The 176,795-nt window shown below is 43.6% G+C and carries 154 protein-coding genes and 2 tRNA genes; 93 read left to right on the forward strand and 63 right to left on the reverse strand.

The features are described 5' to 3' along the window. The first annotated feature begins 9 nt into the window (after positions 1-9). The 6 genes from F0228_RS08835 (at position 10) to cobA (ending at position 5,975) form a co-directional block, all read left to right on the forward strand. Positions 10-96, forward strand: a tRNA-Leu gene (locus tag F0228_RS08835). Positions 97-160: 64 nt separating this feature from the next. Next, positions 161-234 (forward strand) — tRNA-Cys (locus tag F0228_RS08840). Positions 235-908: 674 nt separating this feature from the next. Further along, on the forward strand, positions 909-3,467 hold the full coding sequence (gene nirB / locus F0228_RS08845; protein ID WP_171731494.1) for a nitrite reductase large subunit NirB: 2,559 nt from the start codon (positions 909-911) through the stop codon (positions 3,465-3,467). Between the two features lie 15 nt (positions 3,468-3,482). Then, positions 3,483-3,806 carry a nitrite reductase small subunit NirD gene (gene nirD / locus F0228_RS08850; protein ID WP_048662836.1) on the forward strand — a complete coding sequence of 108 codons (324 nt, stop codon included), beginning with the start codon at positions 3,483-3,485 and terminating at the stop codon, positions 3,804-3,806. Positions 3,807-3,929: 123 nt separating this feature from the next. Next, positions 3,930-4,745: a formate/nitrite transporter family protein gene (locus tag F0228_RS08855; RefSeq protein ID WP_017062558.1), complete on the forward strand. Its 816-nt coding sequence runs from the start codon at positions 3,930-3,932 to the stop codon at positions 4,743-4,745. Between the two features lie 459 nt (positions 4,746-5,204). Further along, positions 5,205-5,975, forward strand: a complete 771-nt coding sequence (gene cobA / locus F0228_RS08860) for a uroporphyrinogen-III C-methyltransferase (protein WP_171731493.1) — start codon at positions 5,205-5,207, stop codon at positions 5,973-5,975. Positions 5,976-6,005: 30 nt separating this feature from the next. Here the strand turns inward: cobA and F0228_RS08865 are convergent, their stop codons facing one another. Beyond that, positions 6,006-6,545 carry a DUF4174 domain-containing protein gene (locus tag F0228_RS08865; RefSeq protein WP_171731492.1) on the reverse strand — a complete coding sequence of 180 codons (540 nt, stop codon included), beginning with the start codon at positions 6,543-6,545 and terminating at the stop codon, positions 6,006-6,008. A 249-nt stretch (positions 6,546-6,794) separates the two neighbouring features. Between F0228_RS08865 and F0228_RS08870 the strand changes: the two genes are divergently transcribed. The 3 genes from F0228_RS08870 (at position 6,795) to F0228_RS08880 (ending at position 9,405) form a co-directional block, all read left to right on the forward strand. Next, positions 6,795-7,268 (forward strand): NYN domain-containing protein, encoded by a 474-nt coding sequence (locus tag F0228_RS08870; protein WP_171731491.1) that lies wholly within the window; start codon positions 6,795-6,797, stop codon positions 7,266-7,268. An 80-nt stretch (positions 7,269-7,348) separates the two neighbouring features. Next, positions 7,349-8,014 (forward strand): response regulator transcription factor, encoded by a 666-nt coding sequence (locus tag F0228_RS08875; protein WP_032498470.1) that lies wholly within the window; start codon positions 7,349-7,351, stop codon positions 8,012-8,014. Next, entirely contained in the window at positions 8,011-9,405 is a 1,395-nt protein-coding gene (locus F0228_RS08880; protein WP_061030886.1) for a sensor histidine kinase, read from the forward strand. Before F0228_RS08875 ends, F0228_RS08880 begins: the two co-directional genes overlap by 4 nt. A gap of 130 nt (positions 9,406-9,535) precedes the next feature. On the opposite strand, the gene F0228_RS08885 is transcribed toward F0228_RS08880, so the two are convergent. Continuing rightward, complete coding sequence (locus F0228_RS08885) at positions 9,536-10,840, reverse strand: dicarboxylate/amino acid:cation symporter (RefSeq protein WP_008219735.1); 1,305 nt, start codon at positions 10,838-10,840, stop codon at positions 9,536-9,538. Between the two features lie 560 nt (positions 10,841-11,400). Between F0228_RS08885 and F0228_RS08890 the strand changes: the two genes are divergently transcribed. From F0228_RS08890 to F0228_RS08920, 7 genes are all read left to right on the forward strand, one after another. Continuing rightward, positions 11,401-13,518, forward strand: coding sequence for a TonB-dependent siderophore receptor (locus tag F0228_RS08890; protein ID WP_061030887.1), 2,118 nt, complete (start codon positions 11,401-11,403; stop codon positions 13,516-13,518). Between the two features lie 178 nt (positions 13,519-13,696). After that, complete coding sequence (locus F0228_RS08895) at positions 13,697-14,464, forward strand: DUF3450 domain-containing protein (RefSeq protein WP_019822790.1); 768 nt, start codon at positions 13,697-13,699, stop codon at positions 14,462-14,464. Beyond that, positions 14,464-15,840 (forward strand): MotA/TolQ/ExbB proton channel family protein, encoded by a 1,377-nt coding sequence (locus F0228_RS08900; RefSeq protein ID WP_171762111.1) that lies wholly within the window; start codon positions 14,464-14,466, stop codon positions 15,838-15,840. Before F0228_RS08895 ends, F0228_RS08900 begins: the two co-directional genes overlap by 1 nt. After that, a complete protein-coding gene (locus F0228_RS08905; RefSeq protein ID WP_019822786.1) occupies positions 15,840-16,400 on the forward strand; it encodes a MotA/TolQ/ExbB proton channel family protein in 561 nt (186 codons plus the stop codon). The genes F0228_RS08900 and F0228_RS08905 overlap by 1 nt, the downstream gene beginning before the upstream one ends. Then, positions 16,397-16,801 (forward strand): biopolymer transporter ExbD, encoded by a 405-nt coding sequence (locus tag F0228_RS08910; RefSeq protein ID WP_171762112.1) that lies wholly within the window; start codon positions 16,397-16,399, stop codon positions 16,799-16,801. Before F0228_RS08905 ends, F0228_RS08910 begins: the two co-directional genes overlap by 4 nt. 19 nt (positions 16,802-16,820) lie before the next feature. After that, positions 16,821-17,441 carry an energy transducer TonB gene (locus F0228_RS08915; protein ID WP_061030890.1) on the forward strand — a complete coding sequence of 207 codons (621 nt, stop codon included), beginning with the start codon at positions 16,821-16,823 and terminating at the stop codon, positions 17,439-17,441. Beyond that, the gene (locus F0228_RS08920) at positions 17,438-18,616 is read left to right on the forward strand and encodes a hypothetical protein (protein ID WP_171762113.1); all 1,179 of its coding nucleotides are present in this window, start codon (positions 17,438-17,440) and stop codon (positions 18,614-18,616) included. The genes F0228_RS08915 and F0228_RS08920 overlap by 4 nt, the downstream gene beginning before the upstream one ends. A 131-nt stretch (positions 18,617-18,747) precedes the next feature. Here the strand turns inward: F0228_RS08920 and F0228_RS08925 are convergent, their stop codons facing one another. Continuing rightward, positions 18,748-19,068 carry a hypothetical protein gene (locus F0228_RS08925; protein WP_171762114.1) on the reverse strand — a complete coding sequence of 107 codons (321 nt, stop codon included), beginning with the start codon at positions 19,066-19,068 and terminating at the stop codon, positions 18,748-18,750. A gap of 342 nt (positions 19,069-19,410) precedes the next feature. Between F0228_RS08925 and F0228_RS08930 the strand changes: the two genes are divergently transcribed. From F0228_RS08930 to F0228_RS08970, 9 genes are all read left to right on the forward strand, one after another. Beyond that, positions 19,411-20,040 (forward strand): PepSY-associated TM helix domain-containing protein, encoded by a 630-nt coding sequence (locus tag F0228_RS08930; protein ID WP_017062546.1) that lies wholly within the window; start codon positions 19,411-19,413, stop codon positions 20,038-20,040. A gap of 71 nt (positions 20,041-20,111) precedes the next feature. Next, positions 20,112-20,630: a DUF2271 domain-containing protein gene (locus F0228_RS08935; protein WP_171762115.1), complete on the forward strand. Its 519-nt coding sequence runs from the start codon at positions 20,112-20,114 to the stop codon at positions 20,628-20,630. A gap of 118 nt (positions 20,631-20,748) precedes the next feature. Next, positions 20,749-21,585, forward strand: coding sequence for a DUF4198 domain-containing protein (locus tag F0228_RS08940; protein ID WP_019822774.1), 837 nt, complete (start codon positions 20,749-20,751; stop codon positions 21,583-21,585). A gap of 115 nt (positions 21,586-21,700) precedes the next feature. Further along, positions 21,701-22,036 (forward strand): hypothetical protein, encoded by a 336-nt coding sequence (locus F0228_RS08945; RefSeq protein WP_171762116.1) that lies wholly within the window; start codon positions 21,701-21,703, stop codon positions 22,034-22,036. After that, positions 22,033-22,626, forward strand: a complete 594-nt coding sequence (locus F0228_RS08950; protein WP_171762117.1) for a hypothetical protein — start codon at positions 22,033-22,035, stop codon at positions 22,624-22,626. Before F0228_RS08945 ends, F0228_RS08950 begins: the two co-directional genes overlap by 4 nt. Positions 22,627-22,671: 45 nt before the next feature. Continuing rightward, complete coding sequence (locus F0228_RS08955) at positions 22,672-23,607, forward strand: zinc ABC transporter substrate-binding protein (RefSeq protein ID WP_171762118.1); 936 nt, start codon at positions 22,672-22,674, stop codon at positions 23,605-23,607. Continuing rightward, the gene (locus tag F0228_RS08960; protein WP_171762119.1) at positions 23,607-24,341 is read left to right on the forward strand and encodes a metal ABC transporter ATP-binding protein; all 735 of its coding nucleotides are present in this window, start codon (positions 23,607-23,609) and stop codon (positions 24,339-24,341) included. The genes F0228_RS08955 and F0228_RS08960 overlap by 1 nt, the downstream gene beginning before the upstream one ends. Further along, positions 24,341-25,216, forward strand: coding sequence for a metal ABC transporter permease (locus F0228_RS08965; RefSeq protein ID WP_004739197.1), 876 nt, complete (start codon positions 24,341-24,343; stop codon positions 25,214-25,216). The genes F0228_RS08960 and F0228_RS08965 overlap by 1 nt, the downstream gene beginning before the upstream one ends. 2 nt (positions 25,217-25,218) lie before the next feature. After that, a complete protein-coding gene (locus tag F0228_RS08970; RefSeq protein ID WP_171762120.1) occupies positions 25,219-26,142 on the forward strand; it encodes an ABC transporter substrate-binding protein in 924 nt (307 codons plus the stop codon). A 116-nt stretch (positions 26,143-26,258) separates the two neighbouring features. On the opposite strand, the gene F0228_RS08975 is transcribed toward F0228_RS08970, so the two are convergent. After that, positions 26,259-26,462, reverse strand: a complete 204-nt coding sequence (locus tag F0228_RS08975) for a DUF2986 domain-containing protein (RefSeq protein WP_105023523.1) — start codon at positions 26,460-26,462, stop codon at positions 26,259-26,261. A 97-nt stretch (positions 26,463-26,559) separates the two neighbouring features. Here F0228_RS08975 and F0228_RS08980 point away from each other — a divergent pair, with 97 nt between their 5' ends. Together F0228_RS08980 and F0228_RS08985 are read left to right on the forward strand one after the other, a co-directional pair. After that, a complete protein-coding gene (locus tag F0228_RS08980; RefSeq protein WP_116871502.1) occupies positions 26,560-27,075 on the forward strand; it encodes a GNAT family N-acetyltransferase in 516 nt (171 codons plus the stop codon). Between the two features lie 3 nt (positions 27,076-27,078). After that, positions 27,079-27,474, forward strand: a complete 396-nt coding sequence (locus tag F0228_RS08985; RefSeq protein WP_171762121.1) for a nitrous oxide-stimulated promoter family protein — start codon at positions 27,079-27,081, stop codon at positions 27,472-27,474. Positions 27,475-27,579: 105 nt separating this feature from the next. Here the strand turns inward: F0228_RS08985 and F0228_RS08990 are convergent, their stop codons facing one another. Beyond that, positions 27,580-28,977: an MATE family efflux transporter gene (locus F0228_RS08990; RefSeq protein WP_171762122.1), complete on the reverse strand. Its 1,398-nt coding sequence runs from the start codon at positions 28,975-28,977 to the stop codon at positions 27,580-27,582. 50 nt (positions 28,978-29,027) lie between these two features. On the opposite strand from F0228_RS08990, the gene F0228_RS08995 reads away from it, so the two are divergent. From F0228_RS08995 to F0228_RS09005, 3 genes are all read left to right on the forward strand, one after another. Then, positions 29,028-29,921, forward strand: a complete 894-nt coding sequence (locus tag F0228_RS08995; protein ID WP_061030903.1) for an AraC family transcriptional regulator — start codon at positions 29,028-29,030, stop codon at positions 29,919-29,921. Between the two features lie 169 nt (positions 29,922-30,090). Continuing rightward, positions 30,091-30,414 carry a winged helix-turn-helix domain-containing protein gene (locus F0228_RS09000; protein WP_239930743.1) on the forward strand — a complete coding sequence of 108 codons (324 nt, stop codon included), beginning with the start codon at positions 30,091-30,093 and terminating at the stop codon, positions 30,412-30,414. Positions 30,415-30,568: 154 nt separating this feature from the next. Further along, positions 30,569-30,910: a helix-turn-helix domain-containing protein gene (locus tag F0228_RS09005; protein ID WP_061030905.1), complete on the forward strand. Its 342-nt coding sequence runs from the start codon at positions 30,569-30,571 to the stop codon at positions 30,908-30,910. A 102-nt stretch (positions 30,911-31,012) separates the two neighbouring features. Here the strand turns inward: F0228_RS09005 and F0228_RS09010 are convergent, their stop codons facing one another. After that, on the reverse strand, positions 31,013-32,164 hold the full coding sequence (locus F0228_RS09010) for an MFS transporter (protein ID WP_086714056.1): 1,152 nt from the start codon (positions 32,162-32,164) through the stop codon (positions 31,013-31,015). 262 nt (positions 32,165-32,426) lie between these two features. After that, on the reverse strand, positions 32,427-33,458 hold the full coding sequence (locus F0228_RS09015; RefSeq protein WP_105058222.1) for an AraC family transcriptional regulator: 1,032 nt from the start codon (positions 33,456-33,458) through the stop codon (positions 32,427-32,429). Positions 33,459-33,827: 369 nt separating this feature from the next. On the opposite strand from F0228_RS09015, the gene F0228_RS09020 reads away from it, so the two are divergent. Together F0228_RS09020 and F0228_RS09025 are read left to right on the forward strand one after the other, a co-directional pair. After that, the gene (locus F0228_RS09020; RefSeq protein ID WP_105058221.1) at positions 33,828-35,432 is read left to right on the forward strand and encodes a long-chain fatty acid--CoA ligase; all 1,605 of its coding nucleotides are present in this window, start codon (positions 33,828-33,830) and stop codon (positions 35,430-35,432) included. Then, entirely contained in the window at positions 35,425-37,092 is a 1,668-nt protein-coding gene (locus F0228_RS09025) for a GMC family oxidoreductase N-terminal domain-containing protein (protein ID WP_171762123.1), read from the forward strand. The genes F0228_RS09020 and F0228_RS09025 overlap by 8 nt, the downstream gene beginning before the upstream one ends. A gap of 108 nt (positions 37,093-37,200) precedes the next feature. Here F0228_RS09025 and trxC read toward each other — a convergent pair whose 3' ends face one another. Then, positions 37,201-37,635: a thioredoxin TrxC gene (gene trxC, locus F0228_RS09030; RefSeq protein ID WP_171762124.1), complete on the reverse strand. Its 435-nt coding sequence runs from the start codon at positions 37,633-37,635 to the stop codon at positions 37,201-37,203. Positions 37,636-37,758: 123 nt separating this feature from the next. Here trxC and F0228_RS09035 point away from each other — a divergent pair, with 123 nt between their 5' ends. The 5 genes from F0228_RS09035 to F0228_RS09055 all read left to right on the forward strand — a co-directional run bounded on the left by F0228_RS09035 (position 37,759) and on the right by F0228_RS09055 (position 41,794). Beyond that, on the forward strand, positions 37,759-38,856 hold the full coding sequence (locus tag F0228_RS09035) for a ketoacyl-ACP synthase III (RefSeq protein WP_171762157.1): 1,098 nt from the start codon (positions 37,759-37,761) through the stop codon (positions 38,854-38,856). Between the two features lie 22 nt (positions 38,857-38,878). Further along, complete coding sequence (locus F0228_RS09040) at positions 38,879-39,343, forward strand: GNAT family N-acetyltransferase (RefSeq protein WP_171762158.1); 465 nt, start codon at positions 38,879-38,881, stop codon at positions 39,341-39,343. A gap of 97 nt (positions 39,344-39,440) precedes the next feature. Continuing rightward, complete coding sequence (locus tag F0228_RS09045; RefSeq protein WP_171762125.1) at positions 39,441-40,673, forward strand: glycosyltransferase; 1,233 nt, start codon at positions 39,441-39,443, stop codon at positions 40,671-40,673. A 213-nt stretch (positions 40,674-40,886) separates the two neighbouring features. Further along, complete coding sequence (locus F0228_RS09050; protein ID WP_171731496.1) at positions 40,887-41,363, forward strand: YeeE/YedE family protein; 477 nt, start codon at positions 40,887-40,889, stop codon at positions 41,361-41,363. Continuing rightward, a complete protein-coding gene (locus F0228_RS09055; protein ID WP_171762126.1) occupies positions 41,363-41,794 on the forward strand; it encodes a YeeE/YedE family protein in 432 nt (143 codons plus the stop codon). The genes F0228_RS09050 and F0228_RS09055 overlap by 1 nt, the downstream gene beginning before the upstream one ends. A gap of 96 nt (positions 41,795-41,890) precedes the next feature. On the opposite strand, the gene F0228_RS09060 is transcribed toward F0228_RS09055, so the two are convergent. Continuing rightward, positions 41,891-42,769 (reverse strand): endonuclease/exonuclease/phosphatase family protein, encoded by an 879-nt coding sequence (locus F0228_RS09060; protein ID WP_171762127.1) that lies wholly within the window; start codon positions 42,767-42,769, stop codon positions 41,891-41,893. Positions 42,770-43,072: 303 nt separating this feature from the next. Between F0228_RS09060 and nrdD the strand changes: the two genes are divergently transcribed. Next, positions 43,073-45,193 carry an anaerobic ribonucleoside-triphosphate reductase gene (gene nrdD / locus F0228_RS09065; protein ID WP_061030915.1) on the forward strand — a complete coding sequence of 707 codons (2,121 nt, stop codon included), beginning with the start codon at positions 43,073-43,075 and terminating at the stop codon, positions 45,191-45,193. 156 nt (positions 45,194-45,349) lie between these two features. Then, positions 45,350-45,820, forward strand: a complete 471-nt coding sequence (gene nrdG / locus F0228_RS09070) for an anaerobic ribonucleoside-triphosphate reductase-activating protein (protein WP_171731473.1) — start codon at positions 45,350-45,352, stop codon at positions 45,818-45,820. Positions 45,821-45,937: 117 nt separating this feature from the next. On the opposite strand, the gene F0228_RS09075 is transcribed toward nrdG, so the two are convergent. Then, positions 45,938-47,365, reverse strand: a complete 1,428-nt coding sequence (locus tag F0228_RS09075; protein ID WP_171762128.1) for an MATE family efflux transporter — start codon at positions 47,363-47,365, stop codon at positions 45,938-45,940. Between the two features lie 90 nt (positions 47,366-47,455). On the opposite strand from F0228_RS09075, the gene F0228_RS09080 reads away from it, so the two are divergent. The 4 genes from F0228_RS09080 (at position 47,456) to F0228_RS09095 (ending at position 52,284) form a co-directional block, all read left to right on the forward strand. After that, positions 47,456-48,292: an AraC family transcriptional regulator gene (locus tag F0228_RS09080; RefSeq protein ID WP_061030918.1), complete on the forward strand. Its 837-nt coding sequence runs from the start codon at positions 47,456-47,458 to the stop codon at positions 48,290-48,292. A gap of 211 nt (positions 48,293-48,503) precedes the next feature. Then, complete coding sequence (locus F0228_RS09085; RefSeq protein ID WP_061030919.1) at positions 48,504-49,688, forward strand: amino acid aminotransferase; 1,185 nt, start codon at positions 48,504-48,506, stop codon at positions 49,686-49,688. 11 nt (positions 49,689-49,699) lie between these two features. After that, positions 49,700-50,386 carry a RimK/LysX family protein gene (locus F0228_RS09090; protein WP_061030920.1) on the forward strand — a complete coding sequence of 229 codons (687 nt, stop codon included), beginning with the start codon at positions 49,700-49,702 and terminating at the stop codon, positions 50,384-50,386. Between the two features lie 290 nt (positions 50,387-50,676). Beyond that, positions 50,677-52,284 (forward strand): ABC-F family ATPase, encoded by a 1,608-nt coding sequence (locus F0228_RS09095; RefSeq protein WP_081090279.1) that lies wholly within the window; start codon positions 50,677-50,679, stop codon positions 52,282-52,284. Positions 52,285-52,410: 126 nt separating this feature from the next. Here F0228_RS09095 and F0228_RS09100 read toward each other — a convergent pair whose 3' ends face one another. From F0228_RS09100 to F0228_RS09110, 3 genes are all read right to left on the reverse strand, one after another. Then, positions 52,411-54,297, reverse strand: a complete 1,887-nt coding sequence (locus tag F0228_RS09100) for a methyl-accepting chemotaxis protein (protein ID WP_061030922.1) — start codon at positions 54,295-54,297, stop codon at positions 52,411-52,413. Positions 54,298-54,601: 304 nt separating this feature from the next. After that, a complete protein-coding gene (locus F0228_RS09105; RefSeq protein WP_061030923.1) occupies positions 54,602-55,126 on the reverse strand; it encodes a hypothetical protein in 525 nt (174 codons plus the stop codon). Between the two features lie 98 nt (positions 55,127-55,224). After that, a complete protein-coding gene (locus F0228_RS09110) occupies positions 55,225-55,602 on the reverse strand; it encodes a NirD/YgiW/YdeI family stress tolerance protein (protein ID WP_061030924.1) in 378 nt (125 codons plus the stop codon). A 196-nt stretch (positions 55,603-55,798) separates the two neighbouring features. Here F0228_RS09110 and F0228_RS09115 point away from each other — a divergent pair, with 196 nt between their 5' ends. Genes F0228_RS09115 through modC form a run of 4 tightly spaced genes read left to right on the forward strand, consistent with a single transcriptional unit; the run spans position 55,799 to position 59,864 of the window. Further along, positions 55,799-57,298: a cobyric acid synthase gene (locus F0228_RS09115; protein WP_171762129.1), complete on the forward strand. Its 1,500-nt coding sequence runs from the start codon at positions 55,799-55,801 to the stop codon at positions 57,296-57,298. 5 nt (positions 57,299-57,303) lie between these two features. Continuing rightward, the gene (modA, locus tag F0228_RS09120; RefSeq protein WP_061030926.1) at positions 57,304-58,062 is read left to right on the forward strand and encodes a molybdate ABC transporter substrate-binding protein; all 759 of its coding nucleotides are present in this window, start codon (positions 57,304-57,306) and stop codon (positions 58,060-58,062) included. Further along, positions 58,063-58,761, forward strand: a complete 699-nt coding sequence (modB, locus tag F0228_RS09125; protein WP_061030927.1) for a molybdate ABC transporter permease subunit — start codon at positions 58,063-58,065, stop codon at positions 58,759-58,761. It begins immediately after the preceding gene. Continuing rightward, the gene (gene modC / locus F0228_RS09130; protein WP_061030928.1) at positions 58,758-59,864 is read left to right on the forward strand and encodes a molybdenum ABC transporter ATP-binding protein ModC; all 1,107 of its coding nucleotides are present in this window, start codon (positions 58,758-58,760) and stop codon (positions 59,862-59,864) included. The genes modB and modC overlap by 4 nt, the downstream gene beginning before the upstream one ends. Before the next feature lie 319 nt (positions 59,865-60,183). Here modC and F0228_RS09135 read toward each other — a convergent pair whose 3' ends face one another. Then, positions 60,184-60,621 (reverse strand): DUF3069 domain-containing protein, encoded by a 438-nt coding sequence (locus F0228_RS09135; protein WP_008224132.1) that lies wholly within the window; start codon positions 60,619-60,621, stop codon positions 60,184-60,186. 131 nt (positions 60,622-60,752) lie between these two features. Between F0228_RS09135 and F0228_RS09140 the strand changes: the two genes are divergently transcribed. After that, complete coding sequence (locus F0228_RS09140; RefSeq protein ID WP_171731495.1) at positions 60,753-61,721, forward strand: diguanylate cyclase; 969 nt, start codon at positions 60,753-60,755, stop codon at positions 61,719-61,721. Positions 61,722-61,802: 81 nt separating this feature from the next. Continuing rightward, positions 61,803-62,813 carry a Solitary outer membrane autotransporter beta-barrel domain gene (locus tag F0228_RS09145; RefSeq protein WP_008224135.1) on the forward strand — a complete coding sequence of 337 codons (1,011 nt, stop codon included), beginning with the start codon at positions 61,803-61,805 and terminating at the stop codon, positions 62,811-62,813. A 95-nt stretch (positions 62,814-62,908) separates the two neighbouring features. On the opposite strand, the gene F0228_RS09150 is transcribed toward F0228_RS09145, so the two are convergent. Further along, a complete protein-coding gene (locus F0228_RS09150; RefSeq protein ID WP_171731469.1) occupies positions 62,909-64,150 on the reverse strand; it encodes a GGDEF domain-containing protein in 1,242 nt (413 codons plus the stop codon). A 395-nt stretch (positions 64,151-64,545) separates the two neighbouring features. On the opposite strand from F0228_RS09150, the gene F0228_RS09155 reads away from it, so the two are divergent. The 9 genes from F0228_RS09155 (at position 64,546) to F0228_RS09195 (ending at position 73,245) form a co-directional block, all read left to right on the forward strand. Next, positions 64,546-64,914: a late competence development ComFB family protein gene (locus F0228_RS09155; RefSeq protein WP_008224142.1), complete on the forward strand. Its 369-nt coding sequence runs from the start codon at positions 64,546-64,548 to the stop codon at positions 64,912-64,914. A gap of 39 nt (positions 64,915-64,953) precedes the next feature. Further along, entirely contained in the window at positions 64,954-65,235 is a 282-nt protein-coding gene (locus F0228_RS09160) for an HlyU family transcriptional regulator (protein ID WP_008224143.1), read from the forward strand. Positions 65,236-65,626: 391 nt separating this feature from the next. Beyond that, complete coding sequence (pntA, locus tag F0228_RS09165) at positions 65,627-67,174, forward strand: Re/Si-specific NAD(P)(+) transhydrogenase subunit alpha (RefSeq protein WP_061030931.1); 1,548 nt, start codon at positions 65,627-65,629, stop codon at positions 67,172-67,174. Between the two features lie 10 nt (positions 67,175-67,184). Further along, positions 67,185-68,582 carry a Re/Si-specific NAD(P)(+) transhydrogenase subunit beta gene (gene pntB, locus F0228_RS09170; protein ID WP_171762130.1) on the forward strand — a complete coding sequence of 466 codons (1,398 nt, stop codon included), beginning with the start codon at positions 67,185-67,187 and terminating at the stop codon, positions 68,580-68,582. A gap of 276 nt (positions 68,583-68,858) precedes the next feature. Then, complete coding sequence (vxrA, locus tag F0228_RS09175; RefSeq protein WP_061031335.1) at positions 68,859-70,331, forward strand: sensor histidine kinase VxrA; 1,473 nt, start codon at positions 68,859-68,861, stop codon at positions 70,329-70,331. Further along, on the forward strand, positions 70,306-70,965 hold the full coding sequence (gene vxrB / locus F0228_RS09180) for a response regulator transcription factor VxrB (protein WP_061030933.1): 660 nt from the start codon (positions 70,306-70,308) through the stop codon (positions 70,963-70,965). The genes vxrA and vxrB overlap by 26 nt, the downstream gene beginning before the upstream one ends. Continuing rightward, a complete protein-coding gene (locus F0228_RS09185) occupies positions 70,965-71,852 on the forward strand; it encodes a DUF2861 family protein (RefSeq protein ID WP_171762131.1) in 888 nt (295 codons plus the stop codon). The genes vxrB and F0228_RS09185 overlap by 1 nt, the downstream gene beginning before the upstream one ends. Before the next feature lie 50 nt (positions 71,853-71,902). Continuing rightward, a complete protein-coding gene (locus F0228_RS09190) occupies positions 71,903-73,051 on the forward strand; it encodes a conjugal transfer protein TraF (RefSeq protein ID WP_171762132.1) in 1,149 nt (382 codons plus the stop codon). Positions 73,052-73,092: 41 nt separating this feature from the next. After that, on the forward strand, positions 73,093-73,245 hold the full coding sequence (locus F0228_RS09195) for a YoaH family protein (RefSeq protein WP_008224757.1): 153 nt from the start codon (positions 73,093-73,095) through the stop codon (positions 73,243-73,245). Positions 73,246-73,945: 700 nt separating this feature from the next. On the opposite strand, the gene F0228_RS09200 is transcribed toward F0228_RS09195, so the two are convergent. The 3 genes from F0228_RS09200 to F0228_RS09210 form a co-directional block, all read right to left on the reverse strand. Further along, entirely contained in the window at positions 73,946-75,211 is a 1,266-nt protein-coding gene (locus tag F0228_RS09200) for a GGDEF domain-containing protein (RefSeq protein WP_171762133.1), read from the reverse strand. Between the two features lie 1,345 nt (positions 75,212-76,556). Continuing rightward, on the reverse strand, positions 76,557-76,868 hold the full coding sequence (gene yciH, locus F0228_RS09205) for a stress response translation initiation inhibitor YciH (protein WP_008221404.1): 312 nt from the start codon (positions 76,866-76,868) through the stop codon (positions 76,557-76,559). Positions 76,869-76,871: 3 nt separating this feature from the next. Then, entirely contained in the window at positions 76,872-77,240 is a 369-nt protein-coding gene (locus F0228_RS09210) for a DUF3319 domain-containing protein (RefSeq protein WP_008221406.1), read from the reverse strand. A gap of 100 nt (positions 77,241-77,340) precedes the next feature. Here F0228_RS09210 and F0228_RS09215 point away from each other — a divergent pair, with 100 nt between their 5' ends. Continuing rightward, entirely contained in the window at positions 77,341-78,309 is a 969-nt protein-coding gene (locus F0228_RS09215) for a tyrosine-type recombinase/integrase (RefSeq protein WP_171762134.1), read from the forward strand. A gap of 111 nt (positions 78,310-78,420) precedes the next feature. Here F0228_RS09215 and F0228_RS09220 read toward each other — a convergent pair whose 3' ends face one another. Both F0228_RS09220 and F0228_RS09225 read right to left on the reverse strand, forming a co-directional pair. Continuing rightward, positions 78,421-79,416 (reverse strand): D-alanine--D-alanine ligase, encoded by a 996-nt coding sequence (locus tag F0228_RS09220; RefSeq protein WP_171762135.1) that lies wholly within the window; start codon positions 79,414-79,416, stop codon positions 78,421-78,423. A gap of 179 nt (positions 79,417-79,595) precedes the next feature. After that, positions 79,596-80,159: an SPOR domain-containing protein gene (locus F0228_RS09225; protein ID WP_008221412.1), complete on the reverse strand. Its 564-nt coding sequence runs from the start codon at positions 80,157-80,159 to the stop codon at positions 79,596-79,598. Between the two features lie 216 nt (positions 80,160-80,375). Between F0228_RS09225 and F0228_RS09230 the strand changes: the two genes are divergently transcribed. Further along, positions 80,376-83,060, forward strand: coding sequence for a bifunctional acetate--CoA ligase family protein/GNAT family N-acetyltransferase (locus tag F0228_RS09230; protein WP_171762136.1), 2,685 nt, complete (start codon positions 80,376-80,378; stop codon positions 83,058-83,060). Here the strand turns inward: F0228_RS09230 and F0228_RS09235 are convergent. After that, a complete protein-coding gene (locus F0228_RS09235) occupies positions 83,049-83,936 on the reverse strand; it encodes a LysR family transcriptional regulator (RefSeq protein ID WP_116870651.1) in 888 nt (295 codons plus the stop codon). The genes F0228_RS09230 and F0228_RS09235 overlap by 12 nt on opposite strands. Before the next feature lie 226 nt (positions 83,937-84,162). Here F0228_RS09235 and F0228_RS09240 point away from each other — a divergent pair, with 226 nt between their 5' ends. Next, positions 84,163-86,310, forward strand: coding sequence for a TonB-dependent hemoglobin/transferrin/lactoferrin family receptor (locus tag F0228_RS09240; RefSeq protein ID WP_171762137.1), 2,148 nt, complete (start codon positions 84,163-84,165; stop codon positions 86,308-86,310). 339 nt (positions 86,311-86,649) lie between these two features. On the opposite strand, the gene galE is transcribed toward F0228_RS09240, so the two are convergent. From galE to F0228_RS09260, 4 genes are all read right to left on the reverse strand, one after another. Beyond that, a complete protein-coding gene (gene galE, locus F0228_RS09245; protein WP_061030942.1) occupies positions 86,650-87,663 on the reverse strand; it encodes a UDP-glucose 4-epimerase GalE in 1,014 nt (337 codons plus the stop codon). 81 nt (positions 87,664-87,744) lie between these two features. Further along, positions 87,745-89,718: a diguanylate cyclase gene (locus F0228_RS09250; protein ID WP_171762138.1), complete on the reverse strand. Its 1,974-nt coding sequence runs from the start codon at positions 89,716-89,718 to the stop codon at positions 87,745-87,747. Further along, positions 89,718-90,236: a YfiR family protein gene (locus tag F0228_RS09255; protein WP_171762139.1), complete on the reverse strand. Its 519-nt coding sequence runs from the start codon at positions 90,234-90,236 to the stop codon at positions 89,718-89,720. The genes F0228_RS09250 and F0228_RS09255 overlap by 1 nt, the downstream gene beginning before the upstream one ends. Then, positions 90,226-92,289 carry a TonB-dependent receptor gene (locus F0228_RS09260; RefSeq protein WP_061030945.1) on the reverse strand — a complete coding sequence of 688 codons (2,064 nt, stop codon included), beginning with the start codon at positions 92,287-92,289 and terminating at the stop codon, positions 90,226-90,228. Before F0228_RS09260 ends, F0228_RS09255 begins: the two co-directional genes overlap by 11 nt. A 171-nt stretch (positions 92,290-92,460) precedes the next feature. Between F0228_RS09260 and F0228_RS09265 the strand changes: the two genes are divergently transcribed. From F0228_RS09265 to F0228_RS09275, 3 genes are all read left to right on the forward strand, one after another. Beyond that, positions 92,461-93,204: a 5-oxoprolinase subunit PxpA gene (locus tag F0228_RS09265; RefSeq protein ID WP_171762140.1), complete on the forward strand. Its 744-nt coding sequence runs from the start codon at positions 92,461-92,463 to the stop codon at positions 93,202-93,204. Between the two features lie 98 nt (positions 93,205-93,302). Beyond that, positions 93,303-94,049: an allophanate hydrolase subunit 1 gene (locus F0228_RS09270; protein ID WP_171762159.1), complete on the forward strand. Its 747-nt coding sequence runs from the start codon at positions 93,303-93,305 to the stop codon at positions 94,047-94,049. Beyond that, entirely contained in the window at positions 94,042-94,992 is a 951-nt protein-coding gene (locus F0228_RS09275) for a biotin-dependent carboxyltransferase family protein (RefSeq protein WP_171762141.1), read from the forward strand. Before F0228_RS09270 ends, F0228_RS09275 begins: the two co-directional genes overlap by 8 nt. 82 nt (positions 94,993-95,074) lie before the next feature. Here the strand turns inward: F0228_RS09275 and F0228_RS09280 are convergent, their stop codons facing one another. The 3 genes from F0228_RS09280 to F0228_RS09290 all read right to left on the reverse strand — a co-directional run bounded on the left by F0228_RS09280 (position 95,075) and on the right by F0228_RS09290 (position 100,196). Beyond that, positions 95,075-96,529, reverse strand: coding sequence for an FAD-dependent oxidoreductase (locus F0228_RS09280; protein ID WP_171762160.1), 1,455 nt, complete (start codon positions 96,527-96,529; stop codon positions 95,075-95,077). 552 nt (positions 96,530-97,081) lie between these two features. After that, positions 97,082-99,520, reverse strand: a complete 2,439-nt coding sequence (locus F0228_RS09285; protein ID WP_061030950.1) for an ABC transporter permease — start codon at positions 99,518-99,520, stop codon at positions 97,082-97,084. A gap of 1 nt (position 99,521) precedes the next feature. After that, the gene (locus F0228_RS09290; RefSeq protein WP_171762142.1) at positions 99,522-100,196 is read right to left on the reverse strand and encodes an ABC transporter ATP-binding protein; all 675 of its coding nucleotides are present in this window, start codon (positions 100,194-100,196) and stop codon (positions 99,522-99,524) included. Between F0228_RS09290 and F0228_RS09295 the strand changes: the two genes are divergently transcribed. From F0228_RS09295 to mrdA, 5 genes are all read left to right on the forward strand, one after another. Continuing rightward, positions 100,195-100,818: an arylesterase gene (locus F0228_RS09295; protein WP_116870660.1), complete on the forward strand. Its 624-nt coding sequence runs from the start codon at positions 100,195-100,197 to the stop codon at positions 100,816-100,818. The two genes, F0228_RS09290 and F0228_RS09295, sit on opposite strands and share 2 nt — an antisense overlap. A gap of 81 nt (positions 100,819-100,899) precedes the next feature. Then, the gene (gene fabV, locus F0228_RS09300; protein WP_171731607.1) at positions 100,900-102,099 is read left to right on the forward strand and encodes an enoyl-ACP reductase FabV; all 1,200 of its coding nucleotides are present in this window, start codon (positions 100,900-100,902) and stop codon (positions 102,097-102,099) included. A 178-nt stretch (positions 102,100-102,277) separates the two neighbouring features. After that, positions 102,278-104,185, forward strand: a complete 1,908-nt coding sequence (locus F0228_RS09305) for a GGDEF and EAL domain-containing protein (protein ID WP_105058192.1) — start codon at positions 102,278-102,280, stop codon at positions 104,183-104,185. 120 nt (positions 104,186-104,305) lie between these two features. Then, positions 104,306-105,961, forward strand: a complete 1,656-nt coding sequence (locus F0228_RS09310) for an ABC-ATPase domain-containing protein (RefSeq protein ID WP_116870662.1) — start codon at positions 104,306-104,308, stop codon at positions 105,959-105,961. A gap of 270 nt (positions 105,962-106,231) precedes the next feature. After that, positions 106,232-108,130, forward strand: a complete 1,899-nt coding sequence (mrdA, locus tag F0228_RS09315) for a penicillin-binding protein 2 (protein WP_008221450.1) — start codon at positions 106,232-106,234, stop codon at positions 108,128-108,130. Positions 108,131-108,210: 80 nt separating this feature from the next. Here mrdA and F0228_RS09320 read toward each other — a convergent pair whose 3' ends face one another. Both F0228_RS09320 and F0228_RS09325 read right to left on the reverse strand, forming a co-directional pair. Next, positions 108,211-108,846, reverse strand: coding sequence for a DNA-J related domain-containing protein (locus F0228_RS09320; RefSeq protein WP_061030956.1), 636 nt, complete (start codon positions 108,844-108,846; stop codon positions 108,211-108,213). 164 nt (positions 108,847-109,010) lie between these two features. After that, entirely contained in the window at positions 109,011-109,850 is an 840-nt protein-coding gene (locus F0228_RS09325) for a 2OG-Fe(II) oxygenase family protein (RefSeq protein WP_008221453.1), read from the reverse strand. 199 nt (positions 109,851-110,049) lie between these two features. Between F0228_RS09325 and F0228_RS09330 the strand changes: the two genes are divergently transcribed. Then, entirely contained in the window at positions 110,050-110,655 is a 606-nt protein-coding gene (locus tag F0228_RS09330) for a DUF2238 domain-containing protein (RefSeq protein WP_171731616.1), read from the forward strand. Positions 110,656-110,748: 93 nt separating this feature from the next. On the opposite strand, the gene F0228_RS09335 is transcribed toward F0228_RS09330, so the two are convergent. From F0228_RS09335 to F0228_RS09355, 5 genes are all read right to left on the reverse strand, one after another. Continuing rightward, complete coding sequence (locus tag F0228_RS09335) at positions 110,749-111,000, reverse strand: hypothetical protein (protein ID WP_004738029.1); 252 nt, start codon at positions 110,998-111,000, stop codon at positions 110,749-110,751. A gap of 19 nt (positions 111,001-111,019) precedes the next feature. Further along, positions 111,020-111,925, reverse strand: coding sequence for a DMT family transporter (locus F0228_RS09340; protein WP_061030958.1), 906 nt, complete (start codon positions 111,923-111,925; stop codon positions 111,020-111,022). A 36-nt stretch (positions 111,926-111,961) separates the two neighbouring features. Further along, a complete protein-coding gene (locus tag F0228_RS09345) occupies positions 111,962-113,653 on the reverse strand; it encodes an SgrR family transcriptional regulator (RefSeq protein ID WP_061030959.1) in 1,692 nt (563 codons plus the stop codon). Between the two features lie 162 nt (positions 113,654-113,815). Then, complete coding sequence (locus F0228_RS09350; RefSeq protein WP_008221462.1) at positions 113,816-114,049, reverse strand: DUF3389 domain-containing protein; 234 nt, start codon at positions 114,047-114,049, stop codon at positions 113,816-113,818. Positions 114,050-114,129: 80 nt separating this feature from the next. After that, entirely contained in the window at positions 114,130-114,555 is a 426-nt protein-coding gene (locus tag F0228_RS09355; RefSeq protein WP_061030960.1) for a hotdog fold thioesterase, read from the reverse strand. A 149-nt stretch (positions 114,556-114,704) separates the two neighbouring features. On the opposite strand from F0228_RS09355, the gene F0228_RS09360 reads away from it, so the two are divergent. After that, complete coding sequence (locus F0228_RS09360; protein WP_061030961.1) at positions 114,705-115,493, forward strand: M48 family metallopeptidase; 789 nt, start codon at positions 114,705-114,707, stop codon at positions 115,491-115,493. A 128-nt stretch (positions 115,494-115,621) separates the two neighbouring features. Here F0228_RS09360 and F0228_RS09365 read toward each other — a convergent pair whose 3' ends face one another. Next, positions 115,622-116,704 carry a site-2 protease family protein gene (locus F0228_RS09365; RefSeq protein ID WP_171731608.1) on the reverse strand — a complete coding sequence of 361 codons (1,083 nt, stop codon included), beginning with the start codon at positions 116,702-116,704 and terminating at the stop codon, positions 115,622-115,624. A 358-nt stretch (positions 116,705-117,062) separates the two neighbouring features. On the opposite strand from F0228_RS09365, the gene F0228_RS09370 reads away from it, so the two are divergent. The 3 genes from F0228_RS09370 to F0228_RS09380 all read left to right on the forward strand — a co-directional run bounded on the left by F0228_RS09370 (position 117,063) and on the right by F0228_RS09380 (position 121,540). Continuing rightward, entirely contained in the window at positions 117,063-118,322 is a 1,260-nt protein-coding gene (locus F0228_RS09370) for an outer membrane protein transport protein (RefSeq protein WP_061030963.1), read from the forward strand. Positions 118,323-118,337: 15 nt separating this feature from the next. Continuing rightward, entirely contained in the window at positions 118,338-120,761 is a 2,424-nt protein-coding gene (locus tag F0228_RS09375; protein ID WP_105058185.1) for a VolA/Pla-1 family phospholipase, read from the forward strand. A 221-nt stretch (positions 120,762-120,982) separates the two neighbouring features. After that, positions 120,983-121,540, forward strand: a complete 558-nt coding sequence (locus F0228_RS09380; RefSeq protein WP_008221474.1) for a PhnA domain-containing protein — start codon at positions 120,983-120,985, stop codon at positions 121,538-121,540. A gap of 60 nt (positions 121,541-121,600) precedes the next feature. Here F0228_RS09380 and F0228_RS09385 read toward each other — a convergent pair whose 3' ends face one another. Continuing rightward, positions 121,601-122,515, reverse strand: a complete 915-nt coding sequence (locus F0228_RS09385) for a LysR family transcriptional regulator (protein WP_171762143.1) — start codon at positions 122,513-122,515, stop codon at positions 121,601-121,603. 196 nt (positions 122,516-122,711) lie between these two features. On the opposite strand from F0228_RS09385, the gene F0228_RS09390 reads away from it, so the two are divergent. Genes F0228_RS09390 through F0228_RS09400 form a run of 3 tightly spaced genes read left to right on the forward strand, consistent with a single transcriptional unit; the run spans position 122,712 to position 125,164 of the window. Next, on the forward strand, positions 122,712-122,924 hold the full coding sequence (locus F0228_RS09390; RefSeq protein ID WP_008221478.1) for a DUF1656 domain-containing protein: 213 nt from the start codon (positions 122,712-122,714) through the stop codon (positions 122,922-122,924). 10 nt (positions 122,925-122,934) lie between these two features. Continuing rightward, positions 122,935-123,795, forward strand: a complete 861-nt coding sequence (locus F0228_RS09395) for an HlyD family secretion protein (protein ID WP_171731610.1) — start codon at positions 122,935-122,937, stop codon at positions 123,793-123,795. 13 nt (positions 123,796-123,808) lie between these two features. Next, positions 123,809-125,164, forward strand: a complete 1,356-nt coding sequence (locus tag F0228_RS09400; RefSeq protein WP_171731611.1) for an FUSC family protein — start codon at positions 123,809-123,811, stop codon at positions 125,162-125,164. A 134-nt stretch (positions 125,165-125,298) separates the two neighbouring features. Here F0228_RS09400 and F0228_RS09405 read toward each other — a convergent pair whose 3' ends face one another. The 5 genes from F0228_RS09405 to F0228_RS09425 form a co-directional block, all read right to left on the reverse strand. Further along, on the reverse strand, positions 125,299-126,588 hold the full coding sequence (locus tag F0228_RS09405) for a DEAD/DEAH box helicase (RefSeq protein ID WP_061030968.1): 1,290 nt from the start codon (positions 126,586-126,588) through the stop codon (positions 125,299-125,301). A gap of 203 nt (positions 126,589-126,791) precedes the next feature. Continuing rightward, positions 126,792-127,532 (reverse strand): DUF1223 domain-containing protein, encoded by a 741-nt coding sequence (locus F0228_RS09410; protein ID WP_171762144.1) that lies wholly within the window; start codon positions 127,530-127,532, stop codon positions 126,792-126,794. A 167-nt stretch (positions 127,533-127,699) separates the two neighbouring features. Beyond that, the gene (locus tag F0228_RS09415) at positions 127,700-127,888 is read right to left on the reverse strand and encodes a hypothetical protein (protein ID WP_017059812.1); all 189 of its coding nucleotides are present in this window, start codon (positions 127,886-127,888) and stop codon (positions 127,700-127,702) included. A gap of 312 nt (positions 127,889-128,200) precedes the next feature. Continuing rightward, positions 128,201-129,202: a TerC/Alx family metal homeostasis membrane protein gene (locus F0228_RS09420; RefSeq protein ID WP_061030970.1), complete on the reverse strand. Its 1,002-nt coding sequence runs from the start codon at positions 129,200-129,202 to the stop codon at positions 128,201-128,203. 592 nt (positions 129,203-129,794) lie between these two features. Further along, positions 129,795-131,534 (reverse strand): bifunctional UDP-sugar hydrolase/5'-nucleotidase, encoded by a 1,740-nt coding sequence (locus F0228_RS09425; protein WP_105058180.1) that lies wholly within the window; start codon positions 131,532-131,534, stop codon positions 129,795-129,797. A gap of 238 nt (positions 131,535-131,772) precedes the next feature. On the opposite strand from F0228_RS09425, the gene F0228_RS09430 reads away from it, so the two are divergent. After that, on the forward strand, positions 131,773-133,482 hold the full coding sequence (locus F0228_RS09430; RefSeq protein WP_171762145.1) for an ATP-dependent endonuclease: 1,710 nt from the start codon (positions 131,773-131,775) through the stop codon (positions 133,480-133,482). 189 nt (positions 133,483-133,671) lie between these two features. Here F0228_RS09430 and F0228_RS09435 read toward each other — a convergent pair whose 3' ends face one another. Both F0228_RS09435 and F0228_RS09440 read right to left on the reverse strand, forming a co-directional pair. Beyond that, positions 133,672-134,166: a DUF1097 domain-containing protein gene (locus F0228_RS09435; RefSeq protein WP_004738068.1), complete on the reverse strand. Its 495-nt coding sequence runs from the start codon at positions 134,164-134,166 to the stop codon at positions 133,672-133,674. A gap of 205 nt (positions 134,167-134,371) precedes the next feature. After that, positions 134,372-135,277, reverse strand: coding sequence for a LysR substrate-binding domain-containing protein (locus F0228_RS09440; RefSeq protein ID WP_017631156.1), 906 nt, complete (start codon positions 135,275-135,277; stop codon positions 134,372-134,374). 259 nt (positions 135,278-135,536) lie between these two features. Between F0228_RS09440 and focA the strand changes: the two genes are divergently transcribed. After that, positions 135,537-136,988 carry a formate transporter FocA gene (gene focA / locus F0228_RS09445; protein ID WP_105058179.1) on the forward strand — a complete coding sequence of 484 codons (1,452 nt, stop codon included), beginning with the start codon at positions 135,537-135,539 and terminating at the stop codon, positions 136,986-136,988. A gap of 349 nt (positions 136,989-137,337) precedes the next feature. Here the strand turns inward: focA and F0228_RS09450 are convergent, their stop codons facing one another. From F0228_RS09450 to F0228_RS09460, 3 genes are all read right to left on the reverse strand, one after another. Continuing rightward, on the reverse strand, positions 137,338-137,907 hold the full coding sequence (locus tag F0228_RS09450) for a YceI family protein (protein ID WP_105058178.1): 570 nt from the start codon (positions 137,905-137,907) through the stop codon (positions 137,338-137,340). Then, entirely contained in the window at positions 137,904-138,443 is a 540-nt protein-coding gene (locus F0228_RS09455) for a cytochrome b (RefSeq protein WP_171731615.1), read from the reverse strand. The genes F0228_RS09450 and F0228_RS09455 overlap by 4 nt, the downstream gene beginning before the upstream one ends. A gap of 153 nt (positions 138,444-138,596) precedes the next feature. Beyond that, entirely contained in the window at positions 138,597-138,842 is a 246-nt protein-coding gene (locus F0228_RS09460; RefSeq protein WP_105058176.1) for a DUF2164 domain-containing protein, read from the reverse strand. A 285-nt stretch (positions 138,843-139,127) separates the two neighbouring features. Between F0228_RS09460 and F0228_RS09465 the strand changes: the two genes are divergently transcribed. Together F0228_RS09465 and F0228_RS09470 are read left to right on the forward strand one after the other, a co-directional pair. Next, on the forward strand, positions 139,128-139,763 hold the full coding sequence (locus F0228_RS09465; protein WP_171762146.1) for a hypothetical protein: 636 nt from the start codon (positions 139,128-139,130) through the stop codon (positions 139,761-139,763). Positions 139,764-140,336: 573 nt separating this feature from the next. After that, a complete protein-coding gene (locus F0228_RS09470; RefSeq protein ID WP_116870679.1) occupies positions 140,337-141,074 on the forward strand; it encodes an EAL domain-containing protein in 738 nt (245 codons plus the stop codon). 175 nt (positions 141,075-141,249) lie between these two features. Here F0228_RS09470 and F0228_RS09475 read toward each other — a convergent pair whose 3' ends face one another. Genes F0228_RS09475 through F0228_RS09485 form a run of 3 tightly spaced genes read right to left on the reverse strand, consistent with a single transcriptional unit; the run spans position 141,250 to position 146,449 of the window. Next, positions 141,250-144,309, reverse strand: coding sequence for an efflux RND transporter permease subunit (locus tag F0228_RS09475; protein WP_171762147.1), 3,060 nt, complete (start codon positions 144,307-144,309; stop codon positions 141,250-141,252). Beyond that, positions 144,306-145,361 (reverse strand): efflux RND transporter periplasmic adaptor subunit, encoded by a 1,056-nt coding sequence (locus F0228_RS09480; RefSeq protein WP_171731869.1) that lies wholly within the window; start codon positions 145,359-145,361, stop codon positions 144,306-144,308. Before F0228_RS09480 ends, F0228_RS09475 begins: the two co-directional genes overlap by 4 nt. Continuing rightward, entirely contained in the window at positions 145,361-146,449 is a 1,089-nt protein-coding gene (locus tag F0228_RS09485; RefSeq protein WP_171762148.1) for an efflux RND transporter periplasmic adaptor subunit, read from the reverse strand. Before F0228_RS09485 ends, F0228_RS09480 begins: the two co-directional genes overlap by 1 nt. Positions 146,450-146,599: 150 nt before the next feature. Here F0228_RS09485 and F0228_RS09490 point away from each other — a divergent pair, with 150 nt between their 5' ends. Beyond that, positions 146,600-147,346, forward strand: coding sequence for a TetR/AcrR family transcriptional regulator (locus tag F0228_RS09490; protein ID WP_061030981.1), 747 nt, complete (start codon positions 146,600-146,602; stop codon positions 147,344-147,346). 99 nt (positions 147,347-147,445) lie between these two features. On the opposite strand, the gene F0228_RS09495 is transcribed toward F0228_RS09490, so the two are convergent. The 3 genes from F0228_RS09495 to F0228_RS25950 form a co-directional block, all read right to left on the reverse strand. Then, a complete protein-coding gene (locus tag F0228_RS09495; protein WP_171762149.1) occupies positions 147,446-148,717 on the reverse strand; it encodes a DEAD/DEAH box helicase in 1,272 nt (423 codons plus the stop codon). 57 nt (positions 148,718-148,774) lie between these two features. Beyond that, positions 148,775-149,386 carry an ACP phosphodiesterase gene (locus tag F0228_RS09500; protein WP_171762150.1) on the reverse strand — a complete coding sequence of 204 codons (612 nt, stop codon included), beginning with the start codon at positions 149,384-149,386 and terminating at the stop codon, positions 148,775-148,777. A 137-nt stretch (positions 149,387-149,523) separates the two neighbouring features. Beyond that, positions 149,524-149,652 carry a hypothetical protein gene (locus F0228_RS25950; protein WP_008216938.1) on the reverse strand — a complete coding sequence of 43 codons (129 nt, stop codon included), beginning with the start codon at positions 149,650-149,652 and terminating at the stop codon, positions 149,524-149,526. Positions 149,653-150,099: 447 nt separating this feature from the next. On the opposite strand from F0228_RS25950, the gene F0228_RS09505 reads away from it, so the two are divergent. Both F0228_RS09505 and F0228_RS09510 read left to right on the forward strand, forming a co-directional pair. Continuing rightward, positions 150,100-151,323, forward strand: coding sequence for an aromatic amino acid transport family protein (locus tag F0228_RS09505; RefSeq protein WP_061030984.1), 1,224 nt, complete (start codon positions 150,100-150,102; stop codon positions 151,321-151,323). 148 nt (positions 151,324-151,471) lie between these two features. Beyond that, on the forward strand, positions 151,472-152,896 hold the full coding sequence (locus tag F0228_RS09510) for a methyl-accepting chemotaxis protein (RefSeq protein ID WP_061030985.1): 1,425 nt from the start codon (positions 151,472-151,474) through the stop codon (positions 152,894-152,896). Between the two features lie 442 nt (positions 152,897-153,338). On the opposite strand, the gene F0228_RS09515 is transcribed toward F0228_RS09510, so the two are convergent. The 3 genes from F0228_RS09515 to F0228_RS09525 form a co-directional block, all read right to left on the reverse strand. Beyond that, positions 153,339-154,067 (reverse strand): HAD-IA family hydrolase, encoded by a 729-nt coding sequence (locus F0228_RS09515; RefSeq protein ID WP_061030986.1) that lies wholly within the window; start codon positions 154,065-154,067, stop codon positions 153,339-153,341. A gap of 261 nt (positions 154,068-154,328) precedes the next feature. Further along, the gene (locus F0228_RS09520) at positions 154,329-156,053 is read right to left on the reverse strand and encodes an HD domain-containing phosphohydrolase (RefSeq protein WP_171762151.1); all 1,725 of its coding nucleotides are present in this window, start codon (positions 156,051-156,053) and stop codon (positions 154,329-154,331) included. Positions 156,054-156,113: 60 nt separating this feature from the next. After that, complete coding sequence (locus F0228_RS09525; protein WP_116870684.1) at positions 156,114-156,608, reverse strand: hypothetical protein; 495 nt, start codon at positions 156,606-156,608, stop codon at positions 156,114-156,116. Between the two features lie 249 nt (positions 156,609-156,857). On the opposite strand from F0228_RS09525, the gene F0228_RS09530 reads away from it, so the two are divergent. From F0228_RS09530 to F0228_RS09545, 4 genes are all read left to right on the forward strand, one after another. Then, a complete protein-coding gene (locus tag F0228_RS09530) occupies positions 156,858-157,334 on the forward strand; it encodes a CreA family protein (RefSeq protein WP_171762152.1) in 477 nt (158 codons plus the stop codon). Between the two features lie 116 nt (positions 157,335-157,450). Continuing rightward, positions 157,451-158,755: an inosine/guanosine kinase gene (locus tag F0228_RS09535; protein WP_008216948.1), complete on the forward strand. Its 1,305-nt coding sequence runs from the start codon at positions 157,451-157,453 to the stop codon at positions 158,753-158,755. 271 nt (positions 158,756-159,026) lie between these two features. Then, entirely contained in the window at positions 159,027-160,775 is a 1,749-nt protein-coding gene (locus F0228_RS09540; protein WP_171762153.1) for a formate--tetrahydrofolate ligase, read from the forward strand. Between the two features lie 237 nt (positions 160,776-161,012). Next, positions 161,013-162,917: a diguanylate cyclase gene (locus F0228_RS09545; protein WP_171762154.1), complete on the forward strand. Its 1,905-nt coding sequence runs from the start codon at positions 161,013-161,015 to the stop codon at positions 162,915-162,917. A 42-nt stretch (positions 162,918-162,959) separates the two neighbouring features. On the opposite strand, the gene F0228_RS09550 is transcribed toward F0228_RS09545, so the two are convergent. After that, on the reverse strand, positions 162,960-163,565 hold the full coding sequence (locus F0228_RS09550; RefSeq protein ID WP_171762155.1) for a beta-phosphoglucomutase family hydrolase: 606 nt from the start codon (positions 163,563-163,565) through the stop codon (positions 162,960-162,962). A gap of 87 nt (positions 163,566-163,652) precedes the next feature. Between F0228_RS09550 and arfB the strand changes: the two genes are divergently transcribed. Then, positions 163,653-164,063, forward strand: a complete 411-nt coding sequence (gene arfB / locus F0228_RS09555; protein ID WP_061030993.1) for an alternative ribosome rescue aminoacyl-tRNA hydrolase ArfB — start codon at positions 163,653-163,655, stop codon at positions 164,061-164,063. A gap of 76 nt (positions 164,064-164,139) precedes the next feature. On the opposite strand, the gene F0228_RS09560 is transcribed toward arfB, so the two are convergent. Next, positions 164,140-164,457, reverse strand: coding sequence for a helix-turn-helix transcriptional regulator (locus tag F0228_RS09560; protein ID WP_008216956.1), 318 nt, complete (start codon positions 164,455-164,457; stop codon positions 164,140-164,142). 201 nt (positions 164,458-164,658) lie between these two features. On the opposite strand from F0228_RS09560, the gene F0228_RS09565 reads away from it, so the two are divergent. After that, complete coding sequence (locus F0228_RS09565; protein WP_061030994.1) at positions 164,659-164,982, forward strand: hypothetical protein; 324 nt, start codon at positions 164,659-164,661, stop codon at positions 164,980-164,982. A gap of 112 nt (positions 164,983-165,094) precedes the next feature. On the opposite strand, the gene F0228_RS09570 is transcribed toward F0228_RS09565, so the two are convergent. The 3 genes from F0228_RS09570 to F0228_RS09580 form a co-directional block, all read right to left on the reverse strand. Then, positions 165,095-166,156 (reverse strand): trypsin-like serine protease, encoded by a 1,062-nt coding sequence (locus F0228_RS09570; RefSeq protein WP_171762156.1) that lies wholly within the window; start codon positions 166,154-166,156, stop codon positions 165,095-165,097. 261 nt (positions 166,157-166,417) lie between these two features. After that, complete coding sequence (gene gcvT / locus F0228_RS09575; protein ID WP_061030996.1) at positions 166,418-167,551, reverse strand: glycine cleavage system aminomethyltransferase GcvT; 1,134 nt, start codon at positions 167,549-167,551, stop codon at positions 166,418-166,420. A 447-nt stretch (positions 167,552-167,998) separates the two neighbouring features. Next, positions 167,999-168,622, reverse strand: coding sequence for an XRE family transcriptional regulator (locus F0228_RS09580; protein ID WP_017059847.1), 624 nt, complete (start codon positions 168,620-168,622; stop codon positions 167,999-168,001). 439 nt (positions 168,623-169,061) lie between these two features. Between F0228_RS09580 and F0228_RS09585 the strand changes: the two genes are divergently transcribed. The 3 genes from F0228_RS09585 (at position 169,062) to gcvP (ending at position 173,756) form a co-directional block, all read left to right on the forward strand. Further along, positions 169,062-170,354, forward strand: coding sequence for a serine hydroxymethyltransferase (locus F0228_RS09585; protein WP_008216961.1), 1,293 nt, complete (start codon positions 169,062-169,064; stop codon positions 170,352-170,354). A 51-nt stretch (positions 170,355-170,405) separates the two neighbouring features. Next, on the forward strand, positions 170,406-170,786 hold the full coding sequence (gene gcvH, locus F0228_RS09590) for a glycine cleavage system protein GcvH (RefSeq protein WP_008216962.1): 381 nt from the start codon (positions 170,406-170,408) through the stop codon (positions 170,784-170,786). Between the two features lie 90 nt (positions 170,787-170,876). Then, positions 170,877-173,756 (forward strand): aminomethyl-transferring glycine dehydrogenase, encoded by a 2,880-nt coding sequence (gene gcvP / locus F0228_RS09595; protein ID WP_105058159.1) that lies wholly within the window; start codon positions 170,877-170,879, stop codon positions 173,754-173,756. Between the two features lie 334 nt (positions 173,757-174,090). On the opposite strand, the gene drt2 is transcribed toward gcvP, so the two are convergent. Continuing rightward, complete coding sequence (drt2, locus tag F0228_RS09600) at positions 174,091-175,374, reverse strand: antiviral reverse transcriptase Drt2 (protein WP_105058158.1); 1,284 nt, start codon at positions 175,372-175,374, stop codon at positions 174,091-174,093. Between the two features lie 460 nt (positions 175,375-175,834). After that, the gene (locus tag F0228_RS09605; RefSeq protein WP_105058157.1) at positions 175,835-176,548 is read right to left on the reverse strand and encodes a hypothetical protein; all 714 of its coding nucleotides are present in this window, start codon (positions 176,546-176,548) and stop codon (positions 175,835-175,837) included. Positions 176,549-176,795 lie beyond the last annotated feature (247 nt).

Genomic DNA, 176,795 nt, shown 5'->3' on the forward strand with positions numbered 1-176,795 from the left:
GAATTGCGTGCCCTGGTGGTGGAATTGGTAGACACAAGGGATTTAAAATCCCTCGACGTTCGCGTTGTGCCGGTTCAAGTCCGGCCCGGGGCACCATCTATTTGGTTGTTACTTCTCTAGGTAGCATTCAAAAGAGTTGTTCTCTCAAAACACTATTGAAGGCGCCTTGGCAGAGTGGCTATGCAGCGGATTGCAAATCCGTGGACCTCGGTTCGACTCCGGGAGGCGCCTCCACATTCAAAGTCGAAAGGCCAGCAGATATGCTGGAATTTTTGCTATCTGAAATTCCATTTCTTCACGCTTTCCTAATTTCTTACGCCGTCCATTCATTGAATTTCACTTCCGGCTAGATGACTCTATGCTGATCGCTCTGTTTTACGGATTTCTACGTTATCAAGGCACTTTATTACACAGGTTTAATAAGTTGAACCAAACGTATTTCTGAGAAAGTCGTATGAAGAAAACTGTTTTTAGCTAAGTAAGACAGCCCAAGTTAATCGAGTGTGCAATTTGTAAATGGAATCGATGGGTAGGGGGGCGGTTGTGTTTCTGTGCTCCAGTTCTTCACATTTATACACAGTTGCTCATGAACCTGTAACGCTTTCATGAGTTATTACACTTCTTATGACTACAAATGAAAATGATTGTCATTTACTTACGTTGTTGCTAGTCTATTGTGAAATATTACAACAAGCATGCTTGTGTGTGAAATTGCCTATAAAACGCCTCTAAACCTTATCAAATCTATGGTTATTCGTTTGCTATGGCTTAAAATTAGCCACTTCTACCTCTTTTGTTCTACCCCTTTTGGGTAGTTCGATTTCGTAATTGATTTACATCATATTTTCATTTTCTTTCATAATTCATTATTCGCTCAGTTAAGAAATATATAACCTTCAGGAATTCTTATGAGCAAGATGAAGCTAGTCGTAATCGGTAACGGGATGGTCGGTCATCGCTATATCGAAGATTTAGTCGAGAAGACAGATGTTGCTAACATGGACATTACGGTGTTCTGTGAAGAGCCTCGCGTAGCCTATGACCGTGTACACCTTTCTTCTTATTTTTCACACCATACTGCGGACGAACTTTCTTTAGTTAAAGAAGGCTTCTACGAGAAACACGGCATCAACATGCTAATCGGCGAACGTGCTATTAACGTTAACCGTGAAAAGAAAACAGTTTACTCAAGCACTGGTCGTGAAATTCAATACGACAAACTTATCCTTGCTACCGGTTCATTCCCATTCGTTCCACCAATCAAAGGTAACGAAGGTAAAGACTGCTTTGTTTACCGCACAATCGAAGATTTGAAAGCAATCGAAGCAACGGCTAAGAACTCAAAGTCTGGTGTGGTTGTTGGTGGCGGTCTGCTTGGTCTTGAAGCGGCAGGCGCACTAAAAGCACTTGGCGTAACCACGCACGTTGTTGAGTTTGCTCCAAAGCTAATGGCTGAGCAGCTTGATCAAGCGGGTGGTAACCAACTTCGTCAAAAAATCGAACGCATGGGCGTTAACGTACATACAAGTAAGAACACGCTTGAGATCGCTCCTGAAGGCACTGAAGCTCGTAACGTAATGCGCTTTGCAGACGGTACTGAGCTAGAAACTGATTTCATCGTATTCTCTGCCGGTATTCGCCCTCAAGACAAACTTGCTCGTCAAATGGGGCTGGGTATTGCGCCTCGTGGCGGTATTGAGATTAACGACCACTGTCAAACGACAGACAAAGACATCTACGCAATCGGTGAGTGTGCCTCTTGGAACCAAACGTTCTACGGCCTAGTGGCTCCTGGTTACAAAATGGCGACAGTCGCAGTTGACCACATTGCTGGCAACGAAAGCACATTTGAAGGTGCTGACATGTCTGCGAAGCTTAAGCTTCTAGGCGTGAAAGTAGGCTCTATCGGTGATGCGAACGGTCGTACTCCTGGCTGTAAGAGCTACGTTTACCAAAACGAAGAGCAAGAAGTTTACAAGCGTCTAATCGTTTCTGAAGACAACAAGAAGCTGCTTGGTGCAGTAATGGTTGGTGACACGTCTGATTACGGCGATCTTCTACAGCTTATGCTTAACGAAATCGATCTGCCAGAACACCCAGATGCGTTGATTCTTCCTGCACACGCTGGGGCTGAAAAGCCAACACTTGGCGCAGACTCTCTTCCTGAATCTGCAGTTATCTGTTCTTGTTTCGATGTAACGAAAGGCAAGATCGCTCAAGCGGTTGCTGAAGGTCATCACACCATCGGTGATATCAAAGCAGTAACGGGTGCTGGCACTGGTTGTGGTGGTTGTATTCCATTAGTTACTTCAGTACTTAATGCTGAACTTGCTAAAGCAGGGGTAGAAGTTAAGAACGATGTGTGTGAGCACTTTGCTTACTCTCGCCAAGAGCTTTTCCACCTAATTCGCATCGAAGAAATCAAAACGTTCGATGAGCTACTAGAGAAATACGGTAAAGGCTACGGCTGTGAAGTATGTAAGCCTCTAGCAGGTTCTATCCTTGCTTCTTGCTGGGGTGAACACATCCTTAAGCCTGAGCTAGTGAAGTTGCACGATACCAACGATAACTTCTTAGGTAACATGCAAAAAGACGGTACTTACTCTGTTATCCCTCGTATGGCGGGTGGTGAAGTAACGCCTCAAGCGCTAAGCGTTCTGGCTGATGTTGCGGCTGAATATAACCTTTACACTAAGATCACTGGTGCACAACGTATCGGCCTGTTCGGTGCTCAAAAGGATGACTTACCAGCAATCTGGAAAAAGTTAATCGCTGCAGGTTACGAAACGGGTCAAGCTTACGCAAAAGCACTTCGTATGGCTAAGACATGTGTTGGTTCTACTTGGTGTCGTTACGGCGTTCAAGATTCAGTTGGTCTTGGCGTGATGATCGAGAACCGTTACAAAGGCATCCGTACGCCTCATAAGATGAAGTTTGGTGTGTCTGGTTGTACTCGTGAGTGTGCTGAAGCTCAAGGTAAAGACTTAGGTATTATTGCGACTGATGCAGGTTGGAACATGTATGTTTGTGGTAATGGTGGTATGAAGCCTCGTCACGCAGACCTGCTAGCAAGCGACCTAGACCAAGAAACGCTGATCAAATACATCGACCGTTTCATGATGTTCTACATCCGCACGGCTGCTCCGCTACAACGTACTTCGGTATGGATGGATAACCTAGAAGGTGGTGTGGATTACCTACGTGATGTCATCATCGACAATAAGCTTGGTATTAACGACCAACTTGAAGCTGACATCGCTGGCCTTGTTGACAACTTTGCTTGTGAGTGGACAGACACTATCAACGATGAAGCTCAACTTAAGCGCTTCGCTCACTTCATCAACGCTGATGACCGTGATGAAAACGTTGTGTTTGTTGATGACGGCCGTGAACAACACCGTCCTGCGACATTCACAGAGAAACACCCTGAAGCGAAGGGCGATATCCTTCATGTTGAACTGGTTTAATTGGGAGACGACATCATGGCATTTACCAAAGTTTGTAAGATCGAAGACATTATCCCAGGTACAGGTGTTTGTGCATTGGTTGGTGGTGAGCAAGTGGCTGTCTTCCGCCCGACTAAGGCTGAAGAAGTATTCGCGATTAGTAATACAGACCCTTACTTTCAATCTAACGTGTTATCACGTGGCTTGATTGTTGAGCACAAAGAAGAGCTTTGGGTGGCAAGCCCACTTAAAAAGCAACGCTTTAACCTAGCAACAGGTGTGTGCATGGAAGACGAGAACTTCAACGTGAAAGCGTACAAAGCTCGTGTTACCAAAGGTGCTGTAGAAATCTCTGCTTAATCTTTGGATGAGTAAGATTTGATAGTTCAAGGGTTCTAGTTCTCGATATTGCCTTAACTCGGCAACTAGAGCCTTTTCCTATCCAATTTTAACTTTTAATTTTACTTTTTTAAGGACAACATTATGTCTCCTGATTACAAACCAGCTGAATTCGTTCAAACGATGATCGATGTGGGTGAAGCGAAAACTAAAACAAGTACTCGCGATCTTCTGATTCGAAGCACTATGGCTGGTATCATCCTTTCTTTAGCGGTTGTTGTTGCGATTACAGCAATGGTACAAACAGGCATTGGCCTTGTTGGCGCACTAGTGTTCCCGGTTGGTTTCGTAATTCTAAGTGTTATGGGTTACGACCTAGTAACTGGCGTTTTCGGCCTTGCTCCTTTAGCTAAATTCGACAACCGCCCAGGCATCACTTGGGGCCGTATCCTACGTTGTTGGGGTATTGTTGGTCTTGGTAACCTTATCGGTTCTTTGATTGTTGCTTTCCTAGTTGCCGTGTCATTAACAGGTAACTTCTCTCTAGAGCCAAACGCTGTTGCTCAAAAATTCATTGCTGTTTCTACAGGCCGTAGCTTAGGTTTTGAAAACATGGGCATGGACGGATGGATCACGTGTTTCGTACGCGGTATCTTCTGTAACCTAATGGTATGTCTAGGTGTGATTGGTAACATGACAGCGCGTACTGTGTCTGGCCGTGTAGCAATGATGTGGTTCCCAATCTTCATCTTCTTCGCACTAGTATTTGAGCACACAGTAGTAAACATGTTCCTATTCCCACTAGGTATGATTCTTGGCGCTGACTTCGGTATCGCAACATGGTTGAACTTCAACCTTATCCCAACAATCCTAGGTAACATCGTTGGTGGTCTACTAATGACATGTGTTCCTCTATACCTTACTCACGCTAAAACAGCTCCTTCTCTAGGCGCTAAGTAATTCTGAATACGGTGAAACGTAATTTAGTATGAGATTGAAAGCCCCAACGAAATGTTTGGGGCTTTTTTAGTTCAAATGCCTTAAGCATCACCAAGGTGTTGATTCTTATTGAGTAATACCAATCACAGCAAGTAGGTGATCAGAAATAGCGCAGGAAAAAGGCTTGAGAACGAGACAGAATTTTTCGATAAGTAGTTATCCTACAATCAAAAATTCTAACGAAGTTATCGAGCGTTTTAACCAGCTAGGATGAACAGTTATTTACTACGATTGGTATCTAATACCTGCAATAGATCGTTTTGTTATAATTACTTCTATCTTCGTTAGTATTTAAACTGAATATTTATATCAACACCTGATAGTCTAAGGGTTAAGGATTTGGATAAGTCATCATGAATACAGTGACTTATCACATAGATTGAAGCTTGAGATAAAACAAGCAAACCTTCGGAGCACAGCATGTCAGAAGTATCGTCATCGAATGTTAAAGAAGTAAACAAAGGATTTGTTTCATTGGTAGGTGCAGGTCCAGGCGACCCAGACTTACTTACGCTAAAAGCGGCACGAGTGATTCAACAAGCAGACGTCTTGGTATATGACCGCTTGGTATCAAAAGATATCTTGGCGATGGCTAACCCAGACGCAGAAATGCTGTATGTGGGTAAAAAGCTTGATCATCACTGTGTACCTCAAGATCAGATCAACCAATTATTGGTCACTAAAGCCCAAGAGAATAAGCATGTAGTACGCCTGAAAGGTGGTGACTCGTTTATCTTTGGACGTGGCGGGGAAGAGTGTGAAACTCTGGCCGAGAATGATGTGAAATTTGAAGTCATTCCGGGTATCACTGCAGCGGCTGGTGCTACGGCTTATGCGGGTATCCCGTTGACTCACCGTGACCACGCGCAGAGCGTCCAGTTTATTACCGGCCACTTAAAGAAAGATGGCGAAGATATCGACTGGCAATCTCTTGCTCAACATAATCACACGATCGTGTTCTACATGGGTTTAAAAGAGAGTCCGAATATTCAGAAAAACTTGCTTGATAATGGTATGCGAGCAGACATGCCTGTAGCGATTATCGAAAACGGTACGCGCCAAGAACAGAAGGTGTATCGTGGTGGATTGAGTGACTTAGCTAACCTTGCGGCTGTCGCTAAAAGTCCGGCTTTGATCGTTGTTGGCAGCGTGGCTCAGCTTCATGAAAAACTCGATTGGTTTAACAAGTAACTAGGTCACGCTTTATCGATTTGTATAGAGTTAAATACTGCAGCGGCTACTTTGTCGCTGCATTTCTTGTTGGCGCATTGGCATTTCATCGATGATGTTGGTGATTTTCTGCCAGTCCGTCTTACCATTCCATCTGTGCTTTTCTTTTCCGTCTTTACCAATTAATACCGCGGTGTGTGACCCTTTAGGGATCTCATAAACGCTGGTTACTGCCTCCAAGTTAAACTCTTCTTCTAACCAAGCGGGTACGGTGTAGCCACTCTCTGCTATCACCATAATAACCACATCACGTTCATCCAATTGGCAGTTGTTTATCAAGACTTCGTTGAGAAACTCTTTGACGACAGTATCTTCTTCAGGCGCAAAATAAATGACGCTGCGATGTGGTAGTGGCTTTGAGTGAGAATACGCAGGATAGGCAAGGACCGAATGAATGGTGAGGCTAAAAATCAATACAGTACTAACAGTCACTAGCTTGAGCATAGTTAACAAACTACTTGAGGGGTTGAGAGCGACTTTTGCTATGTTGCCGATGCTTCCGTGCGATTTATGTTGTTGTCGTTGTAGCATAGCCAACCTCCCTTCAGTAGCTTGTTAGCTTTACTTGTATCTCTAATTGCTAGCCCTTGTGAGATGGTCATCAAGGACAAAGACGAGCGTCCAATCTGGTAGACACCTATTAAGCATAGTTAGGATTACATTAAACATGCTTAGATTTACGTTAACTATAACCAACAGGTTCATTTTTATTGGATAAAGCGACTCGCATTTTAGGGTTGAATAGAATAGGGTATACCGAAAATCTAAAGGTATGAATTTATGGAAAACATAGCAATTCTGGTCGACGTTCAAAACGTTTACTACACGACGCGAGACAAATACCGTTCTAACTTTGACTATAACCAGTTTTGGTATGTTGCTACGGAAGGTCGTCATGTTGTTGCAGCTCATGCGTACGCCATTTCTAGTCAAGATCCCAAGCAGCGTCAGTTCCACCATATTCTTCGCGGTGTGGGTTTTGATGTGAAATTGAAGCCATTTATTCAGCGGCGTGATGGCAGTGCAAAAGGAGACTGGGATGTGGGTATTGCCCTAGATGCTATAGAACTGGCTGAAACGGTTGATACGATCGTTCTGGTATCTGGAGACGGTGATTTTGAAATCCTCGTAGAACGAATCAAGGAACGTTTTGGTAAGCCTGTCGAGGTGTACGGTGTTCCGGGATTAACTGCTCAAAACCTTATCGATTCTGCCTCAAAATTTGTACCGATTGAAAAAGATTTCCTTCTATAACGGGAAACGCGCACTTTATAATTGAAATCAATAATAACGATAATTAGAATGCAAACTATTATTGTTTATTGGTTTGTATGATGTCGCGCGTTTTAGTTGTTGATGATGATATTCAGTTGTGTGAATTATTGGGTGAAGTTTTAGAAAATGAGGGGTATCACGTTGATACCGTTCATTGTGGCGAGGCTGCGCTAGAGTTTATCCAATCCAACCCTGTTGATTTAGTGTTACTTGATGTGATGCTGCCAAACCTTAGCGGAATTCAAGTTGCAAGACGCATCTGCCAGCGTTTTGCTACACCTATCTTGATGTTAACGGCACTCAATGACGATGCATCGATGCTCGATGGTTATCAAGCGGGTGCCGATCAATACATCGCCAAACCTTTCAATGTTCCTGAGCTACTGACTCGTATTAAGGTTATCTTACGTCGAGTTGGATTTGAGCGTCAGAGGCAGTCTCTAGCTTCATCTAACCACGGTTTGTGTGAACAGATCTCCCGTTTACCCCTCACGGGCACAGAAAAAGATCTGCTTGATTATCTGATCAAGAACGACGGCATTGTTGTTTCCAAGTCAGATCTGCAAATACATGTGTTAAAGAAAGAGTTGTGTCCCTTTGATCGCAATCTAGATATGCACATCAGCAATATCCGCCGAAAATTGGTGCAGGCGGGTCTGTCGAAACAGCACATTAAAACCGTTCGTGGTAAAGGCTACAGTTACCTAGAGTCGGTTGGAGCATGAGTTCCACACTAATACGTTGCCCGGATTTCATCGCTAAGCGTAAAGACGGGTTAACCTTTCAGCTGTTCAGCTATCTGACAGTGATTCTTGTGAGTATTTTGATCTTGCAAGGTGTGGCGGAAAGAGCGTTAATGAAGGCGCTCCTTAAGGTGCCAGAATCCGTCAAAGAAGAGATGCTCGACCTTGCTTATCAAGCCAATGTGTTGATCGAGGAAGGTGACATGGATGAACTCGCTGATTGGGGGAACGCCCAACGGTATTATTTGTTCGTTATTGACGAGAATAACCGCCCAATTACACACCGACACATGCATCCACACTTCGAATTTAAATTGAAGTTTCTGCGTACCTTAGATCACCAACTGAGTGACCGTGTGAGTAAGCCTATTTTTGGTTTGCCATTGGATAACGGGAGTACGTTGGTTATTCAACTTCCTCACCAGTTTCACCCTGCAAAATCCTTTGCGCCGTATTCCTACATGTTGAAAGCCGTGATCGCTTTAGTCGTATTGTCGCTGTTCTCGATCATTATGGCTAAAAGTCTGCAACAACCCCTCGACCGTTTAAGAGAGGCCAGCAGAAGATTAGCAGAAGGCGACTTCACGGTGAGTGTTGTCTCTGAATTAGATTCAACGACACGTGAATTTAACGAACTTGCCCATGATTTTGATCACATGACATTTGAGATTAAATCTTTAGCCGAAAAGCAGCGCCGCTTGATACGAGATGTCTCTCACGAGCTCAGAACACCTTTAGCAAGGCAAAACCTCGCTCTGCATTTATTGCGTAACAAGGTAGATGACAAGAGTGCTGGGCTGCTCGATCGTATGGAAAGTGAAACCGAAGAGATGAATAAGCTAGTGGGCGAGATCCTCGAGTTTAGCCGCTTAGAAACCTCTCGTTACGATTCCAAGCTTAGCTTGATGCAGTTAGAACAATATTGCTCAATGCTTATTGCGCAAATGCAAAACGATTTGAAACCTAACCAAACCTTAGTTGGAGATTTAGAAACACCAACGTCTATGGTCAATATAGATGAACGGTTGCTTTTGAGAGTGATAGGGAATTTGGTTGGCAATGCAATTAAGTATGCAGGTGAGCATGCTCATATTTCGGTAACGACGTATGAAATGACTATTGATCAACGTTACAGTGTCATTTCTGTAGAAGATGATGGAGAAGGCATCCCTGATAACAAAATTGCAGGTATCTTTGACCCGTTTACTCGTATTGAATCAGCAAGAGACAAACGGTCTGGTGGTTACGGTCTGGGCCTTGCCATCGTGAAAGAGGCAATGGTTGTGATGAATGGTCATGTGACTGCGGAGAATAGAGAAAGTGGGGGACTCAGAGTGAATCTTATGTTCCCAATTAGTGAGTCCGCTAATTAATCTTACCGCTCTGGTTATGGTACTTCTTTAAATCCATAAAAAACGCCACAGCAAATGCTGTGGCGTTTTTTGTGTTTGTAGCTAAAGCGTAGCCATTAATTACGCTTTAGCTTGAAGCAAGGCTGTTAGATTACGCTTCTTGGCGTGATAGCTTAACTTCTTCTTCTTTCTCACCTGCTGCAGGGTCGTTGAAGCGAGACTCATCAAGAGCGCCTTCAGACTTAGCAACGATGATAGATACGGCACTATCACCTGTGATGTTTACAGCGGTACGGATCATGTCTAGAAGACGGTCAACACCCATGATTAGAGCGATACCTTCAAGCGGTAGACCGACTTGGTTCAATACCATCGCTAGCATCACTAGACCAACACCAGGAACACCTGCAGTACCTACAGACGCCAGCGTCGCTGTTAGGATAACCATCAGGTAATCACCCATAGTAAGGTCGATGTTGTAGGCTTGTGCGATAAACGCAGTCGCAACACCTTGCATGATTGCAGTACCGTCCATGTTCACTGTCGCACCTAGTGGTACAGTGAATGAAGCGACTTTGTTGTCTACACCCATACGGTTCTTCGCAGTTTCCATTGTTACAGGAATCGTTGCATTCGAAGATGCTGTTGAGAATGCAAACATAATTGCATCTTCCATCTTGCGTAGGAACGTAATAGGGCTAAGGCCAGTGAAGCCTTTAAGCATCGCGCTGTAAGTCACCAAACCGTGTAGTAGAAGAGTACCTGCAAGCACTAAGAAGTATTCTGCTAGGTTCCAAATTGCACCTAAGCCTAAGCCAGAGAACAGTTTCGCCATCAAGAAGAACACGCCGTAAGGAGCAAGGTTCATCAGCAAAGCAACAAGCTTCATGATAACTTCGTTTAGGTCTGCAAATACAGCGGCAATGCGCTCACCTGGTTTACCAGCAGCACTAATCGCGATACCGAATAACACAGCAAACACGATAACTTGTAGTGTTTTGCCCTCAGCCATCGCCTGAATAGGGTTGGTTGGGAACATGTCGATGATTACTTGGCCAAGAGAAGGGGCATCCGCTGATTTAAAAGAACTCGCAGCAGTCAGATCCGCACCAGCACCAGGTTGGAACAGGTTACCGATCGTCAATGCTAGAGTGATAGCAACGGCTGTAGTACCGATATAAAGTGCAAGCGTTTTGCCACCCATACGGCCAAGAGTTGATAAGTCTTTAAGGGAACTTGTACCACACACTAGCGAAACGAAGACTAGAGGGACAACAAGCATTTTTAAACTGGCGACAAAAATTTGTCCGCCTACTTCAAAGAGTCCGTTAACGATGTAGTTGTTAACAAATCCACTTTCTGCAAAAAGGGATTGAATGGCAAATCCCGTTAATATACCTACGACCATACCAAGAATTACACGGCCAGTCAGAGACATAGGTTTTTTGGTATTCATTTAGAACACTCCTTATTATTTATAACTTTGATACCTTTTCAAAGTGAGCAGGAGATTAGCAGTCGGTTGATCAAATCGAAAAACAAAAAATGAGTTTGGAATTATAGATGTGATCAAAATCACTGATAATTGTGTAAATTAAACAAATTCAAATAAAATAATTCACTGTTGGTTAACATTTATCGAGGGTTTTATACATAAAAATGCGGAATCAAAGCTAATAAATAAGAGAAGATAAATTTTTTATCGTTTTTGGCTTGTTAGATTGAGTGAGTAAATAACGCTGTTTCAAAATTTTTGATTGTCGAGATAAGGACAAGACAAGAATCACTTCTAAGTATCTGTATTAAAGCAGGTTCTGTTACATCGAATGAATAACGCTTACCAAGGCCTTTACAAAACTTTACGAATGCAAAGAATGTAAATTTAATGCAAATGGTAATAGTTATCACTTATATTCTCTCGCGAAAAGATTCAGTGGTACCGGCAACGGTTCAGCGAGCACATCAAATAATTAACCATAGTGCTCGTACAAAAAGAATAAAAGCGGAGTAAAGGACATGTTTTCAAAGAGCCCATTGGCTTTAGTGATCGGCGCAGTATTAGCTTCACCAGCAGTATTGGCAGAAACAGTAAAAACAGACGAGCACATGGTTGTTGAAGGTCGTGACTACGGTTACAAAGCCGACACGAACACAACAGCAATGCGCATGGAGGCGACTCAATTAGAGACTCCGGGACAAGTTTCAGTAATCGATGAGCAAATCATCGATGAACAGCGTGCTAGCACACTAGGTGAAGTTCTTAAGAACGACGCTTCTGTAGGTGCCGGTTCAAAATCAACGAACCGTGAGCGTTTCACTCTTCGTGGTTTTGATTTAGACAGTAGCTCTGGCTACTTACGTGACGGTGTTCAACATTGGTCACATTACCGTCAACCAGTTGAGCTATTAGAGCGTGTTGAAGTACTTAAAGGCCCTGCAGGTCTACTTTACGGTAAATCAGCGCCAGGTGGCCTTGTTAACATGGTTTCTAAGAAGCCTGCATACGAGACTCAAGTAAACGTAAGCCAAGATATCGGTTCTGATAGCTACACGCGTACTACCGCTGATGTAAGTGGTTCACTAAACGATGACCAAACCTTACGTGCTCGTCTTATTGTTTCGCAAGAAAACCAAGACTCTTACCGCACACGTTTTGATGGCACAGATGTAGAAACCGACCGTTTTGTTGGTGGTCTATTTGTTGATTACGATATTAACGAAGACATCATGTTGTCAGTTCATTACGACCGCACAATCGAAGAGGGCGATTTAGACAATGGTTCTAAAATCGACACTTCTACAGGCAAGGCTATCGACCCTAACACGGTTAATGATCAACGTTTCGCTCAAACAGATAACGACGTTGCTAACTACGGCGCTTCGATAACTGCTAATTTAAACGAAACTTGGTCTGTTAAAACAGGTATTAGCCGTCAGTTCTACGAGCGTCAGCGTACAGAATCGAACAATACTGTATACAGCGATAAAAACGGCGGTTACGGCTACAAAGTATCAGATCGTCACGACGAGTGGACGTTTGACACGGCTTACGTAGATTTTACTGGTGATTTCGATGCACTAGGTGTAAACCACCGACTACTTGTTGGTGTTAATGGCCTTCATTACGACTACGAACGTTTATACGACTCTGGTTACACTTGTGTTAATGCAACTGAAGCCGAAGCAGAAGCTGCATGTGGCAATGGTTTTGATATGCCTTCTAACGTTAGCTACAAGAACGACAATGAAGTATCTCACTCTGAAAGCCAACACTACGGTCTATATGTTCAAGACTTAGTAACACTTAACGACCAGTGGCAAGTTCTTGGTGGTGTTCGTTTCGCATACGACAAAACGACGAGCAGTTCTAATCAAGAAGAGAGCTACAACAACATTCTTCCAAAGTTTGGTGTAATTTACTCTCCGGCTTCAAATGGTTCAATTTACGCAGTTTACTCTGAAAGTTTCGAGCCTGTTGGTGAAATCACAGATCAAGATGACGTGAACTTTGGTCAGTCTCAAGATGCTAAGAAAGGCACACTTTACGAGCTAGGTTCTAAGTGGGAACTGTTTGATGAGCGTTTGTTTGTATCAGGAGCATTGTTCCAGATCACTCAATCGAACATGCAAGTGACAGAAGACCTAGACCCAGCAAGTAATAACGGCAAAGAAACACGTACAACTCAAGTTGGTGAACAAGTTCATACTGGTGTTGAATTGGCTGCAACTGGTTACGTGACGGAAGCATTCTCTGTAAGTGCATCTACAATGTTCCTAGATGCTGAGTACCAGAATGACCCTGCTCTAGAAGGCAAAACACCTGCTGATGTACCAGAATTTACTGCGAGCATTTGGTCTACTTACTCGTTCAATAACGGTACTGACGTAAACCTTGGTGTTTACCACGTAGGTGAGCGTTACACTGAAGATTCAAACACCTTCAAAAAAGACGCATACACTCGTGTAGATATGGGTATCGCACATACAATGAAGTATGACGAGAACCTAGATTTCGTCGCACGCTTCAATGTAGAGAACCTGTTTGATACTGACTACCTTGAAGGTGGCAGCACGAGCAACGTTGTTGTTGGCGAAGGCCGCAACTACATGGCGACTTTACAGGTAAAATACTAATTTGTTAGTAGGGTACTATTGGTAGCTTAAATGCTAAGGGGGAAGTTTCGGCTTTCCCCTTTCGTGATTCTACTATTTAGTAAAAATATCCCTAGTAATGCGAGTGACTTTTAATGATAATGAGACTGCTTATCAATAAAATTCATTTAAACTTCTTCTATAGTAAATGACTACAATTATGAATCTTTTAAAATCTAGCCTAGCGCTTGCCATCAGTTTGGTTGCAACGTCTTCTATGGCCAATAGCTTGGATCAAGCTCAATCAATTCAAAACAAGACCAATAACGCGTCGGCTTCGAGCCAAAAGGTTATTGATAAAAGCTCACAAGCGACTTTAATGCTGCAAGCTGAGATTGAGCGTCTGCAAGAAGAAGTTAAAAACCTAGAAATCTATCACGATCACCTTGCTGCATTAGTTGAGAGCCAAAACAAAGAAGCTCAAAGCATTGAAGAGCAGATCGAAGAAATCAAATACACACGCCAAGGTGTCGTGCCTTTGATGTATCAAATGATCGATGGCTTGCAACAGCTGGTAGAAAAAGATGTACCGATTAAGAAAGAGCAGCGTCTAGAGAGAGTTGAAAAGCTTCAATCAATGATGACTCGTGCAGACGTAAGTGATGCTGAGAAATACCGTCGTATCCTAGAGGCATACCAAATCGAGATGGACTACGGCATTAAGTTGGGTGTTTACCAAGGTCGTGTCGCATTGGCGAGTGATAAAACCATCGAGGCAGATGTTCTGCACCTAGGTCGTATCTCTTTGGTTGCTCGTAATCTAAATGGCAGCCAATACTGGGCTTGGAATCAAACAGAAGCTCAATGGCAAGAAGTTGATTCTTCGATGAAGTCTGAGCTCGATAAAGCTTACGATATTGCTAGCCAACAAGCTGCCCCAAGCTTGATTACTTTACCTGTTTCTTTAACTGTTGCGGAGGTTAAGTAATGAACTTAAAACCATTAGCAGCATTGCTTTGCATGACATCACTTTCATTTTCTGCATTTTCTGCTTCAGACTCGACGGCTCAGCTCGTTAACAAAGCAAAATCAGAGAACCGTACCCAAGCTTCTCACAACGTAGTTCGTGAAGCTGACTTCAAAAAGACTGAACAAGAGCTTAAAGCGATCAAAGCAGAGCTTGAAGCGAAACGTACATCAGTTCAAAACGCGACAGACGTTCTTACTAAAACTTTTAGCGATAATGAAAACAAGCTAGCCCGCTTAGAAGAAAAACTGCGCTTAGAAACAGGTAGCCTTGGTGAGCTGTTCGGTGTCGTTCGTCAAAACGCAAAAGAACTCGGCGCAGAGCTTAGCTCAACAGTAAACAGCGTTGATCGCGCTGATCATACAGCGACCGTTGAACAAATTATCGATGCGAAATCACTACCTTCAATGCCACAACTTTCTGGCTTGTGGATGAGTATGGTCGAGCAGATTCAAGCGAGCTCTGAGCTTAGCAAATCTCAAATTGCTTTCATTAATGGTGAAGGTAATACACAAAATGTTGATGCTTATCGCCTAGGCTCGATTGGCCTAGTGACAGATCAAGGTTACGTTAGCTGGAACACTCAGCGTGAAGACGCAATCGCATACCTTAAACAGCCAGAAAGTGGTCCAACGCTAACATCACTTTCTTCACTGGCAAATGGTGAAGTAGCAAATGTTGTTGTCGATCCTTCACGTGGATTCATGTTGGAGCAGTTGGCGCTAACACCTAGCCTATCTGATCGCCTTCAAGCGGGTGGTGTAGTTGGTAAAGTGATTCTTGGTCTACTGGCTATTGGCTTAATTATCGCCTTAGTGCGTGGCGTGTCTCTATCGATTGCTCGTCAGAAAATTCGTGCGCAGCTTAAGAACCCTGAACAAGCTGGCGATAATCCACTAGGCCGTGTTCTTGCCGTGTACAACAAAGAGCAAAACCAAACGGTTGAAGCGTTAGAGCTACGTCTATTAGAAGCGGTTGTTGATGAGCAAACTCACTTAGAGAAAGGCCTATCAATGCTTAAGCTATTGGCAGCGCTAGCACCAATGCTAGGTCTACTTGGTACAGTAACGGGTATGATTGAAACGTTCCAGGTGATCACACAGTTTGGTAACGGCGACCCGAAAGTAATGGCGGGCGGTATTTCGATGGCGCTTGTAACAACCGTACTTGGTCTTGTTGCTGCAATGCCTCTTCTACTGGCACACAACATTCTTAGCACTCAGGCTGAAAACATTCGCAATATTCTTGAGAAACAAGGTATTGGTCTTGTTGCGGAGCAGGCGGAAAAAACGGTTGAATCAAAAGCTGTGGTTTCACCAGTTGGGACTGCTGCGTAATGGATATTTTGTCGGGTTCTCTATTACCAGCGAGTTGGTTAACGAGTGACTGGCTGCTGTCTTTATCAAGCTTTATGGAGCAGGGCGGTTTCGTCTTGTGGTGGCTAGCGGCTGTTGTCCTAGTGTATTGGGTGCTTGTGGTAGAGCGCGTGTTATATCTCGCGTTCTACTTTCCAAAGCAGCGCCAAGCTTGGATTACTAAGTGGCATGAAAGAGAAGAACACTCTTCTTGGCATGCTAAAGCCATTCGTGAAGGTTGGTTAGGGCAAGCGAGTATCTTACTTAACCAGAACTTGAATTTTATTAAGCTGTTAGTCGCTATTTGTCCGATGTTGGGTTTGTTAGGTACCGTCACCGGTATGATCTCTGTTTTTGATGTGATGGCGACTCAAGGTAGCAGTGACCCTAAATTGATGGCTTCAGGTATATCGTTGGCAACACTGCCAACCATGGCGGGTATGGTTGCTGCATTAGCGGGCATGTTTGTTCATGCTCGTTTAGCGAAAGTGTGTAACCGCTTAGAATTGAAATTAGAAAAATCTTTAAGGAGTCAACGATGAGACTCGGTCGACGTCATTCTAAAAACGAAGAGGCTCAAATAGACCTTACTTCGATGCTTGATATTGTATTTATCATGCTTATTTTCTTTATTGTGACCAGTTCATTTGTTCGTGAATCAGGGGTGGAAGTTAATCGCCCACAAGCGTCTAACGTAGTCAGCCAAAAGGATGCGGGCATCTTTGTTGCGATTACTTCTGCTAACGACATCTTTATTGATAAACGTGTCGTTGATGCTGAACGCGTTCAAGCGACGTTAGAGCACTTATTGCTAGAACAACCTGATGCTTCTTTGGTTATTCAAGCTGACGAACACGCATACAACGGTACGGTTGTTAAAGTGATGGACGCCGCGAAAGGTGCGGGTGTTAAAAACATTGCGCTTGCTGCTGATAAGCGATGATCTTGGAGGATCTTCATAAATGATTCGCCTATTTCTTGCTTTACCGCTCGCGGGTGCGTTGGGCTTAGCGCTGTTTTCTTTTATGGCTTGGATGGTCGATAATGGCCACCAACGTTCACCAGACAACAGTGAGACGTTAAGTTTCAACATGGTAATGGTGGAACAAGAACAAGAAGTCCAAAGAAGACAACGTGCAGTCCCTGAAAAACCAGAAATGCCAGAGCCGCCACCGAAAGCGCAAACGTCTCAGTCACAAGCTGAAGTTACGCCTCTGAATTCGATGTCTTCTTTGCCTTCATTGGATTTGAACACATCGATTGACGGCCTAGCGATTAACGCACCGATATTCTCTGATTTTGGGTCAAACCAACAAGCAATGCCTCTGTACCGAGTAGAGCCTCGTTACCCAGCGAAAGCGCTTAAGCGTGGTGCTGAAGGCCATGTGATTATGTCTTTTACCATCGATGAAACGGGCCGTCCAATAGACATTCAAGTCACTGACGCAAACCCACGTCGTATGTTTGAACGTGAAGCGATGAGAGCACTTAAAAAATGGAAATATCAACCGAAAGTCGTCGATGGAAAAGCGATAGCTCAGGTTGGTCAAACCGTGAAACTAGAGTTTAAGTTGGCAAAATGATGAAACAGATATGGATATTAGTGGGCTTGTTGTTAATGCCCCTTACAACACAGGCACAAGAGCTAACCCAATATACTGCTATTCGTGTTCAAAAGGCGCATAAGCTTGCTCAAGATGAACAGGTTAAGCAGGCCATTGACGTACTTGCAGGCTTGGAGCTATCTAAAGGCTATGACAAAGCGTACGTAGCTCGTATGCTGGGTGTGTTTTACTGGCAAGATGGCAAAACCGATAAGGCAATTAAGCAGCTTACTTACGCCGTAGACACTAATTTGCTGGTCGATGAACAAGCTTGGGTTACGAAGCGTATGCTTGCTGATCTCTTATTAAACGATCAGCAGTTCAAAAACGCGCTTCCACATTACTATGAGTTAGTAAAAACAGCGTCAGAGGCAGAAAAGAAAGACGTGCTTTGGATGCGAATTGCACAAGCGGAATACCAAATCGAAAACTGGTCAAAAGTACTGGTTGCTATTGGTAATCGTGACAAGTTCAACGCAAAACCAGAACTGTCGCCTCTATCGCTAAAACTGGGTGCGCAACTACAGTTAAAGCAGTGGAAGCAATCTATTCCAACACTGGAAAGCCTAATTGAACTTCAACCAGAAAAAGACAACTGGTGGCGTCAGCTTGTGGGTATTCAGTTAAGACTAGAGCGCAACCGTGATGCATTGAACACGTTAGCGTTGGCAGATCTTCAAGGTGTGGAGCTGAAAAACTCAGACCGCAGACTACTGGCTCAGCTTTATGCTAAACGCGGTATTCCAGAGCGTGCAGCACAAGAGATCGCAAAGCTAGATGATGCCAACAGTGATGTTCAACTTCTGGCTGAGCAAGCAACTTACTGGCAGTTGGCGAAAGAGTGGGACAGTGCTATTGAAGTGTGGACGTTAGCGTCTAAAAAAGACACGCAATATCATTGGAACGTGGCTCAATTACTGGTGCAGCAAGGTTACTACGATCGTGCTCTGGTTGTTTTGGATAAAGTGAAAGACAAGAACAAGCAAGCCGATGTTGCTTTAGCGAAAGTACGCTCATGGTACAAGCTCAAGAATTTTGATAATGCTCTTGCTCAAGCGAAACGTGCGAACAACATTGAGCCATCTTCTGAAGCAAAAGGTTGGATTAAATATCTGACTCAGCTAAGAACAGTCAGTGATAACGGCAACGTTTAACTACTAGTAGCACAACAGAAGACAAGATAAAATAATCAAGAGAAAAGGGTGTCATTTGATGGTTCAAATGACACCCTTTTTTAATGTTTGACGGTTAAGTTTTTTTGATCTTTATCGTTACAGTGCGTCAATTAAGGCTCGCACATCGTGCCTGTAGACGTTGCACTTTGGATTACGCCACTGGTATCAGCGACCCAATTAATGGTGCAGTCACGATAAGGGTTTTTGAACGCGTGTACTGTATAACCATTGTCTAACGGCTTCTTGGTTTCAATCCAAGCATAGTTTCGAGACGCCCAAAAACTGATAGGACGTGAACGTTCGGTGAGATAACGTTCTTGTACATCGGTTATGTCTGAACCGATGTATTGTTGAATATGTTCTTCCGTGCTGGTTATTTGGCTGGTACACGCCGTTGCTAGCGCAGCAAAAGCCAAAACAATAATACGCATTTCAAATCCTTTTAAGCTTCATTAGCTATCATCAAACCAGTGAGCAAATAGTCCCAACTTTCAATCCTTAAAGCCACAACTGTTACCTTAAACCCATCTCAATCAAGCATGTTGAGATTGAGGTTTTTTTAGCTTTGACCTGTTATCGATAAGCTCTGATAGAACGAATCAAATCTCTTTAGTACACGTTAGCAAGAATATGCATACAGTTCGATGACTTCCCATGTAATGTTATGTAAATTTCCTTACGCCGCTCAGCAAACGTAAACAATGTAAATTGAATGCCAATACGAATGATTATCAACTAAATTGTCGCCATAAAATTTATAGGTATTGGTTTGTATGTCGTTAAAAAGTAGGGCGGTTCAGTCATGGGCTCGTCGACTTCATGTTTATATTTCTATGGCGCTTCTGTTCGTGGTTCTTTTTTTCTCAGTCACAGGTATCACCCTGAACCGACCTGAGTTATTTGAATCAAGCCAACCCAATATCCAACGCTCTACGCTAACACTTCCTACAAGTTTATTTACGGTCCAAGACGGACGTTTAAAAGCTGACGAGACAGCCTTTGAAACGTTTCTGTTTGAAGAAGCCAATCTGTCTGGTGTTCCTTCAGGCTTGGACATCTACGCAGAGATTGAAGACGGTGAGTTGCTCATCGGTGAAGTGTCTATGGACTTCAAAGGACCAGGCTACAACGCTTCCGTGTTTGTTGACGTTACGTCTGAATTTGTAGAAGTCGAAACTACGAATTACGGCGTTATCGCATTGTTGAACGATCTACATAAAGGTCGTAACAGCGGTGAAGTATGGAAATGGTTTATCGATATCACTGCGCTACTGATGATCTTCTTTGTGCTTACCGGCGTGTGCTTACTGTTACCTAAGAAAAAGACGCTTAATACCTCCATCAAATGGACGGTGTTTGGGTCTGCAATCTCACTTGTTATCTATTTTGTCGCCGTGCCTTAACGCTTGATTCGATTGATGAATCGGATTGAAGAACGAACTTAAGGTTAAACGGATTTAAAAGGTTGTTAAACATGAAAAAAATGAACTGGAGCAAGGCGCTTCTTGCTTTATCTCTTTTGTCAAGCCTAGGTATGGCACAAGCGATTCCTGATACGGCAAAACTTGATGTCAGCTTTGAGCTTCCAAAGATTGATACGTCTATGTATGCACGTCCTTATGTGGCGGTGTGGGTAGAGAACAGCGAACGAAAGTCAGTGAAAACCATCGAGCTTTGGGTCGGTAAAGATGAATGGCTTAAAGATCTGCGTAGCTGGTGGAGAAAGGTTGGCCGTTACGATCGTGAACTGGTTGATGCTGTAACGTCTGCAACGCGTCCTGCTGGACAGTACCGTTTCGTTTGGGATGGCAAGAGCGACAGCGGTGAAACGTTAGAACAAGGTGAGTACACGGTTCATATCGAAGTGATTCGCGAACACGGTGGCCGTAACTACCTTCGTCAAAAAGTATCACTCACAGATTCAAACGCATCTTACGAATTAAAAGCAACGGAAGAGACGGGTGAAATCACCCTGAACTACATCGCTAAATAGTAACTGCGAACAGTAACTAGTAAGTACGAACTAAAACCAAGCTGAACAGAATAGACAGTGGTTATCGTAGGCTCAGATAGAGCGACACGGCTAACAATTATAAATAATGGAATTGAACATGATGAAACAAACAAAAATTAAAGCACTTGCTCTAGCAGGTGTGATGGCATTCGGCCTAGCAGCAACGACAACAGCACAAGCTCACCCACGTTGGATTCTGCCATCTCACTTCACTGTATCTAAAGAAGGTGGTGATTGGCTAACGTTCGACGTTACTGCGTCTCACGGTACGTTTGTTTTTGATAAGCCTGCAGGCAGCGAAAATGCTCATGTCATCATGCCTGATGGCCGCAGCGAGCGTCCTAACTTTGTGATTCGTGGCAAGCGTCGTTCAATCTTCGACTTCTATTTTGAAGAAGAAGGTACACACAAAGTGGCGATCAACAACTATCCGTCTTACTACACACAGTATAAAGCGGGCCGTCGCGACACCGTGAAGTGGATTAAAGCAAACAAAGCAGAGCGTGATTCAGTACTACCAGAAAAAGCACGTGACGTGGTAACACAAATCAGCTTCACTCGTGCAGAAAGCTACATCACGGTAGGTAAGCCAACGGATTCAGTGTTCAAAATTGAAGGCAAGCTACTTGAGATGAAGCCAGTGACTCACCCTTCAGACATCGTTGAAGGAGAACCAGTAACATTCCAATTCTTCTACAACGGTGAAATCCAGAAAGATGTGAAAGCGGAGATTACTCGTGAAGGTACGCTTTACCGCAACCACCAAGAGCAGATTGATGTGGTGAGTGATGAGAACGGTGAAATCACGTTTACTCCAGACGTAGCGGGTCGTTACGTAATGAAAGCGAACTACAAAGGTGAGTTGATTGACAACCCACTGGCAGACAAAGCAAGCGCGAACGTTCACCTAACGTTCGAAGCACTGCTTCAATAGTCTGTGATATCGGGGCTTAATCCCTGATTAAGAACCAAAAAACTTAAGGGCTCATTTGAGCCCTTTATCGCTCAGTTTATTTCTGAGTATTTGCACTGTGGCTAGGGTACGAACCATGACAATAAAAACAAAACTTAACGCTTTAATGACTCCTTGCTTAGCACTGGGACTTGGTTTCGCTGCATTACCTGCGCAAGCACACTTTCCACTGATGAGCTGCTGGTTTGAAGGTAAGACCGTTGCTTGTGAAGCGGGTTATTCGGATGGCAGCAAAGCGATTGATTACGCGGTTGAGATGTACGATTACGAAGACAACTTGATTGCAAAAGAGATGACAGATAAACGTTCTATCGTTGAATTCCCACACCCTGAAACTGAGTTCTACCTTGTGTTCGATTCAGGCCACGAGTTTCCCGTTGAAGTTGATGTTGTTGAGATCAGCGAAAAATGATGATTCAAAGCGTACGTGCTGATACGGGCGGCAGAGAGGGCAAATGGGTAGGGCTGATCATTGTGTTCATCCTTTGCTTTGCAACCGTTGCTATCCCATTTCATCAAGCAGAATCCCACGTTAAAGCAGTGCTTGATCATCAAATTCTTGTGACTGATGTTGAACAAGAAAACTTGGCGATGCTATCAGAGCTGCGTTTGGCTCATGAAGAAATTCGTGATCTACGCATGGACTCAGATGGTGAATGGCCGAGTGTCGCATCACTTAAAGATGAATGGGTTGCTCCGTTTGTAGAAGATCAGAGTTGGAAGCGCAAAGGCTCTCATGCTTGGGTACTGGACGAGCGTGGTTATTACTTTTCTACGCCAAGCGAATATGCGACATCAAGTGAACAAGCGACGCCAACCGATCATGACTTCGCTGATTCCTTTATTTTGAACGCGAACAGTGTCTCTCCTGAAATCTGGATTTTTTTTGGTGGCGTAGCAAGTCAACCGACTAATTTTGATGAGAACACACTTGAATCTGCTGGCTGGAAAATGGTCGTGAATGAATCAGAAGTTGAGCAGCATGATGCATCTTCTCATTAAACAATCCGGCTTATAAAAATGCTCACTAATAATAAGAGAATTACTATGCGAATTATGACTCTGTTCATGTCGTTATTTGCGGTGTTCATGACACCCAATGCATTGGCAAAAGAATATAATATCGACAGCGATAAGCTGACGATTGGTATCACGCTTCAACCTTACTACAGCTACGTAAAAGCAGTAGTAGGTGACAAAGTGAACATTCTTCCTTTGGTTGACGCAGGTTTCAACCCACATAACTACTTGCCACAACCCAATGATTTAAAGCGATTGAGCCAAATGGATGCAATCGTAGTAAACGGTATTGGTCACGATGACTTCGCGCTTAAAGTGATTTCAGCCGCGCAACGTGATGACTTAATCGTGATCGAAGCCAACAAAGAAGTGCCTCTACTTCCTGCACTTGGTCAGTCTGTTGGTCAAGGCGCCGTAAACCCACATACCTTTGTTGGGCTTTCGACAACGATTCAAAAGGTTTACACCATCGCCAGTGAAGTCTCTAAGCTCGACCCAGACAACGCTGCGTTTTATCGCAAGAACGCACGCAAGTACGCTAAGCAATTCCGCTTTATGAAGCGTGATGCGATGCTGTCACTGGGTGAACTCGATACATCAGGTATGAAGGTCGCGACGACGCATAATGCTTATGGTTACATTCTTCAAGAGTTTGGCGTGGATGTAGCAGCAGTAATCGAGCCTGCACACGGTGTTGAGCCAAATGCTAGCCAACTGCAAGAGACGATTGAGAAGATCCGCGCATCAGGTATTGATGTTCTGTTCTACGAGTTAAACATGCCAAACCGTTTTGTTGACACGATTGAAGCGGAAACAGGCGTTCAGCTTTACCGTTTTTCTCACATGACGCATGGTGAATATGAGGACGATAAAGTAGAAGTTGAGATGAAGAAGAACCTAGAAACGTTAATCGAAGCAATGAAATTTGCAGCGGCGAACCAAGCTAAAAGCGGGAACGCATAATGCTAGGTCCATCAATCTCAATCAATAAACTGGGTCTACAGTACGATAATAATGTGATTCTTGATGATATCTCGCTAGAATTTAAAGTGGGTGAATGTCATGTGATCATGGGACCAAACGGTGGCGGCAAAACTTCTTTGCTGAGATCTGTACTTGGACTGACGCCTTTCTCTGGAACAATCAACATTCATTGGCCAGAAAAGCCAAGTATTGGTTACGTGCCTCAAAAAGCGACATTCGAGTCGAGCTTACCTTTGACGGTCATGGACTTTGTTCTGCTTAATCAAACGCGAATCCCTCTGTTTTGGCGTCGTAAATCAAAGCAGTTAGATCTTGCTCTCGCGCAGTTAGATCGCGTTGGTATGGCGACTCGTAGCGACCGCCGTATGGGGCAGTTGTCCGGTGGTGAGCAGCAACGTGTTTTGTTTGCTCAAGCGTTATTGGATAACCCGAGCTTACTGGTATTAGATGAACCTACGACGGGCATGGACGAGCAGGGCGTTCGCTATTTGGAATCGCTGATTCGTGAATGTGTTGATGAAGGCCGAACGATTCTAGCTGTTCACCACGATGTTACTGCGGTACGTCGCCTTGAAGCGAACGTACATGTTGTTAATCGATTCTTAGTGGATAGTGGCCCGCACGAGCAAGTACTGCATCCAACGAAGATCGAAAGCCTATTCCAGCACTATAGTAGCGGCTCAGTAATGACTGAATCGAAGGAGGTTGCGTAATGGATTGGTTACGACAACTTGCCATTAGTGGTGTGGAAGCGGGTTTGTTATCTGAAAGCTTCATGTATGCCTTCATGGTAAATGCTTTGGTTGCAGCCTTATTGCTTGGCCCTCTTTTAGGTGGCCTTGGTACTTTGGTGATTGCAAAGCGTCTGGCTTTCTTTTCTGAAGCTGTTGGACACGCGGCGTTAACCGGCATCGCAATCGGTGTTCTTCTTGGCGAGCCGCCAGAAAATCCGATTATTGGGCTGTTTAGCTTCTGTATGATTTTCGCGTTGCTTCTGCACTTTGTAAGAAACCGAACCAACGTGCCATACGATACCTTGGTTGGTGTGTTCCTTGCGCTGGCATTGGCAGTGGGTGCAGCGTTACTTATGTACGTCGCTCGTAAGATCAATATTCACATGCTTGAGAACGTATTGTTTGGTTCGATCCTTACGGTAACGGATCAAGACTTAGCGATTCTTGCAGGCAGTTGCGCGATCATCATTTTGCTTTTGATACCGACATTCAACCGTATCCTGCTTACCTGTATCAGCCCTGATATTGCGAAGGTTCGCGGTTACAACACCAGTTTCTACGACTACCTGTTTGTCATGATGATCACGTTAGTCACGATTGCTGCCGTGAAGATCGTAGGTGCAGTTCTAGTGGGTGCGTTATTGCTGATTCCAGGTGCGACAGCTCGACTACTAACTAAACGCATGGGTAGCTTTGTGTTGTTATCAGCTCTGCTTGCGACCATTGCTTGTCTGGTTGGTACGGTGTTACCAATGGAACTTAAGTTGCCAGTTCCGTCAGGTGCTTCAATCATCATTGTTTCTGCAACGTTTTTCCTAGCAGCAACGCTATACCGAATTGTAAGAAAGGCGTAATCATGACTTGTTTAATGAATCGTATGGCAAGCTCAGTAAAAGCAACGGCTCAAGTGAGTGTACTTGGTAGTGTATTAATGGCTGGTTCTGTGATGTCACTGAACGTGAATGCTGAAGACATTCTAACCAGTACACCAGTGACTTATGCATTAGCGACAGAGCTAACCAAAGGCACGGACATTATGACCGAATATCTGCCACCGAAGCGCTATGGTATTGACCGTCTGCCGAATTGGTTTGGTACCAAGGGGGCTAGTAAAGTGCTTCAATCGGGCGAAATGGCAACCGTTGCGGTAACACTGTCATCCATCTGGCAAGCTGACCCTACGTTTGTATACGCAAGACAAGGCAATATCCGTTTGGTTGAGGTTGATGCCGCTCAAGCAATTACACCGCGAGCGCAAGGTGTTGCAGCGCTTACATTGTCGAATGGTGATGTGTCTAAATACGCATGGCTAAATCCAACCAACTTAACGCGTATGGCGGCGATCGTGGCTGATGACTTCAAGTTATTGTGGCCTGAACAGGCTGAGGCAATTGATAGTAATCTGCAGCGTGTGATGTTGGATGTTCGTGAGCTGATTAACAAGCAGCAAGAAGTATTGTTGGATAATGAGGTGGACTCAGTATTGCTACTTTCCGAAAGCTTGGAAGATTTTGCTTCAGGTACTCAACTGTTTGTTGAAGAGCGCATGTTCAAAGCTGAACTTGAATGGACAGAACAAGACAAAGCGAAACTCAAAGCGATGTTTTCAGAAGACGATGCACTATGGTTAGTTACAGCGAAAAAGCCAACTAACTTAATTAAGTCTCTAGTGCCTAATGAGCGTATTTTAGTGGTTGATTCCGTTGACCGTTGGGGACGAGCGGGGATTAATCCAAAAGCACCGTTTGTACGCTGGGAAGTACAGCCTTTTAAAGGCTAATCAGCGCGATTAAAAATGGTAGGATCAAAAAAGCAGCCCAATTAGAGGCTGCTTTTTTTGTTCTTGTCTGTTGGCTCTTGGAAGAGTGTTAGACAAGAGAGCTGCGAGTTTACAACTTACTCTGCAGCTTTAGTTTCTTCAGCTTCAACAGTTGCTTCGACAGCACCTTCCGTTTGCGCTGCTTGAGCCTGTTCTTCTGCTTCCATTTTTGCGCGTTCAGCTTTAGAAATGTAGCGAGGCTTATTACTTGTATGCAGTTTCGAATTCGCTTTTTTCTGCTTCTTTTTTAGAATTTGATTGATTTTTTTCTTACGGTTCATTGCTGCATAGCCTTGTATTTAGTTTAGGCGGTGGAGGATAATCATTTTAGCTCTAGAACTCAATATTTACATGGTATTCAGCAAGGAAAATATCACTATGCAGGCAGTCGAGACCGAACGTTTAAGATTAAGAATGATCACTCCTCAAGATGCGGTGTTTATTCAGCGATTATATAGCTCAGAAGATTTCCTGCGTTACATTGGTGATAAGGAAATCAACGACTCTGAAAAGGCTGTGGAGTACATTGAAAACAATATTCTAAAGATGCATAAAGAGAAAGGTGTCTGCTTGTTGATGGTTGAAATCAAGGATTCTTCAACACCAATTGGTATTTGCGGACTAATAAAAAGAGACACCTTACAGTCGCATGATATTGGCTACGGGTTTGTTCCTGAGTTTTATGGTCAAGGCTTTGCCCAAGAAGCCGCGGAGGCGATAATTGAACAAGCTAAGCAGAATGCTGATATCGATCATTTAGTTGCCATCACAACCTCTGATAACATTCGAAGTATCGCACTACTGACTAAGTTAGGCTTTGTGTTCGAGCGCGTTGAAGATGTGATAAGCGAAAGCGTTAATCTCAACTTGTACGGTTTCTCATTAGGTGATTAAAACATGTTCCAACATAACAATATTCTAGAAGGCGAGCTCGCAACGGAGTACAAAACCGTTATTGCGATGGTGCACATCTATTGCAAAGATCACCACGGTGAAGTTCGTCAGAATAACGCGTTATGTGAGCAGTGTGAGCAACTGTTGCGTTATGCCGAAACACGACTGGATAGATGTCCTTATGGCGAAGCAAAACCGACCTGTAATAAGTGTCCGATTCATTGTTATAAACCTGACCCGAAAGAGCAGATGCGTTTGGTGATGCGCTATGCAGGGCCACGAATGTTGCTCAAGCATCCTATTTTAGCAATTCGACACTTGATTCATGAGAAACGGAAAGTGCCAGAAAAGCCGCTACCGAACGTATCGAATCGTCATATCCGAATTAATAAGAAGTAGCGGGTACGCTAAAGGCAATTCTTCCAGAAACAAAAAAGGTCTGATTTCTCAGACCTTTTTTGTTTTGAGCGTCACCTTGTTCAAATAGTTGATTACTTGAAAAGCTTAAGCTGCTTGTGGTTCTTCATAAGTAACCGTCAGGTTGTTGATCCAACGGCGACTCAAATAACGGTGTGAACAAATAGCCAGCTTCACGACTTCTTCAACTAACATCAGGCCATAGATGTACTTGAAGTCCCATCCCGCGACAAATGCGCCGTAAACACAAACTGGAATGCCCACCATCCACATCGCGATGAAGTCCATACGCAGGCAAAATGCATTATCACCACCAGCACGAATGATACCGTTAATGATCACCATGTTGAGCATACGAATCACAACCGCAAAACACATGATCATCATTGCTGGTGAAGCGAGCGGGTATAAAGCGTCTGTGGTCAGGTTTAGCCATGATAGAACATGCTCTTTACCCATAAACAATAGCAAGCCTACAACTGCACCGAAACCAACCACGGCTTTAATAAACGTCAGACCCATACTCATCGCATCATCGAATTCATCACGACCGAGTGAGTGACCAAGCAACACTGAACACGCAACCGAGATACCAAAGAAAATCGAATAACACAGCGACTCAAACGGAGCGAGCATTGAGAAGACTGCGAGCTCCGTTGTGCCCATATGACCAAAGATCATTTGGTATGCCATGGTACCCATTGCCCATAAAACGGCATTCATGGTCAGTGGCAGAGCAATACGACGGTAAGACAACCACAATGATGGACGGTGTGGTGAGCTAGGCGTGGTTAACAACCAATGTTTACGCATGCGCATGTAGCCGTACATCAAGCCAACTTGAATTGCGCGAGCGAGTGTTGTCGCCAGTGCTGCACCGGCGACGCCCATAGCGGGAATACCAAAGGCACCTTTGATTAGAACGAAGTTAAGCGCAATGTTGAGTGCAATGGTCACCGCGCCCAAAATTAGTGGGGTTACGGTGTCACCTGAAGAGCGCATGCTTGCTTCTACCACAACGACAATGTGAGTCAGCAGTAGAACAGGGAAGCCATACCATAGGTAAGTCGCGCCAAGTTCAATTACGGTTTGATCGCTGGTCTGCAACATCATTAAAAACTGAGAACCAAGAGTGATGATTGCAGTCACTGGCAGCAGAACTTTTAAGCCAAATACCATCGCGATAGATGACACTGTGCGCGCGCTTTTACGGTCGTTCTTTCCCCAATATTGAGCGACTAATGTTCCGTTTGCTGAGGCCAACCCTGCCATAATCATAATAGCAACGAAGTGCCATTTTGATGCAATTCCCACAGCCGCAGCTGCTTCCATACCATAATCACTGACCATTAATACGTCAGCAAGGGCAAGAATAGCGACAAGCGCACTTTGCAAAGCAACAGGCAAACCAAGTTTAACGATACGAGGTAAGATGCTCTCTGGCTTGTTATTCATAGATGAGTTAGGGTTGATGTTAGTTGTCATAAGCTCTCCGATTTATGGCAGAACTATAGTGATTTGAGCGAAGTAACAACATGTTTAAAAAACAACAAAACCTGTGCGAATCCGTCATTGATGCAATGAGACCAAAATCAACTTGGCATGATGATGTTTTTCTCGCGGAACAGTGCAAAGAACGTTTTTTGACCGTTGAAGATATTCCAGAGATGAAAAGCTTTGGTGTCTATATGGGCGGCATGGCGAAGCTATATGATGGTTATTGGGTTGAGCGCGAATCTGTGAATGTTCATACGTTGATTTTTACACAAGAAGGGGGCGGAATCCTAACCACTGAAACTTCGGTTCAAGCGATTACGCCATACACGCTGGTGGTTCTTCCTGCTGGAACCCCATTTCGCTTTGAACTTGACCCTCAATACAACTATTGGAAAATGGCATGGATGCTGACGCCAGATACCCCGCAGTGGCAACATATCGCGAGCTTGGGTCAGAGCATTGTCCCTTTCGGCGAGTGCGAACAAATCTGGTCACTAATGAACTTGGTTTACTTTGAGATAGGCGGGAGAGCCAGTTACCGGAAGTTACTCTTGAGCGAAATTATCCGAACATTAACAGGGTTTGAGCCTAAGTCGACCAGCACCACAGCACGTGTTCAAGCGCTCTATAACGAAATTGAAAGTAGTCTGCATCAGCCATGGACAGTGGCAGGGATGGCTGAAAGAGTGTTCATCAGTGAAGAACAACTCAATCGAGTAACCAAGACGTTATTCAACCTCTCACCACGCAGTAAATTGATTCAATTACGCATGGATAAAGCCACCAGCTTGCTGAAGTATCAAGATTGGTCAGTCTCTATGATTGCTAATCGCTTGGGCTACAAAGATCCTTATAACTTTTCACATCGTTTCAAAAAGCATTTTGGTTTGTCACCCAGTCAATATCGAAAGAGCCATCGACTTCCTGGTTAGCCTTGCATGTTTCCTCGATCCATTACGCAAGATCAAGCTTTGCAGTAATATTACTGTATTGAGCTATCTATCAATTTAGTATTTTTACTCTATTCGGTACTATTAGAAATATCTAAAAGCATGAATGCATATGCAATGTGAGGAATAAATGCAAAAAGCTATCGATAAGATGAATGATTTTACTCTTCCATCAAAGCTCACTTTAAATAATAAAGAGTTTCAATCCGGCACGAAAATTGTTCGAAAACAGGGCTGTGGTTCAATAATAGGAACGCTTTCTGAGCCTCATCGTAAGGTACTTTTTTATCTTTATCAGAACAAAGGCGTAGTTGTTAGCAAGAATATTCTTAAGCGTGTTGGGTGGCCTGGGAAATCGGTAACATCCGCGTCAGTTCTGGTTGCAATCTATGAAATTCGCCGAATGATAGACTGTAAATGCCTATACACTATACCAAATGAAGGCTATTTGTTAGAGCCTAGACCCTGCTGTTGATATTCTGTTCATATTCTTATAATAAAATTTTAATCTCTTTACCGTATACGCTCCTTTCATTATCTTCGAATTCAAGCGTCCATTTATAAGTGACGTTATTAAACACATCTCTTAATAAAGTTGTGTCGTTGGTTGCTCTGTTAGGGAATATTATATGAATACGGACTCTTCCCCTGTCATTGAGGGTATACGTGAAGAACAAAACGAGGTCTTGGAAGTAAACGGTAAGGTTATTGAGCTAAATACCAAGCTCATACGCAATTTGGAAAATGGTTATATCGTAGGAACGATGCCATTGGCTTATAGAAAGATGATTCTTGCTATGAATCGTCATCGTGGACAACTATTCAGTGTGCCGCAGCTAAAAAAAATCGGTTGGGAAGGTGAGAAGGTCACTAACTCTTCAGTGATTGTCGCTATTTCAGAGATACGTTCTATTCTTGGTGATGGCTTGATCCTAACGATCACTGGCGAAGGCTATGTGTTCCAACCCTAGTGTAACCCTCTAAATATCGTGTACAAAAAAGGGCGCTTCATTTGGACGTATTGTCTTTAGTGAAGAGCCCCTAAGTGTATCGCTCAAAAGTAAGATAACGACTTATTCGCCCGCAATTTGTAGATGAGAGCGCTTAAGGCTCGCAATCAACATGTAAATCGTCGTCGCTAGTAACGATGCGAACAGGTAAGTGAATAACCCTGCTTGAGAATCCATGAAACTGTCTGCCACAATTGGACCCGCAACTGAACCTATGCTGTAGCAAAGTAGCATGATTTGAGTCACTGACACCAAGTAGCTTGGGTCAAGGTTTCGGCAACCCAAGTTAATTGCGATTGGGTATAGCGCAAATGTCGCCATGCCTAATACGAACAAGCTCATGCCTAGTACGTAGAAATCGTGATTGATAGTCAACACACCAATGCTTGCAACGCCTAGCAGGCAGAACAGAGCCATCAATAACACTTGACCTACATGGTGAGATAACCAAGTCACCATTGGTTGTACAGCCATACCACCCATAATAACTAACGCCATCAAACCGCCAATGTCTTCGTGCGCAATGTTACGTTGAGCAAGCTCGACAGGCATTAAACCGTAAATCGCACCTAGCGTTAATCCAGACACAATGCAGCCAATTAACGCACTGTGGCTCAATTTGCTGATCTGTTTTAGAGACAAAGACTGAGCATCATGTATCTGTGGTGGTGTCGCTTGTCCGTACATCAATACAATGATCGCGCCGAATAGCAAAGTGAACATCGCGATAAAAGGTACACCGCCAGTAATACCTAGGTAACCAATACCTAACTGACCAACTGCAGAACCGCCGTATAGTGAACACATGTAAATCGCTAAGCGTTTTGCACGTTGTGATTCGTCACCGCTCATTAGCCATGATTCAACAATGACGAAAATACCCGCAACCGACACACCCGCAACAAAGCGCGCAATTAGCCACACAGCTTGGTGTGGGATTAATGGCAACACAAGGATCGTTGCGATAAACACGCTCAGTGCCATTACAAACGCGTCTTTGTGGCCGATACGTGCAATCGCACGCTCAATCAATAACGTACCCGCTAAAAGGCCTGCATAAAAGGCACTCGCCAACCAACTCGATAGGTTACTGTCTAGGCCGTATTCAGATAGCATTAATGGCAATGAGCTCATTAGGTAGCCTGAAGCGATCGCGTAGAAAGACAGTGCAATAACTGGAACGGTTATGCGAGTTGTTGGTTGGATGTTGTCCAATGCAGGAGCCTCCGAAAGTGTGAGAAACGATGAATTTTCCGCGACTATGGGGGAGAAACTGAATTGGGTAAAACGAATAAAAATGGTCGTTAAGATAAAAGAAATTTGTCGACCAGCGAAACTAAAATACCGTTGTAATATTTGGTGATTTCATGAGATTTTATGTGGTCAAAAAGCCGTTAAGCCCTTGTTCATTGGCTATTTAATTGAGAGGGTGAAAACGAATCTATTTGTAGTGTTGAAATTAGATTTGAAGTGCAGTTTACGATAAGAGCGCTTCTTTTCGGTATTGACGTGGTGAGCTTCCACTCCATTTACGAAATGCGTGACGAAAGTTGGCGCTGTCGGAAAAGCCAACACGCTCAGAAATCTCTTCAATGCTCATTTTTGTCGACGAAAGATAGTGTCGAGATAGATGAAAGCGAACGTGGTCGAGTATCTTCTGGTAGCTGGTATCGGCTGCTTTAAGATGACGGCGCAGTGTGCGGGAAGACATCCCCAGTTCTGACGAGATTGATTCTATCGATGGGTAACTTCCTGGTCTCTCAAGCAACATTTGCGAGACCTTTTCTTTAAGGCTGGTGGACGCACTAACTTTTGCCAACATGTCATCACATGATTTAAGACACATCTGCAGCGTAATGGTATTGGCCGTAGGGAGAGGCGAGTACAAGCTGGTTGCATCAAACTGCCATTCAAGGCGGTCACTGTTAAATTCAACAGGGCAACGGAATACCTTTGTATAAAGGTCACCGTACTCTGGCTTCGGGTAAGGGAAGCGGATCACTTGTGATGGAAAGGGCTGTTGCAGCACTTCTTCACACAGGCTTTGGATCGCCGCAAACCAATATTCGCAACAAAATGGCAGTAGAGAGTCCAAGTCGATCAGCTGTTCCGCTCTAAAGTACCCAACGTTATCCTCTACCGACATGGTTTTTCTGAGTACTGGACCAGCAAGTTGCAGATATTTAAATCCAATTAGCAAAGCATCTAATAGAGTTTCGCTACTGAATACTGCATAACCTAGAACACCGAAGTCACTAAACCGAGCTTGTTGGCCAACTCTTAACCCTAAACCGCCTTCATCAGTATTTGCCAGTGCATTGCTAAACACCGCCAACTTTTGCGCCAACGTAATGTGCGTGTCTGGCGTGTTTAGCTGAAGATCATCAATGTTACTGCCTTCCAACAACGCTTCAATATTAAGCGCGGGTGACATATAGCGATGCAGTAGTTGAAGATCAAGAATACCGAATGCTTGCATATCGGGTTCGTAGACTGCGGTGTATTCCATAGGATGCCTCTTGTTGAATATCGTCATATTAACCGAACTTTTAACATTTACGCCTATTGCTTGTTCTCACTTTCCTAAGCTTGTTCAAACTTTTGCCTTATGTGTGCAAGGTTTTACAAGGTCTTATTGAACTGTGTCCGAATATCACCGGTTTTTGTCTTTTTGAAACCTGTTCGATATGTTATCAAAATGTTGTAATTTAATGGGTTGCACATCGGGGCGTCTCAAACATTTTGCTCAATAAATACTTTTACCTACATGACACGCCAATGTGCAGGCTCGTGATGACAAGAAAGACACTTATTACAACGATTAGAACGTCTACGGTGACCGTCACAAACAGGTCTTAGCCGCATAAGGAGATCATTGATGCACAATCTTGCTGTTAATTTGGAGCGTAGCGCTTCGCTTTTTCCAACTAAAGCCGCTCTGCGTATGGGATCGGATGAAATCAGCTTTTCTCAGTTAGAACAACTTTCTGGAAACGTGGCTGCTAACTTGAAAAGACTTGGGTTGCAGAAGGGAGATAAGGTCGCATTGTCATGCCCGAACGTGACTTACTTTCCGATAGCCTACTACGGGATTCTAAAAGCGGGCTGTGTAGTCGTGCCTTTGAACGTGCTATTTAAGGCCAGAGAGATCGCTTATCACCTTAATGACTCGGACGCGAAAGCCTATTTATGCTTTGAAGGCAGTGAAGAGCTTCCGATTGGACGCTATGGTTTACAAGGTTTTGAGCAGGTAAATCACTGTGAACATTTTATCAAGATGCCTATTCCAATAAGTGCAGGCATTAGTCCGGAAAGAAATGAGCAGTATGAGTCAATAGCCGATTGGTTAGAACAACCTTTGGATTCGTTTGAGTCTGTAGCGTGTCATGGCGATGATACCGCGGTAATTCTATATACGTCAGGTACCACAGGCCAGCCGAAGGGCGCTGAGCTTTCACACACCAACATGCAAACCAATGCGATGTCGTCACAGTATCTGATGCGATTGGAATACAGTGATACTACAATGGCCACACTTCCTCTGTTTCACAGTTTCGGTCAAACCGTCATGATGAACGCGAGCGTGTTGACGGGGTCTACCATGGTCTTAATTCCACGCTTCGAGCCATCACTAGTGATCGAGCAGATCATTAGCCATAAAGTCAGTGTCTTTGCTGGCGTTCCTACCATGTATATCGCACTGCTCAGAGCGGGAGAAGAATCTCCTGATGCTTCTGAAAAAACAAGCAAGCGTTCTGAGCAGGTCAAACACAGCTTAAGGCTTGGTGTGTCTGGTGGTGCTTCGATGCCACTTGAGGTCATTCGTCAGTTTGAATCTCGCTTTGAATTACCGGTACTTGAAGGATACGGGCTATCTGAAACGGCACCGGTCGCGACTTTCAATCACATTGATGGTGATCGTCTCTCGGGCAGTGTTGGTCAGCCGCTGTGTGGTCACCTTATCAAGATTACTGATGTGCAAGGCAACTCGGTGGCAATGGGACAGTTGGGTGAAGTCTGTATTAAGAGCCCAAGCGTTATGAAAGGCTACTATCAACGACCTGAAGCAACGGCAGAAGCGATCCGAGATGGTTGGTTTTTAACAGGCGATATCGGACGTGTCGATGAGCACGGGAACTTGTTCATTGTTGACCGTGTGAAAGACATGATCATCCGAGGCGGTTACAACGTTTATCCGAGAGAAATCGAAGAAGTATTGATGTGTCACCCTGATGTGGAAATGGTGGCAGTAGTGGGTGAGCATCATGAGCAGCTAGGTGAAGAGATCCACGCCCACGTGGTGCTGCACGAGCATACACAATGTGATAGCAAAGCCTTGATGGCTTGGTGTCGTGAGCAACTCGCGGATTACAAATATCCTCGTAAGGTGTTCATTCGTAGTGCGTTACCCATGACGGCAACTGGTAAAATCTTGAAGAGAGAGTTGCACCCTCTAGAGGTCGCGGAGGCAATCAATGGATAACTATGACTTTATTATCGTTGGCGGTGGCTCCGCTGGCTGTGTGATGGCTTCTCGATTGTCTGAAGATCCAAATACGACCGTTTGTTTGTTGGAGGCTGGTGGCAAAGATACGAGCCCATTTATCCATACTCCTGTGGGTGTTGTGGCAATGATGCCAACCAAACTCAATAACTGGGCCTTCGAGACCGTAGAACAACCTGGCTTAAATGGTCGTAAGGGCTATCAGCCGAGGGGGAAGACACTCGGTGGTTCTAGCTCTATTAATGCCATGATGTACGCCCGTGGTCATCGTTATGACTACGACACATGGGAAAGCTTGGGCAATGCTGGCTGGAACTATAAATCGTGTTTACCTTATTTTAAGAAAGCAGAGAATAACGAAGTCCACCAAGATGAGTATCACGGTCAAGGCGGTCCTCTGAATGTGGCGAACCTTAGGTCGCCAAGCCCAATGTTGGAGCGCTATTTAACTGCGTGTGAATCGATTGGTGTCCCTCGCAATGAAGATATAAACGGTGCCGCTCAGTTCGGTGCAATGCCGACTCAGGTTACTCAGTTGAATGGTGAACGATGTAGCGCGGCTAAGGCCTACTTGACACCAAATATGTCACGTCCCAATCTCACCGTGGTGACCAAAGCAACCACACATAAGGTCTTGTTTGAAGGTAAGAAAGCGGTTGGGGTTGAATACGGCTCGAATGGTAAGCGTTATCAGATCCGATGCAACAAGGAAGTTATTTTGTCGGCTGGGGCTTTTGGGTCTCCCCAGTTGCTGTTGCTATCGGGCGTCGGTTCTAAAGATGAGTTGGCGGTTCATGGCATCGAGCAAGTTCACGAGTTACCGGGAGTGGGTAAGAACCTGCAAGATCATATCGACTTGGTTCACTCATATAAATGCAGCGAAAAGCGCGAAACGTTCGGTATTTCACTGCAAATGGCATCTGAAATGACCAAAGCTTTGCCCTTATGGCACAAAGAGCGTCGCGGAAAAATGAGCAGCAACTTTGCTGAGGGCATTGGTTTTCTTTGTTCTGAAGATCATATCGCCGTGCCAGATTTAGAGTTTGTATTTGTGGTTGCAGTTGTCGATGACCATGCGAGGAAAATTCATACCAGTCATGGGTTTACCTCACATGTCACTTTACTTAGGCCAAAAAGCCATGGCACCGTAACACTGAATAGCACCAATCCTTACGATCCGCCTAAGATCGACCCTGCGTTTTTCAGTCACCCTGAAGACATGGAAATAATGATTAAAGGGTGGAAAAAGCAGTATCAAATGCTAGAGAGTGAAGCGTTTGATGATATCCGTGGTGATGCTTTTTATCCTGTCGATGCTAGTGATGACAAGGCGATTGAACAAGATATCCGTAATCGTTCAGATACTCAGTACCACCCTGTGGGAACCTGTAAAATGGGGCCTAGTAGTGATTCTTTAGCCGTGGTGGATAAAGATCTTAAAGTCCATGGTTTGAATAACTTAAGAGTCATTGATGCGTCGATTATGCCGACCTTAGTTGGGGCTAATACCAATGCGCCAACCATAATGATTGCTGAGAAAGTCGCTGATCAGATTAAAGATCAATATAGCTTGGTTAAGGAAGATGGTGTACACAAGCAAGGCGCGAATGAGAGCGCAAAACACGAGATGACTGGCTAGAAGAACATATTAGAGATAACAGGTGGATTACAATAGGTTAGGGAGCCTTATCCTTTAAGGTTCCTTAACCTATTTTGTTTGTTGATTACTGAAAGAATCGAAACAAACTTACTTAGCCAAAGCTTGATTAAGCCATTGATCAAATTGACCTTTCGGTAAAGCACCGTTGATCGTATCAACACGTTGACCGTTCTTGAATACCATCACCGTTGGGATGCTTCTGATTTGATATATAGCCGCCAGTTGCTGTTGAGCTTCGGTATCGATCTTAACAAATCGAACATCTCCAGCGCGCTCTTTAGCGACATCGCTAAATACAGGTGCGAAACCTACACATGGGTTGCACCATGTTGCCCAAAAATCGACAACGACAGGCTGTGAACTGTTTAAAATCGATTGGAAATTCAATGATGTACCTTCGATTGGGGCACCGTCTAGAAGTGCACTTTTGCACTTTCCACAAGTAGGGCTTTCTGAAATTCTTTCTGAAGGAACTCGGTTTACGCCACCGCAAGAAGGGCAACGAGTGTTGAATGTAGACATAACTTTCTCTTTTTTATTGCATCTCCGTGGCTAACGCGATTTACGAATCACGTACGGAACGCTTATACTGTTTAAAACATGAATACGATACTCAAATAAAAACAAACAATAAACAGGTAAATGATGACAAAATTTTACGCTGAAATTACGGGCTGGGGAAAGTGTCTGCCACCAGCCGTGCTGTCCAATGATGATTTAAGCACATTCATTGATACGTCTGACGAGTGGATTCGTACTCGAACTGGTATCGAAAACCGTCGTATCAGTCATGTAAATACCTCTGAGCTAGCGACCGTTGCTGCTCAACACGCAATGGCGTGTGCTGGCCTAACGGCTGAAGACATCGACCTAGTTATCGTTGCGACGTGCAGTCCAGACTCTCTTATTCCTAACACTGCATCGAAAGTTCAACAGAACTTAGGTATCAAGAGCGCAGCAGCTTTTGACCTCAATGCAGCTTGTACAGGCTTCATCTACGGTGTTGAAACTGCAACTCGATTGATTCAGGCGGGCAACTACCGCAATGCGATCGTTGTGGGCGCAGAGCGTCTATCATTCTTCATCGACTGGACCAAGCGTGATACAGCGGTTCTATTTGGTGATGGCGCTGGCGCTGTGGTTCTATCGCGTACTGAAGAGCAAGTTGGCCTACAAGAAGCGCAAATCGGTTGTGACGCCGAAGGTCGTGACATTCTAGCAGTACCAAAATTTGGTACTTCAATGGATCGTTTTGCGGCTGATAACGGCTACTGGGACTTTGATTTCGTAGGTAAAGAGATCTTTAAACGTGCGGTTAAAGGCATGGGCGCTGCAGCGCACACAGTATTGAGCCGTACTGGCATCTCAACGGACAACATCGATGTTGTGATTCCACACCAAGCAAACATCCGAATCATTCAAACTCTGTGTGACATGGCGGGTATTGAGCGCGATAAGGCGTTTGTGAACATTCAAAACTATGGCAACACATCGGCTGCGACTGTGCCAATTGCATTGTGTGAATCGTTAGAGCAAGGCTTTGTTAAACCGAACTCAAACATCCTTGTGGCGGCATTCGGTGCCGGTTTAACTTGGGGGGCAGGCCATATTAAGTGGGGTAGCCGTGTTGAGCCGTTAGGTCAATCGGACGCTGAGCTTCCAGAAGCAGATAGCTCGGCATTAGAACTTCTAGAGAGAGCCATTTTACACTGTAAAACGCGTCCTAATTCTGAGAATGAGTAGCAGCATGGCGCAAGTTCGTTTTATGACAGAAGCCGACCTCGATGGAGCGGCTTTAGTTCACCAAGCTACTTTTGTTCGACAGCAAAACTCAAAAAAATGGTTACAATGTAACTTAAGTGCTGCGCCACGCTTTCTTAACTTTGTTGCTGAAAGCGATGGCGAGATTGTCGGCTACATTATTTGGGTTCAAAAGAGTGGGTTTAGGCCTGAAGCTGTTTTGGAGCTAGAACAACTTGCTGTGTTACCGAGTGCTCAGGGGCAAGGATTGGGCAAAAAGCTGATTCTAGACTCTTTGCGTCAAGTGAAGCAGAAGCTATCAGAGCAGGGCTCGACACTAAAACATGTATTAGTGACCACCAGAGCAGATAACTTTGCACAAAAGCTTTATCAGTCGACATTGGGCGCAGAAGTCGAAACCACGATTTCAAACCTTTACTCAGCCGATGAAGTGCTTATGATAGCTCGCAATGTAGGTGAACGAATCTGATCGCTGAGTTCTTAGAACCATTATTATCAGCGGCATAACTCGATTAACGTTTTATTAGGGGCTTTCGTGGCCTCTTTGTTATTTCTTAGGAAGTGTTTTGAAGAAAGTTTTAGCAATTGGCTACGTTTGGCCAGAACCGAATTCATCGGCGGCTGGCAGCCATATGATGTCACTTTTACGACTGTTCAAGAGACAAGGTTGGTCCGTTGAGTTCGCAACGCCAGCTCAAGAAACCGAGCATATGATTGATCTTTCTGAAGAGGGCATTACAAGCCAATCTATTCAGCTAAATTGCGATAGCTTTGACCAGTACATCGAAGAGCTGCAACCTGATGTTGTCATGTTTGACCGCTTTATGATGGAAGAGCAATTCGGCTGGCGCGTCGAGAAGGTATGTCCGAATGCCTTTAAGCTACTGGATACTGAAGATTTACAATTCCTACGCAATGCTCGACATGAAGCTGTTAAGAAAGAGACAGAGTTAACGAAAGAGCACCTGTACAGTGACTTGGCGAAACGTGAAATCGCTGCAATCCTGCGCTGTGATCTTTCGTTGATCATCTCAAGTTACGAGATGGAATTGCTCCAAGCCGAGTTCAATATCGATCCCAAACTGCTTCATCACTTGCCGTTCATGGTTGATCTTAATACGTTGCCTGAAAGTACGAAAAGCTTTGAAGAACGTAAGCATTTCATGACGATAGGTAACTTTAGACACGCACCGAATTGGGATGCTGTGCTTCAGTTACAGAAGATTTGGCCGAAGATTCGCAAGCAGTTACCTGATAGTGAACTTCATATTTACGGATCTTATCCGCCGCCGAAAGCAACCGCTTTGCATAATCCAAAAACCGGTTTCCATATCAAAGGTTGGGCGAAAGATGCTCAAGAAGTAATGGAACAGGCGCGTGTTTGTGTTGCGCCATTACGTTTTGGCGCTGGCATTAAAGGCAAGCTGCTTGATGCGATGAAGCTGCAAACTCCAAACGTGACGAGCGAGATCGGCGGTGAAGGCATGTTACCGCAAGGCGAACTGCAATGGCCGGGTGCGGTTGCTGATGATATTGACGAGTTTGTTGAACAAGCTGTCGCACTCTATAAAGATGAAGAGAAGTGGCTTAAGGCTCAAAGTCAATGTCACTCAATTCTTGAAACACACTATGAACAGAATCAGCTGGGCGACAAATTAATCGAGCGATTGATTGCACTAGATTCTGAGCTTAAATCTCATCGACTGAATAACTTCTTCGGTTCAATGCTCAAGCACCACAGCATGGCAAGCACTAAGTACATGTCGCAGTGGATTGCTGAGAAGAACAAGATCAAATAGCTGTTCTTTACCAAAGACAGAATAAATCTTAAGCCCTTAGGTTAACGCCTAGGGGCTTTTTTCATGGGTGAAGCTTCTTGGCTTTAGACACTAGACTTGCAAAACCGAAACATAGTGCCATTACATTAGCATTGACTAATTTATATTTATTAGTAAACTCTAATTTAATTTGTGGTGAGTTAGATTAGAGTTTGTGGATAGGAGAGGTCAGTGATTAGTTTTATACCTTGGGATGCGTTTTTCGGCGGCATGCTGTTAGGCGCGTCGGCAATTATTCTGATGTTGGGCATCGGGCGAGTAGCAGGAATCAGCGGAATCGTTAGTCGTTTATTACCGTCTAGAAAGAATAAAAGCTTAGAATCAGGATCTGAATCCAGCTCGGACACGCGTATTGAGAAAACCGAGAAACATTGGCGACTTGCCTTTGTTGTCGGAATGGTTGTGAGCGGTTGGTTGTTGATTCCTACCGGTTATCAACTCCCTCAATTAGAGGAGATGAACCTGTTGGTAGTTGTTATTGCTGGTCTGTTAGTCGGCTTTGGTACTAAAACAGCGAATGGTTGTACTAGTGGACATGGCATTGTGGGCATGGCGCGTTTGTCTAAACGTTCGATTATCGCAACGTGTGTATTCATGAGTGTGGCAATAGCAACCATGCTTATCAAGAACCTGATAGGGCTGGGGGCATAATGAAAAACTCTTTATTTACTATCGTCGTTGGTTTGCTTGCCGGAATCTTGTTTGGCTCGGGTATGATCATTTCAGGCATGGTAGACCCTAACAAGGTACTTGGATTTTTAGATGTGACAGGCGATTGGGACATAAGCCTGGCATTCGTAATGGGCGGTGCACTGATGGTGTTTGCTCCGTTTTATCACCTAGTTATTAAAAAGCGCGCAAAAGCGATCAATGGCGAGCGATTAGATAGCCGAAACAATCCACTAATCGACAGAAAACTGATTGTGGGTTCTACAGCGTTTGGCTTAGGTTGGGGGCTTGCTGGCTTTTGTCCTGGTCCTGCGGTGACGAGTCTTAGTGGCGGTAACCCAACCGTATGGGTATTTATGGTCAGCATGCTGGTGGGAATGTGGCTTGCAGGTCGAACGACTAAAACCTGTTAGGGTAAACCTATCGTGTGTCTAATTGGCTTGATATAAGTATTTGAGAGGTCGACTCGCTTTTGAGTAAAAAGCCAGTCAGCCTCTTTTTAGATCTATCTATTGTTTGATGGTCGTTGATACTGGGCAATGGTCGCTGAGTTTGTAGTCCAGCACATCTTGCGTTTCAAATACCTGTTGTTTAGCAGGAGCTGCATTCAATGATTCACTCACCACAATATGATCAATAACAGAGCGGAACTGATGCGTGCGATGGTTGTTGCGGTTAGAGCGTACTTTGCAGTCTGCGCGTGTCTTTCGTGTCGCTAACTGCACATCAGTATATTGTGTTAACTCTTTCCACATCCAATCTCGTGAGTATGCGAGGTTATGGTTAAAGTCGCCAAGAATCGCGTAGTCCTCGTTATTGCGCTCTCTCTGCTTTATCCATTTATTCAATTGCTGAGCTTGCTCTTTTAAACGTGAGCAGTCGCGGTTGGACTTATAAGCACCACTGCATCCTGCCTTTAAATGAACAGAGAGCATATGAATGGGTTTAGTCTCTGTTTCTATAACGATATAGCTGGCAAACCTAAGCTTGCTGTTAGAACTCGATTCCAGAGGAAAATCAGCGTAGTCGGTGAGGCTTACTTCTTTACGAACCGCAAACCCAGTGTATTGGTTCACTTCTTTGAACTGGCGGTTGCTGTTCTTAGGTAGCGCCCGGTCAGACATCAATATCTTGTATTGATCACCAGCCACACGCTGAATGGCATTTATGTCATCGACTTCTTGAAACGCAACCACATCGGCGTTTAAGGATTGAAAGTATTCTTCAAGTTTGTCGAAATCAGCTTGATCACGTTTGTCAGAAAACTTATTCACAGCCTCGTTGGTTGATAACCATTCGATATTCCAACTGGATATGGTTAAAGGTTCAGCAATTGCTTGGTTACCGATTAGGCAGCCTAACATTAACCACTTTTGTAGTCGTTTCATCCCAAATATCCCTAAATTTGTCGACCAATATTGATGAGCCGTTATCCTACAACACTTACCAAAAATTCAACTCTTTTTAGCAGTTTTTTTATTGTTACATTGTTTCTTTTCGAGTTGAGAACTAGCGTAATAATATTGAATTGATCTTAGTCAGCGTTCTCTTTTTATTGATCCAAATCAATACTCAAGTTTGGTGGTTCTCGTTAAATACGCCACAATATCTAGTGTTAGTTTAACGGTAAATCGCTCTATATAGTGTGTTTGTGGATAAGTCTGTGAATACCTCAAGAGTAAGGAGAAGTGGTGAAATCAATCGTAATCAAGCGTGATGGCTCAAGAGCTCCATTCAGTAGAGATCGCATCCAGGCTGCAGTGGAAGCAGCATCAGACAAAACCGATAAGGAAATTGCTATTTATGCATTGAATGTGGCATTAGCAGTTGAGTTGAAGCTCGAAGACTACGATGAAGTTCATATCTCTGAAATTCAAACCATGGTCGAGAACGAGCTAATGCAGGGACCATATAAGTCTCTAGCACGTGCATACATCGAATATCGTCATGATCGCGATATTGCACGTGAGAAGCAAAGTGCGTTAACTCGTGAAATCGAAGGTTTGATCGAAGAAAGCAACGTTGATCTAATCAACGAAAACGCGAACAAAGATGGCAAAGTAATCCCAACTCAGCGTGACCTGCTGGCGGGTATCGTGGCTAAACACTATGCAAAAACTCACATTTTGCCACGTGACATCGTACATGCTCACGAGTGTGGTGACATTCACTACCACGATTTAGACTACGCACCGTTTTTCCCGATGTTTAACTGTATGCTTATCGACTTGAAAGGCATGTTAACGCATGGCTTCAAGATGGGTAATGCAGAAATCGATACGCCTAAGTCTATCTCTACCGCAACGGCAGTAACTGCGCAGATCATCGCACAAGTGGCGAGCCATATTTACGGCGGTACAACAATCAACCGTATCGACGAGGTTTTAGAACCTTACGTGATGGCAAGTTACGAGAAGCATTTATCGTTAGCGAAAGAGTGGGACATTCACAGCCCAGAAGCGTTTGCTATTTCTCGCACTGAGAAAGAGTGTTACGACGCATTCCAATCTCTTGAATACGAAGTAAATACACTGCACACCGCTAACGGTCAAACACCATTCGTGACGTTTGGTTTTGGTTTAGGTGAAAGCTGGGGCTCGAAACTGATTCAGCAATCAATCTTGAAAAACCGCATTGCAGGTTTGGGTAAGAACCGTAAAACAGCCGTGTTCCCTAAACTGGTATTTGCAATCAAAGATGGCTTGAACCACCAGCCACAAGATCCGAACTACGATATCAAGCAACTGGCACTTGAGTGTGCGTCTAAGCGCATGTACCCAGACATTCTTAACTACGACAAAGTAGTAGAAGTTACAGGGTCATTCAAAACACCTATGGGTTGCCGTAGCTTCTTGAATACATACGAAGAAAACGGCGAGCTTATCCATGAAGGCCGTAACAACTTAGGTGTTGTGAGCTTGAACTTGCCACGTATTGCGATCAACGCAAAACAAGATATGGCTAAGTTCTACGAGTTGCTTGATGAAAAACTGAAGCTTGCTCGTCGCGCATTGGAAACTCGTATCTCTCGTCTAGAAAACGTGAAAGCGCGTGTTGCTCCAATCCTATATATGGAAGGTGCATGTGGTGTTCGCTTGAAAGCAGACGACTCTATTGCTGATATCTTTAAGAACGGCCGTGCTTCTGTGTCCCTTGGTTACATTGGTATCCACGAAGCGATGACTGCGCTTTACGGTACTGACGTTCACCTGTACGACGATGGCGAAATGCGTGCTAAAGCGCTTGAGCTGGTGGAGTACATGAAGCGTGAAGTGGAATCTTGGACCAAAGAGACAGGTTACGCATTCAGCCTATACGGCACACCAAGTGAAAACCTATGTAGCCGCTTCTGCAGCATCGATACCAAAGAGTTTGGTGTGATTGATGGTGTAACAGACCGTGGTTACTACACAAACAGCTTCCACTTAGATGTGCAGAAGAAAGTGAACCCATACGACAAGATCGATTTCGAGATGCCTTATCCTGAAATTTCTAGTGGTGGTTTCATCTGTTACGGCGAATTCCCTAACATGCAGAAGAACATCGAAGCATTAGAAAACGTATGGGATTACAGCTACACACGTGTTCCTTACTACGGCACCAACACACCGATTGATGAGTGTTACGAGTGTGGTTACAACGGTGAGTTTGACTGTACAAGCAAGGGCTTTACGTGTCCTAAGTGTGGCAACCATGACTCAACCAAAGTATCGGTAACACGTCGTGTTTGTGGTTACCTTGGTAGTCCAGACGCTCGCCCATTTAACTTCGGTAAGCAAGAAGAAGTTAAACGCCGCGTGAAGCATCTTTAATAAGCCCTAAGATCAATAGCTAGCTTATTTAGAAGAGCTAAGTTTCTAAGAAATAAGATTGGTATCGGCGCTATGTCGATACCAATTCATTTGTTTCACTTCTCGCTATTTCTCGAGTTAAACCACTAAGCCATCACGAGTTATCAATACTGCCTTATGAATTATCATCAATATCACCCAATCGACGTTGTAAATGGCCCCGGAACACGCTGCACCTTGTTCGTATCGGGTTGTGTGCACCAGTGCCGTGGGTGTTATAACCAGTCGACGCAAAGGTTGGATTCTGGGCATTTGTTCACTCAAGAACTACAAGACCACATTATTGCCGATCTGAATGACCCGCGAATCAAACGTCGTGGCTTGTCGCTTTCTGGTGGTGATCCTCTGCATCCTGCGAATGTGTCTGAAGTGCTTAAGCTTGTTCAGCGTGTAAAAGCTGAATGCGAAGGCAAAGATATCTGGATGTGGACGGGCTACGAGCTAGACGAACTCGATGAAAAGCAGAAGCAAGTGCTGGAATATGTCGATACTTTGATTGATGGTCGCTTTGAGCAAGATAAAGCGGATCCGATGTTGGATTGGCGTGGTAGTTCAAACCAAATTATCCATCGATTCACTGATAACTAAGGCTGTCGTCACTTCGTATTGTTGTAAAACTAAAAAGGGCATCATGGTTAGCGCAATGCAATCAATCAGCCCTTGGGTGTGAGTTCTTTTCGTTTGTTCTAGTAGTTCAAATAAATATTAAGTGGTTAGTTGGTTAGGCTCTTCTATGAGGTTGTTTATCCATTTCTTAGAACGAATTCGCTGGCTAGTTAACGCGATCTTCGCCAGCTCCTCCAGTAACACAATCATCAACACCCATTCTAAAGACCAGCCAAGCACCAAAGCGGTGAAGTAGGCGAGGGGGATGCCAATCGCCCACTGGCCGAATATGTCGATAAAGATGCTGTAGTTGATGTCCCCACCACTCTTTAAAACACCTCCGATGCCAACCATGTTGAACACTCTCAATATCATCCCTGCCGCCATCACCAAGGCTACGTTGACCGCTGTATCTTTGAGTTCTAGGTGCGTTAAATCGATTAATTGAATAATGGCAGGCTTGGCGATAAAACACAGCAGTGCCAATAGTGTCGCAAGCGCACAGCTTACAAATACATAGCCCCAAGCGGTGTTTTCAACACGTTGATAGTTCTTAGCACCAATCTCATTACCAAGGATGATCGAAGCAGCGACGGCAAAACCTAAGAAGGCTGAAATTAAGATACTTTCCACTGGAGATAGCAGTGAGATGATCGCAAGTTCACCAACCCCGATCTGACCTACAATAACGTTGTAAATCAGTATTCCACCAGCCCATGCCGTGTCGTGAATCAGCATAGGAATCGCAATCTTGAAGTACTTCTTTCTGTGCTTAGGCAATATTGCATCACGCCAACTCTCAATCGTAGGGAATAGATGCGCGTAATGTTTTCTCGCCATAACAAGCAATGCAATCGTCTGAAAGAATCGAGAAGCTGTGGTGCCAATCGCTGCGCCAACCACGCCGAGTTCTGGAAAGCCAAATAGTCCGAAGATCAGCAGAGCATTGAGAATCGCATTGACGATGATTGCCCAAATACTGATCTTGGTGGGCAATTTGGCTTCACCAACCGATCGCAGTGCGCTTTCTAGCGGCACAACGATTGCCGTACCAATAAGGCTGGCTCCTGTTATCCAAAGGTAATCCGTTGCCAAGCGGATGTAATCAGGGTCTGAGGCCACCACAGACACGACTGATTCAGGAGCCAATGTGTAAATCAAAATAAAAGGGATGATGGCAAAGATAGACAAAGCCCAAGATTGCGACAAGACACGTCGAATCCCATTGAAATCGCCCGCACCAAAATATTGCGAAGCTAGCACACTGACTGCACCGCTGATTCCCGATACCATGATTAGGTTAAAGAAGAAGATACGGTTGCCAACACCAACTGCTGCGGTTGCCGCATCACCAAGCTGATTGACCATGAAAATATCGACTACGCCGAGCAATGAAAATAACATGGTTTGCAGAGACACAGGTAAACCGATGTGCAGTAACTTTTGCCAAAAATCTTTGTCTAAATGACGATATGTCGAGAGCATCGCATTTCCCCTGTCGTGAATATGCGAGAAGTGTATCGGCATTTGTTTTAGCTGTATTGTTCAGGTTAATCACAAACTTTTGCCAAACTATCTACTTTTATGGGTTGGCCAATTGAATGAGTTAACAGTGGTATGAGTGATAAACAAGAACGTTACGACATCTCTGAAAAAACGCATCAAGAGTTTGTCGATCAAAGCCATGTATTGGCATTTGAAGAGCTAGGTATCGTTCAATGTGGGACAGCATCGTGCCGCGATTTCTTTTCTGTTTATCGAAAGAACCAACAAAAACATATGCTGCTGTACACCGTAAGAGGCAAAGGGTGGCTCGAAAGTGAAGGGTGTCGATATATTCTAGAGCCGGGGTCGTGCATTACTGTGCCAGCAGGCGTTGAGAACGGTTTTGGTATTGAAGAAGAAACATGGCAGATAGCGTGGATCTTTTTATCGCCCGACAAGCAATGGGAGAATGTCGTCAATGATGAGGTGAGGTACACGTTATCTCCAGCTGCAGAAGTCGTCTCATCTTGCATACATACGTTGCTAAGAAGTATTGCTTTGCCAATTGATTTAGGTGGAGCGATTGCCAATCACAGTGTGGCTCAAATCGAGTTCATGATTAACGCGCCGGTTCCGCAGCAACAATCAAGAAATTTGATTCGTTTGAGACGAGTGTTCGACAGTGTTCAAAAGCAGCTTCACAAAGAGTGGAACGTGCATGAACTGGCAAGCCTGTTTCCGTGTTCAGAACCGCATTTTCATCGCTTATGCCAGCGTTACTATTCGCATGGTCCTATGACACACATCATGCGAATGAGGATGGAGTACGCGGCGCGTTTGTTGAAATCCAGCGATTGGTCCATTCAACACATCGGCGAGATTGTTGGGTATCCTAATGCGGCCAATTTCAGTACTCGGTTTAAAGCATGGTCGGGCGTGACACCAAGGCAATTCAAACAAGGCATTTAGCTGAGAATCAACAAGGTACTTCTTAAACAAGCCACTGATCTTTTGATAAAGCACTAAAAGTGTTCGAAATTTGCGCTGTTTTGTGACGTAAAATGACCAATCTCTGATTACTTATTCTAACTAAGCGCTTCTATTAAAAAATGTTTCTGATTTGTCTACGATAATGTTAACGTGAAGTACATTACTTGAATTTCAAAGGGTTGTGACTTTCATGTTTTCACATCTACCAAAACCAACTTTAGATCCAATTCTATCTCTTTCAGTTGCTTACCGCGGCGATACTCGTACTGATAAAGTCGACTTAGGTATTGGCGTTTACAAAAATGACCAAGGCGAAACACCGATCATGAAAGCCGTCTCTATGGCTCAGGATATCGTTGTTGAAACGCAGAAAACCAAAGCTTACGTTGGCCTAGCGGGCTGTGAAGAGTTCAACCAAAGCATGGTTGATCTGCTGCTTAAAGGGACTTCTGCAATGGATCGCGTTGCTGCGATTCAAACACCAGGTGCAAGTGGAGCACTTCGTATGTTGGGTGACTTAATGAAAGTTTCTCAACCAGACACCACGGTTTGGATTTCAAACCCAAGCTACGTTAACCACAAACCGGTGATGGAGGCGGCAGGCTTAAAAGTTCGATACTACAATTACTTCAGTCCTGAAACGAAGCAAGTTGATACCGCAAGAATGTTGGATGACCTTTCAAAAGCGGGTCCATCAGATGTGGTACTACTGCACGGTTGCTGTCATAACCCAACGGGTGCGGATATCGACTTTGAGGCGTGGCAGGAAATTACCAAACTATCGCAGAAAAATGGCTTCTTGCCGTTTGTTGATATTGCTTACCAAGGCTTTGGTGACGGCTTAGAAGAAGATGCGAAAGGTCTTCAGCATATGGCGAACAACGTGGAAGAGATGTTGATTACCACTTCTTGCTCAAAGAACTTCGGTTTGTACCGAGAAAGAACGGGCGCGGCGATTGTGATTGGTAAGAATAGCGAACACGTTGGCAACGCAAAAGGTAAGCTACTGACGCTTGCTCGCTCAACTTACACGATGCCGCCAGATCACGGTGCGGCTTTGGTGAAAACAATTCTTCAGAATCAAGAGCTAACATCGATTTGGAAGCAAGAGTTGAGTGAAATGCAGCAACGTTTGTTAAATCTGCGCCAAAGTTTATGTGATGAATTGCGAAATACTTATAACACGTCACAATTTGATTTCATTGAAAGCCATAAAGGTATGTTTACTGTACTAGGCTTTAAAGAAACTCAAATGAATCAATTACGTGAAGAATATGGCATCTACGGTGTTGGTGACGGACGCATCAATATTGCAGGCCTTTCTGAATCCCATATTCCTTACGTAGCAAAAGCGATAGCCAACGTATCAAAATAGAAGGTGACTGAATGTATAATTGGAAAGCGATTATAATCCTAATGTTAAGTGGCGGTCTGTTTGCTTGTTCAACTACGACTCAAGCGCCAGTTGAACCAGAGCAAAAGCCTCAGGTCGAACAACCAGTAGTTGATGACTCTTCTAAGCCTGACGCAACTGAAGGCGACAAAGTAACGGAACCTACTGAGAAGCCAGAAGAAGTAAAACCAGCTGAACCAGAAGCAAAGCCAAAACCTGAAGAAAAGCCAGTAGCGAAACCTACAAAAACCAGTGATGGTAAATTGATTCTTGGTGAAGAAGAGTGGGTATTTGTTCCAGGTTTGAAAGAAGCGTTTAAAGCACGTGTCGATACTGGTGCGACAACGTCTTCAATCAGTGCGGTTGATATCGTCGATTTTGAGCGTGACGGAAAAGACTGGGTTAAATTCAAGATTGAACATGATGGCATCACAACAGAAGAGATCAGCCTACCTGTAGAGCGTTGGGTGAAGATCAAACAATCTAGCGCTGAAGGCACACAACGTCGTGCCGTGGTTGTAGCTTCTATCCAAATTGGTGACCTAAAAGACAAAACTGAATTTACACTTGCAGATCGAACGCATCTTTCTTTCCCACTTCTTTTGGGAAGAAGCTTCTTTAGAGATGTTGCGGTTGTCGATGTAAGCCAGAAGTACGTTCAGAAGAAAGTGACTAAATAGACTTAGCTTCTGTTGATTCAGACTTGTTCTGAGACTTTCACTTTTGGAAAATTGAATCCCTGCTAATTGAATTAGCGGGGATTTTTTCGTTTTACGGTCTAAAATCTTAGTAAATATCGTTAATTCGGCTCTGTTCGTCATCAGGTTACTGTTTAGCCTCGACAACGTGATCCAGATCTCTATATAATCCGCGCTTCGTTTTTGTTTAATCCATACTTTCGTAGTCCTTATTTAGGTTTATTCAGTGACCTAATAACGATCTATCCAGTACACGCTTAGGAATTACTTCTTTGATATCTACCGCGAACATCACAATGCAATTTGGCGCAGAGCCTTTGTTTGAAAACATCTCCGCTAAATTTGGTAACGGCAATCGCTATGGTTTGATCGGCGCCAATGGTTGCGGCAAATCGACGTTCATGAAAATCCTAAGTGGCGCATTAACGCCAAGCTCGGGTAACGTTTCAATCACTCCAGGAGAAAAGCTGGGCGTATTGAGCCAAGATCAGTTTGCTTTTGAGCAGTACAGCGTAATCGACGTTGTGATCATGGGCGACAGAAAGTTATGGGAAGTAAAACAAGAGCGTGACCGTATTTACTCTTTGCCTGAAATGAGCGAAGAAGACGGTATGAAAGTGGCAGAGCTTGAAAGCGAGTTCGCTGAAATGGATGGCTATACAGCGGAAAGTCGTGCTGGAGATATTCTTATTCAAGCGGGTATTGAAGAAGAGCTTCATTTTGGCCTGATGCAGCAAGTGGCTCCAGGTTGGAAACTGCGTGTGCTTTTGGCACAAGCATTGTTTGCGAACCCAGACATTCTGTTACTTGATGAACCGACCAACAACTTGGACATTCACACCATCAACTGGCTTGCTGAAGAGCTAAACCAGCGTAAATGTACAATGATCATCATTTCGCACGATAGACACTTCCTGAACTCGGTATGTACGCACATGGCGGACATCGATTACGGTGAACTTCGCATCTACCCAGGTAACTACGAGTACTTCCTAGAAGCATCGGGTTTACGTCGTGAACAACTTCTGGCTTCCAATGCGAAGAAAACGGCAGAAATAAACGAACTGCAAGACTTCGTAAACCGTTTTGGTGCCAATGCATCAAAAGCGAAGCAAGCGAGTTCTCGTGCCAAGAAGATGGAAAAGATCACCCTTGATGAAGTGAAGTCTTCGAGCCGTATGAGCCCATCAATTAACTTCGGCGAAGGTAAAAAGCTGCATCGTCAAGCGCTTGAGCTTCAAGAGCTAGGCCACGGTTTCGAAGGCGAGACGCTATTTGCTGGTGGTAATTTGTTACTTGAGGCGGGTACGCGCCTTGCGGTTATCGGTGAGAACGGCGTAGGTAAAACCACTTTACTACGCTGTCTAGTTGGTGAATTGGAGCAAAACCAAGGTATCGTAAAATGGTCTGAAAACGCATCAGTCGGCTACTGCCCGCAAGATAGCAGCGCAGACTTTGACAACGATTTGAGCATATTCGATTGGATTTCACAGTGGCGTACAGCGAAGCACGATGACTTAATGGTGCGTGGCATTCTAGGTCGTCTGCTGTTTACTGCTGATGACGCAAACAAGAAAGCACGTAACTGTTCTGGTGGTGAGAAGAACCGTCTGCTATTTGGTAAGCTAATGATGCAAGACATCAATGTTCTTGTGATGGACGAACCAACGAACCACATGGATATGGAAGCGATCCAAGCGCTAAATGATGCGCTGAAGGTTTATCCAGGTACGCTTATTTTTGTGAGTCACGACCGTGAGTTTGTATCTTCACTGGCAACACACATCATTGATGTGAAAGACCAGCAATTAGTGAGTTTCCAAGGTACTTATGAAGAGTACCTAGATCATCAGAAAAAGATGCTGATGGTTAACCTGTAACAGTCACTATGCAAGACTGATTGAGGTAGGTGAACTGATACTATTGGTTCATCACCAGAAGAAAATAAAGCCCCCGAGCACCGTTGTGTTCGGGGGCTTTTTTGTTAGCTAGTACTAATGATCTTATTAGTACTTGAACAACTGAACTTGGGTATTCAACTGTTGGGCGATGCCACGTAATTCTTCTGAAAGGTGGCGCGAGTTATCGGCTTCCGTCGACATCTTGTCTGACACATCATTAACTAATTGGATGTTTTTGCTTACTTCGCCAGTCACGGTTCTTTGCTCAGATGCCGCATTCGAGATGTGTGACGCCATATCAGAGATCTGCTGGATCGATGTTGCGATCTCTTCAAGCGCTGTGGTGGCATTGTTCGCATCATCAACACTAGATTGAGCTAAGTCTTGGCTACGCTGCATTGATTCAACGGCACTAACACTGTTTTTCTGCAGAGTCTCAATCATTTCACGAATCTCATCAGTAGAGCTGTGAGTGCGTTGAGATAGCACGCGTACTTCATCTGCAACCACTGCGAAACCACGACCTTGTTCACCAGCACGTGCCGCTTCAATCGCTGCATTAAGTGCAAGTAGGTTAGTTTGCTCTGCGATGTCTGAAATTGTTGAAAGGATCGCGTTAATGTCTAGGGCATTCTTTTCAAGCTCTTGAATGATGCCCGATGCATTTTCTACCTGTTGTGCAAGGTTAGTGATTGAATCTTGATTACGAATAATCACACGCTTGCCTTGCTCACAGTTTTCAGTAGAGCTGATCGCTGAATCTGCTGTCATCTGTGCGTTGTTTGCCACTTCCTCAGCCGTTGCCGACATCTCGTGAACTGCGGTTGCGATTTGCGAGATCTCATGCAGTTGAACTGTTAGGCCATCGCTCGTTTGGCGAGCAACATTGGTACTGACTTCAGATTGCTCGTTCAATTGGCTAGAAGAGTCTGCGATATCACGGACAATTTCTTGTAGCTTAGCGATGAACGCATTCACGTGATGAGCCAGAGTGCCAATTTCGTCCTTGCTGTTGACGGTAATACGTTGGGTTAAATCACCATCGCCTTTAGATAGTGCTTCCATTGCTGAACTTAACGTTGTTAGGGGGGCGAGTGCTTTCTTAATGACAAACATTGCCACAAATGCAATAACGGCAAGCTGAATCAGGCCAAAGATGGCCGATTGGCGAAGCAACGAGCGGTAAGAAGCAAAAGATTGGGATTTATCGATAACGACAGTGAAGTACCAGTCGGTATGAGGAACTTTTTTCGCTGAAAGCAGAGACTCCGCGCCGTCGATGCTCATCTCCTCAAAACCCGGATCTTGAGATAGCGATTTGATCTTATTCGCTGAGAGGTTTTGTGAGACGTTAGCAACTGATTTAAGCGTAAGATCACGGTCTCTGTGGGCAACAATTTTACCATTTCCATCGACAAGGAATGCGTAAACGCCTGGCTGCTCAATGCTTACAACATCGTTAATCAACGTATTTAGGTTAAGATCTGCGCCAATAACACCTGAATACCCGTTGGTATTGAAAGGGCTGGCAATGGTCACGACAAGGTCATTGGTTGCCACATCGACGTAGGGTTCTGTCACTACTGTTTTGCCTGTAGACATTGGTACTTTGTACCAGTCGCGAGTGCGAGGGTCATAACCTTCGGGTACGGGCAAATCGACACCTTGTAGGAAACGGCCGTCAGAAAGTCCAGCATACGCAATTTGGAATCGACCTGCGTTAGTACTTTGGGTGAAATAGCTTTTTGGATCGTCCGTGTATTTGAACGCGTCTTTCGCTGCATTTACAACGTTAATACGACCTTCTATCCACTTTTCAATTCCAGAAACATTGGCCTCGGTAAGCGTGGTCGAATATTGTTGGATAGAACGGTAAGTTTCGTTCAACAGTTGCTTGCCAGTGATATAAGTTTGAATCATCGTCATGGCGAAGATAATGACAACAAACATCAACGTTAGTTTGTTCTTAATAGAAATGCTGCTTACACCCATTAAGGTACTCCATTTTCAGCAAAATTTTCGCAAAGAGTATCAGTACGCCATATTGCAGTAAAGCTGTTTTATCAATTGGCATTTATTAATAATTTAATTGTATAAAAGGTACTAGAGCGGTTGTGATTGGATGGCCCAAATCAAGAATAGAACGCAGCGTGTCGTGAAGCTGTTTGTATAAAACTGATGGTAAAAGATGAGAACGAAAAAAGGCTAACAGGTAAAGAACCCATTAGCCTTAAAATCATGCTGTAAATGAATAATCAATAAGAATTAGCCACTTACATTAGGGGGTATAGTGAGCTTAGAAGCCGAATCGAGCAGACATTAACAGCTGATGTCCGTATGTACCGTTATTGCGCATATCTAGACCAACAGACAGTTGTTCTGTTGAATGGAAACGGGCACCAATACCCACGATTGAGCGAGTATCATCATTGTCGATCAGCTGACCAAGGCGAGCGTTAACTTCAACGTTTGCCATTAACCACGCTCTTAAGCCTAGGTTAATTTCAGTCTTGATGTGGTTGTCGTCATTGCGCTCAATGTTGTGAAGTAGCATTTGGCCAGTCACATCAGCAAATTGACTAATTGGACCGTTAAAACCCATACCGACAGCAGCATCCCAATCACTTTCAAATTCTGAATCGATGCGAGCCACAAAGTGTGAGTTCTGAGTAAACATGGTTGTGACTTCACCACCGAAAGTACTAGGGCTGGTACCCATGCGCAGCTCGAATGTGTTGTAGTTAAAGTTGTTTGCAGACGCAGAGAATGAACACAGTGCAGCTAGTCCTAAAAGGACAGTCTTGTTAGTGCAACCTAGCATGGTGACTCCATATAAATGTATTTTGCGGCAGTATAATACAAAAAAGCCTGCAATATGCAGGCCAATTTATTTGAAGTCGTTAGTTTTATATTTGTCGGTTATAGAATTTGGATGTGGTCAACCTCGATTTCCGGTGTTTTGCCACCTTCGTATTCACCGAAGATACGTACTTTGGTATCTGCTGTTAACGGTTGTGCTAGACGGATATCGTCGTCCAGTTCAATTTGAATTTCGCTCTGGCCGTCAGAGAAGATAAATGTGTCGTTCTTAAGTTGACGAACAATCTTGCCGTCTACAATCGCGTCTTGCTCAGAAAACATGCTTGTGTCTGCAAGTAGGGTCGCTACAGAAACGGTTTCAATAGGTCCTGTGTAAGCAATCGGGCTCTCGTGCTTGTTACCTTTGTGGTCACCAGCCATTGCGAAAGTTGGAGCAAGAATAATAGTGGTTGCGATAGCTAATACAGTTTTTTTCATGGTGAATCCCTTAATGTTGTTTGTTAGTTGAAACGTTTTGTTTCGATGAGGCTATTAAACAACACTCGGTTTGAATCTAGAGTGAGTAACACATTCATTTTCCATTCATTTTATTGAGCATCGAGTCGCCAATGACGTTAAGATGGTTAAAGAGAAGTATTGCCTGCGGGCTGAGAAATTAAGGATTTAAGTACGAATGCGAGCACCATTGAACGCCCTTATGGTTCAGGGAACCACATCAGATGCCGGAAAAAGTGTATTGGTGGCAGGTTTATGCCGTGTTTTGGCTAGGAAAGGCATTAAAGTGGCACCTTTTAAGCCACAGAACATGGCTTTGAATAGTGCCGTGACCAAAGACGGCGGCGAAATTGGCCGCGCTCAAGCCGTTCAGGCACAAGCTTGTAATATTGAACCTTCAGTGCACATGAACCCTGTATTGCTTAAACCCAATTCTGATACTGGCGCTCAAGTGATTCTGCAAGGGCGCGCATTAAGTAACATGGAGGCTACGGGCTACCATGATTATAAGAAAGTCGCGATGAATACAGTAATCGATTCTTTTGATCGACTTTTGGATGAATACGAAAGCGTGATGATCGAAGGGGCGGGAAGTCCTGCAGAAATCAACCTTCGCGAGAATGATATCGCGAACATGGGATTCGCTGAAAAGGCAGATATCCCAGTGATTATTGTGGCTGATATTGACCGTGGTGGTGTATTTGCGCACCTGTATGGCACATTAGCTCTGTTATCTGAATCTGAACAAGCTCGTGTAAAAGGGTTTGTGATTAACCGTTTTAGAGGCGATATCGCGCTGCTTCAGTCGGGCCTTGATTGGCTAGAAGAGAAAACGGGCAAGCCTGTAATAGGTGTGTTGCCATATCTGCATGGCTTTAATTTGGAAGCTGAAGATGCCATTACCTCCGCTCAAGAATCCGATGGAGAGGCTAAGCTAAAAGTCGTGGTAACTGTTCTAACACGAATCAGCAACCATACGGACTTTGATGCGTTGAGACTTAATCCTTCAATTGATCTTCGTTACGTCGGTAAAGGTGAGCGTTTGAACAACGCTGATTTGATCATCTTACCGGGTACTAAGTCAGTAAGAGCCGATTTGGATTATTTGAAGCAGCAAGGTTGGGACAAAGACATTCAGCGTCACCTGCGTTTAGGTGGCAAAGTGATGGGCATATGTGGTGGTTATCAGATGCTCGGTAATCTTATCCACGATCCTGATGGCGTTGAAGGCGAGCCGGGAAGCAGTGAAGGGTTAGGGTACCTTGATGCTGAAACCACGTTAACGCAACAGAAAACGTTAACGAACGTGTTTGGGAATTTAAGCCTAAATGGAAAGTCAGCACCAGTAAAAGGGTATGAAATTCACGTAGGTAGGACTGATGTCAATGAAATAGCATTACCGGTTCAGTTAGAATCTGGCAACCTTGATGGCGCGATAAACTCAGACAACTCGATATTTGGTACCTACTTGCACGGTGTATTAGATAACAGCGATGCGTTATCCCTGATTTGTGAATGGGCAGGTGCTAATGAAGTAGCAGCGATTGACCACGAACAACTGAAAGAGTTGGGTATTAATCGAATCGCCGATGCCATCGAAGAGCACTTAAATCTTGACCTGCTTTGGCCTGAGCTGAAACAAACTGACCAAGAAATTAAAAGAACAACAGATAAGTGAGAGCAATGAAAAAACTAGTCACTCTTTTAGCGGTAGCGTTAACCACCTCATTGAGTCCTGCTCATGCTTTGGCTGCCGAGAAACTCCGTGTCTATGCGGCATCGTCTATGACTAATGCGGTGAATCTGTTAGTTGAAGAGTTTGAGAAAAACCATTCTGTTGACGTTATTCCTGTCTATGCCAGCACATCTTCATTGGTACGACAGATCGAAAGAGGTGCACCAGCAGACATCTTTATCTCGGCAAATGAAAAATGGATGACTCATCTTGTCGATCGAAACTATGTTTCTAGTGACAATGTCACAAATCTTTGTGAGAACGAGCTTGTGCTAATCTCTCCAAAGGAAGATCCAATTTCATTTGATATTTCAAAAGGTGAGCAGTGGTCTAAACTTCTTGATAATGAAAGGCTTGCGGTTGGCAACACCATGTCGGTTCCTGCTGGTATCTATGCGAAAGAAGCGCTAGAAAAACTGGCTGTTTGGGATGAGGTCAAGACACGATTAGCCCCGAGTAATAATGTTCGTATGGCATTGGCGTTGGTAGAGCGCAATGAAGCTAAGCTCGGTATTGTTTACAAAACGGATGCGCTATTATCTAAGGAAGTGAGTCTTGTATCGACGTTCCCGGCAGATTTGCATACACCAATACGTTACCCTGTAGCGAAACTGAGTGACCCAGCGGTTGCTCAGGAGTTCTATACTTTCCTTAGTAGCGAGCAAGCGAAGGACATTTTGAACAGTTTTGGTTTTGAAGTGCGTTAAATGATGTACCTATCGGAATACGAATACCAAGCTTTAATGCTTAGCTTGAAAGTGGCTGGATTTGCCATCCTATGGCTGATCCCAATCGGGATTGGCCTCGCGTGGCTGCTTGCTAAAAAGCAGTTTGTGGGAAAAAGCATTCTAGAGAGTATTGTTCACCTACCTTTGGTGTTGCCTCCAGTGGTGATTGGCTATTTGTTGCTGGTGATGATGGGTAGACAAGGCATTATCGGCTCTTGGCTGAATGAGGTGTTTGGTATCGTATTCAGCTTTAGTTGGAAAGGCGCGGCATTAGCCTGTGTCGTAGTAGCACTGCCATTAATGGTTCGTTCAATTCGTTTAAGCTTAGAAACGGTCGACAGTAAATTGGAAGAGGCGGCCGCCACATTAGGCGCTTCACCAGTCAGAGTATTCTTTACTATCACCTTGCCTTTAATGATCCCTGGGATCATTACGGGAACCATGCTTTCATTTGCGCGAAGCCTTGGTGAGTTTGGTGCTACGATCAGCTTTGTATCCAATATCCCGGGTGAAACTCAAACCATTCCACTGGCTATGTATACCTTTATTGAAACTCCAGGTGCTGAAATGGAAGCCGCACGCCTGTGTGCAATTTCTATTGTGATAGCGCTAGGTTCATTGATGTTGTCTGAATGGTTAAACAGAAAGTCGGCACAACGCTTGGGAGGTAATGCATGAGTGCTTTGATCCTCCAATACCAACAGCAGCTTGGTGAAACCTTCTTCGATATCGACTTAGAACTGCCAAGCCGTGGTATCACGGCGATCTTTGGTCGCTCTGGGGCGGGTAAAACCTCTTTAATCAATGCCATTAGTGGCCTTAAACAGCCAGATAAAGGTTTGATCAGTGTGTCGGGGACAACCTTGTTCGACAGTGTACAAGGGATTAACTTGCCAACGCATAAGCGCAATGTGGGCTATGTGTTTCAAGAGTCACGATTGTTCCCTCATATGAAGGTATCGGCGAATCTTAAATACGGTGTTAAAGGCACAGATAAAGCGCACTTTGATCAGATCGTGTCTCTGCTTTCATTAAACTCGTTGCTAGATCGTTATCCGGCTCGTTTATCTGGCGGAGAGAAGCAGCGTGTGGCAATTGGCCGAGCTCTGTTATCTAAGCCAAGCATTTTGTTGATGGATGAGCCATTGGCATCTCTTGATTTACCTAGAAAGCGTGAAGTGATGCCGTTTCTGGAGAACTTATCCGAGACCGTACAAATTCCGATTATTTACGTCACTCACAGCCTCAACGAAATCTTACGATTGGCGAATCACTTGGTCATCATTGACCAAGGTAAGGTAGTGTCGTCTGGTGTGACCGAACAGGTATGGGCGTCACGTGCGATGCAGCCTTGGCAGTCTTTCTCAGAGCAAAGCTCACTGTTTGAAGCGAAACTGGCAGAGCACAACGACGATTACGCTTTGTCTCGTTTAATGCTCGGAAAGTCTACGTCTTTGTGGGTTCAGAAAGTGTCGAGTGAGATTGGGGCTACCGTAAGGCTTCAGGTTAGGGCAAATGATGTCTCGATCACGCTAGAGGAGCCAAAAGGCACTTCAATCCGTAACATTCTTCCTGTGTCGATTAAAAGCGTAGAGACGCATCAACAAGGGAGCAATAAGCAGAGTGTGGCGGTTGAGTTGGAATTGGAGCCTGGCTGTTATCTATGGGCAACCATTACATCTTGGGCATTGGATGAGCTTGGCCTTAAAGTCGGCCAGCAAGTATTTGCCCAGATTAAGGGCGTGAGTGTAGCTCAAAGAGACATTGCCGTTACTCATTAAAAGTTAACGCGACTTGTCTGCTTTGGAGTTCTTGTTTAGAAGATATTGGCTTTAGATTAGGTAAAACTCGATCTTGATTCCATGAGTGGGAACATGCGTCATTTTTATACGGTATAAACTTCGGTTTTGAGCCACACTGTATGAGTGCAAAGTCATATTATTTGCACAGCACAAGAGCGGCGTGAAGTATTGATGAATCGCAGATAAGCGACCAATAGAAAAAGCAGTGGGTATAAAAAAGCCGCTTGTTTAAAGCAACAGGCGGCTTAGCATCAGTATCACTGTTTGCGTTCAACCTAATCTAAGGTTGAGCAATGGCTTATTTAGTGAAAACTTCTTTAAAATCACGCTTCAAGATAGCATCACGACGAGCTTTCTTGATTTGTTTAACCATGTCTTTTACACAGTTGTGTAGAACTTGGTCTAGTAGTTGAGCGCGGTACTCTTCTTTTTCTTCGTCAGTCATGCCTTCTGGAAGTTTAAGAGTAGGGAACTCTTCCATCACGTTAACACCAGCGAAAGCTTGGCTAACCGTGATTAGAGCGTGGAACTGTTCGAAGTTGTCCAAAACATTTTGTGCGCTTGCTGGCAGGCTGTCCCAAGCTTCGCGTACTGCTTCTTCAGACACTTCATGAATAGAAGTAACCATAAAGTGCATCTCTTTTGGCACTTCATCAAATTCGATAACTTGGCGAAGTTCAGGAGAGATTGTGGTTAAATCGATTTCTTGTTGCTCTGTGTTTGTAGCGTCTGACATAGTATTTCTCTTTAAAAAGAAACAATGCTAAAAAGATCTGTAAAAAAGTCAATATAATATAGAGATTAGGGCATGATTTAAGCCCAAAAATGAGCTACTTTGAATATTCAACACTCGATAAAGGTGATGCGATGATAGAAAAGGGATCTTCGATGCGCATATTGCTGGTTGACGATGTTCAGCTAGACAGAATGCAACTTGCTATTCGACTAAAACAATTAGGTCATATTGTTGAAGCGGTCGGCAGCGGTAAAGAAGCCCTGAACGTTTATTCTGGTTTTGATCCAGAGCTCGTCTTGCTTGATATTAGTATGCCTGAAATGGATGGCTTTGAAGTAGCGAACGAGATCCGTGAACGATTTCCTGAATGGGTACCTATTATCTTTCTGAGCGGTCACGAAGAGCCTGAGATGATAGCCAAGGCCATTGATGCGGGTGGTGACGACTATTTGATCAAGCCGGTAAATAAAGTCGTACTCAATTCTAAACTGATTGCCATGCAGCGCATCGCCTACATGAGGCGTGAGCTGAAGCAAAGTACCGCCAAGTTAGAAGAGCTCAACATCCTCCTGCAACAGCAAGCCAATGAAGATGGCCTCACCAAATTGTACAACCGTCGATATATGGATACTAAGCTTGAAGAGAGCATTGCGTGGCACGGAAGACGTAATATATCCATGACGGTGATTCTACTCGATGTAGACTTCTTTAAGCCTTACAACGATAATTACGGGCACATTCAAGGAGATAAGTGCTTACAAGGCCTTGCTAATACCCTAAAGGTACTGTTTGTGAGAGCTGGAGAGTTTGTCGGCCGTTATGGCGGTGAAGAGTTTGTGCTTATCTTGAGTGATACCGACAGTGATGCTGCAGAACAGCAGGCGATTCGTATCAAAGAAGCGCTTTATGATATGAACTACGCACATGAGTATTCTACGATTTCAGACAGAGTGACAGCGTCACAAGGGGTGTTGTCGTTTGTGCCTAATGGCGATGAGTCTTTAGCCTCCATCTATGAGAAGGTCGACCAAGCGCTGTATCAAGCAAAACAAAGCGGTAGAAACACCTATATCCAGCGCAACATTTTAGAGCATACATGATAGCTGTTGAGCTCTTTTAGTAATTTGAATTTATAATCCTAGTAGCGTTTGAACTAGGAAGTGTTTTAAGTGATAAACGACATGCCACAATCAAAGTCATTTTCTATGGCTAATTCGCGTTGGACACTGATTGTCCCTGCGCTTTGTTTGATTACCTCTCCTACGGTTTCAGCCAACGCTTTGTCAGATGCATTTCGCAAGGAGCTAGAGCAGCGTTTTGCCACCAGTGTATTACTCAACGATACCGATGTTTTTACTTTTGGTATTAATAACTTCGATCCAAATGAAGTTTTTAGTTTAGACAATGAAGATATTGGCTCGAATGATTCGGTAAGTCGCCGTCAAAACATCACATCTCTCAGTCTTCCTTACACCTTTGAGCTGCCCAACTACATTGAAGACAACCATCAAGAGATAACGTTGCGCTTATCAGCATTGCGTATCGAGAACGACGTTGAATATGCAGCGACGATAAAAAGCGATTATCAAAAAGAGTCTGTGGTTTCTGGTTACGTCGAGTTTGCTAATGTCTCTCAATTAAATGAGTACTGGAGCTTTCATTCAGGTATTGGTAATCATATCTCTTATTATCGCAACGACTTTGAATACCGCTCGTCACTACTTGAGCCTATTCAGGACCAATTGGATGGACTTTATTACAACACAGATGCGTGGGCATATATCATAGAGCCGAAAATTAAGCTGATTTTTGAAGATAAAAATCATTGGGGGAGATACAAACTGAGTACCAGTTGGCACTATTTTAATGGTGTTGGTTGGGGAGAAGCTAACAACGGTGATGTAGGGAACCCGGAAGGTTGGTATATCGCTAACGAAGCTAAGATCTTCTACGATCTCGTGCGTTGGGATAAAAACATTACATCGATGTATTCGAGCATTAGAAGAATTGATATCGGTGGGGACACCGTGGAGTCGATGGGGACGACCTCGTATTATGAGGGTAGTGTAGGTTGGTTGCTGAACCCCAACTTATTCAATGAATGGGTTGATAATGTAGGCATCGGTTTTACGATCAACTACGGGAGTAGCTTAAAAGGTGGTAGCCTCGTTCTGTTCTTCAACCAAGACTAGTTGCTTGCTGTTTAAAGCGAACTGCATTTAGCACCAAATATCTAATTAACCAAAGAATCATAGCCAAGCACGTATAGAGCTTGGCTTTTGTTTTTTTAGCTATGAATACAGAGTTTGTTTCGGCCCGTCTTTTTGGCTTTGTACAATGCTTGATCGGCAAGCTTCAATACTTCTTCAGGGTGCTTGGTGGTTGTACTGTCTGCCAATCCAATACTCACTGACACATTGACAATTTCAGATGCTTGACCATTTTTACCACGCTTTTTGATGCCTTCATCATGATCATCAGGTCGCTCTTTTGTGTTACGAATCGTCATATCGTAGTCGTGCACTTGTGAAACGAGCGATTGAAGGTGTTCTTTGACTTGCTCGGTATGTTTACCTTTGAAGATGATCGTGAATTCCTCTCCACCATAACGATAAGCTCGAGCGCCACCTGTCGTCTCTTTTAAGATGCTCGCCACTAATTTCAACACGTCATCGCCAATGTCGTGCCCGTACGTGTCATTGAACTTCTTAAAGTGGTCGATATCGACCATCGCCATTGAATACTTGCGCCCTAGATGCTTCATATCGACTTCTAAGGCGTGACGCCCTGGAATGTTTGTCAGTTGGTCATTAAATGCCATATCGTGGCTAGCAGACATCACATAAACAATGATTAAAGTGCCTGACAAAGAAAACATCGTGCTCGATATGTACTGAACATCGAAAAAGATAAAGGTACTCGACGCCAGCAGGATTGCACTATACACAACCACATCGATTGAACGGTTGTAGACCAGAACCAAAATCGCAGTTAACCCCAATAAACACAGACTATATAAGACTAAAACGAAAGGCAGTTTAGAAAAGTCTCTGACGGTGAAGAGGATACCTTCGCTCCATGATTCAAAACCTCCGGCATGAAAATGAGAAACGATAAGTTGCGCCCACACCACAAATAACACCAATACCAGAGCATACAAGAACATTGACTTAGAATTCACGCCTGTATCTGGGAAGGCGTACACAAGTAGGCAGGTGACAGGCACTAATGCCGCGAGTAGAGAGAGCTCTAATAGAGTCGTTCCGGTATTTAACGGGGTTTGCAAACGAACTTGGATTACAAGATAGGCGACAAGCATGGTCACTGACACCATGGCCATGCGCCCTTGCCTGAATGTATGGCATAGCAATACCGCAACGCTTAATAGAATATACGGAAGGTTGCTAGCAAACCCTAAGTTTGAATCCGTCACCAGAATGACGTTGTTCATACCTGCAAGTAAAATTGCTAGAAGGAGTAAAGGGAAGCAAAATCGAAACATGCTCGACGTTACAAAAGAAGATGCCATTTATGTGGTGAGCCTAACTATAATGATGATCTTATTAATTAATACTATACGTAGGATACGGTTAAACAAGCGATTGCCAAGCATTTTGCTTAAACGAGAGTGAAAACATAGTCATAGGTCGCTATTGGTGCAACCGCTTTTATATGTATTCAGGTTGCTATTGACCACAGTACGAACTACACAGTATATATGAGAAATTAATTAGTCGTTATAGATACTTAACAAAACCTATGTGGTTAATGCTTAAGGGGCATATTCGATTTTAAAACGGTTTAATATTTGTTTTAAAATTGACCGATATAATGCTCTAACAGCCAAAACCAACCAGGTTGGCATAACGTTTAAGACAAGGTTGAAGATTAGATCTTACATAGAGCTACAAACGGAGGTGTAGTATGCAAATTAGTGTGGATGTACATAACTATATGGAGACGCTGGTGGGCCATGTATTGTCTACCGAAGAATACGTGTCTAGTTATACAAACGAGCAGTTGGCTGATCTCGCATGTTTAGCATTGGGTCAGTTAAAACCTATCTATATTCGCTTTGATATCGATTTCCTTTCGGCCTTACCAGAAGATAAATTGGTTCTGTACAAAAGGAATAGTGAGATCGCGGTCAAAAATGCAGAAAGTATGATTATTGACGACAGACGACGCGATCGTAAGGACAATGTGCCCGTGATCTTCAGTCAACACAATTTTGATGATGACGTAGAATTGCAATGGTATGAAAAGCCATTGTTGAACCGTAAACAGTCATGATAGGTTAGTATCAGTAACGTCATTTAAGGAGTAAAAAACGTGGGATTCTTTTCTAGATTATTTGGTGGCAAAGAAAAAACCGAACAAAAAGTAGAGATTGAGCCAGTCGAATATAAAGGGTTCAATATCTATCAAGATGCCATTGCTGAATCTGGTCAATACCGTGTTGCCGGGCGTATCGAGAAAGAAATTGATGGTGAGATTAAAAGTCATCGTTTTATTCGTTCAGATGTTGTTTCAAACAAAGAAGACGCCAACGAATTGATGCTCAAGAAGTCGCAAATGTTCATCGACCAAATGGGCGATAGCATATTTAGCTAACCAATTAGGGTTAGATTTGATGCTAGTCATAATTTAGAGAGCTTTCAGTGTATATGCTGAAAGCTCTTTTTAGTTTTAGGGACAAAGAGCAGCTAGTCGGTTGTTATTAAAAGGATTATTGGCAAGTGGTTTGACCTCTTTATTCGAGAGGGGCATCATTTATCTAAATTAAGTGCTCAAATTCCATCCAAATCGTTATAAGTAATAACTTTTCCTGTTCTTTGAACAAAACGCTTGAAGTATTAGTTGTCGTTAGATACAAACGAATAAGTCATTGTACCAATTGTTAAAGTATCGCTATGCAAATTGGTGTAGCCAAGTGCGCTTACGATCTCTTTAATTTGCCTTTGGTAAGAATAATAATCACAAATTGATACACAAGGAGTCTAATTTGTTGATAGGTGTACCAAGAGAAACGCTCGCTGGTGAAACGCGAGTCGCTGCATCGCCGAAATCGGTCGAACAGCTTCTAAAGTTAGGATTTGAAGTTTGTGTTGAATCACAAGCAGGTGCGCTAGCAAGTTTTGAAGATTCAGCTTACGAACAAGCTGGTGCAAAAGTTGTAAGCGCAGATGAAGCTTGGAAATCCGATATTATCTTTAAAGTTAACGCTCCAATCGTTGATGATACTAAGAATGAAATCGACCTACTTAAAGATGGCGCAACATTGGTCAGCTTTATTTGGCCGGCTCAAAACCCGGAATTAATGGAGCAGCTGTCGAGCCGTAACATTAATGTGATGGCAATGGACTCTGTGCCTCGTATTTCAAGAGCTCAAGCGCTCGATGCACTAAGTTCTATGGCCAATATCGCGGGTTATCGTGCTGTTGTTGAAGCGGCGCATGAATTTGGTCGATTCTTCACGGGTCAAATTACAGCGGCAGGTAAAGTTCCACCAGCGAAAGTACTGGTTGCTGGTGCGGGTGTTGCTGGCTTGGCGGCAATTGGTGCAGCTGGTAGTTTAGGTGCCATTGTTCGTTCATTCGATGTTCGTCCTGAAGTTAAAGAGCAAGTGGAGTCGATGGGCGCTGAGTTCTTGGAAGTGGATTTTCAGGAAGATACAGGCGCTGGTGATGGCTACGCAAAAGAGATGTCTGACGCGTTCAACAAGAAAGCGGAAGAGCTTTACGCGGCTCAAGCAAAAGACGTTGATATCATTATTACTACAGCACTAATTCCGGGTCGTCCTGCGCCTAAACTTATCACCAAAGAGATGGTCGATAGCATGAGCCCAGGTAGCGTAATTGTGGACCTTGCGGCAGCAAATGGTGGTAACTGTGAATACACGGTTGCGGATCAAGTGATCACAACAGCGAATGGTGTGAAGGTTGTCGGTTACACCGATATGGTTGGTCGTCTACCTACTCAGTCTTCCCAACTGTACGCGACTAACCTAGTGAACTTACTGAAACTACTTTGCAAAGAGAAAGACGGTAACATCAATATCGACTTTGAAGATGTTGTACTTCGTGGTGTCACAGTCGTTAAAGAGGGCGAAGTCACTTGGCCAGCTCCACCAATTCAAGTTTCTGCTCAACCTCAACAGGCTAAGCCAAAAGCAACGAAACCTGAGCCAAAAGTTGAAGAGCCTACTTCTCCAGTTAAAAAAGCGGCAGGTATGGCAATCGCGGTTGGTGCATTCGCTTGGATAGCTTCGGTGGCTCCTGCTGCGTTCTTATCTCACTTTACCGTTTTTGTTCTCGCTTGTGTGGTGGGTTATTACGTAGTTTGGAATGTTAGCCATTCTCTTCATACGCCTTTGATGTCTGTAACGAACGCGATTTCAGGGATCATTGTGGTGGGTGCGCTATTACAGATTGGACAGGGAAGCGGCGTCGTGACTTTCCTATCGTTTATTGCCGTTTTAATTGCAAGTATCAATATCTTTGGTGGCTTTACCGTGACCAAACGTATGCTTGAAATGTTCCGTAAAGACTAAGGAGTAACAGATGTCTGAAGGATTAGTACAAGCAGCTTATATTGTTGCTGCTGTATTCTTTATTATGAGCTTGGCTGGATTATCGAAGCAGGAATCTGCACGTGCAGGTAACTATTACGGTATCACGGGTATGGCAATCGCGTTGATCGCGACGATCTTTGGCCCTCACTCTGCAGGTATTGTGTGGATCATCATTGCAATGGTGATCGGTGGTGGTATTGGTATCCACTACGCAAGAAAAGTAGAAATGACTGAAATGCCAGAGCTGGTGGCAATTCTGCACAGCTTCGTAGGTATGGCAGCGGTACTTGTGGGTTACAACAGCTACATCGATCCACCGACGGCTGTGTCACTTAACCCTGCTGATATTCATGCAGAGCACGTTATCCACCTAGTGGAAGTGTTCCTTGGCGTATTTATCGGTGCTGTGACGTTCACAGGTTCGATTGTTGCGTTTGGTAAGCTTCGCGGCGTTATCTCTTCGTCTGCACTGAACATTCCTCACAAGCACAAATGGAACCTAGCGGCTATCGTGGTTTCAACACTACTTATGATCATGTTCGTTAAAGCAGATGGCAGCATGTTCGCACTGATGGTGATGACACTTATCGCGTTCGCATTCGGTTACCACTTAGTGGCGTCGATCGGCGGTGCAGATATGCCAGTGGTTGTTTCTATGTTGAACTCGTACTCTGGTTGGGCTGCTGCGGCGGCAGGTTTCATGCTTGCAAACGACCTGCTTATCGTAACTGGTGCACTGGTTGGTTCGTCGGGTGCGATTCTGTCTTACATCATGTGTAAAGCAATGAACCGCTCGTTCATTAGTGTTATTGCTGGTGGTTTCGGTCAGGAAGTACAAGTGTCTGAAGGCGATGAAGATCAAGGTGAACACCGTGAAACTTCAGCGGAAGACGTGGCTGACATGCTTAAGAACTCTAAGTCAGTAATCATCACTCCTGGATACGGCATGGCAGTAGCTCAAGCTCAGTACCCAGTGCATGAAATTACTGAAAAGTTGCGTGCACAAGGCGTAAACGTTCGCTTTGGTATCCACCCAGTAGCCGGTAGGTTACCGGGTCACATGAATGTACTGCTTGCTGAAGCAAAAGTCCCTTACGATATCGTTCTTGAAATGGACGAGATCAATGATGACTTTGACGAGACAGATACTGTATTGGTTATTGGTGCGAATGACACCGTAAACCCAGCAGCTCTGGAAGATCCAAACAGCCCAATCGCTGGCATGCCAGTGCTTGAAGTTTGGAACGCTCAAAACGTTATCGTGTTCAAGCGTTCTATGAACACGGGTTACGCAGGCGTACAAAACCCATTGTTCTTTAAAGACAATACACAGATGCTGTTTGGCGATGCTAAACAAAGCTGTCTAGGTATTCTAGAGCACCTATAGAGGTCGGTTCTAGAAACAAAAGTAAGGAGCTCAATTGAGCTCCTTTTTTGTGCCCACAGAGTGGGGGAAATAGTGCGAATGCGAGAGAATATGAGCGCACTAATTGCTTCCCATAGCGACGATGAAATGGCTTAGCTCTAATGCGTTAGACTAGTACATCCGCTCGCTTTGAGCGCAATCAAGTCAATTTAATGACAGTTAGTCGTCATTCTTGCTGTTTTTCATGCGGTTAAAATTTATCTTTGAAAGCGAATGGTATATATTTGTTTGATCTATATGAATTTGCGCTGGTTTGTGATCATCAAAAGAACATTTACTCTTCTTATCGCTACGTTATCAGTATCAGTAAACGCGTTTGCTGATTCTTTGCCTGAGCGTATCGATAATTTCACCAAACTATTTGATCATGAAACGGCAATCGAATCTTATGATATTCGATTGCTTCAGGCTGATTATCCGACGCGTTTGATCACGCCTTCTTCAATGCTGCCGCAAACAGCAGAGTACCCATTAAAAGATATTCAACGCTTATACCAGTTATCAAAAACCTGTAGCGGTAAGTTGCCGTTAAGCCCATTAATAACGGAGCCTTTGGTGTTTACACGTGCGATGTGTAAAGGGACCAAGCTATCTGATCGTTGGTTTAGCCGTAGCGGTCTGATTCACCCAGGTGGTGGCTCTTATGCAGCACGTTACGTTGAGAAATACCCAGAAAAGTTCGATGCGCTAAAACGCTTTATGCACATCCAAGAGCGTCCAAATACTGAACACGATGAACTGCTATCTCGTTTGCAGCAGATGGACAATGAAGCCATTACCGCGCTTCTGGCTGGTGCAAGCATGTTTGTTGAACTTGATGAAATGTGGGTCAAACGGGGCGACAGATATTACCTATACAAAGAGTCTGACTGGCATGAAAACGCGACGTTAGCAGGGCTGTCGTTCAGCTTATCTTCAGAAGGTAAGAGCTGTTTCGTCCAACGTGGTAATGTGTGTTGGGAAATTGAAGATCACTCTGAACTGCTTCAGGTCGCAATGTTCATCTTGGTGATTGCCAACATCATGCTTGTGCTAGGTTGGGCGATATACCGTTGGAACAGTAAGAAACAGGAATTGAAGAGTCGTATGTTGGTTCTTCAGATCTTAACGCACGAACTGAGAACACCGATTGCGAGCTTATCATTGACCGTTGAAGGCTTCAGACGTGAGTTCGAACACTTACCTGAATCGGTATATGATGAGTTCCGTCGACTGTGTGAAGACACGCGTCGTTTAAGGCAGCTAGCAGAAGCAAGTAAAGACTACCTACAGTCGGACAACCAACCACTCGCGACTGAGTGGGTGCCAAGTGTCCAAGAGTGGTTAGAGTACAAAGTTGAAGAAGATTTTGCGCCGGGAATTGAACTGCGCATCAACCAAGATATCGCTGCAAAAGTGAACGTATATTGGTTAGGAACCTGTATCGATAACCTGATCAGGAACGCTGTTAAATACGGTGTCGCACCAGTGATACTAGAACTGAATACTTCTGACAAGAAGCTGACATTCAAAGTTATAGATAATGGAGACTTGTCCCGCAAAGACTGGGGGCAACTAAGAAAGCCATTCGTTAGTAAGAGTGGACTTGGTTTAGGTCTGACGATAGTAGAATCTATGGTCGGAAAAATGGGCGGTCACATGACGCTAATCGGCCCCCCGACAACATTTATTTTGGAGATACCTTGTGAAACAGACATTGCTTCTCGTTGAAGATGATAAAAATTTAGCTGATGGCCTATTAGTTAGCCTTGAGCAAGCTGGGTATGAATGTTTACATGCTGAACTGATCTCTGAAGTTGAAGGCTATTGGGAACAAGCGGACCTAGTCATTCTAGACCGTCAACTTCCTGATGGTGACTCAGTAGACTCACTTCCAAGCTGGAAGAAAAAGAAAGATATTCCTGTAATCTTGCTGACTGCACTGGTTACGGTAAAAGACAAAGTAGCGGGCTTAGATTCAGGCGCTAACGACTATCTAACGAAGCCATTCGCAGAAGCAGAGTTGTTTGCTCGTATCCGTGCTCAACTTCGCCTACCAGATGCTGAAGAGCAAGACGCGTCAAAAGTTATCGCTCAAAACCTTGTTATTGACAAGGCAACACGTGAAGTGTTTTTCAATGAGCAAGAAGTCACGTTAACACGTACTGAGTTTGATCTTCTGCTGTTCTTGGCAAGCAATCTTGGCCGCGTATTTACACGCGACGAACTGCTTGACCACGTTTGGGGTTACAACCACTTCCCAACAACACGTACAGTAGACACGCACGTTCTTCAGTTAAGACAGAAACTGCCAGGTCTAGAGATCGAAACGCTACGTGGCGTTGGCTACAAGATGAAAGCGTAATGAAAAAAGCCTTACTTCCACTATTAATACTGTCGAGCGTGGTTAACACCGCGTACGCCACAGATTGGTTTAAGAGCAGCGATGCTCTCACTCAAGTGCATAAACATTTGTTGGATAATGATCTACCGCAGATGTTTGATTCTCTAGTGGAAGTTTGGCAAATCAATGTTTCTCAATCTCGAGAAGAGCACCTCAATGAACTGTTCGACCAAGCGTTGAACAAAGATTGTGGTAAAACCCTCACTAAGAAAACGCTACCGGACTGGATTAGCTCGGTTGTTGTTAAGAGACATATCATCCAAAGCCCAGGTCGAGACACATTTCGGGTTTCAATTGATGTCGAATCTGAACAAGAAATCCAAAACATCACCTTTGAAAAGTGGGTAGATAAAGTCGTTTCTTCCGATAGCGAGTTTACGAAAGAAAGCGAAGTGGTTAACAACGCCTCGGTCAGTTTGTACCGCAAGCGCTATAACTTAGCGTCACAGCTCGATTCTGGCTTGTATCGCCTGAACGTGAAGGGCGAAGGGGGCAACTCTTGGAGCACATGGATCATTTTGGGTGAAGTTGCCATGCGTCAGCAAGTACGCTGGGCATCAAAAGATACGTGGCGAATAGATAAGAAAGACCTGCTTAACCCATACTGTCCGCTTCCTAAGCTAGAAATCGGTTTGTACGATTATGTCGACGAGCACTATGAACAAGTGTGGGGTAAGAGCTATGAATCGGATTACCCGATGAATCTGACAGGCGAAGATCTTCCCAATGACCGTTATGTTCTGGCGGTTTCTATGGTGCATTCGCGTTGGCAAGGTGACATAGCGATAGAACAAGCACAAACTATCAGTAAAACTTATGATATTTCTAGCGAAGAAGAGTTAAAGTAATTTAAAATTGTGCCGTTAACTATGTAAGGGATCTAACAAAGATAAACGGCATGAAAAAAACTACTAAACTACTCGCAGCGTCAATTGCATTCGCCAGTCTTCCTATTTCAGCAGCAAACTACGCCATTGAAGCGCGTGGTGATGCAATGGGTGGTGTTGGTGTTGTTTCTGCAAACTTCCTAACCGCTCCATTCTATAACCCAGCATTGGTTGCCATTTACCGTCGCAATGATGATATGGGTATGATTACGCCTAGCTTTGGTGGTAATTATAATGATCCTAACGATATGAAATCGAATATCGATAGTGTCATTGACGCTTCAAATACTGCAGACTTAGATGCCGCTCTTAACAAACTTGATGGTAACCAGGCGAACGTAGAGCTTGGTGGTGTTGTGGCGTTCGCGCTACCTAACCAATTTGTTGCTGCAAACCTATTTGCTAAAGCCTACACAGAATCTTTTGCGACACCTGATGTTTACACAACCGGTTCCGATACGGACAAAGTTGAGTTGTCTACCGTTGAAGCGGTTTCAATTGGTGTAGCTGAAGTTGGTCTTTCTCTTGCTAAATACCAAACCTTTATGGGCCAACACATCTCTTTTGGTATTACTCCTAAGATTCAACGCATCTACACATACAACTACATTGCATCGGTTAACGATTACGATCTCTCTGACGTAAGAGAAAACAGCAATGGTGAAACTGCATTTAACATGGATGCAGGTGCGCTTTGGTTCTTCGGACCGTTCCGAGTAGGTGTTGCTGCGACCAACTTGTTCTCAAGAGATATTGAGACGAAAGATACAACCCGAACGTTAACTAGCAGCACAAGTGGTGCCACTCACCAAGTTGGTGGTAAATACGCTTATCAGATTGAGCCAGTTTATACCGTTGGTGCTGGTATCGTGTCTGACTACTTCTCGTTAAGTGTCGATTACGATTTGAATGAAACTGAAAAGTTTACTTCGTTTGAAGACAATGAGCAGATGATTCGTGTCGGTACTGAAGTTGACCTATTGCGTCAAATGCAGCTAAGGGCAGGGTACTACAAGAACCTCGCTTACTCTGATTCAGAAGGGACCATCACAGCGGGTATCGGTTTGTCGCCTCTTAATTTGTTTCAGCTAGATCTAAGCGCTAACTACACAAACGAAAATGCAATGGGTGCATCTATCAATTTCCTTGCTAGTTACTAACAGTCCTTATATAGTTCTGCTCCTAAACAAAGGAGCAGAGCATGCTAAACGACTTACCAACCCTTTCTCACGAAGAGCAACAGAAAGCTGTTGAGCGAATTCAAGAAATGATGACCCAAGGTGTCAGCACAGCACAAGCTATCAAAATCGTTGCTGAGCAAATTCGTGAAGAAATGAGTAATAAAGAAGAGTAGGGCATTGGCCCTTCTTTTTTACCCATCTAATGCACTATAACTAAATATATTACCCTCTAGTATATTCTCTCGTTCATACCAACACTTTATTCATCCTCAGTTTTGACCTATCCAAAACGCTTAAGTTAAGTTTATTCAGTAAGTTACATCAGAGTAATCAACTTTAAGGGCTTTTTTGGTTCCTAACTGTAATTAAATTACAACAGGATCTGAAAGTTAAACAACTGGCACTTTTGGTGTCAGCATTTATGTCACTAGGCGTAAGTTGTTTAATATTTGAGCTTTTTCAACGATCGTGACGCTGTGACTTCAATTAGCGAATAGATTAGGGTAAGCCTAATGAGTAAGGTTTTGTAGTTTGAGTGTGGGAGTGTTCGTTACAAGCACCGATACTAAGATACCTAGCGACAGATCTGTCCATCTATCGCTGTTTAGGCTTAAATACGCATACTTCAAGTGCAGCAGAACGCATTAGCTGAGGGGGATTTAGTGCGGCAAATGCAAGGTTTTTGTTGAGGTGGATAGTGATTTATTTAAGTGTGTGGCTTGAACTTAAAACAAGTTGATTCACAGCCACTAGAGTGAGCAGGTAGATTCGAAGACTTGCCATGCAAAAGCGGCGAGCATTAAGGGACTTAGTTGGCTGGGCGCAATCTTACAGGTACTTAGAGACGCGCAGGTGAAAAACGAAGAGGTGGAATCAAAACGTCACGACTTGGTTTCGTCCGTTATTCTTTGCTTCATACAGCGCTTTGTCTGCACGTTTAATTGCAGAACGTATCGACTCATTCTGCTTAAGCTGTGTGATACCAGTAGAAGCTGTGACAGTCAGCGCGTTCGGCCATACCTTTGTGTCCATTGCAAGGTACAAGTTATCGATTGATTCGTGACACTGTAGCGTTGTTTGTTCTAGGCAAACGAGTAGAAATTCCTCACCACCCCAGCGATAAAGCAAATAATGCTCGCCAAGTGTTTCATTTGCGGTAGTAACAAATTGGATGAGAACCTTATCACCAACTTCATGACCATACTGGTCGTTAATCTGTTTGAAATGGTCTAAGTCAAACAACGCGACGTGAATCATTTTTCCTTGTTGTGCTAACCATTCGAAATCATAGAAGGTATCTAGCGCTTCGGTTCTGTTTCTGCAGCCAGTCAACGGATCTGTTGTGGCCTTTACCTTTAACTCTTCAATCTCTTGGGTTAGATGGCGTTGTTGCTGTGCTAAGCGCCTTTTGTTTCGTCGAGCGATATGTAGAGCACAACAGACATAGTAGACGGCATATATTACCCATAGCCCAACTAAGAGCTCACCGAGTAAAGCCTTGCTGATGATTTTACCGTGGAACACAATGCTCGAGATATTAAGTGTATGATGTCCAGCAAGCGTGCTAGCACCAAGCCCTAGTTCAACAGATACTGCGTTCGTGATGTCTACCGCGCTATCAGAGACAGGGCGGTTATAATGGTCAATCCACCAGAAAGGGACGTTGAAGTAGCCTAAGTCAATGTGGCTTGCGTCAGGTAGCGAGAAGTCTAAGCGATTGAACTTGTTAGACATGGCATCGCCTTTCACACTATAACCTTCGTCGTAGTTCCGAATGTAGAAGCGAAATCTTGGGTTTTCTTGTCCTTTGTAATCCATGTTAATGGTTACCGAGTCGTACGTAGAGAGATCTAACCCTTTTCCTTCTTTCGATATAACGAATTCAACCTCACAGAAAGGCTTGCTGTAGGTTCGCTTAAAGTCACACTGTAACTCAATTCCGTTATTTGATTGGTATAATGAGGCCGCCGTACCGCCATCATGATCTCTGTCTGTATTGGCGAGTGTAGGGTATTTGTCTGGACTAATGACGTAGCTCTTGTTCATTAGTTTATCAAAAGAGACTAGCGACAATAGGGTGATTGCCAAGCAAAAAATCGAGAGGAATATGTTGAGTTTGCGGAATGCTTTGTCGCTCATGATGTTAATCCGTACACGTGATTCGAACCTAATACGAAATGCCTTAGAGTGGCGTAATCGAAGATTAGAGTATTAGTATCGTTGGAATTGCTATGCCTAAAACTGTTCTAGAAGTGACGGTTATACAGCAAACTGCGCCATTAGACCAAGATGAAGTTTAAAAATTGAACGCAGAGCATTGATTTTGAATGTAATTTACTCAGTAAGTGCCGTTTTTATGGCTAGATAAATTTAACTGTATAAATACACAGTTAAATTTTAAGTGGATTTGTTCGTCGTGATTAGAGCGAATCTACGTCCTTTATGAGCTCGCCAAGTAGCGGACCATCAGCAAACTGTTCAATAGTTCTAATTCAACAATGTTGCACTGTCACTTTTAAGGTGTGTAACTTTAGTGAGTAAGTAGTAGAACGTATGAAGATAACCACTAAACAAACACTTGAATTGTTGGCGCTTATACACGATCGGAGCCCGATTTTTGTAGATTTGAGCGCTGGTCACGTTGAACATAGAGCTAATAGCGAGTGATAAACGAGATCTGGTAATGGATAGGTTAAAGATCTTAAGTCTCCGCATGTTCATAGGTACAGGTAGTACGAAGCGCAGTTTGCCAAAGAGTGTGTTCAAACCTGTAGACTCAAATGTGCTCGTAGATAGCTTTGGTATAGTAGGCGTCTCCGCTGTTAAAGCTTGAAACAACCAAGCGCAGGAAGCATTGCATCACAATGGATAAAATTAAGTACGTAGATTTTGTTATATAGTTGAAGCATTCGCGTATGTGAAATCTGAAAGCACAACAGCAGGATAACTTACAAAGTTTACACACAGGAATCTTTAGCCATTGTTGTAAGTTAGGAGGAATTGAACGTTTTTAAAATTCAGTGGTTAACATCAGATGAGAATTTCTGTTTCGTGAACAAAGTAATGCAATGGTTCTAACATTAGAAACTGTGTTAAAGGCGACTTGAACAGGTGCGCTGGGTTTAGAGCCTATAAGGTTGTTTTACTGGCGTAATGAAAATAGAGTGAATTATATGGAGCTAACGTGTATCCAAATCCAAAAGTGCTTAAACGAATGAAATTAAGCAGCGCGTATGTAAAATCTGCCAGGGATAAGGCTAATAAGTCTCCCAGATTTCAATGTCCATAACTGCGTATTATGTACGTTATGTTAAATTGAATTTATTGTTTATAAGGCAGAACTCTTTGTGTGATGCCCTGCCTTAGTATTGTGTCGATATTCTCTGAATTATACTGTGTATTTAACCATAATGGTTATTTACCATAAAATACCTAATATCCAGTGATAATAATCTTCGATTTTAACCCTGGTATTAGTTAGAGATTAACCGCCAGCAAATTTAACTTTGTAGCCTTTCTTTTCAAGGTGCGCTTTGATCTTGTCACGCGCGTCGCCTTGAATTTCGATGTTACCATCTTTTACTGAGCCACCACAGCCGCAAACTTTCTTAAGTTCAGCAGCCATTAGTTTTAATGGTGCGTCATCTAGATCTAAGCCAGTTACGACAGAAACGCCTTTGCCTTTACGGCCTTTGGTTTCTTTTTGGATTCGAACGATACCATCGCCTTTAGGACGTTGGACTTTCTCTTCTTCAGGTTTGATACGACCTGTTTCTGTTGAATATACTAGGCTCATAATTTATTTCTTTTGTTGCTCTGCTTTTTGTTTAGCGAGTAAGTAAGCTTCTATATGACGCTGTATTGCAATCTTTCCGCCTTTAATAAGGCGTCCGTTAAACATGCAGTACCACGCATTCGGCTCACCAGTGTCATTTTTGATTTGGTAACCATTGAAGTTTTCAGTTTGGCCACCGGTCCCTCTAGACTTACTTAACGCTGTGAACTCTTTTGGGTCAATAATAGATGCAGTATCAATCCACCAATCGATACTCTTTTTCACGGCAGCTAAGTTACCTTGAATAACGTGGTTTTTTAACTTGGTACGCCAAATTGTGTTCGTGGCATCCGTCGATTGGAGATGGATCCCTCGGTAAATTGAATTAGCCATATCTATTGATCATCTTTTTGTTTTCACTGCATTAATCATAAGTATACTAATAATGATAGCAAGCATAATATGGCAAAAACACCTGTCGAGGTACGGTAATTTGAGAAAAAAAGTCCCTATTTTAACCGACTCTGTGATAATTAATTCGTTTGTTGAAAAATTAAACAGCAACGTTACCGTTGAAATTATCGATGAGCTAACAGGTTTCCAGTATTCTCATAATTCACTGCTGGGTATCTACAGTGATTGGAATCGCTACCACACGTTTTGTACCAAACATCGAATCAATACACTCCCTGCTTCTATTACGGCTGTTCGTCGTTTTCTTGAGACGGAGTCTAGTGAACGAAAGTATGCATCGTTAAAACGTTACACTGCAACGCTTAGCTTGCTGCACACTGTACTCAACTTTGCCAACCCTATTAAGCATAGACAAGTTCGCTTTACCTTGTTCCATCTGCAAGCTCGAATGGCTGGTGATGCTAAGCAGACAAACGCGATGACTTCTTCACACCTTACTCAATTGAACTCGTTACTTTCACATGACAAAGCGACACTAAAAGAGATCCGCGACATAGCGATTTATAACGTAATGTTCGAATGTGCGTTGAAGCGCTCTGAACTCAAGTCTTTATCGGCGAGTGATGTGGAGAGTATTGATCATGACTATCAAATCACAATCAAGGACTTGATATACAAGCTTTCACCAGTTGCAAGTTCTGCGCTTGAGCGCTGGCTGAGCTTTACTGGTTTGGAAGAGGAATTACCTGTGTTCCGGGCGATTGATAAGCACGAAAACATCGGCCTACAACCATTAGATGATTCGTCGATCTATCGGATTTTAAGGCGTGCAAGTGACTTACTTGGTTTAGCCGACAATCACCATTTTTCAGGTAATTCGATTCGAGTTGGCGCGGCACAAGAGCTATCAAAACAAGGGCTTAACGTGAGAGAAATACAAGACTTCGGACGTTGGCTTAGCCCTGCGATGCCAGCCCAGTACGTTGGATATGCTGGTACGGCAGAGAGCGAGAAAATGAAGTTCAAAGCGTTAACACCGTGGCAATAAGCGACATTAGGTCGGCAGTAGACTGAAAACATCGCAAACAAAAAAGCGGCTTGGAGAAATCCGAGCCGCTTTTTATAGTTAATCTGTTATACAAAAATTTCGAAAATACCCTTAAGAAAGGCTGGTTCTTACGCAGTTTTCTAGGAACTGAGCGAACTTATGCCCGTCGTGTTCTACCATTTTTGGGAACATCGAGATTGGTGTCATACCTGGGAAGGTATTCACTTCGTTTAAGTAGATTTCGTTATCTTGTGTTAAGAAGAAGTCGATGCGAGACAAGTGGCGAAGCTTCATTTGTGTAAACACTTTGCGAGCGCTGTCCGCAATCAGTTGACGTTGTTCATCAGTAAGATTACTTGCTTCAACTTCTGTGATCGAGTGGCTATCTGCGCTGTATTTTTCTTCGTAAGAGTAGAATGCGCCATTCGGTGCAATCACCTCGCCTGGCTTGCTGATGTGCAGCTCTCCGTCGATTTCATAAGCCGCAACTTCCAGCTCTCTTGGCACCACTGACTTTTCAACAAGCACTTGATCTGAATAAGTAAATGCTTTGTTGATAGCTTCGCTCAAGTCTTCAATATGGTTGACTTGATAACAGCCAACAGAAGAGCCTTGGCGTGCCGCTTTCACGAATACTTTGCCCCACTTTTCAAAAGCTTGAGTTGCTTGTGAATGAGCTTCGTCTGTATTGTCAGATAGGAATAAATACGGCGTGTTTGGAATACCCAACGCGTCATACCAAAGCTTAGAGGTGATCTTGTTGAAGCTGTTATTGCTAGCTTCAGAACCACAGCCTAGGTACGGGATTTTTGCCATTTCAAACAGTGATTGGATATCACCGGTTTCGCCAGGGAAACCATGGATACAAGGTACGATGAAATCAACTTTTGATTCTAGATCATCACCACGTAGCGTTTGATTATTGATATCAAGATATACTAATTCGCCCGAATCTAGACACCAGCCTTCGCTCTTAATCTCAACTCTTACAACGTTAAAGTCTTCAACGCTCTTAAGTTGATCAAAAAGGTAATTGGCTGAAACTAAAGACACTTCGTGCTCTGAAGATCCACCGCCGCATAGAAGAAGAATGTTTGTGGTGTTCATGGGTAAATTCGGTCCTTGAAACTAGGAATACTGACTTCAATGATAAACAAAAGTCGAGATAGGTACAGTGTTTTGATTGTTAAAATTGCGTCCGAAAGATCGAGCGATTAACTATTAGACAAAACGGTTCGTCATAAAACAAAAGAAGGAGCATTTGCTCCTTCTTTATGATTCAAAACTTAGTTTAACTTGTTAAGCGTTGGGTATTCAGAGTTCTTGATATCATCAATACTCTTCACGAATGGCTTCAAGTTTTTAAGTGAACTAGGTAGTGTTGAGATCGCCTTTTTTGCTTCTAAACGTGTTGCGTAGTCACCGTAAAGTACTGTGAACCACTTAGTGCCGTTGACCATCTTGTAGTTTTCCCAAACTGGCTGAGAAGTCGTTGGTAGCATTTTCACGAAAGAGTCGACTTTACTTTGGCTGCCAACCGCAACAACTTGAACTGTGTAACCAAAACGCTGGTTCATGTCTTGTTGCTTCTTAGTTGGACCTTTCACTGCCGCAACTGGCTTAGCCTGAGTTGTTTGAGTGACTTTCTGCTCAACAGGTTCTGTTCTGATAACGTTAACAACATTCTCTTCAACAACGCCTGATTGCTGTGATTGAGACACAACTGGAGCTTCAACTTTGGCAGTTTTGTACTCTTCTTGATAACTATCTGAAGTCACATCCGTGATGTAGTTTTCAGATACACACGCAGCCAAGAGCAGTGGCAAAGTCGCAATTGCAATTTTTTTCATGGAAAGCTCTATATCCTTAATAATAATTACTATAAATCATGCCGATACGTCGGTTTAGAATCAAGTTAACTTTGAGATTATACACCATTAGTGGGTGACCTATTTCACAAACTTAATGCAGTGTTTGCTTATTCATCTTAATTCGGTGAATTTGCCATCAACCTGTTATCGAAAAGTAAGTTACGATGAACTTACGTGCATTGCTAGGATATGTCTATGAATCATCTTGATCCCCTACTGAAACCCCGTTCGATTACCGTTGTTGGCGCTTCTCAACGTGAAAACCGAGCGGGATACATTGTTATGAATAATCTGTTGCATGGGGATTTTAAGGGGGCGGTAATGCCAGTTACGCCCAAATATGATTCGGTGGCGGGTGTACTTTCCTACAAAAACATTTTGTCGCTCCCGATCGTCCCTGATCTTGCGATTCTTTGTACCAACGCGACACGCAATGTCGCCATTTTTGAAGAGTTGGCTGAGAAAGGGATTGCCTCTGTCATTGTGCTTTCTTCCGACATGCAGCAAGAAAGCGATAATGGTGAGACGTATGATGAACGATGCCTAGCGATTGCCAAAAAACACAGCATTCGCGTGTTGGGTTCTAATAGTTTGGGCGTAATTGTCCCTTGGTTAAATTTGAACGCCTCATTCTCTCCAGTGACAGCATTACCCGGTAAGATCGCTTTTGTTTCTCAGTCGGCAGCTGTGTGTACCACTATTCTCGATTGGGCTAATGACAAAGAGATCGGTTTCTCTGCGTTTATCTCTATAGGCAATGGCAGCGATATCGAATTCTCGGAGTTATTGGATTACCTCAGCACCGACTCTCACACCGAAGCGATATTGCTTTATGTAGACAGCATTACTGATGCGAGGCGCTTTATTTCTGCAGCGCGTGCGGCTTCGCGTAACCGCCGAATTTTGGTGTTGAAAGGTGGTCGAACGGCGAAAGGCAGAGCCGCAGCAATGGCTCACACTGGCGGTGTCGACACATTAGATATTATTTATGATTCCGCAATCCGACGCAGCGGCATGCTACGAGTTAAGAATTTGCATGAACTGTTTGCTGCGGTAGAAACACTGACTCATTCAGTCCCCTTGCGTGGCGAGCGTTTAGCTATTGTTACCAACGGGGGCGGCCCTGCGATTATGGCGGTGGACACCCTATTTGACCGCGGTGGTAAGCTCGCAGAGTTTTCAGAAGAGACACTTGATAAGCTGAACAAGGTGTTGCCTTCAAGTTGGTCACATAGCAATCCTATCGATATTGTGGGTGATGCAGGTGATCAGCGTTATATTGATACGATTAACACACTGCTCGATGGTGATGAGGCAGATGCTATTCTCATCATGCATAGCCCTTCTGCTATCGCACACTCTGCTCAAACTGCTGAGCGCATCATCGAAGCGATTAAAAAGCACCCTCGCCATAAGCGATTCAATATTCTTACCAATTGGTCTGGTGAGCTTACGGCAAGGCCTGCTAGAAAGCTGTTCACTGAAGCTGGTATTCCAACCTATCGAACACCAGAGAGCTCTGTGGTCGCATTCATGCACTTGGTCGAGTACCGACGCAACCAACGTCAGCTTATGGAGACGCCAACCACGGCTGAGAAAGTCCATATTGAAGATTTAGCCGATGCCAGAAATTGGATAGAACGCCAATTACTGGATAAAGATACAGTTAGCCTTGATACCCATCAAAACAGTCAGTTTTTCAAACACTTCAACCTAGATGTGCTGCCTACTTGGATCGCTTCAGATCCTAGTGAAGCGGTACATATTGCAGAAACGATTGGTTATCCTGTCGCAGTTAAACTCCGCTCTCCAGATATCGCGCATAAATCTGACGTTCAAGGCGTAATGCTTAATTTAAGAAACAGCAGTGAAGTCGCAAATGCGGCTCAAGCGATTCTTGATCGCTCTCAACTGTCGTTTCCTACAGCACATATCCATGGCTTGCTGGTACAAGGCATGGCGAAACTTGCTGGCGGACAAGAGCTTCGCGTGAAAGTCACAACCGATGAAACATTCGGTCCTATTATTCTACTCGGTCAAGGTGGTTCGGAATGGGATGAGTCGATTGATGCGGCTGCAGCGTTCCCACCACTGAATATGACACTGGCTCGCTATTTGATTATTCGAGCGATAAAGAGTGGCAAGATTCGTCTACAGAAGCTTCCTAACCCTATCGACATAGAAGGCTTGTCGGAGTTGCTGGTTCGTATCTCACAAATGGTGGTTGATTGCCCTGAAATACATGATCTGGATATACACCCAGTACTTGCGAATGGCGATAAGTTCACGATATTGGATGCAGATATTGTATTGAAAGCCTACGAAGGTGATCCGCAAGAAAGGCTGGCGATTCGCCCATACCCCGTGGAGCTTGAAGAACGTATCCAGTTAAAAGATGGTACAGAAGTGTTGCTACGCCCTATTCTTCCTGAAGATGAACCACTTCATGCCGACTTTATTAACCGAGTGTCTAAAGAGGATCTCTACAAACGCTTCTTTAGTGATGTGGGTGAATTCAATCATGAAGCGTTAGCTAATTTCACTCAGATTGACTTCGATAGAGAGATTGCTTTTGTTGTTGTGCGTGAAGAGCAAGGGGTTCCTGCCATTATCGGTGTGTCGCGCGCGCTGATTAACCCAGAGAATACGGATGCAGAATTCGCGATATTGATTCGCTCTGATTTAAAAGGCGTTGGTTTAGGTCGAATCCTTATGACTAAGGTTATTGATTACTGCCGTGCTAAGCAGACTAAACAGATGTCGGGAATGACAATGCCAACCAACAGAGGGATGCTGACACTAGCTCAAAAACTGGGTTTCAAGCTAGATATCTGTTTTGAAGACGGCACAGCAGATATGGTGCTTCCGTTACTTGAGTGACCATGTTTTTTTAAGGTGTTGAATACACCAAGATTTGGCGTCGCCCATTTTGTTGCGTCGCCAAGCCATCACAATGTCGATCGGTTGCGGCTCCGTCCCTGCAATCTGTTTTAAAACACCAGATTCGATCAAAGGTTTAGCAACGCTACACGGCAAGGTACCAATGCCGAGCCCACTAGTTAAAGCTTCTACTTTTGCTGGGAAGCTCGTCACCGTCAAGCGTGGTTGTTTCTCTAAAATATTGATGCTTAATGCTGGCTGATCGCGTGCAGTATCTGCAATTGCAATCACCCTGTAACTTTCTCTAGCCTTTTGATCGAAATCTCCAGAGCGCTTATGTACGTAGTGGTTGGATGCTGCTACCCAAACCATTTCCATTTTTCCTATTACGTCACTTTTCATGTCATTGGGAATGGTGTCTACCTTTGGGCAAACCAGTAAGTCAGCTCGACCATCTGACAGCGATTCCCAGCACCCCGCCAAAATTTCTTCTTGTAAACGTACCCGTGTTTTACTGATTTTCCCTAACTCATCAACCAGTGGGAAGAAGTTAGCGATTGGGATAATGCCATCAAAGGCAATGGTCAAATCCAATTCCCAACCATTGGCTAGAATGCTCGCCTCGTTTACCAGCCTCTCTGTGGCACCAAGAATTACTCTGCCTTGCTCAAGTATCAATTGCCCTGCTTCCGTGAAGTTTGCACGGTGACCTGAACGGTCAAAAATCATGATATCTAAGTCTTGTTCAAGCTTTTGAATTTGGTAGCTGAGTGACGAAGGCGCGCGGTCCATTTCATTGGCCGCAGCAGCAAAACTTCCACGTCTATCGATGGCGTCTAGGATGTGTAACGCTTCAAGTGTTATTGGGCTATGCATCAGTTCCCTACTTTATAAATGAGATTTTGATCACAAAAATGGAAGCATTCACCAGATAAATGGAACCATTAAAGGTCTTTTAATACAATGAGTTATACGGTTTAAGTGAGCTTTTAATGACAAAACTACAAATAAATTGAAATGCAAATAATAGTAATTATCATTTAGATCCAATATTATCTTTCGCGAAATCAAGATAATACTATGGAATTAAGGTAACTATCAGATGTATAAGCAATCCCTACTCTCTGCTTCAATCGTTTTAGCGCTTTCATCAACCTCAGCCTTAGCTGAAGATTATGCCCTATTTGACGAGGTTGTTGTATCTTCGACTCGTACGAATCAAACACTTATCAATACTGCAGCTTCAGTCACCGTAATCTCTGATAAGCAAATCGAAGAGAATATGGCAAAAGATGTCGACGAGATTTTCGAGTACACGCCTGGTGTAACGATGAACTCAAGTTCACGCCAAGGTGCACAAACTATTAATATCCGTGGCATGGAAGGAAAACGCGTTAAGATTCTAGTCGACGGTTCATCGCAACCTGGTTCATTTGACGGTGGTCCTTATGCATTTATCAATTCTAGTGGTATTTCTATCGACCCTGATATGTTGAAGAGTGTCGAAATCATCAAAGGTGCAGCTTCAAGTTTACACGGAAGTGACGCAATTGGCGGTGTTGTGGCGTTTGAAACTAAAGATCCCTCTGACTTCTTGAAAGATGGTGAAGACTTCGGTGGTCAAGCTAAACTGTCTTACTCTTCTGAAGATAACTCGTTCAGCGAACATGTTGCATTAGCTAATCGTTTTGGCGATTTAGAAACTCTGGTTGCTTACACTCGCCGTGATGGTGAAGAGCTTCAAAACTTCCGTAACTCGGGTGATTTAGAGAACTACGCAGTAGAAAATCAAGACACATCAGCAGATAATCTATTGGTTAAACTTCAATACCAATTGAATGAAAGCCATCGCATTGAGTTTCTAGCAGAGCTCATTAAAGATACCTCTGATTCAGACATCTACCACTCTAGTTATGATAGCTACACTGGTGAAGATGACACGAAACAAAACCGATTCGCAATCAAGCACATTTGGTTTGCAGACGGCGCGATTGCTGACACAGTGACGAGTAAAGTGTCGTACATTTCTAAAGAAGAGAACGGTGTTACGAAACGCTTTAAGCCTGCAGGCCCAGGTTTCCCTCCTTACGTTCCTGCTAATAACGACAACCTTCAAACCAAAGATTATGATTACACCGAAGATAAGCTTGAGATAGAGACGCAACTAGACAAAGAGATTAACAATCACTACCTAGTTTATGGTGCGACTTATACACATAGTGACATCAGCAACACCAATATGGAGTACAACTCAGATCCAGCGACTGACGATCAGCTTTACGTGTACACGCCTGATGCGAAAGAGCAGAAGTTTGGTTTGTTTGTTCAAGACGAAATCAGCCTAATGAACAATAAGCTGGTTGTGACTCCTGGTGTTCGCTTCGACTACTTCTCTACAGACCCTAGTAAAAACACTGGCGAATCTCTAACTGACTTCTCAGATTCTGCAGTAACAGGTCGTTTAGGTACAACGTACAAACTAACAGATACAGGTACTGTATTTGGTCAAATTAGCCAAGGCTTTAGAGCCCCGTCATTTGATGAACTCTACTACACATACGACAACCCTGGTCACGGCTACGTAAATGATCCGAATCCTGACCTTAAGTCAGAAACAAGTATCTCGTACGAGCTTGGTTACCGTCACAACACGCAAGCTTCATCGTCTGAGATTGCAGCTTACTACAGTGATTACGATGATTTCATTGAAACTGTAGTAACGAAAAAAACCGGCGGTACGACACACTACTCTAACGTTAACTTAGAGTCAGCGACAATCAAGGGTGTTGAGTTCTCGAACAGGTTACTTTGGGATGTGTTAGTGGGTGCGCCAGAGGGTATTTCTACTCATTTCGTGGCATCTTACACTGAGGGTGAAGATGGAAACGGTAATGCACTAAACAGTGTTAACCCATGGAACGCTGTGTTAGGTCTGAACTACGATGCACCGAACCAAAATTGGGGTACAAGCCTTAAGTTAAATTACACGGCTGATAAATCTGGCTCAGACATCAACTTTGATGACGAGAATGGCGGTAATGCTGGTCAAGCTGAACTTCCAAGTGCAACGGTTGTTGACTTAACTGCTTACTACAAACCAATGAAAGATTTGACTATTCGTGGTGGCGTGTTCAACTTAACTAACGAAGAGTACTACCGTTGGAATGATATTCGCGGCGATGATGAGCTTTACAAAGAGAACTCTCAAGCTGAAAGAAACTACGGTATTTCAGCTAAGTACGAATTCTAATTCGTTACAAACTTAAATTGCAGAAACTAAAAAGCCAGCTTTATGCTGGCTTTTATCTATTTCACTAAAAATTGTATCAAAAAGGAATAAGTGAAATTACTTCTCTGCCATTTCTTTCTTTACCATTACCGCAGCAGCAATGATGAAAGTGATGATTAGGCCTAGTTCCATGATTAACTCCAAAGAAAATTAACATTAAACATATAATTCGTGTGCATAGTAACACAATGAATACAGAATGATACTTTTTAACCACTAATTTACTTTTTATTCGATTTAGATCAAAAAAGATGCCCTAAAGCATCTTTTCATAAGTTAATTATTCATGAAACAACTAGATCAGCCGGGGAAACCATTAGGGTTTGTTGACTGCCAGCGCCATGTATCTTCGGTCATTTCAGTCAGTGTGCGGGTTGCGTTCCAACCAAGCTCTTTCTGAGCTTTCGCCGGATCTGCCCAACATTCTGCGATGTCACCAGCACGTCGCTCAACAAGTTTATATGGGATTTCTTTGCCGCTTGCTTGTTCAAACGCCTTAACCATGTCTAAAACACTAGAACCGTTGCCAGTACCCAGGTTGTAGATGTGCAGACCATCTTTGCGCCCTACTTTCTCAAGTGCTGCAATGTGGCCATCCGACAGGTCCATAACGTGAATGTAATCACGAACGCCCGTGCCATCTTTAGTTGGATAGTCACTACCAAATACAGATAAGAATTCGCGTCGGCCAACGGCAACTTGAGAAACAAACGGCATCAAGTTGTTTGGAATACCTTGTGGATCTTCACCTAGTTCGCCACTTGGGTGTGAACCTACTGGGTTAAAGTAACGAAGTAGCGTGATGCTCCAATCTGGATTCGCTTTTTGGAAATCGGCGAGACACTCTTCGACCATTAATTTACTGCGACCATAAGGGTTGGTTGCGCTAGTCGGGAAATCTTCAGTGATAGGCACACTTGCAGGGTCACCGTACACGGTTGCTGATGAGCTGAATACCAACGTTTTAACATTTGCTTCGCGCATTGCATCAACGAGAACCAAAGTGCCGTTTACATTGTTGTCATAGTATTCAAGAGGCTTCTCAACTGATTCACCCACAGCTTTTAAGCCAGCAAAGTGAATGACGGCTTCGATGTCGTGTTGCTTCAATGTTTCAGTTAACAGTGCCTTATTACGAATGTCACCTTCAACGAATATAGGACGAACGCCAGACACTTTTTCAATACGCTCTAGAACGCTTGGCTTACTGTTGTACAAGTTATCAAAAAGTACAGGTGTCATACCTGCGTTGATCATTTGGATACTTGTATGACTGCCGATATAGCCCATGCCACCGGTTACTAAAACATTCATGTTTAGACCTTTTAATTATGAATACTCAATCTATCGCTTATGATACAACAACTTAGTGCGAGGTCACACCCCACAGCGCAATCAAACATCACTTGAGAACACAAATTGCCCTTTCCCTTGGTGTTTCGCGTGATACATGGCTTCATCAGCCATTTGTAAGATTACGTCGATATTACTTTCAGAACCTTTGACTAAATGAATACCAATACTAGCGCCTACGTGCAGTTCGCGCTGTTTATAACTCACTTGCTGTTCAATAAGCCTCAACAAGCGCTCGGCCAATTTGCCAAGCAAGATCTTGTCGGTTTGTTTAATAATAAGAACAAATTCGTCACCCGACAAACGAGCAACAAGATCGCCGGCTCTTACTTGAGATAACAGCCTATTTGAGACTTCTTTAAGGATTTCGTCACCCGCGTCATGCCCATAGGTATCATTTACGTGTTTAAATCCATCTAAATCCAAATAAATGACCGCAAAATGCTTGTTTGAATACAGGTTCGATGAGACAGCATCATCAAGAAATTTATACAGTTGCGCTCTGTTCGCTAGGCCTGTCAATGCATCGTGATGAGCTAAATGCTCAAGCCTTTCCATCTCTTTGACATTGGATAAGTCAGATAGTGTTAACACCATATCGAACGCGCCTTTGTTGTTGCCTGACGTGACTCGGTTAACCTTTATGAACATCGGAACTATGGTGCCTGAAACGTTTTTCTCCGATACCTCTCCCTGCCATTGATCATAATTCTCTAGTGAGGTGCGAATAGTTGGCATCAACGACGAGAATTGTTGCCAAGAAAAAACTTCGAACGGAGTTTTACCCACCAGCAGATCCGCGTGATAACCAAGCATCTGAGTGACGGCGGGGTTAACCATGGTAATGACATTGGATGAATTAACTACGATGAGTCCATCTTTACTGTTTTCAAATACTCCGGCTGCGATACGTTGGCGACTCATCGCTGTTTCAATGTCGGTCACATCTTGGATCGCGAACAAGGTGTTGCCATTCTTTGATAAAGATCGGCTGCTGATCTGTAGCCATTGCTTATTATGAAATAGATCAGTTGCTTCAATTAATTCGTCATTCAGCTCAATATTGGAATCGATAACCCCTTTTAAGAACCCCTGTTGCTTGGTTTGAATAAGCTCTTGTATGGATAGGCTTTCGAGAAATGCTTCGCTGCACTTGAAGATATCGCGTGTTGCCATGTTGGCATGTACGATCGCCCCTTTGCTATCGACCACCAGCAAAGAGTGTTGCACCGTTTCGATCACTTCATTCGCAAATGCTTTCTCTTCTTGTAATTTATCAAGCGTAAAATGAACCTGGCTGTCGCGCTGCTTTAATCGTTGTAGCATGGTGTTAAATGCACGAACCAACTCACCTATTTCATCATTGTTCGAAGTAACCAATCTTGGCTTCTCAGCACGTCTTTCCACAAACGCTTGCATTGCTTCGTTGAGTTCAAACATTGGGTCGATGATAAAGCGTTGAATTAATTTAACGAGCACAGCGCCCAAAATAACCAGCAGTACGAAATAGATCCCAGCGACCTTAATAATATTGGTTAAGATCTTCTCAAATGTTTTCTTTGAAATGGTGACACGTAGATTTGCGATGATTTCGTTGTCGAGAACCACAGGAACCAATAAATAGATGTACTGCTTTGAAATCGCAAATTGTTGAGATGCGATATCTTCACGCTCTTCGCTGGTGGGCCTAGGAATATTCGAGCCCCCTATTTGATAACTGGCAAAGAGCTGTTCTTGAGTGTCGAATAGCTTTACTCGAACGATATCTTCGTCTGCGACAAATGCGGATAAGATTTCGTTAGCTGACGCTTTGTCTTCGAACAATATTGCAGCTTGCAGGTTATACGCAACCCCTTGAGCAAGCACTTTAACACGTTGTATCAGGTTCTGTTTCTCTCGCTCGAACGTGACAGTGTAATTTATTGATTGAATAGTAACAAAGGCAACCGATACAAACAGAATGATCGGTAAGATAAGCTTGTTTTTTATCGAGATATTATTGATGAAAGACAGCATTATTTACCCTCCACTACAGAGATACGAAGGAGGTTTGAGCCTATGATGTAATTACCTTTTTTAGCATTGGTGAGATTGATTTTAGGCTTGAGTTTGTTGTCAACGTGCATAAGCTCGATCACGCCGCCCATTTGGGTAAAATCGTCGTCATCGCTAATAGTGACCATATTCGGTGAGTAAATCTGTTCATTTAGCTGACCATTCACATCAGACAAATAAGTGATATTGCACTGTGGCGTTAGCGTTTGGTGGACTTGGATTGGCAGTGAACGGAGCGTCTTTTGGTTAGTAATGGAAACAAGCGCATCGTTTATTTTTTGGTTCCCAAGTACACAGAAGTGAACCTTATCCATCAAGTTTTCATCATTCCACTGAATAAAGTTGGCAATTCTGAAGAGGTAGACCGCTTTCACTTCATAAGGCTTGAAACCTGCAGCCTCGATATTGAGAGCAGTGAAGAAGGGAAATACAAGAGCGATACACGAAACGACTCGCTTGGCTGAGCGTCTAAAATTCATGAGAAACCCTTACATAAACAGACTCTTGATTAACACTCTTTGGTGAAGTGAGCTCAGCCTGGTAGCCACTGCCTTTTCCGATGTTTTCAATAACTACTTCAACCAATGGCGCGGCATGAGATTTTTTCCATGCTAGACGTGCATCAAAGACGAGTTCATGTGGGTAAGATTGCCATGAGTATTGAGTGCCATCTTCTGCAACCCAGTAATCTGGGTAGTTCACGTTGATGTATTGCCCAATAACATCAAATTGCCAGCTGTCGGTAATGTTCCACATGAGTTGTACTGTGGCTAAATGTTGATTGTCGATATCGTAATAGACACTGGTTTGAGCGCTTGAGTTCGGATCATCGCCTTTACGCTTACCTTCTAATGTCGAATGGGCATATCCGAAATAGCTGCTGAGGCCTGGTGTTAATTGATATGACGCACCGACCTCTAACCCATAAGTTGTCGCTTGGTAATCATCCGATAGCGTGCCGACATAAACATGATTAGCTGGAATGTCGCTCGGATCATAACTATGGAAACGAAGGTTATCGTGTTCACTCAAGTAAATGGTTGCATCGAGCTCAAAATCAGAGTTATTCGTATATCGATATCCCATTTCTATTGTGACAACATCTTCATTATTTAATTGGTTGTTTGGCTTAAACAAATCCAAATAGCTAACTCCGGTCTCTGGATAGTAGCTGTTAAAGTAATAGGCTGAATTGCTGTCCATATAAGATGGTGCGACTACCGCTTTACTTACCCCTGCCCAAAGTGAATGGCTAAGATTCAACTTGTATAACCCACGCACTTGAGGTGAAACCTCTGTTGAGTCATTTTGAGTGAAATGCTCTAACTTTGCACCAAGGGTAACGGACAGTGCTTCAGTCCATTGTACCTGTGATTGTATAAATGCATTGGCGATGTAATCGTTGGCGCTCTCTACGTCATAGGCACGCCCGTAGTAATCAGGATTGTACCAATCAACCTCGTTAACCTGACTCGACGAAAAATCTAGATACAGGTATCGCAACCCACCACCAACCGTGATTTGATGAGTCGTCGACAGTTGCTTGATAAGCGTCGAATCAAAATCGACCGTGGTATAACTCCCAGGTGCATCCGGTGCATTATCTTCATTGTATTCCCCCCACAACGAATATGAGAAGGTCGAGGTATCGCTTATGCTTCGTGAGTCGTTAAATTGCAGATAAAAAGAGTGGCTTTCATTATCAAAATCATTAGCTTGGTAATCAACGAGCGTACCAGAGCTATCGTATTGAACTGAATACAACTCTGATTCGGAAAAGCTCTTTTCACCGCCGATTCTTAGTGACCATTGTTGATCACTGTCGCTTGGTTGAAACACCATACCAGCGGACTGCGCTTTCCATTTCTCGGATTCATTAGAACGATACGTTGGCTCTTCTCGGTATTTATAGAAGGCTCTCGCATTGATACTAGCGTTAAAGCTAAGCCCTTGCCTAACACTGAACTCATAATTGTCAGTATTCGAGGCAAGACCTGAGATATAAGTACCTTGGGTTTCACTGGCTGATTTCGTAATAATGTTAACGACGCCATTAGCCGCATTACCACCCCAAATTGTTCCTCCTGGCCCTTTTAATACTTCAATTCGTTCAATGTCGGCAAGAACATAGTCAACGTCGCTCCAATACGTACCGCCATACACTGGGCTAAATAAACTTCGTCCATCCATCATTACTAGCATTTTGTTGTATAATCCATCATGAAAGCCACGAGCAGATACAAACCATGAAGTTTCGTTGAACTTAGTGACTTTAAGGCCCGGCACGAGCTTCAACGCTTCCGCAATGGTCTTAGCACCGCTACGTTGAATACGCTCATTCGAAAGCACATACACGGACGACGGAATGTCCGTGAGCTTTTGAGTCACTTTTGACGCCGTTTCCATCTCAACGTCTAACATCGACAATTCTTCAAGGCTCATCGACATGAGTTGATCTAAAGAGTTCTCCTGAGCCACCACACAGGCCGATGTGGTTAATGCTAGTCCTAAGCTAATTGGGCGGGAAATCATGCGTTCACCTAATATAAAGATAAAAATGGTTCTTCTTTGTTGATGGATGAACTATATATGAAATGGCGTACTAATAAATGTACAGTAGCAAAACTTTGAATCAGGTCACTGTTTCATTTCGTCATTTGTACGAGTGTCGTTAGATATCTATACCTAAAGGAATGACGGCAAGTGACAACGAAGATATTGCTTAATTGCGACATGGGAGAAAGTTTCGGCAATTGGAAGATGGGCGATGATGAATCGGTCATGGAATGGGTAGATATGGCCAACATTGCCTGTGGCTTTCATGCGTCCGATCCACACGTCATGTCGAAAACGATAAAGCTTGCTCAGCACTACCATATTCAAATTGGTGCTCATCCGGGCTATCAAGATCTTGTCGGATTCGGTCGTAGATCTATCCCACATACTATGGAGCAGATCAGTGAGCTCGTTTGTTATCAAGTCGGCGCATTACAAGCCCTGTGCCGTTATCACCATACTACCGTTGGTTACGTAAAGCCTCATGGTGCGCTTTATAACGATATGATGGCAAATACAGATGTATTTAATGCGGTCGCGCAAGCTGTGGCGGAATTTAATATCCCTCTTATGATCCTCTCTTCTTCTGACAACCAACAATATTTAGACATCGCTGATGATCACGACTTACCCCTTTTGTTCGAAGCATTCGCTGATCGAGCATATTTAAACAATGGTCACCTTGCGCCACGTTCGCAAAAAGGCTCGGTGTATGTGAACCAAGACGATATCTACAACCAAGTGATGCAGATCGTTAACTACGGTTCAGTTACGACCATTGAAGGTGAAAGGCTACCCATCGAGGCTGACACCATCTGTGTTCATGGTGACAATCCTCAATCCATCGCACTCATTAGAAAAATCCGACAAGATCTCAACGCGTTTAATTGATAGCAGCGCAATGAATGCCCTCTGTTCCCTGCACAAGAACAGAGGAAGCACTCATGACACATGAACATGGAAGTTGGAATAAAACGTATGGAAAGCAAATGACGAAAAACGAGATAAAATTTAATATCGAGCCTGTTGCTGAGTGCAGTGTGCTTGTTACGCTACAGCCACTAACTGCAGGTTCTAGTGGGAGCAATGCACAATATATGGCCCACTTTTCAGATGCTATTCGCCAGAGCTTAGCCACAGTATTGATGAATGTCACTCCAGCGTACAACACAATATTAGTTGACTATCTGCCTTACCGAATTTCTGAAGAGCACTTTATTTCTCAACTCAAGTCGATATTGATAGAAGCAATGGCGACATTTTCAAGTGAGAGTAACACTCGCAACATTATTGAATTACCAGCCTATTACTCAAACGAAACAGCCCTTGATTTAGATAGATATCAGGCCAAAGGTTTGTCGCTAGACGATATCATTCACTATCACACTTCTCAGATTTACAGTGTCAGCGCTATTGGCTTTATTCCTGGCTTCGCCTTTATGTCAGACGTGGTTGAACAGTTAGTTCTGCCTCGCCACTCTACTCCACGGCTCAGTGTCCCTGAGGGAAGTATCGCAATTGCTGGTTCAAAGACCGCGGTTTATCCGTCAGATTCTCCAGGAGGATGGAATATCATCGGTAATTGCCCTATTTCTCTGTTTGATGACGCTCAGTTGACTCAGGCTAACCAAATGCATGACAAGTTTTCTCTGCTAAATGTAGGTGACTCTGTGCGCTTCAAAGCAATATCAAAACAAGAGTTTGTCGAGCTTGGAGGAGAAGTACGTCATGATTAAATCAGTCAATAAAGCGAGCCTAACCATCGTGAAACCGGGGCCTTTAAGTTTAATTCAAGACTTTGGGCGCTTTGGCGTTTCTCATCTAGGTTTAACACAAGGTGGACCCGTAGATGATTATTCCTACAGTTGGGCTAATCATTTATTAGCAAATCCTGTTAATCGAGCAGCTTTAGAAATCACTCTTGGCCAATGCACGCTAAAGGTTAATGACGATTGCGAGATGGCGGTTTGCGGTGGTGATCTACAGGCGACTTTGGATGGAAAACCGCTGGCCAACTGGAGTACATTTCAAGCGTTTAAAGGACAAATGCTTTCGTTTGGCTTACCAAAAAATGGATTAAGAGCTTATCTCGCAATTAAAGGGGGCTTTGATGTTCCCGTCGTACTCAACAGTTGTGCAACGGTAACTCGTGAAAAAATAGGTGGATTAACTCGAGACGGTGAAGCGTGCCAATCTGGGTACCAATTAGGCTTCACTAAGCACCCTCTTGCAAAGCACTTTAGACCTCTCTGTGTAACTTTTCGATACACACCAGATTACAACCTACCGGTCAATTTGAGAGTGATTGAAGGCTATCAGAGCGAACAATTTTCTGAATTAGCTAAAGAGACACTGTATAGCTCTCTTTATACTGTGGACCAAAACTCGAATCGTATGGGTTATCGCCTTAGTGGTGAATCAGTTCACTCTCCAGATATCTCACTGTTATCCGAAGGCATTGCGCTGGGTGCGATTCAGGTACCACAAGATGGGCAACCTATTGTTCTGCTTAATGATAGGCAGACAATTGGCGGTTATCCAAAGATCGGGTGTGTTGCGAGAATAGACTTGCCACGTTTAGCGCAAGCAAAACCTGGGCATCAGATTTCATTTAGTAAGGGGGATCGCTTGGGGTTGCAAGATGTGTGGTGTCAGTGGGCGCGATTCTTCGGTTATTGATAATGAGCTTTCAGCCACCGTTCAGAGTGGTGATTGTCAAAGGATAAAAAATCGGCTTACCTAAGTAAGCCGATTTTTCGTTTTAGTGGTGGTCTTGGCCTGAAACTTTCGCCAGTGCATTTGGGTATCCACGCTCTTGGGTCAACCCTATCGCTTTATTTTCAATATCGTTTAACTTAAGTGACATTGTCACTGAGTGTGTATCTTCAATCGAGTCAGACTCGGGAATATCGAACCAGTGTTGAGCCACCTTTTGCGCTGCTTCTAATGTTGAAGACGCCTTTACTACCTCAAGCCTTGCATAACGCTCGCCGCAGAAAGAGACATCTGAAGCGCGTAGGCTTGGGTCGGTCCCCGGAATTTGCTGCGCTCCAAATAGAGGCTTACCACCAACTTGTGCAGAGCTAAAGCTTGGTATGAACTGAGACATGTGGGTAATCGCCGCACGTGTTCTTAGCTCTAGCTGTTCTTCACTCCAACCAGATACGATTTTCTTCAGTAGCTTTGAAGGTAGCTGAGGCTGTGAAGAGCCTGTAGAAGATGAAACCAAGCCGCCTTCAAACAGAGTGATCCCTTCCGTCATACCATGAAGCTGGAATACTCCATCGGCGTATGGTGTTAATTGAGCCATACCTTGTGGTGTGCCTCGTGGGCCATGAAAGATAACCTCAGGCCACTCTTCCTTACATGCTTGGGAATATGGCCACTCCGTCACATAAGCGGCTTTAAACTCAACAAGTCGTTGCTGTTTCGAACCTACAAAGTCATCCACGATGCCGGTTTCAAAGCCGCTGGCATTAATCAAATAATCGGTGGTTAGTGTGCGGCTTTTGTTATCGATGTCCGTGTAGGTTAATGACCAACCTTGTCCCGTAGATTGAACCGATTGTAAGCGGCTGTTGGTCAACACTGTACAATTTGGCTGTTGCTCCAACGATAGTTGAGCCGTCGCAGACAGTCGGAATACACTCCAACCATACTCTTGAACCATGGCAACGGGATATTTAAGCGTTTCTAAATCAGTATGTTTGGCGAAAGGAATACACCACTCATCAAGCGTTGTTGGCTTTAGTGGCTGCGTTAGTTTAGCTAGCGCCAATAACTCATCTTTGTCATAAAGCTTGTAGTACTCTTCAGGGGCCCCAAGTACTTGATTGTTTTTGTCTTGCTTAACGAGTTCGGCATAAGCGTCTTTTATTATCTCGAGACGAGGAAGCAAGTCCAATGGCTCCCCACCATCGCTGTGTGGAACGGCTATGACGGTTGGACGAATATTGATCGTGTGAGGGAACAAACGGACGGTGTCAATTGACTGTGTGAGCAATTGAAGACACTGCTCTACAGAAATATCTCGATACAAATTGCCGCCAGCATGTAGGTGGCAAATCGGTGGACCATTAACCAAACTTGGCCCTTTTTCCAATATAGTGACCTTAAAACCCAACTCACTGAAGTGAATAGCGCTTGTTGTTCCGGCTATACCACCGCCAACAATGGCAATAGAAGCTTGATTTGTATCCGTTTTGTTGTGGTTCATCGTGTTCTGTAGAATAAGATTAACTGCCACTATTCTACTTTTGTTCGACGATGAATTAAAACACATTTTTATCAAGGTCTTAGCTTGGTGGTTCGTTGAACTTATGTAAAAAACTTAAATAATCTCTTGACTCAATAACTTCCAATACTGTTTTCGAGGTTATTCTAACAGTCAAATTTGTCCTAAGTGACGCCACACAAAGGCTGCCTCAGTACTCTTAAAACAAAGATGTTAACTTATCCCTAAAGTTATCCACCGTTTTTGTGGATAACTGTTGATAACGTTCATGCTAAGTTGCGCAAACCCTTTGTTTACAGGGACTAACCGCTGTTCATTAAATCGACACAAATACACAATACGTTTCAAAAAATGCTAAAAAATGTCAATTTTAAAGTGCTAAATGCCTAAGTTGTGCTAGCCGTTGGTCAAATAAAAAACGGTCTAACCGTGAATTCTATAAATAGCTTTCGCCCTAGTATAAAAATTCACAATCAGACCGTTTCAATAAGCGAATAAAAGCTTACGGCTTTACATCATGAATACTCAAGAGAGTTAACCAAAATCCTTGTTTACAGGAGCCAATAGACGCTTAATTAAGCTGTTCACAACAGCGGCTAGTGTGATAAAGGTCAGCACAGGTAAAACAACCCACAACATCGGATGAAGCGAAGGCGCGAGTTCAAAGCCGAAACTCATCACACCTGCCACGCTCATTTCAGAACCCAGCGCAGCAATTGAGCCTGCTACCAGTGCCATTAGCCCATATTCACACCAGATAGTGTTAAGGATGCGTTTCTTGCTTGCCCCTAACGTACGATACAAACGTATCTCTTGTTGCCTTTGAGATAAGCTAAGACGTAAGAGCGTAAAAATAAGCAATAATCCTGCAACGACGCCAAGTGCTGCCAACACGGTAATCGACCAAACAATCTGTTTAAGCAGCTCTTGGATCTTGCTGCCCATTACACGGATATCCATTAAACTAACGGTTGGATGATTCCGTGAGAGTTCGTTGAGCATTTGGTTGTGCTGATCTTCGACTCTAAAGCTCACTAACCAAGTTGAAGGAATTGAGCTCAAGACGTCTGGAGTAAAGATGAAGTAGAAGTTTGGCTTCATTTCACGCCATTCTACTTTACGGATACTGTTAACCTTCGCTGATACCTTTTGACTATTGATGGTGAAAGCGAGCTCATCTCCAATTTCCAAACCTAGCTGTTCTGCTACATCAGATTCAACAGACACGCCCTGCTCTTTCGTCCAAGTGCCTTCAAGCACTTCATTGTACTCTGGTAATGAGTCGCCCCACGTGAAGTTGATTTCACGGCTTAGCGCGTCAGTTCGTTCAGATGTCTCGCTATATTCAGATGCTTCGACACCATTGATTGTTGTCAGTCGCCCACGAATGATCGGGAAAGCTTGAGTACGCTCGACTCCGTTAGCATCAATGGTTTCCAAATAGCTCTCTTTCTCATAACTGGCGATATTCAGTGCAAATGCATTGGGCGCATTCTCAGGCAGGGTTTGTTGCCAGTCTGACAACAGATCGCTTCTTACCAACCAGATAATCGATAGCAACATCAACGAAAGCGCTAACGAGCCAAATTGTATGCCCGTTGCAAGCGGCGTACGATTAATTCGACTTAAAGCTAAGCGCATTGATGTCGACGTCGGAAGCTTGCCAAAAAGGCGCAGTACAAACGTACTAACTAGGGCCAGGACCAAAAATAGGCACGCAATACCGGCTAGAACAATCCATACCAATAGATTGTCACCATACATCAACATCATTGGGATGATAGGCACCAACAGCAAAGCGAATTTCTTATAGCTATCGCGAGTCTTATGGCTTGATTGAATCACGCTAATCGCAGAGGTATTTACCAACCCAATCAACGGAATGCCAAGTGCAGGCACACCAATTAAAACACTGGATAAGATTGCAAGAATCGCAGGTTCGATACCGTAGCTTGGAAGCGGCGATGGCAGTAAATCACCAAGCGGAATACGTAAAAGAAACTCTAAACCGATACCAATCGCAATACCGAGTACGGTACCAATAACGACAAGTAATGATACTTGTACCGCTAGCCACTTAATGATCCACGGTTTGCTCGCCCCCAAGCTTTTTAGCATAGCAATGGTTTTTCTACGGCTCGCGACATAATGTTGGCACGTTAAGACCAAAGTGGTCGCCGCCATGATCACAACAATTGCAACAGTTAACGATAGGTATTGCGTGGTGCTTTCAAACATGTCGTTGGTACGGCTTGCTGAGTCTTGTGTACGCCAACGATCACTCGGGGTTAGTTCAATACTGTCTTGAGCGGTTTTGAGTTTTGCATCATCACCGTTTAAGAACAGTCTGAAACTTACACGACTTCCCGGTTGAATGGCACCTGTCGAATCAATGTCGTCATTGTGTATCAGTACCGCAGGCATTTGTTGGAATGGGTTGAAACTTAACCCTGGCTCTTGGGTGATTCGTCCTGTAATGGTTAAGTCGGCATCGCCGATAGTGACATTGTCACCTATCCCGACTTCCAACTGCGCGAAAATACGTTCGTCCAGCCACAACTCACCGGGCTCAACGTGATTACTCGATGCATTGTCTGCACCTTCTAGTAACATTTCACCACGCAATGGATAGTTACTCTCCACCGCTTTAACCGTTACTAACTGCATCGCGTTGTCGCTAAATGCCATGGTTGAGAAACGGGTTAACTGAGAGCTTTCTAGTTGCTCTACTTGAGCAATGTCTAGTAGCGGTTGTGGGATTGGGTTTGCTGAGATGAACACGCTGTCAGCAGTGAGTGCATCTTTCCCCTGTTTTACGATGACCTGTTCCATGCGCTCAGCCAATGCTGATAGTGCGAAAACACAGGCAATGATCAGTGTTAAAGCGATCGATACTGGCCATAGTTGACCATGTCGAATCTCTTCAATGCTCCATGAAAACAGGCGCTTGTTAAGTCCGTTTGATGAATTCAATTTAGACTTCCTCTATCTGTCCGACATGCATCTTAAGCGTTCGTTGACATCGTTGTGCTAGCTTAGGATCGTGTGTCACCAGCACTAGTGTGGTGCCGTGAGAAGAGTTCAGTACGAACAGTAGCTCGACGATTTTGGCCGCGGTTTGTTGGTCCAGGTTACCGGTTGGTTCGTCAGCAAATAGGATTTTGGGCTTGATCATGAACGCACGAGCTAAAGCAACACGCTGTTGTTCTCCACCTGATAACTGAGATGGTAGATGATCGAGCCTGTCTTTTAAGCCAACCGACTCAAGTAACGCAGTTGCGCGTTCAATGTCTTCATCTTCGCCTTTTAGTAAGCATGGTAGTGTCACGTTTTGCAGCGCTGATAAGCTAGGAATCAACAAAAAACTTTGAAAAACAAATCCTACCGATTCACTTCGGATTTTCGCTCTCGCTTCATCATCTAGCTGTGAAAGTGGTTGTCCCAATAAATGGATTTCGCCTTTGGTAGGGACATCAAGGCCAGCCAGCAGTGTCATCAAGGTCGATTTACCTGCCCCAGATGTACCGACAATCGCGACTGTTTCACCTTCACGAATATCAATATCGACGTGCTCTAGGATTGTTAAATGTTCTTGATTAGTAGACACTGTCTTGGAAACAGCTTCTGCTTTAATGATGGATGTATGCATGACTCGACTAATTTCCTTTTTATTATTTATATTCTTTTCTACCGCTTCTTTGGCTCAAGGCTCTGCGTCAGCTCAAGATTCAAAGTTACTGATACTTGGTGACAGCTTGAGTGCTGGTTACAACATGGATATCAAACAGAGTTGGCCAAGTTTGTTACCAGATGCGTTAGCGAAACATGATAAAGCGGTTACCGTGGTCAACGGCAGTATCTCTGGCGACACAACAGGTAACGGTTTAGCTCGTTTACCCCAGCTACTAGAAGAACACGCTCCAGACACCGTCCTTATTGAGCTTGGAGCCAATGATGGTCTTCGTGGCTTCCCACCTAAGCTGATGTCTTCAAACTTAGATCAAATCATCGAGCAGATAAAAGCGGCGGGTGCAAAACCAATTATGATGCAAATTAAAATCCCACCTAACTATGGCAAGCGTTACAACCAGCAGTTTGAATACGTATTTGCAGCGTTGGCTGATCAACAAAATGTACCCCTGCTTCCATTTTTCCTAGAGCACATCATCCTAAAACCGGAGTGGATGATGAACGATGGTTTGCATCCTAAACCAGAAGCTCAACCTTGGATTGCTGAATTTGTCGCCGAAGAATTATATCAGTATCTTTAGGTTTTAATGGTCTAGCTCAATAAATTTTACACAGCTTTACGTTAGCCTGAGTGCATATCACCGTTAACTGTAAGGTTATTTATGCTGATCGAACCTATTATCAAGGGTGTGGTAGCAAAAAGCGCTCACCCTCTTGGCTGTCAAGAAGCCGTAAAGCAACAAATTAGATTCGTTAAGAGTGCGCCGCAAATCAAAGATGGCCCTAAACGAGTATTGATCATCGGCGCTTCTTCAGGCTTTGGCCTTGCCGCTCGTATCGCCCTTACCTTTGGCGGTGCTCAAGCCGACACCATTGGCGTTTCATTCGAACGTGGCCCAAACGAAAAATCTCTTGGTAGTGCCGGCTGGTACAACAACATCTACTTCAAAAAAGAAGCGGAACGTGAGCAGCGCACCGCTATTAACATCGTAGGCGATGCCTTTTCCCAAGAAACCCGCGCACAAGTTGTTGAAGCCATCGAAACTTATTTCGAAGGTGAAGTCGATCTCGTGATTTACAGTCTGGCTGCGGGTGTACGTCCCAAGCCCGATTCTGATGAATTCTGGCGCTCTGCGATTAAACCTATTGGTGAAAGCGTAACTGGCGCAACCATTTCTCTTGAGCACGATAATTGGGTGACCAACACGCTTGAAGCTGCCACTGAAGAGGAAGCAGAAAGCACACTCAAAGTCATGGGGGGCGAAGACTGGGAAAGTTGGATCGACGAACTCATCAATGCCGAATCTATCGCTCCCGGCTGTAAGACTATCGCCTTCTCTTATGTTGGCCCTGAAGTCACACACCCTATCTATCTCGATGGTACACTTGGTCGTGCAAAAATCGATCTTCATCAAACCAGTCATGCGCTTAACCTAGAATTAGCAAACTTTGACGGCAACGCTTATGCGACAGTGTGTAAGGCGTTGGTTACCAAAGCAAGCGTATTCATCCCAGGCTTAAGCCCCTACTTGCTAGCGTTGTACAAAGTGATGAAAGAGAAGCAGACGCATGAAGGGTGTATCGAACAAATGCAGCGCCTATTTAGGACTAAGCTGTACGGTCAATCTAAAGTACCACTTGATGGCGAACGGTTGATACGAATGGACGACTGGGAACTAGACCCAGAGACACAAGCCCATGTGACAGAGTTGCTCAATAAGATGGATGAAAACAACTTCCAAACTCTGGGCGATTACCAAGGGTTTAAAGATGAATTCTTGCAACTAAACGGCTTTGCACAACCATCGGTAGACTACAGTAAGAAATTGAATAGCGAAGACTTTATAAAATTAAAGCCCTAGTCGAAATTTATCTCATTACTGAGACCCGTATTCACATTTGAAAACCTCTGCAAAATTGCCGAGGTTTTTTTGTGCAACATTTCTTATACTTAATTAACTTAAGATTCACAGTTTATTTGGTTCATCATAATTAACACAGGATGTGTTGATGCATTTAGCATAATTGACTCGGAGTCATATGAAGAAAATAAAAACTCTCGATTTAGATATTCCAGACGATATGGAGCACGGTTGGCAGAACATCGTTGATCTGTTGGCTCAAATAACGCAAGTGCCAGCAGCACTTATTATGCGTGTTCATTCCAATTACATCGAAGTCTTCTCCACCAGTCGTAGCGAGAACAACCCATACAATAAGGGCGATTCTGAAACACTAGGCAACGGGCTGTATTGTGAAACCGTTATGGAATCTCAGCGGCAACTTCTTGTCCCCAATGCTCTCGCAGACCCGGCATGGGAAAGTAACCCTGACATCAAGCTAGGGTTGATATCCTATTGTGGTATCCCTCTGCTTTGGCCGAATGGTGAGCTTTTCGGCACCATTTGTATCTTGGACTCTAAAGAAAATCACTACACGCCGACTTACATTAAACTCCTGGAAAGCTTTCGAACTTCAATTGAGTCCCAGCTTAAAACCCTCTTTCAGCACGCCAAACTGACTCAAATGAATCGTGACCTCAAAAACCGGGTGTATACACGAACCAAAGATCTCGCCAGTTTGAATTACTCCTTAAATCAAGAAATTGATAAGCGAAAAGCCGCTGAACAAAAAATCAATTTCCAAAAGAACCATGACCTAGGAACTGGCTTTTTAAATCGTAGTGCATTTGAGTCGCGTTTAAACCACAAACTCTCTTCTCAACGCAGGCTGACGGATTGCTCATTTGCTGTCATTCACATCGGTTTTACCAACGGCAGACGTATACAAGCTCGATACGGCTATACAGCACTGGACAAAGTATTAGTTGAATACCGAAAACGTATCGATAGCATTGCCGATATTGAGGTGTTAACCGCGCGCCCTACTTCTGTGGATCTGGTGTTAGCGTTCAGTGTTAAAGATTTGCATCATCGCCTCGAAGAGCTTTGCCAAACTCTAGTAAAAGTTGGTCATTCTGAATTTGCTATCGAAAATGATAAGGTTCACCTGCACGCATTTATCGGAATTGCTACTACTAATAACGAAGACGATGCAGAAAGTATTCTTCAGAAATCGTCAGAGGCTATGCTGGCCTGCAAGGATTCCGGGCAAAAGTTTGCTTATTACTCCCAATCTCACACTGAAGAGCAAAGTCATATCAATAAGATCGAAGGTTACTTGCTGCAAGCGGTACGTAACGATGACTTAATGCTCTACTTCCAACCCAAAGTATGCCCGCTAACCCATCGTTGGGTCGGTGCTGAAGCATTGCTCCGCTGGCGCCACCCCGTTTTGGGAGACATATCCAATGAAACCTTGATTCACATGGCCGAGCAAAACGGATTGATTTTCGAAGTGGGCAGCTTTGTCCTGCGCAACGCGATTGAGAAAGCCAAAGAATGGTCTGAATATGTTGAGGACTTCAAGATGGCGGTCAATGTGTCTGCGGTGCAACTCAAAAACGCGCATTTTGCAGAGCAAGTTGTTCATTTGCTAGAAACCTACCACCTTGAGCCTCATTTCTTGGAGCTTGAAGTGACAGAAAGCGGATTGATTGCAGATGAAGTGGTCGCAAAGAATACCTTAGAATCGCTACATGATATTGGCGTTACATTGTCACTGGATGACTTTGGAACCGGCTATGCCTCTTTCAGCTATCTCAAGAAATTTCCATTCGATGCAATCAAAATTGATAAGAGCTTCATAGACCAAATGCTCAACTCAAGTGAAGATTCAGAAATTGTTCGATCCATCGTTCAGATAGCGAAAAAGTTAGATCTAAAAGTGATGATCGAAGGCATTGAATCAGAAGTTCAGGAGAAATTTATCATTGATGAAGGTTGTGACGTAGGACAAGGTTATCTGTATGGTCGACCAATGCCGAGTCAAGAATTTGAGCATAGCTTAATCAATCAAAACTATTTAGGGACGACTCGTTACGCTTAAAGTGAAAAATAGCCGTTAGTTTTGGATTTAAACCTAGTTTCTCTTTACTCTATAGGTGGTGATTTTTATAATCGCCGCCTTTCTGTTTTTATCTTCCCCTTTATATAGGCATTCCTCGTTATGGATCAGTTGACTGCAAAGCTTAAAAAGCTCGAAAAACAAAACTACCGTGCATATCAACAAATTAAAGGTCAATACGACTTTGCTGATTTCGAATTACACATCGACCACATTCAAGGTGACCCGTACGCGTCAGCCTCTCGTTTTCGTGCAACACGCGCGTGGTCGCTGACTGGGTTAGATTGGCTGAAAGAAAAATCTTACGAATACCAAGTAGCAGCTCGTGATTTTATTGCTCGCAGCTTTGCTGAGTTCGCAAAACAAGAAGCGACCGTTTCTATCGCATTAACGGGTCAAACAGTACTCGACAACACTGCAGTCGTGTTTACTGAGCACGGTATCGAAATTCGTTTCCGTATTAACCTGCCTGCTGATGGTCGTAGCATTCTTGCGAAGAAAGCGAACAACATCATCACCTTCTACCTGCCGAAGTTTATCCGTCGCGCAACGCTTGAGCGTGAGCTAAACATAGACGCAATGATCAAGCACTGTGAAACAATCGAAGACCAAGAAGCGCTACGTACACAGCTAGATGAGCACAACCTATCGGCATTTGTGGCAAATGGCAGTGTATTACCACGTATCGCTGGTAACTGTGATCTTCCAATGAAAGATGCGGTTCCATTTACAGCACCAGAATCACTGAGCGTTACGTTAAACACGCCAAACCAAGGCGATGTAACAGGCTTGGGAATTCCTAAAGGGATTACATTGATCGTTGGTGGTGGTTTCCACGGTAAATCGACACTATTGAATGCGGTTGAACGCTCTATCTACAATCATATTCCTGGTGATGGCCGTGAAGGCATCGTGACTGCCATTGATACAATGAAGATTCGCGCTGAAGATGGCCGATGTGTGCACAGCTTAAATCTGTCAAACTACATCAATCATCTTCCAATGAAGAAAGATACCTCTGATTTCAGTACCCAAGATGCTTCGGGCTCTACTTCTCAAGCGGCTTGGTTACAAGAGTCGATTGAAGCCGGTGTTCAAACCCTATTGATTGATGAAGATACGTCAGCGACTAACTTCATGATCCGTGATGAGCGTATGCAGGCATTGGTTTCAAAAGGTGACGAGCCAATTACTCCGCTTGTTGACCGTATTGGCCAGCTACGTGATGAAATGGAAATCTCTACTATCGTCGTTATGGGTGGCTCGGGTGATTACCTAGATGTAGCAGACACCGTGATCCAAATGCACGATTACCAAGCGGTAGATGTGACAGAGAAAGCAAAAGATGTTATTGCTCAGCACCCTACCCAACGTACTAACGAGTGCGAAACACCGTTGGAGATGTTTGTTCCTCGCTCACTGAACCGTGCATCACTAATGAACATTCTTACTGATGGAAAGTTCCGCGTGAGTGCTAAAGGTAAGGAATCTCTGCGTTTTGGTAAAGAGTTTGCCGACCTGTCTGCTCTTGAGCAGCTAGAGTCAACTTCTGAAGTCAACGCGATTGGTTGGGCTTGGTTCCAGTTTGCACAAACGCCTGGTTGGTCAAGTAATCCAGCAAAAGAGTTTAACGCGATTCTAGGTAACGATTGGCACCAAAATATGCCTAACTACGGTGACCTAGCGAAACCAAGAACGTTGGATGTTATGGCAGCTCTTAACCGCATGCGTAAATCTCAGTTCAAGCCTTCGAACTAAGTTTTACTCAACCAAATACAACTTTTCGGCCCCACAAATGGGGCCGTTTTTATTTCTACTCGTCCTAGAAAGCGTTCTATCAAACCACAAATGTTAAGTAACGAACTTTGTGCACGATAAATAACCTGTTTATCGCCCTACACTTCCTTCCCCATAATTTATATAACTCTTGTTATCTTTGAGAAGCTCATAAAACATGACATTGTTTTTACGAAGCTATGGTAAAGTCCGCCTAAACAAGTGTAACTAAATGTAACAGGCTAAGATTTGATGTACCACAAACGCGTAAAAATGCGTGATCATAAAAGTGAAGTAAACCTGTTTAGAAACCGTGTTATTGTCGCATTCATAGGTATTCTGCTTTTCACTCTCGTCTTAGTCGGTAACCTATACCGACTCCAAGTTCAAAACTTTGATAGCTACCAAACCCGCGCCGACGGGAACCGAATTAAAGTGCTCCCGATCGCCCCTACGCGAGGGTTAATTTACGACAGAAATGGTGTGTTGCTGGCTGAAAACAAACTGGTCTTTTCTCTCACCATGATCCCAGAGCAAACAAAAGATGTGGATGAGATGCTCAGCAAACTCAACGAGTACATCCCGCTGAATAAAGAACAAATTACGCGTTTTAAAAAGCGTTACCGCAATACCCGCCGCTTTAAGTCCGTTACCCTGTTAGAGAACCTGACGGAAAAAGAGATCGCAAAATTCTCTGTTCACCAATACTTATTTCCCGGGTTATCTATCGATACCAGCTTAAAACGATTTTACCCTAATGGTGAGGTACTGACTCACGTACTAGGATACGTTGCTCATATCAATGATAACGATTTAAGAAAACTAGAAGAACAAGGTAAAGAAGCGAATTATCAAGCGACGACTATCATTGGTAAGCTCGGCGTTGAGCGATACTATGAAGACATACTTCATGGACAAAAAGGCTATCAAGAGGTTGAGGTAAATAGCCGAGGCCGCATCGTCAGAACGATAAAGTACGTTCCGCCTGTTGCTGGTAAAGACATCGTACTCAACATTGATCTTGAACTGCAAAAGTATGTGTTCGAACAACTTGATCATCGCACTGGCAGTGCTGTTGTCCTAGACCCGAAAGACAACAGTGTTTTAGCTATGGCATCAAGCCCGAGTTACGACCCTAACCTATTCGTTGATGGCATTTCTAGCAAGAATTACCAAACACTTCTCAATGACCCAGCTCATCCATTGGTAAACCGAGCGACGTTAGGTGTTTATCCACCCGCTTCTACTGTTAAGCCGTTTATGGCTGTTGCGGGCTTGGAAGAACATGTTATTTCTGAAAATACCATCCGTAATGACCACGGCGTATGGCGCATTCCTGGGTCTAAATCTAACTCTAAAGCCTGGCGCGACTGGAAGCGTTGGGGGCACGGTCCTGTTGATGTTACACAAGCGATTGAAGAGTCGGTCGATTCCTTTTTCTATCAAATGGCTTTCGACCTAGGCATCGACCGTATTAGCACGTGGATGAACCGTTTTGGTTTTGGTAAACCATCGGGCATCGACATCTACGAAGAGAGTAACGCCAACATGCCGACACGAGATTGGAAGATGATGCGCTACCGAACGCCTTGGTATCAAGGTGACACAGTACCGATCGGTATTGGACAAGGATACTGGACCTCGACTCCCTTACAACTTGCTAAAGCGACCTCTGTGTTAGTCAACCATGGCAAGGTGATGCCTCCGCATATCCTACGAGCAACACTCGATCACGGTGAAGACTTAGAGACTCAACAGCTAGTAGAACCTAAACAAATGACATCCATCGATGAAGTCCCAGACAAGATTTGGGATGTACCAATTAATGCGATGAGATTAGTGAACCACGGTAGTCGTGGTAGTGGTAGAAGAGCGTTTAAAGGAACAAAATACACGAGTGGTGGTAAGTCCGGTACCTCTCAAGTATTTGGTTTAGCAAAAGATCAGGTGTACAACTCGAAAGAGTTAGAAAGGCACTTACTTGACCACGCACTCTACACAGCCTTTGCTCCGTATGAACACCCGGATTACGTTGCAACTGTCGTTATTGAACATGGTAATGGTGGCTCTAAGGTCGGTGCTCCTTACATTCGCAAAGTGCTTGATTATGCATTCGAACATAAAAGCGGTGTGAGTAAAGGTAACTCATAACACACAAGAAGCACAAAGCCCCACGAGTCTTCAGTGGGGCTTTATATCGTTTATAAACAACATTGCATCTAGGTAAAAAACTAGCTTCGCAACACATGCCAAGCTTCACACAAGGTTTGAAATTGGGCGGTGTTACCCTCATCTCTATCTGGGTGCCAACGAAGCGCAAGCCTTCTCCACTGTTTACGTATTTCTTCCTGTGAAGCGTCTAGTGGTAACTCAAACAAGCTCAATGCTCGGTTTCGGTCCATGTCTGTTTCACTACCACCAACAAACTTCTTGTAGCGGGTCCAAAACTCATTCAATAGTCGCTTAACTTCACCCTCTTCGGCTTCATAGTTCAACCAATCAATGTAGTACTCACGCAACGGGTCTTGGTGGTCAATAGCGTGTGTACTTCCGTGATATCGACCACACATTAGTTCTATCTCCATCGCTTGAACTTGCAGCCAATTATCTGGGTATAGCGTCTCTTGCAGTTGGTAAAGCGCGTTCATGATTAAGAAGTTCTTCTTGAATAACTCCTTCTCTGGAACTGGGTCAAGGACAGGAATAAAGCCGAGCTCGTTGAGATGCGCAGCCAAGGTGTGCACTTTCCACCCCGTCGGCTTTTGTTTGAGCACTTCCATGATTGGCCAAAGCAACGGGTTTTCCATGTGTGCTTGAAACTGGCAACTAATATTTTGATGACTCGATGAGTCTAGATTGTCTGACATAATTAATTGAGCCCGCAGCCATATGCATGTGTGTATCTAATTAATTGATAAGCGATCTGTCGTGGTTTGTCGAGTTTCAAACTAAATAAATTTCAACCAGTTATGTATTTACAAAGCAAAAAGGCCAGCATTATGCTGACCTTTAGTATACGAAAACAGACGAATTAGATAACGCCAAGCTCTCTTAGGCGCTCCATTAGGTACTCGTTTGCTGTGTACTTTTCAGAAAGAACCACTTCTGGTTTCGGGTGCAAGAAAAGAGGCAAAGAGATGCGAGACTTTTCTTGGCGTGCGCCAGTTGGGTTGATAACACGGTGAGTCGTCGATGGGAAGTAACCGCCAGATGCTTCTTGCAGCATGTCACCGATGTTGATGATCATGTTGCCGAAGTCACACGGTACATCTAGCCACTCGTCATTTTGAGACTTAACTTGTAGTCCAGGCTCGTTTGCCGCAGGTAGAACAGTAAGAAGGTTAATGTCTTCGTGTGCTGCAGCGCGGATTGCTCCTGGTTCTTCATCACCTTGCATTGGTGGGTAGTGAAGTACGCGAAGCAGGGTTTGTTCGCTACCATTGATCATTTCTGATAGAGCGATAGAGAACTTCTCTTGCACTTCTTGAGGTGCGTGCGCTTCAACCCAACCTAACAGCTCTTGAGCAAAAGCATTAGCACGTTGGTAGTAATCTAGAATCTGTTCTTTAAGCTGCTCAGGAATTTGACCCCAAGGATATACATGGAAGTATTCTTTGATGTCTTTTACTGTGTGGCCCTTTGCAACTTCAGATACTGAAGGTGGAAAATAACCATCTTGTGTTTCAACATTGAAGTGGAAGTTTTCTTTCTCTTCAGAGATGAAGAATTGGTACCAGTTCTCGTAAATTGACTCAACAAGCTCTTTTGGGATTGGGTGATTTTTCAGTACGCCAAATCCAGTTTCACGTAAAGAGCGAACAAATTGTTCTGCTGCGTCGTCAGCAAGATAATCGACAGTTTCCAGTTTCATGACTTTCTTTCTTGTTATGTAGTGATACGGGGATTTTATGGTCCGCTTTGTTGTAAATCAAACTTTAGTGAAACTCTCGCAACCGTTTGTCTAGATACTGGGCGATAACGCTACTTTTCAACAAATTTGGTAATCAAAACCCAATTGAACAGTGTTCATTATTGTGTAACTATACATAAAACTTATATAGGATCTGATGATGACAATTACTCCACTTGCTCAAAATAGACCTCTACTTTCGCTCACTGTTTTGTATCTCGTTGTTTTTCTTTTCTCAGCGTTTGCTCCCTCTTCGAGAGCCGTATGGATTGCGGAAATCGTACCTGCATTAATGATTCTTATCGGTATTTGGTGGCTATCCACTAAATTAACATTTTCAAAAACCGCTTATGTTTTGATGTTCATTTGGATGGCACTGCACACGATTGGCGCTAAGTACACTTTTGCGGAGGTACCGTTCGATTGGTTTAATCAGTTAATTGGCTCTGAGCGCAACAATTTTGACAGAGTCGCGCACTTTTCTATCGGGCTTTATGCCTACCCACTCGCTGAATATCTTATTCGGAAGAAATTGGCTCAACCCGTGATTGCGTGCTTCTTTGCACTGTTTGCCATCATGAGTGTTGCGGCAGGCTATGAAATTATTGAGTGGTGGTATGCTGAAATCGCAGGTGGTGATGAAGGTATCGCTTTCCTTGGTTCACAAGGTGATATTTGGGATGCGCAAAAAGACATGTTATGTGATACGACCGGAGCTATCGTCTCACTGCTGCTTCTAAAGCTTCAAGGACGTATCAAAGTTTAGCCGAACACTTCGTTAACTCAGTTTATTCAAGACTCACTTTCAAATGCCACATGCCCTATACGCTGTGGCATTTTTTGTGTTTTAGCTTCAAGGCTATTTCATAGTGACCTTACCACCCACGAATTTAAATGCGGGTGTGCCTCGTACTAAGGTATCTCGAGCAAACTCAATTCCACATTCAGGGCAAATGCACGGCTCTGTAGTAAAGTCTTCGACAATCCTTTCCTTAAAACATTTTACAAGCGCACCCTTACCACCTTTTCGATATTTGAATAACTGTGTTTTGCATTTCGCGCAAAATATTTGAACGGTTTTCGTGGGTTGCTTCTTGTTTGGTTTCGCCATAAAGGTAACGTGCTGATTCTTATTGTTTAAGTTTAGGCGCTACAAGCACTAAGCTTATGCCGACTAATATGATGGTTGATGAAATAACAAATTGCATGGTGACAGGCTCTGAGAGCAACAGTACGCCGCCGAGCGTCGCAATAACCGGAACCGAAAGCTGTGCGATTGATGCCACGACAGTATTGAGCTTCTTCACCACGTAGTACCACAAACTGTAACCAACCCCTGAAGCTACAGAACCAGACAATACGGCATAAATGAACCCTTGTTCAGACATCGAAATATCAAGAGCTGAATTTGGTACTACGAGCCACGGTGATATAAACACCAAGACAATCAATGAACAGAACCCAAAGTTGGCCGTTGTTGACAGCAGAGCATTTGAAGATCGCTTTCCGGCCAAGGTATAAATACCCCACCCGATACCCGCGATTGACATTAGCGCAATTGAAACTAAATCAGGTGAACTGGTTGAACTGGTCGGCATTAGCAAATAAACAAGCCCTGAAACAGAGAGCAAACAACCCGCCCACTCAATCAAGGACATCTTATTACCTGAGATGAGATGAGCCGCAATCATGGTAAATTGTACCGCAACAAACAACACTAACGCGCCAAGCCCGGCTCCCAGTTCTAAATATGCAAACGAGAACCCGAACATATAAACGATCAATGACACAACTGAGACTAAACTGAATTGAGATTTGAGCTTAGAAAACAGCGATGTAGGGCTAAGTTTAGCTGTGTTATTGCTATTCTGGGACGCTATACTTAGCAAAATCAATAGAGTAAACGCGCCAGATAAAATACGTATGACGGAGAAACTCAAAGGATCGATGGTTTGATCCATCAATGCCCATCGGCAGAGCACTGAGTTGGCCGCAAAGGCCACCAGCGTAATTAATGTCACTAAGACGGTTTGCATTATTGTTCCCTTGCCCTTGCTGACGCTATCCGCGTATTAATCAACGTCAGGTTTAACCCAAACTTGGCTAAAGTCGAACCAACCAAGCGCATTACACTTCGCGTTTTGCAAGGTACCACATTGGTCTTTGTTTACACCTAGCCAACAATGGAACATGGGAATCAATTGATTGCTTTGTACCAGTTGCTTACCGAGCTGCCTTGCTGGGAACTGCTCAAATTCACCAGAGCGCCAACGATCGATCATATGGCACCACTGATCAAAATCTTCTGCTGGGCTCGACTCATCAAGGAAGCTGTAATCCATAAGCCAGCATGCCAACGCATCGTCTCTGTTGTTTGCAATTCCCATTGGGTTTATCCAAATATCTACATCGTCCGCATGCGGTGGATCGGTTTCGTAACCGAAAAGCTCAACATCAACGTTATATTGTTTGAGAACCGTCACTATGGCTTTCGCGAGCGTAGGAAACATCGGGTGTTGGCACTGATAGGCTAACTTTACTGCAGGCTTAGTATCGGCTGGTGGACACTGCGGAACTTTTAACTTGATATCGTACCAACCAGGCTTGATGCCATAAGCATGCAATACACCCAGATCAATGACGGTCTCTTTGGGAATGTGTACAAAAAGATCGGCAGCATTTAGCGCATTGGATAAAAACTCCGCCCATGCAGGGTCCTTCGCGATACCTTTCTTTCTGTTGAGCAATAGATACGTACATCCCGGATCGAGCTCTACTTCATCGCTATCTCCGCGATCAGCCATAACCGGCTTAGAAAGGCTTGGATAAACCATGGACGAATAGGCTTCATCCACGACCCACACCTCGACACGATCAATCAGCGGCCTAAAGCCAAAGTAGCCATTGAAAGCGGTTAATACGAGTTGTTTTTCGTCATTTTTTTCAATGCGATATGGACCAGTACCAATTGGACGAATATCGTAGTCCTCTCCACGTAAAATCATCGGCAACGTTACTTTTGCGACGGATTCTGTGAGCGCGAGTGGGAAGTATTTATCCGGGCGCGTTAGAAAGACATCAACGACGCAATTGGCCGGTGAGGATACGTCTTTAATATGAGAGAACATATTAAGTGGCTCGAGTGCTAGCAGTGTATCAACGACGTGATTTGTCATGAGTGGCTCACCATTATGGAAGCGTACACCGGGTCTCAAGAAAAACCGCCATTGATAGTCACTGATTTGCTGCCAAGAGTGGGCAAGATCAGGCTGGAGCTGATCGTTTTCATCCAAACGCGTCAAACCACTGAAGACTTGGCAGGCGATGTGTTGTTCTGAACGACGCATCGACTTTGTCGGATTAAGCATGGAAAGCGGGCGATAATAAGGCAAACGAATGACCTGTTCACCCTCTTGATATTGAACCCCAAGGTAGTTTTGGATAACTTGGGTTAGCTTTGCAGCATTTTGGTCAAGAACGGATAGCGCTTGTCCAATCTTACCTTCTTCTAAGTAGCGCCTTGCCAAGTTTTCACTGACGTCACAGCGGTTTTGCTTAAAAATCAGTTGAGATAACTTACCTCGACCAGCCGCAGGTAACCACTCTATCCAGCCCTCTTCTTCGAGTTTATTGAGTACCATTCTGGCGTTTCGACGTGTACAACAGAGTACATCTGTTATGTCATCAAGCTGAACATCAGCGTCTTTACCATCGAAGTATTCAAACAGGGTTTCAAATTGAACGCGAAGTCTTGGGCTACTCATAAAGAGGAAAACTTATTCAAGGGATAATGAATTAAGTTTCCTCATTTTATTAGTGAAAATCAATCTAACTGATAATGTTTTTACTCAGAAATATCGAATTTGAGTAGGTAAGTTTATTTTGACTAAGATAGCAAGCCAGCATAGCGCTTTGCAGACATAGGATTACATCACATCACAACCAATTTCATTGGCGATGTCGCGAAGCTGTTGTTCATCGTCTAACTTTATTGACCACTTACATTCAGAGCCATTGGCTGAGATGACATTTGCCCCTTTTCCGATCAGTTGAATCGCATCGACTTGAGCTTGAAGCGTGACTCTATGTTCACCATCTAAACGAACAACAAGCTCGTGCGCTGTTGCAATGACTTTTCCATTTTTAAAGGTTATGACCATGGATTTCTCAAACTAGAATTATGGTTAGTTAACGGGGTTCAAACTGGTGGTCACAATGGTGTCACCAATAATCGATCGTTTTATCGTTTGTGCTTTTTTACTGCAATGGTTAAACGGCTTGTACAGACCAAGCGTTGACGCTCGTCAGTAATATTTATCTGCCATACTTGTGTCGATACACCAAGGTGAATTGGCTCAGCGGTGCCGATAACATGCCCTGCACGCATTGATCTTACATGATTAGCGTTGATGTCGAGTCCAACACAGTAGTAGCCTTCTGGCACACAGAAATTTGCCGCTAACGAGCCCAACGTTTCTGCAAGCACGACGGAAGCACCACCATGAAGCATACCAAGTGGTTGGTGAGTAAAATGACAAACGGGCATAGTCGCCACTAATGAATTGTCGTTGACCTCGGTATAAACGATGTTGAGGTGCTCAATTAAGGTATTTTTTGAGGTCGCGTTGAAGGTATCTAGGTCAACAGGCTTTTTCCAAATGGTCATGCAGTTTCCTTAATTTTTGTTATCGCTTGAGCAGAGTTTGTTATTGGTGTCTGTTCTTGTCTTACATCTAATAAGTTATCTTATACCTATTAGCCATTACGCAAGTTGATGTTAACATGCATAAAAACCGAATACACAGAGGATATTGTATGACGTCATGGAAGAAGTTTGCCTCGCTTCTCACTCTCGCAGGCTTAACCGCATGTAGCGCTTCTCCAACAGGAAGAAATCAATTGCTGCTGTTTTCAGACAAAGATATGTCTCAACTTGGCGCGCAATCTTTCGAACAAATGAAGAAAGAGCAACCTATTAGTACAGATGCAAAAACAAACGCCTATGTACAGTGTGTAGCGAACAGTATTACTCAACACATTCCTAAGCAAGGTTTTAGTGAATGGGAAGTCGTTGTTTTTGATAGTGACCAAGTAAACGCGTTTGCCCTACCTGGTGGTAAAATTGGTGTTTATACGGGGTTACTTAAGGTTGCAGTGAACCAAGACCAATTGGCTACCGTCATCGGACACGAAGTCGCGCACGTTTTAGCTGATCACAGCAACGAACGTTTGTCCCAATCACAGATCGCCAATACAGGTTTATCGATTACGAGTGTTGCTTTGGGTTCATCTGAATACAAGCAATATCAAGGGATGACCATGGCCGCATTAGGCTTGGGGGTTCAATATGGTGTGATTCTGCCTTATGGTCGAACTCAAGAGTCTGAAGCCGATATTGTTGGCCTAGAATACATGGCGCAAGCTGGCTTTGACCCTAAACAGAGCGTCGATTTGTGGCAGAACATGGCGAAAGCGTCAGGTGGAAGCCAACCACCAGAGCTTCTTTCTACTCACCCTTCGCACAGTACTCGTATTAAAGACTTACAGTCAAAAATAACAACGCTACCTCAATCGAATGTAGCAAGACCAAACTGTAAGGCATAATGTAAGCTAGGATCGCTTTAGCAACACGACTCGGTGAGACTCCATAAAAAACGCCCTATCCAAAATGGTTAGGGCGTTTTTTTGTTTAGTGAGATTCTTGCTCTGACATTGACTCTATCGCAAGAGCATTAAGTACCAAGGATCTGTAACGGTAGGCTTAGTAGCTGGTCGCCTGTAGAAGCAAAATACCAAATAATGCCGATCAAACTAGAAACCAGGCCTACATACCAAAGGAAAGAAACTACTTGGCCATATCTATCTAGTGGTAATAAATGGCTATGGTGGCGCCCTCTCCATTCAAACAGAATTTCAACGCTACCCATAATCAATAAGAAGCCAAACAGCGTAAGATTCAACTGATAACTTAGAATAACGCCGCCTACAGCCGCTGCGACACATAGAACGATACCGAGCACACTGTTCATCGAAAAGCTGATACTTTTTAGAACATGACCACCATCAAGCGGCAAAATTGGCAATAGGTTGAATAGGTTAAGTAAGGCATTAAATACCGCAAGACCTGCAAAGAACATCTCACCTGTCACCCAATACAACACGGTGAACACAAGCGATAATATCAGTCCAAACAAAGGCCCCATGATTGAGATAACCACATCTTGCCATCGTGTATTAATCTTTTCGTCGGAGAGTGCTAAGCCACCAAGGAATGGGATTAGATAAATACCTTTCGTTTTCATACCGAAGTACTTCATGGCTCTGATATGTCCATATTCATGGAACATCAAGCAAGCGATCAAAGCGAGAGCGAACTGAATAGAAAACAGCCACGAATATGCCGCCAAACTTGCAGATGCGAGCACTACTTTAATCAACTTAGCGCTCTTAAGCGCTTTCATTCCAAGCGATACTAACCCAATCAGGCTAAAGCGCTTTTCAGGTTTAGGTGCGACAACCGGAGTTTGCTGCTCGATGTCTTTAGTATTACGACTTCCTTCGGTAACGACTTGTCCGTTAACCAGCGCCTTATAAACCATCTCAAAAGGTTGCCACTGAACCGTAGATTCCACGTGACACTGCAACGTTTCTTCGCCAGAACGAAGCATAAATGTATGTGTTCGCACATCACCATCTTCCGAAGTCGCATCTAATTGAGACACTAGTGTGTTGTCCCAAAATAGCTGCTGCCACCCTGCCATCGATCCTTCTAAACGAAGTGGTTTACCAAGAAACTCTATCGCGAGTAATTCCAAACTATAAATTCCAATTAAATGACCATCAAAATGAGCTGATATTATGCCGATTTAGGGAATGACGGTAAACAGAAACAAAATCGTTACATATCGAGCTATTGAACACTATTTATACCGTAACGGTGCATAAACACTCTGGTCACACCTCCAACCACAAATAAACCATTGATTGCATTTATAATATTGATGTTAAAGTGCCGCCCCTCAAAAATATAAGTTCACAAAATAACAACTCTTTCTTTGACTTTATATAAAACATGAATTTAACATGCTGTTTACATTGGAGCTTCAACACCAAAAATGCTCAGTGTGTTTTCAAACCATAATAACGAAATTCGATGCCCTAGGAGGGTCAAGGATGAAAACAATACAACGCTCTCTCGTTTCACTTTCGGTGCTATTTGCATGTAATTCACTTGCCGCTGGCTTCCAAGTTGCTGAGCATTCTGCCTCAGGCCTTGGTCGCTCGTTTTCAGGTGAAGGTGCAGTAGCTGACAACGCGAGTGTACTAGCGAGAAACCCCGCCGCAATGACCCTATTTGATACAGCCCAGTTTTCAGGCGCGGTTTCTATCGTTGATCCAGAAGTAGACATCACACAGAAGAATGTCCCAGGTTCTGGCGGTCAGAGTCAGAAGTCCAGTGATGTGGCGCCTCTGCAAGTTGTTCCAGCTGCTTACTACATTAGTCCAATCAATGATAAATGGGCTTGGGGTATCGGTATGTTCTCAAACTATGGTGTAGCGACTGACTACCCAGACGATATCTATGCTGGTGATCTCGCCGGTGATACTTCTCTGATCTCTGTTAACATCAATCCAAACGTAGCATATCGAATTAACCAACAATTCAGCGTTGGTGCTGGCGTGAACTTTGTTTACGCTGAGGCAGAACTGAACCGTCACCAAGGTTCAATTTCTAACATTACCGGTGATCCTGCTTCTACCAAGCTGATTAGCATGACGGGTGAAACTTTTGCATTCGGTTGGAACGTTGGTGCGCTATATGAGCTAAACGAAAACAATCGCTTCGCTATCGCCTATCGTTCTGAAGTTGACCTAGATTTTGATGATGGTGACTTTAACGATTACACCGGAAGCATCGTACAAGGCAGTGCTACATCTACAACAGGTCGTCTTAAGATCACGTTACCTTCGATTATAGAAATCTCCGCTTTTCACCAACTGACTGACCAGTGGGCAATTCACTACGGTTGGCAGCAAACGGGTTGGAGTAGCTTCAAAGAACTTAAAGCAACCAGTCCAGATTGTGTAAATGGTGAATGTTTCAAAAAGACTGAACACTACGACGATAACAACCGTTACTCATTAGGTGCGACTTATCAACTGAACCAAGCGTGGACTCTGCGAGCTGGTCTTGCATACGACGAACAAGCGGGTGAAGCGACATTAAGTATCCCCGATAGTGACCGTTTTTGGTACAGCGCCGGTTTAACTTTCCAGTACAGCCCTAACCTTTCGTTCGATGCTGGTTTTGCCCTTGTACAAAGTAAAGATGGTGACTTCAAAGAAACCAATGAACTAGGCCAAGAGCTTGAGTTCTCTGGCGATGCAGTTGCGTACCTATCTGCGATTCAAATGAACTACACCTTCAACTAAACGGAATTACAAAACATGAAAAAGTTATTTAATGTTTCGCTGCTTGCTTCTGCAATGTTTCTTGCTGGTTGTGGTGACGACTCATCAAGCTCTGGCGCATCAACCGCAATTCAATATGAGCAATATATTCAAGATTCACTTGCTCAAGCGACTAACATCAAGTTTCAGTTAACAGGTGCAGATGTCGCAGTTCCTCTTCCAAGCTTTGCATTGATGGATACGACAGACGGCACACTGGGTCTGCCGACTAGCGGTGATGACTCATTGACCAACCCTATCGCAGCAATGAACACTATGGACGGTTGGTCGACTTCTATGCCGATCATCATGGATTTTGAAGGTGCTGGATTAGCGGATGGTGCTGCGACTGGTGGCGTTTATCTTTTACAACTTAGTGGTTCACTTACATCTGAGACCACACCAAGTGTTACAAAGGTATTGACGCTAGGTATTGATTTTGAGGTCGAATCTAGTTCTGCAACTGACACGTTCACGATCAAATTTGATGATTCACTTGATGCCTCCAGTGAGTATGTGTTGGCTCTGTCAAACGAACTTACGGATGTGAATGGTGATCCTGTTGGTATGTCAGCAAGTTACGCTGCACTAAAATCGAGTGCAGTGATTTATACCGAAGGTAGCCTTGCTCAAGCTCAACAAGTCACTCAAGGGGTTGAGAAGATCTTCGCTGGCGCGACAGCAGCAGGTGCAATTAACCTTGATACAGAGAACATCATCTATTCAACTTGGTTTACTACTGAGTCTGTTGGAGACACGCTATTTGCTACTAAAGGCGCTACGGCAACAGGATTGGCAGCGACAAACCTAAATGGTGTCTGGAAAGGCAGCGCAAACCCTAACTCTGTCGATCTTACGGCAGCTTACACAATGCAATTCGGTTCTACAGAACTCTTCACTACAGCATTAGCAAACGATACAGACTTCGATAAATATGTTGCTGGCGGTGACGCGACAACTATCGCTACTCTAAAGGCTGCGATTAACGGACTATACGGTGGTACTGACAACGTTGATGTGACTCAGGGTTTCGTTCAGTTACCTTATTACCTAGAAACCAGTATTAGCGAATGGAATTCTCAGCCATTCGAATCAGGTATGCCTAGCTTAGCTAAAGTATCAAATGCTCTAAGTGATGCTAACGAGCAAGCTAACATGGCTGCTCAATTAGTTGCAGCAGGTATCGATACTAGTGTATTAGCGACTGACCAAACAGAACAGCTTAAACTAGTTGGCCTAAACCTGACTTTAGCAGATGGTTCACCACTTGATAGCGAAAGAGTTATTACGAAATACTCTCCAGTTCCTCAGGTAAAATCATTAGAGTCTGTAGAGTTTTTGTTATTTACACCTAATGGTGCAGATCCTACTGATGTGGTGATTTACCAACACGGTATAACCTCTGCTAAAGAAAATGCTTATGCGTTCGCTTACAATTTAGCGAGAGCTGGCGTTGCTGTTATCGCAATTGACTTACCAATACATGGTACGCGCAGTCTAGATGATACCCGTTCAGCAAACGCAGATGTGTTGGCTTACTTGAACCTTGCTAACCTACCTGTAGCTCGCGATAACGTACGCCAAAGTTCATTGGATGTAATGGGCTTAAGAGCCTCTTTAACTGCTTCTTTGCAAGCTGGTTTGCTTGCTAGTTCACCTTTGAAAGCATTTGCTGGCTCACAGGTTAAATTCTTAGGTCATTCATTGGGTGGTATTGTCGGAACAACTGCAGTTGCATCATCTAACCGAACGCTAGGTAGTGCGACTGCCGATGCTTTATATAGCTTCAGTGCTGCGGCTATTGAAAACTCTGGTGGACAGATATCTAACCTTTTGTTGGGTTCACCGTTCTTTGGACCGCAAGTTAAGCATAATGTAGCTTTGGGTGCTTCTAGTGATTACGCAAGTTTCGCTTCTGCAAGCTGCACAGGTTTAACAGATCAAGTTTGTTATAGCACGTTTGAAGATAATGCTACGCCGGAACAACTAGCTGCAATGACGGCCGCGTTCCAACAGTTCGCTTATGCGGCACAAACCGTGTTAGACACTATTGATCCATATAGTAATGTTGATTACTTGCTAGCAGCTTCTACTCAGATGCCTATTTATATGGGGCAAGCACAAGACGACCAAACAGTGCCAAATACTGTTGCGGATGCACCTTTTGCTGGTACAACACCGCTCGCTACGAAACTTGGCTTAACGGTGGTAGATGCAAGCAATACATCACCAAACGGCACTAAAGACTTTGTTAAGTTTAGTGATGTGGCATCGCATAGTACATTTGTTGCTCCGCAAGATACCACTACGCCTATGCCACTAGATTTAAACCATCACATTAGCATGCAGACCCAAGCTACAGACTTCTTGGTAAACAACGCTTTATCAGCAGGCTCAATTAATGGAGCGGTATTGGAATAATAACTCTCCCTCACTAAACCAAATGCCAGCCTAACCGCTGGCATTTTTGTATTCGCAACTTTTAACTAAGGTTAGTTAACCGTTTGCATAAAACTTTAAAACACAAATGGTTGATCTCGGCTAAAATTAATCAAGACAGAATACCGTACGACCTCTTTCTTTATTGTAAATAAAGTGGATAATAGCCCCGTAAATTAATACCTAATAAATGTGAGTCCATTATGTCTTCTGAAGCTACTATGCTAGAACGCTGCCAATCTAAATGTGAACTATGTGGTTCTGATTCTTCTCTTACTGCATACGCAGTACCGCCACACAGCCACGTAACAGTGGATCACGGCATCATGGTATGTGACAAATGTCTTGGTGAGATTGACGAGCCTAAAGATATTAATCACTGGCGCTGCCTAACTGACAGCATGTGGAGCCAGGAAGCCCCTGTTCAAGTAACAGCATGGCGCCAACTAACTCGTCTTAACTCAGAGAGCTGGGCTCAAGACGCGCTAGATATGATGTACATGGAAGAAGAAACATCAGTATGGGCACAAATCGGCATGTCTGCTGATGATAAGCCTCTTGATTGCAACGGCGTTGAACTTAAAAAAGGTGACGACGTAACAGTAATCAAAGATCTTCCTGTTAAAGGTACAAACCAAGTAATCAAGCAAGGTACTGTTATCCGCGGTATTAGCGTTGGTGACGATCCTAAGCTTGTTTCTGGTAAAACTAACGGTGGTCAATCAATGTACGTGATCGCTGAGTACTGCCGTAAGAAGTAATCGCTTCTATACAGAACGAAAAAAGGCGCTCGTTGAGCGCCTTTTTTATACCTGAGATTATCATCGCTTAATGCTACCAATAAGCTGATCTCGATACTCCTTTATCACCGAGACCAAAGAGCCTTTGATGGCACTGACTTGCTTAGAGTGTGGGCACCACAATGCGAAGCCAAATTTGAAGCCCTCTACCATTTGAGCGGAATGAATTGGCTCTATTAAATGCGTTGAAAACTCTGAGTCAGTGAAAAAAGCCTTGGGTAGCAATGCCCAACCTAACCCCTCTTCAAGCATTCTGATAATTAGTGACAGCTGGTCAATTTCTTCATAGTCAGAGCTAACAATAATCTTCTCTGCCATCCCTTCATCAACCAGCGATTTCAAAACAAACTGTTTCGAGTTTCTCAAAGCCACTAATACGTCGTCTTTGCCTATTTGAGACAGCTCGCCAGCTTTTTGTGCGAACGGATAAAACTCAAAATGCCCTAGAAACGTCGAATCAAAACTGTGCATTGCTCGGCTATGATGTGCATTTACAAGCCCAAAGTGCAATTCTCCACTTTGTAACCCTGCCTTAATTTCCTTTTTATTCCTGATGACAAAATTAACTCGCATCATTGGGAAATCTTGTTTAAGTCTTTTACGTATATCCACTAGCACACCTTGTGGAACCATACTGGAATACGCAATGGTGATGTTTTCTAACCCGCCATAAGAAAGGCTCGATGCAACCTTGTTGAAGGTGCGGGCCTGTTCGGTCATTTGCTTTGCGTAGTGATAAAGGAGGTGCCCATCCTCTGTGGGCTCAACAGAGCGACCTACTCTTTCAAACAGATTCACTGCAAGATGATCTTCCAAGTTACTAATTACCTGGCCCACGGTCGTTCTGTGCTTATTGAGTTTTACCGCAGCTTTGCTGAACGAAAGCTGTTCATAGACAGTCACAAACGCGAGAAGTTGTTCAATACTAAAGTTCATTTTGATGTGCTCGCTTCTTAATAATTCATTAAGTTCAAAGTGAGATAGAAAAATTATCGACCTCACCTTTACCGCTTTAAACTTCAGTATATACCTTAATTCATTTCATTTGATGGGTTTGATCCTCTATAAGCGAGTTTTAGTATTTCTTTCTTTCATTTATCGTTGTCTTCTTCAGACGTTAGAGAATTAAAACATGAATACCATGCCGCACGAGCTTGTTTGGGGTGAAGTCTATTTCCCCCCGTTTTTATTGGTTATCGCTTTAGCTTACGCATTAACAATGGTCACGGGGTCGCTCGCAACCAAGTTCGGGTTACATAAGTTTGTCGCTTTTCCTGCGATTGCGGAGATTTGCTTAGTCGTACTGTTTACAGGCGTGATCGGCCTATTCATTCCCATTTTATAAGGCACCTCACATGATTAAACGTTACTTAATTTCATTATTATTGCTCGCTGCTGCGGGAACAGTCGCGTATACCTACTATCAATCCTATACAAGTAACCCTTGGACAAGAGATGGTCAGGTCAGTGCTTACATTGTATCTATAACGCCTCGTGTTACCGGACAAGTTACTAAGGTCCATGTGGATGATAACTCGCACGTTTCTAAAGGTGACTTGCTCTTTGAAATTGACCCTAGTATTTACAAAGCGGCTTACCACAAGGCATTAGCAACGCAAAAACAAGCGCTTGCACTATTAGCGAAAGCAAAAAATGAAGAGCAACGTGCCGTTAACCTACAAAAGCGCACACCTGGCGCAGTGCCTATTCTAACGCTCAACAATTTGAGCAATGCGGTTGAAACTTCTGCTGCCAATGTAGATCTAGCAAAAGCAAATGTTGAAGAAGCACAATTGAACCTGAAGTTTACCAAGGTTTATGCGCCGACAAATGGCTACATTACTAACTTAAATCTACGTGCAGGTTCTCAGGTTGTAGCCAACACACCAGTAGTAGCCTTGATTGATGAAGACAGCTTCTGGATTGAAGGCTACTTCAAAGAAACCGACCTAGTGGGTGTTGAATCCAATAATAAAGCGTTGGTCACGCTCATGATGCATAACAATATCCTATTGGAAGGCCATATAAAAAGCATTGGGTTTGGTATTGCCAAACAAGATGGAAGCACTGGTAACGATCTTTTACCTAACGTTAATCCAAATTTTCAATGGATCCGTCTTGCTCAGCGTATCCCAATTAAAGTAGAGCTCGATAAGGTGCCTGAGGACTTACAACTTCGCGTAGGCATGACGGCTTCGATCAAAATAATTAAATAGAAGTGTGGGTTTTATGTTCAGTGCATCAACTAAAGAAGCAATTAAAGCTGCACTTTCTATTGTCATCGCGATCTGCCTTGCCCTGTGGTTTCAATGGGAGAAGCCATATTGGGCTGCGATAGCCGTTGCCGTAATGGCATTGAATGAAAGCTTTGCACACTCAATGAACAAAGGTCATAACCGGTTGATGGGAACTTTGTTGGGAACCGGTTATGCCTTTTTTCTGATCGCCATGTTTTCGCAAGACCGCTTATTGTTTTTGACGTTCTTTACCCTATTTCTTGGGGTATGTATTTTTATGTCAAGCGACGATAAATACGGCTATATATTTTCGATCGGCTTTGCTGTCTGCTCCATCATTTCTTGTATGGGTGGATTCGACAACCAAGCTACGTTCTATTTTGCTGTGTTACGTATACAAGAAACTCTTCTTGGCGTAATCACATTTTCAATAGTCTATCGTTTACTTTGGCCAGTGAACACAGAGCAACAATTTGTACAACGCTTTGAATCTAGCAAAGAAACTCTATTATCAGCAATGCGAAACCCAACACAACTCGATGTTGAAGCGTTAGAGGCTAATTCTACGAACATTGATAAGCTGTATCAGTTATTAAACTTACCACTATCGGGAAGCTACCATTTAAAACAGAATGTTAAAGCATGGCGTTTACGAATCAACGAAATGGCCCATATCCAAGGACGTCTGCTTGAACTTGCTTCTGACGAACATGATGACCCTATTCATTGGCCGATACTGGTTGAGAATATGGAGCAGTTAGATTTAATGATGCCTCACCACTCTCTGGTCGAGGGAGAACCTTTGGTCATGATGAGCAATACAAAGGTGTGCTGGCACCAAGAACATCGCACTTTTGTTCAGCACTTAAATCAAGATGGCAGAAAAGTTCTACAGGGTGTGTCCATGTTTGTAACGTCACTACTGGTTTGGATATACCTTCCTGTTCCGGGTGGTTTTATCTTTCCGATGATCGCAGGCATATTCTCTTCGATGCTACCAACCATGCCACCCAGTGTTATTAAAGATGCTTTTTTTGGTGTAATTGGAACGGGTACGGTTATCTTACTTCAATACATCTTCATCATGCCGATGATGACTGAATTGTGGCAACTGGCGCTATTCTATTTCATCAATAGCGTGGTTATCTGGAAGGTTTTTGCTACACCTAAACTGATGGTACATCGAGTCTTGGGTATCAACTTGTTAGTCGTACTTACCTCCGGAGCTTTGAACCTTACACCTGTATATCGGATTGAGACGCCACTGCTTATGTTGACCACTCTTCTGATTATTTTGATGATTGCCAAGCTGTTTACCGACCTGTTCAGAGTAAAAGCGGCGATTTGATTTGATGGGGGCTATCCGCTATCAGCATCATGCAGACAGTAGAAAATGGTGGAACAACCGACACAAAAAAGGCGCAATCAAGCGCCTTTTTCTGTATCGATAATTACTGACTCACCGATAGTCACCGATTCATATCAGTTGTTTTTCAGCCACACATCTTGGTTTTGTGCTGCTTTCTTCTTCTTTTTCTTCTTACCTGTGCCAGCAGGTGGCGCAACAGGCTTAAGCGCTGCGATCAGTTCAGCAACCGCTTCTGCGTCAACTTCAAAGCCTTCAATTTGCTCACGCTCAAGACGAATCTTGTTCTTCTTCTCGATGATTTTGAAGTGATGGTAGTCTTCATGGTCGATCAAAGATAGCGCTAAGCCAACCTCACCTGCACGACCACTTCGGCCAATACGGTGCATGTAGTCTGAAGGGCTACGCGGTAAATCGAAGTTGATAACAACAGGAAGCTTTTCGATATCCAGACCACGAGCTGCGATGTCAGTTGCGATAAGAACATCGATCTCGCCAGATTTAAAATCTTCAAGGATACGAGTACGAGAGCCCTGCCCTTTATCGCCGTGGAAGACTTCTGCAATGATGCCGCGTTTGTATAGTTTGTCTGCTAGGTGTTCACAACTGTTCTTTGCATTCACGAAGATCAGAGCTTGGCGCCATTCGTGTTGTTTGATTAAGTGAGCCAATAATGCAGTTTTTCGGCCTTTCTCTACTTCAAATACACGCTGAACCAGCGTACTCGCGTTCGCGCTTTGAAGTTGAACTTCTAGAGGGTCATTAAGTAGCTCTTCGGTTAGGGCTTGAACTTGTTCAGGGAATGTTGCAGAGAATAATAGAGTTTGCTTCTTACTTGGCAAAAGCTTCAAGATAGCGCCTAGTTCTTCTGTAAAGCCAAGGCTTAACATTCGATCCGCTTCATCAAGCACGAGCGTTTTGACTTTATCAAGCTTGATTGCGTTGCTTGAAATAAGGTCAAGCAGGCGACCTGGTGTTGCCACCAAGATGTCAGTGCCGCCTCGTAGTGCCTGCATCTGAGTGTTCACAGACACACCACCAAATACACAAACCGTTTTAATCGCACCGTTAAAATGCACTGCGTAAGATTTAACGCTATCAGCAACTTGTTTAGCCAGTTCGCGAGTCGGCACTAAGATAAGGCCAGAAACGAAGTTACCTTTGCCCGAACGACGATCTAAAGGTGCATCTTCATGGATCTGTTGTAACAGAGGAAGTGCAAATGCAGCGGTTTTACCCGAGCCCGTATTTGCGCCTGCAATTAAGTCGCGTCCTGCTAACACACTTGGAATCACTTGCGCTTGGATAGGCGTTGGCTGTTGATATTCAAGCTCGGTAAGACGAGCCATCAAAGGAGAAATTAAGCCAAGATCAGAGAAGTTGGTTGGTGCTGTGGTGTTAGTCATTAATTGCAGGAACTCAAAGCTAAAATAATAGCGCGCTATACTAACGTATTTCCGCTGTATTACGTAACTAAATCGCCCCTTTCCAGCCTGTAACTTCAATTTAGACCAACTAAAACGGGACGAAGGCGACACAGTACCGGTTTGGTGTCGCCCCAATTGCGAACTTGATAATTGAAGGACGGTTGGCGTTGAGCACCGTGAGTTTAATTCAACCACCCTGCTACCGTCTGTTCAGGTGCGTACGAATTAGGTGCGGTTAACCAGATAGCTACGGCATCGGGCGAAGCGACTAGCGGATCAAAGTCCACATTGAATTGCCACTCAGATTCACCACGTTGGTAGCCATCGTACACTACGACAAAATCATGCTCTAACTTCTTACCTCTGTTTTCACCAGCTTTGACACTTGTGACTTCGTTCATCGCCAATAGAGCGATATGTGCCACATAATCACCTTTACCTTCGTAACTCACGCTGAACGTGTCGCCTTTGTGATTTACCGTCAGCTTGGGGTTATGCTTTTGGGGGAGCGAAGGTAACGTTCTATCGAGCCAGTTGAAATAGCCGCGCCACTCTTTTCCATCAACAACAAAACCCGGTGTATAGACTCCGCTTGTCACCCCATAAGCGTTATACAAACGTTGCTTTTGACTAAAGGCCTTACTCGCGAACTTATCCCCCCAACCGAGGTAGTCCCAATAGTCGACGTGATAAGCGAGAGGAATGACTTGTGTCCACAGTTCTGGGTCATCTTCAAATGTACTTAGATACGCATCAGCGGGAGGACAACTAGAACAACCTTCTGACGTGAATAGTTCAATCACCTGTGCCGGCTGCCCTTCGTGACTCCAAGTTTGAGCATTCGACACTGAAGAATAGAAGCCGATCGGTAAGGCAAATAAGCAGAGTTTGATCAATGACGTGTTGTATTTGGCGTGTGACATACTGCGACCCTCATAGAAGCTACTTATCTAAAGACCGCGATACTAAACGTTTTCTTTCAAATACAACTTCTTTCAGATACAAACTGTTTCAAATACAAAAACGCCAGCTGAGGAGCTGGCGTTTTTTAAATTCTGTATTTCTTCTATTCTATGCGTTTACGCTGAGATTAACGGTTGATACCGATATCGCGTTGCATGTGACCAGATAGGTCGCTCGCGTAGTAACTACGTGGAGAGTTGTCTACGAAAAGAATATCAAAAATGTGTGCAATCAATCCTTTGAAGTTAACCGAGTAGGTCTTCTTATCCATAGAGTTAGGAACAGCGATAGTATTCATTTGTACTGCTTGAGCCATGATTGCCTCTCTATAAATTTGTTTGTGTGTTTCGTTCTGATGGCAAGAATAATAAGTGATCTTTTGCAGGTTAAAAAATGACTAAATTTAGACTTTGAGATTAGTTTTTCTAATAACACAAACCATTAACAATACGCCAAAATACATATGCATGAACAGTGATTTAAAATTCAATATGATGCTTAAATCATGCATTTAGTACAAATACCCCTCAAACAAAAGTGGTCGATGTCACAGAAATTTTACATAAATAAATTTTCCGCTTCACCGACCACATGTCTACTATCGAGTTTTCGATAAGTTATATTTACTCTAATTTACTTGCTCAATAGCAGGCTTCTTTGCATAAATAGACGCTATAACCGCTATTGTCATCGTAGAAACCAATACCGCCAATGACCAGTAAGTTGGGATAGCCCACTCGCTATCAACCAGAAGCATTTTCACACCAATGAACACCATGATGAACGAAAGCGCTGGTTTCAAATAGATGAACTTGTCCATCATACCTTGCAGTACAAAGTACAATGAGCGAAGACCAAGTAACGCAAACACGTTAGCCGCAAGTACCAAGAACGGTTCTTGTGTTACCGCGAAGATTGCAGGGATAGAGTCCAGTGCAAACATCACGTCCATGACTGCAATCGCACCAATCACCAACATCATTGGTGTTAGTACCCATTTGGTGCCCTGCTTAATCATTAGTGCTGGACCATGGAAATCTTCAGTTACCGGCATGATTTTACGAAGTAGCTTTTCAGGCAGTGTATTCACACTTTCCTCTTCGCCCTTGTCTAAAGCCAGTTTAATACCTGTACCAATCAAGAACGCAGCGAATACGTAGAGCACCCAGTGATATTCAGCAAGTAATTGAGCACCTAGTGCGATCATAATTGCACGAAGCACCAATGCACCAATTACGCCCCAAAGAAGCGCACGAGGTCTTAGATGTTCAGGAACCTGGTATTGAGCAAAGATCATCGCGAATACAAACAGGTTGTCTACGCTCAATGATTTCTCTAGCAAATAACCCGTGATGAATGACACTGTCGCCTTTTGCGCGGTGTAATCACTATTTGGTGCGTACACATCCCAAAACAGGTAGATAGAACCTGCAAACAAGAATGCTAGCAAAAACCAGAAAACACTCCAGATCGCCGCTTTTCTGATTGTGACGTTACCACCGCGAGTCTGATAGATATCAATAGAGACGAGAATAACCGTCAGCAGGAAAAATCCCGCATACGTCGTCATGATTGGCGATGAAAAAAAGGATTCACTATTGGTAGATAATAGAGATTGAGTTGAGTTCATTATTCCTCCGGGCGGAAGAACTGTTTAAAGACCTTCCGCAAACAAAACATATCAAGCTCCACGACGGATCTTGACTGTGATTGCGTTGGTCTCGTTGAAGTGAAATATGGGATTTCACCTTTACATACCGGATAGACACTTGGCCTAACGAGATGACGATATGTAAACTTGCGCTAACTACTCCCCAAACGCGTGGATAATATTCCCCTAACTTTGTTTCGTCTAGATAAATTTGCAGAAATAAATAAAAAAGGAGCAAAACGCTCCTTTTTTATTTGTGCCAGTCTGTCAATAAGACACTCGTATTGATTCCGACAATACTATTAGCCCTGTCCGTTAGCTTTAGAGCCAACAGACAACACATAAAATACCATTCGTTTTATCACTATATCTTACTGAAACATCCGTTCACGATGTGTTATATACCGGCTACAGGTACCAGATAAACCAGTGCCGACCAAATGGATACCCAACCGACAACAGCCGCTGCATCCAACCAATCTTTCCTATTCATGCTTTGCCTCCACAAGAATTACCCTAGATTCTAAGCATAAACAGTGCCAATTTTATAAATGACCTGTTTTAGACGTGATTACCTAAAACACTCCATGCAATTAAATGGTTCATTGTATTGAAGCGACTCAGGATTATCCTGCAAAAACGCAATAAAGCAGTCTGCCATTGAGTAGGTCGTAACTGTGCCATCTCCGATCATATCCAACACCGCGTGATAACCTTCTTTTCCTTTCATCGTGTAGGCTGATGATGTGCCGCGATAGACGCGATCACGCGAAACTGGCTGCCAACCAGACTCTTCTGAATGAATTTCTAAATGATGGATGCGATGCCCGAGTGGCGCTTCTTTGTGGTAACAAAACCTTAAGTTATGGGTGTAAGGAAAACTCCCCGATCCTGTGCCAACCACACCGTTATCCAGTGCGTTATTGATGGCACCTTCCAACATACCAGCTATCGTTTCACCTCTGACTTCATACACGCCAATAGGTACGGCAAACGGTAGTAGCTTTCCGGCAATATCGGCAACCGAAACATCACCGCTATTAAGGGAGTTCCTTACACCACCAGAGTTATGGATCGCAAAATCTACCTGATGTCCTTTTTGGTTCATTAAGTAGTGGAATGATTGAGCAACGAGCGGTGCAAGTTGGCTTGGCCCATTTTCATCAGGGATACGAACATGGCGTAACTTAGTGTCGGCATGCGCTACTACTTGCTGCTGAAGTTTACGGACTCTAGGCTGATACTTGTCTGTAAGGATGCTTTGCAGCTCAGGATCTTTCTTACACACTGCGATGTTTGGGTGATTGTTCAAAAAATCACACGCCATATCATGTGCATCGTCTTGCCCTACTTCACTCAATTTCGCATCGATAAAGAGGCGTCGACCTAATAACAGTTCATTCTTGCCATTAAAGTGCGTCACTTTACCTTGAGCGTCGAACTCGATTTCGCAGTGGCCTAGGCTCATTGCGTGGAAGCCCGCTTGTACGACATAGGTATCACCCACTTTCACGCCATAGTCATCGTCTTTTACCAAGCCAATATCTGAGAAATCACCTTGCAAGCGGTGGCTATGACCGCCAACGATCACTCCAATGCCAGAGACATTTGCCGCGAGCTCTAAATCGGCTTCGTAACCAAGGTGACTGAGCAATACAATTTTATTGATACCTGCTTTGTGAATTTGCTCTATGGTTGCTTTCGCTGTTTCAAGGGCATTTTCAAATGGAGTATCTAAATCTGGGTTGGCAATACTCGACATCTTATCGATGCTTAAGCCAAAAATAGCGACCTTCTGACCATCGAACTCTTTCGTTATATAAGAAGCACTTCGTGTTTCGGGTTGATAAGGCTTAACAATGTCGTTGTCTGCTAAGGTATGAGTTTTATTGATGTCTTCATTCGACAAGTTCCAGTTACCGGCCAATAGCGGAAATTGGATTTTCTTTGCGAACATAGCAACGGGTTCATTACCCATGTCTAGTTCGTGATTGCCGAGAGTCATAGCGTCAATATTCAGTGCATTCAGCAGATCGGCGTTGGCTTTCCCCTTGAACAGAGAAAAGTACAGGGTCCCTTGAAAGCAGTCCCCAGCATGCAGGAACAGGGTTCCGACCTTTTGTCGTTGGGCATCTTGTTCTATTTGTTTAAAGCGTGTTGCGATTCGAGCGAAACCACCAGCACTGACATAAGGTTCAATGATGTGGTTGTTCATTTTAAGTGATAGCTGTAATGACGTTGGTTCAAAGTATGAGTGGGTGTCGTTGATGTGTGCCAACACAATTTTTGTCGGCTTATTCTTTTTAGTCATATTGTCTTCTCTCTTTGTCCCTTCATACTAGGTCGGGAATCATGACAGAATCGTGAATTTTATGAAACTGCACTGCAAAAAAATACTCGAGATAGATCAAAAATCTCATTTTACGGCGTATAAACAAAGAGTGGGTTTTGTGACAGATAAGCATACCGAATATGCATTTTTCGATTATGATTAAAGATATCTGTTAGCTTTCAAACAATTAGCAGAGCCTTCCGTTAGGAGTAAGCCTATGCAACTAGAAAGAATCGAGATTTCTGGCTTTCGAGGTATCAAGCGCATGTCATTGGCGTTTGACGAGCTAACCACGCTCATTGGTGAAAATACTTGGGGTAAGTCTTCATTATTAGATGCCCTTTCCGTCGTTCTGCCCTCAGACGGTGTGCCATACCACTTTGAAATGACCGATTTTCATGTCGATTACTCAGTTTCACATCCACAGTCTCAACATCTTCAAATTGTCCTATCGCTCAAAGCCAACGACAAGAGCGAGCTGAATGCAGGCCGTTATCGCAAGCTCAAGCCGATCTGGGTCCAAGATGAATTCGGTGTTTATCGCATTTATTACCGAATCAGCGCGACTTTGGAGCAGTATGAAACCACCACCCACTATGCATTCTTAGGCCTAGATGGTAACCCTCTCAAGCTTCACCATTCAGAAAAGCTCGCACAAGAATTGATGACCTTGCACCCAGTAATTCGATTACGCGATGCAAGGCACTTTGATCGTCCTTTTAATGGCAAGTCACTTAACCATAACGCGCCTATCAATGGTAACGGGAATGGAAATTCGAACAATGGCAATGGCAATGGCAATAATGGTAACGCACGCCAAGCTCGAATTGAAAAACGAATCGATAATACATGCCGTCGTCTAATGGCTATCCCTGGGCATGTAAACAAAGGCGAGATGCGCAGCAGCTTACAGTCAATGCAGAGCCTGATTGAACACTACTTTTCCTTCAAGAGTAATTCGCGTCGTAACCCAAGAAAACAAAGAGATGGCTTGCTCTATTCAGCTGGGGCTAATGATCAGAGTATTCATCAACTTGTTGAAGAAACCAAGAATAAACAAACTCGTTTATTATTCATGGGTTTACTGAACGCTTACCTACAAGCGAAAGGGCCAAATGACTTAAGACGATGTGCGCGTCCGCTTTTGATCCTCGAAGATCCCGAAGGTCGATTGCACCCTACTCACTTGGCGAGGGCTTGGAGCCTGATGCAAAAGCTGCCAATGCAGAAAATCCTCACTACTAACAGTGGTGAGTTGCTTGCCGCGGTTCCATTACAATCTATTCGTCGTTTGGTTCGTCAATCAGACAAAACCATCGCTAATCAACTGAACATGAACCACTTCAGCAAAGATGAATTGAGACGTATTGGTTTCCATATTCGGTTCCATCGCTCTGGTGCGTTATTCGCTCGATGCTGGCTGTTAGTTGAAGGTGAAACCGAAGTTTGGCTGTTTAATGAACTGGCAAACCAATGCGGATATAACCTTGCAGCCGAAGGTGTACAGATTATTGAGTTTGCTCAGTCTGGGCTCAAAGCTTTAATCAAAGTCGCACAAGAATTTGGCATCGACTGGCACGTGGTCACCGATGGGGATGCCGCAGGTAAAAAGTACGCAGCAACGGTTCACTCCAAGCTTGGTAATGATCAAGAACGCCATCGTTTAACCGAGTTACCAGATAAAGACATCGAACACTATTTGTATATGAATGGATTTGAAAGCTTTTTCAGGGACATGGTCAAGATCCCTTATGATCACCCTATTCCGCCGAAAAAAGTAGTGGCTAAAGTATTGAAGAAACATGCAAAACCGGACCTCGCTTTGGCGATAGTTTCCCATTGTGAGAGCCGCGGTCAAGAATGCATACCACTGTTATTACGCTGGACACTAAAACGAGTGATCACCATGGCGAATGGGAATACCTAAGCCTCAACCTTTAGCTTTTCTGATAGACGCTATAAGTTCTTCTGTAGATAAGATCATCGTATTTTTTGAGTAACCAAAACCAAAAAAGGCACACCAAGTGGTGTGCCTGTATAAATTGATATACAAATTAATTGGGGGTTATCTTGCAAGAGTTCACAGTAACTAAAGCATCGTTGCTTAACGTATTCGTTACGCCTTTGCTTGCTTAGCGTGTTGTTCAACCACTTCCGAAGATTGAGTTGATTTTGCGTGAAGCCACAAGCCCGTAGCTTTCATCAAGTATCCAAATACTCCGCCAAGTAGTAAAGAAGGCACAACTAATTGCCAGTCACCACCTGCAGCAAACGTCGCACAGCAACCAATGAAGGTCCCTGGGATATAACCTAACCACGCTTGTTTTGCTTGAATACACATAAAGAAAGCGACAATAGCCGTAATCACATAGCCTAAAATCTCTAACCCTGCGAAGGTTGAGCTTTCGATAATCACCATTGCCCAGAATACGCCTGTCATGTTGGTCAGTAAGCTACCTGCCAATCCTTTTACACCGCCTGTTGGCGAAGCAAAGTAACTGGTGCAACCTAAGAAACCTGCCCATGACAATAAGCCGAAAGAGATAGCTATCCATCCCCAAAGACCTGACAAAATACCTGTTGTTAATGAAATCGCGACTAATGTACTCATACTATTTCTAAAGCCTAATTACGTAATTGAACGTAACCGGATTTAGCCTCACTTAAAATCAAGTAAGCATACTATGGTAAGAACGCCTTCTTTTAGCCGATCATGATCACATTAATAATGTACGCAAATGTGCATTTATCACTAGATAGAGACCGGAATCGCTTATTCAACATATTTAGTTATTAGCGTTGGTGTTGAATAACCACTAAAGAACGGACGGTTTGCCTTTCATCATCCGCTTGCCTTCACGCTTGATACATTCAGCAAGTGGGTTTTCTGCCATATCGGCACGCCAAATGAATGAAAGCGTACGTTCCATCTCAAGCTCTGGAACATTCAGGGTAACGAGCTGACCTGATTCAACAAACTGCTCAACGTCTAGATAAGGTAAACACGTTAAATATGGGCCGTTTGCTACCAAACTTCTTAAAACAGGAACGTGTTCATACTCTCGCCAAACATCAAGATCGCCAATTAAATGATGAATAGAGCTATCAAAAACTTTGCGAGTACCCGAACCGTGTTCGCGTAATACCCACTTCGCTTGCTCTAGTTGCGCCAAACTCACTCTTTCACGCTTCGCAAACGGGTGATGAGCGGATGCAACCACGGTTAAATGGTCCGTACACCAGACTTCTTGATGTACTCGACTGTCGTCACAACGTCCTTCGATAACACCCAAGTCATATTTGTAATCTAATACGCCATCGATAACGGCATCGGTACTTTGTACACCGAGCGAGATTCGCATCTCTGGAAAGTCATTATCAATAATACTGATGAGGTCTGGAACCAAGTGCTCTGCGGGCGTTTGGCTCGCACCTAATTTGAGCTCTCCGCTCAATAAATGCTGTTCGTAAAACCCCATTTCGATTTGCTGCGCGTCTTGCAGTAAACGCTTCGCTTTGGGCCTTAGCCACATGCCCCAATGAGTAAGGGCCATTTGCTTGCCCTGCCTTTCAAACAAAGGCCTACCAAGCATTTTTTCCAACTGTGCTAGAGACATACTTGTCGCAGATTGAGTCAACGCCAACTTGTCTGCTGCAATACTAACGCTCCCGGAATCTGCCACTGCATCAAATACCGCGAGTTGCTTTAATGAATAACGCAAAATTCATCCTTAATGCTTTTAATTATTTGTGTCCTATTGCTCTGTTTTTGTTAAGCCGATGAGCAATCAATTTCATTTTACGCGTAACCAAAGCTATATCAATAAATTTGATGTGGTTTTTAAAAATTATCAATTTTACCTCTATCGACCAACCCCCTAATCTGGAATGGCAGGACGCAACGAGCACTGCAAAACATTACTGATTAACCAAGTCATTAACACTAGGAATTACACATGACGGATTGTTTAAGGGGGGGATATGGCAACCAGCACTTCTGAAAATCATCAACTGTTCTCACCAACAGAAATGATGGCGGAAGCAGAAAAGTTTGCATTAAGCAAAGCAAATAAAACCAGCAGCATGACTTTAAGTTTAGCGATCATGGCTGGCGCATTCATCGGGCTTGCTTTTTTATTCTACATCACGGTAACCACGGGCAGCGCTGATGCTGGATGGGGATTGAGTCGCTTAGCCGGCGGTCTTGCATTCAGTATGGGTTTAATCCTGATTGTGATTTGCGGTGGCGAGCTGTTTACCAGCTCAGTGTTATCAAGCATTTCATGGGCTAACAAGCAGATTACCTTCACTAAGATGCTGTCTATTTGGGGCAAGGTCTATGTCGGTAACTTTATCGGTGCCATGTTCCTTTTGGCTCTAGTAAGCGCAGCTGGCTTGTATCAATTGGATGGTGGGCAATGGGGTTTAAATGCTCTGAATATTGCTCAACACAAACTACACCACAGCCCTGTTCAAGCTTTCGCTTTGGGTGTGCTTTGTAACTTATTGGTGTGTTTAGCCATTTGGTTAACGTTCAGCTCTGCTAATGCCATGACCAAAGCGATGATGACCGTATTACCCGTAGCAATGTTCGTTAGTTCAGGCTTTGAACACTGTGTGGCGAATATGTTCATGGTTCCCCTAGGCATCACGATTCAAACATTCGCACCAGAAAGCTTTTGGATGCAAATTGGCGCAACACCAGCCCAGTATGCAGACCTAAACATCATGAAATTTGTCACCGCAAACTTGGTGCCTGTAACAATCGGCAACATTGTAGGTGGTTCGGTATTGGTCGGCTTAGCCAATTGGAGCATCTACCGTCGCCCACAACTTAAAGCAGCAAAAATTACTGCAATTACACAAACAACAGAAATTACGTCAGTTAAGGAAATTACTATGAACACAGCAACGACTATCAAGCAAATCATGAACACTCAACCAATTACACTAAGCGTAGAAATGCCTACATCAGTGGCAATTGATTCACTATTAGACGCTCAACTTGTTAGCGCTCCTGTTTGCGATGTTGAAGGTCGTCTGGTTGGTATCTTCTCTGTTCATGACGTAATGGTTGACCTTTGGTGCCAAGATTACATCCCAACTAAAGGCCAGAAAGTCGTAGACCTAATGAGCCGCGACGTTGTGGCAATCGATGCAAGCGACAAGCTAGTTGATGTGGCTGAGTTCCTATGTATTGACAAAGAGCAACTGTATCCGACTACTAGCATGGGCTTCGCAACTCGCCTGACTTCACTTTCTTTAGAAGAGCGTGCGAAAGCGATGAAAGTAAGCCAACCACATATGCTTCCAGTGTTGGAAAACGGTGTGATGGTAGGTGTTCTTACTAGAACTGAGGTGATGCTAGCACTTCGCCCAATCTACGGTGACCGCCTAAACGTGGTTCCAAAAGCGGAACTAGAAACGGCTTAACTGGCTAACGGGTTAACCCACTGTGGTTTAACATGCAACGGTTTAACTAGGAAGCGTATAGCTAACGACTGTTTTACTAGCTAACTAGAACAAGGGAAGCAATTAGGGATTAGTTGTTCTCCTCGAAAATCAGTCATGGCAACGTTGACTGGCTAAAAGTAAATGGTGGCTTAAAGCGCGACTAAAGGTTTGACACAAAACAGATCTAACCGCGTTACCATTTACCATAATAAAAAGGCGCAAAGTGAATACTTTGCGCCTTTCTCTATTTCTAACTGTCGTGTTCGGTATCTAGTGAATTTGATATTAATTAAAAGACGATACCTACAAGCGACCAGTAATCACTTGATTACTTTTTGACACCTTCAACGTGTAGATCCATGTCTACGTAGCTTGAAGCGCCCATTACTGGAATGTTGAAATCAGCAAGTTCTAGACGTGTTGTACCAACGAAACCAGCACGCTCACCACCCCACGGGTCTTGACCAGCACCAATGAACTCAGCTTCGATAACGATAGGCTTAGTTACACCGTGAAGTTTAAGGTCGCCCATTACTTCAAGTTTGCCGTCACCTTTATCGACCACTTTGGTACTGTTAAATGTCGCGTCAGAGAACTTACCAGCATCAATGAAATCAGAGCTACGAATGTGCTTATCACGCTCAGCGTGGTTAGAGTCAAGGCTCGTTGTATCAACGATCACGTTTACTTTTGATGCTTCAACGTTGTTTGCGTCATACGAGAAGTCACCAGAAAATGTGTTAAAACGACCTTGGATAAAGCTGTAACCCAGGTGGCTAACTTTAAAGTTTACAGAGGCGTGCGCACCTTTTGTATCAATCACGTAATCAGCAGCGTTAGCAGCGAAAGGCATTGCCATAGCGAATGCTAATCCTGTAGCGATAATTGACTTTTTCATTTTGAAGCTCCTATCATTTTTCGTAGCGTATCGTCTTTGTCGATAACGTGGTGTTTTATCGCTGCTAAGGCGTGCACTGATGCCATTATGATCAGTACCCAGGCAGCATAGTAGTGAACCGTTCCTGCAAGATCAGATTGGTTTGCAAAAAGTTCACCCATACTAGGAACAGTGAACCAATTGAAAACGTCGATCCCACGGCCATCTGATGTAGAAATCAAATAACCTGAAATAAATAAAACCGCTAAGTTAACGTACATGAAGCCGTGCGCAATTTTTGCAGCTACAACTTCATAGGCTTTACCCTCTACGGTTGGTGACGCGGTAACTAACTTCCAAACCAAGCGAACTACAGTTACAGCGGCCAAAAGAATGCCTACCGAACGATGATAGTCTGGTGCAGTTTTGTACCACTCGCTGTAATATGAGAGGTCAACCATCCATAGGCCAACACCAAATAAACCAAAAATTGTTAGCGCTGAAATCCAATGCATCGCTCTTGCTAAAGGGTTGTAATTTCTAACGTTGTTGTCCATACATCTATTCCGAATGTTAACGATTGGTGTAGTTTTGCAAAGCGTACCCTACACTCAGTTTGTGTAACATAGTATTTACCAAGCTTTACATTGGTAACATCATTTCAAATTAAACGAGTTATTCAAAATTTTTGAACAAGTTTAGGCTTAATATTAAATTTCAACGATTTGCTCAATCTCGTAAAGCTCATCAGAAATGTCTAACATCTTACGTTCCATCACCTTTTGAGCGTCTTCTATCCCCTTGTTGTAGTAAACGGCACCAAACTTTTTACTGATGAAGTCGACCAGAAACTCAGTGTCGAACTGACCAAGCTCCACATCGAGCTCATCTTGGAGGTACTGTTGAAGCGTTTGAGTAAGTTCCGACTTCTGTTTTGAATCTAATTGAATGGTCATGACGATGTCCAAATAAAGTGTAGCTAGAACAATTGTGATTAACTGACTAAGATTAAGTTAACTGGCGATAACTTTGTTAACCAACCATAATCCTTCTAACTGATTAGAATTCCTCATAATTTAGAATACAGACCCTGGAAGTGCCAGTGCTATCCATAAAATCGCCTGGTAATCGCTAATTTTGATATAGGGATCAAGAACTCGCACTTTGCTAATAGGTAATGACACATCAATTACCGTACTATTGCCCATCAATAAGATAGTAACTATGTATAAGGGACTTCATTGTTATTAGATCTAGTGATTAAAAGCGTTAATCAATTTCAAGATGACTGCCTAAAACTATGTGAACACCACTACCCTACAGTGCATAACCAAGGGATCAGTGAGCATCACATCGGCAAAGCATTTGCTCGACGTATGGAGCACACCTTCGTATGCTTTAATCACGCAAGTAACATTAGCCCTTTAGAAATGCTTTCTTCCGGAGATACCCCTCGACACTTTCGAATCTCGTCGGAGATTGGGACCGTTTGGGTGATCAGCCATCATATGGTCAGCGCGGGAAAGACTTGCCGTAAAAAATTGATGATAGATATCCACAACTGGCAGCAAGAATACGGGTTTGCGATTCAACCCAATGATCTTCTGATTATCGTCTCTGACCATTGGATAAGCCGAAGTAAGAACAGCGGAGAGTTATTGCACTGGTGGATGGGCGAATTGCCCGACGAGATAAACGAGTACAGCCAACAAGGTATTACACTTAGAGAGAGTGACTCTCAATTTGCTGCCGATTTGAATAGTAACTTTAAGATCAGTCCGTGTTTTATTAAATTTGGCCACCCTTTAAAACGTTCAGGTAACCAGCAATTGGTTCGCAAATACCTACAACTTTACGCTGTACTTCAATGGCAATAAGAATATCGCTCAGCTTTTGTACTTGATATTAAATACCGAATCCTAGATCTTCATCCCAATATTTTACAAAAATCTATTTTTCATGCGCTCATTATTTATCCAAAAGTTAACTTAGGTTAAATAATAACAACTTGGTGTTTTGAATGTATTTTGAGAAGTAGATAGCATTTCTATGCAAAGATCAAAGCTGTTCGATTTTACAACTTTGACATTCACCCATAATCTAGTCCTTTAACCCTACTTTTCTCTTGTGTATAGCCCGTATTGCCTTAAGTTGGTGCATCATGATGTGGACAATGTTACTCAGCTCATTAATTCATAAAAACTATTAATTGCAGTTAATGATAAGTAACTTTAATGACTAATATCAATTATCATGCTGATTTTTCGTTAATTATATTTATTTATACATTGACCCGACAAATAAGTTTTTATTAATTGACAATTTACTTACACCTGTCAATATTGTGACAGCCGTGACTTTTATGTCCGTCAATGAATTACCCCTTACTAGCGAATATGATTTTATCAGACAGAAGTGAATTTATTAGCTGTATATCAGTAGATGCCGATATGCAGTTTATTGCTAAATATCAAGACCTCACTCTAAGAAGCGTCTATCAACCTATATTTGACCGTTCAATGTGTCAGATAGGTGTCGAAGCTTTGGTGCGTATTTCAAACAACGACGGCGAGATTGTTCGCCCCGATCACTTCTTTCATTCAGACGAAACCTCTAATGCGGATAAAATAAACGTCGAAAGGTTGAGTCGCGCAATTCATATACGTAACTTTGCTCAATCTACTGTCCGTCACCTTCAACTCTTTTTGAATGTTCTGCCAAATGTAGGCGAACTCTTTGCCGCAGAAAAAGTAAGCGAGAGCTTATTGGCTAAAAGACTCCACGAGTTAAACCTGTCCTGTGACCAAATCGTCATGGAACTCGTTGAACTTAGTGTCGATAGTGAAGAAAAGCTCAAATTGGCAGCAACCTCCCTTGCAGACAACGGCTTCCAAATCGCTGTCGATGATTTCGGCACTCAAGCATCTACAGAAAGCCGCGTTTTACACATTGCCCCTCACATCATTAAAGTCGACCGCTCTGTCATGCTGAAGTTTGAGGATGGCGATGCGTCCGATATGGAGCTTGCTATCTCTCTAGCTGAGTCGATCAACGCGAAAACGGTGATTGAAGGTATTGAAACTCAACAGCAGCTAGAACGTATGCAGGCGTTAGGATTCGATATGTTCCAGGGCTACCATTTAGCGATGCCACAACCGATTGAACTCGACTTACTACTTGCAATGTAATTCCCCTCTTCCTTTTTTCGCTCTACTCAATACTGATTGAACCCCATTACGACTTCATGCTCGTCTTTGACTCAGGTTTGATCTGACTTGAGCATGTTCACAAAGCAATTAGATACAAAAAAGCCCAGTCAACAATGACTGGGCTGGCTTAAAAGAATCTGTTTTATATCAATCCCTAATAACCCGCAGTGGACGGTTTGATTCTATATAGGATAGCGAACATCACAGGTACTACTATTAGCGTTAGTACTGTAGCAAAGCCTAAGCCTGCCATGATGGTTATCGCCATCGAGCCGAAAAATGCATCGAATACCAAGGGAATCATACCCAAGATAGTCGTTAGTGCTGCCATAGACACCGGTCGTACACGACTGATCGCACTATCTACAACCGCTAAGTAAGGATCTTTACCTGTCGCAAGTTCACTGTTGATCTGGTCAAGCAGTACGATACCGTTCTTCAGAATCATGCCGCTTAAGCTAAGTAAGCCTAAGAACGCCGTGAAGCTAAATGGCATATTAGTACCTAACAAACCAATTGATACGCCAATGATAGACAGTGGAACCGTAAACCAAATCACAAGCGGCTTACGTACCGAATTGAATAGAAGCATAGTGATGATAAACATCAATAAGTAGCCCATTGGCAATGAACCAAACAGAGACTCTTGTGCATCTTTAGAGCTTTCGTATTCACCACCCCAGCTTATGCTGTAGCCTTCTGGCAAATCTAATGCTTCAACCTTTGGTTTCACACGAGCAAACAAACTTGCTGGTGTTTCATCACCCAGTACATCATGGTCAGCCAATACCGTTAGCGTGCGTTTTCTATCACGACGCTGAATCAGTGGTTCAGACCATTGAAGCTCTACACCATCAATTACTTGTTCAACTGGAATGTAGGTTTGTAGCGACGGGCTCCAAATCTTCACATTGTTTAGCGATTCGAAATCAAAACGCTCTTCTTCCGGTAAACGTGCCACGATAGGTAACATATGCGTACCATCACGCAGTAGGCCGATGTTGTAACCACCAAACGCCATCTGTAACGTCTCGGACAGATCAGTTTTTGAAATGCCTAGGCGACGAGCCTTAGATTCGTTGAACAGCGGTACCAGCTCTTTAGTGCGTTCACGCCAATCGTGACGAACGTTTCGAGAACCAGGGTCAGCTAACAAGATGTCTTCCACTTGTACCGCGATATTACGAAGTGTTTGTGGATCAGCGCCGCTTATACGCGCTTCGATTTTAGATGCTGGTGATGGACCAAACTCAATCAGTTTAAATTGGAACGTAGGTTGTTCAAATCTATTGGCCAAGTCTTTGTCTAGTCCTTCTAGAACTTTAAACATGGTGTCACGGTCAGTGGTTCTTACTTGCAACTGGGCGTACGCTTCGTAGCTCTTTTCTGGTTGGTATGTCAGAGCGAAACGTTGCATGCCCTGCCCAACCGTTGTCGTTACAAACTCCACGTCGTCTTGTTGACGAATGTAACTTTCCACTTTTTCAGTCTGCTTGATGGTTTCACGAACATCGGTACCTTCTGGCATCCACATGTCGACGTAAAACATTGGCGTGTTTGATGGTGGGAAGAACTGTTGCTTCACCATACCGAAACCAACAATTGATGCAGCCAGCAGAGCAACCATGCTCACCACGGTTAACCATCGGAAGCGCAGTGCGAATTTCAGAGACGCGCCGAATACAACAAACAGAATACCTTTGTATGGATCTTCGTTCTCATCGACCTTGTCTTCTTCTTTCAGCATCATTTCTGCAAGGAACGGAGTCAACGTGAGTGCCGTAACCCAACTTAAGAATAATGAGAAACACAACACCCAAAACAGTGAGCCCATGAACTCGCCTGTCGCGTCTTTCGACAAACCAATCGGTGCGAAGGCTGTAATAGCGATAATGGTCGCGCCCAATAATGGCCATTGTGTTTGTGTCACGATGTCTTTCGCTGCTTGAAGTTTAGTCTTACCTTTCTTCAAGCCAACCAGAATACCTTCAACGACGACAATCGCATTGTCCACCAGCATACCCAACGCGATTATCAGTGCACCCAGTGAGATACGGTGCAATTCCACGTTGTTGTAGTCCATCAAGATGAAAGTACCGAATACCGTCAACAGAAGAACTAAACCGATGATCAAACCACTGCGTAATCCCATCGCAAACAACAGTACAATGATAACGATCGCTACCGCTTCAACTAGGCTGATTAAGAAGTCAGCCACTGATTTATCGACTTCTTGCGCTTGGTTGTAGAAGTAGTTCAGTTCTACACCTGCTGGTTTAATGCTTTCTAGGCGATCAAGTTCAGCATCGAGTGCTTTACCAATCTCAACCACGTTTACGCCTGAAGAAAACGCTATACCTAAATTAATTGCAGGCTTACCGTTATACGTTAATACATTGCCTGATTTTTCTTGAATACCGCGAGTCACTTCGGCAACGTCTTTCAATCGAATCAGATTACCTGTATCGCGACCATGAATGATCAGGTTTTCTAGTTCTTCAACCGTGCTCAATGTGCCGTTTGGCTTGATTGTTAGACTTTGACCATTCAGCATCACCTCACCTGCAGATACCACACTGTTTTGTTGTGCTAACAGTGACGTAACCGTCGACATATCTAGGTTCAATGCGGCTAAACGTTCCAGTGACATCTCGACAAACAGTTGTTCTTGTTGGTCACCGGCAATACTTACTTTACCGACACCGTCGACCAGTTCGATTTCACGCGTTAGGTAATCGGCGTACTGTTTAAGCTCAACGTAGTCATAGCCATCACCGGTCAGCATGATCATCACACCGAATACGTCACCAAAATCATCGATAATCTGAACGGAATTAACACCACTTGGCAGAGTTGGCTGTAGATCGTTTATCTTTCGGCGCATTTCATCCCAGATCTGGGGCAGCTCGTCGGGACCGTAGTCCATCTTCATGCTGACCATAATTTGAGACATACCATTCGATGAGGTCGATGTGATCTTATCGATATAAGGCAACTGTCGTATCTCTTTCTCAAGTGGATACGTCAGTTCCTCTTCAACTTCCATTGATGTAGCGCCAGGGTAAGTTGAAATAATCATGGCATCTTTAATGGTAAAAGCTGGGTCTTCTAAACGGGATAGATTACCAAAAGAAGTGACACCGCCAATGGCTAAAATGACTAGAAACAGCCAGCTAATTACTTTGTTCTTTATTGAATATTCTGCGATGTTCATTCTGCTTTTCCTGACAATTTGATTCCGTCACGGAGTTTTCTTAGATTTGAATTTACGAGTACGTCACCTTGTTCGATACCATGAGCAATGAGTGCGCCGTGGCCGCTAACCTTTTCGACTTCAACTTCGCTCTTGAACGCTTGGCCGTCTTCCATTTTCCAAACGTAAAATTGATTCGCTTCGGAGCCCGCTTCTAGCGTCGTCATAGGTAATTGGTAGCCCTGAACATCGCTCAAGCCAGCCTTTGCCATATCGACATTCACGGTCACGCTCGTACCCGGCAGAATTTCATTTTCAGGTTGTTGCATCTGCATCCAAAACTCATAAGTGCGAGATTGCGGGTGCAGTTCGCTTGTGTGTTCTAGGTAAGTCAGAGGGTATTGGCCAGAGTGTCCACCGAAGGTTGCTTGTGGACGGTAGCTGCTGGAACGCATGTCTGGGCTAATCGATGCTAAGATCGAATCCGATACTTGAATACGCACGTAAACTTTATCGTTCTGATACAAGCTAAGTAGCGTTTCTCCTGGAGTCGCGTTTTCAAAGCGTTCCTTGTCTACCGTGGAAACCGTACCTGAAAATGGTGCGAGCAATTTGGTGTAACTGAGCTTACGCTCCGCTGCTGCTAAATTTGCCGACGCAAGCTTGTAATTAGCCGTCAATTGATCGTGTTCAGATTGCGACAACATTTTGCTGCCAAACATCTCAGTACCACGTGCGAGTTGTTTACTGGCTAGCTCGAACTGGGACTTTGCGTCAGTAAGGTCTTGAACGTAAGTAGCATTATCTAACGTTGCGAGCAGCTGCCCTTTTTCTACTGCGTCCCCCGCCTCTACGGTTACTTGTTGAATTTCACCAGCCAGCTTAAATGACAATGGTGTGAGTTCTGCAGGCATAACCTGACCGTTAAAGCTTCTATACTGATCGGTCAATGGTGCGCCGACTTCAAAAGTTGACACCAACAAAGGCGGCTGTTCGCGATGTTGGATTTCATTATTACAGGCCTGAAGTAACAACGCTGATGCAACAACCACTGATAATTTAGAAAGGTTCATTAAATACCACCCTCACGTAGCCATGCTTTTACTTGTTGTCCTTCAGATAAAACATCGACACCTGCTTCTACGATTAAGTCGCCCGAAGACAGACCATCAATCACATTACCTTGTTTATTCAGAGTGACTTGTACCTTAGAAATCAATTGCGAATCTGGGTTGTAGCGCCACAACTCACCATGGTCCGTGTCTTTGCTCAACCAAGCTGAATCAACAATACCGATACCGTAGTCCGATCGGTTTTTCTGTACTTCCACTTGCGCTGTCATTCCTGAAAGCAGGTTGATATCTTGAGGCTTTTCGATGGACACAACCGCTTGGTAGCTGTTGGTATCTTCGTCGGGCTGAGTTGATATCTCTTTAAAGCGAGTTGGGATACGAATGCCGCGGTGGCTATCCATCACAACCCACATGTTTGAGCTTGTTAGATCTTGAATCGAACGGTCTTCGAGTTTTGAAACTGGAATAGAGAACGTCACATCCATTTCGCCGTTGTTCAAAATGTTTAGAACTGGCTGTTTCTCCGCAATTAGCTGATATTGCTTACCAAATACCATCGATACCACGCCATCGAAAGGAGCAACTAATGTCGTGTAGCCAAGGTTTGTTTTTGCTTGGTCCAATTCAACTTCAGCGGCAGTAAAAGTGTTAAGGGCTTGGTCGTAATAATCGGTACTCACAAGCTTTTTCGAGTACAACTCCGAAACCTGCTTGTATTGACTGTTCGCAAGGTCAAATTTCGCTTGTGCAGCATCAACCGCAATTCGGTAATCCGTTGCATCTAACACGGCTAAAACTTGGCCTTTCTTAACTTCTTGTCCCATACGAACATCGAAAACTTCGATATCGCCACCCACTTGGAATGACAACGCAGCACGATCTGTCGCGTCGACCTTTGCGATAAAGCTATCAAGATCAACATCCGTCTGTTGGGGGATCTCAAATAACTTTACGGGCTTAATCACCTGTACATTTTCTTCTGACTGAACCTTGTTACACCCAGCCAAAGAGCCTGCGAGTAACAGCGCGGCGATCACTGCACCTACCTGCTTACTTGTTTTGGCGTGAATAGACACCTTGGATTGCATGTTGCGTCTCCATTTAATTATTATGATTTACTACACAGGTGTGCAGTATATTAAAAAACTGCAGATTCACAAGCTTTACTTTCCACCTGTGCAGTATTTTTTATTTCAGTAAAAACAGTGTAGAATGTCGTAATCGGATAAATGTGTGAAATGAAGATGACTGAAAAGAAGCAAGGTAGAAGAAGCGCAAAAGACGCTGAAGAAACTCGATTTCAAATAATGACTGTGGCTGCAGAGATGTTCTGTGACTCTGGTTACGAACGTGTTTCGTTGCGTAATATCAGCGAAAAAGCTGGTGTATCTCATAGCCTCATTCGCCACCATTTCGGTAGTAAAGAAAAGATATGGCACGCAATAAGTGATTGTTTACATGTGTATTTTCAATCTTACATCAGTAAAATCATGCAGGAATTGCCAAAAGGTGTTGCACCGAATATTTCGATCTATTTGTTTGCCATGCGTCTGTTTACTAACATGATCCATTCTCGAAGACCAATGCAGCTTCTCTCAGATTCTGTACGTCAAGAAGACAACCTCGTTGACTACTTTATCGATAATGTGGGCGATCTTGAGTATGAGATAAACATGCTTGCAGACCAATACAACAAAGCGAATCCGGAAAAAGCCGTCAATATTTATGAAATTAAATGGCAAATGATTATGTTCGCGAACGGCGCAGTTTGCCTAACTCCCTTCATGGAAAGTACCTGGAACGAAGGTGATATGGAGGCAACGGCTGAAGAAGCGCTAATGAAACACTGGCAGATGTTCAATAAACAAATGGTTAATCAATTTGCTATTGAAGAAGAATGGGTACTTAACCCGAGCACTCTAGAAGAATTAATTTATGAAGTGCCGTGCGAGTGGAAATGTAACCCAGAACACAACCACGACTGACATCAATTCCAGGCAAAAATAATTTGAACGATAAAAAAATGCGCCGTTACATCATTCATGTAACGGCGCGTTTTTATTGGAAAGGTTCAGAAAGCCCGGTTATCGGCGAGCCTTACCGCGATTTTGGTGAATCTTGAGCTTTGCTTTCATTTTACGCTTTTCTGCTGAACGGCTTTTACTACGACCACCTCGCTCAGGTGACACATCTTGCTCGGGGCTAGGTTCAAAGCCCTTTAGCCACTCTTGAGGTAGACGTGTATCGAGTAGTCGCTCAATTGCGCCCAGCAAGTACGCTTCATCGTGGCTCATAAGAGAAATTGCAAGGCCACTATTCCCCGCGCGGCCTGTACGACCAATACGGTGCACATAGTCTTCCGCTTTGTAAGGCATATCGTAGTTCACCACTTGTTCAAGCTGCTGAATATCGATGCCACGGGCAGCAACATCGGTTGCGATAAGTGCTCTTACTTTACCTGATTTAAAATCGTCGAGGGCTTTTTGGCGAGCACCTTGGCTTTTATCCCCATTGATTGATGCCGCTTTAATCCCATCCAATTTAAGCTCTTTAACCAAAGCATCTGTGCCCTGCTTCGTCTTAGTAAACACCAATACCTGTTGCCAGTTATTTGAACCAATTAAGTACGCTAGTAATTCGCTTTTGCGCTTCTTATCGACTGGGTAAACCATCTGTTTAACCGTCTCAGCAGTGCTATTGGTTGGTGTCACTTGAATTTCACTTGGTGACTGCATCATGCGGTGCGCAATGGCTTTGATTTTGTTGTCGAACGTTGCCGAGAAAAACAGAGTTTGTCGCACTTCATTCATACGCGAAAGAATACGTTTGATATCTGGCATGAAACCCATGTCTAGCATGCGGTCAGCTTCATCTAATACCAATACTTCTGTTTGGCTCAACATGATGTTCTTAGTGAACATGTGGTCTATCAAACGACCCGGAGTCGCAACTAAGATATCGGCACCTGCACGTAGGTTATCGGTTTGGACCTTCATGCTCACTCCACCATAAGCCACTACCACTTTAAGGTCTGTGCCCTTTGCGTAGCTAGTTACGTTATCAAATACCTGTTGTGCAAGCTCACGCGTTGGCACTAAAACCAGAGCACGAACTAACTTAGGGTTTGGAATAACGTTATCTTTGGTTGCGAGTAATCTTTGAATAATTGGCAAGCCAAAAGCCGCTGTTTTACCCGTACCCGTTTGAGCACCAGCCAGCACATCTTTGCCCTCTAATACCAAAGGAATCGCTTGTTCTTGAACACTGGTTGGAGCCTTAAAATCAAGCTCTGATAGCGTAGCAAGTAGATGCTCAGACAATCCTAGTTGGTTAAAAGATTTCGTAGATTCAGACATAGTATGATGCTTAAAGATTAAATAGGCGCGGATTGTAGCAAACCTGCATTACGCTGTTTACCTTTCCTTTTGATTTTTCTGTAATTGGAGTGCATTAAACTCGTTTGCTTCCTTCAAAACCATGGGATAAAGCTCATTAAAGTGACACTGCAACGTATCATAGTGACTTTCTAAGTCAGCATAGCACGCTTTAAGCAGACCGAGCTTTGGCCTTCTCAACGCCATTCGTTGTAACACCATTTCTATGGATGACATCTCTTGATAGCTCTCTAACCACCTCTGCTCAGCCATTTTTTGGTGAACAGTAATGAAGTGCTCAGGCCAATGTGGCTCTTGGTTTTCAAAGATCTGCTGATGGCTGTCGGAGCAAAAATGGTCAAGTGATTGTGTCGAGAACTGAGCCCAATGATTAGCTAAGCAGTGGTCCCAGAATACATCGAGTGCAATAGGCGCAAAGCGTTTCGTTTGATTTGAAAAGAGTGATTTAGCAGAACGAGAAACCTCGTGCCTATCTGTATAACTGTCTACAAAGCGATGAAGTCGAATTCCGTCGGACAGCGAATCTGAATAGTGTTTATTTGGGTCGCCTTTCACAAAATCACCTAACAAGTTTCCTGCTAGGTTGCTCTTACAGTGTTTGGCGATATGAAGGTGTGCGAGAAAGTTCATTGAACCTCATTAAAGTGTCGAGAACTAAGTAACATGGTAAACGTACTTGTTTATCTTCGCGAACTTTAATGAGGATAGCTTTTGGTATGACGAGTGAGCGAATCAGATTTGCTCAGTATAAGAATTGAAATGAAACGTTAGTTAGAAGATGTAAAAAGCTCTTCTGCTAACTGTTTAACTGTCTGTTCGTAGTCAGATAAATCAATGCCAATTTCCATAGCATCTAACAGCTCAAGACTTTCGTCATTATAAGATTGGTCACTCATTGTGCCCCCTCTATTCCTTGGTGTGGACGTGTTGTCCAATTAACTAGTGCACCATCTTGGACTTATATTATGTCACTTTGATGAACGCACTCTACTCTACCCATTCCATATTTATAGCTTGAAGCTACTCGCGATCATCAGCGCTTATCTACGCTAAAGGGGTATACGCGAACGACATATGTACTGCCACCTTACACCAAGTACAACAAATTACTCTATAAATTTTGAAGCAGATCATGGTCAAACGTTTGCTTCACCCTTTTAAGTGCCTAGACCCAAAATTAATGTAAACACAAATTTACACTGGATATTTTTAATTACATTAGATGTTGCATTTGGAATTAAACTCAATCAGAATACTTCAAAATCGAGATATTCTTTGGGTTTATGCGCTTAAGCTAGAAGAATTACAATGAAAACACACTCTAACGTAAAGAATTATATACAATGAATAAATCAAAGGTTTTCGGTAGTACTTTGATCATTGCAGGCACAACGATTGGTGCTGGCATGCTCGCTCTTCCTCTTGCTTCTGCAGGCATTGGCTTTTCAACTTCACTTTTCTTGATGCTTGGTTTGTGGGCATTAATGGCGTTTACAGCATTATTAATGGTTGAGCTTCACCAATTCGTGGAGTCCGACGCGACCCTACACACACTGGCTCACACGATTTTAGGTACTAAGGGGAAATGGATTGCGAGCTTCGCGGTTATGTTCCTGTTTTATGCTCTATGCGCAGCTTACATCGCGGGCGGTGGTGCACAGTTTAATCAGCGTATTTCAGATATAGCGGGTATTGAACTGAACGGTCAAGTCACGACTTTACTCTTCACACTGCTAGTAGCGGGCGTTGTAACCATTGGCACACACAGTGTTGATAAAGTAAACCGCGTTTTATTTGGTTTGAAACTGATCGCTATGGTTCTGGTACTTAGCTTCCTAGCACCAAACATCACTTCTCAATACCTATTGAGCATGCCTTTACAGCAAGGCCTGATCGTTGCAGCTATTCCTGTCGTGTTCACGTCTTTCGGCTTCCACGGCAGTATCCCTTCTATCGTAAGATACCTAGATGGCGATGTACGCTCGCTACGTAAAGTAATGATCATCGGCTCTGCTTTGCCTTTAGTTATCTACATTTTCTGGCAAGGCGTTACTTTAGGCGTTGTAAGCCAAGAACAATTACTTTCTGACACTAGTCTAGGTGCCCTATTGGTTTCGTTGTCGCAAACGGTGCACCAATCAAACCTTAGCGTCATCGTAGGCGTATTTGCCGACCTCGCTCTTCTCACTTCATTTATCGGTGTGAGCTTGGGTCTATTTGAATTTATGGGCGACTCATTAAGCAATAAGCTAGGTAGTGCAAAACGTGTTAAGACTGCGATTATCACTTTCTTGCCTCCACTTGGCTTTGCACTGTTCTACCCGCAAGGCTTTATCATGGCGTTAGGCTATGCAGCAATTGCACTCTCAGTGCTAGCGATTCTGTTGCCTACCGTGATGGTCTATAAAGTACGTTACACAGATTTCACGATCAACACTCAAGACACCGCTGCAGCCTACCAAGTGCTAGGTGGAAGCAAGGCGTTGTTTTTAGCAGGGAGTATTGGTGTATTTATTATTGCGATTCAAATCCTTATATCAGTAGGGTTATTACCTTCACTGGGCTAATAACGGGTTACGCGAATGATATAATTGATCGAGATCTCATTAATGACATATCCATATCATTAGTTTTCACAATTACTCGGCTTACATCACATTTTTATTGAGGTCGGTTATTTAGAGTCCACGGTAAAGGATTTACCGTGGAGTTTTTATGAAAGAAGTACAATTTCGAACGATAGACAAGCTGTTTATCAAAATGTCTATCAACGATAAGTTTTGGGTTATTTTCTTAATCTTTTTCGCTGCAGTAGCAAGCTTATCTGGCCTCAACTATGTCAATAAAATGGAGCAAATTGACACTAGTGCAAAACAACAAGCCGAATACCAATTACAAGGCATTTTGTCAGCCTCAGATATCCCGACTAGCGTAAATGGCGTTACCCAACAATCAAACCCTCACGCTACAACGATTTCAGACAAAGGCGTTGTTACGGCAACGGCAATCGGTACCGATGGTAAATACTATTCACTTACCCTTCCTAATTACGATACTCAAGACCAAAAACAGCAAGCACTGTACACTTTATTACTCAGCTTTTTATGGTGTGTCCCTTTCGGTCTTTTCTGCTACTGGGTTGCCACTTTCTTAGGTGGTGCACTTTGGGTACTTTATACAACAACTCAAAAGATTGGAGATGGCGATTTAACCTCTCGACTCGGCTTCCACCCAGGACGTGATGAGTTTGGAACGATTGGCTGCGCACTTGACCGATCAATGGATACTCTGACCGAACTGGTAAACAACGTTAACCAAAGCGCCGCAACGCTTAGCGAAACCTCTTCTTCTTTTGAAACTGAGATGAAGCGCAGCGAGACACAAATTATGAGTCAAAACGCTTCGCTAGACTCTGTTGCAACAGCAATGGACCAGATGACAGCTTCTGCAAACGAAGTATCTAACATTTCAGCACGTTCGACCGAGCAGACGGAGCAAGACGCACAACAAATTAACGACAGCCACGCGAAGGTACAACAAGCAATTTCAGAAATAACTACCCTGTCTTCTTTGATCGAGCAAACCTCTTCTTCTGTGACCAGCTTGAATGTGAATACCAGTCAAATAAACGAAGTGATAACCACGATCAATGCTATCTCAGAGCAGACAAACCTACTCGCATTGAACGCGGCCATTGAAGCAGCTCGTGCGGGCGAACAAGGACGTGGTTTCGCGGTGGTTGCTGATGAAGTACGAACGCTGGCTAGCCGAACTCAATCCGCAACGGTAGAGATCCAAGCTATGATTGAGCGTTTGCAACAAGAAAGCCAAAACATTGCAAAGATTACCGAGCAAACCGTCGATCAAGCGCAGACCAGTAGCCAGTTGATTTCAAACATCGGCGACGACGTAAACTCAATTGCTGATTCCGCACAAGCGCTAATGGACATGAGTATTCAAATCGCCACATCTGCTGATGAGCAAAGTAACGTAGCGAATACCATCGCCGCAGAGCTCAATGACATTCGCAGTCAATCCGATGTAATAAAAGAAGTCGCTCAAAACTCATCGAACGGTGTATCAAAGCTAACGGACGCATCGATTACCCTATCTCAGACTTTAGCGAGATATCGCACTTAACCTAACGAAGATGAGCGTCATGGCGCTGGAAAATAATAATCGCCAGCTTCTGAACTAGAAAAAATTGAAAGCAAACTAAAAAGGACTCGCTATGAGTCCTTTTTTAATAAAATCCACCAATGTCATTACATTTACCATGGGTACTAACGATGAGATTATCATTACCATGAAGCAAGTCGCAAAGGAGAGAATATAAGGGAGCAAAACTGTCTAATAAACGAGCTTAGGAGTAATCTAGCTATACGGGTCTTTTTTCGCTTACCCTCTTGCTGCAGGTGACACATAATGAATAAAACAGAAGCACCAAACATCGAAGACGTGACATGCCCTTTATGCCAACATGACGAATATCTACTCTCGGAAAGTGGAGAGAAGTTTACTTGCGCATCCTGCGGATTTCACACAAAACAATTTAGTAAAGTACTCAGCCTTCAATTGGGCGCTAACTCACCAAAGCTGCAGAGCTCGGTTTATCACCACTTGAGCAGTGCTTGCCATTAATCCAAACGGAAATTTCTTCCAAACTATAGATATCCTGAGCCGCCAGCTCTGCTGTGTCGGCTTTTGGGTCATCACTTAATGTCTCATCTACATTCGGTCTTAATCTGAACGACTGAATACCCGCTCTTACACCTGCTTCAATACCTTTCAAGGTATCGTCAACATAAATACACTCATTAGGTAAAAAACCCATATTCATTGCGGTATACATGATCAAGTCTGGCTCTGGTTTCCAGCTGTTTGCATCAAACGCCGAAAACACTTTCCCTTTAAAGTCATCAAGCATACCTGTCATTGCGAGAGAAGATTCAACTCTAGATTTCGGCGCATTAGAAGCAATACAAAATTCGATGTCTTGATGTTTGAGGAATTCAATCAGTTCGATAGCACCATCCATCGGCTTCAAGTGACGTTGGAACAAGGCTTCTAATTCAGTGCGATATAAAGGTTCGAGTGTATCAATAGAGATGGATAGACCAAGACGAGCCTGCGTGTCCATTAAAATATCTGCTAGCTTCCCGCCTTGAAAGTGAGCGTAGCAGTCGTTGAGGTTTAAGTTGGCCCCAAATTCGCTGAAGACATTGACTAAGGCTTGGCAGCACAGCTTTTCACTGTCGATAAGCGTGCCATCGCAATCAAATATCACACATTTAGTCTGTTCTAACCGCATAGTTCTCTCACTCAGATTCAATCCAAGTTTTATCCTATAGGGTTCTTTCAAAGTGAGGGATGACTGAGGTAACAGTTTACGGATGCATGCTTATTTCTCTTCGCAAAATATGCAGCAGATCACCTTCTGAGTCGCCATAAGCAACAGTTTTCATCAAATTATCAGCAGGCTCACAGTATCAATGCCTGAAAGCTTTACAAATAACTGAAGTTAATAGGAGAAAATATAAATCTTAGAATACAAAAATCGTTGTACGAAGTATTAACTGACTGCCGACTCTGCTTCGACTTTGGATTTATCTTCTATCGTCAAGGTATATTCAAAAGCTGCGGTGTCAGGATAGGCATCTCGTATCGCGACAAACTCTGGTAAATGCTTCAGAAGTAACTGAGTCAGGTTAGGATCAAACTGATAGCCGCATTCTCGCTCAAATAAGTCTACAACCATATCTAAAGACCATGGCTCTTTGTAACAACGGGCGCTCAGCAATGCATCAAATACATCCGCGACCGCAGTAATACGAGCAAACAAGTGGATTTCTTCACCCGACTTACCATTTGGATAACCGGCGCCGTCCCAACGTTCATGGTGTTCATTGGCAATAATCGCCGCTAGGTTAGTAATATCACCTGAACCGCTCTTCAGCAAATTGTAACCCGCTGTGGTGTGAAGCTTCATTACCTCCCACTCTTGCTCGGTTAGCTTACCCGGTTTGTCGAGAATAGACTCTGGAACCGAGATCTTACCGACATCGTGCATTGGGCTGATGATCTCTATCATCTCGACTTCGCGGTGACTCAAACCGCTGTGCTTGGCTAACAATGCTGACAACTTAGCCACGCGTTTAACATGATTGCCTGTCTCGCCTGAACGTGTCTCAATGGCCTCACCTAGTACATGAATCATCTCTTTTTGGACATTCAAAGTTTGCTTTTGCAGAGACAGAATGCGTTTGTTCTTTTTCGCTAGCTCTTTCTTTTGGCGTAAAGTGATGAATTGCATCACGATAATCACGGACTCTTCAGGCAACGCGCTTTCGCTTAAACCGTATTTCCGAATCGCGTCGTAGTTGAAAACGAAACGTACGTTATCACCTGGGACCAAAGAGCTTTTAAAACCCAGTGGTACATATTTGTCGAGAGCATCGACAGCCTGTTCCCCCATGCTTTGTGAGTGGTTCACATAGCCACCTAGAACGTCCCCTAAAATATAAAACTGCCAAAGAGCGAATACGGGCGCTGCACTCGCCTTAGATAGCGTCTCAGCAATTTCCGTATAAGAGTGGTAAACACCTTGGGTTAGCTCTGTATTGTAGTGGCTGATTAGCACGGCATCGTCAGGAGAAATGTTTTTCAGGTATTGGCTGGCCTGCTCCAGTGTTTGATTATTGATTTCAACTAAATTGATTTGTGGGAAGCCCGCCATGACTTTATGAACTTCTTTACGGATCAGCTGAGACGTGACACTGTAATCATTTACAAAGTATAAGTTCTTGATATTAGGGCGTAGTTGAGAGATAAGCTCGATATTAATATCAATATGATCATTCTCATAAAGCACGGTCGCTTTATCACTCACCGCATACATGTCGGTGCTGAGATCATTGATACCGACTGCCACTACTGGCGTCGAACGGTCAATAATAGAACTCAATGATTCAAGGAAGTTGGCAGCGTTATCATCTGTCACAATAACCCCCTCAAATTCATAATCTGAATATTTGGCTTCGAAGTATTCGACTAGAGAGTCATAGTATTGTTGGCTGTGGATACGCTTGGTATCTAGGTGCTCAATAGAGAGCTTAACTTCGCTTTGAGATTGCTTAAACGCACTATCGATGCCCTTTTGGAAATCCGCGGTCCATTGGTAGGAAGGTTCGTAGGAGTGAAGAACTAGGATTTGTTTAACATCCCAGTCATTAGCATAAATCACAGGAGAAAAAGCGCTAACACACAATACAGCGATTGAGATCAATAGCTTGTACATACCGAACCCTTTTTAAAAGACGGTGTATTGTACTCAGATTAACGCTTTCTCAAAGGATCTTTAGTTCTCGAACCATACTTTATCGAAAGAACCTTGATCTTGTGCCCAAAAATCATGTAACTGTTTAGCAAACCCGACAATATTTTGATCGTCTTGGTTAACAATATCCGATATTAACACTTCATCTTCACTGACGGTCACAATCGCACTCGCCACTACGTCACCGTTTTTAGTGCCGACATATAAGTCATGCTCATCTGACAACATGATTTGGCTCAGGAACTCCAAGATATTGGCCCTTTCGGCTTCATCTTGATACGCACTAGCTTGGTTGAGCGAGAAAAGCACCGTGAGTTTGTGAAAATCAACTTTGTGCAATTCATCGATGTGTGAGGGAGTTTGAGCTTGCGGAAGGAGTTGGTAAGTTTTTTGGGAAAGTTGTTTTTTATAGATATCTAAACCTAGAAGGCTCTCTTTTGCGGGGTATGCAATGTCGAGTTGGCTAAATAACCATTGATTTTTCTTTAATGCTATTTCAGGTATTTCGTTATTCATTCTTTTAGTACCTACAGTTAGTATCCCCAAATATCGCAGTTATTTGGAAGACATACGGTCGGCTGAGGCGCCGAGCTACATGCAGAGAGCATACAGAGCATCACCAAGGCCAACAAGTACTTTAAATGCTTCATATTTTTCATTATCCAACAACATCCTTTAAGAACTTAGCGAAAAGCTCTACACTCGTATTCAAGCTTTCAATTTTCCTTATAGTAAACAGAACTATACAAATAAAAAGGACTTCTTATGAAAAAAGCCTTAATAGCAGCCGGTATCATGACAATGTTAGCAGGCTGTTCGGACAACGAGGTTGGCGACGTATCTTTAGGTTTCTTCACAATGAAGGACATTAAGATGTCATCTTTAGACGATGACAAAATTCCAGGAGTGACTTGTCACATCGCTTCCATCGAGGCAAACCTCAGCCTTTCTGATCCAAGTGACAGCTCTATTTCTTGCCGCCAAACGGGTGAAATCACGCCTGGAATGATAGCGAAGATTGATAAGAGTAAATCAGGTGAAGTGGTGTTCAAACAGTCGAAAAGTATCTTCTTCAAGACCATGAAAGTTCGCCGTATCTACGACGCTGAGAATCAATCTCTACTCTACTTGTCTTACACAACGAAAGAGACTGAAGGTAGCTTCAAACATAGCTTGTCTACCGTTCCTCTATGGGGCACAGAGGCTTATGTTGATCCTGCGACACTAGTACCAACAGAATAATCAATACGAATCACCTGTACAGACATTGTGCAGGTGATTCAAAATGTAATAAAAATGAAAGAAACAGAAACAAAATGTGATATCATGCGGCAAAATTTTTTCACTGTATTTTTCATATGAAGTTTCCTGGACAGCGTAAATCTAAGCATTACTTTCCAACTCACGCACGTGATCCGTTGGTCAACCAAATTCAACAAACACCTAAACTGCACCGCGCAACGATCGTTGGTGTCGGTCAAACGATTGTTGATATCGAAGCCCGTGTTGACAGCGCGTTCCTAGATAAATATGAGCTGAGTAAAGGTCACTCACTTGTATTGGAAGAAAGTAAAGCCGATGCGCTGTATGAAGAGCTTGTAGAGCGCGGTTTGATCACGCATCAATACCCAGGCGATACTATCGGCAACACACTCCACAACTATTCCGTACTTGCAGACAGCAAATCTGTGCTGCTTGGCGTAATGTCTAAGAAAATTGAGGTTGGCTCATTTGGTTACCGTTACCTATGCCGCACTTCTTCTCGTATGAACCTAAACCACCTACAAACTGTTGATGGTCCGATTGGTCGTTGTTACACGCTAATCACCGAAGATGGTGAGCGTACGTTTGCTATCAACGAAGGACACATGAACCAGCTTCTTCCTGAAAGCATTCCTGAGAAAGTCTTCGAGAAAGCATCAGCGCTTGTCGTGTCTTCATACCTAATGCGTGGTAATCCTGAAGATCCAATGCCAAAAGCGGTACAAAAAGCGATTGAGTATGCAAAAGCGCATAACGTGCCAGTTGTTCTTACACTCGGTACAAAGTACGTGATCGAAGGTAATGCTGAATGGTGGCAAGAATATCTGAAAGAGAACGTGACCATCGTTGCGATGAATGAAGACGAAGGTGAAGCGTTAACAGGCGAAAAAGATCCACTTCTTGCAGCGAACAAAGCTTTAGAGTGGGTTGACCTAGTACTGTGTACTGCTGGTCCAATCGGCCTTTACATGGCAGGTTACACAGACGAGCTAGCAAAACGCGAAACTACGCTTCCACTATTGCCAGGTAATATCCCTGAGTTCAACAAGTATGAATTCAGCCGTGCAATGCGTAAACAAGACTGTGAAAACCCGGTAAAAGTGTACTCTCACATTGGCCCATACCTTGGTGGCCCATTAGAGATTAAGAACACTAACGGTGCTGGTGATGGCGCACTTTCAGCTCTGTTACACGACATGGCAGCAAACAGCTACCACTTCGTTAACGTACCAAACTCAGAGAAACACGAGCACGCGTGTCTAACGTACTCTTCACTGTCTCAAATTTGTAAGTACGCAAACCGTGTAAGTTACGAAGTATTAACACAGCACTCTCCTCGCCTTTCTCGCGCATTACCAGAACGCGAAGATAGCTTAGAAGAAACATACTGGGATCGTTAATCCACGTTACTTATTACGTGAGTTACCTTTCCTATCTTAAAGGGCTGCGATATGCAGCCCTTTTTGTATTCAGCGTAAATGTGTGCACTTAATGCAAAATCAAATCGAATATTTTGCTCATTGAAGATTTGATCTCGCGCAATGACTCTTCAAATCTGTTATCTTCCAGCACATAATTCCTGTGGTTTGCCTTTACTTAGCAAATTTATACAGTACCATCGCCACGCAAACGTTTACGTACCACCTTTCGGTTCTGATATAAGGATCAAATATGCAGTCTGATATCGATATTTGTCGCTCTACTCCCCTTAAAAACATCAGTGAGGTTGCCAAGCACGCTGGCCTACAAAACAATGAACACCAGCCATTAGGGCAATATAAATCGAAGGTGTCTCTCAAATCACTTGAACGCTTGTCAGAGAAACCTGACGGAAAACTGGTTGTTGTGACTGCGATTACGCCCACACCACTCGGTGAAGGTAAGACAGTAACGACCATCGGGTTAGCGCAAGGGCTTGCCAAGATTAACCAATCAGCAATGGCGTGTATTCGCCAGCCTTCAATGGGCCCTGTATTCGGTGTTAAAGGTGGTGCGGCTGGCGGTGGTTACTCTCAAGTTGCGCCTATGGACGAATTAAACCTTCACCTGACTGGCGACATTCATGCCGTAACAGCCGCTCATAACCTTGCCTCTGCAGCGATCGATGCACGTTCCTATCACGAACAACGTGAAGGCTTAGAAGCTTTTGAGGCGCGCTCTGGCTTGAAAGCCTTGGATATCGATTCCAGCAGAATTGTTTGGAGACGTGTACTCGATCATAATGACCGCGCATTACGTATGATCACGGTGGGTAAAAACGAATCTGATAAAACGGTCAACGGTTATGAACGCGAAGACGGATTTGATATCTCAGCGGCCTCAGAGCTTATGGCTATTTTAGCACTGGCCGATGACCTTCAAGACTTACGTCAACGTATTGGTCGGGTTGTTCTTGCCTACAATAATCAAGGTCAACCTTTAACCGCAGAAGACTTTGGTGTCGCTGGTGCAATGACAGTGACGATGAAAGACTCCATTGAGCCGACATTGATGCAAACGCTTGAAGGCGTTCCAACCCTAATCCACGCCGGTCCATTCGCAAACATCGCCCATGGCAACTCATCAATTATTGCCGATAAGATTGCGCTAAAACTGAGTGACTTTGTGGTGACTGAAGGCGGTTTTGGCTCTGATATGGGCTTCGAAAAAGCATGTAATATCAAAGCCAAAGCTTCCAATAAGAAGCCCGACTGTGCGGTAGTTGTTGCGACATTGCGTGGGTTAAAGGCGAACTCAGGCTTATATGACTTGAGACCTGGTAATCCACTACCAGATTCAATCTTCAGTGATGACCAAGATGCGCTAATTGCTGGTTTCGAAAACCTAAAATGGCACATCAACAACGTTAAGCAATATGGCGTGCCTACTGTTGTTGCCATTAACCGATTCCCACAGGATTCAGAGCAAGAACTCGCTACGTTGAAACAGATGATCACAGAATTTGATAGCAAGGTAACAGTAGAAGTCAGTGAAGCGTTTGGCAAAGGCGGTGACGGTGTCACTCAACTCGCTCATGCCGTAGTCAAAGCATGCCAGAGTGACAGTGAATTTAAACCACTGTATCGAGCAGAGCAAAGCTTAGAAGAGAAACTGATGGCGGTTGCGGAAATCGGTTATGGTGCGGCGAGCATTACCCTATCCCCTCAAGCGAAACAGCAACTGGCGGAGTTTAAACAGCACGGCTTTAACGAGTTATCTGTATGCTTAGCAAAAACACCACTTTCTATTTCAACAGAAGCACAAGTCAAAGGGGCACCAAGCCAATTTGACGTTCCTGTCAGGGAGCTAAAACTGTGTGCGGGTGCCGGATTTATTTACGCTCTATGTGGCAATGTAATGACGATGCCTGGATTACCAGATAAACCAGCATTCATGTCGTTAGACATTGATAGCAATGGAAATATTGTTGGCCTTAGTTAGACACCTTTATCCAGATAAATATCGAAAAATCGAGATTTAAACGCTTCTTTTTTCGGAACGAAAGTCTATATCGAGCAACCGTTTTGTTGTTGATGGGTTGCTCGATAATCAAGCTTAATTGCACAAAGTTGCAGTAAAACCACGATAATATGCAAAACTTGTCTTAAGTTCTGGGTCAAGATCACATTAAAAACCCTATAAAATATATAGTATTGCGCTGATTCTTTGAGGACAGTGATGAATACAAGTATAAAAAAACTAGTCGGCCAATTTCTGTGCACCGTATTTGCCCTAGGATTAGTCCCTGCCCTTTATATCAACTCTGAATTAGACAGAGTAGAAGCCCAGCACTCGTTAAACATTAAGCAATCTAGCCAAAACCAAATCGAATACAGCTTTCATGAGCTAGCGGTCATCGTTGAGCAGATCTCCGATTCAGTCCCTTCTATAGCTGAATCAAAAACACTTCTGCGTGCAATCAACGAACCATCGACCGTTCATACTGAAGCACTGCAAGATCTTTGGGTTATGTTGGCTCGCGGTCAGAAGTACTATTCTCAATTACGCTATCTTGATTTAGACGGGAATGAAGTCTTCAGAGTTAATTACAAAAATGGTCAAGCCAAGGTCGTACCCACGAACGAACTTCAAGACAAATCGTCCCGTAACTATTTTGAGGTGCTCAAACAATTAAAGGTTGGCGATGTCAGTAGTAAAGGGATTGATCTAGAGGTAGAAAATGGCGAAATTGTTCGACCTTTAGTACCGGCGCTTCGCATCATGTCACCAGTAGCTGATAACAACCACATCATTGGTTACTTCATTGCTAATCTAAATATGCTTGAGATTTATAAGCGCCTTCATTATCAGATTGGTGATTCTTCTGCCGTCCCAATCATCCTTAACAAGACGGGCCACATCATTATGGGTCCAGACCCTTCTGAGTCGTTCGGCCATGTAATTGAAGCGCGTTCAGAACAAACCTACGCCAAACAGTACCCAAAACTTTGGGCAGCGATACAAGACAACACCTCTTCTAGCTATTTTGATGGTAAAAACTGGTATTTTCACGCCGATATCAGCCCGAAGATCAAACAGTTTGAAGGCCCTATCTACATGGTTCTTCACGTCGAAAATCAACAGTTTAATAGCCAATATCAACGCGAAAACCACGCCATTGTTGTACAGATCGTTACCTTAACGATTTTAATCTCAATGATCTCGGCAGGGTTTGTGCTCTGGAACAGAAACCACAAGAAAAACAGTATTGAAAGCCAGTTAGCAAAAGCCGCGATGAACGGTATGTCTGCCTTAGTAATCACCGACCGTAATAACCGCATTATCAAGGTAAACCAAGAATTTACACGCGTAAGCGGCTATGACTTAGAGGATGTTAAAGGTCGTCAACCATCGATGTTTGCGTCCGGTCGATACAATGAAGAGTTCTACATTAAAATGTGGGGCGTAATCAAAGAGAAAGGAATGTGGGAAGGTGAAGTGGTCAACCGCCGTAAAGACGGGTCGTTAATCACCGAAATACTTCGCATCCAAACCATCAAAGACGCTAAAGGTGTGATTCAGTTTTATGTCGCATCGTTTGTTGATATCAGCAAACACAAAGAGCTTGAGAACAAACTTAGAAACTTGAGTGAAAAAGATGCCTTAGCGGGATGCTGGAATCGACGTAAGTTTGATCTTGAGCTGCGTGACGAATGTTCTCGTATTAATCGTTACCCTACCCGCGAGCACTCTTGCTTAGCGATTTTGGATATCGACCACTTCAAACGAATCAACGATAGATTTGGTCATGACTATGGCGATCGAGTGATTCAGACCGTTGCTCAAGTATTGCAACGTGAGTGTCGTGAAACTGACTTCGTTGCGCGTATTGGCGGTGAAGAGTTTGGGGTTATTCTGCCTCACACCACAACAAAAGAAGCTGACTACGTACTTAATAGACTGCGAATTGCGGTTAGCCTTGAGCTAGACAGTATTGTTACCGTCAGTGCCGGTATCACCAACCTAACGAGCGATCCGGCTCTCAACTATAAATGTGCCGACTTGGCGCTATATGAAGCGAAAGCCGCGGGCCGTGATAGCGTATGTTTGTTCTTAGACACAGAGATGAGTGAAATCGCCTAGCTCCAAAGCGTCAGCTAGGCAACCTTCTTGGTTCAATAGCTATCAGTTTGGCGCAGGGTGAAACTCTAACTTATTTCCTTCAACCACGAGAATGCAATCCATCTGAGCAGCGTGAGCAGCTTGTTTACCAAGGTCCGTATCTTCAAATACCACACATTGCTTTGGCTCTAATCCCATACCAAAGCAAGCATCCAAAAACGTATCAGGGTTCGGCTTATGATTTTTGACGTCTGTAGCGGTAACAAGAATATCGAGCTTGCTAAGAATGTTCGTCTTTTCTAGAAGCTGCTCCGCACTCTTGCGCTGGCTTCCAGTACCAACTGCAATCTTTTTGCTACCTATGTGTTCAAGCAACAAAGAGTGCGTACATGGGATAACATCTCCCTTTTCTTCAATTGCCGCAAATGAAGCCATTTTGAACGTTGACACTGCCTGGGGGTCGAGAGACAAACCGTATTTACTGTTTACTTCACCTGCTATTTTGTAGCTCGGCATACCGCCCAAACTATGCAACCAAGATGCTTCAAAATGAAAGCCGAACTCATCAGCTGTCTGCTGCCATGCCTGTACATGCGCTGGCATTGTGTCGATCAACGTACCGTCCATATCAAAGATTAATCCCTCATATGCCGTTAAATCTATTTTCATTGCTGCTACCACTCTTTAAGAAAGTTACTGATACCATAACCAATATTCAGTATCATGACGCTATATTACCGTTCAAAATGGAAGTTTATGTTACAAATATCTAACTCTGTATCCATTCAAGACTGGGAGATCCAGTTAACTGCGATCAGAGCTCAAGGTGCTGGAGGCCAAAACGTCAATAAAGTATCGAGTGCAATACACCTTCGCTTCGATATCAACCACTCCACTCTACCCGATTTCTACAAAGAAAAGTTGTTAGCCTTCAAAGATAGCCGAATTACTAAAGACGGTGTGATCATAATTAAAGCGCAACAATATAGAACGCAGGAACAAAACCGAGAGGACGCGTTAGTACGCCTGAAAGAACTGATTTTAGAAGCGACAAAAGTTCAGAAAGTAAGAAGAGCCACTAAGCCTACACGTAGCTCGCAAAGAAAGCGTCTAGAGAACAAAAAACAAAGAAGCAATACCAAACAACTTAGAGGAAGAGTGAGCTAGCTGCTTCATTTCCCCTTGGTGCACCCATCACCAATGAAACAACTGCTCTACTCGGTTTACGCCCACTGTCCCCTCTCTATTTCGGTTTTTTGATCGATAAAATCAGCTTAATTAACAGCAGCCGCTCTTCACTAGTGAGTAAACGACTGACCGCGGCGACATCTTCAGCCGTCGCATGAGAAGCGCCTACTATATCCAGAACAACATCCAAATCTGTCACTTTTAGCGTTCTGGTTATTGAACGATATTGAGACATCTTAATATCTGCTTCACCGCGTTCGATTCGCTGATACGTTTTCAAACTCATACCTGCACTAGCTGCGAGCTTTTCTTGTGATAAATTCGCTCGCTTCCTGCGCTCAATCAGTGCCATGATTATCGGCTCTTGTGACATAGGGCTCTCTCCACTAGACAGTTATGACCTAATTTCAGCAAGAAGCAGACCATATTGACTTGCCCATGTTTACATAAGCCATCAAAGGCATATTATTCGAGCCTTAAAAAACCTTACGTTTCATAAACCTCAACGCAAAGGTCAGTGATATGTATTTAGGCGAATAAACTTGGTTTAACCAAGGATGGGAAATATTAGAAATTGCAAATTGCGAACAAGAAAGACGTCGAGTTGGAAATTGCGAATTATTACAAATTAGCGTTTCCTTGCATCAAGCAGACTTTGAATTCAAACACTACCCGTGCTGATATTATTGCAGTTCAGCACAGGCTTCTGACCTACAAAGAAGTGTTGTTACACGCAGAGATGCTTGATGATAAAGAGCTCAAACTGGCCTTTTCTGCGTTAAACCTTAATGAGAAAAGCGTGGCGAAAGGCGGTATTCTCAGTATCAATAAAGCGATTAAAGAAATGGATGAAATAATCGAAAGGTACAGTAGGAAGACCAATGTAGTGTTCACGTAACCACGGACGTCAACATAGCTATATAAACACTATCAAAAACTCAATAATACAGAATCAAAAAAGTCGACGTCATCACTCGATGAAACGTCGACTTATTCAAAGTAATCAGCTTCTAGCGTTTAACTGCTTTTCTAAAACCAGCAATCAACATCAGCATACCTAGCAAACCAAACGAAACACTACCGCCACTGCTGCCAGAACTCGATGGAGTGCGCGCATTCACATAAGCAGTGCGCTTAGCATCGGTAGAGACAAACTTAGGTGTTTCATTACCGGCTACGACACTATCAATCCAATCTTTGTAATCATAGATTTCTGTGAATACCGATGTGACGGTAGAACTACCACCACAAGTTTCAGGGCCAAAGCTGGTAATACCGACTTGTCTGTAGTCCGAACCATCTAACCAGTAAACTGGGCCGCCAGAATCACCTTGGCAAGTACCACCAAATAAACCAGAGGACGCACTGTAATCGCCTCTAAAACAAATCTGATTATCCGTTAAAGCAGAGCCATCGGAAAAAGCCGACGCGCACGTGGTATTATCTACATAGTTAAGCGGTGCTCTTTGTAAAATCGTCGTAGCATCAAAACCAGAACGAGTATCACCATGCCCTACTGCGACGAAGTCATTAGCCACACTACGGTAAGAGTCATTTGACGGTCGCTTAACCACGTCATTAACTGAATCGATATTAAGTGCACTTTCTAGCTTTAGAACGGCAACATCGTTACGCAATAGATCACTCAACGCATTTGAATAATCGCTGCGATAGTAAACTTCGGTTACACGTGCTTTTTGAATATTACCATTAGGGAATTGAGACGTATCTTCAAGCTGAGGAACAACCGTAGTAAATAACTGCCCTTCTTCATTTCCATAAATACAGTGCGCAGCAGTCAGAATATGAGTCGGATTTAAAATGGTTGCGCCACAATAAGCACCTGTCGAGTACACACCATCGTAATCAATACGATCGATGAACAAGCTGGCCATTGAAGGGAAATCGCTAACTGATGCATCGCTGCCATTAACAATATAAGGTGTCACAGTCGCGTCAGGAGAAACTTCGACCGAGTTTTCTGTCGCCATAACACTTGATGTGTAAATCATTGGCGCTAAAAGCCCTAAAACGGCTTTACGAACTAGACTCATTGTATGATTCACATTCATAGATAACTCCTTGTGACCCCTACTACTTATTTACAAAATTGATGAATAGACACCATAACACGTACTGACCATCATTATAGTAAGTATTTGTAACGATATTGCCACATCTCTCAATTTATAGACGAATTTAACAACCTGACTTCAATTGTTCTATTCTGCCTTGTATACGTTTCAAAAAAAAAAAGCCTACCGTTAAACATCCCTAAAAAGAGAAGCTAACAATAGGCTTTCGTTATACTTTGTGTTTTCTCTTAAAAGAGATTAGCCACGGTAGTAACGTTGAGGTACGAATGGCATTTTTTCTACTGTCATTGGTAGCTTCTTACCACGAACTTCAGCAAATACTTCTGTACCGATAGCCGCTAGATCAGTGCGTACGTATGCCATTGAAACAGGTTTACCCGCATTAGGACCAGCAGTGCCACTCGTTACCACACCTACTTTGTTTCCTTCCGCATCGAACAGTTCAGCACCTTCACGTACAGGCGCTTTAGTTTGACCCACTAGACCAACACGCTTGCGTTGAACGTCTTTAGTTGCGATTTGTCCAAGGATGATATCAGCACCTGGGAAACCGCCAGCACGCTCACCGTCAGTACGACGCACTTTTTGAATGCCCCATAGAAGGCTAGCTTCTACTGGAGTCGTTGTTGTATCTAAGTCATGACCGTATAGGCATAGGCCACACTCAAGACGAAGTGAGTCACGAGCACCAAGGCCAATCCACTCTACTTCTGCTTCTGATGTTAGTTTACGAGCAAGTGCTTCAGCGTGATCGTTCGGTACTGAGATTTCGTAGCCATCTTCACCGGTATAACCACTGCGGCTCACGATGCACTCTACGCCGTCGATATCGACTTTTTGAACATCCATGAACAGCATGTCTGCAACGCTTGGTTGGAAACGAGCAAGAACTTCAGACGCTTTAGGGCCTTGAAGGGCTAATAGAGCGCGGTCATCAATCACTTCCATTTCTACATCTGCAGGAAGGTGAGCCGTTAAGTGGTCGATATCTTGTGTTTTACACGCCGCGTTCACAACAACAAATAGGTGATCGCCAAGGTTAGCAACCATAAGATCATCCATGATGCCGCCCTGTTCATTAGTAAAGAACGCGTAGCGCTGCTTACCAGAAGGCAAGTCGATAATATCTACTGGAACCAGAGATTCTAAAACAGCGGCTGCATTTTCACCGTGTAGACGCAGTTGCCCCATGTGAGAAACATCAAAAAGACCAGCAGCGTCACGAGTGTGTAAGTGCTCTTTCTTTACACCTAGTGGATACTGAACTGGCATGTCGTAGCCAGCAAAAGGAACCATTTTTGCACCGACTTCAACGTGAAGCGCATGCAGAGGTGTTTTTAGTAGGTCTTGATTAGCGTGTTCTTGAGTCATTTTATTCTCCATGAAGCGTTGCAGGCTTTCCAAATCGAATCTGCCGCTTATATCTCTATTTAGAGTCGCCTCTAACGATATGGGTTAACGTTAGAAACAGTAGATAGTAAAAAGTGATGTCTTCTATATAGGCTTTTATTACTAGCGATATAAAAAGAGGCTTCTGTATAAAAGCTATACGACTCACTTTCTAAGAATTCACTTCAGTAAACTTCAATCAACATGAGTAAACCGTGTTCACTATAGTAAACAAGCCTGAGTCAGTTTTACACCCTTAACAAGATTAAAACAGCTCAAAATGTGACATTTAACAATTTAAAAACAATTTTCAATCGCATACAAAAACGCGATATTGATGCTTTTCACACCAATATCGCGTCTTTTGGCAAACGTTAGAAACAAAAGCAAACGTTTGCATTCACTATAAGAAATTCTAACTTTGTTAACTTATTTTGCAGTCACCCACAAAATCAGTGCATCTTCTGTACTAGTAGAAATCAACATATGGCCCATGTTGGCGTCGTAATACATGCTATCACCTTCGCTCATGGGTACCGGCTCATAGAATTCTGAGTAGAACATCACATCACCAGAGATCACCATCAAGAACTCTTCACCATCGTGGCGAACCCAATCGTTATACTCTTCAAAGGTGCGTGCTCTCACTCGGCTCTTGAACGGCATCATCTTCTTATTCGAAAGTTCTGTCGCCAGCAGTTCATGCTCGTAAGTCGGAGTTGGGTGAGGTTTGCCCTGGCCTGCTTTAGTTAAGTCACGACGTCCTGTGGCAACTTTTTTTCTTGGCGGCTCAAAGAGTTGCGGCATATCGATTTGCAAACCCATAGCCAATTTCTGCATCGCTTGGAACGTCGGTGAGATTTGTTCGTTCTCGATTTTACTCAGCGTAGAGCGCGCCAAACCAGTGCGTTGGCTCGCCTCTTCTAACGTAATGCCCAGCTTGCTGCGGATATCTTTAATACGCTGGCCGAGCCTAAGTGGTTCGATATTCTGATCTAACGTCTCTTTCGCCAACGTTAAAGATGGGTACTCATCATAAATGTCTTCTGACATAGGTCCCTCATTTATTTCTTACTTCCTGTCTATTGATTTCATTGTTGCATGAAGCGCTTTGTTGATTAAAGAGCACACAGGGAAATAAAGCGTGCTCCCTGTAGCAAAACGAGAAAAACTGTTTCCTATTGGAAATTTTTGTTGAAAATTGATTTTATCGGAGCTATGTTATCGACTTGTTAGATGAAGAGATGCTACTTCAGCTTGCAGCAAGTGATAGATTTAACATTTGTAAGAGCTGTTTTTACCCGAAATTTTTGGGAACCAATTCGTGCTGCATTGACCCTACAACGATCGCTTTGACGCTATGGTCGTATAAATAAGAAGCAACGCACTATTTATACATCTATATAACGCAAACGATACCGATGCAGAAATCAACGTAAGACCTAATGGACTATAAAAACAATCACCATTAGCTTAATGAAAGGTCTCGACAATGAACGCTTATCAAAACCATAGCTTAGACAGTTTTTTCTCTACGAACCTATCTGCGACTGACGACGCAGTATTTGCTGGAATCCAAGCAGAGAACACTCGTCAAAACGAACAAATCGAACTTATTGCTTCTGAGAACATCGTTTCTAAAGCAGTAATGCAAGCTCAAGGCACTTGCCTTACCAACAAATACGCAGAAGGCTACCCAGGTCGTCGTTACTACGGTGGTTGTGAGCACGTAGATACAGTAGAAGCTATTGCGATTGAACGTGCTAAACAGCTATTCAAGTGTGAATACGCGAACGTACAACCTCACTCAGGTGCTCAAGCGAACGGCGCAGTTAAACTTGCCCTACTTCAACCTGGCGACACTATCCTAGGTATGTCTCTTGACGCTGGTGGTCACCTTACGCACGGTGCACGCCCTGCGCTTTCAGGCAAATGGTTCAACGCAGTTCAATACGGCGTAGACCGCGACACTCTTGAAATCGATTACGAAGCGGTACGCGCTCTTGCTATCGAATGCCAACCTAAAATGATTATTGCGGGTGGTAGTGCTATCCCACGCGTTATCGATTTCGCTAAATTCCGCGAAATCGCTGACGAAGTTGGCGCTATCCTAATGGTAGATATGGCACACATCGCGGGTCTTATCGCGACAGGTGCACACCCTAGCCCACTGCCACACGCACACGTTGTAACGACAACGACACACAAAACACTTCGTGGCCCACGCGGCGGTATGATTCTGACCAACCACGAAGACATCAATAAAAAGATCAACTCTGCAGTATTCCCAGGCCTACAAGGCGGCCCACTAATGCACGTAATTGCGGCTAAAGCTGTCGCATTTGGCGAAGCACTTGGCCCAGAATTTAATACTTATATTAATTCAGTGATCGATAACGCAAAAGTTCTTGCTGAAGTGTTGCAAACTCGCGGTTGTGACATTGTGACTGGCGGAACGGACACGCACCTAATGCTGGTTGACCTTCGTCCTAAGGGCTTGAAAGGTAACGTAACTGAAGAAGCATTAGAGCGTGCTGGGATCACATGTAACAAAAATGGCATACCATTCGACTCAGAGAAGCCTATGATTACTTCGGGTATTCGTTTAGGTACGCCAGCTGGAACCAGTCGTGGTTTTGGCACTGAAGAATTCAAACTTATCGGTGAATGGATCGGTGATGTTCTTGATGGCTTAGTTGAAAGCCCTGAAGGCAACGCTGAAGTTGAGCAACGTGTTCGCAAGCAAGTTAAAGAGCTTTGCAAACGCTTCCCTCTTTACCGTTAATCCGTTTTTAAGATTTAAATTAAAACCTCATAAATTTTTGGAGAATAAGCAATGGACAATACACTTAAGTTTGCAGACAGCCACGAGTGGGTAAAAGACAACGGTGACGGTACTGTAACTATCGGTATTTCTGAGCACGCTCAAGAGATGCTAGGTGACGTTGTGTTTGTTGACCTGCCTGAAACTGAAGACGAAATTGAAGCTGGCGAAAGCTTCTCTCTAGTTGAGTCAGTTAAAGCTGCTTCTGATATCTACGCGCCAATCTCTGGTGAAATCGTAGAAATCAACGAAGAACTAGAAGATAGCCCAGAGCTAATCAACGAAGAACCTTATGAAGGTGGTTGGATTGTTAAAGTGAAGATGTCTGATGCGTCTGAACTAGACAACCTTAAAGATGCGGAAGAATACCTAAGCTCTATCGAAGAAGACTAATAGGTAACCTCATTACGATAAAGCTGCTCTTGTGAGCAGCTTAATTTTAGGGGCTAGCTCACGGCTCCAGAGAGAAAGTAGAACGATATCATGACTGAATTACTTCAAAGCCAATTACTGAAAGACTTGGGTACACAAAACGAGTTTGTTGCTCGTCATAACGGCCCAAATAAAGCAGACCAGCAAAAAATGCTTGAAGCGATCAACGCGACTAGCCTAGACGCACTGATCGACGAAACGGTTCCTGCACAAATCCGTCTTGAAAAACCAATGACACTTGCTGCGCCACTGAGCGAAATGGACATGCTGACCTCTCTTAAAGAGATCGCTAACCTAAACCAAGTGAAACGTACTTTCATTGGCCAAGGCTACTACAACACATTCACTCCAAACGTTATTCTACGTAACGTTTTAGAGAACCCAGGCTGGTACACAGCTTACACACCATACCAACCAGAGATTTCTCAAGGTCGACTTGAGTCTCTGCTTAACTACCAACAAATGGTAATGGACCTTACAGGTATGGAAATCGCGAACGCGTCTCTTCTTGACGAAGCGACAGCGGCTGGCGAAGCAATGACACTGTGTAAGCGTGCTGGTAAAAGCAAGAGCAAAGTATTCTTCGTTGCTGACGATGTTCACCCTCAAACACTAGAAGTTGTTAAAACTCGTGCTGAGTACATCGGTTTTGAAGTAATGGTTGGCGCTCTTGAAACACTTCCAGAGCAAGACGTATTTGGTGCTTTAGTTCAATACCCTGGCACAACAGGCGAAGTTCGTGATCTAACAGACATCATTGCGAAAGCTCAAGCTAACAAAACACTAGTTACAGTGGCTACTGACCTACTTGCTTCTGCTCTACTTAAGCCTGCGGGCGAAATGGGCGCAGACGTAGTTATCGGCAGCGCACAACGTTTCGGTGTTCCTATGGGTTACGGCGGTCCACACGCTGCATTCATGGGGACTCGTGAAAAGCATAAGCGTACAATGCCAGGTCGTGTAATCGGTGTTTCTATCGATACTCACGGTAACCAAGCGCTACGTATGGCGATGCAAACTCGTGAGCAACACATCCGCCGCGAAAAAGCGACATCGAACATCTGTACAGCTCAAGCACTTCTAGCAAACATGGCGTCTTTCTACGCGGTTTACCACGGTGCAGAAGGCCTACGTACTATCGCTCGTCGTACACACCACATGACAGCTATCCTAGCAGCTGGCCTGACTAAAGCAGGTTACGAGCTAACGAATAACAGCTTCTTCGATACCATCACAATCAATTCAGAAGATAAGACAGATGCACTGTACGCGAAAGCGCAAGCAGCAGACATCAACCTTCGCCTTCTTAAAGGTAAGATCGGTATTAGCTTAGATGAAACAACAACGATCGACGACGTGAACGCATTGTTCGCTATCTTCGACGTGAAAGAGGACGTTCAAGCACTTTCTTCTGACATTGCATCAAACGAGTTTGCAGCAATTCCAGAAAACTGCCGTCGTGAATCTGAGTTCCTAACTCACCCAGTATTCAACACGCACCACAGCGAAACGCAAATGATGCGTTACCTAAAACAGCTTGAGAACAAAGACTTCTCACTAACGCACGGCATGATCCCACTGGGCAGCTGTACGATGAAGCTGAACGCTGCCGCTGAGATGATCCCAGTAACATGGCCTGAGTTTGGTTCAATTCACCCATTCGCACCTCTAGAGCAAGCGGCTGGTTACACTGCACTAGCGAAAGATCTTAAAGAGAAGCTATGCGAAATCACCGGTTACGACGATTTCTCACTACAGCCTAACTCTGGTGCATCTGGCGAATACGCAGGTCTAATCGCGATTCAACGTTACCATGCAAGCCGCGGTGAAGCTCACCGTAACGTTTGTCTGATCCCAAGCTCTGCGCACGGTACTAACCCTGCAACAGCATCAATGGTTTCAATGAAGGTAGTAGTTGTTAAGTGTGATGAAGATGGCAACATCGACATGACAGACTTAGCTGCGAAAATCGAGAAGCACAAAGAAAACCTATCAAGCATCATGATCACTTACCCTTCTACGCACGGCGTATACGAAGAGCAAGTGAAAGAAGTGTGTGAACAAGTACACGCAGCGGGCGGTCAGGTTTACCTAGACGGCGCGAACATGAACGCTCAAGTAGGCCTAACTTCGCCTGGCTTCATCGGTTCAGACGTATCTCACTTGAACCTACACAAAACATTCTGTATCCCACACGGTGGTGGTGGTCCGGGTATGGGTCCTATCGGCGTTAAATCGCACCTAGCACCTTTCCTACCAGGTCACATCGAAAACGGTGTACAAGGTTCTGACTACGCGGTATCAGCTGCAGATCTAGGTAGTGCTTCAATTCTACCTATCTCTTGGGCTTACATCGCAATGATGGGCGAACCTGGCCTAACAGACGCAACGAAAGTAGCGATTCTGAACGCGAACTACGTGATGGAAAAACTACGTCCTCACTACCCTGTTCTTTACCGTGGTACTAACGGCCGCGTAGCGCACGAATGTATTATCGATATTCGTCCACTTAAAGAAGATACAGGCATCAGCGAAGAAGATATTGCTAAGCGTCTAATGGACTTCGGTTTCCACGCGCCTACGATGTCTTTCCCAGTAGCTGGCACACTCATGGTAGAGCCAACTGAATCAGAAGATTTAGAAGAGCTAGACCGTTTCTGTGAAGCGATGATCGCAATCCGCCACGAAATGGCAGCAGTGAAAAACGGTGAATGGCCACTAGACAACAACCCTCTAGTGAACGCACCACACACACAAGTTGACCTAGCTGGCGCAGAATGGGATCGCCCTTACTCTCGTGAACTTGGTTGTTTCCCATCGAAAGCAACGAAGAACTCGAAGTACTGGCCTACAGTTAACCGTGTAGACAACGTATACGGCGACCGTAACCTAATCTGTTCTTGCCCAAGCATCGACAACTACGAAGACTAATTCGTAGCGGCGCTTAGCAGCAAAACGTAACAAAAGGCGAACCAAACGGTTCGCCTTTTTGTTGTCTGAAATTTGAGTCCAACAAATGCATTGACCTTAACGTAAGGGAAAGGTTTAAGGTGATATGACATTCACGACAAATTAGGAATCAATTATGGGATGTTGTAACAAAGCGCCAAAAGGTGGTGCTCCTCTTGGCTTGCTTCTAAAAGTCACGCTTGGGATTGGGCTTTTGGTGTTTCTGCCGGCTTTGTGGCAGTAAGTTCAAAACAAAGAAGTGATTGTATGGACGAAATAGAAAGCGCCAAGTTGATTTTGGCGCCATAGTCGTTTGTTATGTTTCTCGTTCGAGTTCTTCATGAAATCTGCGCCATAGGGGTTTGAGTTGCCGCTTAATAGTTTTACTCTGCATCGTTTTTGCAGCCCTTAAACCATATGTAACAAAATTTCGACCACCTAGGTGGGTATAACGACTGTATAATTTACGTTTATATAAATCTTTCTCAGGTAAGCCTTTAGTCAAACGAACAGCGTTATATTTGTCCATTGTTCTTTTAGCTAAACGAATTCCACATTTCATTTTTTCTGAGTATCTAGCCAACGACGAAGAGCGAATATAAGCATTTTCACCATCAAACATAAAACCTAGGTATTGAAGCATTTGGTCTGCTACTAAAACGTCATTTTGATATTTGAATGTTCTTAATTCTGTTTTCTTTGTGTTAATAGTTACTTCTAAACTTTTGACGCGCTCTTGAGCAAAACCAGCTACTTTATCTCTGAGCGGTGCTGGAACAATAAATAGCATATCATCGCAGTAACGATAATATTTACCACCATGTATATCCATGTACTTTTTCATTTCAGCATCAAATTCAAACATGTATATATTTGATAGCAAAGCACTAATTGGTGAGCCCTGAGGGACACCGAACGAGTTTTTATTTGGTTTTATAAGTTTCTTTTTCCTAACAACATCTCGAAACTCCTGAGCTGTACAAACCCGAGTTCGTCCATTTTTAGGGTTGTTTGGTGAAATACCAAATTCCTTATATAGATCAACTTTATTTACTTGTGAGAACTTAGTGATTGATTTGAATACATTAAAGTGATCTGGTGGTAGTTTTTCTTCACCGAGTAAATTAGCCCAACTTTGTTTCAAAAGAGAATGATCTAGAGTGTCAAAAAATTTAGAAAAGTCTAACGCTACTGCGCTACATTCACCCATTTTTTTAATTTGCTCGAATGCCTCGAAAGCAAAATCAATATTACTTTTTCCTAAACCACGAAAAGCAAGGATGCAATCTGATAACCCTGCGCTTTTTAATCTAGATTCGTACTTTCTACTTAATAGATTGGCATAGTAAGCATAGATGTGGCTATCCACATGTGCTGAGTAAGCAATTGGACGCTCTTTAACTGCAATATCAATTTTCCGCGTTTTTTTGTCTTTACTTATTTTTTTTGATTCAACAGCATAGTTGATTAAAGGAAAGAACGCGTGTTTTGACACAAGGTCAGGATTCGTTACAAGGTTACGAGCTTTTTTTAAGCTGATTGGTAAATCGAAATGTAGATAACCACGACTTCGATACCAAAGAGGTATATTTGATGACATTTAGATTCTCTAGCAAAACCGAGGCAGACTTAGAACTTCGGCAATTCCTTACGCCTTACCTCGGCTTAACCAAGTTGTTAAAACAACCATCCACGAGCCCGTAGGCTCTAGCCGCGTCATGTTAGAAATGGATTATACTGTAACTATAACCGTGGAGGTATCTATGAAGACCCTATTCCAGTTCCTGCTGTCTATCTGCTCAGCTTGCCTTGTGGGCATACCGATTGGACTTGACAGCCTGTTAAGCTCCTTTTGATCAACGACTTATTTGCCCCTATCAAAAGCAAGTTCATATTACGCTTATAGGAAACAGAATGCAATACAGCCAATGGAAACATAACGCCCAATTAAGGTGTGAAGCACGCTACCACGATACTCACTTTGACCACCGTAATTACTGAAACTAACTCAAACCCAAGTGCCAAGCGTACTGAATCACTCTTAAATTTTTTGTTAGGCATTACTTACTTGGGGTAGTTATGTATTGAACTTCCCAGCCTAAACTTTTACATGACTCGACAATTTGAGTTGGTTGAACCTCATCTTCATATTGCAGGGCTTTCGAGAGCTGCCCATCTATTTCTCGATCTGCTAGGAGTACAAGTTTAGAGCAAAACATATCGTATCTTTTCCTGACGAGGTATCGCCCAAAACTGCACTTACTATAAATTTTCTCTGTTGTTTCCACCCCAAATGAACTTCTAGTAGCAAGTGCCATTAATTGATATACCCCGAAGAGAAATGCTGAAACCACCCCAAGAACTCCAAAATAAACGGAAAGATTTCCCGTAGAAATCGTAAATATTGAGGAAATGAAAACGATCATTAATACAATTTTGTATAGTGGCAAGGTTGTAGTAGCTAGGGCATGCATCCAAGTATAATCTTTGATTTTTATTTCCGTCGAAAACCTCATTAACTTAGCATGCTCATTTCCTGTCAACTTATTTGGTCGATTAAGAAGAATAACTTTGGATTTGTCTTTCAGAAAGTCGTTTAAGGTGATTTCTCTTACATCATGAGACTCTTCATTGTTGTCACTTTTTACCGCTTCAAGAATTTTATTGTTACTGGTAGCAATAGCGACATGGCTCCATTCGCCACCAGTCCCCAACCTAATAACCTTACTTACGAATCCACTAGATTGAGTTGCTAATATATCTCCAGCTTTCATTACTTCTCACTTTCAGTTATTTAGACATAGTTGCTTGTAATGCTTAACGCCGCGTTAAGTAGTGAGCAACACAACCACGAAACCTAACCATGCCACCGTAAACACTATACTTGATTCAAACTAAAAATGCCGAGCGTTGCGAATCTGTCTTAAACGCTTGTATGGATAATAAGCACTCCAATCGGGTAAGGTGAGACCCAGACTTTAGCTGCAACTAAAGTTCTTCTATCTGGTAGTTCGATTAAAC

The organism is Vibrio sp. 99K-1 (genome assembly GCF_013114585.1).
GTDB lineage: Bacteria > Pseudomonadota > Gammaproteobacteria > Enterobacterales > Vibrionaceae > Vibrio > Vibrio chagasii_B.

Bases quoted from the DNA above. Each gene is read 5' to 3' on its own strand.
- nirB (WP_171731494.1), top strand. From the start codon at position 909: ATGAGCAAGATGAAGCTAGTCGTAATCGGTAACGGGATGGTCGGTCAT.
- nirD (WP_048662836.1), top strand. From the start codon at position 3,483: ATGGCATTTACCAAAGTTTGTAAGATCGAAGACATTATCCCAGGTACA.
- F0228_RS08855 (WP_017062558.1), top strand. From the start codon at position 3,930: ATGTCTCCTGATTACAAACCAGCTGAATTCGTTCAAACGATGATCGAT.
- cobA (WP_171731493.1), top strand. From the start codon at position 5,205: ATGTCAGAAGTATCGTCATCGAATGTTAAAGAAGTAAACAAAGGATTT.
- F0228_RS08865 (WP_171731492.1), bottom strand. From the start codon at position 6,545: ATGCTACAACGACAACAACATAAATCGCACGGAAGCATCGGCAACATA.
- F0228_RS08870 (WP_171731491.1), top strand. From the start codon at position 6,795: ATGGAAAACATAGCAATTCTGGTCGACGTTCAAAACGTTTACTACACG.
- F0228_RS08875 (WP_032498470.1), top strand. From the start codon at position 7,349: ATGTCGCGCGTTTTAGTTGTTGATGATGATATTCAGTTGTGTGAATTA.
- F0228_RS08880 (WP_061030886.1), top strand. From the start codon at position 8,011: ATGAGTTCCACACTAATACGTTGCCCGGATTTCATCGCTAAGCGTAAA.
- F0228_RS08885 (WP_008219735.1), bottom strand. From the start codon at position 10,840: ATGAATACCAAAAAACCTATGTCTCTGACTGGCCGTGTAATTCTTGGT.
- F0228_RS08890 (WP_061030887.1), top strand. From the start codon at position 11,401: ATGTTTTCAAAGAGCCCATTGGCTTTAGTGATCGGCGCAGTATTAGCT.
- F0228_RS08895 (WP_019822790.1), top strand. From the start codon at position 13,697: ATGAATCTTTTAAAATCTAGCCTAGCGCTTGCCATCAGTTTGGTTGCA.
- F0228_RS08900 (WP_171762111.1), top strand. From the start codon at position 14,464: ATGAACTTAAAACCATTAGCAGCATTGCTTTGCATGACATCACTTTCA.
- F0228_RS08905 (WP_019822786.1), top strand. From the start codon at position 15,840: ATGGATATTTTGTCGGGTTCTCTATTACCAGCGAGTTGGTTAACGAGT.
- F0228_RS08910 (WP_171762112.1), top strand. From the start codon at position 16,397: ATGAGACTCGGTCGACGTCATTCTAAAAACGAAGAGGCTCAAATAGAC.
- F0228_RS08915 (WP_061030890.1), top strand. From the start codon at position 16,821: ATGATTCGCCTATTTCTTGCTTTACCGCTCGCGGGTGCGTTGGGCTTA.
- F0228_RS08920 (WP_171762113.1), top strand. From the start codon at position 17,438: ATGATGAAACAGATATGGATATTAGTGGGCTTGTTGTTAATGCCCCTT.
- F0228_RS08925 (WP_171762114.1), bottom strand. From the start codon at position 19,068: ATGCGTATTATTGTTTTGGCTTTTGCTGCGCTAGCAACGGCGTGTACC.
- F0228_RS08930 (WP_017062546.1), top strand. From the start codon at position 19,411: ATGTCGTTAAAAAGTAGGGCGGTTCAGTCATGGGCTCGTCGACTTCAT.
- F0228_RS08935 (WP_171762115.1), top strand. From the start codon at position 20,112: ATGAAAAAAATGAACTGGAGCAAGGCGCTTCTTGCTTTATCTCTTTTG.
- F0228_RS08940 (WP_019822774.1), top strand. From the start codon at position 20,749: ATGATGAAACAAACAAAAATTAAAGCACTTGCTCTAGCAGGTGTGATG.
- F0228_RS08945 (WP_171762116.1), top strand. From the start codon at position 21,701: ATGACAATAAAAACAAAACTTAACGCTTTAATGACTCCTTGCTTAGCA.
- F0228_RS08950 (WP_171762117.1), top strand. From the start codon at position 22,033: ATGATGATTCAAAGCGTACGTGCTGATACGGGCGGCAGAGAGGGCAAA.
- F0228_RS08955 (WP_171762118.1), top strand. From the start codon at position 22,672: ATGCGAATTATGACTCTGTTCATGTCGTTATTTGCGGTGTTCATGACA.
- F0228_RS08960 (WP_171762119.1), top strand. From the start codon at position 23,607: ATGCTAGGTCCATCAATCTCAATCAATAAACTGGGTCTACAGTACGAT.
- F0228_RS08965 (WP_004739197.1), top strand. From the start codon at position 24,341: ATGGATTGGTTACGACAACTTGCCATTAGTGGTGTGGAAGCGGGTTTG.
- F0228_RS08970 (WP_171762120.1), top strand. From the start codon at position 25,219: ATGACTTGTTTAATGAATCGTATGGCAAGCTCAGTAAAAGCAACGGCT.
- F0228_RS08975 (WP_105023523.1), bottom strand. From the start codon at position 26,462: ATGAACCGTAAGAAAAAAATCAATCAAATTCTAAAAAAGAAGCAGAAA.
- F0228_RS08980 (WP_116871502.1), top strand. From the start codon at position 26,560: ATGCAGGCAGTCGAGACCGAACGTTTAAGATTAAGAATGATCACTCCT.
- F0228_RS08985 (WP_171762121.1), top strand. From the start codon at position 27,079: ATGTTCCAACATAACAATATTCTAGAAGGCGAGCTCGCAACGGAGTAC.
- F0228_RS08990 (WP_171762122.1), bottom strand. From the start codon at position 28,977: ATGACAACTAACATCAACCCTAACTCATCTATGAATAACAAGCCAGAG.
- F0228_RS08995 (WP_061030903.1), top strand. From the start codon at position 29,028: ATGTTTAAAAAACAACAAAACCTGTGCGAATCCGTCATTGATGCAATG.
- F0228_RS09000 (WP_239930743.1), top strand. From the start codon at position 30,091: ATGAATGATTTTACTCTTCCATCAAAGCTCACTTTAAATAATAAAGAG.
- F0228_RS09005 (WP_061030905.1), top strand. From the start codon at position 30,569: ATGAATACGGACTCTTCCCCTGTCATTGAGGGTATACGTGAAGAACAA.
- F0228_RS09015 (WP_105058222.1), bottom strand. From the start codon at position 33,458: ATGGAATACACCGCAGTCTACGAACCCGATATGCAAGCATTCGGTATT.
- F0228_RS09020 (WP_105058221.1), top strand. From the start codon at position 33,828: ATGCACAATCTTGCTGTTAATTTGGAGCGTAGCGCTTCGCTTTTTCCA.
- F0228_RS09025 (WP_171762123.1), top strand. From the start codon at position 35,425: ATGGATAACTATGACTTTATTATCGTTGGCGGTGGCTCCGCTGGCTGT.
- trxC (WP_171762124.1), bottom strand. From the start codon at position 37,635: ATGTCTACATTCAACACTCGTTGCCCTTCTTGCGGTGGCGTAAACCGA.
- F0228_RS09035 (WP_171762157.1), top strand. From the start codon at position 37,759: ATGACAAAATTTTACGCTGAAATTACGGGCTGGGGAAAGTGTCTGCCA.
- F0228_RS09040 (WP_171762158.1), top strand. From the start codon at position 38,879: ATGACAGAAGCCGACCTCGATGGAGCGGCTTTAGTTCACCAAGCTACT.
- F0228_RS09055 (WP_171762126.1), top strand. From the start codon at position 41,363: ATGAAAAACTCTTTATTTACTATCGTCGTTGGTTTGCTTGCCGGAATC.
- F0228_RS09060 (WP_171762127.1), bottom strand. From the start codon at position 42,769: ATGAAACGACTACAAAAGTGGTTAATGTTAGGCTGCCTAATCGGTAAC.
- nrdG (WP_171731473.1), top strand. From the start codon at position 45,350: ATGAATTATCATCAATATCACCCAATCGACGTTGTAAATGGCCCCGGA.
- F0228_RS09075 (WP_171762128.1), bottom strand. From the start codon at position 47,365: ATGCCGATACACTTCTCGCATATTCACGACAGGGGAAATGCGATGCTC.
- F0228_RS09080 (WP_061030918.1), top strand. From the start codon at position 47,456: ATGAGTGATAAACAAGAACGTTACGACATCTCTGAAAAAACGCATCAA.
- F0228_RS09085 (WP_061030919.1), top strand. From the start codon at position 48,504: ATGTTTTCACATCTACCAAAACCAACTTTAGATCCAATTCTATCTCTT.
- F0228_RS09090 (WP_061030920.1), top strand. From the start codon at position 49,700: ATGTATAATTGGAAAGCGATTATAATCCTAATGTTAAGTGGCGGTCTG.
- F0228_RS09100 (WP_061030922.1), bottom strand. From the start codon at position 54,297: ATGGGTGTAAGCAGCATTTCTATTAAGAACAAACTAACGTTGATGTTT.
- F0228_RS09105 (WP_061030923.1), bottom strand. From the start codon at position 55,126: ATGCTAGGTTGCACTAACAAGACTGTCCTTTTAGGACTAGCTGCACTG.
- F0228_RS09110 (WP_061030924.1), bottom strand. From the start codon at position 55,602: ATGAAAAAAACTGTATTAGCTATCGCAACCACTATTATTCTTGCTCCA.
- F0228_RS09115 (WP_171762129.1), top strand. From the start codon at position 55,799: ATGCGAGCACCATTGAACGCCCTTATGGTTCAGGGAACCACATCAGAT.
- modA (WP_061030926.1), top strand. From the start codon at position 57,304: ATGAAAAAACTAGTCACTCTTTTAGCGGTAGCGTTAACCACCTCATTG.
- modB (WP_061030927.1), top strand. From the start codon at position 58,063: ATGATGTACCTATCGGAATACGAATACCAAGCTTTAATGCTTAGCTTG.
- modC (WP_061030928.1), top strand. From the start codon at position 58,758: ATGAGTGCTTTGATCCTCCAATACCAACAGCAGCTTGGTGAAACCTTC.
- F0228_RS09135 (WP_008224132.1), bottom strand. From the start codon at position 60,621: ATGTCAGACGCTACAAACACAGAGCAACAAGAAATCGATTTAACCACA.
- F0228_RS09140 (WP_171731495.1), top strand. From the start codon at position 60,753: ATGATAGAAAAGGGATCTTCGATGCGCATATTGCTGGTTGACGATGTT.
- F0228_RS09145 (WP_008224135.1), top strand. From the start codon at position 61,803: ATGCCACAATCAAAGTCATTTTCTATGGCTAATTCGCGTTGGACACTG.
- F0228_RS09150 (WP_171731469.1), bottom strand. From the start codon at position 64,150: ATGGCATCTTCTTTTGTAACGTCGAGCATGTTTCGATTTTGCTTCCCT.
- F0228_RS09155 (WP_008224142.1), top strand. From the start codon at position 64,546: ATGCAAATTAGTGTGGATGTACATAACTATATGGAGACGCTGGTGGGC.
- pntB (WP_171762130.1), top strand. From the start codon at position 67,185: ATGTCTGAAGGATTAGTACAAGCAGCTTATATTGTTGCTGCTGTATTC.
- vxrA (WP_061031335.1), top strand. From the start codon at position 68,859: ATGAATTTGCGCTGGTTTGTGATCATCAAAAGAACATTTACTCTTCTT.
- F0228_RS09185 (WP_171762131.1), top strand. From the start codon at position 70,965: ATGAAAAAAGCCTTACTTCCACTATTAATACTGTCGAGCGTGGTTAAC.
- F0228_RS09190 (WP_171762132.1), top strand. From the start codon at position 71,903: ATGAAAAAAACTACTAAACTACTCGCAGCGTCAATTGCATTCGCCAGT.
- F0228_RS09195 (WP_008224757.1), top strand. From the start codon at position 73,093: ATGCTAAACGACTTACCAACCCTTTCTCACGAAGAGCAACAGAAAGCT.
- F0228_RS09200 (WP_171762133.1), bottom strand. From the start codon at position 75,211: ATGAGCGACAAAGCATTCCGCAAACTCAACATATTCCTCTCGATTTTT.
- yciH (WP_008221404.1), bottom strand. From the start codon at position 76,868: ATGAGCCTAGTATATTCAACAGAAACAGGTCGTATCAAACCTGAAGAA.
- F0228_RS09210 (WP_008221406.1), bottom strand. From the start codon at position 77,240: ATGGCTAATTCAATTTACCGAGGGATCCATCTCCAATCGACGGATGCC.
- F0228_RS09220 (WP_171762135.1), bottom strand. From the start codon at position 79,416: ATGAACACCACAAACATTCTTCTTCTATGCGGCGGTGGATCTTCAGAG.
- F0228_RS09225 (WP_008221412.1), bottom strand. From the start codon at position 80,159: ATGAAAAAAATTGCAATTGCGACTTTGCCACTGCTCTTGGCTGCGTGT.
- F0228_RS09230 (WP_171762136.1), top strand. From the start codon at position 80,376: ATGAATCATCTTGATCCCCTACTGAAACCCCGTTCGATTACCGTTGTT.
- F0228_RS09235 (WP_116870651.1), bottom strand. From the start codon at position 83,936: ATGCATAGCCCAATAACACTTGAAGCGTTACACATCCTAGACGCCATC.
- F0228_RS09240 (WP_171762137.1), top strand. From the start codon at position 84,163: ATGTATAAGCAATCCCTACTCTCTGCTTCAATCGTTTTAGCGCTTTCA.
- galE (WP_061030942.1), bottom strand. From the start codon at position 87,663: ATGAATGTTTTAGTAACCGGTGGCATGGGCTATATCGGCAGTCATACA.
- F0228_RS09250 (WP_171762138.1), bottom strand. From the start codon at position 89,718: ATGCTGTCTTTCATCAATAATATCTCGATAAAAAACAAGCTTATCTTA.
- F0228_RS09255 (WP_171762139.1), bottom strand. From the start codon at position 90,236: ATGAATTTTAGACGCTCAGCCAAGCGAGTCGTTTCGTGTATCGCTCTT.
- F0228_RS09260 (WP_061030945.1), bottom strand. From the start codon at position 92,289: ATGATTTCCCGCCCAATTAGCTTAGGACTAGCATTAACCACATCGGCC.
- F0228_RS09270 (WP_171762159.1), top strand. From the start codon at position 93,303: ATGACGAAAAACGAGATAAAATTTAATATCGAGCCTGTTGCTGAGTGC.
- F0228_RS09275 (WP_171762141.1), top strand. From the start codon at position 94,042: ATGATTAAATCAGTCAATAAAGCGAGCCTAACCATCGTGAAACCGGGG.
- F0228_RS09280 (WP_171762160.1), bottom strand. From the start codon at position 96,529: ATGAACCACAACAAAACGGATACAAATCAAGCTTCTATTGCCATTGTT.
- F0228_RS09295 (WP_116870660.1), top strand. From the start codon at position 100,195: ATGACTCGACTAATTTCCTTTTTATTATTTATATTCTTTTCTACCGCT.
- F0228_RS09290 (WP_171762142.1), bottom strand. From the start codon at position 100,196: ATGCATACATCCATCATTAAAGCAGAAGCTGTTTCCAAGACAGTGTCT.
- fabV (WP_171731607.1), top strand. From the start codon at position 100,900: ATGCTGATCGAACCTATTATCAAGGGTGTGGTAGCAAAAAGCGCTCAC.
- F0228_RS09305 (WP_105058192.1), top strand. From the start codon at position 102,278: ATGAAGAAAATAAAAACTCTCGATTTAGATATTCCAGACGATATGGAG.
- F0228_RS09310 (WP_116870662.1), top strand. From the start codon at position 104,306: ATGGATCAGTTGACTGCAAAGCTTAAAAAGCTCGAAAAACAAAACTAC.
- mrdA (WP_008221450.1), top strand. From the start codon at position 106,232: ATGTACCACAAACGCGTAAAAATGCGTGATCATAAAAGTGAAGTAAAC.
- F0228_RS09320 (WP_061030956.1), bottom strand. From the start codon at position 108,846: ATGTCAGACAATCTAGACTCATCGAGTCATCAAAATATTAGTTGCCAG.
- F0228_RS09325 (WP_008221453.1), bottom strand. From the start codon at position 109,850: ATGAAACTGGAAACTGTCGATTATCTTGCTGACGACGCAGCAGAACAA.
- F0228_RS09330 (WP_171731616.1), top strand. From the start codon at position 110,050: ATGACAATTACTCCACTTGCTCAAAATAGACCTCTACTTTCGCTCACT.
- F0228_RS09335 (WP_004738029.1), bottom strand. From the start codon at position 111,000: ATGGCGAAACCAAACAAGAAGCAACCCACGAAAACCGTTCAAATATTT.
- F0228_RS09340 (WP_061030958.1), bottom strand. From the start codon at position 111,925: ATGCAAACCGTCTTAGTGACATTAATTACGCTGGTGGCCTTTGCGGCC.
- F0228_RS09345 (WP_061030959.1), bottom strand. From the start codon at position 113,653: ATGAGTAGCCCAAGACTTCGCGTTCAATTTGAAACCCTGTTTGAATAC.
- F0228_RS09350 (WP_008221462.1), bottom strand. From the start codon at position 114,049: ATGGTCATAACCTTTAAAAATGGAAAAGTCATTGCAACAGCGCACGAG.
- F0228_RS09355 (WP_061030960.1), bottom strand. From the start codon at position 114,555: ATGACCATTTGGAAAAAGCCTGTTGACCTAGATACCTTCAACGCGACC.
- F0228_RS09360 (WP_061030961.1), top strand. From the start codon at position 114,705: ATGACGTCATGGAAGAAGTTTGCCTCGCTTCTCACTCTCGCAGGCTTA.
- F0228_RS09370 (WP_061030963.1), top strand. From the start codon at position 117,063: ATGAAAACAATACAACGCTCTCTCGTTTCACTTTCGGTGCTATTTGCA.
- F0228_RS09375 (WP_105058185.1), top strand. From the start codon at position 118,338: ATGAAAAAGTTATTTAATGTTTCGCTGCTTGCTTCTGCAATGTTTCTT.
- F0228_RS09380 (WP_008221474.1), top strand. From the start codon at position 120,983: ATGTCTTCTGAAGCTACTATGCTAGAACGCTGCCAATCTAAATGTGAA.
- F0228_RS09385 (WP_171762143.1), bottom strand. From the start codon at position 122,515: ATGAACTTTAGTATTGAACAACTTCTCGCGTTTGTGACTGTCTATGAA.
- F0228_RS09390 (WP_008221478.1), top strand. From the start codon at position 122,712: ATGAATACCATGCCGCACGAGCTTGTTTGGGGTGAAGTCTATTTCCCC.
- F0228_RS09395 (WP_171731610.1), top strand. From the start codon at position 122,935: ATGATTAAACGTTACTTAATTTCATTATTATTGCTCGCTGCTGCGGGA.
- F0228_RS09400 (WP_171731611.1), top strand. From the start codon at position 123,809: ATGTTCAGTGCATCAACTAAAGAAGCAATTAAAGCTGCACTTTCTATT.
- F0228_RS09405 (WP_061030968.1), bottom strand. From the start codon at position 126,588: ATGACTAACACCACAGCACCAACCAACTTCTCTGATCTTGGCTTAATT.
- F0228_RS09410 (WP_171762144.1), bottom strand. From the start codon at position 127,532: ATGTCACACGCCAAATACAACACGTCATTGATCAAACTCTGCTTATTT.
- F0228_RS09415 (WP_017059812.1), bottom strand. From the start codon at position 127,888: ATGGCTCAAGCAGTACAAATGAATACTATCGCTGTTCCTAACTCTATG.
- F0228_RS09420 (WP_061030970.1), bottom strand. From the start codon at position 129,202: ATGAACTCAACTCAATCTCTATTATCTACCAATAGTGAATCCTTTTTT.
- F0228_RS09425 (WP_105058180.1), bottom strand. From the start codon at position 131,534: ATGACTAAAAAGAATAAGCCGACAAAAATTGTGTTGGCACACATCAAC.
- F0228_RS09430 (WP_171762145.1), top strand. From the start codon at position 131,773: ATGCAACTAGAAAGAATCGAGATTTCTGGCTTTCGAGGTATCAAGCGC.
- F0228_RS09435 (WP_004738068.1), bottom strand. From the start codon at position 134,166: ATGAGTACATTAGTCGCGATTTCATTAACAACAGGTATTTTGTCAGGT.
- focA (WP_105058179.1), top strand. From the start codon at position 135,537: ATGGCAACCAGCACTTCTGAAAATCATCAACTGTTCTCACCAACAGAA.
- F0228_RS09450 (WP_105058178.1), bottom strand. From the start codon at position 137,907: ATGAAAAAGTCAATTATCGCTACAGGATTAGCATTCGCTATGGCAATG.
- F0228_RS09455 (WP_171731615.1), bottom strand. From the start codon at position 138,443: ATGGACAACAACGTTAGAAATTACAACCCTTTAGCAAGAGCGATGCAT.
- F0228_RS09460 (WP_105058176.1), bottom strand. From the start codon at position 138,842: ATGACCATTCAATTAGATTCAAAACAGAAGTCGGAACTTACTCAAACG.
- F0228_RS09470 (WP_116870679.1), top strand. From the start codon at position 140,337: ATGCAGTTTATTGCTAAATATCAAGACCTCACTCTAAGAAGCGTCTAT.
- F0228_RS09475 (WP_171762147.1), bottom strand. From the start codon at position 144,309: ATGAACATCGCAGAATATTCAATAAAGAACAAAGTAATTAGCTGGCTG.
- F0228_RS09480 (WP_171731869.1), bottom strand. From the start codon at position 145,361: ATGAACCTTTCTAAATTATCAGTGGTTGTTGCATCAGCGTTGTTACTT.
- F0228_RS09485 (WP_171762148.1), bottom strand. From the start codon at position 146,449: ATGCAATCCAAGGTGTCTATTCACGCCAAAACAAGTAAGCAGGTAGGT.
- F0228_RS09490 (WP_061030981.1), top strand. From the start codon at position 146,600: ATGAAGATGACTGAAAAGAAGCAAGGTAGAAGAAGCGCAAAAGACGCT.
- F0228_RS09495 (WP_171762149.1), bottom strand. From the start codon at position 148,717: ATGTCTGAATCTACGAAATCTTTTAACCAACTAGGATTGTCTGAGCAT.
- F0228_RS09500 (WP_171762150.1), bottom strand. From the start codon at position 149,386: ATGAACTTTCTCGCACACCTTCATATCGCCAAACACTGTAAGAGCAAC.
- F0228_RS25950 (WP_008216938.1), bottom strand. From the start codon at position 149,652: ATGAGTGACCAATCTTATAATGACGAAAGTCTTGAGCTGTTAGATGCT.
- F0228_RS09505 (WP_061030984.1), top strand. From the start codon at position 150,100: ATGAATAAATCAAAGGTTTTCGGTAGTACTTTGATCATTGCAGGCACA.
- F0228_RS09510 (WP_061030985.1), top strand. From the start codon at position 151,472: ATGAAAGAAGTACAATTTCGAACGATAGACAAGCTGTTTATCAAAATG.
- F0228_RS09515 (WP_061030986.1), bottom strand. From the start codon at position 154,067: ATGCGGTTAGAACAGACTAAATGTGTGATATTTGATTGCGATGGCACG.
- F0228_RS09520 (WP_171762151.1), bottom strand. From the start codon at position 156,053: ATGTACAAGCTATTGATCTCAATCGCTGTATTGTGTGTTAGCGCTTTT.
- F0228_RS09525 (WP_116870684.1), bottom strand. From the start codon at position 156,608: ATGAATAACGAAATACCTGAAATAGCATTAAAGAAAAATCAATGGTTA.
- F0228_RS09530 (WP_171762152.1), top strand. From the start codon at position 156,858: ATGAAAAAAGCCTTAATAGCAGCCGGTATCATGACAATGTTAGCAGGC.
- F0228_RS09535 (WP_008216948.1), top strand. From the start codon at position 157,451: ATGAAGTTTCCTGGACAGCGTAAATCTAAGCATTACTTTCCAACTCAC.
- F0228_RS09540 (WP_171762153.1), top strand. From the start codon at position 159,027: ATGCAGTCTGATATCGATATTTGTCGCTCTACTCCCCTTAAAAACATC.
- F0228_RS09545 (WP_171762154.1), top strand. From the start codon at position 161,013: ATGAATACAAGTATAAAAAAACTAGTCGGCCAATTTCTGTGCACCGTA.
- F0228_RS09550 (WP_171762155.1), bottom strand. From the start codon at position 163,565: ATGAAAATAGATTTAACGGCATATGAGGGATTAATCTTTGATATGGAC.
- arfB (WP_061030993.1), top strand. From the start codon at position 163,653: ATGTTACAAATATCTAACTCTGTATCCATTCAAGACTGGGAGATCCAG.
- F0228_RS09560 (WP_008216956.1), bottom strand. From the start codon at position 164,457: ATGTCACAAGAGCCGATAATCATGGCACTGATTGAGCGCAGGAAGCGA.
- F0228_RS09570 (WP_171762156.1), bottom strand. From the start codon at position 166,156: ATGAATGTGAATCATACAATGAGTCTAGTTCGTAAAGCCGTTTTAGGG.
- gcvT (WP_061030996.1), bottom strand. From the start codon at position 167,551: ATGACTCAAGAACACGCTAATCAAGACCTACTAAAAACACCTCTGCAT.
- F0228_RS09580 (WP_017059847.1), bottom strand. From the start codon at position 168,622: ATGTCAGAAGACATTTATGATGAGTACCCATCTTTAACGTTGGCGAAA.
- F0228_RS09585 (WP_008216961.1), top strand. From the start codon at position 169,062: ATGAACGCTTATCAAAACCATAGCTTAGACAGTTTTTTCTCTACGAAC.
- gcvH (WP_008216962.1), top strand. From the start codon at position 170,406: ATGGACAATACACTTAAGTTTGCAGACAGCCACGAGTGGGTAAAAGAC.
- gcvP (WP_105058159.1), top strand. From the start codon at position 170,877: ATGACTGAATTACTTCAAAGCCAATTACTGAAAGACTTGGGTACACAA.
- drt2 (WP_105058158.1), bottom strand. From the start codon at position 175,374: ATGTCATCAAATATACCTCTTTGGTATCGAAGTCGTGGTTATCTACAT.
- F0228_RS09605 (WP_105058157.1), bottom strand. From the start codon at position 176,548: ATGAAAGCTGGAGATATATTAGCAACTCAATCTAGTGGATTCGTAAGT.